This window comes from Luteimonas terrae, assembly GCF_004358165.1.
Taxonomy (GTDB): Bacteria; Pseudomonadota; Gammaproteobacteria; order Xanthomonadales; family Xanthomonadaceae; genus Luteimonas; species Luteimonas terrae.
In genome coordinates, this window is sequence record NZ_SMTG01000004.1 from 227615 (window position 1) to 455976 (window position 228362).

Below are 228362 nucleotides of genomic sequence, written 5' to 3' on the forward strand. Positions count from 1 at the left end.
TCGAAGTCGGAGCCGTGGGTCGACGAGAAGTCCACCAGCACGCGGCCGCGCGGATGGAAGGTGAAGCTGCGGTCGCTGTTGCGCAGCTCCGGCCCACCGCGGCGCCAGCTGGTGTTGCCACCACCGGTGCCGCCACTGGCGGCGAGCTGTGCCACCTGCGCCTGCAGGATGGCCAGATCGTCCTGGCGGGTGTCGGCGACCGCGGCCGCGACCTGCGCGTCGGTGTCGACGGTGGCAGGCTGCGCGGCGACGGGACGTGGCTGTCCCGACTCCAGCGCGGCCAGGCGCGCATTGAGCTGCTCGAGCTGCGCGGCCTGGGCCTTGAGCATCTGCGCCTGCTGCGCGACGAGCGCGCGCAGCGCGGCATCGTCCTGGGCGTTGGCGTCGAAAGCGGTCGCGCCGAGCGCGACGGCGATGGCGGTCGCTAGGACCGCGGAACGGATGTGCTGCATGGTCTCTCCCTCCAGAGATGGTGCGTCTTGGCGATCAGTCGCCGGCTTCTTCTTCGTCCACCGGGTCGGCGACCGGCGGTGGCGGCGCGGTGTCGCCGAGCAGCGGCTGCAGGCTCACGGGGCGGCCCTGCATGAAGCCGTGGCTGCGCGCCCAGGTCGCGAACAGGCGCGGCCACTGCGCGACCAGCGCGCCCGGACGGCCCAGCCCCCAGCTGTGGCCGCCCTTCTCGAAGATGTGCATCTCGGCCGGGACGCCCTGCGCGCGTGCCGCGTTGAACAGCGTCAGGCTGTGGCCGACATCGGCGATCTGGTCGTCGGCGGCATGCACCATGAAGACCGGCGGCATGTCGGCACGCACGTGCGATTCCACCGAGTACGCGGCCACCGCATCGGCCTGCGTCGCCAGTTCGCGACGCGAGCGCGTGGTATCGAGCGGCGCCTGCAGCGAGACCACCGGATAGAGCATCGCCAGGAAGTCCGGGCGCGCCGAGGTGCGGTCGACGGCATCGAGCGCGGGATAGAAATCGTGGTCGAAGCGCGTGGCGAGGATGCCGCCGAGATTGGCGCCGGCCGACGAGCCCATGACGCCGATCTGCGCCGGGTCGATGCCGAGGGCATCGGCCTGGCTGCGCAGCAGGCGCAGCGCACGCTGGCCGTCCTGGAACGGCGCGACCGCCGGCCAGCCGTCGGCGGGCAGGCGGTAGTACAGCACCGCGGCGGTCGTGCCGATCGACGCCAGCCACTGCGCCATCGGCGCGGCGGCGGTGCCGACCTGGATGCGGAAATAGCCGCCGCCGCCGAGGATCAGCACCGCACTGCCGTTGGGCTGTGCGGGCCGGTAGATTTCCATGCGCGGTTCGGAGATGCGGCTCACCGCCCCCATCGAACTGCCTTCGTTGCCGATCAGCTCCGGTCCGCTGACGGTCTGCGGCAGATGGCCGTCGGGCCAGAGCTTGAGCGTCTGCGGACCGGTCTGGGCGTGCGCCAGACCGGTGCAGGTGAGCAGGAGACCGGCGATCAGGCCGGCCCAGCGGTGTCGTGTCGTCATGGGTTCCCCTCCCAGGGCGTTGCGTGTTGCGTAATGCGTGTGCGACACCCGCCCTCAGTCGAGGGCGAGCACCCCGCGGTCACCGGGGCCTGCGGCCGGATCGGGCGCCGCCGCGACCGGCAGCGGCTTGCCGTCGAGCGCGGCATTGAGCTGGTCGCGGTCGAGGGCGCCTTCCCAGCGCGCGACGACCACCGTGGCCACCGCGTTGCCGATGAAGTTGGTCAGCGAGCGGCACTCGCTCATGAAGCGGTCGATGCCGAGGATCAGCGCCATGCCCGCGACGGGAATCGTCGGCACCACCGACAGCGTGGCCGCCAGCGTGATGAAGCCCGCGCCGGTCACGCCCGCCGCGCCCTTGGAGCTGAGCATCGCGACCAGCAGCAGGGTGATCTGCTGCCACAGCGTGAGTTCGGTATTGGTGGCCTGGGCGATGAACAGCGCCGCCAGGGTCATGTAGAGATTGGTGCCGTCGAGGTTGAACGAGTAGCCGGTCGGCACGACCAGACCCACGACCGATTTCTGGCAGCCGGCCTTCTCCATCTTTTCCATCAGCGACGGCAACGCCGATTCCGACGACGAGGTACCGAGCACCAGCAGCAGCTCGGCCTTCAGATAGCGGATCAGCTTGAGCACAGAGAAGCCGCAGGCGCGCGACACCGCGCCGAGGATCACCAGCACGAACAGCGCGGCGCTGACGTAGAAGGTGCCGACCAGCCACGCCAGATTCACCAGCGACGACAGGCCGTACTTGCCGATGGTGAAGGCGATGGCGCCGAACGCGCCAATCGGCGCGGCCTTCATCAGGATGTGCACCAGCTTGAACACCGGCACGGTCAGCGTTTCCAGGAACGACAGCACCGGCCGGCCCTTCTCGCCGACCAGCGCCAGCGCGATGCCGAACAGCACCGCGATGAAGAGCACCTGCAGGATGTTGCCGTCGACGAAGGCACTGACCAGCGTGCCGGGAATGATGTCGAGCATGAAACCGGTCAGCGTGAGCTCGTGCGACTTCTGCACGTAGGTCTCGACCGCGGCGGTGTCGAGCGAGGCCGGGTCGATGTTCATGCCCACGCCCGGCTGCACCACGTGCGCGACGACCATGCCGATCACCAGCGCCAGCGTGGAGAAGAACAGGAAGTAGGTCATCGCCTTGGCGAACACCCGGCCCACCGTGCGCAGGTGGGTCATGCCGGCGATGCCGGTGACGATGGTCAGGAAGATCACCGGCGCGATGATCATCTTGACCAGCTTGATGAAGGCATCGCCCAGCGGCTTGAGCTGTTCGGCGACGGCCGGTTCGAAATGGCCGAGCACCGCGCCGAGCGCGATCGCGATCAGCACCTGGACGTAGAGCTGGCGGTACCACGGCAGCCGCGGCGTGGCGGCGGTCTCGTTCGGAATGGCGTGCATGGCGGCAGGTCCGGGAAGTGGCACCCGGCGGACGCGGATGCTCGGCCTGCGTTGTACGCCCGCTTGCGGCGGCCGCCGATAGCCTATTGGTGTTAACGCGGCGCGAACTAATGCTTTGGGACTAGTTCGCGCCGGTCACACGGACGACCTCCCTAGACTGGCGCCCGCCGCGCGCATGCCCCCGCATCGCGCGTTGTCTTCTCCCCCTTGAGGTCCTGTCTATGCGTCCCCTCGCCCTCGCCGCGTTGTCGGTGTTCTGTTCTACCGCCGCCCTGCCCGTCTTCGCCGAAGAAGGCGCGCAGGCATGGCCGCCCAAGTTCACGTTCTCCGACGAAACGGAAGTCGCGCTCACCGGCAACTTCGCCTGGGACAAGGCGGAGTTCGCCGGCCATCCGCGCCTGGAGGACAACGAAGGCCTGCGCCGCCGCGAGTTCGGCGCGACGGTCAAGAAGGCCGGCGTGTGGGACGCGATGGTCTATTTCGACTTCGAGTCCAAGAGCTGGCTCGACGTGTTCGTGCGCTTCGACAGCCAGCACTTCCTCGGCCGCGACGTGGGCAAGCTGCGCGTGGGCTACATGAAGGTGCCGGTGGGTCTGGAAGGCGTGACCAGTTCGCGCGCGGGCACGTTCATGGAACTGGCCTCGCCGATCCAGGCGATCTACCAGGGCCGCCGCACCGGTGTGGAATGGACGCTCGAGCAGGACCACGCGCTGTTCCAGCTCGGCGGCTACGGCGGCAAGGACCTGCAGGGCGACAATCCCGGCCAGACCTATGCCGCGCGCGCCGCGTGGACGCCGCGCAAGGCCGCCGGCGACGTGTTGCATCTGGGCATCGCCGCTTCGCGCGAGAACCCGCAGGGCTGGACCGACGGCCGCGGCGTGCAGTTCGACCCGACCGCGCGCCTGCGTGCGCGTCCCGGCACCAACCTCACCGACACGCGTCTGGTCGACACCGGCAGCCTGGCGCCGGTGAACCACATCCAGCGCACCGGCCTGGAAGGCATCTGGATCAAGGGCCCGGTGTCGATGCAGGGCGAGCTGCTGCGCGCCGACATCGCCCGCGACGACGGCCTGGCCGACTTCACCGCAGAAGGCGGTTACCTCGCCGCGAGCTGGCTGCTGACCGGCGAGAGCCGGGTGTATTCGAGCGGCAACGTCGCCAACCCCAAGCCGGCCAACGGCTACGGCGCCGTCGAACTGGCCGCGCGCTACAGCACGCTCGATCTCGACGACGGCCCGGTCAACGGCGGCCGCCAGCACGACTGGACCTTCGGCGCGAACTGGTACCTCACGCCGTACGTGAAGCTGCAGGCCAACTACGTGCGCGCCAACGCCACCCGCAACGGCGCGACCAGCCGGCCGGAGATCGTCGAAGTGCGCGCGCAGGTGCACTTCTGATCGCACGCGGACGCCGCCCCGCGCGGCGTCCGCCGACCCTGCCGTTGTTTCCGCGCGACCGCGTGGACGACGGCAGGTCCTAGACTCGCGCCATGATGATGCGCAACGAGCCGCGCCGACGCCGCCTGCTGCTGACCGTGCTGATCGCCCTCGGCGGTCTGGCGCTGGTCGCGGGCCTGGGCTATCGCGAAGGCGCGCGACGCGCGCTCGCCGCGCAATCGGCCCAGGCCGCGCAGCAACTCGACCTGCAGGTGCAGGCACTCAACCAGCGCATCGAACGCTACCGCGCCCTGCCGCAGGTGCTGGCGCTCGATCCCGACCTGCGCGCGGCGGTGGCCGCACCGGTGGATGCCGCCACGCAGGCGCGGCTCAACGCGCGGCTCGAGGAAGCCAACCGCACCACGCGCGCGTCCACGCTGACCCTGATCGACGCGCGCGGCATCGCGATCGCGGCGAGCAACTGGCGCGACGCGGGCAGCAACGTCGGCGAGGACTACGCGTTCCGTCCCTACGTGCAGCAGGCGCTGCGCGAGGGTCGCGGGCGCTTCTACGGCATCGGCGTGACCACGGCCGTGCCCGGCTACTTCCTGTCCGAAGCGCTGCGCGACGACAGCGGCCGCGCGGTGGGCGTGATCGCGATCAAGATCGAACTGTCGGCGATCGAGCGCACCTGGCCCGATGACGGCGACCTGGTGCTGGCCAGCGATGCGCACGACGTGGTGTTCCTGGCCAGTCGCCCCGCGTGGCGCTACCGCGTGCTGTCGCCGCTGACCGCGACCGCGCGCGAGGAGCTGGTCGCGACGCGCCAGTACGAAGGCGAACGCCTGCGCACCTATACCGGCCGCATGCTGCGCCAGGCCGGCGCACACGGCGCACTGGTGCGCATCGACATGCCGGCGATGCCGGGCACGTGGCTGTGGCAGCGCGCGCCGGTCGCCGATACCGACTGGACGCTGCACCTGCTGCACGACGCGACCCCGATCGCCGCGGCCGGTCGCGAATGGGCGACGATCGCCGGCGTGTCGTGGGCGGCGCTGGTGTTCGCATTCCTGTTCCTGCAGCAGCGCGTGCGTCTGGGCGCCCTGCGCCGGCGCAGCCGCGACGAACTCGAAACCCTGGTGCGCCACCACGCCGAGGAACTGCGCAGCGCGCGCGACGGTCTGGTCGCCGCGGCGCAGGAGGCCGACACCGGACTCAGCCGCCGACTGGCGCATCTGCCGCAGGGCGTGGTGATCATCGACGCGGACCTGCGCATCGTCGCGTGGAACGCGCGCTACATCGAACTGTTCCGCTTCCCGCCGGACCTGGTGCGCGTGGGCACGCCGATCGAGGAGGTCTTCCGCTACAACGCGCGGCGCGGCCTGCTGGGCCCGGGTCCGGTGGAGGACGCGATCGAGCGGCGCCTGGGCCATCTGCGCAGCGGCAAGCCACACATGCGCGAGAGCGAGAAGTACGACGGCACGGTGCTGGAGATCCGCGGCAATCCGCTGCCCGACGGCGGTTTCGTGACCAGCTACGCCGACATCACCAGCTACAAGACCACCGCGCGCGAACTGCGCACGCTGGCCGACTCGCTGGAACGGCGCATCGCCGAGCGCACCGCCGATCTCGAACAGGCGCGCGCCGAGGCCGAGGCCGCCAACCGCTACAAGGGCCGCTTCGCCGCGGCCGCGGTGCACGACCTGCTGCAGCCGCTCAACGCCGCGCGCATGTTCGCCGCCAGCCTGCGCGCGCGCCTGCGCGACGACGAGACCCGGCACATCGCCGACAGCATCGACGGCGCGCTGTCGGCGCAGGACGGCATCCTCGCCAGCCTGCTCGACATCTCGCGGCTGGAGACCGGCACGCTGCGCACCGACGTGCGCGCGGTGCCGCTGGGCCCGCTGCTCGACGGACTCGCGCGGGAGACTGGCGTGCTGGCGCAGGCGCGCGGCCTGCGCTTCGATCACGTGCCGACGCAGGCGTGGATCCGCAGCGATCCCAACCTGCTGCGCCGGCTGGTGCAGAACTTCCTGTCGAACGCGGTGCGTTACACGGCGCGCGGTCGCATCCTGCTGGGCGTGCGCCGCGATGGCGACCGTCTGTGGATCGAGGTGCACGACACCGGTCCCGGCATTCCGCCCAACCGCCAGCGCGAGATCTTCGAGGAGTTCCGTCGGCTCGACGACGGCAACGGCGGCGACCGCGGCGCGGGCCTGGGGCTGGCGATCGTCGACCGCATCGCGCGCCTGCTCGGGCACCGCGTCGACCTGCACTCGCGTCCCGGCACCGGCAGCGTGTTCCGCGTCAGCGTGCCGCTGGCTTCGCCGCAGTCACCGGCGGATCTCGCACCGCCCACGCCGGCCACCGTGTCCGAGGACGACGCACCGCTGCGCGGCGTGCGCGTGTGGGTGGTCGACGACGATCCGCAGATCTGCGCGGCGACGCGCGCGTTGCTGCAACGCTGGGACTGCGAAGTGCTGCTGGCCGACGGCCCGCACGCCGCGCTCGCCGCGGCCGTCCACGGCGAAGCGCCGGACCTCGTGCTGCTCGACGTACACATGGGCGAACACCACGGCCCCACGCTGTTCGAAACCCTGTGCGACCGCTGGGGCGCGGTGCCGCTGGTGATCGTGGTGACCGGCGAGGCCGATCCCGCTTTGCGCGCACAGGCCCGCGAAGCGGGCCGCGGTTTCCTGTCCAAGCCGGTACGTCCGCCGGCACTGCGCGCACTGATGATGCAGATGCGGTTGCGGGGGAGTTGAGGGCTGAGCGCTGTCGGCTGCGGGCGCTTCGACAACATGACGCTGCAAGAACCTTCTACCGTCATCCCAGCGAACGCTGGGATCCATTTTGATCTTGGGTCTTCGCGCGAGAAGCAAAATGGGCCCCAGCGTCCGCTGGGGCGACGGGATTAAGAATCCCCGCGCCGAATCGAGCGCGCGTGCGCTGTCCACTCCCTCCCCCGCCTGCGGGGGAGGGCCGGGGTGGGGGCGAACCGTCGGATTGCGGAAGGCTCGGACCATGCACAGCCCACGCACGCGCGTGATTCGTCACTTCAGCGCGCTGACCGTTCGTCCCCACCCAACCCTCCCCCGCAAGCGGAGGAGGGCTCGGAAAAACTACGCCTCATCCTCCCGCTCCAGCGCCTTCACCAGCACCGCGGCCTGCGTGCGGCTGTGGCATTCGAGCTTCTTGAGGATCGCGGTCACGTGCACCTTGACGGTGTTCTCCGCCAGGCCCAGCTGGTGGGCGATCTGCTTGTTGAGCAGCCCGTCGGCGATGCCCATCAGCACGCGGAACTGCTGCGGGGTCAGCTGTGCAAGACGCGCGGCGAGTTGCGCGTCTTCCTCGGAGCGCTCGGCGGTCAGCGGCGGGAACCAGCTGCCGCCGTCGAGCACGGTGGCGACCGCCTGGCCGATCGATTCGGCCGGCGCGGACTTGGAGATGAAGCCCGCCGCGCCGAACTGCTGCACGCGGCGCACGGTGCGCGGGTGGTCGTTGGACGAGATGACCACCACGGGCAGTTCCGGACGTTCGCCGCGCAGCCACACCAGCGACGACAGGCCACGCGCGCCCGGCATGGCCAAGTCCAGCAGCACCAGTTCGATCTCCGGATGCGATTCGAGCGCGGGCTGCAGGGCCGAGGCCGTGGCCGCTTCGATCACGCGGATCTGGCCCAGGCCGTCGCGCAGTGCGTGCAGCACGGCGGCGCGCAGCAGCGGGTGGTCGTCAGCGACGAGGATCGTGGGGACGGTTTCCATGGGACAAGTCTGGCACGGGCGGAGAGTGCGACCGCGATCACGTTGGCATGGAATTCGCAGGCACAATACGCAAAGGGGGGAGACAACTTGCGTCAAAGAGCCGCCACCGCCGCGCGCCTCGATCGCCAGCAGTCCTGTGCCGATGTCCGCATCGGCAGGCGCTGGCGTGCGCGCATGGGGCGGTCGGCGATGCTGGCGTTGCTGCTGGGCGCAGCGACGATGGTGTCGGCGCAGGTGCCCGATCCGGTCGACGATCCGCCGCTGAGCCTGGAGATGTACGGCCTCGACGAAGGCCTGTCGCAGCTGACCGTGTCGGCGATGGCCGGCGACGACCAGGGCTTTCTGTGGGTGGCGACGCAGGACGGACTCAACCGCTTCGACGGCCATCGCTTCCGCGCCTATCGCAATACGCCCGACGTGCCGGTCGGCGGTCCCAATCTGGTCAGCAGCAGCATCGACAGCCTGGCCTTCGAGCGCGAGCGCACACGCCTGTGGCTGGGCACCAACGACACCGGGCTTGAAGTCGTGCATCTGCCGACCTGGACCCAGCGCCGGCTCGATGTCGCCCATGGGCTGTCGCATCCGCGCGTGGTCGAGATCCTCCTGGACCCGGCCGGCGGCGCCTGGGTCGGCACCGAGGCGGGCCTCGATCACGTCGATGCCGAACTGCGTGGCGCGCGGCGGCTGGGCGCGACGGGCGAGATCGTGGGACTGGCATGGTCGGCTGCGCGCAGTCAGCCGGTGGCGATGGATGTCGACTGCAATCTCTGGGCGGTCGGCGCCGACGCGCTGGTCGACATGCCGCCGCCCGACGGCGCACGGCGCTGCGTGGCGCTGCAGTCGGGCCGCGAGGGCTTCTGGGTGCTGGCGGCCGATGCCGGCCTGTTCCGTCTCGACACCAACGGCCGCCTGCAGCGCCACTGGTCGCTCGATGCGTTGGGCGCCGAGGGCGCCGACGCGACGGCGATGATCCGGCTCGACGACGGGCGCGTGCTGGTCGGCTTCGGCGACGGCACGGTGGTGCAGCTCGCGCCGGGCAGCGACCGTCCGCGCCGGCTGCGCTTCGACAACCCACCGCGCAGCGCGATCACCGACTTCCATCAGGGCACCTCGGGCGCGTGGTGGATCGGCACCTACACCTCGGGCCTGTACCGCGTGCGTCCGCTGGCATCGGTGATCCGCCACGACGGCGCGGGCGTGGGTGAGATGACCGACTGGCCCAGCCACAGCATCCGCGCGATCCGCCGCGACGGCAGCCGCATGCTGGTCGGCACCGACAGCGGCCTGCAGATGCGCGAGGCGCGTTCACCGTGGCGCACCCTGCCGGCGCTGGCCGGGATGTCGATCCGCGCGCTCGAACCGGCGGTCGGCGGCGGCTGGTGGGTCGGCACCCTGTCGGGCCTGTGGCGCCTGTCTCCGGATGGCCGGCTGGACGCGGTCGACGGCCTGCGCGATGTGCGCATCAACTCGCTGCTGCGCGACGCGACGGGCCTGTGGATCGGCACGCGCAGCGGCGTGCTGCATCTTGTCGACGGCCGGGTCGACATCGACGCGCGCTTCGGCCCGCTCGACGGGGAGGTCATCACCACGCTGTATCGCGACACGGCCGGCGACGGCAGCCTGTGGATCGGCACCAACACCCGCGGCCTGTGGCGCCTGCAGGGCGACGCGCTGGTGCAGGTCACGCCGGCGGGCGCGGGCATGCACCGCTCGGTCTGGGCGATCCACGGCGACGACGCGGCGATCTGGGTCGGCGCGTTCGCCGCGGGCCTGTACCGCATCGACCGGGAGAGCGGGGTGTCCTCGGTGCTGTCCGAGCGCGACGGCCTGACCAACAACGTGGTCTACCGGATCCTGCCCGACGCCGGCGGCCGCCTGTGGCTGAGCACCAACAACGGCCTGAGCGTCTACGACCCCGACAGCGGCATCGTGCAGAACCTCGGGCGCCGCGACGGCCTGCGCAACCAGGAGTACAACAGCGGCTCGGCCTTCCGCGGCCGCGACGGGCTGCTGTACTTCGGCGGCACGCTGGGTCTGGACGTGATCGCGCCGATGCAGCTGCCACGCCGCAGCGCATCGGCCAATCCGGTGCTGACCAGCCTGCAGCTGCTGAGCCGGCGGACCGACGACGACGCGCGCAGCGGCGACGAGACCGACATCGTCTACGCACCCGGCATCACGCTGCACAACGAGGACAACGTCTTCACCATCGGCATGACCGCGATCGATTTCCTCGCGCCTGCCGCCGCGCAGCTGCGCTATCGCGTCAACGGCCTGCACACCGGCTGGATCTATCCGCACCAGGCGCGCACCGAGTTCTCGATCAACCACCTGCCCGCTGGGCAGTACCGGCTGGAAGTGCAGGCCGCGGGCCGCGACGGGCAGTTCGGTGCCTCGCGCGTGCTGACGATCGACATGCCGCCGCCGCCCTGGCGGCACCCGCTGGCCTATGTCGCCTACGGCCTGCTGGCCCTGCTGCTGGTGGCGGTCTTCGTGCGACGTTCGCGCAGCGCCGTGGCGCGCGAACGCGAGCGCGTGGAACTGCTCAACCGCACCGTGGCCGAGCGCACCGCGCAGCTCGAACAGGCCAACCGGCAGCTGCAGCAGAGCAATGCGCAGCTCGATGCCGCGACGCGTCTCGACCCGCTGACCCAGGTGCCGAACCGTCGCGAACTGCAGCCGTGGCTGGACCGCGAGGCCGCGCGCACGCCGGCACGCCGCGAGTCGGACACGCTGTTCTTCTTCATGCTCGACATCGATGCCTTCAAGCGCATCAACGACGACCACGGCCACCAGGCCGGCGACGAGGCGCTGGTGCAGTTCGCCGCGCGCATGCGCAGCCTGACCCGCGACGCCGACCTGCTGCTGCGCTGGGGCGGCGAGGAATTCATGCTGGTCGCGCGGCTCGACGATGCCGATGCCGCGGCCGGTCTGGCCGAGCGGATTCGCAGCACCGTCGCCGACACGCCGATCGCACTGGCGCACGGTGCGACGCTGCGCATGACCTGCTCGATCGGGTTCGCGCCATGGCCGTTTTCGACCGCGTGGCCGACGCTCGGCGACTGGCAGCAGACCACCGCGATCGCCGACCGTTGTCTCTATGCGGCCAAGGATGCCGGGCGCAATGCCTGGGTGGGTCTGGTGCCCGGCCCCGGTGCGGACCGTTCGCGCCTGCAGGCGCTGCTGGCAGGCGCCGACCCGTCGACGCTGGGCGATGCGGTGCGCGTGCTGCATTCGACGACGACGGCGCCGGCGATCACGCGCTGACGGCGTCTACACCGGGCCGCTGGCCTGCAGCTGGTCGATGCGGATGCGGTTGGCGAACAGCGAAAACGCGAGCATGCCGGCCAGGCCACCGGCGCGTTCGATCCACGGCGGCAGCCAGCGCGGCGGCGCGAGCGTGCCGTCGTCGAACAGCGGCGCGAGCCGGCGTACGTCGTCGAGGGTCATCTTGCCGGCGAACAGCTGCCGGCACAGCGGCAGCTTCTGCGCGGCCAGCGACTGGCGGAAGAACGTGTGCACGTCGATCAGGCCGCGCAGGTACACCGCGTCCTTGGTGAAGGCGTGGCCGCCGTGCAGCGGCACGCCGCGGAACACGCGCTGCGCGGACGCGAAACTCTCGGCTGCCGACTGGCCCGCATCGAGGAAATAGTCAAACACCTGCAGGAAATCGGCGCCGTCCTGCGCACGCGCGATCGCCTCGATGCGCAGGCTCACACGCTTCATCCGCTGGATGTCGATGCTGCCGGTGATCTGCTCGGCGAACACCGCCAGGCCTTCCTGCGTGCAGGTCGTCCGCGGTGAGGACATCGCCAGGCTCGGCAGCACCGGTTGCTCGCGTCCGTTGAGCGCGGTCAGCGAATGCACGAAGGCCTCGTGCTGCAGCAGCTGCTCGCGGTCATGGATCGAATAGCGCGCATCGCTGCGCAGCCGCAGCCGGTAGGCGCCGGCCGCGGCCTTGGCGATCATCGCCGGGTCGAGTTCGACCGCAACGACGCGCGTGCCGAAGTAGAGGTCCAGATCCGTCTGCAGCTGCGCCTGCAACGTGGGCGCGTCGATCGTCGGATGCTCGGCGTCGGCGAGCAGGCCGGGGTCGAGTTCGTCGGCGATGTGGATGAAGTGCCGGGCCGCATCGCAGGTGGTGAGCGCGCCGCCGGGCAGCGCCGCGTCCGGCCTGCCGTAGAGCGCGATCGCATGCGTGCCGGCCGCCGGCGTGCCGAGTGCCTCGAGCAGCTGCGCGGTGATGCCCCACGCATGCGCAGACTCGACGATGTAGGCGCCGAGCGGATGCGTGGCGTCGGCCGCGTGGGCGATCGCGTCGAGCTCGCGACGGACGTCGGTGAAGTCGAGCGCCGCATAGTGCACCTGCGGCATCACGCGACGCCCGTTCGCGAACGCGGCGAGGAACGTCTGCTGCGTGTCGGACGGCCAGCTCGCCAGACTCAGCAGGCGCAAGCCGCGCGCGGCGGCGACCATGCGCGCGTCGAGCGCGGCGTGATGGGCGATGGCGTCGGGCATCGAGGGCTCCGGCGGGTGGTGGAAACACGCTAGCGGATCGAAGGCGCTCGCGCATTGTCTGCACCCTTTCGCTCGCCGGCGGGCTCGAGTCCGCGAGGCATTGAAGCCCTCCCCCGCGATGCGGGAGAGGGTTGGGTGGGGGCAAAGCCCCGGACTGCATCGACGCGGACTCGCGCGAGTCAACACGATTGGTCAGCAGGACGCCCGCGACCACATCACGACGTCCGACCGTTCGCCCCCACCCCGTCCTTCCCCCGCACGCGGGGGAAGGTGCAGATCAACGCTCCCGCGTCCAGTCCGATCCGCGTTTCGCCGGCTTCGCCTTCGGACGCCCGCCGGCCTTCGGCGCAGGCTTCGCGGACGGCCGGCTCTCGGCCTTCTGCGCCAGGCGCGTCGCGAGCTGTCCGGCCGCGCCGACGAGTTCGTCGCGCAGTTTCAGATAGCTGCCCACACGCCCGGGATCGAGCGTGCCCGCTTCGACCGCCTCCCACACCGCGCAGCCCGGCTCGTTGCCGTGGGCGCAGTCGCGGAAGCGGCACTGCGTGGCAAGTGCCTCGATGTCTGCGAAGCCGCCTTCCGACAGATCCTCCTCGCCGGTCGGCTTGAGCTCGCGCATGCCGGGCGTGTCGATCAGGCAGGCGCCCGACGGCAGCGGGATCAGCGCGCGGTGCGTGGTGGTGTGGCGGCCGCGGTCGTCGGTCGCACGCACTTCGGCGGTCTTCATGCGCTCGACGCCGAGCAGGCGGTTGGTCAATGTGGACTTGCCCGCGCCGGAGCTGCCGACCAGCACCGCGGTGACGCCCGGTCCCAGCCACCGGTGCAGACCGGCGACGCTGTCGACGTCGCGCGCATTGACCGGCACCACCGGCACGCCGAGACCGATCACGTCGGCCAATGCGGCGGTCGCGGCGGCGACGTCAGCTTCGGGCTTGTCGGCCTTGGTCAGCACGATGATCGGCATGCCGCCGCCCTGCACCAGCAGCAGGTAGCGCTCGATGCGGCGCGGATTGAAGTCCGCGTCCAGGCCGCAGACCACCAGCACGATGTCGATGTTGGCGGCGATCAACTGCTGCCTGTAATGCTCGCCGGCGGCGGCGCGCTTGATCGCGCTGGTCCGGGGCAGCATCGCGACGATGCGCTGGCCGTCTTCCACCAGCACCCAGTCGCCGACCGCGGCGCGGTCTTCGGGCGCGATCGTGCCCTTGCGGTAGCCGCTGCGGCGCAGCCAGTCGGGCAGCGATTCCACCGCGATTGCCTCGCCCGGCGCGCCGGCGACGAGATAGCCGGAGCGGTGCTGCTCGACGATGCGCATCGGCCGCGCCTGCGGGTGCGTGGCCATGACCCCGGCCCAGGGACCGGTGGCGGCGCCGTCGAAGGGCCAGCCGATCGCGCGCAGCGCGGGATCGGCGGCGGTCAAACGACGGTGCGGGCGGTCTGCATGGCGCGGATTCTAAAGGCAAGCCCTTGTGGGAGCGCGCTCGCGCGCGAGAAGGGGAGATTCCGGCGACAGCGTCAGCCGGCCATCGCGCGCAGGCGCGCTCCCCATCGGGCGCCACGCGCGGCCCGGCGGCGCGGCGCATGAACGCGGCTTTTCCGCTAGCATCCGGCGACATTCCCCGCGCCGAGCGCCCCGATGTCCGCCCCCCTGAAGACCCGCGAACGCCTGACCGAAGTCCGCTACGAGATCCGCGGCGAACTGGCGCGACGGGCCCGGGAACTCGAAGCGCAGGGGCGCACGCTGATCAAGCTCAACATCGGCAATCCGGGCGCCTTCGGCTTCCGCGCGCCGGACCATCTGCAGCGCGCGATCGCCGAGCGCATCCAGGACACTGATCCCTACACGCACCAGCAGGGCCTGCCGGTCGCACGCGAGACCATCGCCGCGCACCACGTCGCACGCGGCGCGCAGGGCGTGACCGCCGAGCGCGTGTTCGTCGGCAATGGCGTCAGCGAGCTGATCGACATCTCGCTGCGCGCGCTGCTAAATCCCGGCGACGAGGTGCTGGTGCCCTCGCCCGACTATCCGCTGTGGTCGGCGGCGACGATCCTCAACGACGGCCGGCCGGTGTTCTACCAGTGCAAGGCGGAGAACGGCTTCCTGCCCGATCCCGATGCGCTCGAAGCGCTGGTCTCGGCGCGCACGCGCGCGATCGTGCTGATCAACCCGAACAATCCGACCGGCGCGGTGTATCCGCGCGCGCTGCTCGAGCGCATCGTCGCGATCGCCGCACGTCACGACCTGCTGCTGCTGTGCGACGAGATCTACGACGGCATCACCTACGACGGTGCGGCGTTCGAACCCATCGCGCCGCTCGCCGGCGACGTGCCGTGCATCTCCTTCGGCGGCCTGTCCAAGGTGCACCGCGCCTGCGGTTGGCGCGTGGGCTGGGCGGTGCTGTCGGGCAGCGAGCCGCGCAGCCGCGATTTCCGCAATGCGATGGATCTGCTCGGCGCGCTGCGCCTGTGCGCCAACGTGCCGGGCCAGTTCGCGATCGAGGCCGCGTTGACCGGCATCGACACCATCAGCGCGCTGTGCGCGCCCGGCGGCCGCCTGCACGAGGCGCGCCGCGCGGTGGTCGAGGCCTGCGAGGCAAGTCCGTATCTGCAACTCGTCGCCCCGGCCGGCGCGCTGTACGCCTTCCCGGGCGTGGCCGAGGACTTCGCGACGGGCTTCGACGACCACGCCTTCGCACTGGAACTGATGGACGCCGAAGGCGTGCTGGTGGTCCCGGGCAACAGCTTCAACGTGCCCTACCGCAACCATTTCCGCGTGACCCTGCTGCCCGAGCCGGACCAGCTGCGCGAAGTGTTCGCGCGCATCCACCGCGTGCTCGAACGCCAGGTCACCGACGCGCGCAAGGTCGTGCCGCTGGCCCCGCGTCAGGCGCGCCAGGCCGGATGAGCGGCGCGCGGCGCTACCTCGCACTCGGCGACAGCTACACGATCGGCGAGGGCATCCCGGCCGAGGACCGCTGGCCGGTCCAGCTGGCCGACGCCCTGCGCGACACGGGCCTGGTCATCGACGGGCCCGAGATCGTCGCCACCACCGGCTGGACGACCGACGAACTCGACCTGGGCATCGATGCCGCCGCGCCGGCGGGTCCCTTCGATCTGGTGAGCCTGCTGATCGGCGTCAACGACCAGTACCGCGGCCGCGACGTCGCGCAGTACGGGCCTGCGTTCTCGGCATTGCTGGAGCGCGCGATCGGATTCGCCGACGGCGATGTGTCGCGCGTGTTTGCGGTCGCGATTCCGGACTGGGGCGTCACCCCGTTCGGCGCACATTCGGGCCGCGACCGCGACGCCATCGCACGCGAGCTGGATGCCTACAACGCGAGCGCGGCGGCGATCTGCGCCGCACGCGGCGTCGCGTTCGTCGACATCGCGCCGGTCAGTCGCGCGCGCGGCGGTGAGCCGGAGATGCTCGCCGATGACGGCCTGCACCCGTCCGCCGCGCTACACAGCGAATGGATGCGACTGGCATTGCCGGTCGCGCGCCGCGTATTGTCGTGGGCATGACACACACCGACACCACGCCCCTGTCCACCGCGCCGTATCCGCGCGAAAGCGCCCGCGACATCGCCCGCGCGTTCCTGCCGCGGCACGTGCTGGGCAACCGCTACGACTACTACTACACGCTGACCAAGCTGCGCACCGATCCGCTGTATCCGGGCGTGCTGCAGGCGCTGCGCCCGACGACCGCGCCGGTCCTCGACCTGGGCTGCGGTCTGGGTCTGCTCGCGCACGCGCTGCGCGCCGACGGTCAGTCGCTGCCATTCACCGGCGTCGACATCGACGCGGCCAAGATCCGCCGCGGCCGCGAGGTCGCCGCGCGCACGGGCCTCGCCGACGTGCAGCTCGACGTGCTCGATCTCGGCGTCGGCCTGCCCGCCCACCAGGGCAGCGTCGCGATCCTCGACGTGCTGCAGTACCTCTCGCCCGAGCGCCAGCGCGAGCTGCTCGACAACGTCATCGCGATGCTGGTGCCCGGCGCACGTCTGGTGATCCGCAGCGGCCTCGCCGACGACACCTCGCGCAGCCGCACGACGCGCATCACCGATCGCCTCGCCAACTTCGCCGGCTGGATGCAGGAGCGCGCGAAGAGTTACCCGACCGCCGACGGCCTGCGATCGCAGCTCGAAGGCGCGGGGCTGACGACCACGTTGCGACCGCTGTATGGCGATACGCCGTTCAACAACTGGCTGATCGTCGGCATCCGCGAGTAACCGTCAGCGCGGGCACGCCGGGTCGACCGTCAATCGACCGCAGGCAACACCGCGCGCAACCCCTTCGCCCGCATCCGCGCCAGCACGCCTTCGATCATCGCGACGTTGCGGCCATGCTTGGCGCCTTCGTGCAGCAGCACGATCGCGCCCGGCGCGAGGTCGGCATCGATCGCATCGACGACCGCGTCCACATCGGTCTTCACCGCATCGAAGCCGCGCGCGGTCCACCCCACGCGCGCCAGCCCGGCCTCGCGCAGCGGCGCATGCACGAACGGATTGGTGTGCCCGACCACCGAACGGAACCACAGCGGCGCACGGCCGGTGATACCGGTGAGCGTGCGCTGGCACGCTTCGATCTCCCGCCGCATCCGCCCCGCCCCCAGCGCCCAGAACATCGCCTGCGGATGGGTCTGGCTGTGGTTGGCGATGCCGTGACCGCGCGCGGCGATCTCGCGCACGAGCGCCGGGTGGGCGGCAGCGCGGTCACCGACGAGGAAGAACGTGGCTTTCGCGTCGTGGGCATCAAGCAGGTCGAGCAGCGGCCGCGTGTCGTCCGAGGGACCATCGTCGATGGTCAGCCACACGCCCTCGCCCGGCAGCCGCGTCAGCACCGGTCCGTAGAGGCGGGACGCCGGCGCGAGCACGCCCCACAGGCACAGCGCGTGGCTGGCCAGCAGCAGCGGCAGGCCGATCGTCCAGCCCGCCTGCCACCAGACCAGCGCGATCAGCAGCTGGGAGACCAGCAACAGCGGCAGCCAGAGATGCGGATGGCGGGGCGGTCGGTGCACGGACATGGCGCGCATGATGCCATCGGCGACGCGCCGTTCCGCCGGTGTCGGGGTTGCGTCGGGGCCCGCGCGGTACCATGTCGGTCGTTCCCGCACACCGGATCCACGCCATGTCCCTCGACCCCGCCCTCCGCACCCGCATCGAGACCCTGCTGCAGGGCAACCGGGCCGTGCTGTTCATGAAGGGCTCGCCGATGACCCCGCAGTGCGGCTTCTCGGCCAAGGCCGTGTCCGCGCTCGAATCGCTCGGTATCGACTACGCCACCGTCAACGTGCTCGAGGACGGCGAGATCCGCGAAGGCATCAAGGTCTACGGCGACTGGCCGACGATCCCGCAGCTCTACGTCGACGGCGAACTGGTCGGCGGCAGTGACATCATCGAGCAGATGGCCGGCAGCGGCGAACTGCACGGCCTGTTCGGCGTGGCCCCGCCCGACCGCACGCCGCCGTCGATCGTTATCACGCCCGCCGCGCGCGAGATGATCGCCAAGGCCGTGGGCGATGCCGGCGGCGACTACGTGCTGCACGTCGACATCGACAAGAACTTCCGCACCCGCCTGCAGCTCGCGCCGCGCAACCCGGGCGCGATCATCGCCCAGGCCGACGGCATCGACGTGCAGTTCGATCTCGGCGCCGCGCGCCGCGCCGACGGCATGACGATCGACTTCGCCGACGACATCCGCGGCCGCGGCCTGGTCATCGACAACCCGAACGCGCCCAAGCCGGTGCAGGACATCAGCCCGGCCGACGCCAACGACCGCCTCGCCGCCGGCATGCTGACCCTCGTCGACGTGCGTCCGCCGGACGAACGCGATATCGCGAAGATCGCGCGCCCCTTCGAAACGCTCGACGGCGACGCGATCACGCGCCTGCAGCAGCTGCCCAAGGACACCCCGCTGGCATTCCTGTGCCACCACGGCGGCCGCAGCCAGCAGGCGGCCGAGCACTTCCGCAACCAGGGTTTCACGAACGTCTACAACGTCGCCGGCGGCATCGACGCCTGGAGCGACAGCGTGGACGGTGGCGTGCCGAAATACTGAGCAGTCGCTTGTGTGACGCACAAAAGGCGGCCTACGGGCCGCCTTTTTTTGTCAGTTGGTTGCCGCGCCGCCTTTGCTCCCGCTCGGCTGTAGCTTTGCCTTCGTCTCTGGCTTTGGCGTTGGCTTTGCCTTCCGCTTTTGCTCTCGCTTTTGACCTTGATGTGCGAGCCGTAAAGCGAGCCGAGCATCGCAGGACGACGGGGTCGGAGAGCAGCCCATGTCTGAGCGCAGCGAGTTTGGGCTGCGTGCCCCGTCGTCCGAGAAGCGCAGGGGACCGATGCGGTTGTATCGCATCGGATCGCGTCCGGCGAAGGCGGTTTGACTCACGCCTCCGGCGTTCGCCCTTCGGGCCGGCTTCGCCGTTCGCCAGCGCCTACGCGCTGTCGTGCTTCCTTTTGACAAGACAAAAGGAAGCCGCGCGCGGCGCGTGCGGAAGCCCTGGGCTTGATCTTGATCCTACTTTTTTTAAAGCTTTCAAAGCGAAGAGCAAATACCAACGCAAGTGCAGAGCTTTCGCACGCAAGCGTGCGAGTTTCTTTTGGCGGGACCCAAAAGAAACCAAAAGGTCCCTTCGCCGGACGCGATCCGCCGCGATACAGCCGCGGCGGTCCCCTCCGCGCCTCGCCTGTCGCGGCACGCAGCCCAAACTCGCTGCGCTCAGACATGGGCTGCTCTACGGCCACGCCAGGCTCCGGTGCTCGGCTCGCTTTACGGCTCGCACGTCAAAGGCTGGAAGCCACGGCAAAAGCAGCGGCAACGGCAACGGCAACGGCAAAGCAAAAGCAAAGGATGCGCCCACTGCAGGCGTGTAGCCACTGAGCCTGCCCACGCCACGCCCCCGCCCCGTACACTCGCTCGTCGGAAATCGAAGGGGACGGGATGCTGCCGGGCTGGGTACTGCTGCTGGTCTCGCTGGGCTATGCCGCGCTGCTGTTCGGCGTGGCCTGGTATGGCGATCGGCGTCCGCTGTCGCCGGACCGGCCATGGCTGCGCACGCTGGTCTACAGCCTCGGGCTGGCGGTGTACTGCTCCTCGTGGACGTTCTACGGGGCGGTCGGCACCGCGGCCCGGCAGGGGCTGGGCTATCTGCCAATCTATCTCGGCCCGCTGCTGCTGTTGCTGTTCGGCTGGCGGATCCTCGAGCGGCTGGCGCTGATCGCGCAGTCGCAGAACACGGTCTCGATCGCCGACTTCATCGCCTCGCGCTACGGCCGCTCGCAGCGCCTCGCGGTGATGGTCGCGCTGATCGCGCTGGTGGCCGCGGTGCCGTATCTGGCGCTGCAGTACAAGGCGGTCGCGATCAGCCTGGGCGTGCTCGGCGGGCCGGACGATCCGGTGACACCGTTCGGCGATCCGGCGTTCTACGTCGCGGCCCTGATGGCGCTGTTCGCGATCCTGTTCGGCACGCGCCAGGTCGATGCGACCGAGCATCGCCCCGGCATGATGCTGGCCGTCGCGCTGGAATCGCTGGTCAAGCTGGTCGCGCTAGTCGCGGTGGGCGTGTTCGCGATCGCCTGGTTCGACAGCCACGATCTCAAGCTCGTCGAGGCGACGCGGGCGCTGGTCGACAACGCGCCGCCGAGCAGTTTCGTCGCGCAATGCCTGCTGGCGTTCGCGGCGATCATCTGCCTGCCGCGACAGTTCCACGTGGCCATCGTCGAGTGCGGCGACGTGCGCGACATCCGCCGGGCGCGGTGGCTGTTCGGCGGGTATCTCGTGATCATCTGCCTGATGGTGCTGCCGATCGCCAGCGCCGGCGTCGCGCTGTTCGGGCGCGACGGTCCGGTGGCGCCCGACAGCTTCGTGCTCGCGCTGCCGATGGCGGTCAATGCCGATTCGCTGGCGCTGTTCGCCTATATCGGCGGCTTCTCGGCGGCGACCGGCATGGTCATCGTGACCAGCGTGGCGCTGGCGACGATGGTCAGCAACGATCTGGTGATGCCGTTGCTGCTGCGCCGCGGCTACGCCGAACGGCATGGCGGCAACGTCGCGCGCACGGTGCTGTGGATCCGCCGCATCGCGATCGTCTGCCTGGCCAGCCTCGCCTACGGTTACTACCGCGCCAGCGGCACCGAGACCACGCTGGCCGCGTTCGGCCTGATGGCCTTCGCAGCCGTCGCGCAGTTCGCGCCGGCGCTGATCGGCGGCCTGTACTGGCGTGGCGCGAGCCGGCGCGGTGTCGAAGTCGGCCTGCTGATCGGCTTCGGCGTGTGGACCTACACGCTGCTGCTGCCGACCTTGACCGCATCGGGCTGGCTGGATCCGCGCTGGCTGGAGACCGGACCGTTCGGCATCCACTGGTTGAAGCCGCAGGCGCTGTTCGGCCTCGCCGGCTGGGATCCGCTGACCCACGGCACCTTCTGGTCGCTGCTGCTCAACGTCGGCGCCCTGCTGCTGGTGTCGGCGCGCTTCCGCCCCACGCTCGACGAGCGCCTGCGCGCCGCGCCGTTTCTCGATCCCTATGCCGAGCGCCGCACCTTCGCGTCCGAGGAGTGGAGCGGCAACGTCCGCATCGCCGACCTGCTCACGCTGACCGGCCGCATCGTCGGCGAGCGCACCGCGCGCGCGGCCTTCGACGAACAGGCCCAGACGCAGGGCAAACCGCTCACCGGCAATGCACCCGCCGATCGCACCTGGCTGCAGTTCACCGAGCGCCAGCTCGCCGCGGCGGTGGGCGCGTCGTCGGCACGTTTGCTGATGACCAGTGCGCTGAAGGGTTCGGGCATGGAGGTCGACGAAGTCGTCGCGATGCTCGACGAGGCCGGCCAGGAACTGCGCTTCAACCGCGAAGTGCTGTCCTCGACGCTGGAGAACATCGACCACGGCGTCAGCGTGGTCGATCGCACGATGCGCCTGGTCGCGTGGAACCGCAGTTACCAGCGCCTGTTCGGCTATCCCGACAACATGCTCTACGTCGGCCGCCCGGTCGCCGATCTGATCCGCTACAACGCCGAGCGCGGCGAACTGGGGCCGCGCGACGTCATCGACATCGACACCGAGATCGACAAGCGCATCGCCTACATGCGGGCCGGTTCGCCGCACGTGTCCGAGCGCGTGCTCGGCAACGGCCAGGTCATCGAACTGCGCGGCCAGCCGTTGCCCGGCGGCGGTTATGCGACCAGCTACAGCGACGTCACCGACTACAAGCGCGCCGAGCGCGAACTGCGCGAGATCAACGAGACGCTGGAACAGCGCGTCGCCGACCGCACGCGCGAGGCGGAAGCCGCGCAGGAATCGCGCTCGCGTTTCCTCACCGCGGTCAGCCACGACGTGCTGCAGCCGCTCAACGCGGCGCGGTTGTTCACCTCGGCGCTGCGCGAAACCCAGGACGGCGCGGAACAGAAACACCTGGCCGAGCGCGTCGACACGTCGCTGCGCGCGGCCGAGGAACTGCTCGACGGTCTGCTCGACGTGTCGCGTCTCGACGCCGGCGCGCTGAAGCCGGAGATCAGCGATTTCGACGTCGCCGAACTGCTGCGCCAGCTCGCCGGCCAGTACGCGCCGATGGCCAAGGCGCGCAAGCTCGAGATCCGCCTGCATGCGCCGTCCACGCCGGTGCGCAGCGACCGCCGCCTGCTGCGCCGCGTGCTGCAGAACTTCCTCGCCAACGCGCTGCGCTACACCCGCAGCGGGCGCATCGTGCTGTCGGCGCGCACGCGCGGCGACACCGTCGCGCTGCAGGTCTGGGACACCGGGCCGGGCATCCCCGAGCACCACATGAGCCAGATCTACGACGAGTTCCACCGCTACGAGCAGCACTTCGACTGGGACGGTCGCGGCCTGGGCCTGGGTCTGTCGATCTGCCAGCGCATCTCGCGCCTGCTCGGCCACACGCTCGATGCGCGCTCCACCGTGGGCCGCGGCAGCATGTTCTCGATCACGGTGCCGCGCAGCACGGTCGCCGTATTGCCGTCGGCAGCGACGCCCGCGCCGCTGCACGACGAATCGCTGCGCGGCCTGCGCGTGCTGTGCGTGGACAACGACGACGACATTCTCGCCGGCATGCGGGCGCTGCTGCGGCGCTGGGGCGTGGAACCGCTGTGCGCGAAGACCATCGACGAGGCCATCGCCTGCATGGACGAATCGCCCGACGTGCTGCTGGTCGACTATCACCTGCACGACCGGCTCGACGGTCTGGACACGCTCGACACGTTGCGCGGCATCGCGCCCGACGTGCCCGGCGCGCTGCTGACCGCCGACGGCAGCGACACGCTCAAGCAGACCGCGCGCATCCGCGGCTATCGCGTGCTGACCAAGCCGGTCAAGCCGGCCTCGATGCGCGCCTTCCTCGGGGCGCAGCGACGCGCGGCCGGCCGGCGCGCCGACGCCTGAGCGGCGCCGGGTCATCACCGGCATCACGCGGCGCTGTCTAGCATCGGGCGCCTCCCCGCCCCGGACCGCCGCCATGAGTTCCAACGAAAAGACCCCGAAGCCGCCGATGACAAAGCGTCGCCGCGTATTCCTGTTCGGCGCCGCGGTCGCGATCGTGGTGCTGCCGATCGTGATCTACATGGTGGCGTTCGGCGTGGGCGGCGACGCCTGAGACACTGCCCGCGGCGACGGATTTCCGTTGCCCCGCACGCGCCGCGACCGCCGCCGGCCATTCCGGCGGCCCCGGCCGATCGCGTACAGTGCACCCACGGGCGGCCACCGCCGCCCCGCCGCGATCCTCCGGCACAGGCGGACGCGGCATCGCTTCCCGGGGGAAACCGCTCATGCGCATCGGAATCGTCGTCGACTCGGCCTGCGACCTGCCACCCGACTGGCTGGCGGCGCACGGCATCCATCTGCTGCCGGTGACGGTGCGCATCGGCCAGTCGCAGTTCGTGGACCTGCGCGACGAACGCGCCACGCTCGACTTCATCGACAGCCATGTCACGGGACGTCATACCGCCGAGACGTCGGCGTTCCCGGCCGAGAAGATCAAGGCGCTGTTCCTCGAGCAGCTGGTCATTGACTACGACTACGTGTTCTGCCTGACGGTCACCCGCCACCGCAGCCAGATCCACGAGAACGCGACCCACGCGAGCTTCGCGATCCTCAACGAATACAAGCCGGTGCGCGCGCAGGCCGGGCACACCACGCCGTTCGCGCTGCGCATCGTCGACTCGCAGCAGGTGTTCGCCGGGCAGGGCATCCTGCCGGTCGAAGCGGTGCGTCTGCGCGATGCGGGCGCGACGGCGCCGGAGATCCGCAGCCGCCTCGAATTCCTCGCCGAGCGCAGCTATGCCTACATGGCGCCGCGCGATCTGGGGTATCTGCGCGCGCGCATCAAGCATCGCGGCGACCGCAGCGTGAGCCTGCTGGCGGCCCTGATCGGCGGCGCGCTCGACATCAAGCCGATCCTGCACTGCCATCGCGGCGACACCGGCCCGGTCGGCAAGATCCGCGGCTTCGAATCGGCCGCCGAAAAACTCTTCGCGTTCGCGGCCGATCGCGTGCGTGCCGGCCTGCTCACGCCGACGCTGTGCCTGAGCTACGGCGGTGAACTGGAACAGATGCGCGCCCTGCCCGGTTACGCCGCACTGGTCGCGGCCTGCGACGAGCACCATGTCGAACGCTTCGAAACGGTGATGAGCCTGACCGGCATGATCAACGTGGGTGCCGGCTCGCTGACGGTGGGATTCGCGGCGCCGCCGCATGCGTTCGCGTAGGGCATTCTCTGCCGCATATGTGCGCGGATAGCATGGACGCAACGGCCAAGCACCGTCGCCCCAGCGGCTTTCAACAGACGAATGTCTGATCAAGCTGGGGCCCATCTTGATCTTGACCTTGGCCGCGAAAATGGGTCCCAGCGTTCGCTGGGGCGACGAGGTCGTAATTCTTCCGCACTATCCGAGCAAATCCGTGGCCAACCCCCTTCCCGCATGACGGATTTATAACGCACCCCGTTGCTAGGCTGCGGGCATCGCTTCCGCCGATGGACCCCGCATGAGCACCCGCTATCTGATCCGCCTGCCCGAACCCGACCAGGCCCGTGCCTCGGGCGAACATGCCCTGCGTGCGCAGGGCGCGGCCGGCATTGCCGCCGAGGTCCAGGATGCGCTGCGCGGCGACGCGCTGTTCGCACGCTGGCGTGACCGGCAGCCGGACCCGGACGAGGTGGACCAGGCGCTCGGCGTGACCGATCCCGCGGCCCAGGTTACCGGCGAGGACCGCGATCTCGGCGTCGATCTGGTCGTGACGACGTCGATTTCCAGCACCGTGCTCAAGCATCGCCTGCGCCTGCTCGCCGGCAGCGCATGGGAGCTGCGCGACGTCCGCGCGGGCTGAGTGACGGCTTCGCGCACGCCCGTCCTGCTGTCGTGGAGTGGCGGCAAGGACGCGGCGTGGACGCTGCACGTCCTGCGGCAACGTGACGATGTCGAGGTCGTCGGCCTCGTCACCACGATCACCGAAGGGTTCGAGCGCATCTCGATGCAGGGCATCCGCGTCGAGGTGCTGCACGCACAGGCCGCGGCGGCCGGACTGCCGGTCGTCGAGGCCCGGATTCCGCAGCAGGCGGACAACGGAATCTACGAAGCGCGGTTCGCCGATGCGCTCGCCCGCGCCCGGCTGCGCTGGCCTGATCTGCGCAAGCTGGCCTTCGGCGACCTGTTCCTGGCCGACATCCGCGCCTGGCGCGAGGACTTCTGCGCGCGCCAGGTCTGGACGCCGTTGTTTCCGCTGTTCGGCGCCGACACTTCAGCACTCGCACGCGTGATGCATGCCGGTGGATTGCGCGCCGATCTGTGTTGCGTGGATACGACGCAGCTCGACGGCAGCTTCGCTGGGCATGCCTTCGATGCGACGTTGCTCGCGACGCTGCCACAGACAGTCGATCCCTGCGGCGAGCGCGGTGAATTCCATACCTGCGTCTCGGCGGGCCCGATGTTCGCCGCACCGCTCGATCTGAAGCGGGGCGAGACCGTGCTGCGCGACGGACGATTCGCCTACACCGATTTCATCCTGGCGACCTGAAGGCTTCGCGCGACAGGCGCATGACTTGGCAGTCGTCGTCGCCGAAGCGCCACGGCCCGATGTCGACGAAGCCCAGCCGCGCATAGAGCGCGCGTGCGCGCGTGTTCGAGGCGAGCGGATCGAGCAGCACCGCGCCGACGTCCGCATCCGCGAACGACAGGCGCAAGGCGTCCTGCAGCATTCGCGTGCCGTGGCCTTGTCCCAGTGCATCGGCCTCGCCGATCCAGATGTCGATCGCGCGAGACGGCGTGGCTGCATACGCGGGATGCGCGGCCAGCCAGTCGGCCCAGTAACCGTCGTCGGCGCGCGCGGGATCGGCGATCTCCATGAAGCCGATCGGCCGTCCGTCGAGCTCGGCGATCAGCTGCCGGCGCCAGGCGGGTCGGCGCAGCAGCTCGGTCGCCCAGCCCCAGTCGTCGTTGGGATCGGCGGCGACGACCTGCGGCGCCTCGTCCCAGCGCTGCAGCAGCGCGAGGTCGTCGATGGTCGCCTCGCGCAGCTGCAGCATGTCAGAACCTGTTCAAGATCCGTCGCGAGCGCCGCCAGATGATGCGCGGCGGAGCGGAGGGAGCGGAGTGTATGTGTAGATACATGAGCATTCCGAGCACCGTACGCGCTTCAGCTGGCAAGCGCAGCAGGATATTGACCAGGTTCTCAGGCCTTCAGTGCGCGCGCATGATGCGCGACATGCTCGCCGATGAAGCTGGCGATGAAGTAGTAGCTGTGGTCGTAGCCCGGCTGCAGACGCAAGGTGATCGGATGTCCCGCCGCCTCGCAGGCGGCCTGCAGCAGCTGCGGCCTGAGCTGGCCGTCGAGGAACTCGTCGGTATCGCCCTGGTCGATCAGCAGCGGCAGGCGCTCGGCCGCATCGGCGACCAGCGCCGTCGCGTCGTATGCCTTCCACGCGTTGCGGTCGTCGCCCAGATACGCGCCGAAGGCCTTCTCGCCCCACGGCACCTGGCTGGGCGCGACGATCGGCGAGAACGCCGACACGCTGCGGTAGCGGCCGGGGTTCTTCAGCGCGATCACCAGCGCGCCATGCCCACCCATCGAGTGACCGCTGATCGCGCGCGCATCGCTGACCGGGAAATTCGCTTCGATCAGCGCGGGCAGCTCGTGCACCACGTAGTCGTACATGCGGTAATGCGCGGCCCACGGCTGCTGCGTGGCATCGACGTAGAAGCCGGCGCCCTTGCCGAGGTCGTAGCCCTCGGCATCGGCCACGTCGTCGCCGCGCGGACTGGTGTCCGGCGCGACGATGATGACGCCGTGCTCGGCCGCGTAACGCTGCGCACCGGCCTTGGTGATGAAGTTCTGCTCGTTGCAGGTCAGGCCCGACAGCCAGTACAGCACCGGCAGCTTCGCGTGTTCGGCCTGCGGCGGCAGGTACACCGCGAAACGCACGGTGCTGTCCAGCGTGGCCGAGCGATGCTCGTAGACGTCCTGCCAGCCGCCGAAGCTGGCGCGATGTTCGACGCGTTCGATCGTCATCCCGGGCGCCCTCAGCCTGCCAGCCGGATCTCGAACGTCTTCAGGTCGTCGGCATTGCCGCGTCCTTCGATGCGTCCGGCTTCGATCAGCGTGTGGATGCGATGCGTGTAGACCGCTTCGGGCAGGTCTTCGTGCGCATCCGGCGCGGCGATCATGACGCCGGCGGTGATGAAGCCGGCCTTCTTCCAGTCGCGGGTCAACGCGGCGAGGATCGCGCCGTCGATCACGCCGATGTCCTGTGCGTCGAGGCGCTCGATCGCCTCGCGTGCGTCGTCCTGTGCGCCGTCGAGCAGCGCGGCCAAAGCGGCCTTGTCGAGGCCGCTCATGCGTAGTGCACCACGGAGCGGATCGACTTGCCCTCGTGCATCAGGTCGAAGGCTTCGTTGATCGCGTCCAGACCCATGGTGTGGGTGACGAACGGCGCCAGCTCGATGTCGCCCTTCATCGCGTCCTCGACCATGCCCGGCAGCTGCGAGCGGCCCTTGACGCCACCGAACGCGGTGCCCAGCCACTTGCGGCCCGTCACCAGCTGGAACGGACGCGTGCTGATCTCCTGGCCGGCGCCAGCGACGCCGATGATCACGCTCTGGCCCCAGCCGCGGTGCGCGCATTCGAGCGCGGCGCGCATGACCTGGGTGTTGCCGATGCACTCGAAGGAGTGGTCGACGCCCCAGGTCGTCATCTCGACGATGACCTGCTGGATCGGCTTGTCGAAGTCCTTCGGGTTGATGCAGTCGGTGGCGCCGAATTCCTTGGCGAGTTCGAACTTCGACGGGTTGGTGTCGACCGCGATGATGCGACCGGCCTTGGCCTGGCGCGCACCCTGGATCACCGCCAGGCCGATGCCGCCCAGACCGAACACCGCCACCGAATCACCTTCCTGCACCTTGGCCGTGTTGTGCACGGCGCCGATCCCGGTGGTCACGCCGCAGCCGAGCAGGCAGACGTGTTCCGGATTCGCGTCCGGATTGATCTTCGCGAGCGAGACTTCGGCGACGACCGTGTACTCGCTGAAGGTCGAGCAGCCCATGTAGTGATAGATCGGCTCGCCGTTGTAGGAGAAGCGCGTGCTGCCGTCCGGCATGACGCCCTTGCCCTGGGTGGCGCGCACGCTGACGCACAGGTTGGTCTTGCCGCTCTTGCAGAACAGGCACTCGCCGCACTCGGCGGTGTACAGCGGAATCACGTGATCGCCCGGCTTGACCGAGGTCACGCCCTCGCCGACGTCGACGACGATGCCGGCGCCCTCGTGGCCCAGCACGGCCGGGAAGATGCCTTCGGGGTCGTCACCCGACAGCGTGAACGCATCGGTGTGGCAGACGCCGGTGTGGGTGATGCGCACGCGCACTTCGCAGGCCCTGGGCGGCGCGACGTCGATCTCGACGACCTTGAGCGGCTCGCCGGCGGCGAACGCCACGGCGGCGCGGGACTTGAGGGTCTGGGACATGCGGGAACTCCTGGACGTGTTACTTCAGATAGGTGCGCACCAGCGCGACGGCATCGTCGACGCTGGCGCGGCGGTGTTCGGGCGAGTCGCTCGGCTGGCCGAGTTCTTCGCGCAGATGGCTTTCGAGCACACCGGACATCAGTCCGTTGACCGCGCCGCGCAGCGCGGCGAGCTGCTGCAGCACCGGGCCGCAATCGGCACCCGCTTCCAGCGCGCGCTCGAGTGCATCGAGCTGGCCGCGCATGCGCCGCACGCGGGTGAGCACACGCTTTTTCTCTTCCGGGGAATGCGGCATGGCGACCGTCTCGATACTCCCGGGGAGTATACGCGCCCGCATCCGCGCTGTCGAAGTCTCAGCCGGTGGGCGACTCGTCGGGGATCAGTTCGGCCGCCACCAGCAAGCGGTGCACGCGGTCCTGCACGTAGGCGTCGTGCTCTTCGGGCACCTGCTCGATCAGCGGCTTGGCTTCTTCGGAGAACGCGTCGAGCACGGTCTCGCGCGGCCGCTCCGCGAGCAGCGCCTCCAAGCGGCCGCGCAGGCCTTCGAGCATGGCGTCGATGTCGGACAGGGTCTTCATGGACTCAGCCTGCGACGACGACCGTTGCGCCGGTGTAAACGCCGCGTCGGGCTCAGCGCGACGGAGTCTTGGGCACGCGGACCCGCGCCCACGTCGGCGCATGGTCGCTGGCTTTCTCGCGCAGCCGGACGTCGCGGTCGACGCCGACTTCCACCAGCCCCTCGGCCAGCACCGGGTTGAGCAGCAGATGGTCGATGCGCAGGCCGCGGTCGCGCTCGGCGTGCTGGCGGAAATAATCCCAGAAGGTGTAGATCACCTCGTCCTCGAACACCGCGCGCAGCGCGTCGGTCCAGCCCTGCGCCAGCAGGTCGGCGTAGGCGGCGCGGACCTCGGGCTGGATCAGCGCATCGCGCTTCCAGGCCTTGGGGTCGTAGACGTCGATGTCGTCGGGTATGACGTTGAAGTCGCCGATCAGCGCGACCGGATGCGGCAGGTCGACCAGGCTGCGCGCGTGCCTCGCCAACCGCGCCATCCAGCGCAGCTTGTAGTCGAACTTCGGGCCGGGCTGCGGATTGCCGTTGGGCAGGTACAGCGCGCCGACGACGACGCCGTGCACGGCCGCTTCCAGGTACCGCGCCTGCGTGTCCTTCGGCTCGCCCGGCAGCTCGCGCCGGCTCTCGATGGGCGTCGCGCCACGTGCGAGCAGGGCGACGCCGTTCCACGAGGCCTGGCCGTGCCAGATGGCGCCGTAGCCGGCGTCCTCGATCGCGGCGATGGGGAAGGCGGCGTCGGTCGCCTTGAGCTCCTGCAGGGCGACGATGTCGGGCTGCGCCTCGCCCAGCCACTCGAGCAGGTGCGGCAGGCGTGCGTTGATGCCGTTGACGTTGAAGGTGGCCAGGGTGCGGACCTGCGTGCGGGCAGCCATGCGAGCACTCCTGTGCGTCAACGCGGCCAGCGGCGCGCCGGCGTGCGCGTGGCCGCGAGCACCAGCACCGCCGTGGACAGCAGGATGCCCGAGACCAGGCCACCGATCGCGAGCAGACCAGCGGTGGACACCGACACGGTGGCGTCGAGCGAGGCGCCGCCGATCCGCGCGCGGACGGCCGCGCTGTGCATGCGGCCGGCATCGGGATGCGGCACGGGCAAGCGGTCGTCTGCCATGGCGAGAAGCTCCGGAAGCGGAGCGTCGATGCTCGCAGGCCGCGTGTGAACACCTGCGCGCGGCTCAGCGCTCCAGCACGTGCACCGGCACGCCGCGTCGTTTGGCCTCGCGCTTGGCACGCGCAGCGCTGGAGGCGATGTCCTCGGCCCCGCCGCGCTCGCCCGGAGCGACTTCGACGATGCCGATCGTCAGCGTGGTCAACGGGAAGGTCGCATACCGGCCGCTGCGGTCCTCGCCCTCCAGCACGCCGCGCGCGCGGTCCTCGGGATCGAACAGCGCCAGCGCCGCGGCATTGAACTCGCCGACCACCCGCTCGCTGCGCCGCATCCAGTCGTCGCTCTGCATCAGCATCACGAAATCGTCTCCGCCGACGTGGCCGACGAAATCCCAGCGCGGGTCGGCGTGGCGCAGCAGCGTGGTCGCGACCAGCTGGATCATGCGGTCGCCGAGGAAGTAGCCGTACTGGTCGTTGTAGGGCTTGAAGTGGTTGAGGTCGCAATAGCAGGCGACGAAGCCCTGGCCCGTCTCGACGAGTCGACGCACGTGCTCGGTGATCGGAATGTTGCCCGGCAGCTGGGTCAGCGGATTGGCGTAGCGCGCCGCGTCGATGCGCAGCTCGGTCACGCGCCGCACCAGCGCCTCGCCGGTGCCCACGCCGCGATAGCGGCCGTTGTCGGTGATCACGAAGCCGTCGTAGAGGTAGCGCTGGTCTTCGCCGAGCAGGATCTGCGACATCTCGTCGAGGCTCTGGCGGATGTCGCACAGCACCGGCGAGGCGTTCATGTGCATGGTGCAGGGCTTGCGACCCAGCAGCTCGCGCGCGAACGGCGCGGCCATGTGTTCGTTGAAGGCGCGCCGGTTGATCAGGCCCACCGGCAGGTCGTGGCGGTCGACGACCGGAATCGCGGTCAGCTGCGGGTTTTGCCGGAACAGGATCTCCGCCTCGTGGTTGGTCGCGATGTCGCGGATGCTCGGCGCCTCGATCAGCATGTGCTCGGCGAGGATCCGCCGGAACGCGCTGGGACGGTCGTTGCGCGGCCACACTTGCAGCTTGTCGCCGGCGGTGGCGCGCACCGCCTCGGGCACGTCGCGCGACGGCGTCGCCGCGGGCCGGCCGAGCAGATAGCCCTGCACCAGCGGGATGCCGAGATCGCGCAGCACGCGCAGGTCCTCCACGCGCTCCACGCCTTCGGCGATCAGCTCGGTGCCGAAGCCGTCGGCCACCTGCACCAGCGCCTTGAGGATGTTGAGGCGGCCGGCGCTGTCGGCCAGACCCTGCACCAGGAAACGGTCGATCTTGACGAACTCCGGCGACAGCTCGTGCCAGAGCTCGAAGTTGGAATGGCCGTTGCCGAAATCGTCGAGCGCCACGCGCACGCCGGCCGCGCGCAGATAGCCGATCGCGTGCGCGAGCTGCGCGCAGTCCTCGACGATGTCGCGCTCGGTGATTTCGACGACGAAGTTGCGCAGGTCGTGGCCGCTGGCCTGCAGCGCTTCGAGGACCTGCTGCGGGCGCGTGGTGCCGCCGAGGATGGCGTGTGCGCTGAGATTGACCAGCAGCAGGCCGCCGCCGGCGAAGTCGTAGCCGTCGGCGGCGGCGCGCACCGCGCGGGTCTCGAGTTCGCCGAGCGCGCCTTCGGCGCGCGCACGGTCCAGCAGCTGCAACGGCGAGGTGCCGTCGACCGGCCGCATCAGTGCTTCGTGCGCGATGACGCGATGGTCCTGCAGGCGCACGATGGGCTGGTAGACCATGCCGAACGCGGCACTGGCGGCCGGCGCCGGATCATCGACGGCGGCAATGGCGATGGCGCTCATGCCGGCAGACACCGGCACGCGGAAACGGAGGACGGCATGGGACATCCCGGGTCGTGGGGCTGGCTGACTGACCGGGGGAAGACAGTGCAGGACCGGGCGATGCGGAACGGGCCCGTGCCATCCATGGCGGAGGGCATTGCAGCGGGAGAATGTGACAGCGGCATGTCGGATGCCGCATGCGCGTCAACCGCTGGGCGGCATCCCCGCGTCGTCGAGCGCACTCGCACGCTGCCACGCCGGACGCGCCTGCAGCCGTTCGACGTAGGCCGCGAACGCGGGCCGCGGCGGCAGCGACTTGAACATCTGGCCCCAGGCGATCTGCGAGCCCGCATAGACATCCGCCGCGGTGAAGCGGTCGCCGGTCAGCCACGGCGACGCCGCGGCCGCGGCTTGCTCGAGCGTATCGACGGTGCGTTCGAAACTGCCGTAACCGGCCATCCGTGCACGCTCCGGCGGCGCCAGCAAGCCGAGCGACTTGGCCGTCACCGCCGCTTCCAGCGGACCGGCCGCGAAGAACATCCAGCGGTAGTAGGCCGCCCGCGCCGCCGGCGTCGGTGCGGGCAGCAGACCGGCCTGCGGAAACGTCTCGGCGAGATACGCACAGATCGCCGCGGCCTCGGTCACCACCACGCCGCCGTGCACCAGCGTGGGCACCTTGCCCATCGGATTGATCGCGCGGAACGCGGGCGCCTCGGTGCCGCCCTCGAAATCGACGATCTCGACCCGGTACGGCTGACCCACTTCCTCGAGCATCCAGCGCGCAATGCGACCGCGCGACATGGGGTTGGTGTAGAGGATCAGGTCGTCGGCGCTCATGGCGGATCCCGGAGGCGGAGCGGTGGAGTGTGCGCTTGGGCGGTGTCGGCGACAAATTCCGGTGACCAGCGCCCTCCGCCTGCAGTCGGCGCCTCTGCTTACGCGTTGCTTTTTCCCGTTGCTGTTGCTGTTGCTGTTGCGGTTGCCGTTGCTGTTGCTGTTGTTGTTGTTGTTGTTGTGGCTGTGGCTGTGGCTTTCAGCCCTTGATGTGCGAGCCGTAAAGCGAGCCGAGCATCGCAGGACGACGGGGTCGGAGAGCAGCCCATGTCTGAGCGCAGCGAGTTTGGGCTGCGTGCCCCGTCGTCCGAGAAGCGCAGGGGACCGATGCGGCTGTATCGCATCGGATCGCGTCCGGCGAAGGCGGTTTGACTCACGCCTCCGGCGTTCGCCCTTCGGGCCGGCTTCGCCGTTCGCCAGCGCCTACGCGCTGTCGTGCTTCCTTTTGACAAGACAAAAGGAAGCCGCGCGCGGCGCGTGCGGAAGCCTTGGGTTTGATCTTGATTCTGCTTTTATGCTGGTGGGGCGAAGGCCAATGCCAAGGCAAGTGCAGAGCTTTCGCCCGCTGCGCGTGCGAGTTTCTTTTGGCGGGACCCAAAAGAAACCAAAAGGTCCCTTCGCCGGACGCGATCCGCCGCCTGGAGCCGCGGCGGTCCCCTCCGCGCCTCGCCTGTCGCGGCACGCAGCCCAAACTCGCTGCGCTCAGACATGGGCTGCTCTACGGCCACGCCAAGCTCCGGTGCTCGGCTCGCTTTACGGCTCGTGCGTCAAACGCTGAAGCACAGCAACAGCCGCAGCAACAGCAACAGCAACAGCAGCAGCTAATGCGGAGAAGCCGAGCCGAAACGGTCAACCGGTGTTCTGGATACCCGCGGCAATGCCATTGACCGTCGCCAGCAGCGCGCGCAACGTGGCGTCGTCCTCGCGGTCCGACGCGCGCCAGCGCCGCAGCAGTTCCACCTGCAGCAGGCTGATCGGATCCACGTAGGGATTGCGCAGGCGGATCGACAACTGCAGGCGGTAGTCGTCGGCCAGCAGCACGTCCTGTTCCTTGAGCAGCAGGATCGCATCGCGCGTCCGCAGGCATTCGTCGAGGATGCCGGGGAAGAACGCGTCATGCGCGTCGCCGGCCAGCTGCGAGTAGCGCTCGAAGATGCCGATGTCGCTCTTGGCCAGCAGCATCTCCACGTCGTCGAGCGCGGCGCGGAAGAACGGCCAGTCGCGCGCCATCTCGGTCATGGCCTGCTGGCCGTACACGCGGATGCCGTGCTGGAGCGCGGTGCCCAGGCCATACCAGCCGGTCAGGCCGGAGCGGTTCTGCGCCCAGGCGAAGACCCACGGGATTGCGCGCAGATTGTTGATGCCGCCGTCGCGCCTGCGCGACGGACGCGAGCCGATCTGCAGGCGTTCGATGACGTCGATCGGCGTGGCCGCGCGGAAATAGTCCGGGAAGTCGGCGCGCTCGTGCACCAGCGCGCGGTAATGCGTGCGCGAGACCTCGGCCAGTTCGGTCGCGATGCCGCGCCAGCTGTCCTCGCGCGGATCGGGCGCGCGCGGCCGCAGTGTGGCCTGCAGCACGGCGGCGGTGGACTGCTCGAGGTTGCGCAATGCGAGTGCGCGGATGCCGTATTTGCGGTGGATGACCTCGCCCTGCTCGGTCACGCGCAGGCTGCCGTCGACCGACCCACGCGGTGCGGCATTGATCGCGCGCCCGGTCTTGCCGCCACCGCGGCTCACCGAGCCGCCACGACCATGGAAGAACACGATGCGCACGCCGGCTTCGCGCGCGAGCGCGGTCAATTCCACCTGCGTGCGCTGCAGCGCCCAGCGCGACGCCAGCAGGCCACCGTCCTTGGCGCTGTCGGAATAGCCGAGCATCACCGTCTGCCGCTCGCCGCGCGACGCCAGGTGCGCGCGATAGCGCGGATCGTCGAACAGCGCGCGCATCACGCCCGGCGCGGCCTGCAGGTCGTCGACGGTCTCGAACAGCGGCGACACGTCGAGCGGCACCTGGCCGTCCTCAACGCAGCCGGCGATGCGGGCCAGCGCCAGCACCGCCAGCGCATCGGCGGCGCTGCGTGCCATCGAGATGATGTACAGCCCGGTCGCCGACGCGCCGTGGCTGCGGCGCAGGTCGGTGACCGCATCGAACACGCCGAGTGTCGAGGCGACAGTGTCGTGCGACAGCGCGCCGTTCGCCTTCGGCGGCGTATCGAGCATGGCGTGCAGACGTTCGAGGCGCGTCTCGACGTCGAGCGCACTCCAGTCGCTGCCATCGATCTGGCCGAGCACCTCGTCGTGCACCGCCGAATCCTGGCGCAGGTCGAGTGCGGCGAGGTGGAAGCCGAAGGTGCGCGCACGCCACAGCAGGCGTTCCAGCGCGAACAGACCGGCATGCTCGCCGCGATGGCCGCGCAGGCTGGCCTCCATCAGATCCAGATCGGCGCGGAACGCATCGGCATCCGCGTAGCCCGCCCGGTGGTCGGCATCGGTCAGGCGCAGCCGCAGCTGCATCAGATCGAGCAGGCGCCGGTAAGGCATGTCGGCGTGGCGCGGATTGAGCGCGGACTCGGCATCCGGCAGACGCCGACGGTAATCGTCGACGCGGGCGCTGATCGACGCGTCGATCGTCGCGCGGCCCTGCGTCTGGGTCAGCACGTTGCCGAGGCTGCGCAGGTCGCGCCGGTACTGCGCGAGCGCTTGGCTGCGCTGCGCACCGAGCGCGGCGCGCATGGTGTCGGCATTGACGTTGGGATTGCCGTCCATGTCGCCACCGACCCAGGTGCCGAAGCGCAGCACCTGCGGCAATGCGGGACGCGCACCGTAGACCGACTCGATCGCATCGCCGAGGGCCTCGTAGAACACCGGCAGCACGCGGTAGAGCACGTTCGACAGGTAGTAGCCGACATGCTCGACCTCGTCGGCGACAGTCGGCTTGCGCGCGGGCGCGTCGGAGGTCTGCCACGCCGAGGTCAGGGCCAGCACGATGCGCGCATCGTCGGCGCGGCGTTCGGTCGGCGTGCGTTCGCGATCGATGTCGGCGATCAGGCGCTCGACGATCGTGCGCTCCTTCTCCAGCAGCACGCGACGCACGGCCTCGGTGGGATGCGCGGTGAACACCGGCTCGACGTGCAGACGCGCGAGCGCGGCTTCGAGCTGCGGCAGATCGACACCGCCGTCCCTGAGTTCCTGCAGCACCGCTTCCAGCCCACCGGGCTGCGGCGCGTCGCCGTTGCGCTGGTAGTCGCGACGGCGGCGGATGCGGTGCACGCGCTCGGCGAGATTGATCGCACCGAAGTACGCGGCGAATGCACGCACCAGCGCATCGGCATCGTCCAGTGAGACCTGCGCCAGACCCTCGGCGAGCGTGTCGACCGGCGCGCCGGTTTCGCGACGCGCAATCGCCGCGCGCCGCACCTGCTCGACCTGGTCGAGCAATGCGGGCGAGACCTGTTCGGAGAGCATGTGGCCGACCATCGCGCCAAGGCGGCGGACGTCGTCGCGCAACAGGGTGTCGGAGGTCGCGAAGCCGACTTCGCGCAGCGGAGGGGGGAGATCGTCGTGGGCGGTCATCCGCTCACGTTATACGAGCGCCACGTGACCGTGGTGCAGCGATGCCCTCGAAGCCGTTCGAAGTCCTGCCGCGCTCGCCGGCGGCGCGCGCGACGGACTTCGACATGGGCGCTCAGTACGCGAACTCGCGGAACACGCGATCGATGTCGCCCTGCCAGGGGCCGTGGTACAGCGCGAGCTTGCGCTCGGCCGGCGTCTCGCCCGACTCGGCGATCTCGATCAGGGTTTCGAGGAACACGCGTTCGTCCTGGCCGCGCGCATTGGTCCGCGCGCGACGCTGCAGGCCGGCGACCGAGATCTTCAGCGCCTCGACGGCGAGATCGCGCAGGGTGCCGCTGCGGAACGGCGTCTTCAACGCGTGCCTGGGCACGTTGTCGCGCAGGGCGTTGCGCTCTTCCATGCTGAAGTCGCGGACCAGGTCCCAGGCCGCATCCAGCGCCGCGTCATCGTACAGCAGGCCCACCCAGAACGCGGGCAACGCGCACAGCCGGTTCCACGGACCGCCGTCGGCGCCGCGCATCTCCAGATATTTCTTCAGACGCACCTCCGGGAAGGCGGTGGTCATGTGGTCGTTCCAGTCGCGCAGGGTCGGCAGCTGGCCCGGCAGCACCGGCAGTTCGCCACGCAGGAAATCGCGGAAGCTCTGGCCGCTGGCGTCGTGGTAGATGCCGTCGCGGTAGGAGAAGTACATCGGCACGTCGAGCAGGTAGTCGACGTAACGCTCGTAGCCGAAACCGTCCTCGAACACGAAGTCGAGCATGCCGGTGCGGTCGGCATCGGTGTCGGTCCAGATGTGCGAGCGGTAGCTCAGGTAGCCGTTCGGCCGGCCCTCGGTGAACGGCGAATCGGCGAACAGCGCCGTGGCCACCGGCTGCAGCGCCAGCGACACGCGGAACTTCTTCACCATGTCGGCTTCGGTCGCGTAGTCGAGATTGACCTGCACGGTGCAGGTGCGGGTCATCATGTCCAGGCCCAGATCGCCGACCTTGGGCATGTAATCGCGCATGATCCGGTAGCGGCCCTTGGGCATCCACGGCATGTCGGCGCGCGACCACTTGGGCTGGAAGCCCATGCCGAGGAACCCCAGGCCCAGGCCGTCGGCGACCGCGCGGACTTCGCGCAGGTGCGTCTCGACCTCGCTGCAGGTCTGGTGGATGTGTTCGAGCGGCGCGCCCGACAGTTCCAGCTGGCCTGCCGGCTCCAGCGTCACCGACGCGCCGTCCTTGAGCAGCGCGACCGTGCGGCCGCCCTCGTCCACCGGCGCCCAGCCGTAGCGCGTGAGTCCGGTCAGCAGCGCTTCGATGCCACGCGGCCCGTCGAAGGTCGGCGGGCGCAGATCGTCGAGGCGGAAGCCGAACTTCTCGTGCTCGGTGCCGATGCGCCAGGCGTCGATCGGCTTCTCGCCGGAGGCGAGCACCTCGACCAGCTGCGCACGGTCGGTGATCGGGGTATCGGCGACGTGGCTGGGGCTGGACATGCGCAGGACGGCTCTGGAAGGGGCGCACGGAGAGCCGCGACGCGAAGCGCGCACTATAAGCGCGGACCCGCCATCCGGGCGTCTTGCCCGTGCATCGCCAGCGTTCCAGCCGTGCTCAGGACGCGCGGACCGGCGTGCGCGGCCCCATCTCCATCCAGTTCGCGATCACGCTGCGCGCCTCGTCGACGCCGACCTTGGACTCGCCGGAGAACACCTGCACGCTGACCTTGTCGCCGTGCAGCGCCTGCAGTTCCTTGCGCACCGCCTGCAGCGTGTTGCCGGCCGCGCCGCGGCCCAGCTTGTCGGCCTTGGTCAGCAGCGCATGCGCCGGCATGCCGTGCTCGACCGCGAACGCGATCATCTGGCGGTCGTAGTCCTTGAGCGGGTGGCGGATGTCCATCACCACGACCAGCCCTTTGAGCGCCTCGCGCTCGCGGAAATAGCGGGCCAGGAACGCCTGCCAGTGCGCCTGCAGGTCGCGCGGCACCTTGGCGTAGCCGTAACCGGGCAGATCGACGAGGAAACGGTTCTCGTGCGGCGGCAGCGCGAAGAAGACCAGCTGCTGGGTGCGGCCGGGGGTCTTGGACACGCGCGCGAGGGCGTTCTGCTGGCACAGCGCATTGAGCGCGCTGGACTTGCCGGCATTGGAGCGACCGGCGAAGGCGACTTCGAAGCCGCCGTCGGCAGGCAGCTGCTGCGGCGTGTGTGCGGCCAACAGGTAATTGGCGCGGGCAAAGGGATTCGACATCGCGATAGCTTGGCACGACGGGCGCCGCCCTGCCCGACTGCGGTTTGACCGACCCGGCGGTGCCCAACATAATCCGGGGACTTGCGGCCGGCCCCACCCGGACGTGGTGTCGAAGATCACGGAGCTCAGCAATGCGCCACGCCCGCGCCTTTGGTATCGCCGGTCTAGTCATCCTTGCCGTGGGCGCCGTCGCGTTCGCGCAGTCCACCGTGCAGCCGTTGCCGGATGCGCCGGCGGTCGAAACACGCGAACTCGGCGACACCGCCGTCGCCGATCTGGCGAAGGCCACGCACGGTGATCCGCAGAAGGGCGCCCAGCTCGCCGGTGCCTGCGCGGCCTGCCATGGCCTCGACGGCAACGCCGACGCCGACCCCAGCCTGTATCCGCGCATCGCCGGCCAGAGCGAGCGCTACGTCGCCCGCCAACTGGCGCTGTTCAAGAGCGGCGAGCGCGTCAACGCGATCATGCAGCCCTTCGCCCAGCCGCTCAGCGCGCAGGACATGCGCGATCTCGGCGCGCATTACGCGCAGCAGTCCAGCGGCGCGGGCATCGCCGACGACGCGGTGGTCGAGGCCGGCCCCTACAAGGGCATGAAGTTCTTCGAAGTCGGCCAGAAGCTGTTCCGCAGCGGCGACGCCGAGCGCGACATTCCCGCCTGCATGGCCTGTCACGGCCCGGCTGGCAGCGGCAATCCGGGCCCGGCCTATCCGCACGTCGGCGGCCAGCAGGCCTGGTACAGCTCCGGCCGGCTCTATGCCTACCGCGAGGGCCAGAGCAGCGAGGACGACAAGCACCTGTTCAACGTGATGGCCGCGGTCGCCAAGTCGCTGACCGACGAGGAGATCGAGGCACTGTCGAGCTACATGCAGGGCCTGCACCCACGCCCGGATCCGGCGATGCAGGCCGCGATCGAGGCCCAGGCCGCGGCGATGCCGGCGCCGGCCACGCCGCCCCAGGACCAGGCCGTGCCCGCGACCGATCCGACCGCCGAGCAGGCGCTCGAAGCCGCGGAGCCGGCGCCCGCGACGCAGTGATGCACCGCGCCGCGACGCGACATCACCCTGCCGCTTGCGGCACCATGCCGGCTTGATCGACGCGTCCCGTCCCCACACGCCGCGCCGACGGCGGTCGCCGCAGCCCTGCGGCACCGGCCGGGCGCGGCGTCCGCATTCCGGAGTGCCTGCATGAGTCCGCATCCTTCCCGCGTCTGGCGTCGCCTGCTGGCGGTGGCCGCACTCGCTGCGTCGCTGGTGCTGCCGGTTGCCGCGCAGGAGCATGCGCCGGTCGAGGGCCTCGACTACGCGCTGATCGCCGACGGCCAGCCCTGGCAGCCGCTCGACGGCAAGATCGAAGTCGTCGAAGTGTTCTCCTACGGCTGCGTGCACTGCTTTCATTTCCAGAAGCAGGTGGACACCTGGCGCGCGAAGGCGCCGCGCGACGTGCGCTTCACCTATCTGCCGGCGGCGTTCTCGGCCAACGACAACTTCGCCCGCGGCTTCTTCGTCGCACAGGCGCAGCGCCTCGATGCGCGCACCCATCACGCGCTGTTCTCTGCCGTGCACGAAACCTCCGCGCTGCCGCGCAGCGGCGCGAGCGTCGACGCGATCGCCGCGTTCTACGCCCGCAATGGCGCGCGGTCCCAGGCCCGTTTCGCCGAGGCGATGACCAGCGCGCAGACCACCGAAAAGCTGAACGCCGCCCGCGCCTTCGCGGTGCGCAGTGGCGTCGAAGGCACGCCCACGCTCATCATCAACGGCCGCTACCGGGTGATGGGCCGGCGGCTGGAAGACCTGCTCACCGTGGCCGACCAGCTGATCGCACGCGAACGCGCCGCGCGCTGAGCCTCACCGCACGATTTCCATCGAGAGAGACCCCATGAAGATCCGCCACATCCTGCTTCCGCTGCTCGCTTCCGCCCTGCTCGCGGCCTGCGGCCAGCAGCCCGACACCGCCGCGACGCCGGCCGCCGCGCCCGAAGCGCCGGCGCAGACGGCACCGGCCGCCCCGGCTGACACCACCACGCCGGCCGCCACCGAGGCCGCGGCGCCCACCGCGGATGCACCGGCCGAGGCCGCCGCGCCGAACACCAACCCGGTCGTCGCGCCGCAGGGCCCGGCGCCGGTCGCCGGCACCGACTACGTCGAGATCGAAGGCGGCCAGCCGTTCGCCGCGACCGCCGGCAAGGTGGAAGTGGCCGAGGTGTTCGCCTACTGGTGCGGCCACTGCGCCGCGTTCGAGCCGCTGGTCAACGCATGGAAGGCGCGCCTGCCGGGCGACGTGAATTTCGTCGCGCTGCCGGCGGTGTTCGATCCGAACGACAACTTCCCGCGCGCCTTCTTCGCCTCCGAGGCGATGGGCACGCTGGCCAAGACCCACGACGCGACGTTCAACGCGATCCACATCGAGCGCAAGCTGCGTCCGAACGCCGATGCCGCCAGCATCGCCGCCTACTACGCGGGCCTCGGCATCGACCAGGCGCGTTTCACCAGCACGATGCAGAGCTTCGCGGTCAACGCCAACCTGGGCCGCGCGCGCCAGTTCGCCGTGCGCAGCGGCGTCAACGCCACGCCGACCATGGTCGTCAACGGCAAGTACCGCGTGATCGGCGGCAAGTCGCTGGAAGACATCCTGCGCATCACCGACCACCTGGTCGCGATGGAACGCGCGGCGCAGTAAGCGCCCGACGTCGTGGGAAGTTCCGCCCCCCGGGCCACCGAGGCCGCGCGCACGCTCAAGGTGCTCAGCGCGAACATCCAGGCCGGTTCCAGCACGCGTCGCTACAGCGACTACGCGACGCGCAGCTGGTCCCACGTGCTGCCGGCCGGCAAGCGCACCGCGCTCGACACGATCGCCACGCTCGCCGGCAGCCACGACATCGTCGGCCTGCAGGAGGCCGACCCCGGCAGCTGGCGCTCGGGGTTCACCAACCAGACGCACTACCTCGCCGAGCGCGGCGGCTTCGAGTACTGGACCCACCAGCCGAACCGCCGCGTCGGTGCGGTCGCGTCCAGCGCCAACGGCCTGCTGAGCCGGCTCGAGCCGATCGAGGTCATCAACCACGCCCTGCCCGGCCGCATCTCAGGCCGCGGCGTGCTGCTGAGCCGTTTCGGCGAAGGCGACGAAGGCCTGGTCGTCGCGGTCGCGCACCTGTCACTGGGCGCGCAGTCGCGGCATTCGCAGCTGTCCTTCATCGCCGAAGTGCTGGCCGATCACCCGAACGCGGTGCTGATGGGCGACTTCAACTGCACCTCCGACCGGCCGGAGATGTCGGTGCTCTATCGCGGCACCGGCCTGCAGCCGCCGTCCTGCGCGGTGCACACCTTCCCGAGCTGGCGTCCGCAGAAGGCGATCGACCACATCCTGGTCACCGGCAACCTCAAGTGCGTCGACATGAAGGCGCTGCCGGCGGCGTTCTCAGACCATCTGGCACTGTCGACGCAGCTGCAGGTGCCCGAGGCTGCGCTCAGGCGCTAGCGATCGGTGGTGGTCGCTCGGAACGCGACCGCGCGAGACCCACGCTTCGCCCCCACCCGCCCCGTCCGGCCCGGCGCAGCACGCCGGGCGCTCGATCGATCCGCGCGGCAGCGCCGCGCGAGCGGATCGCGCTCACCCCCCGCGCGCGTAGGGGGAGGGCTTCGGTCTACTGCACTCGGTGCAAGCCGCTGCGCGCTTGCGCCCTCCCCCGCGTGCGGGGGAGGGTTGGGTGGGGGCGAACCGTGCGATCGCGCCATGCCCGGTGCGCGCGTTTCAGCCGACGGGCATCCACTTCAGAAGTCGATACCCAGACGCGCGTAGAGGAAGCGACCCGGCAGGTCGTAGGTCGACGCGTCGTAGCCGTTGAGGCTGCAGCTCAGGCACACCGGCGGTTCCTTGCCGGTGAGGTTGTTGACGCCCAGGCTGACGCGCACGCCGTCGAGCCAAGCGGTGTTGCGCCAGGACAGCTGCAGGTCGTGATAGGTCGTCGCGCCGAGGCCGTTGACGTCGTTGTCGCTGTCGTCGCAGATCGGGAAACCGTTGGCGCCGCCGCAGGATTCGACGAGGCTGTCGATGTAGCGCACCGTCCAGGCCAGCGACCAGGGGCCGCGGGTCCAGTCGGTCACCAGCGTGCCGCTCCACTCGGGAATCGCGCTGTTGTTGACCTCGACGCCCGGGCGCCGCGGTTCCAGCGCGCCGGTCTCGTTGGCCAGCTCGTAGCGCGTGACCCAAGTGGTCTTGGCATCGAAGCGCAGGCGGCCCCAGTCGCGCTCGGGCAGCGTCCACGCGGCGGTGAAATCCCAGCCGTCGGTCTTGATGGTGCCGAGGTTGGCCAGGATGTCGTCGAAACGGATGATCTGGCCGCGATCACTGCGGTCGTAGGAATCGCAGGAGAACGGATCGCGCGTGGCGATGCAGCGCTCGAGGATCGCCTGCGCATCGGGTGCCTGGATCGCGTCGGTGATGTGGTGGCGATAGAACGTCACGCCCAGATCGAGACGGTCCGACCACGACACCTCGTCGGCGAACGACGGGCTCCACACCGATCCGATCATCAGGCTGCGGCTGTGCTCGGGCTGCAGGTTCGCGTTGCCCGAGGTGACGACCGAGATTTGCGAGTTGGTCTGCGTGTAGCCCGGCGGCACGCCGTCGGCGGCGCAGGCCGGTGACGGCACGGCGGCACCCGAGCACGGATCGACCAGAGTCGCGTCGAAGCGGCTGAGCGTGCCGTAGAGCTCGCCGATCGACGGCGCGCGGAAGCCTTCGGCGTAGCTCATGCGGAACAGGATCTCGTCGACCGGCTGCCAGCGCAGGCCGACCTTGCCGGTCGTCTCGCCACCGAAGGTCGAGTAGTCCGAATAGCGGCCGGCGATGCTCAGGTCGAGCATCTCGCCGAACGCGCCGTCGCGCATCAGCGGCACGCTGAACTCCGCATAGGCCTCGTTGACGTCGTACTCGCCGCGGGTGATGCCCGACGGCACGCCGTTGTATTCGCCGGCCACTGTGATCGGATCGGGCGTGTAGCTGCCCTCGTACTTGCGGTATTCGTAGCCGGCGGCGAACGACAGCGGTCCGGCCCACATCTCGAACAGGTCGCCGGTGACGTTGGCCGAGGCCAGCGTCAGCGCGTTGCGGCTTTCGTCGCGCACCACCGGCTGGATGAAGGCCAGCATCTGCGGGGTGATCGTGCCCGGGCCGCCGAACAGGTCCAGCGGCACACAGCCGGCGATCGTCGCGCACACGGCCGGATCGCCCAGCGCCTCGTTGATGCGGCGGATGTTGTAGCTGCCGGTATTGGTCTGCTCGGCGCGGCTCTGGCTGCGGACGAGGTTCACGTCCCAGTTCCAGGTGCGCACGCCAACCTGGAACGTGCCTTCCAGACCGCCGGCCGCGTACCAGGTGTTGACGTCCTGGGTGTAGCGCCGCGGGCCGCCTTCGACCGGACGCCGCGCGAGCAGGAACAGGTTGGGGCTGTCGCCCTCGGTGGTCAGGTCGAAGCCGAAGGGATTGAAGGGATTGAGCGCCGAAATCGTCAGCGTGCTCTCCGCGTACGGGTTGTACACGCCGGCATCGGTGCCGAGGAAGATCGGCTCGGGCGCGGCCTGGTTGGACGAGGTGCGCTCGTTGTAGAGCACGCGCGCATAGGCCGACATCTGCGGCGTGAACTCGAAGCGCACCTGGCCGAACACCGACTTGCGCTCGGACGGCGTGAGCAGCAGGTTGTTCGGCGCAAAGTTGTAGCGGTCCGCAGTGCCGAAACAGTGGAAGTCGTCGGTGCGCGTGCAGCCGGTCTGCGTGGAATCGTAGACCGGCGAAGTCGCGCCGGCATTGGGCGTCAGGTCGACGGTCTCGCCGGTGGTCGGGTCCTCGAAGATGAAACGTCCCGACGGCGTCGCCGAGCTGCCGTTGGACAGGCCCGTGCCGGGCACGGGTACCGCCGCGTTGGCGAACTTCGAGGACGCGATCTCGCGCTGCTTGTAGTACGAGGCGCCGAGGAACCACTGCGCGCGTTCGGTGCCGCCGCCCCAGCCCAGGTCGGCGCCCCAGGTCTGGCCGCCGAGGTCGTCGTACTCGCCGTAATGCAGGTCGAGGCTGCCGCCGTCGGCCTCGCGCTTGGTGATGATGTTGACCACGCCGGCGATGGCGTCGGAGCCGTAGATCGACGACGCACCGTCTTCGAGCACCTCGATGCGGTCGATCAGCGCCAGCGGAATCGTGTTGAGGTCCACTGCCGAGCCCACGCCGGAGCCGGACGATTCGTTGACCCAGCGGATGCCGTCGACCAGCACCAGCACGCGCTTGGCGCCGAGGTGCCGCAGATCGACCGTCGCCGCGCCCGCGCCCACGCCGCCGCCGTCGGGCGGGAAGCCGAAGTTGCCGCTGGAATTGAACTTGGTATTGAGCGCCGCGCCGCTGGCGGTGAGGTTCTGCACGATGTCGGCGACCGAGGTGAATCCGCTGCGGTCGATGTCCTCGCGCGAGAGCACCTGCACCGGCACTGCGGTTTCCATCTCCGCCTTGCGGATGCGGCTGCCGGTGACCTGCACGGTGTCGAGCGTGCGGGCTTCCGGTTCGCTGGCGGCGGTCTGGGCGTTCGCTGCGGCGGGCAGCGCGAGCAGCATCGACAGCTGGACGGCGGCGGCCAGCCGGTGGCGGGGCATCGGGATCATGGGCAGTACTCCAGTGGTGCGGAAGGTCTGCCGGTGCCCCCATGCCGCCGGCAGTCAGGTTGTAACGAATCGTTAACCTCGCCGCACCTGGGGTCAACCCCAGCTTGACCGCACTACTCAGCCGGCCACGTCGCCGGCCGAGGCCATCGGCGGCAGCGCGGCCGCCTGCTCGGCGCAGGCGCGCATCGCGATGTCCGCCGCGTCCATGTCGAAGCCCTGTGCGGTGTACCAATCGGGGTTGTAGTAGCTGTGCGCGTAGCGCTCGCCGCCATCGCAGAGGATGGTGACGATGGAGCCGGTCACGCCCGCTGCGCGCATGGCCTGCGCGGCGTGCAGCACGCCGATGATGTTGGTGCCGGTGGAACCGCCGACGCGCCGGCCCAGCCGCGTGTTGGTCCAGCGCATCGCGGCGAGGCTCAGCGCGTCGGGCACTTTGAGCATCGCGTCGACGCAGCCGGGGATGAAGCTCGCCTCGGCGCGCGGGCGGCCGATGCCTTCGATGCGCGATGGCGGCGCCGCGGCGATGTCGCCGTGCGGGGTCCGGCCGTCGCGGCAGCGCGCGTAGTGATCGAAGAACGCGGAGTGCTCCGGATCGGCGCACAGCACCCGGGTGTCGTAGCCGCGATAGCTGGCGTAGCGGCCGATCGTCGCGCTGGTGCCGCCGGTACCGGCGCTGCAGACGATCCAGCGCGGCACCGGATGCGCTTCCTGCGCCATCTGCTTGAAGATCGACTCGGCGATGTTGTTGTTCGCACGCCAGTCGGTCGCCCGTTCGGCGTAGGTGAACTGGTCCATGAAATGCCCGCCGGTCTCGCGCGCGAGCTGCTGCGAGGCCTCGCCGATGCCGCAGGCACTGGGCACGAGGTGGCAGCGGCCGCCGTGGAATTCGATCGCGGCGATCTTCTCCGGCGAGGTCGAGGCTGGCATGACGGCGACGAAGGGCAGGCCCAGCAGGCGCGCGAAATAGGCTTCCGAGACGGCGGTCGACCCGCTCGACGCCTCGACCACCGTGCTGCCCGCGTGCAGCCAGCCGTTGGCCAGCGCGTAGAGGAACAGCGAGCGCGCGAGCCGGTGCTTGAGGCTGCCGGTCGGATGGCTGGATTCGTCCTTGAGGTAGACGTCGATACCCGGAAAACCCGGCAGCGCCAACGGAATCAGATGGGTGTCGGCCGAGCGATTGAAGTCGGCTTCGATCTTGCGGATGGCCTGGGCCACCCAGTCGCGCTGGGACATGGTGCACTCGCAGGAAAGTCGGCGCACCCCGGTCGGCCCACGGTGCGCGACATAGCTTATGTGGGCGCGGGCTCGCGCGCGAAGGGGTCGTGCCAGGATCGCGCGCAAGCGCGCTCCCACGGGCCGTCCGATCAGCCCAGACGCCGCCGCACGATGCGGTCGAACACCGCCACCGCGACCGGCAGCAGGCCGTCGTCGAAGCGGAAGGTCGGGTGGTGGCACATCGCACTGTCCATGCCGAGAAACAGATAGGCGCCGGGCCACTGTTCGAGCATGTAGGAGAAGTCGTCGGAGAACGGATAGGCGCGCAGGTCGGTCGCGACGTTCGCGGCGCCGAGCACGTCGCCGATCGCCTCGGCCGCAAGCGCCGCCTGTTCGGGCGCATTGACGCAGGGCGGGCACGCATGCGGAATCTGCAGATCGATACTGCAGCCCGAGATCTGCGCATGGCCCTCGCACAGCGCGCGCAGGCGCTCGAGCAGCGCCTCGTGCACGTCCTTCGACAGCGCGCGGATCGTGCCGCTGAGCGATGCGGTCGAGGGAATGATGTTGTGCGTGGTGCCGGCCTGCAGCGAGCCGACGTTGATCAGCGCCGCTTCCATCGGATCGATGTGGCGACCGACGATGGCGGAAATGTCGACCGCGAGCCGCGCGGCGACCTGCAGCGGATCGTTGGCGCGATGCGGCGCGGCCGCATGACCGCCGACGCCTTCGATCGCGATCTCGAACACCGCCAGCGACTGCAGCGTCGCACCGCTGCGTACGCTGGCGCGGTCGCTCGGCAGCGCCGGCATGTTGTGGAAGGCGTAGACCTCGTCGCAGGGCCAACGCGCGAACAGGCCGTCCTCGATCATCCGGATCGCGCCGCGCCCGCCCTCTTCGGCCGGCTGGAAGATCAGCACCACGCGGCCGGTAGCCGGCGGATGCGTGACCAGATGCGCGGCCGTGCCCAGCAGTGCCGAGGTGTGCCCGTCGTGGCCGCAGGTGTGGGCGACGCCGGGACGCTGCGAGCGGAACGGCAGGTCGCTCTGTTCGTCCATCGGCAGCGCGTCCATGTCCGCGCGCAGGCCGATCGACAGACCCGGCTTGCCGCTGTCGATCACCGCGACGACGCCGGTGCCGCCGAGACCCGTGTGCACCTCCAGGCCGAGGCCGCGCAGTTCCTCGATCACCAGCGCCGAGGTGCGCTCCTCTTCGAAGCCGAGTTCCGGCCAGGCGTGGATGCGATGGCGCCAAGCGGTCATGCGCGAGGCGAGGTCGGCGATGGGCGCGGGAATGTTCCGGGTCATGGGCAATCCGTCAGCAGATGTCAGAGCAACAGCAGGCTTGCACCCACCAGATAGAGGAACAGCGCGAACACGCGCTTGAGCGTGGCGCCGCTGATCGCATGCGCGATCCGCGTGCCGTAAGGCGCGGCGAACACAGAGGCCAGCGCGATGCCGATCGCGCCCGGCAGGTAGACATAGCCCCAGGACACGCCCGGCACCACATCGGCCGGCGCCTGCAACGCGTAACCGGCCGCCGCGGCGAAGGCCACGAACACGCCGCAGGCCGACGACGTGCCGACCGCACGCACCGGCGACACGCCCAGCCACACCAGCAGCGGCACCGTCATGCCGCCACCGCCGATGCCGACGATCGACGACAGTGCGCCGATGCCGACACCGGCGCCCGACAGGCCGGGACCGGTCGGCACCACGGCATCGCCGCTGGCCTCGGGTGTGCGCGACAGCAGCAGTTGCGTGCCGACGACACCGCAGTAGGCCACCACGCAATAGCGCAGCACGTCGCCGTCGAGCAGCACCGCCAGCCAGCTGCCGAGCCAGCCGCCCAGCAGCACGCCGGGCAGCATCCACGCCACCGAATGCCACAGCACGCTGCCGCGCAGATGATGCGCGCGTGCCGAGGACAGGCCGGTCAGGATGATGCTGGCGAGCGCGGTCGCGAGCGCGGTATGCATCGCCGCGTCCTGCGGCACGCCGTACAGCGGCAACAGCCAGACCAGCGCGGTGACCAGCACGATGCCGCCGCCGATGCCGAGCAGTCCCGCGAGGATGCCTGCGACGGCGCCGAGCAGCGGGAAGCAGAGCATGGACCAGGTCAGCATGCGTGGCCCGCTTCGACACGAGCGCGTAGGTCTGCATGCGCGCGTGGAGAAAAAGCCCTCCCCCGTGCGCGGGGGAGGGTTGGGTGGGGGCGAACCTTCAGGTCGCACTGAAAAAGAGGTTCGTGCGAACAGCGCTGCCCGAAATCCGACAACGCCGCTATCGGAACGTTTGCCCCCATCCCAACCTTCCCCCGCGCGCGGGGGAAGGGGCTGGATCGCGCTCGATTCCAGATCGGCGAAAACTTCACGTGCCCGATCAGGTCCACTCGATCGTGATCGCAGCCGCCGCCTCGCGCGCCGTCGCGCGTGCCGTCTCCACGTCCGCGCCGCGCGCCAGCGTCACACCGACGCGGCGCTGGCCCTCGACGCGCGGCTTGCCGAACAGGCGCAGCGCGCTGTCGGGCGACTGCAGCGCGGCGCCGATGTTCGAGAACACCGGCACGCCCGTGCCCTGCGCCAGCAGCGCACACGACGCCGCGGTGCCGTGCGCCACCACACCATCCGCATCGACCGGAATCGGCAGGCCGAGGATCGCGCGCGCATGCAATGCGAACTCGCTGAGATCCTGCGACGCCAGCGTGACCAGGCCGGTGTCGTGCGGACGCGGCGAGACTTCCGAGAACCACACGTCGTCGCCCTTCACGAACAGTTCGACACCGAACACGCCGCGCCCGCCGAGGTCGTCGGTCACCGCGCGCGCGACATCGCGCGCGGCCTGCAGCGCGGCCGGCGACATCGCCTGCGGCTGCCAGCTCTCGCGGTAGTCGCCGGCGATCTGCACATGTCCGATCGGCGCGCAGAACGCGGTGCCGCCGGCATGGCGCACGGTCAGCAGGGTGATCTCGTATTCGAAGTCGATGAAGCCCTCGACGATGCAGCGGCCCGCGCCGGCGCGGCCGCCGGTCTGCGCGTAGTCCCATGCGGCATCGATGTCGGCCTCGCTGCGCACCGTGCTCTGGCCCTTGCCCGAAGACGACATCACCGGCTTGACCACGCACGGCAGGCCCACGGCCTCGATCGCGGCGCGGTATTCCTCGCGCGTGTCGACGAAGCGGTAGGGCGAAGTCGGCAGGCCCAGCGTTTCGGCGGCGAGGCGGCGGATGCCTTCGCGGTCCATGGTCAGGCGTGTCGCGCGTGCGGTCGGCACCACGTTGAGGCCGCCCTGCTCCAGCGCGACCAGGGTATCGGTGTGGATCGCTTCGATCTCGGGCACCACCAGATGCGGCTGCTCCTTGGCGATCAGCGCGCGCAGCGCGGCCGGATCGAGCATGTCGAGCACGTGGCTGCGATGCGCGACCTGCATCGCCGGTGCATCGACGTAGCGGTCGGCGGCGATCACTTCCACGCCGAAGCGCTGCAGCTCGATCGCGACTTCCTTGCCCAGCTCGCCCGAACCGAGCAGCAGCACGCGGGTGGCGGACGGGGACAGCGGCGTGCCGAGAGTGATCATGTGCGCGGGACCGGACGGGAGGGGCCGTCATTCTAATCGGTGCCTGCCGCAGGGCCCGGCGCGCACGCCTGCATTGAACGCGGCACCGTGCGAAAGAGCGCTTCAGCCCGCCTCCGCTATAGTCGGCCGCCATCCTCGACATGCCCGTGCCGATGCCGCAGATGCCCGCTGTTTCCGCTCCGATCACGTCCCTGCACCGACGCGTCCGCCGGCTGTTGCTGCCCGCGCTCCTCGCGTTGTCGCCGCTCGGCGCATCCGCGCAGTCGAACGACGACGCCGCGTTCCGCGCCGCGATGCAGGCGGCCGAGCGCGGCCAGCCGGTGTCGCCGTCGCTGCAGTCGCATCCGGCCGCGGCCTGGCTGGAACTGGCGACGCTGCGCCGCAATCTCGACACGCTGCCGATCGCGCAGGGTCGCGACTTCCTCGAACGCCACAAGGGCACGCCGGTCGCCGAGGTATTCCGCGAAGGCTGGCTGCGGGCGTTGGCCAAGCGGCAGGAATGGACGGCGGTGCGCGCGGCTTGGGTTCCGGGCATCAGCAATGCCACCCTGCGCTGCATCGAACTCGATGCACGCGCGCGGACCGGCGCGACCGATGCGCAGTGGACGCGCGATGCACAGGCGCTGTGGCGCAGCAGCGGCAAGTCGCTGCCGAACGAATGCGACGCGCCGTTCGCGACGCTGGCCGCCAATGGCGGGCTCGACGACGCGCTGCGCTGGGAACGCTTCGATCTGGCCGCCGCCGAGTGGGACGTCGGCGTCATGCGCACCATCGCGCGCGGCATGTCCGCCGGCCAGCAGGCGCTCGCCAACGATTACGCCGACTACATGCAGGCGCCGCACGCGCGTGCCGCGCAATGGCCGAAGACCGCGCGCAGCCGTCTGGTCGCCTCGCAGGGTCTGGCGAAGTTCGCCAAGGACGACCCGCTGGCCGCCGAACAGCAGTTGCCGGCGCTCGCCGCGGCGCTGGACTTCGGCGAAACCGAGAACGGCCGCGTGCTCTACCAGGCCGCGCTGTGGACGGTCGCGTCCTATCTGCCCGACTCGGCGCGCCTGCTCAATAGCGTGCCCGAAAGCGCCTACGACGAGCGCCTGCACGAATGGCGCGTGCGCGAGGCGCTGGCGCGCAAGGACTGGGCTGCGGCACGCACTGCGATCGGCAAGATGGGCGCCTCGCAGCGCGGCCAGTCGCGCTGGACCTGGTTCCAGGCGCGCACGACCGAGCTGACCGGCGACCGCGCCGGCGCGACCCCGCTGTTCCGCGAGGCGGCGAAGAGCTCCGACTTCCACGGCTTCCTCGCCGCGGACCGCGTCGACCAGCCCTACGCGCTGTGCCCGCTGGACCATGCGCCGACCAACGATGCACGCGCGAAGGTCGCCGCCGATCCTGGCCTCACGCGCGCGCTCGCGCTGTACCGCATCGACCGGCCCGGCTGGGCCGCACGCGAATGGAGCGCGGCGCTCGAACGCTTCGACGATGCGCAGCGCCGCATCGCGGTGCAGGTCGCACAGGAGAGCGGCTGGTACGACCGAGGCGTGTTCGGCCTCGGTCGCAAGCCGGAAGAGTCGCGACTGTACACGCTGCGCTTCCCGCTGACCCAGCAGGCGCTGATCGAACGCGAGTCGCAGCGTCAGGGCCTCGACCCGGCCTGGGTCGCGGCCGAGATCCGCGCCGAGAGCACCTTCAATCCGAACGCGCGCTCGCCGGCCGATGCCCGCGGCCTGATGCAGGTGATGCCGGCCACCGGCGCCGCCGTCGCGCGTCGCCTCGGCATCGCCTACGGCGGGCCGGACAGCCTCTACGATCCGGCGACCAACGTGGCCATCGGCACCGCGTACCTGCGCGAGAAGAAGGACATGTACACGCTGCCCTACGTCGCTATCGCCGCGTACAACGCGGGGCCGACGCCGACGGGGCGCTGGCTGTCACAGCGTCCGGACATGGACCCGGACATCTGGATCGAGACGATCAGCTACCGCGAGACGCGCGAATACGTCGCGCGCGTGCTGGCTTTCAGCGTGATCTACGACTGGCGCATGTACGGCCAGGCCGCGCCGCTGGAGCCGCGCATGCGCGGCGCGCCGGCGCAGCGGAACAAGCGCTTCGCCTGCCCGGCCTGACCTCGCGATGGAGATCCATCTCGTCGGCGGCGCGGTGCGTGACCGCTTGCTCGGCCAGCCGGTCGGCGACCGCGACTGGGTCGTCGTCGGCGAGACGCAGGCGTCGATGGAAGCCGCCGGCTTCCGCGCGATCGGACTGGATTTTCCGGTGTTCCTGCATCCGCAGACGCAGGAAGAGCACGCGCTCGCACGCACCGAGCGCAAGTCCGGCCGCGGCCATCGCGGCTTCGTCGTCGACGCCGATCCGTCGGTGACGCTGGAGGACGATCTCGGCCGTCGCGACTTCACCATCAATGCGATCGCCGAAGGCGCCGACGGCAGGCTGACCGACCCGTTTGGCGGCGTGCGCGACATCGAGGCCCGCGTGCTGCGCCACGTCGGACCCGCCTTCGCCGAGGATCCCCTACGCGTGCTGCGCGCCGCGCGCTTCATGGCGCGCTTCGCGCCGCTGGGCTTCACCGTCGCCGACGGGACGATGGCGCTGATGCGCCGCATGGTCGAGGCCGGCGAACTCGAAGCGCTGACGCCCGAGCGCGTGTGGAAGGAACTCGCGCGCGCGCTCGCGTCGGCGCAGCCCTCTGCATTCGTGCGCACGCTGCACGACTGCGGCGCGCTCGCGGTCGTGCTGCCGGAGGTCGACGCGCTCTACGGCGTGCCGCAGCGCGCCGAGTTCCATCCGGAAGTCGACACCGGCGTGCATGTCGAGATGGTCGTCGACATGGCCGCGCGGCTGGCGCCCGGTGATGCGCTGATCGGTTTCGCCGCATTGACCCACGATCTGGGCAAGGCGCTGACGCCGGTCGACAGGCTGCCGCGCCACGTCGGCCACGAGCACGCCGGCATCGCCCCGCTCGAAGCGCTGTGCGCGCGGCTGAAGGTGCCGGCCGCGTACCGCGAACTTGCGATCGTCGCCTGCCGCGAACATCTCAACGTGCACCGCATCGCCGAACTGCGCGACGCGACCCTGCACGATCTGATCGCCCGCTGCGACGGCTTCCGCAAGCCGGCACGCATCGACCAGCTCGCCCTGGTCTGCGAATGCGACAAGCGCGGCTGCCTCGGCAGCGCCGACGACGCCTATCCGCAGGCCGGCATCCTGCGCCGCGGGCATGCCGCCGCGCTGGCGATCAACGCACGCGATCTGGCCAGCGAGGGCATCAGCGGACCGGCGATCGGCGAAGCGCTGCGCAAGGCGCGCATCGCGGCGATCGCGCAAACGCGCGCGAGCTAGCGGGCCGCTTCGAGCCGCTGCTGCAAGGCCATTGCCGCGGCGGGATTGCGCGCCTTCGCGGCCGAAATGAAGAACACGAAAGTGTCGCGCCGCTTCGCCGCTGCGGCGTCGCGCGCACCCACATACGGCAGATCGGCAGGCGCGTCGCCTGCCGACCATTGCAGCGCGCGCTTGGCCCAGGCATCGAGCTGCAGGCCCGGATAGCCCTGCGCGTGGTCTTCGCGGCTCGACATCAGGCGCGCGTAGACGAAGTCGCCGGTGATATCCGCGAACGACGGGTAGTCGGGCGAATCGGTGAACACCGTCGCGACGCCGCGTGCGCGGGCCAGGCGCAGCCAGGCCTCGCTCCGGAACGACGGGTGCCGGACTTCCACCGCATGTCGCAGCGGCAGGCCATCGACCTGGTCCGGCAGCAGTGCGAGAAAGGCCTCGATATCATCGGCATCGAAGCGGCGCTGCGGCGCGAACTGCCACAGCAGCGGGCCGAGCCGGTCGCCGAGTTCGCCGATGCCGCCGTCCACGAACCCTGCGATCTGCTTCGCCGTGCCGGCCAGCGCGCGTGCGCCGACGATGTGGCGTGGCGCCTTCAGCGAGAACACGAAGCCTTCGGGCGTCTCTTCGGCCCATTTCGCGTACGTCGCCGGCTTCTGCGCACCGTAGAAGGTGCCGTTGATCTCGATCGCGGTCAGATGCCGGCTGGCGTACTCCAGCTCGCGCTTCTGCACCAGACCCTTGGGATAGAAATTGTCGCGCCACGGCGCGAAGGTCCAGCCGCCGATGCCGGTGCGGATACCCTGGACGGGCTGCGGCGCATTCGCGAACAGGTCGATCATCCGGCGGCCCCGTCATCGTGCCGGGCGAAGCGCAGGCGGTTGTGGTCGGGATCGACCACCAGCATCTCGCGCGTGCCCCAGTCGGTGTCCCAGGGTGCGTGGAGGATCGGCACGCCCGCGTCTTCGAACGCACGCGCGCAGGCGTCGACGTCATCGACCTTGAAGTAGACCGCGCCGCCGACCGCGCAGTCGCCGGCGTGCCCGCTGAGGAAGATCGTCTGCCCCTCGCGCGTGAGTTGTGCGAACAGCGGCAGGCCGGCCTCGAAGCGGTGTTCCCAGTCGACCGTGAACCCGAGCGCGGCGTAGAAGGCGAGGCTGCGCGTCGCGTCGGTCATGCGCAGCTGCGGGATCACGGTCTGGGGCATGGCGGGCACCGGGACGATCAGCTCAGGAACAGGCGTGGACGCACGTGCCGGTCGAGCAACGCGGCCAGCGGCGCAAGCGCGGCGTGGAACGGCACCACCGCGTCGAGGTAGGCCAGAAAGCGCGGCACGTCGGTCAGGTATTTCGGCTTGGCATCGCGATGGTGCAGCCGCGCGAAGATGCCCATGACCTTCAGGTGGCGCTGCACGCCGGTCAGGGCGACATCGGTGCGGAAACGCTCGAGTGCCGGCACCGGCAGCCCCGCAGACGACGCGCGCGCATGCCACTGCGCCAGCCACGCATCGGCCTGCGCCTCGGGCCAGCTGTGGAAGGCATCGCGCAGCAGCGAGGCCGGGTCGTAGGCGATCGGACCGACCACCGCGTCCTGGAAATCGAGCACGGCCACGCCGCCTTCGACCGGCATCAGGTTGCGCAGCATGAAATCGCGATGCACGAAGACCTGCGGCTGGGCGAGCATCGCTGCGACGAGGTAGGCCTGCACGCTGTCCCAGCCGTCACGCTCGTCATCGGACAGGGTCACGCCCAGATGGCGGCCCAGGAACCAGTCGGGAAACAGGGCCAGCTCCCGCCGCAGCATGGCCTCGTCGTATGCCGGCAGCGCGGGCGGCGGCACGACGGCCTGCACCCGCACCAGCTGGTCGAACGCGGCGTCCATCAGCGCATCGGGCTCGAGTTGCGCCAGCGCCTGCAGGCAGGTCTCGCCGCCGAGATCCTCGAGCAGCAGGAAGCCGCGTTCGACGTCGCGCGCGAGCACGTGCGGCACGCGCACACCGTGCATTTCCAGCAGATCGCGGATCTGCAGCCAGGGCCGCACGTCCTCCAGATCGGGCGGCGAATCCATGACGATGCGCGAGATGCCCAGCGCGGTGCCACGCCAGTAGCTGCGGAAGCCGGCGTCCATGGACGCGCGATCGAGCACCAGCGTCGGGTCGCCGGTCGCCTCGCGGGCGAATGCCAGGCGGGCGTCGTCGCGGAAGCGAGTGTCCGGAGCGCTTGTGGACGTCGTGGAAGAGGCGTTGGACATGGTCGGCGCGTTGTGGGATCGATCGCGATTATCGGCCAATCGACGCCAGGCGGTGCCGCGGGTTCATCGCGGCCTGTCGACGCCGTCGATGCGTAGCAGCAGGTCGCGCATCCGGGTCAGCCGCGTCGCCAGCCCGGCGATCACGCCGAGCGTGTTGGCCAGCGCATCCGCGGGGTCCTGCATCCGCGTGTCGGTCAGCGCGCCCTGCGCGTACTCCAGTCCGATGCCCAGCAGCACCAGTCCGATGCCGGCGCCGAGCAGGGCCGGCCAGCGCGCGTACAACTGCACCGCCGATGCGGCGAGCGCGAAGTAGGCGAGGAGATGGCCGAGCTTGTCGCCGTCGGGCACGTCCGGCATCGGCACCGACGGCGCCAGTGACAGCACGACGACGATCGCGATCGCCGCGATCCACAGCCCGCTCCACCATCGCGGATGTCGCAGCGGCTTGAGCGACCGGCCGAAGCGCGGGCGTCGCGTCATGCAGGCAGGTTCACAGACGGTGGCTCATGTCGCCGATCAGGAAGGCGTGATCGAAGTCGACATCCTTCGCGAATCCGATCGCCTGGAAGGCCTCGCCCATCTCGCCCGGCAGGGTGAGTCGCTTGGCCTGCTGGCGCAGCGCGTAGCGCGCGGCTTCGTCGGCAGCGCGTTCCTCGTGCGCGGCGAGCCGCTGTTCGAGCCGGTTGCCCAGCAGCAGCGAGGTCTGGTTGCAGTAGCCGGCGAAGTCGAAGCCGGCATGGGTGCCGGCCTCGGCGAGCGCGGTGAAGTCCACCGACGCGGTGAGGTCCTGCAGCCCCGGCAGCGCGAACACGTCGCCGGTGACCTGGTGGCGATGGAAGGCGCGCAGCGTGCCGGCGTCGCGGTCGTCGCGGTAGAACTCGCGACGCGTGTAGCCGTAATCGATGAACAGCATCGCGCCACGGGTCAGGCCGCCGGCCACCGCCTGCACCCAGTACGGCAGCTGCGGCAGCAGTTCGGAGCGGTAGCCATCGGGCAGTGGCGCGCCGCGCTGCTGCTCGACATGACGCACGGCCGAGCCCAGCAGCGCGTCGGCCGGATGGAGGGTGCGGCCGAAGCCGTCGCCGTCGCGGGTGACGTACTCCTCGTAGACCTCGCCCTCGCCGATCACGAAGCGTGGCGTCGGCAAGGCATCGATGACCTCGTTGGCGAACAGCACGCCTTGCCAGTCGCCCGGCATCGGCCCGTCGACCCATTCGACGCGCGCGAACAGATCCGCCGGCAGGCGCTGTTGCAGATGCGTGCGCTGGCGATCGCGCAGATCGGCACTCGGCTCGAGGATCGCGTAACGCGCCGGCACGGCGCCGAGCGCTGCGAGATGCGCCAGCGCATCGCCGGCGAACGCACCGCTGCCGCCGCCGATCTCGAAGAACTGCGCATCACGCCCGATCTGCTGCAGCACCGGAGCCACCGCCTCGGCGATGCATTCGGCGAACAGCGGCCCGAGCTCGGGCGCGGTGACGAAATCACCGGCGGCGCCGAATTTCGCCGCGCCCGCGCTGTAGTAGCCCAGACCAGGCGCATACAGCGCCAGCTCCATGAACTTCCAGAACGGAATCGCGCCGCCGGCGTCCTCGATCTGCGCATGGATCAGCGCGCGCAGCTCGGCGCTGTGGGCGAGTGCGTCCTCGGACGGAGACGGGGCGGCAACGGACATCGGGTGTTCTCGGAAAGTGCGACGCCCAGAATACGCGAGGCGTCCGCAACGCCCGCGTCAGCGCCGGCCTTTGAGCTCCACGACATTGCCTTCTGGATCGGCGAAGCGCAGCGAGTCGCCGTCGCCCCGGGCGCCGTAGTTCGATTCGGCCGGGCCTTCGGGGGCGACGCCGTGCGCGGCGAGGTGCGCGATCAGCGCAGCTTCGTCGAAAGGCGCGATGCGCAGGCAGACGTGGTCGACGTCGCGGGCGCCGGGATCGGGCGCCGCGCCGCCGCGCAGGCCGAGCCGCCCAGCGGTGTGCACCAGATCGATCATCGAGCTGCCGGCGCGCAGATGGACCATGCCGAGGTCGTCGCGGCGGCGGGCGATGTGGCAACCGACGACGTCGACGTAGAACGCGACCGCGCGCTCCAGATCGCGGACGCGCAGCACGACGTGATCGATCGCATCGATGGCGTAAGGCATGGTCATGCCGGTCTCCTGCAGCGCACGTCCGGTGCGCCCACGCGACGAGCTTAGCGCCGCTGGCGTAAGGTGGCGGCCTGCCGATCCGTGACGCCCCATGCCCGATCCCAACGCCGCGCCCGTCGCCCTCGTCACCGGTGCCGCCCGCCGCATCGGCGCGGCCATCGCGCGCCGGCTGCATGCCGACGGCTACGTGCTCGCCCTGCACTGCCACCGCTCGCGCGGCGAGGCCGACGCGCTCGCCGCCGAGCTGGATGCCGCGCGTCCGGACAGCACCTGCGTGCTGCAGGCCGACCTCGCCGACGCCGCCGCGTTGCCGGCCCTGGTCGCGGCCACGGTCGCGCGCTTCGGCCGGCTCGACGCGCTGGTCAACAACGCGGCCGCGTTCGCGCCGACGCCACTGGAGACGACCGACGCCGCCGCATTCGACGCGCTGATGGCCACCAATGCCCGTGCGCCCTTCCTGCTGGCGCAGGCGGCGGCGCCGCAGCTGCGCGCCACGCACGGTGCGATCGTCAACATCGGCGATCTGTATGCCGAACGCCCGCGCGCCGACCTCGTCGCCTACGCTGCGTCGAAGGCCGCGCTGCTCGGCCTGACCCGCGGCCTCGCGATCGCGCTGGCGCCCGAGGTGCGGGTCAATGCGGTCTCGCCCGGCGCGATCCTGTGGCCCGAGGACGGCGCCGACCCCGCCGTGCAGGCGCGGATTCTCGAAGCGACGCCGTTGGCACGGCTCGGCAGCGCCGGGGAAATCGCCGATGCGGTGGCGTGGCTGCTGCGCGGCGGCTTCACCACCGGCGAGGTGCTGCGCCTCGACGGTGGCCGCTCGCTGTAGGCCTCAGCGCCTGGGTTCGAACGCGTGCGCGAGCTGCGCGCCGGTGAAGCCCGCCGGCACCTCGTGCGAGATCGCATAGCGGTACAGCGCCGCGGAGTAGATGCCGGTCAACGCGGCCTGGTAGACGCCCAGCAGCAGCACGCCGAGCGCGCAGACCACGCCGATGGCGATGCCCAGCACGACCGAGGTCTGCAGGGCGATGAAGGTCAGGCCGACGCCGATCAGCACCGCCAGCATCGTCAACAGGCCGAACGCCGCGCCGATGCCCACGTTGCCGATCGCGTTCTCGCCCCAGGTGCGCTTGAGCAGGCCCACGCTCTGCTTGAGCGCGTCGATCGGGCCGACGTCGCGGCTGACCAGCACCGGCACCACCAGGAAGGTCGCCAGCGTCCACGCCGCACCGAGGCCGCTGCCGAGCAGGCGCACGAGGAAGTTGTTCTCCTTGTGCTTGAGCGACTGCAGCAGCACGCCGACGGTCGCGGCGATCGCCGCATAGCCCAGGATCGCCGGCAGCCGGCGCTTCGCCGCGGTCAGGCCGTCGGACAGCGTGGGGTCGCCGCCGTCGAGGCGGATCATCGCCGCGCCGACCAGCGCCGAGTTGAAGAACACGATCACCGTGTACTGGCAGAAGTAGAAGACGAAGGCGAGCAGCAGGCCGGCGACGCCGATGCCGTGCTCGAAGACGCGCAGCGCGAACAGCGGCAGCACGAAGGTCGCGAGCACCGCCAGCGTGGCCAGCCCCGAGAGCATCGGGAACAGCATCAGCTCCTTGTCCGAGCGCAGCACCGCGGCGCTCGCCTTCACCAGATCCCAGCTCCGCGACAGCTTGTCGAACATGTTCGGCACTCTCCGTAAGTAGCGCGACGCCGGCACGCGGGCGTCGAGCGGATGATGGTGCGCGCCGGGCGCGCCGCCCAGTGACAGACGTCACTTCCTGCCTCGGGCACTACCTCGACGTGTCGTCGGCGACCAACGTGACCAACGGATGCGTGGCGACCGTCGCGCGCACCGCGGCCTGCAGCGCGGGCAGCCCCGCGAACAGGGCCGGCTCGGCGAAGGCGCGGCGTACCGCGGGCTCCAGCCCGGCGGGGTCGCGCAGCCACAGGGCGGCGCGCGCGTGCTGCAGGCGCGCGGCGTGGTCGAACTGGTCGTAGTCCTGCGGACAGACGATCGCCGGACGTGCCGCGGCCAAGCACTGGTAGAGGATGCCGGCACCACCGTGGTGCACCACCAGGTCGTAGCGGTGCACCCAGCGCGCGTAGTCGACGTAGGCCAGTCGCTGGTGGTTGCCAAGGTGCGCGTGGTGCGCGGCCGCGGCGTCGCCGTCGGTGAAATGGAATTCGATGTCCGGCATCGCCACGGCCAGCGCGCGCAGGCGCGCGTCGAACGCGTCTTTGGCCCATCGCAGATGGGTGCCCAGCGTCACCAGCACGTGCCGGCGGCCCGCGACGAACCGGGGCGCGGCGCGCGGCGTCAGCCAGGGCGTGTCCTCCCCCAATGCAGGCAGCCGCGGGCCGATGAAGCGCAGCGCCGGCGGCCAGGTGCGCGGAAACTCGAGCGCCTCGACGCCCAGCGCGAGAATCTGTCCCGGCGAATAGACCGCCTCGCTGCCGTCGCGCCGATACAGCCGCGGCAGGCCGAGTGCCGCCATGCGCGTGCGATGGACGCGATGCACGCAGCGTTTGAAGACACGTGTCGCGATGCGCGCCAGTGCGTGCCGCAGTCGCGTGCCGGCATGTGTGCCCGGCGACAGCCCGCCCATGTAGGCCGGCGGACCGTCGGAGGCTTCGAGCACGCACGGCGACGGCAGACTGGTCCACCAGCGGATGCCGAGCGCCCGCGCGACCGCGCCGGCTGCCGGCACGGTGAAGTCGGCGATGACCAGGTCGGGACGCGTGTCCGGCCGGGCGTACAGCGCCCGCAGGGCATCGGCGAATCGCGCCATGACATCGAGCGCGGCGCGCAGCTGCCGGTGCATGCGCAGCGGATGGTTGCGCACCGCGTGACGCGGATCGGAAATGGCGTCGAGCGTGCGTTCGGCATCCGCATCCAGCAGCGGCACACCCACCAGTCCGGCGCGCGCCACCTGCGCCATCGCCGAAGGCGTCGACAGCACGCGCACCTCATGCGCACGCGCGAGTTCGCAGGCCATCGCCAGCACCGGATGCAGGTGGCCGCTGTAGGGCGGCGCGATCAGGTCGATGCGCATGGCGTCGCCCGGATGAAGGCCTCGCACAGCCGCAGCACCTCGGGCTGGCGCAGGTAGTCCATATGGCCGGCATCGACGCGCTGCACCGGCCCGCGCCAGCCCGAGCGCGAGATCCAGTCGGTGCGGCCCTGCACGCACAGCAGGCGCGCGACCTCGGGTGCGCGCCGCGCCACCGGCCCGTAGGCGAACACGTGCAGACGCGCGCGCAGCTCGACCGGCAGCTGCAGATTGGCCAGCAGTTCGAGTCCGCAGCTGCCGGCGAGCACGACGGTCCCGCCGGGACCGTCGAGTGCTTCCACCACCGATGTACGGTGATGGCGTGCAAAGACGGCGCGACGCGAACCGAGGTAGTCGTGCGCATTGCGGAACGCCGCCAGCGGCAGCGCGACCGGTACATGGCCTGCGCGTGGCGTCACATAGGGAAAATTGCGGTCGACCATCGCGCGGCCCGGTCCCGCCAGCGCGTCGAGGAATGCCTGCTGCTGAGCACTCAGACCGCAGCGCGCGGGATCGCTGCGTCCGGTGAGGAACGCGATGCGGACGGGCGCGGGATCAGACGGCACGGAAGCCCCCATCGGCCCGCACGCGATAGCGTCGGCTGCGCCAGCGGATCGTGCGCACGTAGCACGCATGCAGCAGGTGCAGCGGCTGCAGCAGTTCCGACCATACCGACAGCACCGGGCGCTGCGGCGCTGGCGCGCCGAGTGCGTCCTGCAGCATCCAGGGCACCCCCGCCCGCAGCATGAGCACTCCGGCGACGCTGGTCAGGCCGCCCCAGTCCGGCTGCAGCACCAGCCCCACGCCCATCGCCCACAGCAGCAGCGGCGGCAGGCCGTGCAGCACGCCGATGGTCAGGCGCATCGACACCGGCTGCCGGCGCAGCAGCAAGGTCGCGAACAGCATCCAGCGATGCATCTGGCGGACGTAGTGCGCCGCATCGTCGACGCTGGTGCGCACGCGGACCGGCGCGATGGTCTGCGCGATGCGACCGCCGTGCGCGCGTACGTGGTCGGCCATCGCCAGGTCGTCGGCGAGCGCATGCAGCAACGGCGCGAACCCGCCCAGCGCGCGCAGCCGACCGGTGCGCAGCGCGTAGCACATGCCGTTGATCGACACCGGCGGCGCCAACGCCAGCGGCGCCAGATACGTCAGCGCGGCGTTGTCGTTGACGAACTGCGCGAGCAGGCGCCCGGGCAGGCGCTCACCCGCGGCGACATAGCCCGGCAACGCGGTGGCGATGTCGGCCCGGTCGAGTGCCGACACCAGCCGCGCAAGCGCGTCGGCCGACAGCGTCGCGTCGTCATCCAGCACGAGGCAGACGGGCGCGTCGACCTGTGGCAGCGCGCGATCGAGCTTGAAGGTCTTGGGATTCGTGCCATCCGGCGCCGGCGGATTCTCATGGACCCGGATCGCGACCTGCGGGTGCGCGGCGCGCAGACGCGCGACCGCCCAGCGTCCGGCCGCATCGTCGGTGTCGACGAGCCAGTGGAACTGCGCCTGCGGCAGTGCCGCCAGCGTGGCGCCGAGCACGTCGGGCAGGCGCGGATCGCCACCGAGGATCGGTTGCAGCACGGCGACATCGCGCATGCGAACCGCGTCGTGATCCACCGGCGCGGCCTGCTGGCGGCGGAGTTCGCGCCACGCACACAGCGCGCGCACCGCCAGCAGCACGGCATACGCGCCGGCGCACCACGTGGCGACGCTCAGCCCGCCCACTGCGCCCGCTGCCAGGCGACGAAATCGTCGATACCGGTGGCGATCGACACGCTTGGCGGGCCGAGGTCGGCGAGCATGCGCGCCGGGTCAAAGGTCTTGGAATAGGCGAACACGCCGACACCGAAGCGAGTCAGCGGTGGCTCGCCGCGCAGGCGCAAGCCCCGCCACAGCCATTCGGCAACGGTTGCCATGCGCAACGCCGCGCCGATGCGCACCCGGCGCGTGGGCGGCGGCAGGTCCAGGCGCGCCAGCACGTCGAGCAGCAGCGCCTGGATGTCGACCGGCTGCGCGTTGGTCAGGTTGTAGCTGTCGGCCGGCCGGTCCATCGTCGCCACGCGCAGCAGGTAGTCCGATAGCGTGTCGATCTGGATCAGATCGCCGATCACCGGCCGGTCCTGTCCGGTGAACAGCGGCAGCGCGCCGCGACGCGCGGCTTCGAGGATGCGCGGGAACAGCACCGTGTCGCCGACGCCGAACACCGCGCGCGGCCGCACGATGACGTGCTCGCCCGGATAGTCGCGCACCAGCCGCTCGCCGGCGTACTTGGTCTGCGCATAGGTGTTGACGAAATCCGGGCCGACCGGACTGTCCTCGCGCAGGCCGAGCTGGTGCGCCTCGCGGTAGAACACCGAGCTCGAGGACAGATAGACCAGGCGCGGCAGCCCGTTGCGGCGGCAGAACTCGATGACGTGACGCGTGGCGTCCACGTTCTGCGCGGTGTATTCGGCGCGCGTGCCCCATGGCGACGAACGCGCGGCTGCGTGGATCACTACGTCCGGGCGCACCGGCAGATCGAAGGGGCGGCTGAGATCGCAGCGGATGTAGCCCGGCAGCTCCGTCTCGCGTCGTCCGGTGCCGGTCATCTGCAGGTCCGCGCGGCCGGCGTGGCGACGCAGGAACGCGCCACCGACGAAGCCCGACGCGCCGGTCACGAGGATGCGCATGCACGACCTCCAGGCTCGTGCGCACTGCGATACGCGGCGATGCTCTCGCGGCAATGCGAAGGCACGATCGCGACCTCGGGCGCGGTCGTCGTCAACCGGTGCAGGCGCTCGACGGTCCGCACGTAGGCCGGCCAGTCGTGCGTGACCAGCCGCGCCGGCCAGGTCGGCAGACGATGCTCGCGGAACGTGCGGTGCGACCAGCAGGCGTCGGCACACAGCAGGACGCTGCGATCGTGGGTATCGCGCAGGCACAGGCCGAGCTGGCGCGGCGCGTGGCCCGGCAACGCGACCGCGAACAGACTGCCGTCGCCGAACAGGTCGATGCCGTCGCCCAGCGCGGTCCACGGTGCCGGCAGTGCGCGCGCCACGCCGTCGCCCGCATACCGCACGCGCGCGTCGAACGTGTCGGGCAGCAGGGCCGGCAGCCAGCCGTTGCGCAGACCGGTGAGGCGCGACATCGCGCGCATCGCGTCGAGGTCCTCGCGCATGCACACAAAGCGCGCATTCGGCAGGTCGCGCAGCCCTGCGATGTGGTCGGCGTGGAAATGCGAGACCACGCACCAGCGGATGTCGGACGGCTGCAGTCCGTGCGCGGCGAGCTGCACGTCCAGCCGCTGCGCCGGCGGCAGCTCGACCGGCGTCGCCCAGCGGTACAGGCGTTCGGGAAATCCCTGCGTCGCGTCCATGAAATGCGGCGCGTAGCCGGTGTCGTAGAGGATCGCGCCTTCGGTCGGGTGCACGATCAGCGCGACCATGGACGGGAACGCGACGTTGCGCCAGGTGCCACCGGCCAGCGTGACGCGCTCGCAGTGGCGGCACTGTCCGACCTCGAGCAGGGTCAGCGCGACGCGCATGTCAGTAGCGCAACACCGCGCCGCCCAGCGACAGGCCGGCGCCGGTGCCGAGCAGCAGGCAGGTCTGTCCGCGCTGCAGGCGGCCGCTGTCGATCGCGTGATGCAGCGCGTGCGGCAGCGAGGCCGCGACCTGGTTGCCGTGCCGCCCGAGGATGCGCACGGTGCGCGCGTCCGGCAGACGCAGCGCGCGCACGATCCGGTCGAGTCCGCCGCCCGAGGCCTGGTGCGGCACCACGCAGTCGATGTCGCCCAGCGCGAGGCCCGCCGTGTCGAGCAGTTGCGCGAGCAGCCGCGGCATATGGCGGCCTGCGGCGCGGAACGTCGCGGGGCCATCCATTTCGAAGCGGTAGGCGTCGCGGTCGTCGTTGCGCGGATCGCCGGGCGCGATGCGCGTGCCGCCGCCGCGGATGCGGCAGGCCTCGGCGTGGTCGGCGCGGGTTTCCATGCGCCAGGCCAGCAGTGCCGACGCATCGCCCGCCTCGGCCGCGCCCAGCACCGCGGCCGCGGCGCCGTCACCGAACAGCGGCGCGGTCATCGGATCGTCGGCGCGCAGGCCGCGCGAGGGCACTTCACTGGCGACGACGAGCACGCGGCGCCAGCGGCCGGTGGCGATCGCCGCGGCGACCAGATCCAGCGCGACCAGAAAGCCGAGGCAGGTCGCATTGAGGTCGAACGCCGGAATGCCCGACGCCCCCAGCCCCAACGCGCGTTGCACCAGCGCGGCCTGGCAGGGAATCGGCTGCTCCATGACCGCGCAGGTCGAGACGATGGCATCGAGATCACGTCCGTCGAGGCCCGCGGCGTGCAGCGCGGCCTCGGCCGCACGCGCCGCCATCGCCGACGCGGTCTCGTCGTCGGCCGCCACGCCGCGCTCGGTCACGCCGGTCGCGGCTTCACTGCTGCCGGGCGGCAGACCCAGCCGTGTGTCGAAGTCGGTCGATGCGACGCGGTGCGCCGGATGGTGGCAGCCGGTGCCGAGAATCCGCAGCGCAGGCGCGCCGGCGTCCCGCATCAGGCGGCCGCCACGTCGAGTCCGTCGACCCGCGCGAACGCCGCGCGGCGATCGGGATGCGCATCCCACAGTGCCGCCAGCGTCGCGCCTTCGACCGGGTGTCGCCAGTCCGGCACGATCTCCGCCGCCGGTCGCAGCACGAAGGCATGGCGCAACTCGTCGCGGGGAATCCGCAGGTTGCCCGCACCGCTCAGCACCGCGTCGTCGAACAGCACGATGTCGATGTCGAGCGTGCGGTCACCGAAGCGCGGGCCGCTGCGGTCGCGGCCGTGCGCATCTTCCAGCGCATGCAGCCAGGTATTGAGCGCTCCGGCATCGAGATCGGTGCGCACCGTGGCCGCGGCGTTGAGGAAATCCGGCCCCGAGTAGCCCACCGCGGGAAAGCGGTAGACCGCGGACACCACGACGTCCTCGAACCGCGCGCGCAGGGCGGCGATCGCGCTGCGCAGATGCGTTTCGGGCTCGACGTTGCTGCCGAGGCTCAGCAGGGCGATGGACATGGCGCGCTCCGGTGGGGGCGCCATGATCGCCGATTGCCCCGCATTCGCGCGAGGCGTCAGGTGAGGTCAGCCGGCGTCGAGCGCCGGCATCGGCGGTGCGGCCCGCTGCAGCGCTGCAGGCGTCGCATCGGCACCCGGCGCCGGGTGCAGGCGCACGTCCAGCGGGGCGTCGCTGTGCGCCTGGAACACGCGCAACCCGAACTCCGGCAGGATCGCCAGCATGTGGTCGAAGATGTCCGACTGGATGCCCTCGTAGACGCTCCAGGCCGTGCTCGACGTAAACGCCCAGATCTCCAGCGGCAGGCCCATCTCGGTGGGCTGCTGCTGGCGCACCAGCATCGTCAGATCCTGGTTGATGCCGGGGTGGTTGCGCAGGTAGTGCTCGACGTAGGCGCGGAACGTGCCCAAGTTTGTGACCCGGCGCTGGTTGACCGGCTCGGCGCCGGCTTCGGCTAAGCGCGCGTTCCAGTTCTGCAGTTCCTGCTCTTTCCTGTCGAGGTAACCGTCGAGCAGGCTGAAGCGCCGGAAGCGCTCGATCTCCTCGGGTTCCAGGAAGCGCACGCTGTGCTGGTCGAGGTGCAGCGCACGCTTGATGCGGCGGCCGCCGCCTTCGGACATGTGGCGCCAGTTCTTGAAGCTGTCGCTGACCAGCTTCTTGGTCGGCACCGTGGTGACGGTGCGGTCCCAGTTGCGCACCGTGACGGTGTGCAGCGCGATGTCGATGACGTCGCCGTCGGCGTTCTGGCCGGGCATCTCGATCCAGTCACCCACGCGCACGCGGCCGTCGTTGCTGATCTGCACGCTGGCCACCAGCGACAGGATGGTGTCCTGGAAGATCAGCATCAGCACTGCGGTCATCGCGCCCAGGCCGGTGACGATGTGCAGGAACTCCGCGCCGATCAGCGTGGCGACGGCCGAAATGCCGACCAGCACGAACATGATGATCTTGGCGACCTGGAAATAACCCTTGATCGGCTTGTTGCGCGCCTCGGGGCGTCGCTCATAGCCGCGGTTGATGGCGTCGAGCGCCTTCGACACGGCGAGCGCGATGGTCACCACGACGAACACCTGGCACAGCGCCTTGACCACGGTCACCAGCTGCGGCGGCAGATCCGGCACGATCGAAATGCCGGCCGAGATCACCAGCGCCGGCACCACATTGGCCAGGCGCGGAATGATCTGCAGACGCACTTCGTGGTCGTGCTCCGCGCCGCCGAGCGGCGTGCGCATCAGGACACGTTTGAGCCCGCGCACCAGCACGCGCTTGGTGACGAAGTTGGCCAGCCAGGCCAGTACGAGCAGTGCGCACAGCACCGTGACGGTATAGGCCCAGGGATATGGGGCGAGGATGTCCTGGAGCTGTTCGAGCTGCTGCTGCATCGTGCGGGAATCTCCTGTTCCGGCGCCGGAAATGGCGCGGCCAGGCTTCGCGTCGATCAGGCCCGGCGTGTACGTTCGATGGATACGCCGACCGCGCGTGCACCACGCACCGCGCCCGGCTTGCTGAGCTTCAATCGTACCCGTTCGACCTTGAACTCCTCGATCACGATCGCCGCGCAACGCTCCGCGAGCGTTTCGACGAGACCGAATTCCGACGCCGACACGTAGTCGATCAGACGCTTGCTGACGGCCTTGTAATCGAGAGTATGGGCAATGTCGTCGCTGGCCGCGGGCACGCGGTTGTCGAACGCCATTTCCAGATCGAACACCAGCGGCTGGCGGATGCGCCGCTCCCAGTCGTAGATGCCGATCAGCGCCTCGATCTCGAGGCCTTCGATGAAGACGTGGTCCATGGGGAGCCGTGATTGGGGATTCGTGATGGGTGATTTGAAACAGCAACGGCAACAGCTTAGCCCGTCGATCCGCGTGGAAACATCACGCTCGCGACCGTGCGCTCCTACGCATCACCAATCACCAATCACCAATTACCAATTACACGGCCGCCGCCACCGGCGGCAGCGACGCCATATCCCAGCGCGGCACCACGTGCACTGCGGCGTCGCCGTGCTGCCCGGCCTCCAGACGCAGCGCGCCGGCGAACGCGATCATCGCGCCGTTGTCGGTGCACAGCGCCGGACGCGGGAAACACACGCGGCCGCCGCGACGCTGCGCGTCGGCGCGCAGCTTCTCGCGCAGACGCGTGTTCGCACCGACGCCGCCGGCGACGACCAGCGTGTCGCAACCGGTCGCATCCAGCGCGCGCGCGCACTTGATGGCCAGCGTGTCGACCACCGCGTCCTCGAAGCCGCGGGCGATGTCGGCCTTCGTCGCATCGCTCTGGTCGCTGCCGCGCCAGGCCAGCAGCACCTGGGTCTTCAGGCCGCTGAAACTGAAATCCAGGCCCGGACGCGTGGTCATCGGCCGCGGAAAATTGAATACGCCGGGCGTGCCGGTCTGCGCCAGCGCCGCGAGCTGCGGGCCACCCGGATATGGCAGACCCATCAGCTTGGCGGTCTTGTCGAAGGCCTCGCCCGCGGCATCGTCGAGCGTCTCGCCGAGCAGCCGGTAGACGCCGATCGCATCGACCGCGACCAGCTGCGTGTGGCCACCTGAGACCAGCAGCGCAACGAAGGGCGCGTCCGGCGGATCGTCCTCCATCAGCGGCGCCAGCAGATGGCCTTCCATGTGGTGCACGCCGATCGCCGGCACGTCCAGCGCCCAGGCCAGCGAGCGTGCGACGCCGGCGCCCACCAGCAGCGCGCCCACCAGGCCGGGGCCGGCGGTATAGGCCACGCCGTCGAGATCGCGCGTCGACAGGCCGGCCTCGGCCAGGGTCTGGCGGATCAGCGGCAGGAGTTTGCGCACGTGGTCGCGGCTGGCGAGTTCGGGCACCACGCCGCCGTACTCGGCGTGCAGCGCGATCTGGCTGTAGACCGCGTGCGCACGCAGGCCCGCCGCGCCGCCGGCCGCGGTGTCGTAGACGGCCACGCCGGTCTCGTCGCAGGAGGTTTCGATGCCGAGGACTTTCATGGCGGGACCTTTCGAAGCGGGCGGACACCCGGCGACTTGCACCGGCCGTCGGGAGGCGGCTATGATACGCGGCTCACCGGGACCTCGTGCCCGGCACACCCAGAATTCGCTAAGCGTCGATCCGGCCCGATCAGGTCGGGTTTCAGATCCCCGGAGATTTCATGCCCAGCGTCAAAGTCCGCGAAAACGAGCCCTTCGAGTTTGCGCTGCGTCGTTTCAAGCGCACCTGCGAGAAGGCAGGCGTGCTCGCCGAAACCCGCAAGCGCGAGTTCTACGAGAAGCCGACCCAGGAGCGCAAGCGCAAGGCCGCTGCCGCTGTGAAGCGTCAGTCGCGTCGCGTCTCGCGCGACGTCACCAAGCGCAAGCGCCTGTACTGATCGGCGCGCGCCGGACAGCCGTCCGGTTAGATCGTTTGATGATGCGAAAGCCGGCAGCGCTCTGCGCCGCCGGCTTTTTGTCGTTCCCGTGATGCCGGGCATCGCGGCCACCCGTTCCGATGGAGATCGATCCATGTCCCTGAAGCTCCGACTCACCGACGACATGAAGGCCGCGATGAAGGGCGGCGACAAGCACACGCTGGGCGTGGTGCGCCTGATGCTGGCCTCGGTGAAGCAGCGCGAAGTCGACGAGCGCGTCGAGCTCGACGACGCCGCCGTGCTGGCAGTGCTGGAGAAGATGGTCAAGCAGCGCCGCGACTCGGTGAGCCAGTACGAAGCGGCCGCCCGCGAGGATCTGGCCCAGGTCGAGCGCGACGAGATCGTCGTCATCGAGCGCTACCTGCCCGAGAAGCTCGGCGAGGCCGAGATCCTGGCCGCGATCGAAGCCGCCAAGGCGCAGACCGGCGCCGCCGGCCCGGCCGACATCGGCAAGCTGATGGGCGTGCTCAAGCCGCAGCTGGCCGGCAAGGCCGACATGGGCGTGGTCTCGCGCCTGGTGAAGCAGTCGCTGGGCTGATGCCCGCCGACGGCCTCGTGCTGCGCCCGGCACGTCGGGACGACGTGCCGCTGGTGCTGGCGCTGATCCGCGAACTGGCGGATTACGAGAAGCTCGCCGATGCCGTCGTCGCCGACGAGGCGCTGCTCGCCGCGTCGCTGTTCGGCGATGCGCCCGCAGCCGAAGTCGTGATCGCCGAAGCCGATTGCGCGCCCGCCGGTTTTGCGTTGTTCTTCCACACCTATTCGACCTTCCTCGGGCGCCGCGGCCTGTATCTGGAAGACCTGTTCGTGCGGCCCGCGTTCCGCAGCCGTGGCATCGGCCTGGCGCTGATGCGGCATCTGGCCGCGCTCGCGGTCGCGCGCGACTGCGGGCGCTTCGAGTGGACCGTGCTCGACTGGAACGCGCCGGCGATCGGCTTTTACCGCGCACTCGGCGCGCAGCCGCAGGACGGCTGGACGGTGCAGCGCGTCGAAGGCGCGGCGCTGCATGCGCTCGCGCGCGACGCGGGCTGATTCCCCGTCCGCGTTCGTCACGTCGGGCTACGGCCCGATGCATAAGGTGACGGCAACGCCGCAAGGACGCATGCGTCCGCGAAGACGGCCTGACGACGACGCCACGCATGACCACATCGCCACAGGATCTGCCCGACCCGGATGCTCCGGTCCGCCACACGCGCTGGGGGCGGCTGCGCACCCGCGTCGACAAGGGCGTGGAGAAGTTCGAGGACAGCCTGCCCGCCGCGCTGGTCAAGCGTTTCGTCGATGCGGACCTGCTGACCCAGGCTGCTTCGCTGTCGTTCTACACGCTGGTCTCGCTGGCCCCGCTGCTGATCCTGGTGCTCTGGATCACCGCGTCGCTGTATCCCGCAGCGCAGGAGGCCCTGCTCGAGCAGATCTCCGAACTGGCCGGCGAAGGTGCGATGACCGTCGCCGATACCGTGATCCAGAACGCCAACGAGCAGCCCGACGTAGGCTCGCTGGCCGGCATCTGGAGCACGCTGCTGCTGTTCGTCGGTGCCACGGTCGTGTTCGCGCAGCTGCAGGGCACCTTGAACCTGATCTTCCGCACCGACGGCGACCGCATTCCCGGCGGGCTGATGGCGTTCCTGCGCAAGCGCGTGTTCTCGGCCGGCGTGGTGTTCGCGCTGGGCTTCCTGGTGCTGGTGTCGACGCTGATGACCACCGCGGTGGAGGTGATCTTCGCCAACGTGCCGTCGATCCTGCCGTTCCTCGGCAATACGCTGATGCTGGTGATCTACTCGCTGGCCTTCGCCCTGCTCTACCACTACCTGCCCGACCGCCGCGTGCGCTGGCGTCAGGCGCTGTTCGGCGGCGTGGTGACCTCGGTGCTGTTCGTCGTGGGCCGCTGGGGCATCGGCCTGTACATCACCCACGCCGCGCCCGGCAGCGCCTACGGCTCGTTCGGCACGCTGGTGATCCTGCTGATCTGGATGTACTACGCCGCGACGATCTTCTTCGTCGGCGCCCTGCTGACGGCGGTCATCGACGAGCGCATCCGCCGCGCGTCGGTCTCGCGCGCATTGCAGCAGCGCGCCGAACGGCAGGCGGCCGCACTCGCCAAATCGCCGCCGCCCACGGCGCCCTGACGGATCGTCGATGCGGGATCGCGGGCCGCGCATGGCATCCTAGCGCCCGCATGATCCGCGTCGTTTCCGCCCCATTCCTTCGTGTCCGCGCCGCGCGTGCGGCGGCGCGCGCGCGCCCGTGGGACGCCTGCTGATGGCCCGCATCCCCGACGCCTTCATCGACGATCTGCTGGCGCGCACCGACATCGTCGAGGTGATCAACGCGCGCGTGCCGCTCAAGCGCCAGGGCAAGGAGTACGCGTCGCGCTGCCCCTTCCATGACGAGCGCTCGGCGAGCTTCACCGTCTCGCCGACCAAGCAGTTCTATCACTGCTTCGGCTGCGGGGCGCACGGCACGGCCATCAGCTTCCTGATGAATTACGACCGCCTCGAGTTCCTCGATGCAGTCGACGAGCTGGCCAAGCGCGCGGGCATGGAAATCCCGCGCGATACCCAGCAGCGCGAGGCGCGGCCCGACAGCGCCCCGATGTACGACGCGCTCGATGCCGCATCGCGCTTCTTCGTGCGCGCACTCGCCGGCAACGACGGCGCCCGCGCCTATCTCGACGGCCGCGGGCTGGACGGCGCGATCCGCGACACCTTCGCCATCGGCTATGCGCCGGACGGCTTCTCCTCGCTCAAGGACGCGCTGGGCAAGGACGACCCGCGTCGCATCGCGGTGCTCGAGAAGGTCGGGCTGCTGTCGAAGAACGACCGCGGCCACAGCTACGACAAGTTCCGCGACCGGGTGATCTTCCCCATCCACGACCGCCGCGGCCGGGTGATCGCATTCGGCGGACGCGTGCTCAAGCCCGAGGATTCGCCCAAGTACCTCAACTCGCCCGAGACGCCGCTGTTCCACAAGGGCCGCGAACTCTACGGCCTGTGGCAGGTGCGCCAGGCCAACCAGAAGATCGAGCGGCTGGTCGTGGTCGAGGGTTACATGGACGTGGTCTCGCTGTTCCAGTTCGGTGTGCCGCAGGCGGTCGCGACCCTGGGCACGGCGACCACGCCCGACCATGCCGAGCTGCTGTTCCGCAACGCGCCCGACGTGTTCTTCTGCTTCGACGGCGACGCCGCCGGTCGCCGCGCGGCGACGCGCGCGATGGAATCGGTGCTGCCGCGCATGCGCGACGGTCGCCAGGCGTTCTTCCTGTTCCTGCCCGACGGCGAGGACCCGGACACCATCGTGCGCACCGAGGGCGCCGCCGGTTTCGAGGCGCGCCTGGCGCAGGCCACGCCGCTGTCGACGTTCTTCTTCGACACGCTGGGCGAGGGCATCAACCTGTCGACGCTCGACGGCAAGGCGCGGCTGGCCGAGCGCGCAAAGCCGATGCTGGGACAGATTCCCGACGGCGCCTTCGCCGATCTGATGCGCCAGCGCCTGTCCGAACTCACCGGAATCGGCGCCGCCAACCCGGCCGCGCAGCCTGCGGCGCCGCGCATGCAGCGTGGCGGGCGCGGTGCACCGCCGCCCAAGCGCAGCCTCGTGCGCCACGCGATCGCCCTGCTGCTGCAGAAGCCCGGCCTCGCCGCCGGGCTGCCGCCGCCCTATCCCTTCGTCGCCCTGCGCCAGCCGGGCATCGAGCTGCTGACCGAACTCATCGCGATCGGCAGCGTGCGTCCGGACATCACCACCGGCGTGCTGCTGTCACAGTTCGACGAGCGCGAGGAGGCGCCGGCGCTGCGCAAGCTGGCGATGCAGGCACTGGCCGGCGACGAGGTGTCGTGGGCGCAGGAATTGCGCGACGTGATCGGCCAGCTCGACCGCCAGGTGCTGCAGCAGCGGATCGACGACCTGCTGGGCCAGCAGCGAGAGGGCACGCTCGACGCGGCCGGCAAGCAGATGCTGCGCGACCTGCTGGCGCAAAGCGCACGGTGATGGAATGTAAGCGTTTTCAGATACATAGCGCTTACTTCGCACTGACGATTCTTTAACCTTCACGCTGTTCTGATCGGCTTCAGGGGGATCGACCGGCACGGCCGGCGCATCTGCGTCTCCGACCTGTCCTTCCAGCACCGCATGCTTCGCCGAGTCCGCGCAGACGGGTCCGGCGCGGTGCCCCGTCCTTTCCTTCCCCGACAGGTCTTCCGCCATGTTCCGTTCCCACCGCCTTCCGTCCGCGCGCCGCCTCGGCGCCGGCCTCGCACTGTCCGCCACGCTCGCACTGTCCGCCTGCGCGAAGATCGACACCCCGCCCGCGCTGGCCAAGCCGTTGCACATCGACCTCGCCGCGCCCGTTGCCGAACAGGTGGATCTGGCCTGGCCGCAAACCAACGGCGTGCTGGCCGCCGAGCACACCATCGCCCAGTCGCGCGAGGTCACCCTGCGCCTGCCCAATGGCCAACAGATCCTGGTGCCGGCCGATCGCGTGGTGTTCGAACAGACCGGCGGCATGCTCACCGGGGTCAACATCCAGCCGGTCGGCGGCGCCCTCGATCACCCCGAGGCGGTCGCGCAGACCCGCAAGCTGCTCGACGACAACCGGCTGCTCGACGCGTCGCTGTCGCGCACGCTCGACGGCTGGGCGGTTGCCGGCGACGCGCAGCAGACCACGCGCGTGACCATCCGCGACGTCGACGTCGAAGTCGCGCTGACGCCCGGCCAGAAAAACGGATGGCAGGCCACGCTCGATTTCGAACCGCGCGCCTGCGAGATGCCGGCCGGTCTCGACGGCGATCCGGATGCCTGCCTGATGGCCACGCCGACCCCGGCGGTCGTCGCCGGCGGCTGATCGCACCTGCGGCGCCGCGTCGTGCGACTCGGCGTGGTGTCCGACATCCACGGCAATCTCGCCGCGCTCGAAGCGGTGGCCGACGCGCTGGCGTCGGCCGGTGTCGATGCCATCGTCAATCTCGGCGACTGTGTCTCCGGCCCGCTGTTGCCGGCCGAGACCGCGCGGTGGCTGATGCACGTCGGCTGGCCGACGATTGCCGGCAACCACGAACGGCAACTGCTCGCGCTGCGTGACCGCGGCGTGGGCGAGAGCGCGTCGGACCGCTTCGCCGCGGCGCGGCTCGATGCCGACGCCTGGCACTGGATCGCGCGCCTGCCGCCGGTGCTGCAACTGCGCGAGGGCCCGCTGCTGTGCCACGGCACGCCCGACAGCGATCTGGCGCCACTCGCGCATGCGATCGAACAGGCGCGGATGGTGGCGGACACGCCGGCACGCATCGCGACGCGCCTGCCCGACATCGACGCGCCGGTGATCGCCTGCGGTCACACGCATCTGCCTGTCGCCATGCGGCTCGAAGATGGCCGGCTGGTCGTCAATCCGGGCAGCGTCGGCCTGCAGGCCTTTCGGGAAACACGCGGCACCCCGTATGTCGTGGAAGCGGGTTCGCCCCATGCGCGCTACGCCGTCCTGACCCGCGACGCCCACGGCTGGCGGGCCGACCTGCAGCACGTTGCCTACGACTTCGAATCGATGGCGCACCTGGCCGAGCGTCACGGTGCGCCGGACTGGGCGCACGCACTGCGCAACGGCCTCGCGCCCGCATGAGTCCGCACGATGGACGGACGGCGGGATCCGGTGGACGCTGCTGCGCAGCGTCACGTCCGGCGTAGGATGCGTGCAGATCCGCCCGGAAGGCGCGGATCGAACCCGGCGCGGAACCGTGTTCCGTCGCCGCCCCGACGCGTTACCAGCGGAGCACGACGATGGCCAAAGGCCTCGACAAGAAGAAAGAGACCAAGAAGAAGCCGGTCAAGACCCTGAAGGAAAAGCGCGCCGAAAAGGCCACAAAGAAGGCCTGAGGGCACATCTCCGGTGCGCTGGCCGGCGCACCGGAGTCTTCGCGGATGCGCCCGACACTCAATGAACATTCCCGATGACCAGATGACGCCCGAGGCGCTTGGGCGCTCGGCCTGCAGGCAAGCCGCATGCTGTGCGCGGGCGAGTTCTCCGCCTTGGCCGACCAGTTCGGATATGCCCTCGCGTTCGGACGCGAACCGGCCGTCGCGATACACGAAGATCTTCTCGCCAGCCTGGCGGACCTGGGCGCATCTTCGCTGGATGACACAGCCGGGCCTGTCCCGTCGGTGCGCTTTCGCCGAGAACGATGCCGGGCTGATCGCGGTCATCGAGCAGACCTTGCCGGCGGACAATGCGCGTGAGGTCCTGCTCTAGCTCGTGGTGATCGGAGACGGCGCGGAGCACTTCCTTTCGCTGGAGCAGATCAGTGCCGTTCGGTGACGATGCGTCCGCACGCGGTATCTCACACAACGTGCAAGCCGCGAATCGTGCGCGCATCGGGAAGCGCCAAGGCTGCCACGCGACGCTCGCTGGATGCAGAGGCGTCTCAACGCGCTTCCCCCCGCTGATTTCACGGTGGCCAACCTCGGGGAACTCCGGTGCAGCGCAAGGACGCACGGCCCCGGCAGCGCGATGCGTCAGCCGACGCGCTGCCAGTCCAGCCCGCCGGCGGCACCGGCGCCCGGCAGCCACGGCATCAGCCAGTGGTCGATCAGCAGGAACGCGAACAGCGCCATCAGGTAGACGACGGAGTAGTTGAACATCCGCATCGGAAAGAAGTCGTCCGGCGGGTCGAACATGCGCCACGCGTACCAGAGGAACACCAGACCCAGCACGACCGCGCCGCCCAGATAGAACACCCCGCTCATGCCGATCGCGACCGGCAGCAGGGTGATCACCACCAGCAGCACCGTGTAGACCAGGATCGACCAGCGCGTGTAGGCCACGCCGTGCGTGACCGGCAGCATCGGCACCAGCGCGCGGGCGTAATCGTCGCGGCGGAAGATCGCGAGCGCCCAGAAGTGCGGCGGCGTCCACACGAAGATGATCAGCACCAGCAGCAGCGCGTGCGCCCAGTCCCAAGCGCCCTGCATGTTGGTCACCGCGGCCCATCCCAGCAGCGGCGGCGCGGCGCCGGCGACGCCGCCGATGACGATGTTCTGCGGCGTCGCGCGCTTGAGCCAGCCGGTGTAGATCACCGCGTAGCCGATCAGCGAGGCGAAGGTCAGCACTGCGGTCAGCGTGTTCACCAGCAGCACCAGGATCGCCATCGACAGCGCACCCAGCGCGAGCGCGAACACCAGCACCTGCACCGGCCGCAGCGCGCCGGTCGCCAGCGGCCGGTGCGCGGTGCGCGCCATGACCTTGTCGATGCGCTGGTCGATCAGATGGTTGATCGCCGCCGCCGATGCCGCCGCCAGCCAGATGCCCAGCAGGCCGAACACGCTTTCCCGCCACGGTGGCAGTCCCGGCACTGCCAGGAACATGCCCACCAGCGCGGTGAACACGATCAGCGAGACGACGCGCGGCTTGGTCAGCGTCCAGTATTCGCGGGCCTTGAACGCCATGTCAGTCCGGCGTCTTCAGGCGCGCGAGCAGCGACACCAGCACGAACAGCAGCAGCGCCGCGCCCCCGTTGTGCATCACCGCGACCGGCAACGGCAGCGCGAGCTTGACGTTGAGGATGCCCAGCGCGACCTGCGCGCAGCTCAGCAGTCCCAGCGCGACCGCCCAGCCGCGCAGGCCCGGCGTGCGCATCAGGCGCACGACGAACGCGAGCAGGTACGCGAACACGGCGATCGCCATGACCCGATGCGCCAGCTGGATGGCCACGCGCGCCGCGCCGTCGAGCACGCCGCCCTCGTAGTCCACGCCGACGCCGCGCCACAGCACGAAGCCTTCGCGGAAGTCCGCGTGCGGCCACCACTCGCCGACGCACTTGGGGAAATCGACGTAATGGTGCACGTCGGTCACCCAGCCGCCGGCGCCGCACGACAGCGCGGCGTAGTTCGCGCTGACCCAGCCGCCGAGTGCGATCTGCACACCGACGAACCCAAGCGCACCGAGCGTCCAGCGCCGCAGCGCGGGTGCGTCGACCAGCACGATCGGCTGCACCGTCGCCCGCCACGCCATCCACAGCAGCAGCGAGAACGTCAGCATGCCGCCGAGCAGGTGACCCATGACGATCACCGGCTTGAGCAGCATGGTGACCGTCCATTTGCCGAGCAGCGCCTGGAAGATCACCACCGCCAGCGTCAACGCCGCCGCGCGCGCCAGGTCGATGTTCGACCAGCGCAAAGCCGCCAGCAGCAGGATCGCCTCGCCCAGCGCCGCGACGCCGAGCGCGGCCATGACGTGGCCCTGCATGTACAGCGGAATCGCGACCGCGACCAGCGTCGAGGCGCCGACGATCTGGAGCACGCCGAAGCGGCGCTTGCGTGCGGCCAGCAGCGCCAGCATCAGCACCAGCACGCCCAGCGACGCCGCCAGATGGCGGTGCACCTGTTCGCGCCAGGCCTTGTGCGACTCGAACTCGCGGATCGCGGTCGCGGCGTGGTCGACGACCTCGCTCGCGGCCTGCGGCCAGGCGGCGCGGCCGTAACACGTGGGCCAGTCCGGGCAGCTGAGGCCGGCGTCGGACAGACGCACGAAGGCGCCGAACACGATCACGCACAGCGTCAGCGCCGTCGCCAGCCACGCGATGCGGTGAAAGTGCTTGTAGGTCGCCGGGCGGAACGAGGTCGCGCGCGCGGGAGGCGTGTGGGTCATCACTTGAGTTTCAGCAGCTTGGCCATGTCGCTGCGCAGATCGCCCGGATCGAAGCCCGGGGCGTAGCGCAGGATCACGAACCCGTTCGGGTCCACGACATAGGCGGGGACGCCATTGTCCGCCTCGCCGGACCCGCCGTCGACGCGCGGCAGTGCTGTGCGCAGGGTCGGGTCAGCTTCGACCACCCGCCAGGCACTGTTGCGAACGGCGCCGTCCGGCACGGAACCGGCCCACAAGATGTCGACATGATCGGCATTGCGGCCGAACAGCTGCCAGACCAGATCGAGCTGCTGCGACAATCGGACGCAGTCCTGCGCGCAGCCCGCCGGCGGTGCGACGAGGATGCGCCAGCGCCGCTCGACCGGGCGCCAGTCGTAGGTGCCGCCGTCGCTCAGATGCAGCGGATGCATGCGCAGGTCGGCGGGCGGGTCGAGCAGCTCGCCCTTGTTCTGCATGCCCGCCGGGCGCCAGCCGGAAAACCGCAGGGCGCCCGCGACGACCGCGCTGCCGAGGAACAGCACCACGATCAGCGCCAGCAGCGCGCGGTTGCGGTTGCGCTGCCCGGGCGGCAACAGGGGTTCGGCGGGAATCAGGGTCATCGACGACGCTTCCGGAACGTGAGCACGAGGGCGATGACGAGCACCGCGAGCGCCAGCCCGAACCATTGCACGGCGTAGCCGAGGTGCTTGTCGGGCGGCAGGGTGTTGGGCAGGACATCGAGATCGCGCGCATAGCCGACGTCGAGCGCCGGATCGACGCGCAGCACCCGCGGCGGCAAGGCGGGCAGTCCGGCATCGGCGGCGATCTCATCCAGCTCGATGCGGGTCATCAGCACCGCATCGCCCGGCGCCAGGGCCGGACCGAGGGCGAGCCCGGCCGATGGCGGCGGCGCCAGCAGACCGCGCAACGCCATGTCGCGACCGAGCAGGCCGTCACCGCGCACGACGGCCGCCTCGGGCAGCCGCGTCGCGCGGTCGGCGAGCGGCGTCCAGCCCAGGTCGACCAGCAGCGGCGCCGCATCGACCGGCGCGAACAGGCGGTACACGCGCAGGCCCGGCACGCCGGCGTGGATCTGGTTGTCGAGCACGAAGGCCGGCCGGTCGACGAAGCGGCCCTGCCCCGCGCTCCAGTCGTAGTCGCGGGCCCGCGCGGCGTCGCCGGCGACCGACAGCGGCAGCGCCGTGCGCGCTGCCAGCGTCGCCTCGACGGCGTCGAGCATGGCCTGCTTCTGGTGCATCCGCGACAGCTGCCACTGGCCCAGCGACACGAACGCGACGATCGCGAGCACGGCCGCGGTCCAGCCGACGATGAAGGTCGTGCGGGAACTCATGCGGCGCGCCCGCCGGGCTGCGATACTCGCCACACACGCCACGTGCCCGGGAGATTGCGATGGTGATGAACGATTCGCTCAAGACGCTGCTGATCATCGCCTTCGTGCTGCTGATCCTGTGGAACCTCGGCAGCGCGCTGTACTACATGATGACCGACAAGGGCACGACCGACCGCACGGTCAAGGCGCTCACGCGTCGCATCGGCCTGTCGGTCGGCCTGATCCTGCTGGTGCTGCTGGCGATCTGGATGGGCTGGATCAAGCCGCATGGCGTCTACGGCTGAGGCCGGAAAATGAGAGGGGCGGCGACGATGCGCCGCCCGGCGTCGACGCGTCGTCAGACGACGTAGACGAACAGGAACAGGATCAGCCACACCACGTCGACGAAGTGCCAGTACCAGGCCACCGCTTCGAACGCGAAGTGGTTCTCCTTGGTGAAATGGCCGCGGTAGCAGCGCAGCCAGATCACGATCAGCATGATCGTGCCCAGCGTCACGTGCGCGCCGTGGAAGCCGGTGAGCATGAAGAACGTCGAGCCGTAGATGCCCGAGCCCAGCGTGAGATTCAGGTCGCGGTAGGCGTGGACGTATTCCTCGACCTGGAAGAACAGGAACACGCAGCCCAGCAGGATCGTCGCGCCCAGGAACACCAGCAGTTGGGTGCGATGCGCGGCGCGCAGCGCGTGGTGCGCGATGGTGATGGTGATGCCCGACGCCAGCAGGATCAGCGTATTGAGCAGCGGCAGGCCCCAGGCCGGAATCGTCTGGAACGCGCCACCGACATCGCCCGGGCCGGCCGACGGCCAGGCCGCGCTGTAGCCGTCCCACAGCACCGAATTGGTCATCGCGCCGCTGCCCTCGCCGCCCAGCCACGGCAACGACAGCGTGCGCGCGTAGAACAGCGCGCCGAAGAACGCGGCGAAGAACATGATCTCCGAGAAGATGAACCACACCATCCCCATGCGGAACGACACGTCGACCTGCTTGTTGTAGTAGCCCGACACCGACTCGAGGATCACGTCGGCGAACCACTTGAACAGGATCAGCGCCAGCACCGCGATGCCGACGAAGAACATCGGACGTCCCCAGCTGGCCTCGTTGAACCAGCTGGCCAGGCCCAGCATCGTGACAAACAGGGCGACCGAGGCGAACACCGGCCACTTGCTGTCATGCGGGACGAAATAGATGTCGGGGTCCTGCTCGGGCTTGGCGTGGGCCATGGCGGTGTCCGGATCGTCTGGTGCGTGGTTCGGAAGGCGTGCGCTGCGCTCAGGGCGCGGCGGCGACACCGGGAAGAGTGCGTGCCGGCGCCGCCTGGGCGTTCAGACGCGAGGTGAGGACATCGTTCTTGAAGAAGGTGTAGCTCAGCGTGACCGTGTTGACCTCGGCCGGCAACGACGGGTCGATGATGAAGCGCACCGGCATGTCGCGGGTCTCGCCGGCCTGCAGCGTCTGCGCGGTGAAGCAGAAGCATTCGGTCTTCTGGAAGAAGCCCGATGCGCGCGCCGGTGCCACCGATGGCGTGGCGCTGCCGACGACCGGCGAGGTGCTGTCGTTGTGGGCGTAGTACGTGGTCTCGTACTGCTCGCCCACGCGCACGCGCATGCGCGTTTCGTTGGGCCGGAACGACCACGGCAGGCGCGAGTTCACGGTCGCGTCGAACTCCACCGTCACCCAACGCTCGGCCGGCGTGGCGGCCGTCGCCGGTGCGGCGACCGCGCTGTTCTCCAGACGGATGCCGAACACCTTCTCGCAGGCGATGCGGTACAGCGGCACCAGCGAGAAGGTGAAGGCGAACGCGACGACCGAGATGCCGACCAGCTTGCCGATGCCGAAGGTCTTCGGCTTCGGCGCGGCGTTCGCCTGCGGGTCGGGCGTGGGCATCGCGTCGCTCATGCCAGCAGCACCCCGCGCGCGATGAAGCCGACGTAGACCAGCGCCGCGACCGCCGCGATGACGAGCGCCGTGCGCCGGGCGCGACGGCGGCGTTCCGCGAGATCGAAGTCGGGGTCGGTCATCGCACAGGTCATCAGTGGCTGATGTCGTCGTGGGCCAGATCGCCCGGCTTGAGCACCGGCGGCTTGGCGAAGGTGTGGTGCGGCGCCGGCGACGGCACCGTCCACTCCAGGCCCTTGGCGCCTTCCCACGAACGCGCCGCGGCCGGCGCGCCGCGCAGCTTGGAGTGCAGCAGGATGGCGAACATCATGAAGGGCGTGGCGAACATGCCGAAGGCGCCGATCGAACTGATCAGATTCCAGTCCGCGAACACGACGTTGTAGTCGGGAATGCGGCGCGGCATGCCGGCCAGGCCGAGGAAGTGCTGCGGGAAGAACAGCAGGTTGACGAAGACGATCGTCCACCAGAAGTGCACCTTCGCCCAGAACTCGCTGTACATCCGACCGGTCCACTTCGGCCACCAGTAGTAGGTGGCCGCGATGATCGAGAACAGCGCGCCGGTCACCAGCACGTAGTGGAAGTGCGCGACCACGAAGTAGGTGTCGTGGTACTGGAAGTCGGCCGGCACGATCGCGAGCATCAGGCCCGAGAAACCGCCGATGGTGAACAGGATCACGAACGCGATCGCCCACAGCATCGGCGCCTCGAACGTCATCGCGCCGCGCCACATCGTCGAGACCCAGTTGAACACCTTCACGCCGGTCGGAATCGCGATCAGCATCGTCGCGAACATGAAGTAGATCTCGCCGCCGAGCGGCATGCCCACCGTGAACATGTGGTGGGCCCAGACGATGAAGCTCAGGAACGCGATCGATGCGGTCGCGTAGACCATCGCCTGGTAACCGAACAGCGGCTTGCGGCTGAAGGTCGGAATGATCTCGCTGACGACGCCGAAGGCCGGCAGGATCATGATGTAGACCTCGGGATGCCCGAAGAACCAGAAGATGTGCTGGTACATCACCGGGTCGCCGCCGCCGGCGGCGTTGAAGAACGAGGTCATGAAGAACTTGTCGGTCAGCAGCATCGTGACCGCGCCGGCCAGCACCGGCATCACCGCGATCAGCAGGAACGCGGTGATCAGCCAGGTCCAGCAGAAGATCGGCATCTTCAACAGGTCCACGCCCGGGGCGCGCATGTTGAGGATGGTCGCGATGACGTTGATCGCGCCCATGATCGAGCTGATGCCCATCATGTGGATGGCGAAGATCGTCATCGACACGTTGCTGCCGCCCTGCAGCGACAGCGGCGGGTAGAGCGTCCAGCCGCCGGCCGGGCCGCCGCCGGGCATGAACAGCGTCATCAGCAGCAGGGTGAAGGCGAACGGCAGGATCCAGAACGACCAGTTGTTCATGCGCGGCAGCGCCATGTCCGGCGCGCCGATCTGCAGCGGGATCATCCAGTTGGCGAGGCCCACGAAGGCCGGCATCACGCCGCCGAAGATCATCACCAGCGCATGCATGGTGGTCATCTGGTTGAAGAACGTCGGGCTGACGTGCTGCAGGCCCGGCACCGCGAGTTCGGTGCGGATGATCACGCTCATCGCCGCGCCGATGATGAACATCACGAACGAGAACAGCAGGTACAGCGTGCCGATGTCTTTGTGGTTCGTGGAGAAGAACCAGCGCTGGACGAAGCCCTGCTTGTGGGCGTGGTGATCGTCGTGGTGATGCGCGTCTGCGGTCACGGGGTGCGTCGTCGACATGTGCGTGTGTGCCTCGATCGATCAGCCGGCCGCGGGCGCGGCGGGGGCGGACGGGGACTGCGCGGCGGTGGCGGCTTCGCCCGGCGCCTGCGCTTCGGGTGCGGCAGGCGCGGCAGGTGCGGGATCGGCCGGGCCGGGCTCGCCCGGGACCGGGATCGCCGGCGCGTTCTTCGCCTTCTCGGCGGCCAGCCAGGTCTGGAACTCGGCCGGCGGCACCGCGCGCACGACGATCGGCATGAAGCCGTGGTCCTTGCCGCACAGTTCGGCGCACTGGCCGCGATAGACGCCCGGCTCGAGGATCTCGGTCCAGGCCTCGTTGACCAGGCCGGGAATCGCATCCTGCTTCCATCCGAAGGCCGGCACCCACCAGGAGTGGATCACGTCGTCGGCGGTGACGACGAAGCGGATCTTGGTGTTGGTCGGCAGCACCAGCGGGTTGTCGACGTCGAGCAGGTAGTGGCCGTGGGCGTCGAGCTCGGCGCGGGTCGTGCCGCGGTTCTGGCGCAGGCGGTCGCTCTCGCGGTCGAGACGGCTGGTCAGCGTGACGTCCTCGCCCATGTACTCGTACTTCCACATCCACTGCACGCCGGTGACCTTGACGGTCATCTCCGAGTCGCGGGTGTCGTACATCGCGATCAGCTTGTGCGTGGCCGGCACGGCCATGATCACCAGGATCACGATCGGCACGACCGTCCAGATGACCTCGGCCGTGGTGTTGTGGGTGAACGTCGCCGCGGTGACGCCGCGCGACTTGCGGAAGCGGAACATCGCCACCGCCATCGCACCGAACACCAGCACGCCGATCGCCACGCAGATCCACAGCGCGAGCATGTGCGCGTCGTACGCATGCTGGGCGGAGGTGGTGACACCGCGCCCCATGTTGAGCTGCCAGCGATGGGGATCGGCGGATTGCGCCAGAACGTTGGTGGATGCCAGAAGTGCCATCGCACCTCCCATCCACATTTTAAGACAAGCGCCTTGCTTCACATCGAACCCCATGCCTGGACTGGCCTTGGTGCTGGCGGGAACGCGTCCGTCCTCGCCCGGCGTGGGGTGCCGGGAGATATCTGCGCAGGAGCGGCGGCGTACTGCGGATAACGTCTGAATGGTAGCTGTCGATCTTCGGCAGGGGCAAGCCGCAGTGCGGCGACGCCACGCGGCCCCTCGGGAACACCCCAGTGGCGACGACCGCCAACGGACGTTATAGCCGATGCATCCCCCGCACGAGGCCACGCCGATGCCGCCGCGCCTGTATCTGGTTCCAACGCCCGCCCCCACCGGCGCGCGCCGTTCGCAGACCCTGCGGGCGCTGCCCGCCACCGACACCGCCAGCCGTCGCGGCTTCGGCGCGCTGCTGCCGACCCGCCAGCGTCTGAAGCTGGAACTGCGCGACGGCGACGGCCGGGGCGGCGTGTTCTCCGCCGACGACATCCTCGGCGCTGGCGCGCGCCGTCATGGCGAGCACGGCCCGCGCATGCGCCTGCCGGAATCGCTGGAGGGCAGCTTCGCCGATGCCGCCGCGCACTGCCTGGCCGCGGCCGAGTCGGTACTCGACCTGCACCGCACCCGGCTCTACCTCGACCCGCTCGACCGCAGCGGCACCGCGCGCGGCAACGGGCTGCTGATCGAGTGGCGCCAGCCGCACGGCGATGCGCCGATGATCGAGAGCGTGCCCTTGGACGCGTTCTGCAGCGGGCTCTGGCATCCGCGTGCCGGCGCCCTGCCACCGCATCACGGCGCGGCGCTGGTCGAACTGGCCGCCTGCATGCCGCGCCTGCTGCAGCCGCTGACCGCGCTGGCGGCCTCGCACTCGCGGGTCCGCTTCGCGCTGCGCACGTTCGACGCCCCGCGCATCGCCTGAACACGTCGCGCGGGGCGATTCCGCCTCCTGGCGCACGGCGGCGGACAGGGGCGGCAGGCTAGAATTCCGCTTCTGTCCTGAGCCGGTCGTCCCGCCTTGAACGCCAGTCCGTCGCCCGCCGTCCCCGCGACCTCCCTCCAGCCGCTGCGGACCGCGATCACCGCGGCCTGGACGGCCGATGAAACCGAACGCGTGCAGGCCCTGCTGGCCGACGCGCGCCAGCCCGACGCCGACCGCGCCGCCATCCAGGCCACCGCCGCCGATCTGGTGCGCCGCGTGCGCCTGCGCGCGCAGGACCGTGGCGCGATCGAAGCCTTCATGCAGCAGTACGACCTCGGCAGCGAGGAAGGCGTGCTGCTGATGTGCGTGGCCGAGGCGCTGCTGCGCATTCCCGACGAGGACACTGCCGACCGCCTGATCCGCGACAAGCTCGGCGAGGCGGACTGGAAGAAGCACATGGGACAGTCCGACTCGGTGCTGGTCAACGCTTCCACCTGGGGCCTGATGCTGACCGGCCGCCTGGTCGATCTGGCCGACGAGACCAAGCGCAACGTCCACAACGCCTTCAAGCGTCTGGTCGGCCGCGTCGGCGAGCCGGTGATCCGTCTGGCCGTGCGCCAGGCGATGCGCATCATGGGCCACCAGTTCGTCATGGGACGCACCATCGGCGAGGCGCTGACCCGTTCGCGCAAGGGCGACAACGCCGCCTATCGCTACTCGTTCGACATGCTCGGCGAGGCCGCGCTGACCCAGCGCGATGCCGACCGCTATCTGAAGGCCTACCAGGATGCGATCGATGCGATCGGGCGTTCGGGCAGCTTCAGCGACGAGATCGCCGCGCCGTCGATCTCGGTCAAGCTCTCGGCCCTGCATCCGCGCTACGAACACGCCAAGCGCGAGCGCGTGCTGGCCGAACTCGCGCCGCGCCTGCGTGATCTGGCGCAGCGCGCGAAGGGCTACCGCATCGGCCTGACCGTCGACGCCGAGGAAAGCGACCGCCTCGAACTCTCGCTCGACGTCATCGAGACCGCGCTCGTCGATGCCTCGCTGGCCGGTTGGCACGGCTTCGGCATCGTCGTGCAGGCCTACCAGAAGCGTGCGCCGTTCGTAATCGACTGGATCGCAGCGCTCGCCCGCGCGCACGGCCGCCGCATCCCGGTGCGCCTGGTCAAGGGCGCGTACTGGGACAGCGAGGTCAAGCGCGCCCAGATCGAAGGCCATCCGGGCTATCCGGTCTTCACCCGCAAGCCCAATACCGACGTCAGCTATCTGGCCAACGCACGCCGCCTGCTGTCGGCGACGGACGCGATCTATCCGATGTTCGCCACGCACAACGCGCACACCATCGCCGCGGTGCATCGTCTCGCGCAGGGCGTGCTGCCGAACGGTGCGGTCGCGCGCACGTCCTACGAGTTCCAGAAGCTGCACGGCATGGGCGACGACCTGTATGCCGAAGTGATTCCGGCCGATCGCCTCGACGTGGCCTGCCGCGTCTACGCGCCGGTGGGGTCGCACGAGGACCTGCTGCCGTACCTGGTGCGCCGCCTGCTCGAGAACGGCGCGAACTCCAGCTTCGTCAACCGCATCAGCGACGAGGACGTCGCGATCGACGACCTGATCCGCGATCCGGTCGAAGTGGTCGCCGCGTTCGAATCCATTCCCCACCCCCGCATCCCGCTGCCGGTCGATCTGTTCCGCAGCCAATCGCACGACAGGAGCAACTCCATGGGCGTCAACCTCGCCAACGACGCAGCGCTCGAATCGCTCGCCGGGCAGATCCGCAGCGCGACGACGACCTGGTCGGCGACGCCGCTGGTGCCCGGTGCGCAGCCTGCAGGCACGAAGATCGAGGTGACCAACCCGGCCGACCGCCGCATGCACGTCGGCGACTGGCTGCCGGCCGACAGCGCCACCGTCGAACGCGCGCTGGTCAACGCGGTGGCCGCGCAGCCGGCCTGGGACGCGACGCCGGCCGCCTCGCGCGCCGCGATTCTCGAACACGCCGCCGACCTGCTCGAGCAGCGCATGCCGCAGTTCATCGCGCTGTGCACGCGCGAAGCCGGCAAGACCATTCCCGACGGCGTCGCCGAAGTGCGCGAGGCCGTGGATTTCCTGCGCTACTACGCCGGTCAGGCGCGCAGCGCCTTCGTGCCCGAGGCGCTGCCCGGCCCGACCGGCGAGTCGAATGCGCTGCAGCTCGCCGGCCGCGGCGTGTTCGTGTGCATCAGCCCGTGGAACTTCCCGCTGGCGATCTTCGCCGGCCAGATCGCGGCCGCGCTCGCCGCCGGCAACAGCGTGCTGGCCAAGCCCGCCGAGCAGACCACGCTGGTCGGCTTCGAAGCGGTGAAGCTGCTGCACGAAGCGGGCATTCCGAAGGACGTGCTGCAGTACCTGCCGGGCGACGGCGCGACCGTCGGCGCGGCGCTGACGTCCGACCCGCGCGTGGCAGGCGTCGCCTTCACTGGCTCGACCGAAACCGCGCGTGCGATCAACCGCGCGCTGGCCGCACGTGACGCCGCGATCGGCGTGCTGATCGCCGAGACCGGCGGACAGAACGCACTGATCGCCGATTCCTCGGCGCTGCCCGAACAGCTGGTCAAGGACGCGCTGGCCTCGGCCTTCACCTCCGCCGGCCAGCGCTGTTCGGCGGCACGTGTGCTGTTCGTGCAGGCCGACATCGCCGACAAGGTGATCGGCATGATCGCCGGCGCGATGGCCGAACTGGTCGTCGGCGACCCGGCACTGCTGTCGACCGACGTCGGCCCGGTGATCGACACCGACGCCAAGGCGCTGCTCGACGAGCACGCGACGCGCATGCAGGGCGCAGCGAAGTTCATCGCCGAGGCGAAGCTGGGCGCCGGCACCGAACACGGCACTTTCTTCGCGCCGCGCGCCTGGGAACTGCAGTCGCTGTCGCAGCTGACCCGCGAGAACTTCGGCCCGGCGCTGCACGTGATCCGCTGGAACGCCGACCAGCTCGACGCCGTGGTCGATGCGATCAACGCGACCGGCTTCGGCCTGACGCTGGGCATCCACTCGCGCATCGACGAGACCGTGGAGCGCGTGATCCAGCGCGCGAAGGTCGGCAACGTCTACGTCAACCGCAACCAGATCGGCGCGGTCGTCGGCGTGCAGCCCTTCGGCGGCCAGAACCTGTCGGGCACCGGCCCCAAGGCCGGCGGTCCGCACTACCTGCCGCGCTTCGCGACCGAGAAGACCGTGACCATCAACACCACGGCGGCCGGCGGCAACGCGTCGCTGCTGACGCTCGGGGAGTAAGCGCGGTCTACGTTCGCCGCGGAAGACGGCGAACGTCCGGTCCAGCGCTCCACCGTCATCCCGGCATTCGCCGGGATGACGAGGCTCGGACAGCCGCCGACGCAGCGTCCCGCCTGTGGAACCACCGGTACGGGCGCGCGCCCTAGAATCACCGGCTCCCCACGTCACTCACCAGGCCCCCATGGCCTTCGACGCTTTTGCCCTGATCCTGGCGATGCTCGCGCTGGGCATGCTGTTCGCCCGCCTGCGGGCGATGCCGGCCAATGCCGCCGAGGTGCTCAACCTCGTCGTGCTTTACGTCTGCCTGCCGGCCGCGGTGCTGGTGAACGTGCCGAAACTGAAGTTCGACCCCGCGCTGGTCGGCGTGGCGGCGACGCCGTGGCTGCTGATGCTCGCCACGCTCGCGCTGGTGCTGCCGCTGTCGCGCTGGTTGCGCTTCGGCCGCGACGAAACCGCGGTCGTACTGCTGTGCGTGGCGCTGTGCAACAGCAGCTTCATCGGCTATCCGATGGTGTCGGCGCTGCTCGGCGCGGATGCGTTGCCGTACGCCGTGGTCTACGACCAGTTCGGCACCTTCGTGCTGCTGTCGACGTTCGGCCTGACCGTCCTCGCGCGCTACAGCGGCGACACGCCGCCGGGCTGGCGCGACATTGCGCGTCGCATCGTGCGCTTTCCGCCGGTGTGGGCGCTGGCGTTCGGCCTGACGCTGATGCCGGCGGCGCCGCCGGCGTGGATCGCCGGCGCGCTGCAGAACCTGGCCGAGGCGATGCTGCCGTTGGCGATGCTGGCCGTGGGCCTGTCGATCCAGTTGCGCATGCCGCGCGACGAATTGCGGCCGCTGGCGACGGGCCTGCTGCTCAAGCTGCTGGTGATGCCGGCGATCGCACTGCCGCTGTCGCTGCTGTTTCGCATGTCCGGGACGATGCTGCAGGCGAACGTGCTGGAGTCGGCGATGCCGAGCATGATCACCGCCGCCGCGCTGGCGATCGCGCAGGGCCTGGCGCCGCGGCTGGCGGCGGCGCTGGTCGGCTACGGCATCCTGCTGTCGCTGGTGACCCTGCCGGCATGGGCGTGGGTGCTGGGGCGGTTCGCGTAACGGCGAGGCAGACGTCGCCTGGCGACGGGTTTCGCTGTGCGTTACCCATCCAGCGAAAGCTGCGCGCTCCCACAAACAGCAAAAAAAAAGCCCCGCCGAAGCGGGGCTTTTCCGTATCACGATGTCACCGGATCAGAAGCGGTACTGCGCCGACACGCCGAACAGGTTGGCATTGCCGTCGAAGTCGCCGGCCACACGGCTGCCGCCACTGGTGGTGTCGATCTTCGGGTCACGCGGCTCGATGCGGGTGTAGGCGAAGTTGACGTCGAACGCGTCGCTCATCGCCCAGGTCGCACCGACCGAGTAGAAGATGCGGTTCGCGTCGGGCAGGCGCGGGGTGCGGTGCGCCAGGCTGGTCGGGGTTTCGTCGTACGCGACGCCGCCACGCAGCTTCCAGCTGTCGTTGAGCTTGAACTCGGCGCCCACGGCGGCGAAATACGTGTCCTTCCACTCGAACGGCTCGACCGAATCCGGATCCGGGTTGTCGAACTGGATGCGCACTTCGCGCAGCGACGACCAGCCGGTCTCGGCGTAGGTGGCCGACAGCATCAGCGCGTCGTTGACCTGCCAGGTGGCGCCGATGTTGAGGATCGACGGCGTGGTGAGATCGGCGGTGACCGGGCCGTCCAGGAACAGCGGACGGGTGGCCGGGCTGCTGTTGAACACGGCGCGGGCGTTGTCCGGCACGGTCCAGTCGGCGGTGCCGCTCAGCTCGTAGTCGATCTCGGAGCGGTAGCTGACGCCGATCGACACGTTGTCGGTCGGACGGAAGTGCGCACCGACCAGCCAGCCGAAGCCGTTGTCGTCGCCCTGCACTTCGGCCAGGCCGTCGGCGGCCTGCGGACGCGCGAACGGCAGCGGACGGGTCGCCGGGTTGGCGAACAGCAGCGAACCGAAGTCCACGGCCTTCGACAGGGTGACGTCGGCGCGCGAGGCGATGACGCCGATGCCGACCGAGAAGCGGTCGCCCAGATCGACGGCGCCCGACAGGGTCAGGTCGACGATCTTCACGTCCGAGGTCTGCGCGGCGTAGCGGCCGACCCAGCCGGCGTCGTATTCGGTCTTCAGACCGAACGGCGCGCTGACCATGGCGCCCAGTGCGACGCCGTTGTCGAGCTTGTGCACGACCGACAGGGCCGGGATCGGGGTCACGTCGCCGGCGTTGCCGCCGTTGCTGCCGGTCAGCGGACGGCCGAGCGCATCCTGGCCGCTGCCCTTGAATTCGTAGTTGAGGTCGATGACGGTCAGGTCGGCCTGCACCGTGGTGCCTTCGAACTGGGTCATCACCGCCGGGTTGTTGGTCACGACCGAGCTGTCGCCGGTCTTGGCCGCGGTGCCGGCGAACGCCGAACCCATCGACTTGACGCTGTTTTCCTTGAGCTGGAAGCCGGCTGCCTGAGCCTGGCCTGCGAACGCCAGGGCAGCGGCGATGCCGACGGCCAGGACGCTGGACTGCATGAAGCGGGGGTTGGTCGCCATCTGATCTCTCTCCCAAACAGGTTTTTTTGTCGTGTTGCTTCGCCCGGCGTCGACGGCGCCCCCTCCGTCCCCGCCACCTGTCGGAATTCCCCTCCCGAACGCGCGCAGCGGGCGCACTATACCGTACGAGTGCGTGTGGAAAACTTGCTGCAATGCCGCATCCCGGCGGCCTTGCGATGTCGCGCTTTACCGGCCTGCCGACGCCGCTCGACAATGGCGGTCCGATGTTCGTCTCGATCCCCAACCGCCACGCCCGCACGCCGCTCCGCTGGGCGGTGCCGATGCTGTGCGCGCTGCTGTGGGCGGCGTTCCTGTGGGCCAGCACGCGCTCGGCCAGCGAGCACTACGCCCTGCTGCTTGACTGGGGCGCGTTGTACGGCGGCCCGGTCGGCGCGGATGGCACATCGTCGCACTGGGTCGATGCCGGCGCCTGGCTGCGGCTGGTGACCGCGCTGTTCCTGCATGCGGACTGGGCGCACCTGCTCGGCAATCTGGTGTTCCTGATGATCTTCGGCCTGCCCGCCGAACGCCTGATGGGCGCGTGGCGCCTGCTGCTGCTGTTCCTCGTCGGCGGCGCGCTGGCGAACCTGTCGGCGGTGCTCGCGATCGGCGCGCCCGACCGGCTGATCATCGGCGCCAGCGGCTCGGTGTCGGCGCTGATCGGCGCGTACCTGGCGCTGTTCCCCCGCGCGCGCCTGGGCGTGGTGGTGCCGCTGGGCCTGTTCCTGGAATTCGTGCGCGCGCCGGCCTCGCTGCTGATCGGGCTGTGGGCGGTGCTGCAGGTGATCTTCGCCTACATCGGTCCGGCCTTCGGCGCAGTGGCGTGGACGGCGCATCTGGCCGGCTTCCTGTTCGGCGTGGTGTTCGCGCTGCTGTCGCGCCATGCGATCGGCCAGCGCCTGCGCCGGCTCAAGGGCTATTGAGCGGCGCTCTATAATCGACGCATGACAGGCAGGACGCTCTACAAGGTCACCTTCCTCACCCACGGCAAGGTCTACGAACTCTACGCACGCCAGGTCGAGAGCGGCCGGCTGTGGGGCTTCGTCGAAGTGTCGGAGCTGGTGTTCGACGTGCACGAGGGGCTGGTGGTGGACCCGACCGAAGAACGCCTTCAGGGCGAGTTCGGCAACACGCGCACGCTGCATCTGCCGATGCAGAGCGTGCTGCGCGTCGAGGAAGTCGAGAAGAAGGGCCAGTCGGCGATCCGCGACGCGGCCTCGGGCGAAGTGGTCACGCCCTTTCCGCTGCCCGCGCGGCCGCGCTGACCCGTCCACCCACGCGACCATCGCGTGGCGGCTGCAATGCTGGCCGCACCGCGCACCCAGGCTCAACGCCCAAGGCAACGATGACGACTCTCCAGGAACTGCTCGACACCCACGGCCCACGCGAATCGATGGAGTACGACGTCGTCGTCGTGGGCGCAGGCCCCGGCGGCCTGGCGACCGCCATCCGCCTCAAGCAGCTGGCCGCCGAGTCCGGCCGGGAAGTGTCGGTGTGCGTGCTGGAGAAAGGCTCCGAGCCGGGCGCGCACATCCTCTCGGGCGCGATCATCGACCCGCGCGCGCTGACCGAGCTGATTCCCGACTGGAAGGAGAAAGGCGCGCCGCTCAAGCAGGCGGTCACGCGCGACGAGTTCCTGTTCCTCGACGCCACTGGCGCGAAGTCCACGCCGGACTTCTTCCTGCCCGACTGCTTCAAGAACCACGGCAACTACATCGTCAGCCTCGGCGCGGTGACGCGCTGGCTGGCCACGCAGGCCGAAGCGCTGGGTGTCGAAATCTTCCCCGGCTTCGCTGCGGCCGAAGTGCTGTACGCCGACGACGGCAGCGTGCGCGGTGTCGCCACCGGCAACCTGGGCATCGGCAAGGACGGCGCACCGACCGCCGAGTTCCAGCTCGGCATGGAACTGCATGCGAAGTACACGATCTTCGCCGAAGGCTCGCGCGGCCAGCTCGGCCGCCAGCTGATCGCGAAGTTCGAGCTCGACGCAGGCCGCGACCCGCAGAGTTATGGCCTCGGCATCAAGGAGCTGTGGCAGGTCGACCCGACCAAGCACGAGCCGGGCTTGGTGGTGCACACCGCCGGCTGGCCGCTGACCGACGACACCTACGGCGGCTCGTTCCTGTATCACGCCGAGGACGGCAAGGTCGCGATCGGTCTGGTGGTGGGCCTGGACTACAGGAATCCGTGGCTGAGCCCGTTCGAAGAGTTCCAGCGCTTCAAGACGCACCCGGCGATCGCCAAGTATCTCGAAGGCGGCAAGCGCATCGGCTACGGCGCGCGTTCGATCACCGCCGGCGGCCTGCTGTCGATCCCCAAGCTCGTATTCCCCGGCGGCGCCTTCGTCGGCTGCGAGGCCGGCACGCTCAACGCCAGCCGCATCAAGGGCAGCCATGCGGCGATCAAGACCGGCATGCTCGCCGCCGAGGCCGCGTTCGCCGCGCTCGGCGAGAATCGCAGCGGCGACGAACTGGCCGCGTATCCGGTCGCGTTCGAAAGCAGCTGGCTGCACGCCGAACTGGCGCAGTCGAAGAACTTCAAGCAGTGGTTCAAGAAGGGCCGCACCACCGCGACGCTGATGACCGGCATCGAGCAGTGGCTGCTGCCGAAGCTCGGCATGCGCGTGCCGCCGTGGACGATCCACCGCGACAAGCCCGACCACGCGTGTCTGGAGCCGGCCGCAAAGCACACGAAAATCGACTATCCCAAGCCCGACGGCGTGCTGACCTTCGACCGTCTGAGCTCGGTGTACCTGTCGAGCACCAACCACGACGAGGACCAGCCGGCGCATCTGACGCTCAAGGACGCCTCGGTGCCGGTCGACGTGAACCTCGCGACCTATGCCGGTCCCGAGGCGCGCTACTGCCCGGCGGCGGTCTACGAATTCCTCGACGGTCCCGAGGGCCCGTTCCTGCGGATCAACGCGCAGAACTGCGTGCACTGCAAGACCTGCGACATCAAGGATCCGACGCAGAACATCGTGTGGGTCGCGCCGCAGGGCGGCGGCGGTCCGAACTACGCGGGGATGTAAGCGCGTCGCGCCCCGGGCGCGATGCCGCATCGCAGCAGGCGTGCAGGGCTCGGCATTCGGCGAACCCTGCCCGTATACTCGGCCGCAGCTGTGGCCGCAGGCCATGTCGCCAAGGGTGTTTCGTGCGTAATTACGATCTCGAATTCCTCAAGCGCTTCTCGATGGTCATCCTGTTCCTGACCGTCGTCACGCTGGGCCTGATGGTCGGGGCCTGGTTTCTGCACAAGTCGTTGCCGGTCGACGTGCCCGAAGGTGTCGCCAAGCGCACCGAGGCGCGCATCGCGCCGGTGGGCGCGGTCTACGCCGGTGCCACGGGCGCCGCATCGCAGGCCGCCGCGACGGCTGCAGCGGCGGCGTCTGCCGCGGCGCAGGTTGCCTACGGCGGCACCACCGACGGCTCGGTGATCTACCAGAACCTCTGCGCGGGCTGCCACACCTCGGGCGCCGGCGGCGCACCGACGCTGGACCACCAGCACTGGGACGCCCGCATCGCCCAGGGCACCGAAACGCTGTACCGCCATTCGATCGAAGGCTTCACCGGCGCGGCCGGCGTGATGCCGCCGCGCGGTGGCAATCCGGCGCTCAACGACGAGCAGATGCACGCCGCCGTCGACTGGATGATCGACAACCTCAAGTAATCCGCGGCGGGTATCGTGCCCGTCCCTGACGCCGCCCGCCCGGGCGGCGTCGTCGTCTGTGGAGTTTTCGATGTTCCGTCCCGTCGCCACCCTGCTCGCCTGCGCGCTGCTCGCCGCCTGCCAGTCCACCGCGCCCGCCCCGGCCGACGCCACCATCGCCATCGGCGAGCTGCATCGCGTGCCGATGGCCGGACCTGCGCAGATCGAAGGTCGCGTGACCGCGCGCTTCGAAGGCCTGGGCGGCTTCTTCGTGCAGGACGCGGGCGACGGCGATGCGGCGACGCCCGATGCCGTGTTCGTACAGGTGCCGGCCGGCCTGCCCTTGCCCGCGCTGGGCGCGCACGTGCGTGCGCTGGGCATGCGCGACGACGGCGACGTCGTGCGCCTGAAAGGCCAGCGCGTCGAGGTGCTGCCGACGCCGGCACCGGCGATCGCGCCGGTCGTGCTCGACGCGCCGCCCGCCGACTGGTCCGCGCTGGCCGGCACGTGGGTGCGCATCGCCGCGCCGCTGACCCTGACCGGCCAGCACGAGCGCACCCGGCGCGGCACGCTGGCCGCGAGCTTCGACGGTCGACTGTTCACGCCGACCGAAGTCGCGCGCCCCGGCGCCGGGGCCGCACGGGTCGCCGGCGACAACGCGCGCCGTCGCGTGCTGCTCGACGATGGTCGCGAAGAGGCGCCCGTCGACGGTCAGCTCTGGTATCTGCCCGACACCGCACAGGCGTTGCGCAGCGGCAGCGTGCTGACCGGTGTCGAAGGCGTGGTCGACCACCGTCATGGCGCGTGGCGCCTGCAGCTCACCGCGCCGCTGATACCGCAGCCGGCGTCGCGTCCGGAGGCGCCGGTGGTCGGCGGCGATGTGCGCGTGGCCGCATTCAATCTGCAGAACCTGTTCAACGGCGACGGCCGGGGAGGTGGCTTCCCGACGCCGCGCGGTGCGCGCACGCAGGCCGAACTGACGCGCCAGCTCGAAGGCCTGGTCGCGACGATCGTCGCGCTCGATGCCGACGTGGCTGCGCTGATGGAACTCGAGAACGACGGCTACGACGCGCAATCGAGCATCGCGATGCTGGTCGACGCGCTCAACGCCGAAGGACCGGCGCACGACTGGCGTTTCGTCGATGCCGGCACGGGGCCGGGCACCAACGCGATCCGCGTCGGCCTGATCTATCGCGCCACGCGCGTGCGCCCGAAGGGCCAACCGGCGATCCTCGACGGCGGTCCGTTCGCCGAACTCAGCCGCGTGCCGCTGGCGCAGGCCTTCGTGCCGCTGCGCAACGGGCGCGCGGACGGGCTGGATTTCAGCGTCGTCGCCGTGCACCTGAAATCGAAGGGCTGCAGCGAGGCCACCGGCGCGGACACCGACCAGCGCGACGGCCAGGCCTGCTGGAACGCGACCCGTGTCGACTCCGCGCAGCGCCTGCGCGACTGGCTCGCCACCGCGCCGACCGGCACCGCCGATCGCGTCGCCGTCGTCGGCGATTTCAACGCCTACGCGATGGAAGACCCGGTGCGCGTATTCACCGACGCCGGCTGGCGCGACCCGTTCGCCGGCGGCGATGGCGATACGCACTACAGCTTCGTGTTCGACGGCCAGGCCGGGCGTCTGGACCACCTGTTGCTCGGCCCGGCGCTCGCCGCGCGCGTGGCCGGCGCTGCGAAGTGGCACAGCAACGCCGACGAACCGGCCGACACGCGCGAGCGCGAATCGGCCGGACCGTGGCGCAGCTCGGACCACGATCCGCTGGTGGTGGGGCTGCGGCTGCGCGGTCGCTGAATCAGCAAGGTCCCGCATCGCATGATCAAAGCCTTCCCCCGCCTGCGGGGGAAGGTTGGATGGGGGCGAACCTCCAGTCCTCGCGAACTTCGGGTTCGAGCGACGTTTTCGATCTTTTTGCGCGTGGCGGGCTCCAGACAGCCGGAACGATCGCCCCCTCCCAGCCTCCCCCGCGAGCGGGGGAGGAGCGCCTTCCTAGCACGGGCCTTATATCCACCCACAGCCCCGTCGCAGCCGCGCCGGTATCATGCGCGCATGACGTCCCCCACGTTCCCCACCGCATCCGGGCCGCTGGTGCTGCCCGGTCCCGTCGGCGACCTCGAAGCCGCGATCGACCTGCCCGACGACGACGTCGCGGCGCTGCCGCTCGTCATCGTGGTCTGCCATCCGCTGCCCACCGAGGGCGGCACCATGCACAACAAGGTCGTCACGATGGTCGCGCGCTCGGCGCGCGAACTCGGCGCGACCTCGGTGCGCTTCAACTTCCGCGGCACCGGCGCGTCCGCGGGCACGTTCGACAACGGCGTCGGCGAGCTCGACGACCTGGCCGCCGTCGTCGACTGGGTCCGCCGCGAGCGGCCGGGCCACACGCTGTGGCTGGCCGGTTTCAGCTTCGGCGCCTACGTTTCGCTGCGTGCGGCCGACGCAGTGCAGCCCGACCTGCTGATCTCGGTCGCACCGCCGGCCGGTCGCTGGGATTTCGAGTCGATCGTGCTGCCGAGCTGTCCGTGGCTGGTGATCCAGGGCGAGAGCGACGAGATCGTCGATCCGCAGGCCGTGTACGACTGGCTCGAGACCAGTGGCGCGCAGGCCGAACTGGTGCGCATGCCCGAGACCAGCCACTTCTTCCATCGCCGCATGATCGATCTGCGCGGCGTGGTGAAGCACTGGCTCGAACCGCAACTGCCACGGGCCTCGGCGTGAGGGCATCGATGCGGGTCGCGGCGCGGTGCGCCGGTCGAACGGCACTGCGCGCGTGAGCGCGCTGCCGACGCCCTCCGAGCGCTACGCCGCCGGTGTCGCCCGCGGCGACTGGCAGGCGGATCCGGCGCAGCAGCCGGCGCTGGTCGAACTCGACCGCCTGCATGCCGCGCTGGTGCAACCGCCCGCGCGCCGCGGCGTGCTCGGCCGCCTGCTCGGCGGCAGGGACACGTCCGACGTGCCGGCCGGCCTCTACCTGTGGGGCGGCGTGGGGCGTGGCAAGACCTTCATGATCGATCTGTTCCACGACGGGCTTCCGCTGCAGTCGATGCGGCCGACGGCCGCGGACGATGCGAACATCGCGCCCCCGCAGAAGGACCCGGCGCGTCACGCCGCCCCCGACCCGAAGCTCGGCCGCAAGCGGCGCACGCACTTCCATCGCTTCATGCGCGAGGTCCACGAATCGCTGCGCACGCATGCCGGCGAGCGCGATCCGCTGGCGGCGATCGTGCGCGGCTGGCGCGATGCGGGTCTGCGCGTGCTGGTGCTCGACGAGTTCTTCGTCAGCGACATCGGCGATGCCATGCTGCTCGCACGCCTGCTCGACCGTATGTTCGCCGACGGCATCGTGCTGGTGACCAGCTCCAACGTCGACCCGAAGGACCTCTACAAGGACGGCCTGCAGCGCGCGCGCTTCCTGCCGGCGATCGAACTCCTGCAACGCCACACGCACGTCGTGTACCTGGAGAGCGACACCGACTACCGCATGCGCGCGCTGACGCGATCGCCGGTCTACCGCACGCCGCTCGATGCGCAGTCCGACGCCTGGCTCGACACGCGCTGGCACGAACTCGGCGGCGACGACGAACACCGCGACGCCGGCATCGAGATCGACGGGCGCCGCATCTGCGTGCGCGCCCGCACGCCTGGCATGGCGTGGTTCGATTTCGACGCGCTGTGCGAAGGCCCGCGCGGTGCCAGCGACTACATCCAGGTCGCGACCGAATTCCACACCGTGCTGCTGGGCGGCATCCCGCACATGGATGCCACCCGCGACGACGCCGCCCGACGATTCGTCACGCTGATCGACGAGCTCTACGACCGCAACGTCAACCTGGTCTGCACCGCCGCGGCCGAGCCGCCGGCGCTGTACTCGGGCGAACGCCTCACCGGCGCCTTCGAGCGCACCGCCTCGCGCCTGATCGAGATGCGCAGCGCGGAGTTCCTGGCGCGCGAACACCGCGGCTGAGGCGGGGGCGTCGGGAAACGGCGCGTCACCCTGCACGTCGTGGCCGCCGTCTCGGCCCCGCGAGAGACTAAAGGTCATGGACGCCTGACCGTTCGCCCCATCCCCGTGCCCCGCAGGCGGTGGACGGCGACAGGCTGCAGCCCCGCGCCCGCCCAACCACCACCGGCCGGCCGGTCGTCTCAAGCGGGTTTCGGCGTGTGTTTCCGGCCGGGCCTGTCCATCGACGCCGGCGGTCCCATCCGACGAAAAAACGGACCGAAATGTCCCCTCACCCCCTTGCCCGGCGCACCCCGATCTGCATGTCCGGGCGCCCTCCAGGGGCTTGACGAACGCGGATTCCCTACACCATGCGGCTCACCGCATCTTCACAAGATTTTGCGTTGACGGTGCCGTGACACCCCACTATCTTGGGGCTGTCGGTTCCGCAGACCCCCAAGGGGCTGTGGATTAAAACGGGAAGCCGGTGACGCCTCGCGCCACTCCGGCACTGCCCCGCAGCGGTAATTGGGAACGACCCCGCCATGGCACTGGAGCGATCCGGGAAGCGGCGGGCAAGGGGAAGGCACCGCCTTCGCGCCCATGAGTCCGAAGACCTGCCGACAGCCGCGCGAAAGCACGACGCGCGGTGCCGGCTGCGGACGCTCCGTGGGGGGCGGGCTTGCGGAGCGGGACAGCGGTGGCGCACGGCGCCGATCGCGATTCCTGCGACGCCGTCCGACCACATTGAGCGCCCGACAGCCGCCGGACCCCACGCGGGCGGGCCGGAAGGCGTGCGCGAATGCACTGGACTACGAGAGGACGCATGACCAGCCACGACACCGTCGCGACCGATGCACCGGCCGCCGCAGACGCCACGCCCAGCACCACCCCGGACACCGCGACACCCCCCACTTCCGTGGCGCCCCCCGCTGTCGATGTCGACGACGAGGTGCCGCCGCCCCCGAGCGCCGCCATGAACACCGCAATCGCAGACACCACCGCCGTCGACGCCGACGTCTCCAACTGGATCACCAAGGAAGCCGGCAACCGCCGGATTCCCTACGACCGTGCGCGCCTGGAGCGCAGCATCGATCGCACCCACGCCGAATTCCCGCAGCTCGACATCGCCGACTATAAGCGCAGCGTGTTCGGCTTCGTCGAGCGCAAGGACGCCGTCAACGCCGACGACCTCACCGACCATCTGATCCGCGAGGCCGAAGCCCGCGTCGATGTGACCGCGCCGGAGTGGGAATTCTTCGCCGCCCGCCTGTACCTGCACCGCCTGTACAAGCGCGCCAGCCGCAACCGCTTCTACGACGCCGAGCAGAAGTACGGCTCCTACGTCGGCCTGCAGGAGTCGCTGGCCGACCGCAACATCTATTCGAACGACATCCTGCGCGCCTATTCCAAGGAAGAGCTTCAGGAAGCCGGCCGCATGATCGAGGCCGAGCGCGACAAGCTGTTCGCCTACAACGGCCTGTACCTGCTGGCCACGCGCTACCTGGCCACCGACACCTCGCGCGCCGTGTTCGAGCTGCCGCAGGAGCGCTGGCTGACCATCGCCCTGTACCTGATGCAGAACGAGACCCGCGGCGGCCGCGAGCGCCGCATGCAGCTCGTCGGCGAGGCCTACTGGGCGCTGTCGAACCTGTACATGACCGTGGCCACGCCGACGCTGCAGAACGCCGGCAAGGTCGGCGGCCAGCTGTCGTCGTGCTTCATCGACACCGTCGACGATTCGCTGCAGGGCATCTACGACTCCAACACCGATATCGCCCGCGTCTCGAAGGGCGGCGGCGGCGTGGGCGCGTACATGGGTTACGTGCGTTCCAGCGGCTCGGCGATCCGTGGCGTACCCAATTCCTCGGGCGGCGTGGTGCCGTGGATCAAGCAGCTCAACAACACCGCCGTGTCGGTGGACCAGCTGGGCCAGCGCAAGGGCGCGGTCGCGGTCTATCTGGACGTGTGGCACCGCGACATCGAGAACTTCCTCGACCTGCGTCTGAACAACGGCGACCAGCGCCTGCGCGCGCATGACGTGTTCACCTCGATCTGCATCCCCGACCTCTTCATGGAAGCGGTCGAGCGTCGCGGCGACTGGTACCTGTTCGACCCGCACGAGGTCCATCGCGTGAAGGGCTTCTACCTGCAGGACTTCTTCGACGAGAAGAAGGGCGATCCGAACGGCAGCTTCCGTCGCAAGTACGAGGAAGTCGTCGCCGACGAGCGCATCTCGCGCAAGACTGTCAAGGCGATCGACATCTTCAAGCGGATCATGGTCTCGCAGCTGGAGACCGGGAATCCCTTCATGTTCTACCGCGACGAAGTGAACCGGAAGAACCCGAACAAGCACGTCGGCCGCGTCTACTCGTCGAACCTCTGCACCGAGATCCTGCAGAACATGAGCCCGACGAAGATGATGCAGGAGATCATCTCCGGCAATCAGATCGTCACCACCAAGCAGGCCGGCGACTTCGTCGTGTGCAACCTGTCGTCGGTGAACCTGGGCCGCGCGATCGTGCCGCAGCAGGGCCAGGGCGACCTGATCACCGACGTGCTCGAGCGCCTGATCCCGATCCAGGTGCGCATGCTCGACAACGTGATCGATCTCAACATGCTGCCCGTGCCGCAGGCGACGATCACCAACCAGAAGTACCGCGCGATCGGTCTGGGCACGTTCGGCTGGCACCACCTGCTGGCGCAGAAGGGCATCCACTGGAACGAGCAGGCGGCCGAGGACTTCAGCGATTCGCTCTACGAGCGCATCAACTTCCTCACCGTGCAGGCCTCGATGGAACTGGCCAAGGAAAAGGGTGCCTACCAGGTGTTCGCCGGCAGCGACTGGCACACCGGCGCCTACTTCCGCGACCGCAATTACAACTCGCCCGAGTGGCTGGACCTGGCCGCACAGGTCGGCGTCAACGGCATGCGCAACGGCTGGCTGATGGCGGTTGCCCCGAACATGTCGACCGCGCAGATCGCAGGCTCCACCGCGTCGATCGATCCGATCTACTCCGCGTTCTACTACGAGGAGAAGAAGGACTACCGTCGCCCGGTCGCCGCCCCCGGCCTGTCGCTCGACACCTGGGCCTTCTACGAGAAGGGCGCCTACAAGGTCGACCAGTTCGCCTCGGTGCGACAGAACGCCCGTCGCCAGCGCCACGTCGACCAGGCGATCAGCTTCAACCTCTACGTGCCCAGCACCATCCGCGCGAGCACGCTGCTGGAGCTGCACATGACCGCATGGCGCGAGGGCATCAAGACCACGTACTACGTGCGTTCGAACGACATCGATATCGCGGAATGCGAGTGGTGTAGCAGCTAAAGCGGGACACGGCAGCGCATTCGCGCTGACGCTTCCACGGTTCGCGATGCGAACCGTGGACCCTGGCTCATCAGCACCCAGACCCCCGCGCCTTCGGCGCGCCCCCCTGACTCAGGGAGGCTTTCCTCCAGATTGAATCGTCGCGTCGAATCGTGATTCGGGGCGCGGCACCGGAATACGAGAAACAACCATGGCCGTTACGTCCACTCCGCTCGACCGCATCAAGATCCTCGAGCCGCGTCACCCGAACCGTTCGACCGGCATCATCAACGGCACGACCTCGGGCATCCTCAACTGGAACGACATTCCGTATCCGTCGTTCTATCGCGCCTACAAGGAACTCTCGACCAACTTCTGGATTCCGGACGAGGTCGACATGAAGGGCGACGCCAAGCAGTACGGCGAGCTCTCGGCGCGCGAGAAGAACGCCTACGACTCGATCATCGGCTTGCTCGCCACGCTGGATTCGCCGCAGACGCGCTTCATCTACAACGTCGCCGAATACATCACCGACCCGGCCGCGCATGCGAACGCCGCGATCATCGGCCAGCAGGAAGTGATCCACAACGAGAGCTACAGCTACGTGCTGGCCTCGATCACCGGCCTGGCCGACCAGAACCGCGTGTTCGAACTCGCGCGCACGCATCCCACGATCATCGCGCGCAACCAGCCGATCATGGATTCGTACAACGACTTCATGCGCGAGCGCTCGGCCGAAACGCTGATCCGCTCGCTGGTGCAGTCGTCGATCCTGGAAGGCATCAACTTCTATTCCGGCTTCGCCTACTTCTACAACCTGGTCCGCCAGAACCGGATGACCGGCACCGGCAAGATCATCAGCTTCATCAACCGCGATGAACTGGCGCACAGCAAGTTCATCAGCGAACTGATCCGCGCCATCGTCGGCGAGAACCAGAGCCTGCAGGGCGACCAGCTCACCCAGTACGTGCACGACGCCTTCGAACACGCCATCCAGCTCGAAACCCGCTGGACCGCCGAAGTGCTCGACGGCATCGACGGCATCGACGTCGACGAGATGGTCCGCTACGTGAAGTACCGCGCCAACAAGATGGCCGGCATGCTCGGCATCGAGAAGCTCTACAGCGAATCGAACGAGAACGTCATGCCGTGGATCAAGGCCTACGCCGACAACTTCACCGAGACGAAGACCGACTTCTTCGAGATGCGCAATGCGTCGTACAAGAAGACGAATTCGGATAACGGGTTCGACGATCTTTAAATCTCTACCTCCAGAGGTAGCTGGATCTTCTTCATAGTTGGAACGAACAGCGGAGCATGGTCAGTGGACAGATCAATCAATCCTCAACTGTTTTTTACCGACTATTTTCACGTCAGCTCGCAGTCTTTACAAAATTTCGGCGCTTTAGACATTTGCCTTGAGGCAGATCTGCCACTTTTCATCGATCCTTTCTTATTGTTTGCTTCAGAGCGGCCCGAGTACAAACAACTTCATGACAGAATTGTGGGCCACTTGCTTGAACTCAAGAACCTAGCCCTCTCTCAAGACCCGCCTAACGAAAGTCTGTTTAAGTTTCCAGAAGTCAAACAGAATTGGCTCGGCGTATGCAAATGGGGAAATAATGGGCGCGGATTGGGGTCAAAGTTTGCTCGTGATCTGATAAAAGCGTTTCGCGGCTTCTATAGAAACTTCGGCGAGGAAGATATCCTCGAATCAGCTCACATCGAAAAGCTGACACTGGTAGGCTCAGGAATTGGGCGAGACTTCATCAGCGACTTTACCGCAAACTTAGCTCTTGAGTACTTGCTTGAGTACACGCAGCGATTCGCTGAAGAAAACCTCAGACCAGAACAGATTGGCCGGTTCAGCGTTAGATGTTCGTACGACAAGAGCCTGAGAATCTGGCGACCGCGCAGTTTCAACCTTCCTTATTTTTACAAGGACGGAGACAGCGGAGATTTTATCGTTCTGACACCCTTGGATATTTTGAGTAAAGATGAGTCATTCATCTCTCACTCAAGCTTTGTTGCGCAGTTCAGGTCAATTGCGAGCTCGCTGGATAATTTATCTTTACGCTCGTCAATCAATGAATTCTTTTCTTCGAAGTTGCCCGCAGATCCGAGACGGGCGGATATTGAGTACGCGATCGATAAAACCGTTGAAAGATTCCCAGAGATCATCGATCACTACATTCGGCACCAAGAAAACAATCGAGGCGTCGCGACTGCAATTTCTGCCGAGAAGGTACAGAAGCTTAGGATCGAGATTATAGATACGATCGGGAAGCTCACTAGCGCGCTTTTTGACGGAAGTGACTTCTACACGACTCCGACGACCAGCTACTCTGAGGCCTTAGCGCGAGCAAAGTTCCTCAAAGAGGTCATAGAGAAGAATGACGGCTATAGAATTTTCTACAAGAATGGAAATCCGATAGCCCAAGAAGAATCGATCCAGAGAATATTTCGACTAACTTGGTTTTCCTCTCCGTACGATGTCAATTCTGAAGTTAACAACGGGCGCGGCCCAGCAGACTACAAGATCTCTTTCGGTCAACGCGATTCAACAATTGTTGAGTTCAAACTTGGAAGCTCGACTTCGCTTGAAAGAAATCTGATAAACCAAGCCTCGATATACAAAGAGGCATCAAAATCAATCAATGATATTTCCGTTATTTTATGCTACACGCCGGCCGAGATCGCAAAAGTCAAAAAGATTATGAAGCGACTTAAAATTGAGGATGCGGAAAACGTCCTCGTGATTGATGCAACACCTAAGATATCGGCATCAAAGGCGTAGCTGAAAAAATGGGCAGGTCAAATTTCTCGCGAGCCGGGGTCGTAGCCGTTGTTTGCGGAACGCCCGTCGCCACTTGAGCTTGTATTATCGAAAGCCGGATCTGACCCTTGCGCATCCTCCTCGCCCACACATCGCTCAGCGGCAACACCCGCGATGTCGCGCGTGCGATCCATGCGCGGTGCGAAGAACAGGGCCATGCCGTCACCTGGATCGATGCCGACATCCAGACGCTCGCGAAAGCCTGCCCCGAAGGCGCCGCGCATGATCTCTACGTGCTCGGCAGCTGGAGCATCAACGCCGGGCGCACGCCGCCGGAGATGAAGCGCTTCATCGAGGACCTCGTCGCCGCGGTCGGAAAGCCGGAGCGCGTCGCGGTGTTCGGCACCGGCGAGACGCAGTGGGGCGAAGAGAACTACTGCGGTGCGGCCCGGCGCATGGCCGCGTTCTTCGGTACGCGGTATCCGCGGCTGGAGATCGAGCAGATGCCGCACGGCGAACACGACGCCACCAAGATCCAACGCTGGACCGACCACATACTTGCCGTAGCTTCACAACAGATCGAGATTGCCCCCCATGCAGACACTCCACGCCTCCACGCCTGACGACTACGCCGCGGCCCTCGCCGCGCATCCGCGCCTGCTCGTCGACTACTACAAGGACGATTGTCCGGGCTGCAAGATGCTCGACATGTCGCTGGCCAAGTTCGCCGCCGATCCCGCCTCCGAAGGCGTGGCGCTGCTGAAGGTGAAGATGGAGATCGTCGGCGAGGACTTCTTCCGCGGCCTCGGTCTGCGTCAGACGCCGACGCTGGCGCTGTTCAAGGACGGCAGCGAAGCCGCCCGCCTGCCGGGTTTCCAAACCCCGCCGCAGATCGCCGGCGCAGTCGCGCAACACCTCTAGGAACGTGTGGCGCGGGCGCCCGCGACGCCCACCGCCTGCGGAACGGGCTGCGCCACGGCGTCAGTCCGCGGCGCGGGTTCCGATCAACCGCCGCCGACGAGATCCTCACGCGGGATGCGCAGGTCATCCAGCGAATAGATCTGGATCTCCTCGAGCGGCTCGGTCTTGTCGCGGTACTTGTCCGCACCACTCTCGTGCGTGACCCAGAGTTCGCCGTTGATCAGGTTGAGCTCTTCCCCGTAGTACGGAAGCTCGGCGGCCACCACCGCGTTGCCGTCGGTCTCGAACCGGGTCGCAGTGTCGATCGTCGGCTGGAACACGAGCTGCGCCGTCGCCAGCACCGGCACTGACCCGTAGGACGTGGAGAACAACACCCCGGTGTCGGTCACCGCCGCGCCCTGCGCATTGTGGGGCGCGGCGATCGATTCAAAATCCCCGGGATTGAACAGCCCGGTATCGTCGTCGATCGTGTAACGCCGCAGTTCGGCGTCATGCGTGGGGAAATCGCTGTTGAACGATGCGGGGTCGAGCGGATCCTGGGTGAACTGGCCGATGTAGAGCTCCCCGTTGTGGACGGTGACGTAGCTCGCACCGAAGGGTGTGCTGCCTTCCGCAATGTCGATCTTCGCAATCGCCTGCACCGGCGTGTCGGGCGTGACGTAGGGCTCGAACACGGGTTCGCCGTCGAGGCCGATGACCGGCTCGCCGGCATCGAGGTTAGGCGTGGGCACCGTGGCCGGCACTTCGTTAGCCGTGACCGCTGCGTCGATGTCGGCGCGGTCGTAGACATACACTTCGCCGCCGTCGGCGACATAGACGTAATCGCCATGGACGGCCACGCCGCCCGCCTTGGTGGGGCCGCCCGCAGACGGGTTTCCCGTATCGGTACCGCCCAGGTACACCGAACGCTCGTTCTGCGCAGCGCCGCCGATCTCGGCGTCCTGCACCGAGAGCAGTACGCGCTCGCCGCCGTCGTTGTAGCTGGTCAGCACTTCGTTGCGGGTCGCGTCGTACCCCTGGCCCTGCGGGATCCAGGGCTGCCCGTCGCCCGCATGCACCAGGCTCGGCCCGCTGCGTCCATCGATGGGGTTGCGCAGGAAATCGTTGGTGGCATTCACGCCGTCCAGTGCGACGTCGCGGATCTGGCCCGCTGCACTCTTGATCTGGTCCCACGATGGGAGATCGAACGGAAGACCGATAGACATTGGCTTACCTCGCCTGACGTGCTGGAAGGGTGTCCGGCGCCAGCGACCGGCGCTCCCGCCAATGTTGCGCGTCCGTCGCGCGACGCAGTACTGGGGAAATCCCTTGGCGCGAAATGCCGTTCAGCAGACGTCGCTTTTTACCGTCTCGATCCTGTGCTGAAGACGCCCGATCTGAATGCGCCATGATTGACCCTCGCCCGGTGCGCCTCAGCGCGCGACGGGCCGCAACTCGACACGCGCGTTAGAACCAGCGCGTCGCAAAGCGGGGGCGGCGCCGGTCAGATCGCGACAGGGCTGCACGGACTTCGGCGCGGGTTCGAGATACCAGCCGCCTTCGCGCTCGCCGGCCTGATCGACCTGCGCGCGTCGCTTAAACTGGCACGCCACACGGGCGCGGTCCACGGAACGCGCCATCACGCAGGTTGCCATGACACCGCCCATCGACCACGCCCCCACGACCGAAGCACGCATGCTCGAGATCGTGTTCCCCGACCACACCAACCACCTGGGCACGCTGTTCGGCGGTACCGCGCTGGCGTGGATGGACAAGGCCGCGTTCATCGCCGCGTCGCGCTATTCGCGCCGCACGGTGGTGACCGCGCGCTCGGAGCAGGTCGACTTCAAGTTGCCGATCAAGCAGGGCCAACTGGTCGAAACGATCGCGCGCGTGGTCGAGGTGGGTCGCACCTCGATGCAGGTGGAAGTGGAACTGATCGCCGAGGACCTGCTCAGCGGCGACCGCGAGCTGTGCACGCGCGGCCGCTTCGTGATGATCGCGCTGGATTCGCGCGGCCGTCCGGCGCAGGTGCAGGCCCTGCCGGGCAGCGCGTCGTGAACGAGCTCTCGATCCTGCAGTGGCTCGCGCTGGGGCTGTTCATCGGCATCGTCTGCGGCGCGGTGCTGACCTTCCTCAACCGCAAGCGTTGAGGCGCGCGACGGGTCGATGCCCGTCGATCGCGACCGGGTCTGGGCGCGCCGTGATCTGCTCCTTCCCCCGTTTGCGGGGGAAGGCTGGGATGGGGGCGCACCATCCGCATCAAGTCCAATCCATCGAGCGCGATCTCACGGTCATGTCCGTATGAGAGCGGTGATGCCGCCAGCGGACCGTTCGCCCCCACCCAACCCTCCCCCGCGTGCGGGGGAGGGCATCGCGCCGGCGCGCGATGAAACCGCCCGCATTCCATCGGCACGAACGTCTCACTGGAGCGGGCAGAGCCGCGCGCGCATGCGCGACAATGCGCACGTCGCCGCATCCACGCCGCCATGTCCCGATCCAAGCCCCCTGCCGAGACCGCCCTGCCCGCCGCCAGCGTGCACGTCGAGAGCTTCCGCCAAGTGCGCGAGGCGCGACGCTCGGAACTGGTCGAGGACTACGTCGAGCTGATCTCCGACCTCATCGCCGATGGCGGCGAGGCGCGCCAGGTCGACATCGCGGAGCGCCTGGGCGTGGCCCAGCCCACGGTCGCGCGCATGTTGCAGCGGCTGGTCCGCGACGGTCTGGTGCTGCAGAAGCCCTACCGCGGCGCGTTCCTGACCGATGCCGGCGAGGCCCTTGCGCGGGCAAGCCGTGCACGCCATCAGACGGTGGAAGCCTTCCTCGTCGCGCTGGGCGTGCCGTCCGACATCGCACGTCGCGATGCGGAAGGCATCGAACACCATGTAAGCCCGGAAACGCTGGCGGTCTTCGAAGCCTTCGTGACGCAGGCGCAGGCCGGTCGCGCTGCGCCGGACGACGCGTCGCCCTGAGACGGCGCTGACCCGGTCAGAAGCGGTAACTCACGCCGCCGAAGATCGACGGCATGCCATTGGCGCCACGCTCGAGCAGGGGACTGTCGGTGAGTGCATCGGGCAGCACGCGCCAGGTCGCGCCTCCGATGAAGTTCCAGCGCTCGCCCAGCGGCCGCGCCGCGGTGATGCCCAGCGAGGGGACGACGGCGGCGCCGGGCGTGTAACGCGGCACCCCGCGTGCGACCTCGGCGTCCAGTGTGCCGAAGTAGTAATTCGTCAGGTCGTCCGACATCCAGCGCACGCCGACGCTGGGCATCCACAGCCACGCACCGCTGCGCAGCATGTAGGTGTACTCGGCGCCGAACTCGTGACCGCCGCTCGCATCGCTGACGTCCGTCAGTGCCTGCAGGCGCACGCGACCCCACGTACCCGACCAGGCGACGCCCGCGCCGACGTCCAAACCATGATCGCGGTCATCCAGCCGCGCCGCATCGAGTCCGTTCGCGGCCAATCCGGACGCACCGAGGTCGTCGATGTCGAAGCCGTCGAGACGCGCGGACACCAAAGCATCGATCTGGAACGCGCCTGTGTCGAGCAGATGCACGCCACCGGAAATCCCGCGGAAGAACACGCGATCGCCTTCGTAGGCGAGGATCGGGAACGGCAGCACACGCGCACCTTCACCTACGTATGGACTGTCGGAGGCCGCGACGGCGACGCCGACGGACCAACCGCGATGCGGCGCGTTGTCCGCGCTCGCGTTCGATTGCGCGAATGCGGCCGTGGGTGCGAGCGCAAGCAGAACGAGTGCGGCTTTCATCGGACGGTCTGTGTGGTGACGAGAAAGCCCGCACCATAGCAAGGACCGGTGCGCGCGCGAGCGCGCAATGCAACAAGGCGTGACGCCTTGTCCGATTCACAGGAACGCAGTCGTCACCCGGCGCGACGCAGGTGACCAGACTGCTCGAACGAGACGCTGTGCTGACGCGTGTCGCCGCCGCGGGCCTTGCGGTCCAGACGACGTGCGAAATCCGTCTGCGCATCGGACGGCGTGGACTGCGTCCGATCGGCGGATTTCGGGCGGCGCACCATGTAATAGGTGCCGAAAGTCGGGAGTGACATGGGGTGGTCCTCCAAGCGTTGTCTTGACGGGTCCACGCTATGCACGGCAGCGGCATACAGCGGTGTATTTCGCTGCAATTCCGCGGCGTCGTTTAGGTGTTCGAAGGACTTGTCACGACGCGGTGGCTTCGAAACAACCGGTTTCTAACGTTCGCGTATCCAGCTTTCACGCGTACGTGCCGGAGGTTTCACGTGGCGCTGATTCCACGAACCGCGCCGTTGCTCCCGTGCTCCCGGTTTGCACCGGATCACCCATCGCCCATGAAAAAGGCCGGCGCATCTGCGCCGGCCTTGATGTCACCCGCGACGGCGTCGGTCAGGCCACGGACGCGCGATAGATCGACTCGATCGCCTTGTCGAGCGACGCATTGAATTCCGCATCGCTCTGCTGCGCGCTCAGGCCCTCGGTCAGGGCGCGGCTGAAGCTCGCGACCACGCCCGGGTTCTTCGCCAGACGTGCATTCGCATCGTCGCGGACGTAGCCACCCGACAGCGCGACGACCTTCAGCACGCTCGGATGCTCGACCAACTCCTGGAAGAAGCCGTCGACTTCCGGCAGCGTGAGCTTGAGGATCACCGGCGTCGACGGCGCCACCTTGTCCAGACGCTCCAGCAGGCCCTGCTTGAGCGTGGTCTCGATGTCGGCCTTGTCGGCGGCGTTGATGTCGACTTCCGGTTCGATGATCGGCACCAGGCCCGCGTCGAGTACCTGCTGGCCGAGTTCGAACTGCTGGTCGAGCACCGCGGCGATGCCGTCGGCGTTGTTCTGCTTGATGACCGAGCGTTCCTTGGTCCCGAACACGCCCTTCGCCTTCGCGCGCGCCAGCAGCTCCGACAGGCCCGGAATCGGCTTGAGCAGCTGCACGCCGTTGGCCTCGTCCTCCAGACCCTTGTCGATCTTCAGGAACGGCACGACGCCCTTGGTCTGCCACAGGTATTCGGCGGCGCCCTGGCCTTCGAACGTGTCGTCGAGCGTGCGCTCGAACAGGATCGCGCCGAACACGCGCTCGCCGCTGAAGGCGGGGCTGGTGACGATGCGGGTGCGCATCTTGTGCACCAGGCCGAACATTTCCGCGTCATTCGCGTACTCGTTCTCTTCGATGCCGTAGAGCTTGAGCGCCTTGGGCGTGCTGCCGCCGCTCTGGTCGAGGGCGGCGATGAAGCCCTGGCCCGACTTGATCCTGTCCAGCTGTTCCTGATTCACGGCCACGTGCATAAGTCCTGTGCGATCGGTGGGAGACCCGGGGCCGCGATGATACCGTCCCGCGCCCGACGGCGCGGTCCGCCGTGCCGGAACACCGGCGCCGGGACGCTGAAACCGCACCCGCGCAACGGTGCCGCCACCGCGTCCTGCTAGGCTGCGCGGCCCATGTTGCGGCCCGTACCCGTGATCCGTTTCGAAGGCGTCCACAAGTCCTATTCCGCTGCCGGCCGCGAGGCCGTGGCACTGCATCCGCTCGATCTGGAGATCCGGGCCGGCGAGGTGTTCGGCATCGTCGGTCATTCGGGCGCGGGCAAATCGACCCTGCTGCGGCTGATCAACGGACTGGAGACGCCGAGTGGTGGCGTGCTGACCGTCGACGGCCAGCGCCTGGATACGCTCGACGGCGACGGCCTGCGGGCGCTGCGGCGGCGCGTGGGCATGATCTTCCAGCATTTCAATCTGCTGTCCGCCAAGACGGTCATCGACAACATCGCGTTTCCGCTGCGGCTGGCGGGTGTGTCGAAGGCGAAAGCCCATGCACGTGCACAGGAACTGCTGGTGCGCGTGGGTCTGGAAGCGCATCGCGACAAGTATCCCGCGCAGCTGTCCGGCGGGCAGAAGCAGCGCGTCGGCGTGGCCCGTGCGCTGGCGACCGAACCGAAGATCCTGCTGTGCGACGAAGCGACGAGCGCGCTCGACCCGCAGACGACGGCCTCGGTGCTGCAGCTGCTCGACGGCATCAATCGCGAGCTGGGCCTGACCATCGTGCTGATCACCCACGAAATGGACGTGGTGCGCCGCGTCTGCGACCGCGTCGCGGTGCTCGACGCCGGGCATCTGGTGGAAAGCGGCCCGGTGAGCGAGGTGTTCCTGCATCCGCAGCACGCGACGACGCGCCGCTTCGTCGCCGAGTCCGACGACGTCGACGAAGCCGCTCAGCACGACGACATCGCCCACGTCGAAGGCCGCCTGCTGCGGCTGACCTTCACCGGCGAGGCGACGTGGCAGCCGCTGCTCGGGCGCGTGTCGCGCGAGACCGGCATCGACTACACCATCCTCTCGGGCCGCATCGACCGCATCAAACGCCTGCCCTACGGCCAGCTGACGCTGGCGGTGACCGGTGACCACTTCGACACCGCGGCGCAGCGCTTCGCCGACGCCGGCGTGCACGTCGAGGAGATCGCCCGATGAGCACACCACTGCTGCCCAACGTGGACGCCGGCAAGTGGGTCGAGATCGGTCAGGCGACCGTCGACACGCTGCTGATGCTCGCCGGCTCGCTGCCGCTGACGCTCTTGATCGGCCTGCCGCTCGGTGTGCTGCTCTATCTCACCGGGCCGCGCCAGCTGCACGCGCGTCCGGCGTTGTACGGGGGCCTGTCGCTGGTGGTGAACCTGCTGCGCTCGGTGCCCTTCATCATCCTGATGATCGTGCTGATCCCGGTGACGCTGAAGGCGATGGGCACCTCGCTCGGCGTGCGCGGCGCGATCCTGCCGCTGGTCGTCGGCGCGGCGCCGTTCTATGCGCGCCTGGTCGAGACCGCCTTGCGCGAGATCGACCGCGGCGTGGTCGAAGCCAGCCTCGCGATGGGCGCAACCACGCGCCAGCTGGTGATGCGCGTGCTGCTGCCCGAAGCGCTGCCGGGCCTGATCGCCGGCGCCACGGTGACGACGATCGCACTGGTCGGCTTCACCGCGATGGGCGGCGCGATCGGTTCGGGCGGCCTCGGCGATCTGGCGTATCGCGACGGCTACCTGCGCTCGCGCACCGATGTCGCGGTGGTGACCGTCGTGGCACTGCTGGTGATGGTGCAGGTGCTGCAGATGGTCGGGGACCGGCTGGTGGCGCGGTTTACGCGGCGATAGCGCTTCGAAGCCCTCCCCCGCGAGGCGGGGGAGGGTTGGGTGGGGGGCGAACGGCCAGACCTTCCTGTCGCTGAGCGAGGCGGACGGCATCGCTCGAAATCGCGCATCCACCGATCGGAAGGTTGCCCCCATCCCGGCCTTCCCCCGCGCGCGGGGGAAGGAGCGGGTTTCCGCCCCACCACACACTGATTTCCACCCCCGCACTCGATCCGCACGCGTGAGCGCCGATACTGGCCGGCCCCCTCGCTTCACCGGAACGTCCATGGCCCTGCTGCCCCGCTTCGCCGCTGCCGCCCTGCTGCTGTCCACCCTCGCCGCCTGCGGTGGTTCCGGCGGCAACGCGAACGGCGAGCGCCTCACCATCGCCGCGACCGCGGTGCCGCACGCCGAAATCCTCGAAGTGGTGAAGCCGCTGCTGGCCAAGGACGGTGTCGACCTGCAGGTACGCATCTTCAACGACTACGTGCAGCCCAACGACCAGGTCGCGCAGGGCCAGATCGACGTCAACTATTTCCAGACCGAGCCCTACCTCGACGCCTACAACCGCGACCGCGGCACCGACCTGACCACGCTGGCCGGCGTGCACATCGAACCCTTCGGCGCGTACTCGCGTCGCTACACCTCGCTCGACGCCGTGCCCGACGGCGCGGACGTGGTGATTCCCAACGACCCGAGCAACAACAGCCGGGCGCTGATCCTGCTGCACCACAGCGGCGTGATCACGCTGAAGGATCCGACCGACGCACTCGCCACGCTGCGTGACATCACCGCGAACCCCAGGAACCTCAAGTTCCGCGAACTCGACGCCGCGATGCTGCCGCGCGTACTCGACCAGGTCGACCTGGCCCTGATCAACACCAACTACGCGCTCGACGCCGGCCTCGACCCGGGCAAGGATGCGCTGGCGATCGAAGGCAAGGACTCGCCCTACGTGAACTTCCTGGTCGGCCGCCCCGACAAGCAGAACGACCCGCGCGTGCAGAAGCTCATCGCCGCACTGACCAGCGAAGACGTGCGCAGCTTCATCCAGGGCAAGTACAAGGATGCGGTGATCCCGGCGTTCTGACATCGGCCCGGAGCCCGCATCGGCCATGGAAACGCGCACCTTCACGGTCTACCGCGAGGCCGTCTGTTCGGCGGACGACCAGCTCGGCCCGTTGGAGCTGACCTGCGTGCTGCCGGTCGACGCAACGCTAGAACAGCTCGTCGACGCCGTGCGGGGCGCCGGCTTCCTCCAGTTCTCCTCCACGCACCGGGCGATCACAGGTCGCGTGGGAGATGCCGCGGTGGTCTGCGTCCACGCGACCTGCTTCTCCACGCGCGCCACGTATCGCATCGAGCCACGGACACCGCTTGCGGTCTGCATGCCTTCAGGCACGCTCACCTTCGCGTGGTCGCAGGCCGACTGATGGCGCGCGAAGTCGCGTAGCGCACTGCGCCTGCGACAAAGGGTCGCGCCCGTGACGCGTCGGGCTATGCGCGGGCGCCGCTAGACTGCGGTGATGCTCGGGGGCAGACGATCGGGAAACTTGTTTGCATGGCTGTCGCTGACAGCCGTGCTGCTGCTCGCGTTGTTGCCGTCGATCGGACGCCTGGCGAGTTCGCATGAAACGGGTCCGCGCACGATCCTGATGGAGATGTGCACGACCGGCAGCGAGAAGTCGATCGCCATGGTCGATCCCTTCGACCTGGCGGATACGCCGCGGCCTGCGCCGATAGATCACGGCGACATGCCCGACTGCGCTTACTGCCCGTTGCTCGCGACGGCGCTGATCGCAGTGCTGTGGCTGGCCTGGTCGTTGATGCAGCCTGCAACGCAGCATCGCGCTTTGCGTGTTGCGGTGCGCGCGCGGGGATGGCATCCCTGCGGACTCGGCTCGCGCGGTCCACCGCTCGCGGCTTGATGTGCGCGCCCGGATCGCCGGGCTGTCCTGCCATTCCGATCCGCGGATCGGATCTCCCGTTCGCGTGATCGCCGCGCTTGCGCGACGCACGCCGGCGCGTGCGGCCTTGCCGTCGCGCTTCGCACATGGACATATCGAATGTCGATCCGTCTTTTCCCGCGCGCCAGGCGCGCATCCGCGTGCGCGTGCGCGCTCCCACCGCATGCGGCCGCACCTCGCGCGGCCCGAACTCCATCGCTCCGCCCGCACGCCCTGACGCTGGCGGTCGCGAGCATCCTTCTGCACGCGCCGATCGCTGCGGTGCATGCACAGACATCAGACCCCGATGCCGCAACGACGCTCGACCGCATCGAGGTTCGCGCCACGCGGTCCACCCTGGATCGCACCGCGACGGGTGCATCCCGCCTCGATGTCAGTGCGCTCGAGACGCCCGCATCGGTGTTCCGGGTGGACCGCGACACGCTCGATGCGCGCAGCGTACGCACCACACAGGAGGCGCTGTCGGCGATTCCCGGCCTGGTCGTCGCCTCGCCACCGGGCCACGGCAACACCGTCACCTGGCGCGGCTTTTCCGGCGCGCAGATCACCCAGCTGTTCAACGGGATCGACGTGAAGTACGCCTCGATCGCCGCGCGCCCGGTCGATACCTGGATCTACGAGCGTGTCGAGGCGATCGGCGGTCCTTCGAGTTTCCTGTACGGCGCGGGTGCGGTCGGCGGTTCGATCAATTACGTCACGCGCGTCGCGGACTTCGACGCCGACACGTCCGCAGCAATGGCGAGCGCCGGCTCGCACGGCAGCCGCGTGTTCGCGGGCGGCTTCAATCGTCGAACCGGTGGCGCCGTGCCGGCACAGGCCTTGCGACTCGACATCGCCCACAGCGCACGCCGCGGTTGGGTCGACGCCGAACGTCGCGAGGCGCTGACGGTCGCCGCCTCGCTGGTCTCGCGGCTCGCACCCACGCTGACGCACACGCTCGCGATCGAGTACCAGCACGAGGACAACGCACGCGTGTACTGGGGCTCGCCTGCCGTCGAGACCGGCGCCGGGCGTCTGGTCGCGCTGCCGGGCAGCATCGGCCGCAACTACAACGTCGGCGATGGCTTTTACGGGCAGGACGTGACGTGGGCACGCTCGCTGCTCGAATGGGACGGCGGCGCGCGCGGGCAGGTGCGCAACACGCTCTACCACTACGACGCACTGCGCGATTACCGCAACGTGGAGGTCTACCGCTGGGACGCTGCGCGCGGCGGGATCGCACGGTCCGGCGCGCTGCAGCAGCGGCACGATCAACAGGTGACCGGCAATCGGACCGACTGGCTGCGCGCGGGCACGCTTGCAGGCCTGCCGACGCAGTGGGCCGCGGGGCTGGAACTGAGCCACAACCGGCAGACGCGGTTCCCGCAATCGATCGGCGGCGAGGTCGATCTGGTGCCGGTCGACGCGCACGCGCCCGGGTCGTTCTTCGACATTCCCGGCACGTCGCCGGCACACGTGCCGGGCGCGACCAACCGGCTGCGCACGGTCGCGTTGTCGGCGGAAAACCTCACCCGCTTCGGCGCGCACTTCGCGCTGATGACCGGCGTGCGCCACGAACGCCTCGCACTCGACGTCACCAACCACCGCGCGGCCACGGCCGCCAGTCCCGCGCGCTGGGCGCGCGACTACACCTCGACCACCGGCCGCATCGGCCTGACGGCCGCGATCCGTCCCGACGCGAACGTCTACGTACAGGCCAGTACTGCGGCCGATCCGCCCGCAGGCATCCTGTCGACCGCCGGCTTCTCGACGCTGCGCGACTTCGACCTCAGTCGCGGCCGACAGGTGGAAGCGGGCAGCAAGTTCGATTTCGCGGGCGGCCGTGGCAGCGCGACGCTCGCGGCGTACCGCATCGTGCGCGACAACCTCGCCATCGCCGATCCGGCCAACCCGGGACAGACACTGCCGGTCGGTCGACAGTCGGCGCGCGGCGTGGAGGCGTCGCTCGACGTCAGGCCCCTCGATGCGCTGCGTCTGCAGGCCAACGTCGGCTGGGTGGACGCCAGGCTCGACGAGTTCGTGGAGACCGTCGGCGGCGTGCCGGTCTCGCGCGCGGGCAACCGCCCGGCGAACACGCCGGCGCGCGTCGGCAACCTGTGGGTCGACTACACCCTGTCACCACGCTGGTCGATCGGCACCGACCTGCGCGCGGTGGCGGCACGTGCCGCCGACACTGCCAACACGCGCGAGACCGCCGGCTACGCGCTGTGGGGCGCGCACCTGCGCTGGCGGCCGACGGACGCGCTGACGATGACCTTGCGCGGCCGCAACCTTGCCGACCGCGTGTACGTGCAGCATGCACTCGGCACGCAGATGGTCTATCTCGGCGAGCCGCGGAGCGTCGAACTGGAGCTGCGGGGCGCGTTCTGAGATCTGTTGCCGCGCCGTTCGTGAGATCACGTCGTCGCAAGGCTGCACGACGGGTGAGGCGCATCGCCGCCTCGTGTCGACGATGAATGCGGCGAGCCGTGCTGCATGCATGCGGCAAAGACCGCGTGGAGCGCGCTTTCAGCCGCGTGTCGGGGCCGCACCTAGGGTCTCTCCCATCTTGAGCGCGCGTTCCGTTCGATCGAAAGTGAGATATCGCCGCTGTGCGAGCGCGGCACCCGACTCACATTCGGAGACACTGCAATGACCGCTGTCGGAGGCGCTACACACAACATCGCCTGGGGCGACACGCTCTCGGGCCTGGCTGCGCGCTACGGGACATCTGTCGACGCGCTGATGTCGGCGAACAGCAAGATCAGCGACCCGGACATGATCTATGCCGGCGACACGCTCAACATTCCGGGCCGGTCCGGCTCCACCGGATCGGCAGGTGGCGCTGGTGGCGTCGAAGGCACGGGTCCGGTCTCGGGTCCTCGCGAACCCGGCAGCAACAACGCCGCGGCGATCGCCGAGCAGTTCATCGGCCGCAATGCGGGCGAGCTCAAGTACAGCGACGAACTGCCGATGCAGTCGTGGGTCCCCAACAACGTCAACTGCGCGAACTTCGTCTCGGCCGTGCTGCAGAAGGCCGGCATGATCGAGCCCGGCCAGGCGAGCGCCTCGGTCGACCAGCTCGCGAACAATCTGAAGGGCGACGGCTGGCAGACGGTGTCGCTGCAGAACGCGCAGCCAGGCGATGTGGTGCTCATGCAGCGCAACGGCCAGTCGCACGTGGTGCTGTTTGCGGGCTTCGAGAACGGCCAGCCCAAGTTCATCGGGTCCAACAACGTCAATGCGGATGGCTCCCAGCGCATCAGCTGGGGCGGCGCATCGGGCAACTACGAGATCATTACGCCGCCGCGCTGAGCAGGCGTCTCGCATTGAAGGCCGGCATGATGCCGGCCTTCGGCGTTTCCGGTATCAGAATCCGAACAACTGCCTCGGCGCAGCATGCTGCGCAGGCCAGCCGAGCCAGCTCACATCGGACGGGCCGATCGAGTAGTCGATGATCTTCCAGTCGGGCACGCCATCGGCGGCGCTCTGCGACGTGTGCGCTTTGCCCGCCTCGCCCGACGTATCGATGGCCTCGGCGCCTGCCTCGCCCGGCGCTTGCAGCAATGCCACGTAGACGTCCGACATGCCGCCCTGCGCCGCGCGTTCGGCGAACGATGTCTCAGCATAGTCGGGTCGCCCGCCGCCCGGACTGCGGAGCGTGCCCTGCAGGAACGCCCATCGGCCGAGCCGGTCCAGACGCTCCACTTCGACCACGACCGTCGTACCCAGCGCATCGCGCACCGGTGCGGTCGCGGCGGCGAGAAGTGCGTCGTAGCCGGCATCACCGGGATGCTGCGGGCTCGGCGCGGATTGTGCGAAGACAGGTTGCATCAGGCCTCCTACGACGAGCACAGCGGTCGCTGCGGATTGAATGAGGTGCATCAGCATGCTCCTGTTCGAATCCGCAGTATCGCGCGCCGCAGGCACGCAAATGTAAAAGCGATCGATGCGCCGCCGACGCTCACGCGCCCCTTCGCGCGCGAAGGGCGCGGGCTGCAGTGTCTGCCCCCGGGACGCCGCTCGCGCATGCGGCGTCCCGTCGCCAGGATCAGAAGCTGTACTTCACGTGCGTGTGCACGCGCTGCAGATCGCCCTCCAGACCGTTTTCCAGCCGGCGGTCCGCCCAGCTGATCTCGCCGCCGATGTCGAGCTTGGGCGCGGGCGAATAGATCATGTTGACGCGGAAGGACTGCGCGCGCTCGGTGACGAAGCCGCCGGTGAGCAGGGCGTCGTTGTCCAGCGATGCCACCGAATAGACGACGTTGCCGCGGAGCTTGGCGTTGAAGGCGTGGCGCCACGCGGCGAAACCGCCGTAGCCGCGCAGGCTGTGCAGATCGCCGTCGGCGTCGAGCACGGTATCGCTGCCGAGGGCGAAGCCCAGATAGCGACCGATGCCGTCGCCACCGCTGACCATGTAGCGGATGTCGTCATTGGCGCCGAGGTTGACGCGGCCCGAGACGCTGAGCGCCGCGCCCGATGCGGTCGCATCACCGTTGCGGAAGCTGCGCGCGAGGCCCGCGACGGTGAAGTGGCCCCAGTCGCCGCGGGTGATCCAGCGCGCGGTGACGTCGGGCGCGCGGTTGTCGCCGCTGTTGAAGCGCGCGGCCTGCGACAGGTACGGCGTGACCGTGGTCTGCGGGTTCTCCACCGACACCGACCAGGGCCCGCGCGTGTAGCGGATCTGCGCCTGCCTGTTGAATACGGTGCCTTCCGACGGACCGGTGAAATCGACGGTGTCGGGCAACGCAGCGACATCCTGGAAGTTGGACCAGGTCTGGCCGGCCAGCCAGCCGTTGTAGCTGACGTAGGCCTGCCGCAGGGTCAGCGCGTAGGTATTGGTGATGGTCTCGTTGCCGGCGAAGGCGTTGCTGCCGCCGCCGTACATGTCGGCTTCGATATAGGCTTTGATGACCTTGCCGCTGTCGGTGCGCGTATCGGCACCGAACGAGAAGCGCGAGAACTGCGCGTGCAGGTCGCTGTAGGTGCTGCGCTCGCCCTGGCCGTCGGCGGCCACCGGCGTGGCGCCGGGGAAATAGAACAGGCGTCCCGGCGTGCCGTCGGCGATCTTGCCGTCGCTGGTCGACGTGGTCATTGCATCGAGCTTGATGAAGCCGCCGAACGAGAACGTCGTGCCGGGCGCGGCGCCGGGCATCGAGACGCCGCCCGCCGCGGGTGTGGATGCCGCGGCGACCGGCGCGGCCGCGACCGGTGCTCTGGCGACGGCGGTCGTCGGCGCAGCGGGCACGGCGGCACGTCCGCCGTGGGCCTCGAGCAGCGCACGCAACTCGCGCATCTCCTGCTCCATCTGGCCCAGCCGCGCCTCGACGGCGGCGACGTCCACGTCCTGCGCGGCGGCAGGCGCGGCGCAGGCGGCCGCCAGGGCCAGGACGAGCGCCAGGCGCCCGCCCTTCGGGTTCGAACTCGACATACAACTCCCCTCCCAGGGCAACGTCCGCGCCCCGATGGCGCGGACAGAACGTGTGCGGATCAGACGAAGCGCAGGCCGGTGGACCCGAGTCCGTCGATGCGGACCTGCACGTCATCGCCGGCTTCCACCGCGACGGCGGCAGTGATTGCGCCCGACAGCACCACGCTGCCGGCGGCCAGCGACTGCCCGCGCGCATGCAGCATGTCGACGAGCATCGCGACCGCGCGCGCGGGATTGCCGAGCACGGCGGCGCCTGCGCCGACCTCGACGACCTGGCCGTTCTTCTCGAGCACGACCCCGATCGATTCCAGGTCACGTCCGTCGGCCGACGCTGCCTTCGAGCCGATGACGTAGCGCGCCGCCGAGGTGTTGTCGGCGATCACGCTCGGCAGGTCGAAGCGGAAGTTCTCGTAGCGCGAATCGATGACTTCGATCGCGGGCAACAGACATTCGGTGGCGGCCAGCACCTGCTCGACACTGCAGTCGGGCCCCTGCAGGGCATCGCGCATCACGAAGGCGATCTCGGCCTCGACCTTGGGATGGATCAGCGCCGACGTCTCGACCGCAGCGCCGTCGTCGACCGCATTGTCGCTGCCGAGGAAGCCGTAGATCGGCGTGTCCACGCCCATCTGCGCCATCTTCGCGTACGAGGTCAGGCCCATCTTCATCCCGACCAGCCGCACACCGCGCGCGAGCTTGCGCGCACGCAGCGCGTCCTGCACGTCGTAGGCACGCTCGGTCGTGAGATCGGGTTGTGCATCGGTGACCTTGACCACGTCGCGCACGTCGCGCTCGGCGTCGTGCAGCAGGGCGGCGATCGATTCGATGGTGTCGTTGGACAGACTCATGCGTGCGCCTCCGGCTGGGCGTCCGCCGTGCGACGCGCGCGTGCCACGTCCAGCGCGACGTCGACGATCATGTCCTCCTGTCCGCCGACCATGCGCCGTTTGCCCAGCTCGACGAGGATGTCGACCGCGCTGATGCCGAAACGCGCGGCCGCGGCCTCGGCGTGGCGCAGGAAGCTCGAATAGACGCCGGCGTAGCCGAGCGCGAGCGTCTCGCGATCCACGCGCACCGGACGTTCCTGCAGCGGACGCACGATGTCGTCGGCCGCATCCATCAATGCGTAGAGATCGCAGTTGTGCGACCAGCCCAGCCTGGACGCTGCGGCGATGAAGACTTCCAGCGGCGCATTGCCGGCGCCGGCGCCCATGCCGGCCAGACTCGCATCGATGCGGTCGCAGCCTTCCTCGACCGCGACGATCGAATTGGCGACGCCCAGCGAGAGATTGTGATGCGCGTGCATACCGGTCTGGGTCGCGCTGTCGAGCACGTCCTTGAACGCGCGGAAGCGGTCGCGTACCTGGCCCATGCCCATCGCACCGCCGGAATCGACCACGTAGACGCACGAGGCGCCGTAGGACTCCATCTTCTTCGCCTGTGCGGCAAGTGCGGCCGGCTCGGCCATGTGGCTCATCATCAGGAAGCCGACCGCGTCCATGCCGAGCGCGTTCGCCGCTTCGATATGCTGGCGCGCGACATCCGCTTCGGTGCAGTGCGTGGCCACACGCACCACGCGTGCGCCGGCAACGTAGGCATCCTTCAGGTCGTGCACCGTGCCGATGCCCGGCAGCAGCAGGGTCGCCACCTGCGCGTGCTGCACGGTCTCGGCGACGGCCTCGATCCATTCGAGGTCCGAGTGCGCACCGAAGCCATAGTTGAACGATGCGCCCTGCAAGCCGTCGCCATGCGCGACTTCGATCGAGTCCACGCCCGCCGCATCGAGCGCCGCGGCGATCTGCCGCATCTGCGCGACCGTGTACTGGTGACGCACCGCGTGCGAGCCGTCGCGCAGCGTGACGTCGGAGATGTAGAGCCTGCGCGCGCTCATGCCGGCACCGCCTGCGCAGCCGCCTGCAGCGTCGCGGCGATGCGCTCGCCGGTCGCCAGCGCGGCCGAGGTCATGATGTCGAGATTGCCCGCGTAAGCCGGCAGGTAATGCGCGGCGCCCTCGACTTCGAGGAACACCGAGGTCTTCAGCCCGGTGACCGCTCCGATACCCGGCACGTTGACCGGCTGGCTGATGCGCTCGAACTGCACGGTCTGCTTGAGGCGATAGCCCGGTACGTCACGTGCCACACGCGCGACCATCGCCTCGATCGCGGCCTCGACCTGCGCGGTGTCGGCATCCTCGGACAGCACGTAGACCGTGTCGCGCATCAGCAGCGGCGGCTCGGCCGGATTGAGCACGATGATCGCCTTGCCCTTGCGCGCGCCGCCCACCGCTTCGATCGCATGCGAGGTGGTCTCGGTGAATTCGTCGATGTTGGCGCGCGTGCCCGGCCCGGCCGAACGGCTGGAGATCGACGCGACGATCTCCGCGTAGTGCACCGGCGCGACGCTGGCGACGGCGGCGACGACCGGAATCGTGGCCTGTCCGCCGCAGGTCACCATGTTGACGTTGGGCGCATCGAGATGCGCATCGAGATTGACCGACGGAATGCAGTACGGACCGATCGCGGCCGGCGTCAGGTCGATCACGCGGATGCCCGGACGCGCCGCGCGCAGTACGGCGTCATTGTTGACGTGCGCCGAGGCCGACGTCGCGTCGAACACGATCTGCACGTCGTCGAACGCCGGCGAGACGACGAGGCCGTAGACGCCGGCGTCGCAGGTCTCCACGCCCATCGAACGCGCGCGGGCCAGGCCGTCGGATTCGGGATCGATGCCGACCAGCGGCCCCATCGTCAGCGCCTGCCCGTGGCGCAGGATCTTGATCATCAGATCGGTGCCGATGTTGCCGGACCCGATCACGGCTGCCTTGACTGGCATGTGTGACTCCTTGAAGCGAATGAAGGAAGCGGTCGCGTGCGCGTCGGCACGCAGACGCGGCTCAGACGAAGTGCACGCCCAGTGCGCCGATGCCGCCCACGCGCAGGCGCAGGTGATCGCCGCGCGCCACCGGCGTCAGCGGCACCAGCGCGCCGGAAAGAATGGTGTCGCCCGCACGCAGGCCGTCTCCGAGGCGACCGAGCTGGTTGGCCAGCCAGACCACGCAGTTGAGCGGCGAACCGAGTGCGGCCGCGCCCGCGCCGGTGGAGACCAGCGCGCCGTTCTTCTCCAGCACCATGCCGCAGGTGCCGAGGTCGCGGCCGACCGGCGAGACGCGCTCGGCACTGGTGACGAAAGCTGCGGCAGATGCGTTGTCGGCGACCGTGTCGAGAATCCCGATCTTCCAGTCGCGGATGCGCGAGTCGACGATCTCGAAGCAGGCCGACACCGACTCGGTCGCCAGCAGCACGTCGTGCAGGGTGATGCCCGGCCCTGCGAGATCGCGCTTGAGATGGAAGGCGATCTCGCCCTCGGCGCGCGGCGCGATCATGCCCGCGACCGGCACCTGCGTGTCGGCCGAGTAGTCCATGCGATCGGTCAGCACGCCGAAGTCGGGCTGGTCGACACCGAGCATGCGCTGCACCGACGCGCTGGTCAGGCCGATCTTGCGGCCGACCACGCGCTCGCCTTCGCCCACGCGCCGCGCGATACCCGCCTGGGCGATCGCGTAGGCGCCGGCAAGATCGAGTCCGTCGACGCGTCCGGTCAGCGGGTCGATCGGCGTGCCCGAGCGCAGCGCCGCGTGCAGCGCGTCGGCGTGCGATTCGAATGCCGCGCTCATGGCACGGCCTCCGCCGGGTCGCTCTTCAGACGCGTGCCGACCGCGAAGCGGTTGGCCGGCACTTCGTGGACCATGACGCGAATGGAGGCCAGCGGTGCGTCGAGGGTTTCGCTGGCCACCCGCGCGACTTCGCGGATGCAGGCTTCGACGCGTTCGGAATCGCGGCCTTCGACCACGGTGATCTGGATGATGGGCATGTCGGTCTCGTGCGGAGGTCAGGCCAGTTCGCGGCCCTTGGTTTCGGGCAGGAACACCCAGACGATCAGGCCGGCGAGCGCGAAGAACGCGGCGGTGGTGACCAGGCCGCTGGTCACGCCGTAGCGCGTGGACACGAAGCCGATCAGGAACGGCGCGATCGCGGCGATCGCGCGGCCGCCGTTGTAGACGAAGCCCTGCGCGGTGGCGCGGATGGTCGTGGGGAACAGTTCGGCGAACGTCGGCGCGAAACCGCTGTAGAAGCCGGTACCGAAGTAGGCGACGACGATGCCGAACACCATCAGCATGTCGGGCGAGCGGATCGTCGCGAACACCGGCACGACCACCGCCGATGCCAGGAAGAACAGCAGGAACGCCTTCTTGCGGCCGATACGATCGGCGAAGTAACCGAAGGTGATGAAACCCGCGGCCGCGCCGACCTGCATGATCACGATCCAGATCGTCGACTTGACCAGATCCAGCCCCGGGCCGCCTTCGGCGACGGGCGTGGCGAGGTAGGTCGGAATCCAGGTGAACAGACCCCAGTAGCCGCACATCGCCGCGGTGGTGAACGCCAGTCCGATCCACGTGTTGCGCGCGTACTGGCCGCCGAACAGTTCACGCACCGTCTCGCCGAAGCCGAGGCGTTTTTCCTGCTTGAGCCAGATCTCCGGCTCCTTGACGTGGCGACGCACGTAGAACGCGAGCAGTGCCGGCAGCAGACCGACCGCGAACACCCAGCGCCAGCCGGCGATCGGAATCACCACCGCCGCGACGACGGCCGCGGCCGCGTAGCCCGCCGCGAACGCACTCTGTACCCAGGCCATGACCTTGCCGCGGTGCTTCGCCGGCCAGGTTTCGCTGACCAGCGCCGAGCCGGCCGACCATTCGCCGCCGACGCCCAGGCCGACGATGATGCGGAACAGCATCAGCTGGCCGAGCGTGTCGGCCAGACCGCACAGCGCGGTGCCGACCGAGTAACAGATGATGCTGAGCATCATCGAGCGCGCGCGCCCCAGACGGTCGGCGAGGAAGCCGAACACCAGACCGCCGGCGGCCGTCGCCATCAGCGTGGCCGACATGACGAGACCGGCCGAGGACTTGTCCATGCCGAGATCGACGATCACGTACTTGATGACCATCGCGAACAGCATCAGATCCATGATGTCGAGCATCCAGCCCAGATAGGCCGAGTTGAACGCGCGCCACTGCTGCTTGCTGGCGCCCTTCCACCAGCGCCCCGACTGCGCGTGCCCGCGCAATTCCGTACTGCTCTCTTGAGACATCGCACGCCCTCCCGAGCGATCTGGCGGCAGGCCCACACCTGCCTTGCGTCTATGCCACGAATGTATCGTTGATCGATACCGTCGTCTCACTATACAATAAGTTTCGATCAATGATCCAACACGTCTTTTCTGTATCGTCCATCGATACGAAACAAGGAGATTGCGATGCGCGCCCTGACCCTGCGCCTGTACGAGGACCGCCTGCCCGCGGGCTGCCTGCCGGTGTTCCTGCCCGCGCTGCCACGTGCGCTCTATGTCGCCGAGGGCTCTCTGACGGTGGAAGGCCCGGACGACGGCCAGTGGCTCGCGACCGGCACCGCGCGCGTCTCTCAGCAGCCGGCCACATTGCTGGCGGAGGATACGGACGTGCGGATCTGGCGATGGGAACTCGATGCCGCGACCGGGACGGCCGGCACCGCGCTGCCTTCGGCGCCCTCGACGTCGACCACACTCAAGCTGGAAGCGGACATCACGCTCGACCCGCGCTTCGACTGGCTGATGCGCTGCGACGAGGTCGGCTTTCCGCCGGGTGGTGTCGCGCTGACGCACGTCCACCAGGGTCCCGGCATCCGCATCTGTGCAAGCGGCGAGATCGCGATCGAAACGCAGGGGCAGCGGCATGTGCACGCGCCGGGCGAGGCATGGTTCGAGCTCGGACCCGCACCGGTGCTGGCGCCGACCACCGAAGCCGCATCGACGCGCTTCGTGCGCTGCTTCCTGCTGCCGCGCGCGGTGAAGGGCCGCAGCTCGATCCGCTACGTGCGTCCCGAAGATGCCGACGCACCCAAGGTGCAGACCTATCGCGTGTTCGCCGAGCGCGACATCGACCTTCCGGCCTGATCGACCCGCGGGTTACCCTCCCGCGGCGCCCGTCGCGAACGTCCTCAACGGAAGAGCACTGCCTGCCCCATGTCGACTGCTGATTCCAACGCCGAACTCGGCGACGCCGCACTGCCCACCGCCGTGGTGTCGCTGAAGGTGATCGAAGCGCTGGCCAATGCGCCGCAGGGCCTGGGCGTGACGCAGTTGTCCAACCTGCTGGGCATGCCGAAGGCACGCGCGCACCGGCATCTGAGCGCACTGCGCGAACACGGCTACGTCACCCAGGACGCGAGCAGCAACCACTACCGCGTCGGCTGGCAGCTCTATCTGCTGGGACGCGCCTGTGTGAGCCGCTTCGATCTGATGACGCTGGCCAAGCCGGCGCTGCAGCGCCTGCGTGACGAGGTCGGCCAGACGATCGTCATCTCCTCGTACGCGGACGACTCGGTGATCGTCATCGACTTCCTGCGCGGCACCTCGCCGATCGAGATCACGCTGCGCCCCGGCAGCCGCTTCCCGCACAACACCAGCGCGCAGGGCAAGGTGGTGCTGGCGTTCGGCCCCGCCGACGTGCGCGAGGGGTTCCTGTCGACGCCGTTGCCGCAGAGCACCGCGCGCTCGATCGTCGACGCACCGGCGCTGCGTGCCGAACTCGATCGCGTGCGCGCACGCGGCTGGTCGGATGCCCCCGAAGAACTCTTCACCGGCATCAATGCACTCGCCGCGCCACTGCTGCAGGCCGACGGCTCGCTGTTCGGCACGCTGGCCATCGTCGGCTCGATCCACTACCTGCCCGAGACACCGGACCCGCAGCACGTCGACTCGCTGCTGCGGACCTCGCAGGAGATCTCGCAGCTGCTGGGGTTCCAGCGCGCGACGTGAAGGCAGCAGCTCACGGGCCCGCGCGGTGCGTTCGCGTCATCCGCCCGGCCTCCGGCATCGCGCAGGCGCGTGCTTCGCCGGTGCTTCACACCACGGCGCCGGACACCTTCGCCAGTCGCCTCGATGACAGGTCGCCCTTGCGCTCGCTGTAGCGGTCGGTGAGCCCTTCGCTGCGATCGCGCACCAGCCAAGTGAACTTCACCAGCTCCTCCATCACGTCGACAAGGCGGTCGTAGTACGCCGACGGTTTCATGCGCCCGCCTTCGTCGAACTCCTGCCAGGCCTTGGGCACCGAGGACTGGTTGGGGATCGTGACCATGCGCATCCAACGGCCGAGCAGGCGCAGCGCGTTGACGACATTGAAGGACTGGGAGCCGCCGCAGACCTGCATCACCGCCAGCGTGCGCCCTTGGGTCGGACGCACGCCGCCATCTTCAAGCGGCAACCAGTCGATCTGGTTTTTGAACACTGCGGTCGGCGCGCCATGGCGTTCGGGGCTCACCCAGACCTGGCCTTCCGACCACTGCGACAGCGCACGCAGCTCCTGGACCTTCGGGTGCGTGGCGGGCACCGAGTCGAGCATCGGCATGTCGTGCGGGTCGAACAGCCGGGTTTCGGCGCCGAAGCGTTCGAGCAACCGCTGCGCTTCCAACGCCAGCTTGCGGCTGTAGGACTCCGGGCGCAGCGAACCATAGAGGATCAGGATGCGCGGCGGATGGTCGCCGGCCGACACGCCGAGCGCGATCGGGTCGACGGGCTGGAAAGCGGTGAGATTGGGCAGATCAAAGGCCATCGAACGACTTGTGATTGTCACAAATGTTCGACTATTCTAGAAACATGGAACATAAAGCCGCAACCTCTGCACTCGCCGCCCTCGGCCAGGACACGCGCCTGTCGGTGTTCCGGCTGCTGGTGCGGGCCGGTCGCGCCGGCAAGCTGGCCGGTGACATTGCCGAAGCGCTGTCCCTGCCCGGCGCCACGCTGTCCTTCCATCTGAAGGCGTTGACCGCCGCCGGACTGGTGAGCAGCGAGTCGAGCGGCCGGACCATTCGCTACCGCGCCGACTTCGATGCGATGAACGCACTGGTCGGCTACCTCACCGAGAACTGCTGCGCCGACGATGCGGGCGACTGCGCGCCGTCCGCTGCCTGCGGGCCCTGATCCATTCCGTTACGCCATCCATTCGAGAGCCCGTTCCATGACTCGACGCGTCCTGTTCCTGTGCACCGGCAATTCCGCCCGCAGCGTGCTGGCCGAAGCCACCCTACGCGCCTGGGGTGTGGGGCGTTACGAGGCCTACAGCGCCGGCAGCCAGCCGGCCGGCCAGGTGAATCCGTTCGCGATCGCGCAGCTCGAGCGCGAGGGTTTTCCCACCGACAACCTGCGCAGCAAGTCCTGGGACGAATTCTCGGCCGAGACCACCGCAGCGATGGATCTGATCGTCACCGTCTGCGACAGCGCGGCCAACGAGAGCTGTCCGATCGTCCACGGCGATTACGTCCGCGTGCACTGGGGCTTGTTCGATCCCGCCGCGGTGACCGGCAACGACGCCGACAAGCGCGCGGCGTTTGCCGAGGCGCACGCGATCATCCAGAAGCGCATGCGCGCGTTTCTCGATATCCGCGACGACGTCTGGGCTGACAAGGCCGCGGTCAAGGCGCTGCTCGAACCGATCGCCGAAGTCGGATGAACACGCCCGCGCCCGCTCCTGCGCCTGCGCCCGGTCGCCTGTCGTTCCTCGATCGCTGGCTCACGCTGTGGATCTTCGCGGCGATGGCGCTGGGCATCGCGCTCGGCACGCTGTTCGACGGCCTGCCGGCCGCGCTCGATGCGCTCAGTTGGGGCAGCACGAACGTGCCCATCGCGATCGGCCTGATCCTGATGATGTACCCGCCACTGGCCAAGGTGCGTTATGCGGAACTGCCCAATGTCTTTCGCGACAAGCGCGTCCTCGCGCTGTCGCTGGTGCAGAACTGGCTGATCGGGCCGTTCCTGATGTTCGGGCTGGCGGTGCTTTTCCTGCGCGACCATCCGGACTACATGACCGGCCTGATCCTGATCGGTCTGGCACGTTGCATCGCGATGGTGCTGGTGTGGAACCAGCTGGCCCGCGGCGACAGCCAGTACGTCGCCGGGCTGGTCGCGTTCAATTCCGTGTTCCAGATCCTGTTTTTCAGTGTCTATGCCTGGTTCTTCCTCAGCTGGCTGCCGCCGGTGTTCGGGCTGGGAGGCAGCGTCGTCGACGTCAGCACCTGGACCATTGCGCAGGCAGTGCTGGTGTACCTGGGCATTCCGTTTCTTGCCGGCTATCTGACACGCCGCTGGCTGGTCCGGGCGAAGGGTGAGCGCTGGTACGAGACGCGCTTCCTGCCGAAGATCAGCCCGATCACGCTGGCCGCCCTGCTCTTCACCATCGTTGCGATGTTCAGCCTCAAGGGCGCCGACGTGGTGCGGATTCCGATCGACGTGGTGCGCATCGCGGTGCCGCTGACGCTCTATTTCCTGATCCAGTTCGGCATCAGTTTCTGGATGGGCAAGCTGATCGCCAAGGACTATCCGCACACGACCGCCATCGCGTTCACCGCGGCCGGCAACAACTTCGAGCTGGCGATCGCGATCGCCATCGCCGCCTTCGGTCTCGCGTCACCGGTCGCGTTCGCGGCGGCCATCGGGCCGCTGGTCGAAGTGCCCGTGCTCATCGTTCTCGTCCAGCTCGCGCTTCGCCTGCAAAGGCACTTTCCCTCGGCTCAGGCCGGCACCCGGTGACCAACCGCCGGGTGGCGTTCGCCCGCCGCCGTGAGCGGGTGTCAGGGACGACGGCTCACGACTTACTTGCATCGCTGCTTGCGGGACCGCCGTCCAATTCCCGGGATTGCCGCGCCGTCCACGCCGCCAGCTGCTCGCGGTAGTACTGCAGCTCTTCGGCGTAGGTATCGTGCACGCACACCGCGCAGCCGCTGTCGCAGCAGTCGCTGGGCAGCGGCGGTTCGGGCGGCAGCGGCTTCGGGTCTTGCGCGGACATGATTCAGTCGCGCGCGTCGGCGGCCGGAACCGGCGACTGGCGCAGGCCGACGGTTTCGGTATCGCAATGCCGGGGCGTCGCGCCGGCGGCGCGCTGCGCGGCGATCTCGACACGCGCGGCGTCGAGGTCGGCGCGGAAGTCCGGCGACGCCTGCAGGCGCGCGAAGGTCGCGGCGCCGACACGCTCGCCTTCGACGATGTCGCTGTGCCAGTGCACGTTGCAGACCAGCCGGCTCTCGCCGAAGGCGCGGCCACGCTGCAGCAACGCGTCACTGCGCTCGGGTGCGAGTTCGACCAGCGTCAGCGCCCAGGTCCAGCCGATCGCGGTGTGGCCGGACGGGTACGAGGCGCTGTGGGCCATGCGCGGCAGGTCTTCGGGCGTGCACACCGGCGCGCCGTTGCGCACGAACGGGCGCTGCCGCTGCCACTGATCCTTGGCTGCGCGGCCCGCGTTGGAGGCATCGGCGAGACTGCGACGCAGCAGCCGCACCAGGTGCGGGGTCGCCTCGCGATTGATCTCGACGCCGAGCGCACACGCGAACAGCGGCTCGGCCGCCGGGAACGACAGGTCGGCATCGACCGTCGCCTGACGCCAGCGCGCGGTGTCGTGCAGGGCGAGGCTGCGCCTGGCGATGTCGTCGTCGTACGCCTGCGCGGCGGAACCGGGCGCAGGCGGCGCAGGCAGCAGCGCGCGGCTGTCGAATGCGGGCGCGTCGAGGTAGCCGATGCTCACGCCGGGCTGGCTTTCCGGCACGACGACTTCGTGTCCAGGCGAGACGGGCGCATTGCCGTCGCGCGCGGGCAGCGCGCATGCCGCCAGCACCGGCAACAGCGCGCCGCACGCCGCGATGCGCAGTCCATCCCGCACCCGCGGGCGCATGTCAGCGTGCCTGCAGGCGCTGGGCGATCGTCGCCCGCAGTGCGTCCAGATCCTTGGCGAACGCGGCGATGCCGTCGCGCAGCTTCTCGGTGGCCATCGGATCGTCGGCGAGATCGCGTGCGTAGCGCTCGGCATCGACCGGCGGCGCGAACGCACCGTCGTCGTTCTTGCCAGGCGCGAGCTTGCGCGGCAGTTCGCCGTGTTCGGCGGCCAGCTTCTCCAGCAGATCCGGCGAGATCGTCAGACGGTCGCACCCGGCCAGCGCCTCGATCTGCGCGGTCGAACGGAACGAGGCGCCCATGACGACCGTCGGCGAACCGCGGCGCTTGAACTCGGTGTAGACGTCGCGCACGAAGCGCACGCCCGGGTCTTCGTCGATCGTCGCCGGCGTCTCGCCGCGGGCGACGTGCCAGTCGAGAATGCGGCCGACGAAAGGCGAGATCAGGAACACACCGGCTTCGGCGCAGGCGATCGCCTGGGTGCGGTTGAAGATCAGCGTCAGGTTGCAGTCGATGTCCTCGCGCTGCAGTTCCTTCGCCGCACGGATGCCTTCCCAGGTCGCGGCGATCTTGATCAGCACGCGCTCGCGCGACACGCCGGCGTCCTGGTACATCTCGATGAACTGGCGCGCCTTGGCGATCGTCGCCTCGGTATCGAACGACAGATCGGCATCGACCTCGGTCGACACGCGGCCGGGCACCAGACCAGCGAGCTTGCGGCCGACGCCGACCGTCAGCCGGTCGACGACCTGGCGCGCGATGCTGTCGACATCGCCGTCGAGGTCCTTGGCGCGCTCGAGCTCGCGCTCGACGAGATCGGCATAGATCGGCAGGTCCAGCGCCTTGCGCACCAGCGTCGGGTTGGTGGTGCAGTCGACGGGCTTGAGCCGCGCGATGGCCTCGGCATCGCCGGTATCGGCGACGACCACGGAGAGGTCACGCAGTTGCTCGAGCTTGGAAGGCGAAGCCGTCATGGAATCCTCAATCACCGGTGCGGGCCCGCCATTGTCCGCGTCCCGGGGCGCGAGGGCCACCCGGGCCCGCGGTTGCGGGCCCTACCCGTTTTGGCTACAACCTGTCGTGCGTGTTGCAGGCCGGATTGCCCGACGCGCAGATCACCTCGCCATCGGATCCGGCCGCTGCCTTGAGCAACGCTCTGCCTTCGTCGACCACCCGCCCGCTCAGCGTCGCCCTGCTCGAGGACGACGACATGCTGCGCGACCGTGTGCTGGTACCCGGGCTGCGCCGGCATGGGCTGGAGATCCATCCGCTGCGCACCGCGGCGGCCTTGCGGGCGCTGCTGCCGCAGACGCCGGTCGACATCGTGGTGCTCGACATCGGGCTGCCCGACAGCGACGGCTTCACCGTCACCCAGTCGCTGCAGGCCGCGCACCCGGGACTGGGCATCGTGATCCTGACCGGCCGCGGCGAATCGCCCGACCGCCTGCGCGGGTTGAGCGGCGGCGCGGATGCATATCTGGTCAAGCCGGTGGAGATCGACATCCTCGCCGCCACGATCTTCAGCCTCGCGCGGCGACTGACGCGTGCGCCACAGGCGGTCGAGGACGGCTGGCAGCTGCAGCCCGACGGCTGGTGCGTGTTCGCGCCCAACGGCAAGTCGACGGCGTTGACCGGTTCGGAGCGGCACGTGCTGCAGGCGCTGTGGTCGCAGCGCGACCGGCTGGTCACGCGCGAGGCGCTGCTGGACTCGGTGCCGGGTCGCGCACGCGATGAAAGCGGGATCGATCCGCACCGGCTCGACGTGCTGCTGCACCGCCTGCGGCGCAAGGTGCTCGACCGCACCGGGCTGGCCTTGCCGATCGATGCCGTGCGCGGCGAAGGCTACGTGCTGCGGCCGGGCAGCTGAGACTCAGGCCACCCGCGGCAGGCGCAGGGTGAACCGCGTGCCGCTGCCGGGCGTGCTGTCGACCGTCAGCGAACCGCCGGCTTCCTGCGCCATCTCGCGCGCGACCGCCAGGCCCAGGCCCGTGCCTTCGCCCGCCGGCTTGGTGGTGAAGAACGGCTCGAAGGCCTGGCGCATCACCTCCGCCGACATGCCCTTGCCGGTATCGGCGACGACGATGCGCGCCCAGCCATCCCCGCTGTCGCGCAGGGTGATGCCGAAGCGACCGCCACCCGGCATGGCGTCACGCGCGTTGGCGGCGAAGTTGAGCATCACCAGATCCAGCTGGCTGCGGTCGAGGCACACCGGCACGGGCGTGTCGGGCACGTCGAGGACCACGTCGGCATGGCCGTCGAACATCTGCCGCAGCATCGGCAGCAGGTCCTTGAGCGACTGCGCGGCATCGAAGCGCGCCGGCACCGCAAGTTCGCGCCGGCTGAAGCTCAGCAGCTTGCGGCTGAGCGCGATGCCACGCTGCGCGGCCAGTTCGATGCCTTCGAGCGCCTCGCCCATGCGGCGGGCATCGGGCTCGGGATCGAAATCGAACTCGTCGAGGCGGTGGCGCTCGGCGGTGTAGCCGACGATCGCACCGAGCACGTTGTTGAAGTCGTGCGAGACGCCACTGGCGAGATGACCGACCGATTCGATCTTCTGCATGTGCAGCATGCGTTCGCGCATGCGTTCGCGTTCGACCATCTGCTCGCGCAGCTGCTGCGCGCTGCGTTGCGCCTTCCACAAGGTCTCGCGCAATGCGGCCACGGTGCGGTCGAGCACGATGGCGATCATCAGATAGCTGAAGGCCAGCGAGGGCAGGTTCTGGAACGCGCGACCGCTGCGCTCCGGGTCGAAACCCCAGGGGCTGGCCATGCCCAGCGCGAACACCATCGGGATGCACGCGTAGACCAGCCACAGCGCGCGCCGCCCGATCACCAGCGCCGCCACGGTCAGCATCACCATCGGATAGGGATCGAAGGCCTGCAACTGGTAGCCGAAGGCGAGGTTCGCCGCGACCGCGCAACTCATCAGCACCGCCAGGAACGTGGCGATGCCCTGGCGCAGGCGGCCGCGCCGGATCATCCAGACCGCGAAGAACGAAGCACCCGCGATCGCGACGTCCGTACCCAGGTCCACTGCCAGCCGCCAGCCGGTCATCGACACGTGCCCGGCCAGCAGGTGATAGCCCTTGTTGAGCGGCACCTCGATGCCGAGGAACAGCAGCAGCACCTGCAGCGCCGGCGCATTGCGACGGTCGACCGGATCGGTGATCGGCACCCGGCGCAGCCAGGCGCCGACGCGACGGGTCCAGGTGATGAGCGGCGACGCCAGGAACATCGGGAAGCGTGGTCCCCGCGAGCGGCGGCTCGCCTTGCGGAGTGAGAGGGAAGTGTAAGTCGCCGGTGAGATTCCGTGCATTGAGCGACGGGCGCCGCAGGGGCTTAGATCGGATTCCAGCGCCGTTCACGGCGCCGTCATCCCGCCGCTTCCGGAAGCCAGACGATGTCCACGAGCACCCGCCTCCCCTCTCCTCATCCGGCCGCGCTGCGACCCGGCCTGCTGACGGCTGCCCTGCTGCTCGCACTTGCCGGACCCGCGGTCGCGACCCAGCCCGCTGCGCAGGCCGCGTCCGACGACGCCGTCGCCGAGGCATCGACCGCGCCTGACACGCAGGCAGACGACGCGGCCACCGACGACGCCGACGCCAACGCCGACGACGTGGTGACCCCCGCCTACTCGCTCGACGCCGCCGCGTACTACTTCGCCGTCAACGGCGCGCAGGACGGCAGCGACGACGCCAGCGCCACCGGCGCGCGTTCGATCGCGGCCGGCACGCGCGCGAACGCCGCGGCCAGCGATGCCGTCGCCATCGGCAATCGCGCCACGTCGAGCGCGTCGGCCGCGATCTCGATGGGCGACGGCGCTGCCGCCTCCGGCATCGGCTCGGTCGCGATCGGTGGCACCTTCTTCGGCAGTGATTTTAGCGAATCGGATGGTGCGCGCAGCAGCGGCTTCGGCGCGGTGGCAGTGGGCGCGGTCAGCGAAGCCACCGGCGGCACCTCGACGGCGCTCGGTTGGTCGTCGCGCGCGACGGCGAACGACACGGTCGCGGTCGGCGCGACTGCATTCGCCGATGCGGAAGGCGCGATCGCGATGGGACGTGCGGCGAACGCGAGCGACGTCGTCGCCGTGGCGATCGGCTACGGGTCGCAGGCTGCGCAGTTCGGTGCGACCAGCCTCGGTGCATTCGCCAGCGCCACCGGCTACGCCGGTACCGCGCTCGGCAGCGACGCGCGCGCCAGTGGCGACGGCGGTGTCGCGGTCGGCGAAGGCGCATTGGCTGCCGGTCAGCAGAGCGTGGCGATCGGCGCCAGCAACGCCGGCATCCCGACCCAGGCCAATGGGCTGGGCAGCGTGACCGTCGGCGCCGCGTCGTGGGCGCTGTCGGATTACGCGACCGCGATCGGCTTCGACAGCCACGCCGATGCCACGCGCAGCCTCGCCGCCGGCGCGAATGCACTCGCCGTCGCGGCGGATTCCAGCGCGCTGGGCGCAGGCAGCAATGCGAGCGGCGAGTACGCCACCGCCGTCGGCGCGAGTGCCGCGGCGTGGGGCGTCGGGGCGACGGCGCTGGGCAGCGGTGCGTTCGCATTCGCCGACGACAGTCTCGCACTCGGCTACAACGCCAGCGCGACGGCCATCAACAGCATCGCGCTCGGCGCGAACTCGGTGGCCGATCGCGACAACGCGGTGTCGATCGGCAGCGTCGACGGCGAACGACAGCTGACGAACCTCGCGGACGGCACCGAGGACACCGACGCGGTCAACAAGCGCCAGCTCGACGCGGTGATCGCCGCCGGCAGCGAGGCGCAGCAGTACTTCTCGGTCAACGGTCTGGGCGACGGCAGCGATGTCGCCAGCGCCACTGGATCCCGCGCAGTCGCCGCGGGCACCCGGGCAAACGCCTCGGGCGGCGACACCGTCGCGATCGGCAATCGCGCCACGTCCAGCGCAGCAGCCGCCGTCTCGATGGGTGACGGTGCTGCTGCGTCCGGCATAGGCTCGGTCGCGATCGGCGGCACCTTCTTCGGCAGCGAGTTCGGCGAGTCCGACGGTGCCCGCAGCACCGGTTTCGGCGCGGTGGCCGTCGGCGCGGTGAGCGAGGCGACCGGCGGTACTTCGACAGCGCTCGGCTGGTCGTCGCGTGCGACGGCCAACGACACGGTCGCGGTCGGCGCGACCGCCTTTGCGGATGCGGAAGGCGCCATCGCGATGGGACGTGCGGCGAGCGCCAGCGACACCATCGCCGTGGCGATCGGCTACGGTTCGCAGGCCGCCCAGTTCGGCGCGACCAGCCTCGGTGCATTCGCCAGCGCCACCGGCTACGCGGGGACCGCCCTCGGCAGCGACGCGCGCGCCAGCGGCGACGGCGGTATCGCCGTTGGCGAAGGCGCACTGGCCGCCGGCCAGCAGAGCGTGGCGATCGGCGCCAGCAATGCGGGCGTGCCGACGCAGGCCAATGGCTTGGGCAGTACGACCATCGGCGCCGCGTCGTGGGCGCTGTCGGATTACGCGACCGCAATCGGCTTCGACAGCCACGCCGACGCGACCCGCAGCCTCGCCGCCGGTGCGAATGCACTCGCCGTCGCAGTGGATTCCAGCGCGCTGGGCGCAGGCAGCAACGCGAGCGGTGATTACGCCACCGCGGTGGGTGCGAGTTCGGCGGCCTGGGGCATCGGCGCGACCGCGCTCGGCAGCGGCGCGTTCGCGTTCGCCGACGACAGCCTCGCGCTGGGCTACAACGCCAGCGCCACAGCCATCAACAGCATCGCGCTCGGCGCGAACTCGGTGGCCGATCGCGAAAACGCGGTGTCGATCGGCAGTGTCGGCAGCGAGCGCCAGCTGACCAACGTGGCCGCCGGCACGCTTGCCACGGACGCGGTCAACAAGGGCCAGCTCGACAGCGCGATCGCGGGCGTCGGCGGCGATGTCGGCGCGCTCGATGCGGCGGCGGTGAAGTACGACGACGTCGCGACGAAGGATTCGGTGAGCTTCTCCGGCGCCGCTGGCACCACGCTGCGCAACGTCGCCGATGGCGCGCTCGCGGCCGGCAGTCTCGAAGCGGTCAACGGCGGCCAGGTCTTCGCGATGGGCACTGCGGTCGCGCAGTCACTCGGCGGCGGCGCGTCCATGACGGGCGCCGGCTTCAGCGGTCCGTCGTACACGATCCAGGGCAGCAGCTTCGGCTCGGTCGGCGCTGCGTTCGGTGCGGTCGACAGCCAGTTCGACGCGATCCGTGCGCGCTTCGATGCGATCGACGGGACGCCCAGCGTGCCGGTGGGCACGGGCGACGGTCTGGCGATCGGCACCGGCAGCGTGGCCACGACGCCGACCAGCACCGCGGTCGGCAGCGCCGCGCAGGCAGGCACTGGCGGCACCGCGGTCGGCGCGGGCGCCGTCGCCACCGGCGACAACTCGGTCGCGATCGGCCAGGGCTCGGTCGCCACCGCAGCCAACACCGTCTCGGTCGGCAGCGCGAGCAACCAGCGCCGCGTGACCAATGTCGCCGACGGCATCGCCGCCAGCGATGCGGCGACGGTCGGCCAGGTCCAGGCCAGCGCGACCGCCAGCCGCACCTACGCCGATGCAGGCGATGCCCGCACGCTCGCCGATGCCAAGGCGCATGCCACCGCCGGCGATACCGCCACGCTCGCCAACGCGCGCAGCTACACCGACGACGTGTTCTCGCGCGCCATCGGCCGCAGCGATTTCGACGCGTTCCGCACTAGCGTCGATGACCGCTTCTACCAGGTCGATCGTCGCGTCGACCGCATCGGCGCGATGGGCACGGCGATGTCGCAGATGGCGGTCAACACCGCCGGCCTCTCGGGCGCGAACCGCGTCGGCGTGGGCATCGGCCAGCAGGGCGGCGAGGAAGCCTTGGCGATCGGCTACCAGCGCGCGTTCCGCGACAACCGCGCCAGCGTCTCGATCGGCGGCTCGATGTCCGGCTCGGAAAGTTCGGTCGGCGTCGGCGGCGGCTTCAGCTGGTAACGGCAGGCGTCATTTCACCTCTCATCCCTCTTCCAGGAATCGCATCCATGTCCCTGTCGTCCCGCTCCTTCCGCCGCGGTCTGCTGGCCGCCGCCCTCGGTACCGCCATTGCACCGGCGTTCGCCGCGTCGCCGTCCGCGCCCCTGTCGGTCATGTCGACGCCCGATCCCGATGCACCGCGCGTTGCCTACGACGGTCTTCTGGTGACCTACAAGACCGGCACCACCGAAAAGCGCAGCGCCACTGCCGGCGCGGCGACGATGCAGCGCATCCTGCGCGCGCCGGCCACGGCGTCCCGCTTCGCTGCCACGCACCGCGCCGCGGCCCCCGCGCTGGCCTCGACGCGCCGCCTGGCGATCGGCGCCGATCTCGTGCGTCCCAGCCGCAAGCTGTCCGAAGGCGAGCTCGACACGCTGATGCGCACGCTGGCGGCCGATCCCGCCGTCGCGCACGTCGAGCCCAACCGCTACTGGCAGCGCCTGCGCACGACCTCGGCCGCCAAGGCAGCCGCGCCGAACGATCCGGGCTTCGAGGTGCAGTGGCACTTCCGCGCACCCGACGGCGCGATCGAAACGCTGGCGCCCGATCCGGGCGTCGCCAACCGCGGCGGCATCGACGTGCTCAACGCCTGGCAGTACGGCCGCGGCGCGGGCGTGGTGGTCGCGGTGCTCGACACCGGCATCACCGCGCACCCCGATCTCGACACCTCGCTTGCGGCCGCCGGCTACGATTTCACCAGCGACGCGCTGAACTCCGGTCGCGCCACCGACGGTCGCGCGCCGGGCGGCTGGGACACCGGCGACTGGACCACCGAAGACCGCTTCCTCGCCGAGAACGGCGGCTGCGTGTTCCCGGGCGGGCAGAGCAACAGCAGCTGGCACGGCAGCCACGTGGCCGGCACGATCGCGCAGATCACCGGCAACGGCGTGGGCATGGCCGGCGTGGCGCCGGATGCGAAGGTGCTGCCGGTCCGCGTGCTGGGTCACTGCGGCGGCACCACGGCCGACATCGCCGACGCGATCGTCTGGGCGTCAGGCGGCAGCGTGGCCGGCGTGCCGGACAACCAGAATCCGGCCGAGATCATCAACATGAGCCTCGGCGGCTTTGGCGTCTGCGATGCGAACAGCGCCTACGCGCAGGCCATCGCCTCGGCGCGCCAGCGCGGCACGACGGTGATCGTCGCCGCCGGCAACAACAACAGCGATGCGGGCTCGTTCACGCCGGCAAGCTGCCCGGGCGTGATCAACATCGCCGCGACCGGCATCACCGGCAAGCGCGCCTACTACTCGAACTTCGGCGCGAACGTCGCGCTGTCCGCGCCGGGCGGCGGCGTGTACCCGGACGACGGCGTCAGCGGCCAGTCGGTCCGCACCGGCTTCGTCTGGTCGGCCGGCAACCGGGGCTTGACCGTGCCGGGCGAGCCGGCCTACGTCGGGCTTTCCGGCACCTCGATGGCCGCGCCGCACGTGGCCGGCGTGGCGGCGCTGGTGATCAGCGCGGCGATGCAGGCCGGGCGCCCCGTGCCGACCCCGCAGGACATGCGCGAGATCCTGACCCAGACCTCGCGCGACTTCCCGGTGCGTCCGCTGCGCCAGATCGGCGTGGGCATTCTCGATGCGGCCAAGGCGGCCGCGCGCGGTGCGGGTGCCGCGGCCGGCGGCGACGAGCCGACCGCGGTGCGCATGGTGCGCGCGGTGCCGGTGACCGGCGCCTCGGCGGCAGCCGGCGCCGGCAACCTCTACCGCATTGACGTACCGGCCGGCGCGCGCAACCTGCAGATCCGGACCTATGGCGGCAAGGGCCAGGCCAACCTGATGGCGCGCGTCGGACGCGCCCCCGGTCCCGATGGCAGCAATGCGGCCCTGAGCTCGACGCGACCGGGCACGACCCAGAGCGTGCAGGTGACCATCCCGCTCAACGACAGCTACTTCGTGCGCCTGATCGGCGGCGCCGGCGGCTACCAGGGCGTGGGCATCGTGGCCACGTATACGGCCGCGCAGTAAGACGTTCGCGCTGCACGCGGCGAGACTGCCGCGTGCAGCGTGGGATGGACATGGGCGGCGGATGGCCGCCGCCTCATGCGGCGCAGGTGATGCGCCCCCGTGCGCGACACGTCCCGGCAGTGCGGGCAGCACGCGACGTCCGCGCCGCAGGCGGTCCCGCTGGCACACGCACACTGCGGCGTGTCGCCGACGCACTGTCGGCTCGCCACACGCACCGTCGCGATCGCCCTGATGCGGGCGACAGCACAGCGCAGGCCGCACCACTGCACACCCGCGCAGCGCGCTCCGGCCGCATGTAGACGCGGTTTTGCGTGAGGCCCGCATCATGCGCCCCCCCGCCGAAGCGGGTAATCTATGCGGCTCCTTTGCCAGATCCGGCGCCCAGCCCATGCTCTTCAAGAACGTCGCCATCGCCGGCCTCGCCCATGTCGATGCGCCGCACCGTGTTTCCAGCGACGACATCAACGCACGGCTGAAGCCGACCATCGACCGCCTCGGCATCAAGACCGACGTGCTGCAGGACATCGCCGGCATCCATGCCCGCCGCCTGTGGGACGACGAGGTCCAGGCCTCCGACGCCGCCACGATGGCCGGCCGCAAGGCGCTCGACGATGCGGGCATCGACGTCGCCAAGCTGGGCCTGCTGGTCAACACCTCGGTCAGCCGTGATTACCTGGAGCCGTCCACCGCCAGCATCGTCGGCGGCAACCTCGGCATTCCGGACACCTGCCAGAACTACGACCTGGCGAATGCGTGCCTCGCGTTCGTCAACGGCATGGACGTCGCCAGTCGCATGATCGAACTGGGCGAGATCGACTACGCGCTGGTCGTCGACGGCGAGACCGCGAATCTCGCCTATGAGAAGACCATCGAACGCCTGCTGCGCCCGGAGACGACCGAAGACGACTTCCGCAACGAACTGGCGACGCTGACGCTGGGCTGCGGCTCGGCGGCGATGGTGCTGGCGCGCGCCGACCTGATTCCGGACGCGCCGCGCTACAAGGGCGGCGTGAGCCGCTCGGCGACCGAGTGGAACACCCTGTGCCGCGGCAACCTCGATCGCATGGTCACCGACACGCGCATGCTGCTGATGGAAGGCATGAAGCTGGCGCAGAAGACCTTCGTCGCGGCGCGCGAGGCGATGGGCTGGGTGGTCGACGAGCTGGACCAGTTCGTGATCCACCAGGTCAGCAAGGTGCACACCGGCGCGTTCGTGCAGAACTTCGGCATCGACCCCAAGAAGGTCCACACGATCTTCGGCGAGCACGGCAACATCGGGCCGGCCTCGGTGCCGATCGTGCTGAGCAAGCTCAAGGAGCTGGGCCGCCTGAAGAAGGGCGACCGCATCGCGCTACTGGGCATCGGCTCGGGCCTGAACTGCACGATGGCCGAGGTGGAGTGGTAAGCCAACCACGCAAAGCATGATCTGGGAAAGGCCGGCATGTCCGGCCTTTTTCATATCCTCACCGTACAGCAGCTATCGTTCATGTCGAATAATTATTTATTTATCGACACGTAGGGGCCATCATGTCGACGCCATCGACATGAGCGGTCCGCATGGATCCCCAGCGCCCTTACAACGATCTTCCCCTGCTTCCGCCCGCCGTCGAGCTGGAGACCCGTGACCTGTTGAAGGCCTGTATCGAAGCGCACAAGGCGCTGGCATCGCTCCGACAGGCCACAGGCCATCTGCCCAATCCCGCGGTTCTGATCAATACGATTCCGATCCTCGAGGCGCAGGCGAGCTCCGAGATCGAAAACATCGTCACCACGACGGACGAGTTGTTCCGCTACGCGGACCACATCGAGACAGCCAGCCCCGCCACGCGTGAAGCGCTGCGCTACCGCAGCGCATTGAACGAAGGCTTCCAAGCCCTGTCGACGCGACCGCTGTCCACAACCACAGCCGAGATCGTCTGCTCCCGGATCAAGAATGCCCGGATGCAGGTCCGTCGCATCCCCGGCACGGCACTGGGCAATCAGCAGACAGGCGAAATCATCTACACACCGCCTGTTGGCGAAGCCTTGCTGCGCGACAAGCTGGCCAACTGGGAGCGCTTCATCCATGACGCGCGCGACATCGACCCGCTGATCCGCATGGCGGTCGCGCATTACCAGTTCGAAGCGATCCATCCCTTCACCGACGGCAACGGCCGCACAGGTCGTGTGCTCAACCTGTTGATGCTGGTGGAACAGGATCTGCTCGACCAGCCTGTGCTGTACCTGTCGCGCTACATCATCGAACGCAAGGCGGATTACTACCGCCTGCTGCTCGAAGTCACGCGGGACGGCGCCTGGACCGAATGGGTGGCCTACATGCTCGACGCGGTCGCCGACACCGCACGCTGGACCAGCGCCAAGATCGACGCGATCCGACGCCTGCATGAAGACGCCTGCGAGTGGGTGCGCGCCCAGCGACCCAAGGTCTACACCCGCGAACTGGTCGATGTGCTGTTCAGCCAGCCCTACTGCCGCATCCACAATGTGGTGGAAGCCGGCATCGCCAAGCGCGAGACGGCGGCGCGCTACCTGCGCGAACTGGTGGACATCGGGGTGCTGCAGGAGCAACGCATGGGCAAGGAGAAGCTGTTCCTGCATCCGGCCTACCTGCGCCTGCTGTCCGACAACGCCCACGCGCCGCAGCGCTACGCACTGCCGCAACAGGATGTCCAGTAATGCCTGATTACAACACGCTCGATCGCGAGACTCTGGTCCGCCTGTTGCAGCGCCGCGATGCCGAGCGTCAACTCGGACTGGTGTGGGAGCGTGACGAGATCGAAGGCGACAGCGCCATCAACAGCGACTTTGTCGCGTTGACGCTGGACCCGGCGCTCAGCCACGGCAATGCGCCTTGGGACAACCTCATCATAGAAGGCGACAACTTCGATGCATTGCGCGCCCTGCGTGCCAGCCACAAGGGCGTGATCCGCTGCATCTATATCGACCCGCCGTACAACACCGGCAATCGCGACTTCGTCTACAACGACCGATTCGTCGACCGGGCGCATCGCTTCCGCCATTCGCTGTGGCTGGAGTTCATGTACCAGCGGCTGCTGCTCGCGAAGGAACTGCTGGCGGATGATGGCGTGATCTTCGTCAGCATCGATGACAACGAGCTGTTTCGGCTCGGGATGCTGATGGACCGGGTATTTGGCGAGGATGGGCATGTCGCTACTTGCGTCTGGCAAAAGCGCTACTCGCGTGAGAATCGCGGGGCGATCGGCGATGCTCACGAGTACTTGCTGGTCTATTCCCGGGACCAAAATGCGTTCAAAGCCTGGCGGAACCTGATACCCCTTGACGAGAAACAAGCCTCGTCCTACAGAAACCCCAACGAAGATCCCAAGGGTCCTTGGCAGTCAATCTCATTCACTGCACAAGGCTTTCGACCCAACCAGATGTACGAAATCACCGCACCCAACGGTAAAAGCCACTTTCCTCCGGAAGGTCGTTGTTGGGCAATGGTGGAGCAGGAATATCTAAAACTTGCTGCGGCTGGTCGAATCTACTTCGGACAGGATGGCAACGGCGTGCCGCGCAGCATCCGGTACTTGTCCGAAGTGAATGGCGTAGTACCTTGGACTTGGTGGCCCCATGAGGAAGTGGGTCATACGGATGAGGCACGAAAGGAGGTGCAGTCGATCTTTGGGTCACAAACGGTCTTTGATACACCAAAGCCAGTGCGCCTGATGGAACGTGTGGCACGCATTGCCACGAAGGCAGATGACATAGTTCTCGATTTTTTTGCGGGCTCTGGCACGCTGGCTCACGCCATCTCTAAGCTCAACGCCGAAGACGGCGGCAACCGGAAGTTCATCCTCGTCAGCAGCACGGAAGCAACCGAGGACCAGCCCGGCAAGAACCTGTGCCGGGACGTGTGCGCCGAGCGCGTGCGTCGGGTACAGGCCGGCTACACCAATGCGAAAGGCATCGAAGTCGACGGCCTGGGCGGTGGCTTCGCGTACCTGCGCGCGCGCCGCGTACCGACCCACCGCATGACCCAGAAGCTGGATCACGCCGAGATCTGGACCGCATTGCAGCTGCTGCACGGACACACGCTGACACCTTGGACGGGCGGCGGATTCGCGGCGAGCACGGGAGGCGACGGTGACACCTTCGCGTACCTGGCCGATGCCTATCCGTCCAGCCGTGCCCGCATGACCGCATGGCTCGACGCGCGCGGTACGCATGCCGCCACGCTCTACAGCTGGTCGCCGGAGCGCGACCGCACCGCCGATTCGCCGCACGACTGGCGTCTCATTCCGCACCACCTGCGCGAACGCTTCGGACGCTGACATGGCCGCCTCACTGAAACCCTTCCAAGAGACCGTCTGCAGCGGCATCGTCGCGCGATTCGACAATGTGCGTGCGCTTTACGCGCAGTTGGCCAACGCCGCGCCCGAGCGGTTGACCGAGGCACGCCGCAACGATGCGGCGCTCGTACTGCAGGCGCCGACGGGTGCCGGCAAGACGCTGATCGCCGTCGAGGCCATGCGTCGCACGTCGGCGCAGGAACGTGTGCTGTGGTTCTGGTTCGCGCCGTTCACGGGGCTGGTTGACCAGTCGCAGCGGGTGATCGCTTCACAGGCACCGGAACTGACCGTGTTCGATCTGGACAGCGACCGCCAGCTCGATGCCGTGCGCAGTGGAGGCGTGTTCGTGGTGACCTGGGCTTCGCTGGCGGCACGCAACGCCGACTCGCGACGTGCGCGTCAGGCCGGAGATGCCGGCCTCTCGATCGATGCGGTCATTGTCCTCGCCCGCGAACAGGGCGTGCGGATCGGATGCATCGTGGACGAGGCGCACCATGGCTTCCAGCGCGCGACGCAGGCGCGCAGCTTCTTCAGCGATGTACTGCAGCCTGACTACGCGCTGCTGATGACCGCGACGCCGCGCGATGACGACATGGGAACCTTCGAGCGCGCCACTGGATACACGCTGGGCGAGCCCGCGGACTGGGCATCGGTCAGCCGGTTCGATGCCGTCGAGGCCAGACTGCTCAAGCGCGGCCTTCGCATGGTGCGCTTCATCGCGCGCGACGGCGACACGGCGCAGCTGGTGGATTTCGAGCATCTCGCGCTGCGCGAATGCACCGCGATGCACCGGCGCATCAAGCGCGATCTGGAAGCGCAGGGTGTGTCGCTCACCCCGCTCATGCTGGTGCAGGTGCCTGACGGCAAGGACGCGCAGGAGGCAGCGCGCCGCTATCTGGTCGACACCCTGCAGTTCGATCCCACTGCGGTACGCGTACATACCGCTGCCGAGCCCGATCCGGATCTACTGGCGCTTGCACACGATCCAACGGTCGAGGTGCTGATCTTCAAGATGGCAGTGGCCCTCGGATTCGACGCGCCGCGCGCGTTCACACTCGCCGCATTGCGGGGCGCGCGCGACGTGTCGTTCGGCGTACAGGTGATCGGTCGGATCGTGAGGCGTCATGCCCTGCTACAGCCGCGGATTGACCTGCCGCCCGTGCTCGATCATGGCTACGTGTTTCTGGCCAATGCCGAATCACAGGAAGGCCTGCTGGAGGCCGGCACCCAGATCAACACGCTGACCACACAAGCGCCGGAACTGGGTACCCAGACGGTGGTCACCGTGGTGGGAGATGCCACGCGTTTGCAGGTCGTGCGTAGCGGCGAACCGCTGAGTCTGTTGGTCGCGGATGGTGCGGCCAGTCTCGTGGATACGACACAAGGCGGTGACGACAGGCCGCTAGGCGATATGAAGAACGCCGACGGCGCGTTACGCGATACGCCGTTCTCCGGCTTTGCAGAGGTGACCCAGGCCTTGCTCGAGATCGCAGGTAGCACTGGCGACGCTTCGGCGACAGCGATCGCCGGCGTGACCAATGCGCTTTCGCTGGCACAGGACGCGTTTTATCGGTACCCGCGTCGCGAGGATGCGCCGGCCACGTTGCGGGGTGAGGCATTGCCGCCTCCCCCTACTGACTTCGAGGCGGGCCTTGCAGCGCATGTGGATTTTTCCGCAGAGGTGCTCAACGACCGAACGCGCGGCCGCGTCCAGGTGCAGCGCGTTGACAGCGGTTTGTTTGAACGCAACGGAATCGCCGAGGACGGCGCGGACGTATGGGCCAGCCTGTCGACAGAGGCGGTCGCAGATCGAGCCGAGCAGATTCGTCTGCGTCTACGCGAAGCCAATGACCGCGAACTCTATGCCCGTCTGCTGGAACGCTTCGTCCAAGCCATTGAGGCATCGGGCGCCGAGGTTCCAGCGGACGAGGAAACGCGCATGCAGCAGCTCGATCTGGTGTTGGTGCGACGACCCCACCTGCTGCGTGATGCGTTCCGCCGTCTACGCCAGCACCAGATCAGGGACATCGATGTCGCGCTTGCGGCAGAACTTCAAAGCGATCATCGGCTGCGTGCGGCGAACAAAGGGCTGTATGGTGTATTCCCGCCAGGCATGAACAACGACGAGCATGCAATCGCCGAACAGCTGGATCGACACCCGCTCGTCAGATGGTGGCATCGCAATGTGCCGCATCACGGGGTAGGCCTCTATCGCTGGGACGATGGCGCCGGCTTCTATCCCGATTTTGTTGTCAGCCTTCCGGACCGACCGGGCGACGGCATCGCCCTGCTCGAGCCGAAGGGCGCCCACCTCTGGGGTCTTGAAAGCGAAGTAGAGAAAAGCGCAGCCGTGCATCAAGACTATGGACGCGTCTTCATGGTTGGGCGCAAACGCGGAGAACGCGATTTCACGTTCCTGCGCCCACTTGGCAACCGGTTGCAAAGCGACGGCACTTTCAGCATCGACAGACTGCGATTTCCTTAGCTCCGAGCGTCGAGGACCTTCGAAGCCTGACCCGCAGTCCGGAGCGTGAGCCAGCATCGAGCCCAAAGAAAAAGGCGCCCGACGGGCGCCTTTTTTTGTTCCGCGCAACGGGACGATCAGTCCGCGTTGGCGACGCTCGGCGTGCCGATCAGCGACTGCAGATCGCTCTCGAGCTTGTTGATGCGCTCCGACAGCTGGGCCGATTCCTGCGGACTGACGTGCACCAGACCTTCGAGCAGTTCGGACAGCTGCAGCAGGCGCGCCCGCTGGTCGCGCACGTCCAGACGCACGCGGTGCGCCTGCATGTCGCCAACCTCGGCATGCACCGCACGGCGGCGATAGCGCTCGCGCAGCATCATGTGCAGACGGCCGACGATGCGACGGTCGCCGTCGCTCCACGGCGCGCTGGTGCCGCGCACGGTTTCGTGCCACGCCGAGAAGCTCGCGCGCGGACCGATCTTCTCGCCGTCCTCGTTGACCAGGAACGGTTCGTCCGGCCGGCCGGCCCAGCGCACTTCCTCGACCTCTTCGCAGCGGAAGAAGAACACCCACTCGTTCTTCGCCAGATCCAGCGGCAGTGCGAGGACGCCCGCCAGGCCGTCGGCCGCCTCGACGTTGCCGGCCCAGTCGACGGCGCGCTCGGTGCTGACCGCGCCGGTGCCGGTGTTGCTGCGCTGCAGCCAGTCGAGCAGACCGGGCAGCTGGGTCTCGTCCGGTGCACGACCGGCGCTGTACCAGTGACCGCCCTGCACCAGACCGACGCCGTCGCAGTCGATCGCGCGGTTGAGCAGGTCGAGTTCACCCTGCATCGCCAGACGCGGATCGGCGGCGTTGTCGAGACGCAGCGCCAGCGTGTCGCGCACGCTGCGTGCGTTCTCTTCGAGCGCGATCGCGTGCTGCTGTTCGCGCGAGGCCACGCGCATCGACACGAACAGACCGAACAGGTCGGCCGCGGCGCGCACGCCCGGCGGCACGCGGCGCGCGGTGCGGTGGTGACAGGCGATCAGGCCCCACAGGCGACCACCGGAAATGATCGAGATCGACATCGACGCGACCACGCGCATGTTCGCCAGATATTCCAGATGCACCGGCGACACGCTGCGCAGCGCCATCTGTCCCAGATCGAGCGGCGCGCCGCGGCTGTCGCGGTCGGGCAGGATCGGCACCGGCACGTAGGTCGCATCGGGGATCACGCGGATGCGGTTGCGCAGGTACAGCGAACGCGCCTGCACCGGAATGTCCGACGCCGGATAACGCAGGCCCATGTAGGCCGGCAATGCGGAGTCGCGCGACTCGGCCACCACCTCGCCCGAATCATCGTGGCGGAAGCGGTAGACCATGACGCGGTCGTAGCCGGTCAGCAGGCGCACCTGCTCGGCGACGCGCTGGTTGAAATCGTCGATGTCCTCGCTCGCGGCGACGCGCGCGATCATCGTCTGCGCGACCACCGTCGGCGAACGCTCGCCGGCACTGCGCGGCTGGGGTTCGATCTCGATGTGCACCAGACCGTCGGCCACGTGCACGCTGATGTCGCACAGGTTCGCCATCGGGCCGATGTTGCCGACCGCCGCACGCTGCGGCGGCGCACCGGGCTCGCCGAACCCGATGGTTTCGGCGATCGCCTGGATGAGATCGTCGGTCAGGAACTCGCGCAGCGAATGCCGCAGCATTTCCTCGGGCGTCGCGCCGGTCAGCGCTTCGACGTTCGCAGAGACGTGACGGATGGTCCAGTCGGGCAGCTGGCAGGTGATCAGATATCCGTGCGGCTGGATCGCGCCGGACAGATGGATGGGTTCGTTGGCGCATTCCTGCAACGCGCGCTGGAGTGCTGGGTTCATGCGGCGGGTCCCTGTAGCGAATCGGGAATCATGTGGGCACTTCGTTCGAAGCAACTCTGCACCAGCGCGAATGCGTCACGCGCGCCCTGCAACAGCGGGTCGGCGGGTCGATCACTTCCGGCGCGCGCGGCGAGGCGCTCGAGCACCGTCTTCCACTCGGTGCCGGCGGCATGTCGCGCGAGGAAGCACGCACCCGCCGCTTCGCTGTAGCCCAGCGACTGCACGCCACGCAGCAGATGGCGCGCGCCGAGGCTGCTGCCGGCCATGACGTATTCCCAGCCCAGACGTTCGTCGGCATCGCGGGTGAATCCCCGCACGCCCGAAGGCGGCATGGGCGCCAGCCCCAGATGACGCAGATCGTTGGCAAGCCAGAACGACAGACGCGGCACCGCGTCGATGACGATTTCGAAATCCGCCGCAAAGCGGTGCATGCCGATCAGATAACGCGCATACGCACGCGGCGTGCCGAGCCCGTCCGCGAAACACGCGTCGACGCGTGCATGCAGGTCCGAAGTCCCGGCACGCAGCAAAGCGCGCAGATCATGCCGATCCGCGCCAAGTTCGCGTGCAGTCGTATTCATTTTTACAGCATACGCCGATGCCACGCGGGGCGCTGCCGGTCAACGCGCATAGCGGCGAAGAAACCGGTGCAGGTACAGGCAGCTGAACGGGTTTCGCAGCCCGGATCAGCCGCCCCCTCTACAATGAACGCATTCATTGTGAACGAAGCGGTCTTCCAGCCCATGCAGCGCCCCGACTATCCCTTCACCGGTCACCGTTTCGAAGCGCGTCCGGGCGTACAGCTGCACTATCTCGACGAGGGTCCGCGCGACGGCGAGATCGTCCTGATGCTGCATGGCAACCCGTCGTGGAGCTACTACTGGCGCCACCTGGTGCTGGGCCTGCGCGACCGCTACCGCTGCATCGTGCCCGACCACATCGGCATGGGCCTGTCGGACAAGCCCGATGACGCGCCAGGCGCGCTGCCGCGCTACGACTACACGCTGTCCAATCGCGTCGAGGATATCGGCGCGTTGCTTGCGCATCTGGGCATCGACGGACCGCTGACGCTGGCGGTGCACGACTGGGGCGGCATGATCGGCTTCGGCTGGGCGCTCGAGCACATGCCGCAGGTCAAGCGGCTGGTGATCACCAACACGGCCGCATTTCCGCTGCCGGGCGACAAGCCGATGCCGTGGCAGATCGCGCTCGGTCGCGACTACACCGTCGGCGAATGGATCATCCGAGGCTTCAACGCGTTTTCCGGTGGCGCCTCGTATTTCGGCGTCGAACAGCGCATGCCGGCGGACGTGCGTCGGGCCTACGTCGCGCCCTACGACTCCTGGGCCAACCGCATCAGCACCGTGCGCTTCATGCAGGACATTCCGCTCGGTCCGAAGGATCGCGCCTGGCCCCTGCTCGAGGCGGCCGGCAAGCGGCTGCCCGACTACGCCGACCGCCCGGCGTTCATCGGCTGGGGCCTGAAGGATTTCGTGTTCGACCACCACTTCCTCGCCGGCTTCCGCGCGGCGCTGCCGCAGGCCGAGGTCATGGCCTTCGAGGATGCGGGCCATTACGTGCTCGAAGACAAGCACGCGGTGCTGGTGCCGGCGATCCGGTCGTTCCTGGACGCGCATCCGCTCTGAGGTGTTCGCGGGCATTTGCCCGCAGCGGTTCCCGGTCAGGCCTGCAGGCTGGCGACCGCCATCGGGGCGGCCGCCGGCGGCGGCTCCGGCACGTCGATCGCCTCCACCAGCACGACGCTGATCGACCGCGCCCAATCGGCGGTGGTCAGCACCGGCAGTCCGTGCGCGCTGCGCGCCTTGTCGCACTGCGGACTGGCCGCGCCGTGTTCCCACGAGGCCTGCACGTCGCGGCACGGCTGCGGACGCACGGGATGGATCGAACAGCGCGAGTGGCGGCCGATGTCCGCGTCGAGTGCGATGCATCGTGGCTGCGCTTCCCAAGTGCCGCGCATCACGGCCTGGTGCGGCCCGAAAGCTTCGGTCAGGGCATGGGGCACCACACCGCCGGCGGCATCGGTCTCCATCCAGTGCATCGACACCCGGTAGTGGGCGCAGCAGGCGCCACAGGTCATACACGGATGGCGCATGGGACGACCGGCAATGGCGGCGGAAGGAGCGCGAATTCTTCGCAGCCGCCGGTCCCTGCGCAAGTGCCGCGGCAATGGGCCGCGGCGGGGATTCAGGCGTTGGCGGCCGGGCGACGGATCGCCACGTAACGCGCCTGCATTTCGGTCGCCGTGCCGCCGTCGGGCAGGCCGATGCGCGCGGTCAGCGCGACCCGCGCGCGGCCGCGTTCGCGCAGGGTGCGGGCGAAGGTGTTCCAGTCAGCGTCGGCATCGAGCGTGGCCTCCGCTTCGAGGTCGTCGAGCAGCGGCGCGCGGTACTTCACCGACGAATCGGCGACGTAGACCTCGGCGTCGAGTCCGGCCTGCTCCACGCGCAGCGTCACCAGCCCCCAGGCCGCCAGCGTCATCACCGACACCAGGCTGCCGCCGAAGGCCGAACCCTTGTCGTTGACGTGCGAAGCGAGCGGCGCATGCAGGCGCAACCGCTCGCCGTCGTAGCCGGCCACGGAGACATCCATGGCGGCGACCGGCGGCATCGAGGCGTAGTACGCCTCGAGGGCGCGGAGCGAATCGTCGAGCGTCATGCAGGGAGTTCCTGTGGGGGAAGGCACGCGGTCGTCCGGCTTGCGCCGCATCACCGCAGCCACCAAGCTTGGCGCATGCATCCCGCGCCGGCTTTCCCGCATCAGGCGGGATGTTACGTCATCTCCCTGCGACCTTCCGGAGCGCATGACGCACTTCGACACGCGGCCAATCGCATGCGCATGCGTATGTTCGCGCTGTCGCCGTGGCGCATCGTGCAGCGCGATGACGACGCTACGCGCGCCGCACTGCATGCGGCGCTGAACGCAGACCTCGTCGTGTTCACCAGTCCGCCCGCGGTCGCGGCCACACACGTGCTGCAACCGCTCGTCGCACGCGACGACCAGGCCTGGCTTGCCGTCGGCGCAGGCACTGCGCGTGCGCTTGCGCGCGCCGGTGTCGCCAACGTCCAAGCCCCGCTGCGCATGGACAGCGAAGGCCTGCTGGCATTGCCGGCCTTGCGCGAGGTCGCCGGTCGCAGTGTCGGTCTGGTCACGGCGCCCGGCGGACGCGGCGTGATCGCCGATGCGTTACGCGGCGCGGGCGCGCGTGTCCATCGCGCGGACGTGTACATGCGCGTGCCGACGCCGCCATCGCCGACGCGCATCGCGCAGCTGATGGCATTGCCGGGCCCGTGGGTACTGCCGCTCAGCAGCGGCGAAGCCCTGCAGCGCACGCTCGACGCGTTGCCGGCCGAGGCCATTGCGCGCCTGCGCGAGGCGCGGGTGCTCGCGGCCAGCGACCGGCTTGCGGATTTCGCACGCGACGCGGGATTTCCGGACGTCGTCCGCGCTGCCGATGCGCGTCCGGCGTCCCTGCTCGCGGCGGCTGCGCCGTCGCAGGGTGCGTGACGACGCATCCCGGCTGCATTACCAGCGCAGTGCGAAATGCGCGAACCAGTCCAGCTCACGCGTCCACGTCGCCTGCAGGCCACGGCGTGCCAGCTGTGCGACGACGCTATCGAGATCGACATCGGACATGCCACTGACGTCGACCGTCCATCCGAACTGCCGCGTGTCCGCGTGCGGACGCAGCCGCCATTGTTCAATCAACGCATTGCAGGTCCGACGCGGGGTGCGGCGTCGCGAGGTGCCATGCGTGGGCTGGCGCGGCGGATCATCGAGCGTGTCTTGCATGGAACGCGGTATCGTCGAAGCGGCGGGCACGATGCGGTGCGGTGCACACGCGCACAAGTGCGCGGCAATGACTGCGGTTCATGCGCGTGCAACAGTTGCAAGGCCCGACGCCGAGAGCCTGCAACGACGCGGCAGACCGGGTTGTCAGCGCGCGGCGGGTTGTCCGTCCGCGACGAGGGTCAGACCTTCGCTCAGCAGCCAGCGCGTCGCCAGCACCCGCTCGCGCTGCGGGCGGTCCTTGAGGACGTCGACCATCTGCCGGAACGAACTGCAGCGCGCCTGACGGCTTGCATCATCGGTGCCGGTTGCGGTGAGCCCGAGCATGAAACCGTCGTGCAGTAGCGTCGCGGTGACCGCGGCCGCGCGCAGCACCTGCTGCGCCATCGCAGGGTCGTAGGCCTGCGGCTGACCTTGCAGTCCGCTCATCGCCAGATCGGTGAACGCATTGGCGAAGCGGTTGCGGCTGGCCGGTCCGAGCGTGTCGACCGTGCGCTGGAACGCGGCGAGATCACGACGCGCGTCGGGTTCGAACAATGCGCACAGCGCGCGCGATTCGCGCGGATCGCGCGAGGACTGCAGCACGGCCTGGAACAGCGCGTCGATCGACGGCGTCGATGCACGCCGCAGCACATCGCCACCGGTCGACAGCACGGCGGCAGGATCGATCCGCGACAGATCGATCTCGTACTGCTGGGCGGCGGACAGGCCCGGCGCGGCGCAGGCGGCGAGCAGCAGTGAGGTAGCGAACAGTCGGCGCATCGCGTTGGACTTCCGTGGACCGCGGTCGATAACCGCGAGTCTAGGCGGCAATGCCTGAATGCCCGGCGCCGTTTCCAGATGCGGACCTGTCGCGCGCCGCACAACCGGGTCAGACGCCCATGTAGCGCCCGGGCCGGTGGTTGAACAGCAGCACCAGATTGAGCACCAGCACACCGAGCGCCGAGTACAGCACCTGCGCCGGCGGCACGATGGCCAGGGCGACCAGCATCAGCACACTGTCGAAGCCGAGCTGGAGCTTGCCGGCGCTCCAGCCGCGGCTGCGCTGCAGCCACACCACGACGATGCCGACGCCGCCCAGGCTCGCCCGGTGCCGGATGAAGGACAGGATGCCCATGCCGACCAGCGCCCCGCCGAAGATCGCCGAGAACGCCGGATGCATGGATTCGAACGGCGCCCAGCGTGGAATCGCGTCGGCCACGAAGCCGGTCACGCCCACCGCGAGAAAGGTCTTCAGGGTGAACTCCCAGCCCATGCGCCTGACCGCGATCCAGTAGAACGGCAGGTTGATCAGCACGAACAGCAGACCGAAATGCCAGCCGGTGGCGTAGTGCACCAGCAGCGACACGCCGGCGATGCCGCCCACCAGCAGGCCGCCGGTGGCGAGGATGGACATGCCCAGCGCGCCGACCAGGCTCGCCAGCACCAGCCCCTGCACGTCCTCGACCAGCGTGTGCCGTTGCGGCGACGGTGCCGGCGCGGCCACGGCGATGGCGGCCGCGGTTTCGGCAGCGTCGTGGGGATCTGGATTGACGTGGGCTGCGGACACACGGATCACCGGAGGATGTTGCATCGCAGCATACCCGAAGGCCGCGGAACGGCCGGCAACGCGTGGACGGTCGAACGCGGCTTGGCCGTCGGCCGAGCCAGGCCCGACGCGCAGGCATTGCCGCTGAATTGTAATGTTATTACATGATAGAGTCCGCGCCCTCCAGAAGTGCCCGAGGCCGCCATGACCACGCCCACGCCCGTCGTCGACATCCGCAATCTGTCCGTTTCCTTTGCCGGCAAGACGGTGCTCTCCAGCCTCGATCTGCAGGTGGAGCCGGGCCGCATCTACGCGCTGCTCGGCGGCAACGGCACCGGCAAGTCGACCACGCTGTCGGTGCTGCTGGGCTTCCTGAAGCCCGACGCGGGCGAAGTGCAGGTGGCCGGCGTCACGCCTTGGGAGGCTCCGGACCGGGCGCGGGCGCAACTGGCCTATCTGCCCGAGAACGTCGCGCTCTACGAACATCTGACCGCAATCGAGAACGCCGACTACCTGCTGTCGCTGGCCGGTCGTCGTCACGACGCCGCCGCGATCGGCGATGCCCTGCGCGCTGCGGGCCTGCAGGAATCGGCCTGGCGCCAGCGACTGGGCGGGTTCTCCAAGGGCATGCGCCAGAAGGTGGCGATCGCGATCGCGCTGATGCGCGAGGTGCCGCTGCTGCTGCTCGACGAACCCACCTCGGGACTGGATCCGGGTGCCAGCGCCGACTTCCACGGCCTGCTCGAATCGGTACGCGCGCGCGGCACCGCGGTGCTGATGGTCACCCACGACCTGATGGGCGCGGTCGACGTGGCCGATCGCATCGGCGTGCTCGAACACGGCCGCATCGCGCACGCGTCCGATCGCGACGGTTTCGATCTCGCCGCGCTGCATGCGCACTTCTCGGGCCGGGCGCGCGCGGCATGAGTGCGTTCGTTCCGGTGATGCGCAACGAACTGCGCGCCATGCGCCGCAACCGCACTGCCCTGGCCGGCATCGCCCTGCTGGCGATGCTGTCGGTCGTGGCCACGGTGGTCTCGCTGCACCACATGGGCAGCGCCGCCGACTACCGCGAGCGCCAGCAGGTCGCCGCCCAGGATGCATTCGACGCGCAACCCGACAGGCACCCGCATCGCGTGGTGCACTACGGCCACTTCGTCTACCGCCTGCCCTCGGCACTGGCCGCATTCGATGCCGGCGTCGATCCGTTCACCGGCAGCAGCATGTTTCTGGAAGGCCACCGCCAGAACACCGCCAACTTCGGCGATGTCATGCAGGGTTCGATCCTGACCCGCTTCGGCCAGCTCACCCCGGCCTTCGTGCTGCAGGTGCTGGCGCCGCTGGTGCTGCTGGTGCTGGGCCATGGCGTGCTGGCGCAGGAACGCGAGCGCGGCACGCTGCGGCAGTTGCTGCTGCAGGGTGCGTCCACGCGCGCCGTGATCGGCGGCAAGCTGGCGGCGCTGGGCGTGGTGGCCGCGGTCTTCATGCTGCCGGCCTTCATCGGCCTGGCCTCGATGGCGCTCGCACCGGGCGCATCGCTGGGCGTGGCCGCCGCGCTGATGCTGGCCTACGTGCTGTATCTGGGCCTGTGGTGCGTGCTGATCGCCGGCATGTCGGCGCTGTTCGCGCGCCGCCGCGACGCGCTGCTGGCGCTGGTCGCGATCTGGGCGCTGACCGCGCTGCTGGTGCCGCGCATCGCACCGGACGTTGCGCATGCCGCCTATCCGCTTCCCGACCGGCTGCAGACCGAAGTGGGCATCGGCGAGGACCTGCGCGCGATGGGCGACAGCCACGACGCCGACGACCCCTACTTCGCGAAGTTCCGCCAGGACGTGCTCGATCGCTACGACGTGGATCGCATCGAAGACCTGCCGGTCAACTACAAGGGCCTGCTGGCCGTCGAAGGCGAGCGCATGACCTCGCAGCTGTTCGACGACTACGCTGCGCGCAGCGCGGCCATCCAGCACGATCAGAACACGCTGGTGGGCAAGTTCGCGCTGCTGAGCCCGGCGATCGCGCTGCGCCAGCTGTCGATGGCCGCCGCCGCCACCGACCTCACCGCGCACCTGCGCTTCCTCGAGCAGGCCGAAGCGCACCGCTTCGCGATGGTGCAGCAACTCAACCAGCTGCAGGCCGACGCGGTCACCTATGCCGACGACACCGCCAGCGACGCCGGCGCCGATCAGCGCAAGCGCATCGACCAGCGGCACTGGCAGGCGATTCCGCACTTCGACTTCCAGCCGCAGCCCGCAACCGCGTTGCTGTCGGCCATGCTGCCCGGCCTGCTGGTGCTGCTGGGCTGGGGCGTGGCGGCACTGCTCGTGCTCGGCTGGGCGTCGCGTCGCCTGGGGATGAGCCGATGAGCGCCTGGGGCTTCGAATGGAAACTGCTGCTGCGCGCGCGCATTCCGGTCGCGGGGCTGGCCCTGCTGGCAGTGCTGGCGATCGCGAGTCTGGTTTCGGGCGTGCAGCGCATCGATGGCCAGCGCGCGGCGATCGCGCGCATTGCCGGCCTGCAGGCGACCGACATCGCCGCGCTGAAGGCCCAGCACGGCGACTCCACCGATGCCGGCAGCGCGGCCTACTACACCTTCCACCCCACGTGGCATCCGCCGTCGGCGCTGGCATTCGCCGCAGTGGGCATGCGCGACGTGGCGCCGTACATGCTGCGCGTGCGTGCACTCGGGCTGGAGGCGCAGATCCACGACGGCGACATCTACAACCCGGAACTGGCACTGGCCGGACGCTTCGATTTCGCGTTCCTGCTGACCTTCCTGCTGCCGGTGTTCGTGCTGGTGCTGTGCCACGACCTGCGTTCGGCGGAGACAGAATCGGGACGCGAACGCATGCTGCGCAGCCTGCCGCTGCGGATGCCGGGGCTGTACCTGCGCCGGGCGACCGTCCGCGGCCTGGCCTTGCTGGCCTGCGTCGGCGTGCCTTTTCTCGTCTTGGCGCTCTCGCAAGGCGTGCCCGTGCTGCAGATCGCGGGCGTGCTGGCCCTGGGCGCGGCCTACATCGCATTCTGGATCGCGCTGGCACTGCTTGTGGCCACGCGCGGTTGGCGCTCGGCGACCAATGCCGCGACGCTGGCCACGCTGTGGGTGGCGATCGCACTGGTGCTGCCGGCATTGGCACACGTGGCGATCGAACGCGCGATTCCGGTCGAACAGGGTGCGGAGATCGCACGTGCCCAGCGCGAAGCGGTGAACCACGCCTGGGACATCCCGCGTGAGGACACCATGCAGCGCTTCTACGCGCGCTATCCGGAATGGCGGGACTCGGCGCCGCTGGGGACCGCGTTCCACTACAAGTGGTATCTCGCGTTCCACCAGAACGGCGACGACGCGGTCGCACCGATGGCGGCGGCCTACCGCGACGGCATCGAGCGCCGCACGCAGGCGGCGGCGACGCTGGGTTGGCTGCTGCCGCCCGTCGGCCTGCAGGCCGCACTGACCCGCATGGCCGGGACCGACATGCAGGCGCACCTTGCGTACCAGGACCGCATCCGCGCGTTCCACGCCGATCTGCGCCGGCACTACTACGGCTACCTGTTCCGCGACCGCCCGTTCCGTCAGGCGGACTACGCCGACACGCCCGCTTTCGAACCCCGCTGATCCGCTTTCCGTCTCCCCACACCACCGGCATTCCGTGCCGGCACACGCCAGGTCGTTGTCCATGAAGATCCGTTTGCTGAGTCTCGCCCTGTGCGCGGCCCTGTCCACAGGCGCCGCCCACGCGCAGTCGACCAACGCCACCACGATGGGCACCGTCCACGTGCACCAGACCCGTGGCCAACTGACGGCGCACGAGGTGCTGACCTCGGTCGACGTCCTCGGCGCGGAGCAGATCGAAGACCAGAACGTCGGTCAGAGCTGGGAACTGCTGGGCCAGATGCCCGGTATCCAGCTGACCGAGACGCGTCAGGGCGCCGAATCGGGCAAGGTCAGCTTCCGCGCCTTCAACGGCGAGGGCTATCTCAACGCGATCAAGACGCTGATCGACGGCATCCCCAGCAACGTCAACAGCGGCAACCAGCGCTTCATCGACATGCTGTTTCCGCTGGAGATCGACTACATCGAAGTCGTGCGCGGCACCAACGATCCGCGCTACGGCCTGCACAACATCGGCGGCAACATCAACTTCGGCACGCGCCAGGGCGGCGACTACACCGACATGCGCCTGGGCTACGGCAGCTTCGACACGCGCCAGGTGCAGATGGCGATCGGCCGGGAGATCGGCGATTTCGCGCAGAACGGGTTCCTCGGCTACCAGGCCTCGGAGGGCTACCGCGATCACGACAGCTCGGAGAAATACACGCTGGGCGGCAAGTGGTTCTACGGCGATCTCGACGACGGCATGCGCATCGGCCTGACCGCGCGCGTCTATCGCCAGCAAGCCGACGAGCCGGGCTTCATGACCGCCGAGGAGCTTGCCGCCGATCGCCGCGGCTCCGCGCTGCGCAACCGCAACGACAGCGACGTGCGCGACATGTCGCAGTTCGGAGTGCACGTGGATCTCGCGCTCGCCGACGCGCTGGTGTTCGGCACCAGGCTCTACCACAACCGCTACAAGGACGACCGCAAAGTCACCTTCAGCGACCTGCCCACCGGCAATGCACCGCGGCAGCGTCGCTTCTGGGACGAGCAGCAGACCGGCATGCTCGCCACGCTGACCTGGACGGCCCACGACCGGCTCACCCTGGAGGGCGGCGCGAACCACGAGCAGCAACGCAACGCCTATGTGCGCGAGCGCTTCGCCTACAGCGAACCGACCGACTTCAACGCGCCGCCGGCGCGCGTGCAGAACGACGACTTCCACACCTTCGACAACACCGGCGCCTATGTGCAGGCCATCGTGCAGGCGACCGACGCGCTGAAGATCGTGCCGGCGTACCGCGTGGACCGCTTCAGCGGCGCGACGCAACTGCCCGGCGGTGTGCGTGCGCGGCTGCAGGACTACGGCACCATCGGCCAGCCCAAGCTCAGCGTGGTCTATGCGCTGGGAACAGACACCAACCTCTACGCGAACTGGGGCCGCACCTTCCAGGTCCTGACCGGCTCGACCCCGCCGGCGTATCTGACGCCCGGCCAGATGGCGATGCGGCCCTCGACCAATACCGGCGTCGAGGCCGGCATCCGCTTCGCACCGTTCGACGGCGCCCAGGCGCGACTGGCGTTGTGGCAGCAGGACGCCGAGAACGAGATCTCCAACATGCCGGCCACCGGCACGACCGTGGTGCTGGGCGAGACCCGTCGCCGCGGCGTGGACGCGCAGTTCGACTGGCAGCTGGGCGACGACTGGACGCTGTGGGCCTCCCACGCCTGGCAGGAGGCGAAGATCACCCGCGACGATCGCGCCGCCGCGCTGTCGATCCAGGGCAACGAGGTCGCCGCCACGCCGCGGCACATCAGCAACCTCGGTGTGGACTACCGCTGGAGCGACGCGCTGCAGTTCGGTCTGCAGGGCCGCGCGCAGGGCGACTACTACCTCGAAGAACGCAACATCACCGGCAAGTACGGCAACTTCGCGGTGGTCGACCTCAGCGCGAAGTACACGATCAACCCGAAGATGCACGTCGACGTGCAGCTGAAGAACGCGACCGGCCGCGAGTACGTCTATGCCTGGCACGACAGCTTCTTCCAGGACACGCCGCAGCCGATGTTCTCGCCGTCGACCGGACGCGCACTGTTCGTCGGTTTCACGATGAAGCTCTGAACGCTCAGCGCCGCTGCGCGCACCAGCCGTGGATCATGCCGGCCTGGTGAAAGCGCAGCGGCGGCGTGAACCCCGCATCCTCCACCAGCGCTGCCACGCGCGCGGGCGGCAACACGGCCACATCGTTCGCGTGCGCGGCGCGCATGCGGGTGATTGCCGCCTCGTCGAGGCCCGCGCCCGACAGCGTGCGCATCCACAGGCGCAACATGGCCTCGTAGTCGGGCGCCTGCGTGTCCCAGGCCAGGTCGGCCCACGCGAGCGTGCCCCCCGGCCGCAGACGCGATGCGATCGCCGCGAAGAAGGCCGTGCGCGCGGTCGGGTCGAGCAGGAACTGCGAGACCAGGAAGCATGTGGCCGCATCGAAGGACGCGTCGGGCGCCAGGGTGTCGAGCACACCGGCGTGGAACGCGCAGCGATCGATGAAGCCGTCGCGCTCTGCGCGTGCGCGGCAGGCCTCGATCATCCGCGCAGACGGATCGAGTGCCAGAAAGCGCCAGCGCGGGAAACGCCTGGCGAGATGGGCCATCTCCGCGCCCGTGCCTGCGCCGACGCACAGGATGCGGGCGTCGTCGGGAAGATCGGCGAACACCGTCTCGAGCAGGAAATGCAGGCTCTCGCGGATGGGTGCCATCCGCGTCCACTGTGCGTCGTAGCCCGCAGCCTGCTGGTCGAAGAGCGCGTCGAGTTCGTGCTGCTGCATGGTCGGACTCCCGTAGGGTGTCCATCCACGATACAGAGCGCGTCAAGCCCGACGACCCGGGCGCTTGCGCACCCGACCGTCAGCCGGCGAGTCGTTCCACGCGATAGTCGATCGGCTTGTAGCTGAAGTTGTTCGACTGGCCCGCCGAGCAGGCCGTCATCGCCACGATCAACGGCATCTCCGCGCGCAGGCGGATGTGGTCGCCGGCCCGGCTCAGCGGCGGCAAGACGGCGACCTTGCCCTCGGCATCGAAGGCGACATGCATGAAGATGTTGAAGGCGATCGGCACCCGGTCGACGCTGATACCGTACGGCGCCAACGCTGCCGCGAGATTGCCTTCGCAGCCCGGACGTCCTTCGGTCTCGCCGTAGATGATCTCGAACATCTTTTTCGAGCACGGCGTCAGCGTGAAATCGTGCCGGCCGCAGGTGTCCTCGAGGATCGTGAACATCGGCGTGCTGCGATTGGAGTACAGCGTGTCGCCCGTACTCAGCCAGAGTTTGGACGCGTAATCGATCGAACGGCCCGACGATAGATACTCCGCGGTGTCGTCTCGCGAGAACGCCGTCAGGTCGCTGACCTGTTGTCCCATGGGGTCGATCACGACCAGTTCGTCACCGGCCTCCAGTTCGACCGCGCGCCCGGAACACGGTGGAATGCGCGCGCTGCAGACCTCGACGCGGCTCATCGGGCGCTCCGCATGCGCAAGGGGCAGGCCCAGTGCGGGTCGACCTTGCGGCCGCTGTACTGGCGCGTCTCCGCCGCGGCGCCGAAATCGGCCAGATTGGGATTGATCGAACCCTGCAGCGCGGTGTCGCGCTCGCGCGTTGCCGCCTGCATCTTCTGGTAGCGCCCGTCGGCGCGCAGCTGTTCGAACTGGCGATGCGAGTTGAAGACCAGCGCCGGCCGCTCGAAACGTCGCGCGATGCGCGAGGCACCGGGATGCAGTCCGATCACGAAGAAGGGGTGCGACCCCAGGCTCAGGCTGAAGTCCGGCGCGTCCGGATCACGGCCCACGTCGGCGGCCCAGGGATTGCCACGCGCCGCGTCGAGATCGTGCAGGCGCTGCAGCAGCGACCACAGCAGGGCTTCGAACCGTTGCTCGTCCGTGTCGAGCGGGCCTTCGAAGATCGCCACGCAGGAGTGCACGGTGCGGTCTTCCGGGTCCTGCGCATCCAGGCGCTCGGCGAACAGGGTCAGCACGTCGAGCAGACGTGCATCGTTGGCGCGGTCGCCCAATCGTCCGAAGGCATGCGTGCGGATCGCGTCGCGCGCCAGTGCCGCCTTCGAGCCCACGCAGGGAAACGCGCCGTCAGCCACGAAGGCACGGAATGCCTCACCCGGCGCGCCGCCGCTTTCTTCGAGTGCGGCGGGCGCCGCATGGGGGCAGCGTTTGGGAATGGGGCTCGGATACATGTAGATCGCCTGACGTTTCTAGGAGGCGCCGACGCTAGAAGCCGAGGTGGCACATCAACGTGTAGTAACGCATGGGCAACATTTCGAGGTTCAGCGCGCAGTGGCGCAGTTGCCGCAAACGTGAAGCGCTGACTCACAACCTGCTCACGGCCGAGATCGGCATCCAGACGCCGGAGTTCGCGTGCAATTTGTTCGTCACCGGAACGGCCTGCGCGCGAGTCCCCGTCGATCCGCCAATCGTTGGGCTTTGTACCGCCACAGCGCGCCGACGATTCACGTCAGCCACGCGGCGGCAGCACCAGCATCCGCACCCCATACCTTGATGCGGATGCCCGTCATGAAACGCGCGAACCTCCTGTTGGTCGGTGCCGTTGTGCTCGCACTCGCCGCCTGCAATGACAACAACTCGACCACCACCGACAGCGGCAGTGGCAAGGCCGAAGCACGCAATTCCACCGGCGCCACCGAAGACCATGCGCGCGGCATGGCGACCACGCTCGGTGATCCGGATTCGCCGCCGGGTGCGGGCCTGCCGGAAACCGAGGGCACGTCGACGTTCGTCGAGGCCGATCGCAAGGCGCTGCTCGCGGTGATGGAAGTCGACCAGCACGAGATCGCCGCTGCCGACGCAGCGCTTGCGAAGAACGTGCAGGGCGAAGTGCGCGCCTATGCGGAGACGCTGCGCGAGGACCATACGCGCAATCTCGAGGCGACGCGTGCCCTGCTCGGCCCGTCGGCCGACGCCACGGGCGAGGCGATGACGACCGTCGGCGGCGGCACCGCCGCCACCACCGAATCGGCAACCGGCACGCCCGGGTCCGGCGCGCAGCACCTGACCGAAATGAAGCGCAAGCACGATGCCGAGCGCGAGCATCTGCAGACGCTGAGCGGTGCGGCGTTCCAGAAAGCCTGGATCGAATCGATGGAGAAGGGGCATGCCGAGGCGCTGGCCAAGCTCGACGACGAACTGATTCCCAACGCGCAGGACGATCGCGTGCGCAGCCATCTGCAGACCACGCGGACGGCCATCGCCGCACATCTGGAGACTGCGCGCGGTCTGCAGTGACGGAAACGCGGGATCGCCCTTTGCGCGGTGCTCTCCCCACGCGCACGGGCGATGCTGGGGCCACGGGCGGCCTGAAGCACCTTCGAAATGCCACATCGAGACCGGCTTTGCGCCGGTGCACGCCGGGTGCGCGCCCGCGCAGCAGTTGCAGCCTTGGACGGTGCGGGTGCGCTCAACCGGGCGCGCGGGACCCCAACGGCACATCGATCGTGCAGTGCACGCCGTCGCCGGTCAGCGCGAAGGTCGTGCGCGCGGAGAGCTGGTAGGGCAGCGCCTGCTCGATGAGCACGCGGCCCTGACCGGTCCCCTGCACCTGCAGGGCGGTCATGTCGACGCCGGTCTCGCGCCATTCGAGATGGAGTCGCCGTGCGTCGGATGCGGCTTCGACGTGCCAACGGATCGACAGACGCGCACCGGCATGGCGCAAGGCGCCATGTTTGACCGCGTTGGTCGTGAGTTCGTGGAGAGCCATCGCCAGGATCTGCACCGAATCCGGTGACAGCACGACACCCGCGGGGCCGACGAGCCGCACGCGTGCGTCTTCAAGGGCGCCGAAGGCATCCAGCTCGCCGCGTACGAGTTCGTCCAGTGTACCGACGCCCGCACGTGACAGCAGCCGCTGCGCACGGGCCAGCGCGGCGAGCCGGCTGTTGAACTTGGTGAGGAAGTCCTCGAGCCCCCGACTGCTGCGACGCGTCGTCTCGGCCATCGACTGCACCAGACCGAGCAGATTGAAGGTGCGGTGCTGCAGTTCGGCGACCAGCACCGTCTGCTGGTTCTGCAGCCGGCGCATGTCGTCGACATCGGTCGAGGTGCCCAGCCATTCGACGATCGTGCCCGCCTCGTCGCGCACCGGCACCGCGCGCGACTGGAACCAGCGCCAGCTGTCGTCCTCACCGCTGCGCAGCCGGTACTCCGCCGACAGGCCGCCCAGTTTCGACGCCTCGTGCCACGCGTCCCGGGCAGTCGCGCGATCATCGGGATGCACCGCCGACAGCCAGCCCCAGCCATGGCTGTCGCGCGGACTCCGGCCGGTGAAGGTCGTCCACTGCGGGCTGACCCAGGTCCAGGCGCCATCGGCGCCCGCGCGCCAGACCAGTTGCGGGATGCCTTCGACGAGCGCGGTCAGACGCTGCCCGGTCTCGCGCAACTCGGTCATGTCGTGACCGATGCCGCCGATCAGCGTGATCGACCCTTCCGCGTCGAAGATGGGGAAGTCGGTACTGCGTACCCAGCGCACGCTGCCGTCGGACGGCCGGCGGATGCGGTACTCGAACGCGACCTGCTCGCCTGCACGCACACGGTCCATCATCGCCATCGCACGCGGCTGGTCCTCGGGCACGATCAGCGCCAGCCAGCTGCGGTAGTCGTTGTCCGCCAGCGCCGCCTCGCGCGTCACGCCGTAGAGCGTCTCGAATGCGGGCGTGAGGTATTGCCACTGCAGGCTGGCCGCATCCCGGATCCACAACACGTCCTGCGACGCGTCGCCGAACTGGCGCAGCCGCTCCTCGCTTCGGCGCAGGGCATCGAGCATGCGCCGGCGCCCACTGATGTCGCTGATCACCGTGACCGCACCGGTGACGGTGCCGGCGGTGTCCCAGATGGGCGCGGTCGTCACCTCGGTCCAGATCTCGCGACCGGTATCGTCGACATGCAGCATTTCCTGGCCGGGCATCATGCGTTCGCCGCGCAACGCGCGTGCGGCCGGAAAATCGTGCGGCGCAAGTGGCCGGCCGACGGGGTCCCAACCGCGCCAGTGGTTGAGGCTGGCGGGATCACGCGAGGGGATGAGTCCACCGGGCACATAGCGCTGGTACTCGGCGTTGGCGACGATCGTGCGGCCCGCCGTGTCGATGGCGGCGATGCCTGCCGGCACGCTCTCGAACGCGGCGGCCAGGCGCGCTTCGCTGTCGCGCAATACGGTGGCGGCGCGCGCATGCTCGACCGCGGCCCAGGTGCGTTCGGCCGTCAGCCGGGTGAGTGCGATCTCGTCCGCGGTGAAGTCGTGCGCGATATTGAAATTGACGCCGATGAAGGCGAGCAGCCGTCCGTCCTTGACCAGAGGTACGTTCATCGACGCGCCGATGCCCAGTTGGGCGAACGCACGGCGCTGGTCGGCATCGAGCGTCGGGTCGTGCGCGAGGTCCGGCTGCACGAGGTCGCGCCCGGCCAGCAGCTGCGCGCGCAATGCGTCTCCGTAGTCGGCATAGCGGAACCGTCCGGACAGATCGGCTGCGCCGTCGACGTAGTTCGGGTACACGAGAAAGTGCGCACCGTCACCGCAGTCTTCCGCATAGGCCACGCGAGGGGCGCCCAGGTGCCGGCCCAGCACTGCGGCAGCGGTCTGACGCACCGTCTCCGGGTCGCCCAGCGGCCGCAGGGCATCACTGAGTGCGAGCTCGTACGCCTGGCGCGACTGTCGCGCGCGTTCGGCCTGTATCAGCTGCTTGTCGCGGGTGATGTCGTCGAAGATCACCGCCACGCGATGCTGGTGCGGCTCGCCGACGCGGAACGCGTGCACGTTGAACCAGCGCCCGATGGGGCGTGCGCTGTGCTCGAAACGTTCCGAACGACCCGTACGTGCGATGCGGCCGTAGGTCTCGAACCAGAACGGCTCGAGCATGGGCACGACCTCGCTCGCGCGGCGGCCCTCCACGTTTGCCAGGCCCGTATGGCGGACATAGGCCGGATTGGTTTCCAGCAGGATGTAGTCGACCGGTCTGCCCTGCGCATCGAACAGCATTTCGATGACGCAGAAGCCTTCTTCGATCGACTCGAACAGCGCGCGGTAGGTCTGGCGGGTTTCCCGTTCGGCCAGCACCCGCTCGGTGGTCTCCAGCGCCGCGCAGTAGAACCCGCGCACGACCCCGGCATCGTCGCGCAGCGGCGTGATGGTGAAGCTGAGCCAGCTGGTGGATCGGCCGGATCTGCCCGCCAATGCGAGCGGTTGATCGACGAACGCGCGCGAACGTCCGGCGAAGATCGCGTCGAAGACCGGACGGAATTCCGCCCACAGCTGCGGCCATACCGCGCGATACGGTTTGCCGAACGACGCGGGATGGCGGCCGCCCACGAACGGAATGACGCCATCGTTGTAGAGCGAGACCAGCTCGGCGCCCCAGCCGATGTACACGGGCTGCGCGCTGTCGAGCATCAGCTCGACCGCCGCGCGCAAGGCGGTCGGCCACGCCTGCCTGGGACCGAGCGGCGTCGTCGCCCAGTCGTGCGCGGCCAGCAGCGCACGCGCCTCGGGATTGGCGGTCTCACCGGTGTCTGTGGGCGGCGTCAAGGCGGTTGTGTCCCGATCGCGGGGGCGTCGATGCCGCCCACGCTATCCGCTTCGCGCATCGTGCGCGATGCGATAGCGCACACGACACCGATCGCATGCGCACATCATGCGCACCGCCGCACCGGCTGCCGCTGCAGCACGCGTGCAGCGCCGCCGCATGCGTACCGGTTTCAGTCGGTGCTGCGTCGTCTCACCGGAATCGCGCTGGCGTCGAAACGCGCGAGTTCTTCGTCGCCTTCGCGGATCGGCGCACCGTGCTTGGGCGACCACGCCATCGCGGTGATCCACTCCCAGCTCGCCGGCAGGCCGCGTTCGGTGCGGAACTGCTCGTAGTGCCCGGCCGCGGCCTTGAAGCGCGCGCGACCGGTCAGCGCGCGGCGGCGTGCGCTCAGCGCATTGGTCGCGCCGATCGCGCGTTGTTCGCGCATCAGCGCGGCCATGTCGGGATGCCAGTGCACGGCGACATCACGATCGACCACGGGATTGCGGAAGCCTGCACGCATCAGCGCATCGCCGAACTCGGCGATCGACGCGAACGGGCTCACGTGCGGCTGCGCGTCGGCGACGCCGAAGGACTCGCGCAGTTCGATCAAGGTCTGCGGGCCGAAGGTCGACACCAGCAGCAGGCCGTCGGGCTTGAGCACCCGGCGGAAGCCGGCGAACGCCGCCGGCAGATCTTCCACCCACTGCAGGCACAGGTTGGAGAACAGCACATCGACGCTGTTGTCGGCGAACGGCAGCGCGCGCAGGTCGGCGCAGACGCGCTCGATCGGCTTCTGCAGGCCCAGCCGGTCGCGCCAGCCGCTGCGCACCTTCGCCTGCTGCAGCATCGGCAGCGCGAGATCGACGGCGACGATGCGCGACTTGGGCCAGCGCTGGCGCATCGCCAACGCCGCGTGTGCAGGCCCGCTGCCGACATCGAGCACGACCCCGGGAACGCGGTCGTCGAGGTACTCGAGCGATTCCATCAGCTGCTCGCCGATCTCGCGTTGCAGGGCCGCGGTCGCGGCGTAGGTGGCGGACGCGCGCGAGAACGCGCGGCGGATCTGGGTGGGATCGAAGATGCGGCTCATCGGGACACGTGGGACTCGGTGAATTCGAGCAGTCGCGCGGCGACGGCATCGGCGTGGGTCAGGAACGGCGCGTGGCCGGCGTGGGCGACGGTGTCGGCGCTCGCGTCGGGCGCGAGCGCAGCCGCGGCCTGCATCGCCCGCGGATCGACCAGACGGTCGCGCCGGCCTGCCAGCCACAGGCTGGGCACGCGGAGCGTCGGCAGCTGCGCGCGCAGGTCGGTCTTCTCGAGCAGCGCCAGCCCGTCGGCCAGCACACCGGCGGCCGGTTCACCGCGGGCGAAAACCTCGGCGCGGAGCGCGCGCAGCTCGCCCTTGGGATCGTCGGAGCCGAAGGCTTCGAGCGCGATGAAGCGGTCCAGCGTGCCGCGATAGTCGGTGCGCAGGCCGGTCTCGAAGTCGCGGAAGATCTCCGCCGACATGCCATGCGTCCAGCCCGCGCCGCGCACGAAACACGGACTCGCGCACAGCATCGTCAACGCCGGCACGCGCGACGGATGCGTGGCCGCGGCCTGCAGGGCGAACAGCCCACCCAGCGACCAGCCCAGCCACGGCGCGGGCGGCAACACCTCGACCAGCGCATCGACGACCGGCGCGAGCGCCAGCGGCAGTGTGCTGTCGCGGCTTGCGCCGTGCCCGGGCAGATCGACCCGATAGACCGTGCGCTGCGCCTGCAGGCGCTCGACCAGCGGTGCGAACACGCCGCCGTGCATGGCCCAGCCGTGCAGCAGCACCAGCGGCGGCCCGCTGCCGTCGACTTCGATGTGCAGACCGTGCGGATTGTCCAACGTGCTCATGCGCCCTTGTCTCCCCGCAGGATCTTCGTGCGCCGCGTGCTGCCCGCGGCCGGGCGCGCGACGACGATCGCGAACGCGACGATGCCCGCCGTCACCACCACCGCGCCCAGCAGCGCCCGGCCCTGCGGCCAGGCTTCGTGCAGGAACAGCGCGCCCAGCGTCGCGGCGAACAGCAGTTCGGCCGCCTGCATCGCTTCGGCCGCGCCCAGTGCAACGGGGTTGTTGCGGACCATGCCGGTGGCCTGGAAGAACAGGATGGTCGCGATCACGCCAGCGCTCAGCGCGACGCCGGCGGCCAGCCACACCTGCGACATCGACGGCGTGCCCGCCTCGTGCCACGCGAACATCGCAACCAGCAGCCACAGCGGCTGGCTGGCCAGCGTCAGCCCGAACACACGCTGGGTCGCGTTGAGGTCTTCGCCGGTGCGCTCGAGATGCAGCAGCAGCAGGCGATTGCCCAGCGGGTATGCGACCGCCGCCGTCAGCACGCACAGCAGCGCGATCCAGCCGGCACGATCCAGGCCCGGACCGCCCTGCCCGAACTGCATCAACAGCACGCCGGCGAGGATCGCCGCGGCGATGCCCAGCGCGGCCGGCGGCACTTTGCGGCGCGCATCGCGGTACAGCAGCGGCGCGCACAACATGCCGGCGATCACGGTGAACTGGAAACTGCCGGCGATCAGCCACGCCGGTCCGCTCGACGCGGCGAACGACAGCGCGCAGTAGAACAGCATGAAGCCGATCGCACTGCAGCGCAGCCAGGCCCAGGGGTGTGCGGCGATCGCGCGCAACACCGGGGCCGCGCCGCCCTGCAGCGGCATCAGCGGCAGCAGCAGCGGCAGGGTGATGAAGTAGCGCAGGCAGGCCGTCCACGCCCAGTGGCCGCCGCCGCTCGCGCTGGCGCGGTTGAGCACGTAGGTCAGGGTGAAGAACAGCGCGGAGGCGAGTGCGATCCCGACCGCGAGCAGGGCGCGGCGGGACTCGTGTTGCGGGTCGGTCATGGTGCGGGGACTGCGGGGGAATCCTGGGCCGGTGCGTGCACGTCGCGCGCGGCGGCGATCGCATCGACGAGTGCGTCCACATCGGCATCCGCATGCGCGGCGCTCAGGGTCACGCGCAGACGCGCCTGGCCCTCGGGCACGGTGGGCGGACGGATGGCCGCGACCCAGAAGCCGGCGGCATCGACCGCACGCGACATCGCCAGCGCGCGTGCGTTGTCGCCGCAGCGCAGCGGCTGGATCGGCGTGTCGGACGACATCAGATCGAGGCCGCGCTTCGCTGCACGCGCGCGGAAGCGCTGCACCAAAGCGGCGACGCGTTCCCGGCGCCAGTGTTCCTGGCGCGCAATGCGCACCGCGGCCAGCGCGGCACCGGCAACGGCCGGCGGCAACGCGGTCGTGTAGACATAGGGCCGTGCGGTTTCGGCGAGATGCCCGATCAGATCGGCATCGCCTGCCAGCACCGCGCCGCAGCCGCCCAGCGCCTTGCCCAGCGTGACCAGCTGCAGCGGCACCGCGGCGACATCGAGGCGTGCCTCGGCGACGCTGCCGCGGCCATCGGGGCCGAGCACACCGACGCCGTGGGCGTCATCGACGTACAGCAGCGCCTGCTGCACGCGGCAGATGATCGACAGTTCGCGCAGCGGCGCGACATCGCCGTCCATGCTGAAGACGCCGTCGGTCGCGACCAGCGCCGCGCCGTCGGGCAGCGTGCGCAGCTGGCGCAGGGCGCCCTGCGCATCGCCATGCGGATAGCGCCGCAGGCGACAGCCGGACAGGCGCGCGGCATCGATCAGACTGGCGTGATTCAAGCGGTCCTGCACGCAGGCGTCGCTTTCGCCGAGCAGACCCTGCACGACCGCGAGGTTCGCGGTGAAGCCATTGCCGAACAGCAGCGCGGCCGGCACCTGCAGCCAGTCGGCAATCTCGCGCTCGAGCGCTTCATGCAGGGCGTGGTGCCCGCTGACGAGATGCGAGCCGCCGCTGCCGGCGCCATGCAGCGCCGCGGCGTCCTGCAATGCGCCGGATACCTTGAAGTGCGAGGCGAGGCCGAGATAGTCGTTGCCGCAGAAATTCAGCAGCCAGCGGCTGCGACCGTCGGCGTCCTGCACTTCGCTGCGCATGCCGTCGCGTCGCAGCACCGTGCGGCGCACACGGCGCGCCTGTGCCTGCGTTCGTGCATCGCGCGCCTCGCGGGCGCGGACGCGCAGGTCGGGCCGCTCAGGCGCCACGCCCGGCCCAGATCGCCAGTGCGCCCATCGCGATGGCCGGCAGCATCAGCAACCCGTTGATCGCCACGCCGACGCGGCCCGCGCGATCGAGTTGCAGGTCCTGCGCCTGACGCGCGTCGGCCACACTCTTCTGCACCAGCAGCAGCACCGACACGAACAACGCACCCGCGAACAGCACCGAGGCGCCGGCATCGCGGAAGTACAGCACCACGCCCCACGCGAGCACGGCAACCGCGGCGAGGCGCGCGATCGCGAACGGCTTCGATTGTCCGGCGCGCAGGCTCAACGCGAGCCCGCTCAGGCCCACCAGTGCCAGCAGCACGAGGTAGACCCAGCCGAACCACGGGATCATGCCGCGCAGCTCCGCGGGTGCTGCGGCAGTTCAATGATGTCGGCGTGGACGGTGCCCGGGTGATCGTGATGCTCGGCATCCACGTGGATCTGCATCGGCTTGATGCCCAGACGCTGGAACAGCGCCATGTCGCGCTCGGTATCCGGATTGCCGGTCGTCAGCAGCTGCTCGCCGTAGAAGATCGAATTGGCGCCGGCGAGGAAGCACATCGCCTGCAGCTCGTCGCTCATGTCTTGGCGGCCGGCCGACAGACGCACCATCGAGCGCGGCATCAGGATGCGCGCGACCGCGATCGTGCGCACGAAGTCGAACGGGTCGATCTCCGCGGTGCCGTGTAGCGGCGTGCCTTCCACCTGCACCAGACGGTTGATCGGCACCGAGTCCGGATGCACCGGCAGATTGGCCAGCGTGCGCAGCAGGCCGGCGCGCTGGCGGCCGCTCTCGCCCATGCCGACGATGCCGCCGCAGCAGGTTTTCAGGCCCGCGTCGCGCACGTGTTCGAGCGTGGTCAGGCGGTCCTGGATCTCGCGCGTCTGGATGATCGAGTCGTAGAACTCGGGATCGGTGTCCAGATTGTGGTTGTAGTAGTCGAGGCCGGCGTCCTTGAGCGCGCGCGCCTGTTCGCCGGTCAGCATGCCGAGCGTGGCGCAGGTCTCCATGCCCAGTGCCTTGACCTCGCGGATCATCGCCGCGACCTTCGGCACGTCCCGGTCCTTGGGCGAACGCCAGGCCGCGCCCATGCAGAAGCGCGTCGCGCCGGCCGCCTTGGCCTGGCGGGCCTTTTCCAGCACCGCCTCGGTCTCCATCAGCTTCGTCGCCTGCACGCCGGTGTGATAGCGCTGGGCCTGCGGGCAGTAGCTGCAGTCCTCCGGGCAGCCGCCGGTCTTGACCGACAGCAGCGTGCTGACCTGGACCTCGGTGGGATCGAAATGCTGGCGGTGCACACCCGCAGCGCGGAACAGCAGCTCGGTGAGCGGCAAGGCGAACAGCGACTCGATCTCCGCGCGCGACCAGTCGTGGCGCACCGCGGCGTGGACGTGGGCGGGCTGGCCGGCGGACTCGCGGGCGTGGCTGACGACGGACATGGCGGTTCACCGGTGACTGCGACGGGACAAGCCCGGCAGTCTGGAAACCATGCCCGACGCTGTCAACCAGAATCCGCCCACGCCGGTTGACGGACCCGTCCGACGCCTGTTGCGACGCATGTTCGCCGGATGTTGCCTCGTCTGCCGCGAGGCCGGCGCCGACGGGATGGATCTGTGCCCGGCCTGCCGCGACGCGCTGCCCTGGATGCCGCACGCCTGCACGCGGTGCGCCCAGCCATTGCCGGGTGGCGATCCGGTCTGCGGCACCTGTCTGCGCAAGCCACCACCGCTCGACCACGTCATCGCCGCGTTCGACTACCGCTTCCCGGTCGACCGGCTGCTGCCGCGGCTGAAGTTCCATCGCGATCTCGCAGCAGGCGCCCTGCTCGGCGACTGCCTCGCCTCGGCCACGCGCGATGCCGATCGACCCGATGCCCTCGTGCCGATTCCGCTGCACGTCGCCCGGCTGCGCGAGCGCGGCTACGACCAGGCCCTGGAACTCGCACACATGCTGGCGCGGCGCCACGTGTTGCCACTGCACGGCAATCTGCTGCGCCGCGTTCGCGCGACCTCGCCGCAGTCGCGACTCGATGCGAAGGCGCGCGCACGCAATCTGCGCGGCGCTTTCGTGGTGCGTGACGCGCCATCACTGCCACGCCATGTCGTGCTGGTGGACGACGTCATGACCACCGGCGCCACCCTCCACGCCGCGGCGCGGGCCTTGCGCCGTGCAGGCGTGGCGCGCGTCGATGCGTGGGTGTGCGCGCGGGTGCGCTGAACGACGGCGAGCGCGTCAGCGCGCGGCACCCGTGCCGAACAATGCGTCGAGCGCCTCGCCACTCGATGGCTCGACGATCTGCACGCCGTTCTGTCCGGCGCGGAAGGCCGACATCGCCCGATAGACCTCGCGACGCGCGCGCATGATCGAGCCGAGGGGCTGGTGCAGTCGCAGCGCATGCCAGGGATTGAACGACAGCCGCTGGTCGATCGCTTCGCTGGCGCCTTCGATCCAGGACGGTTGCATCGGCACGACGAGACTTGCGACTGGCCGGAACGGACTCGCGTCCTGGTCCCATTCCTGCGACGCATCCTCCACCGGCATGGTGCCGGCATCGGTGCACAGCTGCACGCACAGTTCCCATTCGGCCTCATGGGCCGCAAAGAACGCCTGCAGCGCTTCGCGCAGCGCGTTCTCGTGGCCGCGCTCGTCCATCGGCGCGTCGGTCAGTGCCGCCAGCTCGGGTGATGTCGGGCGCAGCGCGTACTTGGCGATGTAGTCGCCGTGCCGCGAGGCGGCCTGGCTGAAATAGGTTTCGCCCAGCGGATGGGTCTGCGGGTGGCCGCCCATCGCCTTGAGGCTGGCGCTTTCGCCGCCCACCGCTTCGATGGCCTTCTCGGTGCCGCGCAAGGTCGCGGACAGCGCTTTCTTCGCGCCTTCAGCGCGGTCGGTCGTGGCCGCCAACACCTTGAGATTGCGCAGGAAGGCCTTGGGATCGCGCTTGGGAAACGTCGGACCGTTGGCCATCACGAAGTCCTGCGTGCGGCCGGGCGTGCCGATCTGGAACCTGTCGCCATCCACACCGATCACCTTCAGCGCCAGGCCGCGCGGCAACGACACGTTGTCGTGGATGGGATCGCCAGGCGATGTCGAGGCGCGCAGCAGCGCCGGATACGTCGCCGGCGTCGCGAACAGGCCTTGCGCGAGTTCCGGCGCGAGACCTGCGTAGACGCGCAGCGTGCCGCGCAGCAGTCCGTGGCATTTCGCATGCACGGTCCGCATGCCGCGCCGGTAGTCCTCGTGGGTCTTGCGGCCGATGCTCTGCAGCGTCTCGATGAGCTCGGCAATGGTGTCGGTCTCGTCGGGATCGACGGTCTCGACCGATGGCGAGTAGCGGACGAAAGCGTTGGGATCTGGCACGGCGATCTCCGGCGGCCTCAGGCCGCGGCGGCAGCAGGTTCGATGCGGATGGGAATGCCCTTGGCGGCCGGCGTGGCCGAGGCCTTGTCGTGATACCAGAGCGGCATGAGCGGATTGAGTTCGGGGTAGTAACCGGCCACGCAGCCGTCGGGCAGGTTGAAGGGCTGCACGGTCAGGCCATCCACGCGGCGGTCGATGCCGTCGTCGGCGTCGCAGACCAGCGAGACCGCATCGCCTTCGGCCAGGTCGAGCCGGGCCATGTCCGCGCGGTTGATCATCACGATCCTGCGCGAACCCGACAGGCCGCGCAGGCGATCACTGAAGCCGTAGATGGTGGTGTTGAACTGGTCGTTGGATCGGATGGTGGTGAGGTGGAAACGCCCCGGCGCATCGCCGATGCCCAGCGAGGTCAGCGTGTCGGGCGTCATGAAGCGCGCCTTGCCGCCCTCGGTTTCCCATTCGCGCTCGCGCGCGGGATTGCCCCGGTAGAAGCCGCCGGCGTTGAACATCCGTGCATTGAAGTCGGCGAACTGGTCCGGGTACGTCTGCGCGATGAGATCGCGGACCTTCGCATAATCCGCCGTCCAGGCGTCCCACGGCTGTTTCGCATTCGGCGCCAGCGTGGCTTTCGCGAGGCCCGCGACGATGGCCACTTCCGACAGCAGCGCCTCGCTGGCCGGCTTGCGGCGACCGATGGAGCCATGGATGTGGCTGAAGGTGTCCTCCATCGAGACCGACTGCGGTCCCGATGCCTGCAGGTCTTCCTCGGCGCGCACCAGGCACGGCAGCAGGTAGGCGGTGCGGCCCGGATACAGATGCGTGCGGTTGAGCCGCGTTGCCACCGAGACCGTCAGCTCGATGTCCGGCCACGCGGCTTCCATGCGGTCGTGGTCGGGAATGGCGCGCAGCAGATTGCCGCCCAGACCGATGAAGGCCTTGATGCGGCGTTCGAGAATCGCTTCGCAGGCCGCGACGGTGTTGAGCCCCTCCTTGCGCGGCGGGGCGAAGTCGAAGAGTTCGGCGAGGCGATCGAGCGGCACCAGTTCCGGCTTCTCGGCGATGCCGACCGTGCGCTGGCCCTGCACGTTGGAATGCCCGCGCATCGGCGAGATACCCGCGCCCTCGCGTCCGATGTTGCCGCGGAGCAGCAGCAGGTTCACCAGCATCTGCACCGACTGCGAACCGTGCACATGCTGGGTGAGGCCCATGCCGTAGACGCCGATGACGCGCTCGGACTGCAGGTAGACCTCGGCCGCCTCGATGATCGCCGCGCGGGTCAGGCCGCTGTGCGACTCGATCTCCGCCCAGTCCGTCGATTCGACCTTGGCCACGAAGGTATCGAAGCCCTGCGTATGCCGGTCGATGAAGTCGCGGTCCAGCGCCTGCGGCTGGGCGAGGATGTGCTTGCACATGCCGAGCATCGCGGCGATGTCGCCGCCCGGCCGCAGCTGGTGGTACTGGCAGGCGAGTTCGGTCGATTGCCCGGTCAGCATCTGCACCGGGCTCTGCGGATTGGTGAAGCGCACCAGGCCCTGCTCGCGGATCGGGTTGAAGACCACGATGCGGCAGCCACGCTGCGCCGCCTGCTGCAGCTGGTGCAGGAAACGCGGACTGTTGGTGCCGGCGTTCTGGCCGAAGCAGAAGATTGCGTCGCAGTGCTCGAAATCCTCCATGACGCAGGTACCGACCGGCGAACCGATCGCTTCCTTCAGCCCGACGGAGGTGGTTTCGTGGCACATGTTGGAGCTGTCGGGCAGGTTGTTGTGCCCGTAGATGCGCGCGAACAGCGCATACAGGTACGACGGTTCGAGCGCGGCCTTGCCCGAGGCGTAGAACACCGTCGATTCCGGATCCATCGCACGCAGTCGCGTTCCGATGTCGGCGAATGCCTCCGTCCATGACACGGGCTGGTAGGTGTCGCTCTGGGCGTCATAGCGCAGCGGCTCAGTCAAGCGTCCTTCCATCTCCAGGTCGTAGTCGGACAGCGCCCGCAACGCACGCACCGGATGATCGGCGAAGAAGGCCGGCGTGCAGCGCGCGTCGGTCAGATCCCACAGCGTCGCCTTGGCGCCGTTCTCGCAGAACTCCGCGGGGTGCGGCTTGGCCGGCTTGCCGTAGGCGCAGGAACTGCACATCGTGCCGCGCGGTTTGTTCTGTGTGCGCAAGGTGGCGAGCGCATCGACACCGATCCCCGCATGGCCGGCCACGGACGCGATGCCCTGCATCGATCCCCAGCCGCCGGCGGCGCCCTCGTACTGGTCCGGATTGCCTGACTGTGTCATCGCGCTGGCTCCTGCTCGCTGATCGACGATCGCCGCGCAGGCGATCGACTGTTCGATCGGGGACGGCCCATCTTCCAGCGCGGGGGTGATCCGGGCGCGAAGTACCGGAGCGGGCAAGCCCTGCAGGCAGGCCGGTCCCATCGTCTTGTCGCCGCAACCGGTGCACCATGCGCACCACGGACAGCGCGGAGCGCGAGGCGGATGCGAGCGGAATCGGGACTTGCCTGGATGCACAGCTGGCTGCTCTGCATCGTCCTGCTGTGGCCCGGGGCGGCGTGGGCGCAGCAGGACGACAACGCCGCGGCCGTGCGCGCGCTCGAGAAGGAAGTCGCGTCGCTGTCGCGCGATGCCGAGGCCGCGCGCACGTCCGAGCAGCGCGCGGCCGTGCTGGGCCGGGCCCGCGACGCGCACGGCAAGGCTTCGGCGCTGCAGAGCACGCTGGGCGCGCCGGTCGCGGAGATCGAGCAGCGGATCGCGCAGCTGGGCGAAGACGCGGCCGAGAGCCCCGACAACGCCGTGCGACGCCAGTACGTGGCGCTGAACCGGGAACTCGCCGCGCGCGTGGCACTGAGCCGGCGCACGGCGCTGGCCGAGGTCGAGGCCCTGCAGACGCTGAACCGGCTGACCGGCGACCAGGCCCGCGCGATCGGCGCCGAACTGTTCGAGCGCACCGAATCGCCGCTGACGGCGGATCTGTGGCAACGCGGTGGCCGTGCCCTGGCGAAGGACCTGTCCGGGTTCCTGACGCCCGGCGGCCGGCCCGACCGCGCCGGCGTGCTGTGGCTGTTCGCCGGCGCGCTGCTGGTCTGGAGCCTGCTCACCTGGTGGCTGTCGGCGCCGATCGGCCGGCAGATGCGTCGGACCATGATCTGGTGGACGGCGAAATCACCACCGCGCGAGGTGCGCTTCCACAAGGCGCTGCTGGCGCTGGGCACGATTCTGGTCGCGGTACTGGCGCCGGCGATCACGGCGACGCTGCTGTTCGCCGCGCTGCAGCTCGCACGCCCCTCCGAACTGCTGAGCCAGTCGGCCGCCATCGTCACGCTGTCGGTGATGGCGGCGCTGTTCGCGCGCGCGGTCGCGTGGGCACTGTTCCAGCCGGGGCATGGCGACTGGCGCCTGGTCGACGTGGACGACGCCGGCGCCCGCCAGGGCGTCGCCGCCGGCAGCGCGATCGGCTGGACGATGGCGGTGGTCCTGGCCGTGGAGGCCACGATTGCGCGGCTGGAACTCGGCGACACCAGTCAACTCGCGCTGCACTCGGCGCTGGCGTTGCTCAGCGCGGTGCTGCTGGCCTTCGCCCTGCGCGCGGCGGGTCGCATCCGCCGTCGCGAGGGACACGTGGAAACCCCCGATGCCGGCAGCGGCATCGGCCTGCTGACGCTGTGCGTGGGCCTGGGCTGGCTGGCGCTGGCGGTGCTGGCGCTGGCCGGCATGCTGGGCTTCGTCAACTTCGCCAACCGCATGTCGCAGTGGGCGGTCTGGGGCGCGGGCGTGATCGCGACGACCTGGGTGCTGATGGCCTTCGTGGACGGCGCCTGCCGCCTGCTCGCCACCGCAGGCCCGGGCCATCGCCGCAGCGTGGCGACCCGACGCGCGCTCGAACAGGCGGCCGTGCTGCTGTCGGCGGTCGCGCGGCTGTTGCTGATCTTCCTCGCCTGCGGCGCGCTGCTGGTGCCGTTCGGCGCGGGCTTCGTGTCGGTGTTCGAATCGCTGGGCGCGCTGGCCGACGGCTTCGAGATCGGCGGCGTCACGGTCTCGGCGGCCGCGGTGTTCCGCGCGGCGCTCGCGTTTCTGGTGGTCGTGGCACTGGTGCGCTTCATCCGTACCTGGATCGTCCGCAGCTATCTGCCCACGACCACGCTGCAGCCCGATGCCCGCGATTCGGTCGACAAGATCCTGCGGTACGTCGGCCTGCTGCTGGCGGTGCTGTGGGCGCTCACCGCGTTCGGCGTGGGCATGGAGAAGGTGGCGATCCTCGCCAGCGCGCTGTCGGTGGGCATCGGCTTCGGCCTGCAGGCGATCACCCAGAACTTCGTGTCGGGCCTGATCCTGCTGGTCGAGCGGCCGGTGAAGATCGGCGACTGGGTCAAGCTCAACGATGTCGAGGGCGACATCCGCCGCATCAACGTGCGTTCGACCGAAATCCAGATCGCCGACCACTCGACAGTCATCGTGCCGAACTCCGAACTGATCACCAAGGTCGTGCAGAACAAGACCAAGGGCAACTCGCTGGGACGTGCGCAGATCCTGTTGTCGATCCCGCTGGAAAGCGATCTGGACGCGGCCATCGACGTGGTCACCGCCACGCTCGCCGCCGATGCCGAAGTGCTCAAGACGCCCGCGCCCGGTGTCTTCATCGACCGCATCGAAAACGGCATGGCCGTGCTCAACTGTTTCGTCCACGTGGTCTCGCCGCGCCAGGCCTACGGCGTGCGCAGCCGCCTGATCCGCGCCACGCTGCGTGCGCTCAAGACGCACGACATTCCGGTGACGCTGCCGCCGCAGCAGTTCGTGCTGACGCCGGCGCCGCCGGGTTGAGCGTCAGGGCGCGCCGGCCGCTACGGCCTGCACGCCCAGCAGGAAGGCCTGCAGCTCTTCGGCGCTGCACGGCCGGCTGATCAGATAGCCCTGCGCTTCATGGCAGTGCCAGCGGCGCAGCAGTTCGAGCTGCGCATCGGTTTCCACGCCCTCGCCCACCACGCGCAGGCCCAGTTCGGACACCAGCTTCACCAGCGTGCGCACCAGGCGTGCACGGCGGCCGTCGGCTTCCATGCCGTCGATCAGCGAGCGGTCGATCTTGATCGTCGTCGCAGGCAGCGCGTTGAGATAGGCGAAGTTGCTGTAGCCGGAGCCGAAGTCGTCGAGCGCCAGCGAGAACCCCAGCGTGCGCAGCGTGCGCAGCTGCGAGATCGCCGACTCGCCCTGCAGCCACTGCCCTTCGGTGATCTCGAATTCGATGCGCCCCGGCTCGACGTTGTACTGCTCGCTCAGCGCATAGGCGCGCTCGGCGATGCGGCCCTCCTCGAGATCGGCGCCCGAGAGATTGATTGACAGGTCGATCTGCCGCCCGGCGGCGTCCCACTGCGCAATCTGCCGCAGCGCATGCTGGATCACCCACTGGGTCACGCGCGGCATCAACGTGGTGCGCTCGATGACCGGCAGGAATTCGCCGGGCGCGATGGGGCCGAGTTCGGGATGATTCCAGCGCAGCAGCGCCTCGACCGACAGCACCTGGCCGCTGGCGATGTCCAGCCTCGGCTGGTAGACCAGATGGAAGGCGTTGTCGCGCAGGGCGGCGTCGACCTGCAACGCGAGCATGTGCTGGCGACGCAGTTCGAGATCGCGCGCGTGGTCGTAATGCCGCCAGGCCATGCCGTGCTCGACCGCGCCGTGCAACGCGGTCACCGCGCGGCGCATCGCGTCCTCGAAATCCTCGCCGCCGAACGGCGCGATGCCGGCGTGGAAGCTCGCCGAGACATCGAGGCCGTAGGTATTCACCGGTGCGATCACGCGCTTGCGGATCGCCGACAGCAGGGTCGGCAGACCGTCGCCCGCGTACTCGTCGAGATGGAAGGCGAAGCGCAGCTCGCCGACCTGGTAGAGCGTGGTGCCCGCGGGCAGCAGGTCGACGATGCGATAGCCGAGCTGGCGTGCCATCGATTCGGCCGGCCCCGGGCCCAGCGCCTGGTCGAGGCGGCCCGATGCCTCGGCGCCGAGCACGTCCACCAGCACCAGCTGCCGCTCAGAGAGGCGATCCTCGAGCCGCAGCGTCGCCAGATCCGCGCTCAACTGCTGCCGGTTTGGCAGACCCGTCACCGGATCGCGCCGCCCGACCAGACGCAGCAGCTGGATCTGGTTCATGGCCAGGTCGCCGAACATGCGCAGCGTCGCGCGTTCGGTCGCGTTGAGCCGCCGTGGCTCGAAACCCACGACGCACAAGGTGCCCACCTTGACGCCGGTCGACAGCGACAGCGGCGCGCCGGCGTAGAAGCGCATGCCGTCTTCGGTGACGGTGCGGAAGCCGGAGAAGCGCGCGTCGGCGGACAGGTCCTCCACTTCGAACACGCCGTCGTGTTCGATCGCGACCGCGCAGACCGAAATCTCGCGCTCGGTCGCCTTGAGGTCGGTGCCGGCAGTGGAAATGAAGCGCTGCTCGAACTCCTCGATCACGGTGATCAGCGCCATCGGCGCGCGCAGCGTCTGCGCCGCCAGCTGCGTGATGCGGTCGAGGTCCGGCGTGCCCTGCAGGGCCAGCAGATCGAGGCTGCGGATCAATGCCAGCCGATCGGCCTCGTGCTTCCCGTGTTCCATTCCGCCTCCCTGTTCCGTGCATCCAATCTGCAAAGCCACGCGTCGCGGCGAGATGACGGGCCAACGCGCGGTCGTGCGCCGCACCATGGAGTCACAACGGTATCGGGCACGACACTCGGACACGTGGCGCGCCAGACCACACCAGGCTTTGCGCATCCATTACAGACAGCCGGCAATACCGACCCCATCAGAATCTTCTGAAAAAACGCCGAGCGCGCTCCAGAAAAAAGAAGGGGCGCCCGAGAAGGCGCCCCCTGTGTTCCGTGCCGGTATCGCGCGCGACCTACTTGCTGAACATGTAGGTCTTGGTATTTGTGAATTCGCACAGGCCCTCGTGCCCGTTCTCCACGCCCATGCCCGAAAGCTTGTGGCCGCCGAAGGGAATGTCGATGCCGTGGATGTGGATCTCGTTGACCCACACCGTGCCGGTCTCCATGCGCTTGGCGACCTCGATGCCGCGCGCACGGTCGCCGCTCCACACCGAACCGGCGAGGCCGAACGGACTGGCATTGACGCGCTCGATGACCTCCTCGACGTCGTCGAAGGCGATGATCGGCAGGATCGGGCCGAAAGGCTCCTCCTGCACGATGCGGCTCGACTCGGGCGGGTTGTCGACGATGGTGACCGGCACGAAGTTGCCCGGGATGCTTTCGTCGATCGTCCCGCCGAGCGGCACCTTGTAGCCGTTCTTCTTCACGTCGGCGAACAGGTCGAGCAGCTTGCCGTACTGCATCGTGTTCTGGATCGGGCCCAGGTTGGTCGCCGGATCCATGCCGTCGCCGACGACCTGCTGGCGTGCGTACTCGACGAAGGCCTCGACGAACTGCGCATGGATGCTCGAATGCACGTACAGACGCTTGACCGCGATGCACCACTGGCCCGAGTTGCCGAACGCGGCCCAGAACAGTGTCGGCACGATCGACTTCCAGTCCGCGTCGTCCAGCACGACCGCCGCGTCGTTGCCACCCAGCTCCAGGGTGATGCGCTTGAGCGTGCCCGAACCGCTGGCCATGACGCGCTTGCCGGTCGCGGTGGAGCCGGTGAAGCTGATCTTGGCGATGTCGGCGTGTTCGGTCATCTGCTGGCCGAGATCGTTGCCGCCCGAGACGATGTTGAGCACGCCCGGCGGCAGTACCGACTGCGCGATTTCGCCGAAGAACAGCGAGGTCAGCGGCGTGTACGGCGAGGGCTTGAGCACCATCGTGTTGCCGGTCAGCAGGCACGGCGCGACCTTCCACAGTCCCAGCAGCACCGGGAAGTTCCATGGCGTGATCGCGCCGACCACGCCCAGCGGCACGTGCGCGACTTCGACCACGTGCTCGGCGGTGTCCTCGATGGTCTCCACCGGCAGCGTGCGCTTGGCGACTTCGCGCACCCAGTAGATCGCCGCCTCGACTTCGCCGGTCGCCATCGTGTGGCGCGGCTTGCCCTGCTCGAGCGTCAGCAGGGTGATCAGATCGTCCTTGCGCGCTTCGAGCGCGTCGGCGTACCGGGTGACGTAGTCCGCGCGCGTCTCCCACGGCAGGCGCGACCAGTCCTTGAACGCGCGCGCCGCGGCGGCAACCGCGGCATCGAGCTGCGCGGCGCTGCCTTCGGGCGCGTGGGCGATGACGGCGTTGCTGGCCGGGTTGTAGACCTCGAACGTGGCGTCGGCGTCCAGCAGCTGGCCGCCGATCGACAGCTTGAACGGGTGGTCGAGGATGTCGTGCGTGGCGGTCTTCGGAATCGCGTTCATTGCAGTCTCCCAGGATGCAGTGGAAGCGCGCGTCCTCCGCACGGACGCGCGCGCAGAGTCGGTCAGGGTCAGATCGTCCGGCCGCCGTCGACCGGCAGGGACACGCCGGTGATGTAATCGGCGCCGGCGAGATACAGCGCGGCCTCGGCCACGTCGCCGGGCTCGCAGAACCGGCCGAGCGGGATCGAGCCGAGATACTTCTGCCGGTTTTCCGGCGTGTCGGGCATGCCCATGAAGTCCTCGAGCATCCCGGTGACGCCCATCACCGGGCAGATCGCGTTGACGCGGATCTTCCACGGCGCCAGTTCCACGGCCAGCGACTTGGACAGCGTGTTGGCCGCGCCCTTGGACGCGTTGTACCAGGTGAGTCCGGGGCGCGGCCGGATGCCGGCCACCGAGCCCACGTTGAGCATCACGCCGCCGCCGTTGTCGCGCATCTTCGGCACCACCGACTGGACCATGTTGTAGATGGCCTTGACGTTGACGGCGAAGACGCGGTCGAAGGTCGCCTCGTCGACGTCCAGCAGCGGCCCGTTGCGATGCGTGTAGCCGGCGTTGTTGACGACGATGTCCGGCACGCCGAATGCCTCGATGGTCGCGTCGATGGCCGCGTCGATGTCGGTGCGTACCGAGACGTCGGCGCGCACGCCGAGGGCGCGTCCCGCCCCGATCGAGTCCGCGACCGCGCGGGCCTTGTCGGCGTCGAGGTCGACGATGACCACGCGGGCGCCCTCGGCCGCGAAACGACGCGCGGTCGCTTCGCCGAATCCGCTGGCCGCGCCGGTGACCAGGACGGTCTTGTGTTCGAACTTCACAGGTCGTGCTCCCTTGCTGGTCGTGCGCTTAGCCGTGGTGGATGACGAGCGTCTTGGTGATGCTGAAATCGTGCATGGCCGCGAAGCCTTTCTCGCGTCCGTGGCCGCTCTTGCCGGTCCCGCCGAACGGCAGTTCGATGCCGGCGCCGGCGCCGTAGCAGTTCACGAACAGCTGGCCGGCGCGGACCTTGCGGCCCAGGCGCAGCTGGCGCGCGCCGTCGCGGGTCCAGATCGCCGCGACGAGGCCGTAGTCGGTGCCGTTGGCGAGCGCGAGTGCATCGGCTTCATCGTCGAACGGCAGCACCGCGAGCACCGGGCCGAACACTTCGTCGCGCGCGAGGTCGTTGTCGCGGGGGACCGGCCCGAACAGGGTCGGGGCGACATAGAAGCCGGCCGGATCCGCGTCTTCGTCGATGCGACCCTGCGCCAGCACCGGAATGCCGTCGGCGCGGGCCTGATCGATGAACTGCTGCACGCGCGCCTGCTGCTTCGCGGTGATGATCGGGCCACAGGCGCGGTCTGCGGCAGGCGCGCCCACGCGCACCTGCGCGAATGCCTCGGCGAGCCTGCCCACGACCGCGTCGTAAGCACTGCGCTCGACCAGCAGGCGGCTGCCGGCCGAACAGGTCTGTCCGCTGTTCTGGATGATCGCCTTGACGATCACCGGAATCGCCGCGTCGAGATCGGCGTCGGCGAACACGATCTGCGGCGACTTGCCGCCCAGCTCCAGCGTGCAGGTGATGAAGTGGTCGGCGCAGAGCTTCTGGATGATCTGGCCCACCTGCGGCGAGCCGGTGAACGACATGAAGTCCACGCCCGGGTGCGAGGCGAGCGCAGCGCCGGCACCCGCGCCGCGGCCGGTGACGACGTTGATCGCGCCGGGCGGGAAGCCCGCTTCGGTCGCCAGCTCGGCCAGCTGCAGCGCGCTGGCGGATGCGTCTTCGGCCGGCTTGAGCACCACCGCGTTGCCGACCGCGAGCGACGGCGCCAGCGTGCGGCCGAACATCTGCGCCGGATAGTTCCACGGCAGGATGTGGCCGGTGACGCCGTAGGGCTCGTGCACCACCGCGACCATGTAGCCGTCGAGATACGGAATCGTCTCGCCGTGCAGCTTGTCGGCCGCGCCGCCGTAGAACTCGAAGTAGCGCGCGAGTGCGGTGATGTCGGCGCGGGCCACGCTGTCGGGCTTGCCGGTGTCGCGGGCTTCCACGGCGGCGAGCGACGCCGCATCGCGTTCGATCAGCGCGGCGAAGCGCGACATCACGCGGCCGCGTTCGGTCGCGGTCATGCGGCCCCATGCACCGGTATCGAAGGCAGTGCGCGCCGCGGCGACCGCCACGTCCACGTCGCGTGCATCGCTGTCGGCGATGCGGTCGTAGGTCCGGCCCGTTGCCGGCTCGATCATCGGCAGTGTGTCCGCCGACTGCGGGGCACGCCACTGCCCGTCGATGTAGTTGAAGCCCGGTTCCATCAATGCGTCCTTCTGTCGCGTCAGTAGCGCTCGAACACGAGGTCGAGCAGTGGCGCGTGCTGCTGCGCGCCGTAGATGTCGGTATCGCCGACCGCACCCGACGGCGTGGGCCGACGCAGCGTCGCCTTGATCGCCCAGGCCGGCTCGAACGCGATGACCGACAGCACGTCGTCCTCGCGCTGGCCGTAGAGCTTGGCGATCAGCGCCTTGTCGATCAGCCGCTGCGCGACCACGCGCTCGAAGGCTTCGCGGGTCTTGAAGATGATGTCGAGCGTCAGCTCGCCGGGGCCGGCGTTTTTGCTGCGGATCACGCTGGCCAGATCGATCAGGCGCGCACTCATGCGCACAGGTCCCGGCGCACCATCGGCTGCACCTGTTCGTAATGCACGGGAAATCGCGCAACCGGATCGTCGACCGGCAACAGGTGGTAGACGCTGAAGCGGTACACCTCGCCTGCCTTCAGATCGGACGGCGAATACGGGAACGCCAGGTTGCCGGCCGTCGACACGCGCCCCGGATAGCCGTAGTGCAGCATCGTCGAGCGTGCGAAGCCGCAGATGGTGTCCGCCAGCTGCTGGGTCGGTGCGACGGCCTCGATGACGATGCCCAGCTCGTGCACGCCGGCATCGGGGCGCGGTTCGAGCGCACCCATCACGCCGTCGCGGCCGTAGAGCCGGAACAGCAGCGAGTAGCTGTCGGGATGGATGTCGCTGAAGTTGTCGGCGATGCGCGCGCGCACCGCTTCGACGATCGATTCGACCTGGCGGATGAAGACCGGATCGCGCACGCCGGCGATCGAGATCGTGCGGTAGCCCACGCGCGCCGCGCCTTCGAGCTTGACCGCATATGCGCCGGGCACGTGACGACTGCCGCTGACGCGCACGGTGCGCGCATCGACCTGTTCGAAGCGGCTGCCGGTGAGATCGAGCACGCCGCCCGGACCCGGCAGGTGGAACGGGTCGCTCTTCTCGTACAGCGTATGGGCCGCAACCGAGGCGACCGTGCAGGCGCGAGCGGGATCGAGCGGATGCAGCAGGAAATGGTCGTGCCGCAGCACGCCCATCATGCAGTCGCTGCCGCTGCCTGGCGTGCAGGCGATCGCGGCGCATTCGAGGATCTTGCCCATGTGCAGGGCGAGGCCGTGGTCGAAGCCGCGCAGCACCGGCAGCGCGGCGAACACCACCGGGTCGTAGGCACGTCCGGCAAGGATCACGTCGGCGCCCTGCGACAGCGCCTCGACGAAGGGTTCGACGCCGAGCTGCGCGACGATGCGCGTGCTGCCGTGCACGTCCTCTTCGCTGAGTGCCGGCCACTCGCCGCACGGTGCGATCTGCTCCGCGCGCAGCGCCTGCATGACCGCGGCGCTGTCGACTTCGGCGTCGATCACCGCGAGCTTGAAGGCGAGCGCCTGTTCGCGGGCGAGCTCGAGCAGAATCTGCAGCGTCCAGTCCAGATGCGGCTGGCCGCCGGCGCCGCCGCACGAACCGACGATCAGCGGAATGTCGTGCCGGCGAGCAGCGCGCAGCATGATGCCGAGGTCGCGCTTGACTGCATCGCGATCGGTGAACGAGTAGCCCGCGCCGAGGTAATGCGGGCCGGGATCGGACGAGCCGGCGTCGACGGCGATGACGTCGGGTTGGAGCGCCAGACCGGCTTCGAACGACGCCATCGGAAAACCGTAGCCGAGGATCGCGGTCGGCGAGAGCACGCGGATTTCCTGCTGGCGCGGCGGGACGCTGGACATGACGACTCCTGGGGACCATGGACCCGGATCCAGCCGGGCGAGCACAGGCTAGGCCCGGCCTCAGGATTCGTCCAATATATGGATCAGCATCCGATCATCTCGACTGAATATGGAACTGCGGCACCTGCGCTACATGATCGCGATCGCCGAGGAACTGCACTTCACCCGGGCGGCGGAACGGCTCGGCATCGCCCAGCCACCGCTGAGCCAGCAGATCAAGCAGCTCGAAACGGAAGTGGGCACACCGCTGTTCCATCGCAGCGCGCGGGCGGTGACGCTGACCGAGGCCGGCCACGCCTTCCTGCCGCACGCGCGCGACGCGGTGGACGAGGCGGACCGCGCGATTGCCGCCGCCCAGCGCGCGGCGCGTGGCGACATGGGCCATCTGCGCGTGGGCTTCACCAGCTCGGCCTCGTTCAATCCTCTGGTGCCGGGCATCGTGCGTCGCTTCGGCGAGCTGTACCCGGACGTGACGATGGATCTGGCCGAGCAGGCGACCAGCCAGCTGCTCGACGCCCTGCGCGATGAGCGCCTGGATGTCGCGTTCCTGCGCGCGACGGCCGGCGAGCGCGACGGTCTGGACACGGTGGAGTTGCCGGCTGAGGAACTGTGGGTCGCGCTGCCGTCGCGCCATCCGCTGGCGACGCACAAGCGCATCGACCTGCTGCAGCTCGCCGGCGAAGCCTTCGTGCTTTACCCACGCGCGAACGGCCGGCTGCTCTACGACACGATGATCAGCGCGTGCGCCAACGCAGGTTTCAGCCCGCGCATCGCACAGGAAGCGCCGCAGATGGCCTCGACGGTGCATCTGGTGGCGGCGGGCGTAGGCGTGGCGCTGGTGCCGGCCTCGATGTGCCAGCTGCATGCGTCGGGCGTGACCTATGTGCGCATCGCCGGCGACGTGCCGCGTGCGCAGTTGTGGCTGGCCTGGCCGGCGCACGTGCGGCTGTCGGCGGCCGCGCACAACCTGGTGGCGCTGGTGCGCCAGGATCTGGGGCCGTTGCGACGGCGGCTCCCGGCGCGCGACGGGACCTGACGACGCAGGACGCCGACGCGCAGCGCGCGCCGGCGTCGCAGGCTCAGGCCGAGAGCATCTCCGCGGCCTTCCAGCCGATCAGGATCGACGGCGCATTGGTGTTGCCGGTGGTGATCGACGGCATGATCGACGCGTCGGCCACGCGCAGGCCTTCGACGCCGTGCACGCGCAGTTCCGGATCGACCACCGCGTCGCTGCCCGTGCCCATGCGGCAGGTGCCGACCGGATGGAAGAACGTCGAGCAGGCCTTGCGCAGGAAAGCTTCCATGTCGGCCTTGCTCTTCACCGACGGGCCCGGCAGTACCTCGCGCTTGCGGATGCCCGCGAACGCCTCGCCATTGCCGATCTCGCGCCCGAGTTCGGTCGCCGCGAGAAACGCGCGACGGTCCTGCTCGGTGGTCAGGTACGCCGGATCGATCAGCGGATCGACACGCGGATCCCTCGAGGCCAGCGTGATCTGGCCGCGCGAGGACGGGCGCATGACGCCGGTGAGGATCGAGTAGCCGTTCTCGAACGTCGCCGGCAGTTCCGGCGTGTGGAACGGCAGGCTGACGTAGAGCGTGTTGATGTCCGGCGCCCGCAGGCCCGGGTTGGACTTGGTCCAGAAATAGGTCTCGGACATGTTGTATTCCGAGGCCGGCACCGGCGCCTTGGCTTCCCAGTTGAGACCGCCGCCGAGCACATGGTCGTGCAGGTTCTGGCCCACGCCCGGCAGCGCGTGCTGTACGGCGATGCCGTGCTTGCGCAGTTCGGCTTCCGGGCCGATGCCCGAGAGCATCAGCAGCCAGGGCGAGGTGATCGCGCCGGCCGAGAGCACGACCTCGCGCGAGGCCCGCACCATCGCCGGCTTGCCGTCGTGCAGGTACTTCACGCCGACGCAGCGCCCGCGCTCCATGACCAGCTCCAGCGCCGGCGCCTCGCACAGCACCGTCAGGTTGCTGCGCTGTTCCATCGCCGGATGCAGGAACGCGACCGCCGAGGATTGGCGCTTGCCGCCGGAGATCGTGAAGTTGACCCAGGTCGGACCTTCCATCGACGGGCCGTTGAAGTCCGGATTCTCGGCGTAGCCCATCGCGATCGACTGGGCCATGAAGGCTTCGGCGCCGGGATGGCGATGGCCGGGCGCGGGCTGGGTGACGAACAGCGGACCGCGATCGCCGCGGTATTCGCTGGCGCCACCCTGCCAGTGTTCGAGCGCCTTGTAGGCCGGCAGCACCGAGGCGTAGTCCCAGCCGTAGCAGCCTTCATGCGCCCAGCTGTCAAAATCGCTGACGTGGCCGCGCTGGTAGATCATGCAGTTGACCGCGCTGCAGCCGCCGAGCGTCTGCGTGCGCGGCCAGGCGACCGAGCGGTTGTCGGCATGCGCCTGCGGCGTGGTGTTGAACATGCGCGTGAGCGGCATGCCGAGCACCTTGGGCCAGTCGCGCGGGTCGTGGATCTCCGGCGCGCTGTCCGGCACGCCGGCCTCGAGCAGCAGCACCTTCGCATCGCTGCGCATGGCCAACTGGCCGGCGAGCGTGGCGCCGGCCGAACCACCGCCGATGACGATGTAGTCGAACGCGCCGCGCGGCACCGGGCTGGTCCGGGTGGACTGCGCGCGCGCCTGCGGCGACCAGATGCTGGCCAGCGTGCCGGCCAGGCCGATACCCACGCCCGCGGCAGTCGCCATCTTGAGGAAGCCGCGACGGCTCACCTGGCCCTCGCGGTAGGCACCGAGCGCGCGCCCGATGGTGTCGTCGTCGTTTCCGAATTTCATGATCCCTCCCAGGGCATGCGAATGATGGACCTCAGAACGCCTTGAGGAAGCGCAGCTGCACGCGGCTTTCTTCGCGGAAGCCGTTCTCGATGGAGATGTCGCGACCGGCCTGCAGCAGCAGCTGGGTATTGCCGGGCAGCGCGCGGCTGTAGGTCGCCAGCGCGGACCAGTTGCCCAGTTCGTCGTCGCGGTCGATGCCGTTGACCCGGGTCTCGCCGCCGGCCTGGTAGCGCACGCGCAGCGAGACTTCGTTGGCGGGATTGAAGGTGTAGCGCAGGAAGCCTTGGGTGTCGTAGAGCGGCTTCTGCTTGAGCGTGTTGTTGCCGGCGAACTCGTCGTTCTCGCCGTGCACCTGCACGTCGAACGACAGCTCGGTGGTCCAGTGCTCGCCGAGGCCCTGCGAGACGACGGCCTGCAGCGCACCCTTCCAGCGGTTCTCGCCGGGGTTCAGGGCACGGTTGCGGTCGTAGCTGCCGGTCGGCAGCCAGACGTAGGGCGTGACACCGAAGTAGCGGCGCTGGTCCTTGTCCTCGACCAGCCACAGCGTGCTGACCAGGATCACGTCCGCCATGCCGCTGGTGCTGCCCAGACCCGCGGTGCTGCCGCCGCCCTGCAGACGGACCCACGGCGCGAGCACCTGCAGGTCGAGCGTGCGCCCGCCGACCTCGACGAACTTCACGTAGCGACCCATGACCAGGTCCACGCCCAGGCGTGCGTCGTCGTCGATGCGGTTGCCGTTGGCGTACAGCCCCTTGGCGTCGGAATGCTGGGCGTAGATCAGGAACAGATCGGTGCCCGGGGGCGCGGCGACGTAATCGCCGGCATCGATGCCGACGGCGCTGGCGGCGCCGCTGGCGAGCAGCGCGGTGGCGAGCAGCGCCGGACGCAGCGCGCCTCGCAGACGATTCGACGGACGGCGCCCGGCGGACGTGTGAAGCTGGACTTGCATGATCCCCTCCCGTGGACATGGCCGCGGACAGGTGGCGGCGCTCGCAGTGTCTTCACATCCGCGTCCACTTGGAATTCGAAATCAGGCCATGCCGATTTCGCAGACTGCGAAGGCAGGCGTAGAGTGCGTGCATCCCATCGACGGCCCCGTTCCGATGCTGCCCGACCCCAGCTCGCTCGCCCTGTTCCTCAACGCCGCCGAGATGGGCAGCATCTCGCGCGCGGCAGAGGTGTCCAACATCGCGCTGGCGGCCGCGAGCCGGCGTATCGCCCTGCTCGAGCACCATTACAAGGTCAAGCTGCTCAAGCGCACCTCGCGTGGCGTGGAACCCACCGACGCCGGCAAGGCGGCGATTCCGCAGATCCGACAACTGCTCAACATGGTCCAGAAGATCGATCTGGACCTGAGCGATTACGCGGCCGGCATCACCGGGCACGTGCGCATCCAGGCGGCCACGTCGGCGCTGGCGCAGTTCCTGCCGGACGATCTGGTCTCGTTCTCCAACCTCCATCCGCAGGTGCGCGTGGACATCGAGGAGCGCTGGAGCCACGAGATCGTGCAGTCGGTGCGCGCCGGCGCGACCGACATCGGCGTGATCGTCGACAAGGACAACTGCGACGACCTGTCGGTGTTCGACTACCGGCAGGACGATCTGGTGGCGATCGTGCCTGCGAGCTACGACATCCGCCGCAGCCGCATCCGGTTTTCCGAACTGCTGGCCTACGACTTCGTTGCGCTCGAAGGCAGCACCGCATTGACCCGGCGCCTGCTGGTCGAGGCGATGACCGCGCGTGGCGCGCTGCGGTTGCGCGTGCAGGTGCGCAGTTTCGATGCGGTGTACCGCATGGTCGAAGCAGGCCTGGGCGTGGCGGTCCTGCCGCGCAACATCGTGCGCGCGTTCGCACTCGACCAGCGTGTGCGGCTGATTCCGCTGCAGGACGCGTGGGCGACGCGCCGCATGCACCTGTGCGTGGCCTCGTTTGAACGCCTGCCGGCGGTCGCGCGCAAGCTGGTCGAACACATGACCCGCGCGGCCTGAGCCGCGGCGCGCGTCAGGCCAGCAGCGCCGTTGCTGGCGGCAGCGCGTAGTGCGCCGCGATGCCGGCGAAGACCGCCATGCCGACCCACTGGTTGTGCAGGAACGCGCGGAAACAGGCCTCACGCTCGCGATGGCGCGCGATGACGAATTCCCGGATCACCAGGAGCGCGGCAACGCCGAAGCCCAGCCAATAGTTCACGCCGAGCCCGGCTTCGCGACCGACCAGCGCCAGGGCCGCGAAGGCCAGCGTGTACAGCACGCCCTGGGCGACGAGATCGAGATCGTCGAACAGGATCGCCGTGGATTTCGAGCCGGCGCGGATGTCGTCCTCACGGTCGACCATCGCGTACCAGGTGTCGTAACCGGTAGTCCAGAAGATGTTGGCGACGAACAGCAGCCAGCCGATCGGAGGCACCGTCCCCTGCACGGCCGCGAACGCCATCGGAATCGCCCACCCGAACGAGATGCCCAGATACACCTGCGGCAGATAGGTGTGGCGCTTGAGGTACGGATAGGTCGCGGCGAGAAAGATGCCGACCACGCTCATCGCGATGGTCAGGGTGTTCATCGTCAGCACCAGCGCGAACGCGACCAGCATCAGACCCGCGAACAGCGCCAGCGCTTCGCGCCCGCGCACCGCGCCGCTCGCGAGCGGACGGTCCTTCGTGCGTTCCACATGCGGGTCGAGCCAGCGGTCGGCGTAGTCGTTGATCACGCAGCCGGCCGACCGTGTCAGCCACACACCGGCGGTGAACACGAACAACGTCCACAGCGGCGGCACACCCTCGGCCGCGATCCACAACGCCCACCACGTCGGCCACAGCAGCAGCAGCCAGCCGATCGGCCGATCGGCGCGCATCAGCACCCAGTACTGGCGCAGCCGCTCGCGCGCGCTCAGGGTCCTGGGCGCGGAATAGCGTTCGTAGTCGTGCATGGCGCGGGAGGATAGCAGCGGGGCGATCGACGAAGGCGGCGAGAAGCGCCCTCACCCCAACCCCTCTCCCGGGGGGAGAGGGGCTTGAATCTGCGAGCTTCAGCTTTCAGACCGCTCGCCCGGAGCGAGAGAGGCCTGAATCTGCGAGCTTCTGCTTTCGAGCCCCTCTCCCTCCGGGAGAGGCGTTGGGGTGAGGGCGCTTTACCCGTGGGAGGCCTTAGGCCTTCGCGTCCGCCTTGTACTCGTAATAGCCGTAGCTGTAATAACCCGTGGCGCGCTTCTCGACCGCGTTGAAGATCGCGCCCTTGATCGTCACGCCGTTCTGCTCGAAGCGCTTCTTGGTGAGCAGGATTTCCTTCGGCTGGTTCACGCCGAACCGGGTGACCAGCAGGCTCGAACCTGCGTGGTGCGCGACGATCGCCGCGTCGGTCACGGCGAGGATCGGCGGGGTGTCGATGATGATCAGGTCATAACGCGGCGAGAGGCTCGCGAGCAGTTCGCCGAAGCGCGGATGCATCAGCAGTTCGGACGGATTCGGCGGCACGTCGCCACGCACGAGGTAATCCATGCCCTCGACGCCGGGCGCCGGCTTGATGGCATCTTCGACCTTCACCTTGCCGGCCAGCACGTCCGACAGGCCATCGGTCTGCGTGGTGCCCAGCACCTTGTGCAGCGTGCCCTTGCGCATGTCGGCGTCGATCACCAGCACCTTCTGGCCGGCCTGCGCGATCACCGCCGCAAGATTCGCCGACACGAAGGTCTTGCCGACCGCCGGACACGGGCCGGAGATGGTCAGGATGTTGTTCTTCGCTTCGAGCATCGCGAAATGCAGGCTGGTGCGCAGGCTGCGGATCGCCTCGACCGCGAGATCGGCCGGCGCGTTGATCGCGAGCAGATGCTGGCGCTTGTCGAAGTTCGCATCGCGTCGCACGCGCCCACCGCGATTGCGGCGTTTGTCGGTGATCAGCAGATCCTTGGCGGTGCTCAGCGGAATGGCCGCATACACCGGCAGGCCGAGTTCCTCGATCTGCGCGGGATCCTCGATACCGGGGTTCATGATCCGCTGCAGGAACACCAGACCGACGGCGAGGAAACCGCCGAGCAGCGTACCCACCAGCACGATCAGCGGCTTGCGCGGCTTGACCGGCTTGGAGGTGTCGACGACGGCCGGATCGACGATGCGCACGTTGCCCACCGTGCCCGCGCGCGCGACATCGAGCTGCTGAGCCTGGTTGAGCAGGCCGGTGTAGAGCTCGTTGCTCACCTGCAGGTCGCGGGTCAGGCGCAGCAGTTCCTGCTGGGTGTCGGGCAGGTCACCGACCTGGCGCCGGAAGCCGGCCTTGCGCGCCTCGAGTTCGCCGATCTGGCTCATCAGCGCGCGGTAGGCCGGATGCTCGCGGGTAAAGCTGCGATCCATCTCGGCCTGCTTGAGGCGCAACTGCTGGATGCTCGTTTCGACCGCGACTTCCTGCTGCAGCAGACCTTGGGTCTGCATGGTGATGTCGACCGAGTTCGCACGCGTCTGATAGCTGCGCATCGCTTCCTGCGCCGCCTCCACCTGCTGGCGGATCGTCGGCAGCTGTTCGCGCACGAAGGCGAGCTGCGAGGACGCCTCGGCGGAGTTGCGCTCGACGTTCTGGCGCACGTAGGCGCCGGCGACCTGCTGCAGGAACGCTTCGGCGAAGACCGGGTCGGTGTTCTCGAACGACAGACGCAAGATGCCGGACTCCTTGCCCTGCTCGGAGGCCTTGACGTCTTCCTGATAGCCGGCCACGACGTCGAGACGGCGCAGGCGCGTCACTTCGAAGCGCGTGCCCGGGTTGGCGCGCAATTCGGCGACCTGGATCTTCACCCCACCGCCTGCGGCGTCACTACCGACCATGCCCTGCAGCAGCGTGTCGCCGTCAGGACCTTCGAGGGTGAAGCCGTCCGCATCACCGGCCACCAGCACCAGCGGCTCGCCGACCAGATGCGACGGCACTTCGAGGCCCTGCACCTGAAGCGCTTCGCCACCCCAGCCATAACTCGACGCGCCGAACTTCGGCGGTGCAACGGCATCGGGCGCATCACCGACGAACCGTCGGGCGAAGAAGTCACCGATCAGCGGAAAACGCTTCGGCTCGACCACGATGTCCGCTTTGAGCGCATCGACCGCATCGCCGATGACCGCACGCGAGGTGATCAGCGCGACCTCGGTCGTTGCCGCGGAACTCGAGCCCCCGAGCCCCAGCGACGACAGATCGGACAGACCGGGAATCGACGGCATCTTCGATTCCACCTGCACCATCGACTGCGCCTGGTAGATCGGCGTGGCCAGCAGCGCATAGGCCACGCTGACGACGAAGAACAGACCGGTGACGCCGACGATCCACCACTTGCGATCGATCAGCATGCCGGCCAACTCACGCAGGTCGATCTCGTCCTCGTCCCTGGACGTGCTCTGGGTTTCCTTGGTCATCTCGATTCCGGTCGTAGCAGATGGCGCGAAGACGCCGTTCAAAAAATCAGCGCAGGTAGGGCTTCCAGCCCGCCACGCTGTCGTCGATCAGGCGCAGCACGTGCTCGAAGGCCGGTCGCTGCTGGCGGTAGGGATCGGGAATCTCCAGATCACCGCGCCACTTGCCCAGCAGCAAGGTCTTGCCACTGGCTTGAGGCGCATCGCGGACGATGCGCGCCTGATGCGCGCGCTCCATCACCAGCACGAGGTCCGCCGCGCCGAGCAGGTCCGGCGTGAGCTGGCGCGCCCGGTGCAGATCGCTGTCGAGTCCCCGCTCGCGCAGCAGTTCTGCCGCCGTCGGATCGACCGGACGGTCGACCAGCGCCTGCAGACCCGCAGAGGACACGTCGAAGGACGGTCCGAGCGTGTCTTTCAGAACGATTTCGGCCGTGGGACTGCGGCAGATGTTGCCGATGCAGACCAGCAGAATCTTGCGGAACACCCCGACCTCACCCCTATCCCGAACAGCGCGCGTCCGTGGCGCGGCGCACAGGATACCCGCCCGGCGGCCTCAAAAACGGACCTGCGCCGTGGTTTTTTTCGCACCGCAGCATTTTTTCTTGACACCGGGTGCCTACGACACCTAGCGTGCGCGGTCGAGTACACCCGCGCGCCACGGCGCAATCCAGGAACGGAGACTTCACATGCGCCAGACCGCCCGCCTCATCGGCACCCTCGCCCTCGCCGGCATGACCAGCGTCGCGTTTGCGCAGGCGCAGAACACCACTGCGGTCGGCGCGCAGTCCGCCGAGACCGCTTCGCAGGCCGCCGTCGACGCGACCGAGGTGACCACGGTCGAAGTGGGCACGACCGCAGAAGCCGCAACCGCCGCTGAGGCTGCCGCAGCCGCCGAGGCCAGCGCCGCTGCAGGGACGGGCGCCGCCGCCGGCACCGCTGCCGCGACGGGCGCGGGCATCAGCGCCGCCGCGACGGTGGGCATCGTGGCCGCAGGCGCCGCACTGGCCGCGACGGCACTCGGCTCGGGCAGCGACAGCGCCGGCAACGATGCCGGTGGTGGTGGCGATGGCGGCGGTGGTACGGGCGGCACGGGTGGTACCGGCGGTACCGGTGGCACCGGCGGTACCGGCAACTAAGCCGCTCGATCAAGCACAACTCTCCCGCCGGGCCTGCCCGGCGGGTTTTTCATGGGCGACAGGAAAGTTGCCCTGTTCAGACTGGGGAAGTGAGGCATGAAGTCGTTGCGTCCGTTCGCTGCCGCCGTGGTGGCAGCCGGCCTGTTGTGTGCCTGCGTGCTGTCGCCGGGCCAGCATATGGGGACCAGTTCCAAGGGGCCTGACGGCATTCGCACCCTGGGCAACGACCAGCTGGACCTGGTGCCGATCACGCCGAAACTGATCGCGATGGATCGCGCCGCGCGTGCCGAGTCCGGCGCCATTCCTGCCGCGCTCGCCGACTATCGGCCACCCGCGTACACCATCGGCCCCGGCGACGTTCTGTACATCACGGTATGGGACCACCCCGAGCTGACCGTGCCCGCCGGCCCACAGCAACAGCTCAATGCGGCCGGTCGCCTGGTCCAGTCGGACGGCACGCTGTTCTACCCCTACATCGGCACGCTGGAAGCGGCAGGCCTGACGCCCGGCGAACTGCGCACGCTGATCAGCTCGAAGCTGGCGCGCTACATCGAATCGCCCCAGGTGGACGTGTCGATCCTGACCTACGCCAGCCAGCGCGTCTGGGTGACGGGCGCGGCGGCCAATTCCACGGCCGTGCCGCTGACGGTGGTGCCCGTCACGCTCAACGACGCGATCAGCCAGGCGGGCCTCAACCCGACCGTCGCTGATCTCTCGGGCATCCGCCTCACCCGCGATGGTGTGACATGGACGCTCGACCTGGACCAGCAGGCGCGCGGCACCGTCTATCTCAAGCCCGACGACCATCTTTACATCCCGTACCTGGATTCGAAGGAAGTCTTCGTCGTCGGCGAGGTCATGCAACCCGGCGCGCTCGATTTCCGCACCGGCAGCATCAGCCTGAGCCAGGCGCTCGGACGTGCGCGCGGCCTCGCGCAGACCACGTCGAACGGCAATGCCGTGTACGTGATCCGCGGCAACAAGGGTCTCGACGCGGCGCCGTCGGTCGTCTACCAGCTCGAGGCGCGTTCGCCTGCGGCGTTCGCCGTCGCCAGCCAGTTCGAACTGCTGCCGGGCGACGTGGTGTTCGTCGGCGCGGCCGGCATCACGCGCTGGAGCCGCTTCGTCGGACAGCTGCTGCCGTTCTCGGGAATCATCAGCAACGCCGCCAGCGCCGGCAACGATCTGCGCTGAGCGGGTCGTGTCGGCGTTTCCGTCCATCGCCGTGCGACGCGCGGGCGCGTGTCTGTTGCTCGCCATAGCCGTCGCACTTACTGGCTGCACCGGCCTTCCGCGCGGGAGCTATGACGCGTTGCGACTGGCAGTGAGCGGACGTGGTCTCGACATCACACCCGAGCAGGTGGCGGCCAATCCGTACGCGCAGATCCTCGTCGAAGGGCCGCAGGGCGAGTCGCTGATGGTGCTCGGCAACGACGATGCGGGGCTTACCTCGTGGTTCACGCCCGATCGGCGCATCGTGTTCCTGCGCGACGGCATTCTCGCCGGCACGTCGGGACAGTCGACCGACGCGATCGAGATCCGCATGCTCGGTGACAACCCTTTCAAGCGTCTGGCCAGCGTCGAATCCGCACAGACGCATCGTCGCTACGACTGGATGCCGGGCTACCGTTACGGCGTGGAACTGCGTGGCCAGCTGCAGCGTGGTGCGCTTGAAAGCATCGACGTGCTGGGATCGCGCCGCGAACTCCAGCGCTTCGACGAGCACCTCGAAGGCCACGGCCTGACGGCACACAACCGTTATTGGGCCGATCCGCATACCGGCGCGATCGTCCGCAGTCGCGAGCTCGTCGGGCCGGGCGTCGAATTGCAGATCACCGTGCTCAAGCCTTACACGCCGGGTGCGCCGCGATGACGCGTGCCTTGCTGTTGTTTTGCCTGCTGGCAACTGCGACGTGCGCGCATGCCCAGGCCTTGCGCGTGCAGATCGAGGGCGCCGTCCGCACGCCCGGCATCCAGACACATGCCGTGGGCGCCCGCTTGGCCGATGCGGTGATTGCGGCCATGCCGACCGACGACGCGTATGCGTCAGGTGCCGTGCTGACCCGACGGTCCGCACAGCAGGCGCAGATCCGGCTCAAGGCCGGCCTGCTGCACGATCTCGGTGTACTCGCAGCATCGGCGGACCCTGCGTTGTCCGCGCAAGCCGACGCACTCGCCAGTCAGGTGTACGCACTTCCCGTGACAGGTCGCGTCGTCACCGAACTGTCGCCGCGTCGGCTTGAGATGTCGCCTGCTGCGAACCTGCCGCTGGTCGATGGCGATCACGTGTACTTCCCGCGGCGTCCGACACAGGTCCGCATCGTCGGCGCGGTAGTCGCGCCTTGCGTGGTGCCGCACGCGCCACTCGACGATGCACTCGCCTATCTGTCGCACTGCCCTGTGCAGGGCGCCGACCGGGACTGGCTGTTCGTCGTGCAGCCTGACGGCGCCGTGCAGAAGATCGGCATCGCCCTGTGGAACCGCAGCGAGCCACAGGCACTGGCACCAGGCGCTACGCTCTACGTGCCGCTGCCTGCGCGGCAGTTGCGTGGACTGAGCGGCCAATTCAACGCCGAGTTCGCGGCATTTCTCGCGACGCAGCGCCCGCACGCTTTCGGAGATTCGCCGTGACGCGGACGCGCCTGTTCGCTGCTGGTGCGCTCGCTTGGGCGGTGTCCGGCGCGCTGCATGCGCAGGATCGCGTCACCCAGAGCGATTGGGGCGGCGCGGGGCTGATGCAGACGCCGATCGCGCGCATGGAGGACGAGGGACAGATCAGCCTCACGGCGAGCTACACCTCGCCCTATGCGCGCTACAACCTGTCGATGCAGCCGTTTCCGTGGCTGGAAGGTACGTTTCGGTACATGTCGATCAACAACCGGGCCTATGGTCCGGCCGACGTCGACGGTGACCAGCATTACAAAGACAAGTCGATCGATATCAAGGCGCGACTCTGGCGGGAGAGCCGGTGGCTTCCCGAGGTGGCCGTGGGATTCCGGGATATCGGCGGTACCGGGCTTTTCTCGAGCGAGTACCTGGTCGCCAACAAGCGGTTCGGCAGTTTCGACGCGAGCCTTGGACTCGCCACGGGATACATCGGGAACCGTGGAGACTTCGAAAATCCGCTGCGTCTGATCGATGAGCGATTCGCGACACGGCCGATCATCAGTGGTGCAGGCCAGCTCAACGCGACGAGCACGTTCCGCGGCCCCATCGGAATCTTCGGCGGTGTCTCATGGCAATCCCCGCTTGAGCAACTCCTCGTCAAGATCGAACTGGACGGCAACGACTACAAGAACGAGCCCCAACGTAACAACCAGTTACAGCGCACTCCGATCAATCTCGGCGTGGTGTACACGCCGCGGCCGGGCATCCAGATCACGGCGGGATTCGAGCGCGGCGCCGAAGCCATGGTAGGTGTCGCTTTTACCGGGAATCTGAGGAACGCGCGAAGTGTCGCGCCTCTCCTGGATCGACCGGTCGTTCCACTGGCTGACCATGCGTCGCGCGGAGTCTCCAACCCGGGATCCTGGCCGGCACTCGCGACCGCGTTGCAGCGTGAGGCAGGCCTCAAGGTCTCCGAGATCAGTCGACGAGGGCGCGAGCTGATCGTCACAGGTGAACAGCAGCGATACTTCTACGGCGCACAGGGCGTCGGAAGAAGCATCCGGGTGCTCGACACCGGGACCAACGCCGATTTCGACTGGTTCACGATTGCGCATCAGCGCGTCGACATGCCGATTGCCGAAACGAGCGTTTCGCGCGAAGCGTTTGCCGACTACGTCGATCGGCGCATTGATCTGGACACATTCGCGCGCAGCGTCGAGATCGCGCCCCCTGCATCCCAGCGGCGCGAGGTGCTCTACCAGGCCCCGTTCGACCGCTTCCAGGCAGGCATCGGCCCCGGCTACAAGCACGTGATGGGCGGTCCGGACGGCTTCATCCTGTATCAGGTGTCCGCCGATGCCAGTGCGACGTACTGGTTCGGGCGCCATACGTGGGTCAGCGGCATCGTCAGTGCGGACGTCCTCAACAACTTCGACAAGTTCCGCTACAACCCACCCAGTCGCATGCCGCGGGTGCGAACCTACCAGCGCGAGTTTCTGACGACGTCGTCGGTGACGGTGCCCAACCTGCAGCTGACGACCGCCCACTACCTGGGCGGCGACCTGTACGGCATGGGCTATGCCGGTTATCTCGAATCCATGTACGGCGGCGTTGGTGGAGAAGTGCTCTATCGCCCGTTCGGCGAGCGGTGGGCGCTCGGCGTCGATGTGAACCACGTGCGGCAGCGCAACTTCGACCAGCGCGCCGGTTTCCGCGACTACGACCAGACCACGGGCCACGCCACCGCATACGTGACGCTGGGCGATGCCCAGCGCGTGCAGGCCAATGTCAGTGTGGGTCGCTACCTGGCCGGCGACATTGGCGCCACTGTCAATGTCGCGCGTCGCTTCGACAATGGCGTAACTATGGGCGCTTGGGCCACCAAGACGAACGTCTCCTCTGCGACGTTCGGCGAAGGCAGCTTCGACAAGGGCATCTATTTCTCGGTACCCATGGACTTCCTGCTGCCGCGACCGACGCGCGCGCGCGCCAGCATCATCTGGCAGCCCTTGGTGCGCGACGGCGGGGCCCGCCTCGCCCGTCGCTATGCGCTCTACAGCCTGACGGCGGAACGAGACCGCAATTTCCTGCTCGAAAACCTCGACTGGATCGACCGTTGATCGACGTGCGAGTGGCCGTCCCAGCCGTTTGCAAAGCAGACGGTCTTAACTGGAAGTGGCTGTAGCCGGCCTCCGAAGGAATGATTTATCGAACCTCCGCGCGCGGCAAAGGTCTTCAGCTGGACTCGTCTGTTTACGCGTGACGGGCCGCTAAGAACGCGCAACTCACGTTGCGCTGCAACAGTGCATCTGTCACAGTTCCACTCGGCGTCAGGGGACCGGCAGCAGCGTATGGCACCGGGGGACAGCCGAATGGAATCAATTACTTAGAACGTGCCGATCGCAACTGCGCCTGCTTGGCCGCATTGCGAGGAGGGGCGTGAGGATCGGGACATGCTGTTCTCACCGATTCGGCCGCATGCCGAATCCGACTGGCGTCTGGCCAGCAAATTCACCGCGCTATTCGCGTGGAGCCTTCGCGTATCCGATCTGGGCGTACTGGTAGGAGCGGGTCTTCTCGCTCACTACCTCCGTTTCGACACGTTCACCATGCCGATCGAGTATGTGCGCGGGCTTGCCCGCGGAGTTCTGTTCGCGCTGATCGTGCTGAATGGCTCGTCGCTCTATCGCAGCTGGCGAGGCGGCAGCCTGACCAGAGAAGGCTTCAAGCTGGTCACGCTCTGGTCGCTGGTGTTCGCCGCCGGCGTTGTCTACATGGTCGGCCTGCAACTGGCAGAGGAGTTCTCCCGCCTCTGGTGGCTGACCTGGTTCGGCTTGACCCTGGCCGGCACGCTGATGACCCGGGTATTCATCCGTACGCTCGCGGACCAGTTGCGCGCGCGCGGCATGGACCACCGGAAGGCGGTCATCGTCGGCGGTGGCCATGACGCGCGCCGCATCGCGCAGGGCTTTGCCGCACAGCCTTGGACCGGGATCGAGATCCTCGGCTGGTTCAGCACGCCGTCGTCCCACAAGTATCTGGACGAGGTGCCGCTGCTCGGCGAGATTGGCGACCTCGCGGCCTACATCGAGACGCACGGCATCGACCAGGTCTGGATCTCGCTGCCCATGAGCGCCGAGGCGGATATCCAGGCGGTGCTCGGGCGTCTCGCTCATTCCGCCGTGGACATCAAGCTCGTGCCGGATCTCTTTGGCCTGCACCTGCTCAACCACGGCATCGATCAGATCGCCGATCTTCCGGTCGTGACACTCCAGCAGTCGCCGCTCCAAGGCAGTGCGCGACTGCTCAAGGGCATCGAGGACCGGGTGCTGTCGGCCTTGATCCTGCTGATGATCGCCCCGCTGATGGCGTGCATCGCCATCGCGGTGAAGCTGTCGTCGCCCGGCCCGGTGTTCTATCGGCAGGAACGCGTCAGCTGGAACAACCGCCGTTTCGAAATGCTCAAGTTCCGCTCCATGCCCGTCGACGCGGAGAGCGGCTCGGGGGCGGTCTGGGCGAAGTCGGGCGAGTCGCGCGCGACGCGGGTCGGCGCTTTCCTACGCAGGACCAGCCTGGATGAGCTGCCGCAGTTCCTGAACGTGCTCAAGGGCGACATGTCCATCGTTGGACCGAGGCCCGAGCGACCGGTCTTCGTGGACAAGTTCAAGGAAGAGATTCCCGCCTACATGAAGAAGCACCTGGTCAAGGCCGGCATCACAGGCTGGGCGCAGGTGAACGGCTGGCGCGGATCGACAGACCTCCAGCGCCGGATCGAGTGCGACATCTACTACATCGAGAACTGGTCGCTTCTTTTCGACCTCAGGATCATCTTGCTGACGCTCTTCAAGGGTTTCATTCACAAGAACGCCTACTGAGGAGCTCCAACATGATGAATATTTCCAAGCGCAACGAAGGTCGGCGCCGGATCGCCATTGCCGGCACCGGCTACGTCGGTCTGTCGAACGCCCTTCTGCTGGCCCAGAACCACAGCGTCGTCGCACTCGATATCGATGCCGCGAAGGTCGAGATGCTGAACCGCCGCGAGTCGCCGCTCGACGATCTCGAGATCCGCGAATACCTCGCCCGGCCGGAGCTCGACTTCACCGCTACCCTCGTGCCCTCGGAAGCGTTCACAGATGCCGACTACATCGTCATCGCGACACCGACCAACTACGACAGCACCACCAATACCTTCAACACGCGCTCCGTCGAAGCCGTGATCGCCAACGTACTGGCGATCAATCCGGACGCCGTCATGGTTATCAAGTCGACAGTACCGGTGGGATACACGGCATCGGTGCGCGAGAAATTCGCGACCGACAACATCCTGTTCTCGCCCGAGTTCCTGCGCGAAGGCAAGGCGCTGCACGACAACCTCTATCCCAGCCGCATCGTGGTGGGAGAGCGCTCCGCGCGCGCGGAAATCTTCGCCGATCTGCTCCGCGAGGGCGCGCTGAAGACTGACATCCCGGTCCTGTTCACAGACTCCACGGAAGCCGAAGCGATCAAGCTGTTCGCCAACACCTACCTGGCGATGCGGGTTGCCTACTTCAACGAGCTGGACACATACGCCGCGACACACGGTCTGGATACACGTCAGATCATCGAAGGCGTCAGTCTCGATCCTCGCATCGGGGGGCACTACAACAATCCGTCTTTCGGGTATGGCGGTTACTGCCTGCCGAAGGACACCAAACAGCTGCTGGCGAACTACGACGCGGTACCGCAGAACCTGATCCAGGCGATTGTCTCAGCCAACACCACGCGAAAGGATTTCATTGCGGAAGACGTTCTCCGCAAGCAACCCAAGGTCGTGGGTATCTATCGCCTTGTCATGAAGGCGGGAAGCGACAACTTCCGTGCGTCTGCGATCCAAGGTGTGATGAAGCGCATCAAGGCAAAGGGCATTGAAGTCATCGTTTACGAACCTGTCCTTGATGAGCCCGAGTTCTTCAGGTCACGCGTGATCACCGACCTGGCCGAGTTCAAAGCAGAGGCAGACCTGATTCTCACCAATCGACTCACCAGCGACCTGCACGATGTGGTCGAAAAGGTCTACAGCCGCGATCTGTTCGGCAAAGACTGAAATCCTTCCCTCGAGAGCGAAATGCTGATCCTTTTATCTGCCCTTACCGCACTCTGCATTCTCGCGGTGATCTATCCGTACGCTCTGTACCCGGCAGTCCTTGCCCTGATTCCGAAACGCCCAATTGCTCGGGGCATAGTAGATGCGGGCGACGGAAGTCGCTTCAGTCTGCTCTTCTGCGCGTACAACGAAGCGGCATCTCTGCCGGACAAGATCGCCAATTTGAGGGAGCTGAAGCTGCGGTACCCGGAGCTCGAGATCCTGTCGTTCGACGATGGCTCAAGTGATGGCAGCGCAGACATGATCGAGCGCGACGCTCCGTTCGTGCGCCTGATCCGGGGCGGCGGGCGAAATGGCAAAGCGCATGGCATGAAACTGCTCGCAGCCGAGGCACGAGGCGATCTTCTCGTTTTCACCGATGCCAATGTCCTACTGCACATCGAGTCGCTCGACAAACTGGCCGCGTGTTACGCGGATACCGAAGTTGGCGGCGTTTGTGGGGCTCTGCACTATATGGGTGCCGACGGATCTTCGACCGCTGCGGTCGGTGGCCTGTACTGGCGCTTAGAAGAGCTGATCAAGGACTTGGAATCGGGGACCGGCAGCGTGATGGGGGCGGATGGCTCCATCTTTTCTGTCCGGCGCGCCCTGTATCCCCAATTCCCCGACACCGTCCTGGACGACTTCACCGTTTCCATGCAAGTCGTATTCAGCGGGCAGCGGCTGATCAAGTCGAATGACGTGATCGCCTATGAACGACTCGTAGCGGCAAGATCAGACGAGTTTTCCCGAAAGATTCGTATCGCTGCGAGAGCCTTTCATACCCATACAAGCTTCTCGGAAAAGCGCGCACGGATGTCTTCGTTCAACCAGTTCAAGTACTTCTCACACAAGACGCTTCGCTGGTTCGGCGGTTGCTTTCTGATCTTCGGCGTAATCTTCTCGCTAACAGCTACCGCGCTGCTCTATCCCATGCTCAGCGTTCTTCTTGCATTGGCGGTAGTGATCTGCGTGCTGATTGGTCTACGCTCGTCTTCCGGTGCCATTTCATCACTGACCGAAATCATGTTGGCAATGATAGCCACCTTGATTGGTGTTCTTCGATCTGTCCGTGGACATACATTTGTTACTTGGAGTCCGGCTAAGTCCAGGGATTGAGGTATATGTCAATTGAAGAAAAAGATAATCTAAGAACCGACGATTCTGTACTTTTGCTTTGCATAGTCTATAAGAACCATCAAGATGTGTCTTGCTTCCTACAGAATGTTCTGGAGCAAGACACAGACCGAAGACTACGTATCGTAGTAACTGACAATACTCCGGGCCACAGCGACCTCGACTGTTCTTGGTTGCAAGACAGCGGAAAGACAGCCCTAGAAGATGGGCGATTGAAGGTCATAGGTGATGGCAGTAATCAGGGCTACTTTGGTGGATTTCGAAAGGGCCTTGAACTCGCCAGAACGGAGTGGGACGCACCTGCACGGTGGACAATCCTTAGCAATACAGATCTTAGAATAAAGTCACGTCAATGGATAAGCACGCTTATAGATGATAGTGACAGCACCGCAATACTGGCGCCTAAGATCATCTCTGGCCTTTCGGGAAAGAATCAGAATCCAATCTATCGATCAAGACCTCCTGCGCTCAAGTTCATTTTATTGAGGCATGTATTCGCCTACGGATGGAGCACCGCGCTGTATCGATACGGAGCGCTCATTAAGGCCAAGCTGACCTCTCAGAACCGTACCCAGCAAAGCCTTCCCGATGGGCAGGAAATATACGGCGCACATGGTAGTTTCATTTGCATTCCTGCCGCTTACTTTCAATGTGGCGGTCAGCTGGCCTGCGAAAGTTTCTTATACCTAGAGGAAATTTTTCTCGCCGAAGAAGCGGCTAGCCTTGGAATCAAGATTCGTTATACCGATCGCATCGTGGTATATCACGACGAACACGCTTCAACCTCACTCATCCCCCCACCTCAAATTCGAAAACATTTAGCAAAAGCACACGAATTAGCTTACGAGATTCTATCAAGATGACATGGCTATGCCTGCTACTGCAGGTCTTAACTCTACTAATATGCAAAAGAGTGCTTCGTTATTGGATGCACCCGGTAACAGTTTTAGCCATATTCTGGTCGGCCCTATCTGTCGCAACCGTTGTACTCGCGCCTGAGTATCATTTCTCTGCAGCGTCATACTTAGCTATCGTTTTACTTCAGATTTCCGCGCTCATTGGCGGAGTTTTGGGATTAAGTATTCTTGCGCCACGAGCGAAGACGCAGAAGGAAGTAGTCCTGTGGCACCCTAGGGCTATCTCTTGGGTGTCAATTGCTTTTGGCTTCTCGGCAGCCGCTCTCATTCTATGGTCGAAAGGAAACTCTATATCCTCGCTGATCAGCTTTTCCCAGCTGGCCGATGTAAGCCGGGACCTCTCAGTAGCCAGATACGAAGATGACTACCGTATGCCGCTCCTCGCAAGGATACTCCAGATGTTCGTATTCTTCTCTGCGATGGTATGCGGCTCCCAGTTCGCACTTAACCCATCTTCAATGCGAAAGTATGAATTCTTCCTACCGATTGCCGCGCTGGCATTTATATCCGTCTTACTAACCACTCGAGCCACCATCATATTCGGGCTCCTATTCTGGATAGGCGCATGGCTTGCATCCGCGTTCTTCAAGGCCAGTTCGGCAGACTGGCACCCGCTCTCGACAAGAGTAGTCATTAATTCGCTATTAGCCGCTTGCGTCGCCGCGATCAGCTTTATCTGGCTGCAATTTCTTCGCGGCGGAATTACCGATGACTTTAGCCGACTGCCCGAAGTAATGGCGCATCTCAAGAAATGGCCGCTTGGCAGTCTTGCTGGTTTCAGTGCTTGGTTTGACTCAGGTGAAACACCAAGTCCAGCCTTAGGCTATTATTCTTTCACTGGAATATTCGACACACTGGGAATTCGAGAGCGCGAAACGGGGCTATATACTAATTTTGTGGACCTAGGCGACGGCAGCCAAGGAAATATATTCACAGTATTCAGAGCGCTTATCGATGACTTCTCTCTTGGCGGCGCATTCTTAGCTATTTTCCTGTTCGGGATCGCTTCCTCGTTAGCAATATCTCTTTGCAGACGGAAATCTTTAGGCGGCCTTGCGATGCTCGCCATAATCTATCCATATGTCATGTTTAGCTCTTTTACCTCATTTTATTCATTCCTCGGGCACATAGTAGCGGCTGCCGCCTTTACTTTCTACCTTTCTGTCTTCTGCAAAAAGAAAGGCTAGCCCGTGTTTAATTTTAAGCGAATTAATATTGAAGAGATGCGTGGCACAGGACTTTTCTACGCCGCGCGCCTTGTTCCAGGCCTCCTCAACCTAGCGCTGGTCGTCTTTCTCATAGATGCGCTGCCTGCCGCGGATTATGGAAAGTTCTCAACTTGGTTTGCGCTTTGCTTGGGAAGCGCCTTCTTCTTCTTCGGCTGGATAACACAGTCTGTCGCACGCCACGCCAACGCAAAAGACGACTTGATTGGTAAAGCTCCGGAGGTTTTTGCGGTTTCAGCGGCAATTTCTTTCTGCTGCATGATTATTTTCTACGGAGCGGCAACGACTCTATTCTTGCCGCCTGCCGTTAGCACAAGTTTCGTCGTTCTGTCGTTTTCGATTGCGTTGCACGGAGTGCACTCGATTGTATCTGCCACTCAGCAAGCTAGATTTAATTACTCGCGATATATTCTTGCAGAGATTTCAAGGCCTCTATTTGCGCTTCTAATGTGCATGCTGTCGGTCTTTCTCTTTGAGGCTGACTCTGAGTTCGCAAAGTCAGGCTATCTTTCGGGACAAGTCATTGGTGTTGTCGCACTGTTAGTACTTTTTCGCCGCGAGGCCGCTTGGCTCACAAGTCGCATACGTCAAGTCCCACATCTTCTACCTGAAGTGAAAGAGAAGGCTCTTCGCATATTTAGCTACGGAGCCCCAGTTTCTATATGGCTAGCGATTAACTCGGCTTGGCCTGCATTTGAGCGGTATCTAATAGAGTTACATTCAGATTCAAATGAAGTGGGCATCTACGCAGCTGAGTACGACATTGTATTTCGGGCATTCGTGTTTGCTCTCCTTCCAATAACACTTTATTCTCAGCCCCATATATTTCGCGCCTACGCTAACGCGGACTTTGACCTTGTGAGCAGGCTGATCCGCCGAGCCATCACCGTGCAATTTGTAGTTGGGATCGTGTTCTCCACGGTTTACCTAGTTACTATCTTTGCAGTTTTTCGGGATTACGAAGTCTTTTCCAGCATGCGTTTTGAGAATGTTCTATTGCTCTGTGCTGCGGCCATGTCCTGGCAAATAGCTTTGTCTTCTCATAAGTGGCTAGAGTGCAAGAAAAGAGTAAGCGCCATGCTTGTCATTCAGATTGCCTCGTTAGTTTTCGGCGCCCTCATCGCAACTACTCTCTTCAACAGGTTCGGCACAGCTGCTTTTGCTGTCGGGCTCACCATCGCCGGGACTATTTACTCTTTTACTTGTAGCTCCGTTGGTCGAAGAATGCGAGAGACGCAGTGATGAAGAAGAATTTTAGATGGGGGATCTTTGGTACTGGCGCTGTGTCGGCGAAATTTGTTGCCGGACTTTCAGCAGCCCAAGGGATGAGTGCTGTATTCGTTGCATCTCGATCCCAAGACAGGGCGGACGATTTTGCAAGTAGCATGGGGATACCCTATGCAATTGAAGGTTACGCAAAGGCGGCCAAGTTCGGCAATGTGGATGCAATCTATATTGCCACTCCACCATCGGAGCACTGCGAACACGCTCTTCTTTGCATCGAATCAGGCATCCCTGTCCTCATCGAGAAACCTCTTGCAACGTCTCGCGAGGATGTAATTCGGATTATTGAAGCCGCTGCGCGATTCTCTACATTTGCGATGGAGGCGATGTGGACTCGATTTATTCCCGCTGCTCAACTACTAAAGGCGGAGATCGCAGGAGGCACAGTTGGTGAGGTGAGGATGATTTCTGGAAGTTTCGGGACTTCTAAAACGCCTGACTTAGGAAGTGGTAGTTTTGACCCAAAGCGCGGCGGAGGATCGCTATCCCACCTTGGCGTTTACCCACTGTCACTAGCTCAATGGATGTTCGGTGCACCTTCTCAGCTTCACGCTTTAGGAAGAATTGGAGATACAGGCGTAGATGAGGACGTGGCATTCCAGTTGCAGTATCAAGATAGAATTACGGCATCTTTCTACTGCAGCATTAGGAGTTGGTCTTCAAATGACTTTCAAGTCATGGGTACGGAGGGACTAGCTTCTTTTCATGGATCTATAGTTCGGCCACATGGACTGAGAATTTCAAGACAGAAGCCGCTGCTCAATGTTTCGACCAGCGCTAGTTGGCGCACGCGCCTGCGAGAACATTCATTGACACATAAATTGGCTCAGCTGACAGGCCTTTCCAGCAGGAAGGGCAGAAGGACCGTAAATTGCAGCTATAGCGGTAATGGGTACCACTACCAAGCTGAGGAGGTGCGCGCGTGCGTCTATCGAGGCGACCTAGAAAGTAAGACAATGCCCCTCTCTGATAGCCTAAGCGTCATTTCTACTGTTGACACAATTAGAAGAAAAATATCTGAGAAAGAACGGGGGGTAAGTCAATGAGAGTTGCAATTGTAGGCTGTGGGTTTGTATTTGATATCTACATGCGCACTCTTCACGCGCATCCAGAGATTTTCGTTACGGGGGTTTTCGATTTGATTCCAAGTCGATCAACCGCTGTTTCGATCCACTACGGATTTCATGTCTATAACTCTTATGCTGAACTTTTATCAGATGATAATGTAGAGACAGTTATCAACCTTACTACAATTAGCTCGCACTTTGAGGTAACAAAGCGCGCCTTGCTCGCTGGAAAGCACGTTTACTCCGAAAAGCCACTTACTAAGAGCCTTGAGGAAACGAAGTATCTATTTGCCCTTGCCTCATCAATGGGCGTTGTGTTTCAAGGTGCACCTTGTAATGTTTACAGCGACACAGTTCGAACGATCTTTAAGGCAGTTGAAGAAGGATCTATCGGGAAGCCTCTCCTCATCCATGCAGAGCTTGACGACAACCCTATTCATCTTATGGGTTTTGAGAAAGTGCTCAGTCCGACTGGAGCTCCATGGCCACTTGAAGAGGAGATTCTTGAAGGCTGCACCTACGAACATGTCGGCTATCACTTGGTTTGGATATGCGCTTTACTCGGCCCTGCGGTTTCTGTTACCGCGTTTTCCAGTGAGCTCATAGATAACAAAATGAATGGGTTGCCGGTGAAAGTGGGCACCCCTGATTACTCAGTTGCTTGCTTGAGTTTTGCTTGTGGCGCGGCCGCAAGGATTACATGCAGTGTCGTCGCCCCCCGCGACCATCGAATGCGAGTCATAGGGGATTCGGGCGAGATATCAACGGATGGCTATCGCCATTATCAATCGCCCGTGTATCTTGAACGATTCAGCAGTAGAAGTCTTAATGCTAGAAAGTTTTCTACTCTGCGCTCCTGGCCTGGCTTGGCACGACTTTTCGGCGTCGGCGGCAGACGGCTGCCGTTAGTACGGCACTGGAAGTCAAAGGCAGTAGAAAGTAGCCGGCCAGCTGGGATGCCGCTAAAATCCAAGATGATTGAGTGGTTACGTCGGCGTGAAGTTTATGCTCAAGATAAATTTCTTGGTGTTGCGGAGATGTCTAGATCCGTAAATGGCGATGGAAGTAGTTTTCTTACAGAAGATTTTCTCATTCATATCAATGAACTCACACTGATGATTCAGGGTGCTGGAAAGCAGGGTTTAGCGTCGAAGCCGACCACTACTTTCTCGCCCCTAGGATCAATTTCAAGATTTTCATGAATCCGGCAGCTGCGTTATTTCGTTCTTAGCCTTCCGTTCTTTATTTAGTGCGCTCTGGGTCTGCAAGGATTGGGTATGCGGATTTTAGTTTGTGGCGGCGGGGGTTATATCGGCAGCCATATGGCAAAGTGGCTTGATCGCCACGATGCCGATGTCGTTGTGTTGGACAACCTGTCGACGGGGCATCGCGAGGCGGTGCAGTTCGGGCAGTTGATCGAGGCGGATCTGCTGGATCCGGCGTCGCTGGATTCGGCGTTCGCACTGGGACCGTTCGATGCGGTGATGCACTTCTGCGCACGTTCGCTGGTGGGCGAGTCGGTACAGCAGGCCTACGACTACTACGACAACAATGTGGTCGGCACGCTCAACCTGCTGCGCGCGATGCAGCGACATGGCGTGGGGAAGATCGTGTTCTCGTCGACGGCGGCTGTATTCGGTGAGCCTGTGTCAGAACGCATCGACGAAACGCACCCCAAGGCGCCGATCAATCCGTATGGCGCCAGCAAGCTGATGGTGGAACGCGTGCTGGCTGACGCTGGGGCTGCCTATGGTCTGCGCTCGGTGTGCCTGCGGTACTTCAATGCGGCGGGCGCCAGCCCGGATGGCGATATCGGCGAAGCGCACACGCCGGAAACGCATCTGATTCCGAATGTCCTGCGTGCAGCGCTGGGCAGTGGCGACCGGTTGAAGGTGTTCGGCAACGACTGGCCGACACCGGACGGCACCTGCGTGCGCGACTACATCCACGTCGATGACCTGGCACAGGCGCATTGGCAGGCGCTGGCCTACATGGATGCCCATGCAGGCGCGCATGTGTTCAACCTCGGCAACGGACAGGGCTTCTCGGTACGCGAGGTGATCGCGGCGGCCGAAGCCGTGAGTGGCCGCGAGGTGCCTTGGGACATGGCGCCGCGGCGTGCTGGCGACCCGGCGGTGCTGGTGGCATCGAGTGAGCTCGCTCGCCGGGAGCTGGGTTGGACGCCGCGGTATACATCGTTGCCGGAGATCATCGAGACCGCGTGGAGGTGGCATTGCGATCCGAAGTTCTGAGGGATTGCTGCTTCGGCGACTTGGCGGGTGATCGGTTTCGCTGCGCTCTACCCATCTTGCTTGGGCGTGGCGGTTCGGCCTGAGCTCGCGTCTACTCTGCACGCCATCTGGCGCGGTCATGCGGACTCTGCGCGCCTGACAGCGTGGTGGCGATGGCCTGGAACCAGCGTTCGGTATGGGGCCGATCAAGGCCCGCCTGCGACACGATTGCGAGCGTGAGCATTACCGCGCCGATCAGTGCACGCGCACGCATGTCGAGCGCTTGCTTCCACAGCACACGGATACAGAGACCTGCCGCACACGCGCCGAGCAGGGCGCCGGCTATCACTTCGCTCAACGGATGCGCGCCGAGCGGTACGCGTGACCAGCCAACCAGCAGCGCAATGACGATGCCTGCGACGAATAGCGCAATGCGCAGCGATCGCATACGCGCGGGCGCCACCAGCATCGGCAGCACCGGCCACGTGAGCCACGCGGAGACGGTGTGGCCGCTGAGACAGGTCAGGTTCCAGTGACGGATGCCGGTGCCCCAGCCGTAGAAGGCGATCTTGCTGGCGGCGACGAGTACCAGGCTGGTCGCGACGATCGCCGCCCATCGCAGCGCTGCGCGGCGTTGCGGCTTGCCCTGCAGGGCGAGACCGGTCATCGCGGTGACAAGCAGCGGGAGCACCAGGGCGGCATCGCCGAGGTGGGTGATGAGGGACCAGTTCACGGGCGTGGGGTTTGTTCCGGGGGAGGCGCGATGGGTTTCGCTTCGCTCTACCCATCCTACAAGGGCAATGCCTGGGTGGCTGGAGATGCGGAGCGGCGTATCGAACGTCCAGCTGGCTGGGGTGTCGGTGGCGCGGGGTTCCGATACAATGCGCGACCGCCCTGCCCGTTGTCCGGCATGGTGTGGACGACGCGCCTGTAGCTCAGCCGGATAGAGTAGTGGCTTCCGAAGCCATTGGTCGGGGGTTCGAATCCCTCCAGGCGCGCCAATTCTGCGATGTTCCTGAGCGGCCTTCGATGCCGCCTGCGAGGACCGATGCCGCGGGCCTTCTCTCCTATCGTCTTTCCGGTCTTCGCTGATCGGGCGACGCGCCGTGCCTGCTCGTTTGCTGCGGAGGCGCGGCCTTGAACCGCCTGCTGTTGATCGCGCTGGGCGGCGCGTTCGGTTCGGTGTGCCGCTATCAGCTGTCGGTGTGGATGCTGGCGTTTGCCGGCGCGAGTGCGGAGGCGCCGCCGCGGTTTCCGGTGGGGACATTCGCGGTGAATCTGCTGGGGTGCCTGGTGGCCGGATTGCTGGCCGGCGGCATCGCGCGGCATGGGTGGTTCACGCCGGACGTGCGGGCGATGCTGATCGTCGGGGTGATGGGCGGGTTCACCACGTTTTCGGCGTTCGGGCTGGAGACGCTGGCGTTGCTGCGGCGTGGGGATGTGGAGATGGCCGCGGTGTATGTGATCGCGAGTGTGGTGGTGGGCGTCGCGCTGGCGGGGTTGGGGTGGTGGGTGGTGGCGCGGGGGTGAAGGTCTGGCCGTTGCGTTCGGATCGGACCGTCGGAGAGCGCGTCGGTACTTTTGAGTGGTTCAGCGAAGCATTGACACGCGCTCACGCGCGTCAAGCTCCGCAGCGCTTCAAGCGCATTCGAGCAGATCAAAATGGGCCCCAGCGTGCGCTGGGGCGACGGGTTCTCGTTTGCTGAAAGTTCGCGCGCGGTACGAGACTGCGCGGAAGTCGCTGGATCCCGGCCTGACCAGGCAAGCGTCGGTTGAAGGCCGCGGGATGACCGATCCGTAGATCAGCTGCCGGGCGTCGGTGTCGGCGTTGCCGGTGCGGCTGGCGTGTCGTTCGACTCCGGGACATCGGTGGCATCCGGCTCGGCGGGCGCTTCGGCCGGTGCTGTTTCCGATGCGGGCGCGTCTGCGGGCACGGATTCCGGAGTCGCCGCCGCAGGTGCTTGTGCGGGTGCGGTGGCGGGCTTCGTGCGCTCAGCCGGGACCTGCGCGGTGGGGACCCACGGCTTCTTCAGTTCGGCGAGCGCGGCGGCGATCGGTGCCTCGCCCGGCAGGGCTTCGCCGCCGGTGGAGCCGTCTTCCTCGTCGCCCTGCAGGTGGCCCGGCAGGTTGGCTTCCGTATAGGCGCTGGCGGCGCGCGGGGCGTCGGCGGCGGGGGAATTCTCGGGGCGCAGCACGGTGTCGGGGTCGATGCCGCGGGCCTGGATGGAGCGGCCGCTGGGGGTGTAATAGCGGGCGGTGGTGAGCTTCACCGAGTCGCCGTTGTCGAGCGGCAGGACGGTCTGCACCGAGCCCTTGCCGAAGGTGCGGCTGCCGATGACGCGCGCGCGGTTGTTGTCGCGCAACGCGCCGGCCAGCACTTCGGAGGCACTGGCCGAGCCGACGTCGACGAGGACGATCACCGGTGCGCCATCGAGCAGGTCGCCCGGCGTGGCGCTGAACTCGGCATCGCTGATCGGAATGCGGCCGCGGGTGCTGACGATCTTGCCGCTGTCGAGGAGGTCGTCGGCGATCTGCACCGCGGACGTCAGCAGGCCGCCGGGATTGCTGCGCAGGTCGATGACCAGGCCTCGCAGCTTGCCGCCGGCCTGCTGCTTCAGCGCGTCGACGTTGCGCGAGAAGTCGGCCGCGGTTTCGACCTGGAACTGGCTCACGCGCACATAGCCGTAGCCCGGTTCGAGCATGCGGCTGCGCACGCTGACCACGCGGATGGTCTCGCGGTCGACGCGGATTTCCAGCGGCGCGGTCTCGCCGTCGCGCAACACGCCCAGAGTCAGCGACGTGCCCGGTGCACCACGCAGCGGGCCGGGGCCGTCGTTGTCGGCCGGCGTGAGCGTGCGGCCGTCGACGCTGACGATGACGTCGCCCGCGCGGATACCGGCCTTCGCCGCCGGCGTGCCGTCGATCGGTGCGATGACGCGCAGGCTGCCGTCGCCCAGATACATCACTTCCACGCCGATGCCGTCGTAGGCGCCTTCGGTGCCTTCGTCGAACGCGGCGGCGTCTTCTTTCTGCATGTAGACGCTATGCGGGTCGAGATCGAGCAGCAGGCCGCGGATCGCCGAGGACATCAGCTTGCGGTCTTCGACGGGCTCGACGTAGGCCTCGCGCACCGCGTTGAACACGCCGACGTAGCGGCGGATCTCCTGCAGTGGCACGCGGTTGGAGGCGTGTTCGATCGCGGCCGGGTCGTCGCTGGCCAAGACCTCCTGCGTCTCGTCCGCAGCGGGTTCGGACGGGTTCGCGGCATCCGGCGCGGGTGCATCGGCCGGTGGCGGCGTCGCCTCGGGCGCGGTGTCCGGCGGGGTCTGCGCGAACGCGGCTGGCGACAACAGCAGGGACAGGGCCAGCGTCAGGGAACTCACGCGCATGCACAGACTCCGGAGAAGCGATCGATCCGCGCGGGCGCGCGTCGATCGATTATGCGGTCAGCCTGCGTGAATGCGTTAAGGACGGCCGGGGATGTTCAGTTCCATCGATGCACGCGCGCCGCGGGCCTCAGCGCCGCTGCAGCCACGTCGTCGGATTCACCGGCGTGCCGTTCTGGCGCAGCTCGAAGTACAGGCCGCTGCGGCCCTGGCCGCCGGAGCTGCCGACGCTGGCCACCGTGTCGCCGCGCCGCACGGCGTCGCCCACGTTCTTCTGCAGACCGTCGTTGTGGGCGTAGAGGCTCATGTAGCCATTGCCGTGATCGACGATCAGCAGCATGCCGTAGCCGGTCATCCATTCGGCGAAGACCACGGTGCCGTCGGCCACCGCCTTGACCGAGGTGCCGGCCGGCGCGCCGATCAGGATGCCCGTGCTGCTGCGGCCGTCGGGCAGCTTGCCGCCGTAGGGCGTGAGCAGGCTGCCGCTGATCGGCCAGCCGAGGCCACCGACCTGCGGGGCCGCGTTGCGCGCGACCTGGGTGGGCGGACGCGGCGTCGGACGCGGGCGGCCTGAGGCCTGCGCTTCGCGGGCCTCGCGTGCTTCGCGTTCGCGCGCGGCCGCCGCGGCAGCGCGGCGTTCGGCTTCGGCGCGGCGTGCGGCTTCGCGCAACTGCGCGAGCACGCGTTCGAGCGAGCGTGCGTCGCGGCCCAATGCCTTCTCGCGTTCGCTGCGATCGTTGAAGCGCGACTCGATGCCCTTCACCGCTTCGGCGCGCTGGCCCCGGTCGGCCTCGACCTTCGCCAGCTGCGTGCGCTGTTCGACCTGGGTCGCTTCGAGCGCGGCGCGCCGGTCCTGGATGGCGGCTTCCAGTCCGTCGAGTTCTGCCATCTCCGCGCGCAGCTCGGCGATGCGCGTGCTGCGCTGCTGCTGCAGGTAACGGTGATAGGTCAGCAGGCGGCCGGCGTCGGCGACGCGGTCCTGGGCCAGCATCAGCTTCAACGCCGCTTCGTCGCCGATGGTGTAGGCCGAGCGCAGCAATGCGGCGAGTTCTGTGCGGCGCGTCTCGACGGTCGACTCGAGTTCGACCCGGCGCGCCTGCAGCTTCTCCAGCGCGATCTGTTCTTCGGCGAGCTTGACGCGCGTGTTGCGCAGCGCGCGCGTCGAGGCGGCGACCTGTTCGTCTGCGGCGCGCAGCTCGCGGGCGGCGGTGCCACGCTCGCCCTCGAGACGACGGCGCTCGCTGGCGACGTCGCGCAGTTCCTTGCGCACGCGTTCGAGCCGGCGCTCGGTCTCGCGGCTGTTCTGCGCCGATGCCTCGAGCACCGGCAGCGCCGCGACGAGCAGCGCGGCCAGCAGGAGGATGCGGCTGCGGATCATGCCCGGCCGGCGGCCTGCAGCAGGCTGCGGCCGGTCATCTCGGCCGGGGGCGCGATGCCGACGAGGTCGAGAATAGTCGGGGCGAGATCGCGCAGCGCGCCACCGCCGCGCAGCGGCACGTCGCGGCTGCCGACGTAGACCAGATCGACGGGGCCGACGGTGTGCGAGGTGTGCGGCTCGCCGGTTTCCGGGTCGCGCATCATCTCGACGTTGCCATGGTCGGCGGTGACCAGCAGTTCGCCGCCCTTTTCGCGCACGACCTCGACGATCTCGCCCACCGCGCGGTCGACGGTTTCGACCGCCTTGATCGCCGCCTCCAGCACGCCGGTGTGGCCGACCATGTCGGGATTGGCGAAGTTGCAGATCACCACGTCGAAGCGCTCGTCGCGCACCGCCTGCATCAGCTGCGCGCAGACTTCCGGCGCGCTCATCTCGGGCTGCAGATCGTAGGTAGCGACCTTGGGGCTGGGCACCAGGATGCGGTCCTCGCCCGGATACGGGTCTTCGCGACCGCCGCTGAGGAAAAACGTCACGTGCGCGTACTTCTCGGTCTCGGCGATGCGCAGCTGACTCAGGCCATGCGCGCCCAGCACCTCGCCCAGCGTGTTGGGCAGATTGTCGGGCGCGAACGCGAGCGGCGCCGGCAGGCGCGCGTCGTACTCGGTGAGGCAGACGAAGCGCGCGAGCTGCGGGCGCCGTGCGTCGAAGCCGTCGAACGCCGGATCGACGAACGCGGCCGTGAGCTGGCGGGCGCGGTCGGCGCGGAAATTCATGAAGACGACGGCATCGCCATCGGCCATCGGCGCGGCGCCCTCGATGACGGTGGGCAGCACGAACTCGTCGTTCTCGTCGCGCGCGTAGGCCGCCTGCAATGCGCTCACCGCGTCCGGCGCGTGGTACGGGGACTTGGCCTCGACGATCGCATCCCACGCGGCGCGCACGCGCTCCCAGCGCTTGTCGCGGTCCATCGCGTAGTAACGGCCGGACACACTGGCGACGTGGGCATTGCCGAGAGCGGCGCAGTGGTCCTGCAGCGCACGCAGGCTGGGCTCGGCCGAACGCGGCGGCATGTCGCGGCCGTCGGTGAAGGCATGCACGGCGACGCGGGCGACGCCGCGTTTCGCGGCCAGGTCGAGCATCGCGGCCAGGTGCGCCTCGTGGCTGTGCACGCCGCCGGGCGACAGCAGCCCCATGACGTGCAGCGTGCCGCCGTTGCCGCGCACCGCGTCACAGGCGGCCAGCAGTTCGGCGTTGTCGAAGAAGCTGCCGTCCTCGATCGCCGCGTCGATGCGGGTCAGGTCCTGGTAGACGATGCGGCCGGCACCGATGTTCATGTGCCCGACTTCGGAATTGCCCATCTGCCCGTCCGGCAGGCCGACGTGACGGCCCTCGGTGTGGATCAGTGTGGTCGGATGTTCGGCCAGCAGACGGCGCCAGTTGGGCAGGTCGGCGAGCGCCAGGGCATTGTCGCGCGGGTCGTCGCGATGACCCCAGCCGTCGAGGATCAGCAGGACGACGGGGCGCGGACGGGGAGAGCTGGCAGCGTGCGGCACGACGATCGACCCAGTGACCAAAGACAGATGCGATTGTAGCGAAGCGGGGGCAACCTACCGTCGACGGGCCCCGCGCCCGGTCCGCCACAACTCCAGAGGTCACGGCCATGTCCACCGCCCGCTTCCGCCCCGCCCCCCTGCTGCTCGCTGCCGCACTCGCCCTGGCCACCGGCGCCGCATTCGCGCAGGAGGACATCTCCAAGGTCAACGGCAGCGTCGACGCCGAGTCGGGCCAGACCTACCGTGACCTCAGCACGGTCAACGGCAGCGTGCGCATCGGCGACAACGTCAAGGCGCGCGACGTGGAAACCGTCAACGGCGCGATCCGTGGCGGCGATGGCATCCAGGTCGACGACGTGGAGACGGTCAACGGCGGCATCACGCTCGGCGCGCGCGCGCAGGTCAAGTCGTTGAGCACGGTCAACGGCGGCATCCGCACCGGCACCGGCGCGGTGATCGGCGGCAATGTCGAAAGCGTCAGCGGCGGCATCTTCGTCGACCGCGACGGCCGCATCGACGGTACCGTGTCGACCGTCAACGGCGCGATCGGTGTCGTCGGCACACAGATCAGCGGCGACGTCAAAACCGTCAATGGCGACATCACCATCGGCAGCGGCTCGCAGGTGCGCGGCAAGATCGTCGTCGACAAGCCGTCGTCGGGCTGGTTCCCGGTGTCGATCAACCGCCGCAATCCGCGCGTGATCATCGGACCCGATGCGGTCGTCGACGGCCCGCTGGAGTTCAAGCGCGAGGTCACGCTGTACGTGCATGCCAGCGCGAGAACCGGCGCGATCAGCGGCGCGACCGCGATCCCCTACGACAGCGCGCGCGCGCCGCAGGAGTAAGGGGACCCTCACCCCGACGCGCTAGACGGTCGACACCTCTCCCTGCGGGACCTGATTGATGTGGTGTCTCAGCTGGGCTGCGAGGTGTCGCAATCTGCGCCTTCCCCCGCGCGCGCGGCGTTGGGCCCTTTATGGGTCGAAGGCTGGGATGGGGGCAAGTCGGACGGACGGATGCAATGGCACCGGGCGCGATCGCTTTACCGCATTCGCACGCGGCGGGCAGTGCCGCGGCCTGACGGTTCGCCCCCACCAACCCTCCCCCGCAATGCGAGGAAGGGCTTGAGTCGGTCGCAAGCTGGGACACGACACTGATCAGGTCCCGAAGGGAAAGGGGCGCAACGGCGTCACCCGACGTATCCCCGCCTGAACGCACGTATAGTGCGGCCTCCACGATTGTCCGGAGGTTCCAGGATGCGCAAACCCCTTCTTCTGCTGGCATTGCCGGCTGCTCTGGTGCTCGCCGCGTGCGGCGACAAGAGCGCCGCGCCGGCTGCGGCCACGCCTGATGCGCAGGCCGCGCACACCTTCTCGCCCGACATCAGCGCCGGCGACTTCGGCGAGATGGTGCGTGTGCTGGCCTCCGACGAGTTCGAAGGTCGCGCGCCCGGCACCGCCGGTGAAGACAAGACGGTCGAGTACATCAAGGCGCAGTTCGAGCGTATCGGCCTGCAGCCGGGCGGCGACAACAACAGCTGGTACCAGACGGTGCCGATGATCGAGACCACCGCCGATCCGTCGACGGTGCTGCGCCTGCAGACCAGCACCGGCGCGCGCGAACTGAAGTTCGGCGACGAGATGGTGATCGGCACGCGGACCGGACAGGCGAACATCAACGTCGCCGACAGCGAGCTGGTGTTCGTGGGTTACGGCGTCGATGCGCCCGAGCAGAACTGGAACGATTACGCCGGCCTCGACCTCAAGGGCAAGACCGTCGTCATGCTGGTCAACGACCCGGGCTTCCACGCCGGCGACGCGACGCTGTTCGACGGCGAGAAGATGACCTACTACGGTCGCTGGACCTACAAGTTCGAGGAAGCCGCGCGCAAGGGCGCGATCGCCGCGCTGATCATCCACGACACGCCGGGCGCCTCGTACGGCTGGGACGTGGTCAAGAATTCCTGGTCGGGTGCACAATTCGATCTGCGCGCCGAGGACGATCCGGAACCGCGTCTGCCGGCGCAGGGCTGGATCACCGGCGATGTCGCCAAGCAACTGTTCGCCGATGCCGGTCTCGATCTCGACGAACAGATCAAGGCGGCCAACACCCGCGGCTTCAAGCCGGTGTCGCTCAATGCCAAGGTCGGCTTCGATCTCAAGAGCACGATCGCCGAGAAGAGCTCGCGCAACGTGGTCGGCATCCTGCCGGGTACCGAGACGCCCGAACAGGGCATCCTCTATCTCGCGCACTGGGACCACCTGGGCAAGCACGAGGGCGAGGGCGAGGACACGATCTACAACGGCGCGATCGACAACGCCACCGGCGTGGCCGGCATCATCGAGATCGCCGAGAAGTTCGCCACCACCGAGCCCAAGCCGAAGCGCTCGCTGGTGTTCCTGGCGGTCACGCTCGAAGAGTCGGGTCTGCTGGGCAGCAAGTACTACGTGGCGCAGCCAAGCATCGACCTGGCGCAGACGGTCGGCGTGATCAACCTCGATGCGATGAGCGTCGCCGGTCCGTCGCGTGACTTCGTCGTGACCGGCAAGGGCAACTCGGAACTCGAGGACATCCTCAAGACCTACGCCGACCAGCAGAACCGCACGCTGGTGGAAGAAGGCAACACGGCCGGCGGTTTCTACTTCCGCTCCGATCACTTCAATTTCGCCAAGGCCGGCGTGCCGGCGCTGTATGCGAAGGGCGGCAACGATCTCGTCGACGGCGGCACCGCCGGCGGAAAGGCCGCCACCGACGACTACGCCAAGCGTTATCACCAGCCGAGCGACGAATACAACCCGGACTGGAATCTCGAAGGCGTGGTGCAGGATCTCGAAGCGCTCTATGGCGTGGGCCGCACGCTCGCCGACGGCGACCAGTGGCCGAACTGGTACGACGGCAACCCGTTCAAGGCCGCGCGCGACCAGATGCGCAGCGAGGCGGGCGGCGCGCCGTAAGCGCAGCCTGCGAGACGTAATGCAGAAGGCGGCGACAGCGATGTCGCCGCCTTTTTTTAATGATGGCTTGCACCGATCGCAGTGGATTCGCAGCATCCCGTCATTCCAGCGAAAGCTGGAATCCATTTGCTCCGGCGCATTCCCGACGCCGCCAATCCTCTCGCGAAGATCAAAATGGATTCCGGCTTTCGCCGGAATGACGGGAACGGAGCGGCTCTACACCGTCCACCCGAACCTCCCATCATGCGATAAGCCCCAAAACCCACCGGAAACACACCATGTCCCTTTCCACCGCCTACTGGTGCGTCCTGATCGCCGCGCTGCTGCCCTATCTCTGGTTGGCGGTCGCCAAGGCCTCGGCGCCGCGTTACGACAATCGGGACCCGCGGGGCTGGGTGGCGCGACAGGAACAGCCCCGGCTGAAGCGTGCGTACAACGCGCACCTCAACGCGCTCGAAGCCTTCGCGCCGTTTGCCGCGGGCGTGGTGCTCGCGCAGCTCGCGGGCGTGCCGGTCGAACGCATCGCGGGCCTGTCGATTGCGTTCGTCGTGCTGCGTGTGCTGCACGGCGTCGCCTATGTCGGCGATCTCGCGCTGTTGCGCAGCCTCGCCTGGTTCGGCGCCTTCGGCTGCGTGGTCGCGCTGCTGGCACAGGCGGCGCTGTCGGTCGCATGACCGTCGGTCCGTCGCCCGACTCGCGCCCGGTGCTGGCCCTGTTCGACTTCGACGGCACCCTCACCACACGCGAGACCTTGCCGGACTTCCTGCGCCTCGCCGCTCCGCGAGGACGACTGGCGCTGGGCAAGCTGCTGTTTTTCGCGCCGGTGCTGGCCTACAAGGCGAAGCTGTTGCCGGTGCACGTCCTGCGGCGCTGGCTGGTGCGCTACGTGTTCTCCGGTCTGGGTGTCGCGGATGTCGAGCGCGCGGGCCGTCGCTTCGCGGTCGAAATCCTGCCGGCGTTGATACGCCCGGCCATGCAGGCGCGCATCGACGCGCACCGCGCACAGGGCGACACCGTCGTCGTGGTATCCGGTGGCTTCGACATCTATCTCGCGCCCTGGTGCGCGGCGCAGGGGATCGAACTCGTCTGCGCGTCGCTGGAATCGGTGAACGGACGTCTCACGGGTCGCTACGCCGGGGCGCAGTGCGTGGCGGACGAAAAGGCGCGGCGGGTGCGTGCCCGTTATGACCTCGCCGCCTATCGCGAGGTGCATGCGCACGGGGATACGCACGAAGACCATGCGCTGCTCGCGCTGGCGCAGGTGGCGACGTATCGCGGCGTCGCATGGACGGGCGACACCGGCGCTTTCACACGTTGACGTTTCCCTGGCGCGGGTGCGCGTGCAGGCAGACACTGGTCGTGCCTGTCGACGCTCCGACGTGCAACGATCCACGCCGCCTGGCGACCTTCATGCCCGACAAAGAAAAGCCGCCCGCCCGGGGGAAGGGCGGACGGCAATAGGACCGGACGGAAAGAGAGTGCGCTGAAGGCGCTGACGTCGGAAACGTCGGACCGGTCGCGTGAGCTCAGTATTCTTCGATCAACGCCTGATCAGGTGGTCCCGGTCGTGCCCTCACCCTCGATCGGCGGCGTGGCGGGCGGCGTCGTGGTGGGATCGGTCGGCGGCTGTGTCGTGGGGTCCGTCGGCGGCGGCATCGTCGGATCAGTCGGGGGCATGCTCGGATCCGTCGGCGTGGGGCTGGCCGGATCGGTCGGCGGCGGCGTCATCGGATCGAGCGACGGGTCGGCCGGCGGGGTCGCGGGGTCGTTCATCGGCGCCGGATCGGTCGGCGGCACATCCGGCGGCGGCGGTTCGTTGCTGCAAGCGGTGAAGGCGAAGGCCATCGCGGCCACCAGCGGGAAAGCAATGCGTCGCATCGGAAGCTCCTTCTTGGATGTTGGACGCCAGTGTCCCGGTGCTGCCGTAGTGCCCGTGTGGTGCATGCCATTTGATTTCCGTTAGCGGGAGCCATTTTCTGCAGATGGTTCAAGGACATGGCGCAGACGTGAATGGCGCGTGCGACCTTCGTCCATGTTCCTATGACGGGGCCGTCACGGTGGATACCTAAGCTTCTCCTATGGGAATGCGCGAAATGGTTCCGTCTTGCGCTACGTCCGAAGGCGGGGATGCTCGTTGCCGTCTGCTCGCGGCGCGATTCGAGGCGGTGCGCGCGCGTACGGCGCAACTGGCGGCGCCGATCAGCGCCGAGGACGCGATGGTCCAGAGCATGGACGACGCGAGTCCCACCAAATGGCATCTCGCGCACACCACCTGGTTTTTCGAACGCTTCGTGCTCGCGGACGCGTCGGACTACCGCGCGTTCGATCCCGCCTGGGACTATCTGTTCAACAGCTACTACCAGGGCGTCGGCCCGATGCATGCGCGGCCGCATCGCGGCCTGCTGTCGCGCCCGACGCTGGCGCAGGTCATGGACTATCGTGATGCGGTCGACACGCGCATGCGCGCGCGCCTGCAGCGCGGCGATCTCGAAGCGCGCCTGCTCGACATCGTCGAGCTGGGCCTGCACCACGAGCAGCAGCACCAGGAACTGCTGCTGACCGACATCCAGCACGCGTTCTGGTCCAACCCGCTGCAGCCCGCGTATCGCGACGACCTTTCGCATGCACGCGGCGAAGCGACGGCCCTGCGCTGGATCGCGCGCCCCGAAACGATCGCCGAGGTCGGCCATGCCGCCTGGCCGGGCCGCGACGGGTTCGCCTACGACAACGAGTCGCCGCGTCATCGCGTGCTGGTGCCCGCGCATGCGCTCGCGAGCCGCCCGGTCACCAATGCCGAGTTCGCGGCCTTCATCGCCGATGGTGGCTATCGCACCGCCGGTCTGTGGCTGAGCGCCGGCTGGGACGTGGTGCGGTCACGCGGCTGGAACCGTCCGTTGTACTGGGACGAGGCCTGCGTCCGCGCGTTCTCGCTGGGCGGCTGGGCCGCGCTCGACCCCGATGCGCCGGTCTGCCATCTGAGCTATTACGAGGCCGATGCCTTCGCACGCTGGGCCGGTGCGCGCCTGCCGACCGAGTTCGAGTGGGAGCAGGCCGCCGCGTCGCTGCCGGTCGACGGCAACTTCGTCGACAGCGGTCGCCTGCGTCCCGGTGCGCCCGCAACCACGTCCGCCGGCCTCCAGCAGATGTTCGGCGACGTCTGGGAATGGACCTCGAGCGCCTACACCGCCTATCCGGGGTATCGCCCGTGGCCGGGCACGCTGGGCGAATACAACGGCAAGTTCATGGATGCCCAGTGGGTGTTGCGCGGTGGCAGCTGCGCGACGTCGGCCGACCATGCGCGCGCCAGCTACCGCAACTTCTTTCCCTCCGATGCGCGCTGGCAGTTCGCCGGCCTGCGACTGGCCAAGGATTCCGCATGAATGCCGCCCTCGCCCGTGCCCGCGCACAGGCCGCGCTGACCGATCTGCGCCCGCAACCCGACGACATCACCGCCGACGCGGTGGCCGGCCTGTCACGCGCGCCGAAGACGTTGCCGTCCAAGTACTTCTACGACGCCGAAGGCTCGCGGCTGTTCGAGGCGATCACGCGACAGCCCGAGTACTACCTCACCCGCGTCGAGCTGGCGCTGCTCGAAGCACGCATGCCGTCGATCGCGCAGGCGGTCGGCAACGACGTGCACGTCGTCGAGTTCGGCAGCGGCAGCGGCCGCAAGACCGAGCTGCTGCTCGAAGGCCTCGCGAACCCGGTCGCCTACACGCCGATCGAGATTTCGCGGACCGCGCTGATGGACAGCGTGACGCGCCTCGGCCAGCACTTCCCCGACGTGCAGATGCTGCCGGTCTGCGCCGACTTCACCCGGCCGGTGCCGCTGCCCGCGGCGGCGCTGCGTGCGCGTCGCACGCTGGTGTTCTTTCCCGGCTCCACCCTGGGCAACTTCTCCGGCGAGGACGCCATCCGCCTGCTGGCTTCGATGCGGGACACGATGGGCACCAACGGCTGCGCGCTGATCGGCATCGACCTGGACAAGGACCCGTCGGTCATTGAAGCGGCCTACAACGATCTGGCGGGCGTCACCGCGGCTTTCACCCTGAACCTGCTCGCGCGCCTCAACCACGAGATCGGCAGCGACTTCGATCTCGAAGCCTTCCATCACAAGGCGGTGTATGCGCGCGAACGCATGCGTATCGAGACCACGCTGGTCAGCGATCGTGCGCAGTCGGTACGGATCGGCGCGCGCAGCTTCGCGTTCGAAGCCGGCGAGGCGATGCACGTCGAGGTCAGCCAGAAGTACACCGATGCCTCGTTCGCGGCGCTCGCCGCGCAGGCCGGCCTGCGGGTGACGCACGGCTGGAACGATGCGCGCGACTGCTTCGGCCTGCGTCTGCTGCAGCCCGCCTGAGCATGACCGACGACGCGGCGATCGCCGCGGACATCCGCCTGCTGCTGTCCGATCGCGCACCGGATGCGTCGATCTGCCCGTCGGAAGTCGCCCGCCGCCTGTGGCCCGACGATGCGTGGCGCGATGTGATGCCCGACGTGCGGCGGGTCGCGGTGCGGCTCGCGGAGATCGGCGTCATCCGCATCACCCAATCGGACGCCGAACTCGATCCGGGCGCGCCGATGACCGGGCCGATCCGTCTGCGTCGCGGGCCGCGCTGGCTCGACTGACGCCGGCGCACGTATCGTGTCGCGCATGACGCCACCGACCTCCCGTCCCGAACGTCCGTTCGCACCGTCGTGCGAGCGCAACCGCGATCCCATCCTCGGCGTGCTGCACGACGTGTTCGGCGATCGCAGCGCGGTGCTCGAGATCGGCAGCGGTACCGGCCAGCACGCGGTGCACTTCGCCGCGGCGATGCCATGGCTGCGCTGGCAGTGCTCCGAGCGCGCACCGCATCTGCCCGGCATCACGCAGTGGCTGGATGAGGCGGCCCTGCCGAACACGCCCCCGCCGATCGCGCTCGACGTCGCCACCGGTCCCTGGCCGCCCGCGCGCTTCGATGCGGCGTTCACCGCCAATACGCTGCACATCATGGGCTGGCCCGAGGTCGAAGCCTGCTTCGCCGGGCTCGACGCGACGCTGGCCGCGGACGCGACGCTGGTGGTCTACGGCCCCTTCAACTGCGACGGCCGCTACACCAGCGACAGCAACCGCGAGTTCGATGCCTGGCTCGAGGCGCGCGACCCCCGCTCGGGCATCCGCGATCTCGAGGCGGTGGATGCGCTGGCACAGGCGATCGGCTTCCAGCGCGAGGCGACGATCGAGATGCCGGCGCACAACCTGTCGGTCGTCTGGCATCGCGGGTCCCGCGCCGGCTCCTGAGGCCTCACGTCCCGCCGCCCATCCGTGAAACCGGTCGCGGCGCGGAGCGGCGGCCCGTGGCTACAATCGATGCGGGGAGACGGCGTCACCCGGACGACGTCTACGAGACACACAGGGGACATGGACATGGGATACCTGCGTTCCGGCCTGTGCGCGCTGGGGCTGCTGCTCGCGTCGACCGCAGGCGCGCAGACGCTGCCGGCGCCGGCCGAGTTCTACTTCGACGACGACGCCCGTACAGCCGTGCCGATCGTCGCGATCGCCGGCGACGACGACCAGACGCACGCGCGTCTGATGCAGCTGATCGATCGCAACGCGCGCACCGCCGACCAGGCGCGTGCGCAACTCGCCCGCGCGCTGATGCAAACCGGACGCGAGGACACCGGCCGCGCGCTTTACACGCAGACCATCGCCGCGCTGTCGCCGCGCGCGCCGTTGCGCAGTGCAGTGCACTGGAACTACGCATGGGATCTGTATCGGCTGGGGCACTACGACGAAGCGCTCGAGCAGTGGCGGCAATCGCTCGACGGCCGCCTGCTCAAGCCTTCGTGGGCGCCGCCGACGCTGGCGCTCGCCCTGTGGTCGGCCGGGCGCCGCGACGAGGCGGTGCGGTGGTATGCGGCGGCGGTGCGCACCGAGCCGACGCAGTGGAGCGATCCGGCGCGTTATCCGGCGCTGCTGCCCGGCTGGGCCGAGCGCGAGCGCGCCACCCTGACCGAGGTGTTCAACGCCTGGCGCGCTGCGCCGCCGGCATGGCCCTGAGCGGCGCTCGCATCCCGCAACCGCGCACGCGCATACGCGGCTGACGCACCGCGGCGTCAGTGCTTGTCTTCGACCGGAATCCGGCGCGCGACCAGCCATTCGCGCACGGTCTCGCGGTCGCGCCGCGAGTCCGCCGACAGCACCGCATCACGCGCGCGGAAGAACGATGGTTGGAAGGTATTGCCGGTGCGGTCCTTGGCCGTGGGATCGGCGCCGGCCTCGAGAAAGCGCACGACCCACGCGGTCGCATTGATGCGCGCGGCCTTGTGCAGCAGGGTCGCGCCGAAGGCGTCGGTGGCATCGACCGCTGCGCCCGCGTCCAGCAGCAGGCGGATGTTCGCGTCGTTGCGCGCTTCGAGCGCATTGAACAGTGGCGTCTCGCGATTGCGGGTGTTGGGCGTATCGACCGGTACGCCCTTGGCGAGCAGTGCCTTGAGATAGCTGTCGTCGCTCTGCATCGCCGCGAGGTGCAGCGCAGTGTTGCCGTTGGCGGCGCCGGCAGTCGGGTCCGCACCGGCATCGAGCAGCGTCTGGAAGGCGCGGCGATCGCCCCGCAGGATGGCGCCCTGCAGCAGCGGCGAGCCGTTGGCATCGGTCGCGTTCGGATTGGCGCCATCGGCAATCAGTCGCCTGGCGTCGGCGCCGTCGCCGGCACTGGCCGCGCGTGCCAGCGCTGCGGCGGACGGATCGGTGGACTGGTCCTGGGTCATGCTTGTTCCTTGTCGGGCGCAGGCGCTCCCCGCCACCAGCACCAGCAGGGTGCAGGCGACGGTGCGCCACCGCGCGGGCGGGGCGATCGAAGCAGCAGCCATCATGGCGAGGGCCCGGAAGCGGTACAAGGCATCAGCCTGCCATGCGCGGACGCAGGCACGTGTGACAACGCGGCGCACGGACTCACGCCTGTTGCACGCCCCGCATCGCTCAACGGAACCAGTTCATCGGATTGAGGTTCTCGCCGGCCCAGCGCGCACCATCGGCGATCTTGCCGCCGGTCCAGCTGGCCGCATCGCCCACCGCATTGGCGCCGTCGACCACGCGGTCACCCACCCAGGCGGCACCGTCGGCGATCTTGCCGCCGGTCCAGGTCACGCCGTCGACCACGCGATCGGTGGTCCACTGCGCGCCGTCTCCGACCTTGTCGAGCACGAACTCGGCACCGTCGCCGACCTTGTCCATGCCCCACTGCACGCCGTTGCCGACGCCGTCGGCCACGTTGTCGACCGCGCGGCCGGTCCACTCGACACCGCTCGCGACCGCATCGAAGGGCGTGTCGAGACCGGTGCGGTCGCCGAGATCGCGCAGCACGCTGCCGCCCAGGTTGGCGACGTTCTCGACCACGTCGCCTGCGGTGCCCAGCGTATTGGACACGACGTCGCCGGCCAGACCGGTCACACCGTCGACCACGTCACCGGCGATGCGGAAGGTGCCGTCGACGTAGCGGCCGTTGCCGTAGTCGCTGCTCACCGCGTCGCTGATGCCGTTGTAGGCGTCGGTGACCGTCGAGGCGCCATCGCTGTACAGACCGCCGATGCCGTTGGCCAGCGAACCCAGCTGGTTGAGGTTGTGCTCGCCGATGTTCTCGATCGTGCCCAGTGCCAGGCCCAGGTTGGTGCCCGACCGGTCGGTGGGCGCCGTGGCCTCGTGCTGGCGCAGCGACTCGACGTAGGACGGGTTGTCGCCGCCACCGCCATGCAGGCCGAGCATGTCGAAACGGCCCATGCCTTCGGGCGGCGCGACGCGCAGCTCGGTGCCGACCGCGTTCGGCGGCGACAGCGGCAGGCCGATGATCGGAATGTCCTGCTGCGCGAGCGTGAGCGGATCGCCATCGACGACGTAGCGGCGGATCTGGCCGCTGTCGGCGATCTCGCTGCGCGCAGCGTTGGGGTTGAAGCCCAGGCTGGCGAGCGTGTTGTTGCTCAGGCCCGACGAATTGAAGGTGACGCCCGGAATGTCCGTGGCGAGCATCGAGGCCGATGCCAGACCGCCACCGAGCGAGTGGCCGGTGATCGCCACGTTGCCATCGCCGAAGGTATCGGCAGCGAGGTTGGCCAGCTCCATGGCCTGCGAGTACTGCGCGGTCTCCATGCCGAGGCCCTGGCCCCCGTTGGCACGCGAATCGCCACCTGCGCCGAGGCCCCAGTTGTCGGTGCCGCGGTAGGCCACCACGTACTGGCCGTCGGCATTCTGGTAGATCGCCGCGTCGAAACCGGTCTGCGGGTCGTGCAGCGCATCGGGGGAAATCGGAATCTGGTTGCCCTGCGCATCGACCAGATGCGTGCCGTCGGCGCTGGGCTGCAGACGGTTCCAGCCGGCGGCTTGGAGATCCGCCTCGGCCGCGGTGCCGGTAGTGCCGTCGGGACCGGTCAGCGTGTAGCTGTCGTTCGCCATCAGCGCGAATTCGAGATCGCGACCGGGCTGCGGATCGGTCCCGCGGACCGAATCGGCGAACGTGCCATCGCCCTTGGGATAGCCGGCGCTGCTGTCGACGTTCGCGGGTGTGCGCGGCTGCAGCGCGGACGACGCCTGCAGCGCCGGGTCGAGCGCGAAGTCGCGGTACGGATCGACCGGATTGCTGTTGCCGGAGACTGGGGACAGGCTCATGGCGCACACCTTCGGGAAACGATGACCCGACGATAGGCGGCGCCCGGTGCCGCCGACAGCTGGTGCGGACCCTAGGGTTGCGCCTCAGGACTGTTCAGCGGACGGCCTCAGTACGTGGCCTGGACGTTGGCTTCCAGCGGCACGCCGTTGGCCTTGAGCCAAGCGACGATCTCGCGCCGTTCGGCGCGGGCGCGGTCGTTGAGCAGGTTGG

At 68.3% G+C, this 228362-nt stretch carries 206 protein-coding genes, 1 tRNA gene and 1 riboswitch (2 of these 208 running past the window's edge); of the genes, 100 read left to right on the plus strand and 107 right to left on the minus strand.

Annotated features, from left to right (window positions below):
- The 3 genes in view from E2F49_RS10250 to E2F49_RS10260 are tightly spaced (at most 54 nt apart) and all read right to left on the minus strand, a layout consistent with a single transcriptional unit that may run on beyond the window.
- Positions 1–452, minus strand: the start of a protein-coding gene (locus tag E2F49_RS10250) for an OprO/OprP family phosphate-selective porin (protein WP_133393796.1). 1021 nt of this gene lie to the left of the window's left edge; only the first 452 of its 1473 coding nucleotides appear in the window; the start codon lies at positions 450–452; the stop codon falls past the left edge of the window.
- A gap of 34 nt (positions 453–486) precedes the next feature.
- Positions 487–1500, minus strand: a complete 1014-nt coding sequence (locus E2F49_RS10255) for an alpha/beta hydrolase (RefSeq protein ID WP_133393797.1) — start codon at positions 1498–1500, stop codon at positions 487–489.
- Positions 1501–1554: 54 nt separating this feature from the next.
- On the minus strand, positions 1555–2910 hold the full coding sequence (locus E2F49_RS10260) for a dicarboxylate/amino acid:cation symporter (protein WP_133393798.1): 1356 nt from the start codon (positions 2908–2910) through the stop codon (positions 1555–1557).
- Positions 2911–3131: 221 nt separating this feature from the next.
- Here E2F49_RS10260 and E2F49_RS10265 point away from each other — a divergent pair, with 221 nt between their 5' ends.
- Together E2F49_RS10265 and E2F49_RS10270 are read left to right on the plus strand one after the other, a co-directional pair.
- Positions 3132–4307, plus strand: coding sequence for an OprO/OprP family phosphate-selective porin (locus tag E2F49_RS10265; protein ID WP_133393799.1), 1176 nt, complete (start codon positions 3132–3134; stop codon positions 4305–4307).
- Positions 4308–4405: 98 nt separating this feature from the next.
- A complete protein-coding gene (locus tag E2F49_RS10270) occupies positions 4406–7051 on the plus strand; it encodes a hybrid sensor histidine kinase/response regulator (RefSeq protein WP_133394109.1) in 2646 nt (881 codons plus the stop codon).
- Between the two features lie 357 nt (positions 7052–7408).
- Here E2F49_RS10270 and E2F49_RS10275 read toward each other — a convergent pair whose 3' ends face one another.
- Entirely contained in the window at positions 7409–8050 is a 642-nt protein-coding gene (locus tag E2F49_RS10275; protein ID WP_055251260.1) for a LuxR C-terminal-related transcriptional regulator, read from the minus strand.
- Between the two features lie 87 nt (positions 8051–8137).
- Between E2F49_RS10275 and E2F49_RS10280 the strand changes: the two genes are divergently transcribed.
- A complete protein-coding gene (locus E2F49_RS10280) occupies positions 8138–11317 on the plus strand; it encodes a ligand-binding sensor domain-containing diguanylate cyclase (protein ID WP_133393800.1) in 3180 nt (1059 codons plus the stop codon).
- Between the two features lie 6 nt (positions 11318–11323).
- On the opposite strand, the gene E2F49_RS10285 is transcribed toward E2F49_RS10280, so the two are convergent.
- Complete coding sequence (locus tag E2F49_RS10285; RefSeq protein WP_133393801.1) at positions 11324–12568, minus strand: peptidase MATCAP family protein; 1245 nt, start codon at positions 12566–12568, stop codon at positions 11324–11326.
- Between the two features lie 277 nt (positions 12569–12845).
- Positions 12846–13985, minus strand: coding sequence for a ribosome small subunit-dependent GTPase A (rsgA, locus tag E2F49_RS10290; RefSeq protein ID WP_243713567.1), 1140 nt, complete (start codon positions 13983–13985; stop codon positions 12846–12848).
- A gap of 216 nt (positions 13986–14201) precedes the next feature.
- On the opposite strand from rsgA, the gene E2F49_RS10295 reads away from it, so the two are divergent.
- From E2F49_RS10295 to E2F49_RS10305, 3 genes are read left to right on the plus strand one after another with little or no spacing between them, the layout of a single operon-like run.
- Complete coding sequence (locus tag E2F49_RS10295; RefSeq protein WP_133393802.1) at positions 14202–15470, plus strand: aminotransferase class I/II-fold pyridoxal phosphate-dependent enzyme; 1269 nt, start codon at positions 14202–14204, stop codon at positions 15468–15470.
- On the plus strand, positions 15467–16087 hold the full coding sequence (locus tag E2F49_RS10300) for an SGNH/GDSL hydrolase family protein (RefSeq protein ID WP_133393803.1): 621 nt from the start codon (positions 15467–15469) through the stop codon (positions 16085–16087). Before E2F49_RS10295 ends, E2F49_RS10300 begins: the two co-directional genes overlap by 4 nt.
- A complete protein-coding gene (locus E2F49_RS10305; RefSeq protein ID WP_133393804.1) occupies positions 16084–16794 on the plus strand; it encodes a class I SAM-dependent methyltransferase in 711 nt (236 codons plus the stop codon). Before E2F49_RS10300 ends, E2F49_RS10305 begins: the two co-directional genes overlap by 4 nt.
- Positions 16795–16823: 29 nt before the next feature.
- On the opposite strand, the gene E2F49_RS10310 is transcribed toward E2F49_RS10305, so the two are convergent.
- Positions 16824–17588: a polysaccharide deacetylase family protein gene (locus tag E2F49_RS10310; RefSeq protein WP_243713584.1), complete on the minus strand. Its 765-nt coding sequence runs from the start codon at positions 17586–17588 to the stop codon at positions 16824–16826.
- 104 nt (positions 17589–17692) lie between these two features.
- Between E2F49_RS10310 and grxD the strand changes: the two genes are divergently transcribed.
- The 6 genes from grxD to E2F49_RS10340 all read left to right on the plus strand — a co-directional run bounded on the left by grxD (position 17693) and on the right by E2F49_RS10340 (position 25582).
- Entirely contained in the window at positions 17693–18622 is a 930-nt protein-coding gene (gene grxD / locus E2F49_RS10315; RefSeq protein ID WP_133393806.1) for a Grx4 family monothiol glutaredoxin, read from the plus strand.
- Between the two features lie 879 nt (positions 18623–19501).
- On the plus strand, positions 19502–22954 hold the full coding sequence (locus tag E2F49_RS10325; RefSeq protein WP_133393807.1) for a hybrid sensor histidine kinase/response regulator: 3453 nt from the start codon (positions 19502–19504) through the stop codon (positions 22952–22954).
- 73 nt (positions 22955–23027) lie between these two features.
- Positions 23028–23165, plus strand: coding sequence for a hypothetical protein (locus tag E2F49_RS16400; RefSeq protein WP_165971198.1), 138 nt, complete (start codon positions 23028–23030; stop codon positions 23163–23165).
- 172 nt (positions 23166–23337) lie between these two features.
- On the plus strand, positions 23338–24276 hold the full coding sequence (locus tag E2F49_RS10330; RefSeq protein WP_133393808.1) for a DegV family protein: 939 nt from the start codon (positions 23338–23340) through the stop codon (positions 24274–24276).
- 277 nt (positions 24277–24553) lie between these two features.
- Complete coding sequence (locus E2F49_RS10335) at positions 24554–24895, plus strand: hypothetical protein (protein ID WP_133393809.1); 342 nt, start codon at positions 24554–24556, stop codon at positions 24893–24895.
- Positions 24896–25582 (plus strand): Dph6-related ATP pyrophosphatase, encoded by a 687-nt coding sequence (locus tag E2F49_RS10340; protein WP_133393810.1) that lies wholly within the window; start codon positions 24896–24898, stop codon positions 25580–25582. It begins immediately after the preceding gene.
- Here the strand turns inward: E2F49_RS10340 and E2F49_RS10345 are convergent.
- From E2F49_RS10345 to yihA, 13 genes are all read right to left on the minus strand, one after another.
- The gene (locus tag E2F49_RS10345; RefSeq protein ID WP_133393811.1) at positions 25566–26090 is read right to left on the minus strand and encodes a GNAT family N-acetyltransferase; all 525 of its coding nucleotides are present in this window, start codon (positions 26088–26090) and stop codon (positions 25566–25568) included. The genes E2F49_RS10340 and E2F49_RS10345 overlap by 17 nt on opposite strands.
- Before the next feature lie 146 nt (positions 26091–26236).
- The gene (fghA, locus tag E2F49_RS10350) at positions 26237–27067 is read right to left on the minus strand and encodes an S-formylglutathione hydrolase (protein ID WP_133394111.1); all 831 of its coding nucleotides are present in this window, start codon (positions 27065–27067) and stop codon (positions 26237–26239) included.
- A gap of 17 nt (positions 27068–27084) precedes the next feature.
- The gene (locus E2F49_RS10355; RefSeq protein ID WP_133393812.1) at positions 27085–27399 is read right to left on the minus strand and encodes a DUF3658 domain-containing protein; all 315 of its coding nucleotides are present in this window, start codon (positions 27397–27399) and stop codon (positions 27085–27087) included.
- Complete coding sequence (locus E2F49_RS10360) at positions 27396–28520, minus strand: S-(hydroxymethyl)glutathione dehydrogenase/class III alcohol dehydrogenase (RefSeq protein ID WP_133393813.1); 1125 nt, start codon at positions 28518–28520, stop codon at positions 27396–27398. The genes E2F49_RS10355 and E2F49_RS10360 overlap by 4 nt, the downstream gene beginning before the upstream one ends.
- 19 nt (positions 28521–28539) lie before the next feature.
- Positions 28540–28815 carry a formaldehyde-responsive transcriptional repressor FrmR gene (gene frmR, locus E2F49_RS10365; RefSeq protein ID WP_133393814.1) on the minus strand — a complete coding sequence of 92 codons (276 nt, stop codon included), beginning with the start codon at positions 28813–28815 and terminating at the stop codon, positions 28540–28542.
- Positions 28816–28873: 58 nt separating this feature from the next.
- Entirely contained in the window at positions 28874–29098 is a 225-nt protein-coding gene (locus E2F49_RS10370; protein ID WP_133393815.1) for a hypothetical protein, read from the minus strand.
- Positions 29099–29150: 52 nt separating this feature from the next.
- Positions 29151–29963, minus strand: a complete 813-nt coding sequence (xth, locus tag E2F49_RS10375) for an exodeoxyribonuclease III (protein WP_133393816.1) — start codon at positions 29961–29963, stop codon at positions 29151–29153.
- Positions 29964–29980: 17 nt separating this feature from the next.
- Complete coding sequence (locus E2F49_RS10380; protein WP_055251226.1) at positions 29981–30199, minus strand: hypothetical protein; 219 nt, start codon at positions 30197–30199, stop codon at positions 29981–29983.
- Between the two features lie 64 nt (positions 30200–30263).
- Entirely contained in the window at positions 30264–32060 is a 1797-nt protein-coding gene (locus E2F49_RS10385; protein ID WP_243713568.1) for a GGDEF domain-containing protein, read from the minus strand.
- Positions 32061–32198: 138 nt separating this feature from the next.
- On the minus strand, positions 32199–32831 hold the full coding sequence (locus E2F49_RS10390; RefSeq protein ID WP_133393817.1) for a glutathione S-transferase family protein: 633 nt from the start codon (positions 32829–32831) through the stop codon (positions 32199–32201).
- 846 nt (positions 32832–33677) lie between these two features.
- A complete protein-coding gene (ppc, locus tag E2F49_RS10400; protein WP_133393819.1) occupies positions 33678–36401 on the minus strand; it encodes a phosphoenolpyruvate carboxylase in 2724 nt (907 codons plus the stop codon).
- 112 nt (positions 36402–36513) lie between these two features.
- Positions 36514–37878, minus strand: coding sequence for a glutamate--cysteine ligase (locus E2F49_RS10405; RefSeq protein WP_133393820.1), 1365 nt, complete (start codon positions 37876–37878; stop codon positions 36514–36516).
- A gap of 115 nt (positions 37879–37993) precedes the next feature.
- The gene (yihA, locus tag E2F49_RS10410) at positions 37994–38626 is read right to left on the minus strand and encodes a ribosome biogenesis GTP-binding protein YihA/YsxC (RefSeq protein ID WP_055251215.1); all 633 of its coding nucleotides are present in this window, start codon (positions 38624–38626) and stop codon (positions 37994–37996) included.
- A gap of 131 nt (positions 38627–38757) precedes the next feature.
- On the opposite strand from yihA, the gene E2F49_RS10415 reads away from it, so the two are divergent.
- From E2F49_RS10415 to E2F49_RS10430, 4 genes are all read left to right on the plus strand, one after another.
- Positions 38758–39660 carry a c-type cytochrome gene (locus tag E2F49_RS10415; RefSeq protein WP_133393821.1) on the plus strand — a complete coding sequence of 301 codons (903 nt, stop codon included), beginning with the start codon at positions 38758–38760 and terminating at the stop codon, positions 39658–39660.
- 150 nt (positions 39661–39810) lie between these two features.
- Positions 39811–40467, plus strand: a complete 657-nt coding sequence (locus E2F49_RS10420) for a thiol:disulfide interchange protein DsbA/DsbL (protein ID WP_133393822.1) — start codon at positions 39811–39813, stop codon at positions 40465–40467.
- Positions 40468–40501: 34 nt separating this feature from the next.
- Positions 40502–41302: a thiol:disulfide interchange protein DsbA/DsbL gene (locus tag E2F49_RS10425; RefSeq protein WP_133393823.1), complete on the plus strand. Its 801-nt coding sequence runs from the start codon at positions 40502–40504 to the stop codon at positions 41300–41302.
- A gap of 12 nt (positions 41303–41314) precedes the next feature.
- Positions 41315–42100: an endonuclease/exonuclease/phosphatase family protein gene (locus E2F49_RS10430; RefSeq protein WP_055251209.1), complete on the plus strand. Its 786-nt coding sequence runs from the start codon at positions 41315–41317 to the stop codon at positions 42098–42100.
- A 293-nt stretch (positions 42101–42393) separates the two neighbouring features.
- Here E2F49_RS10430 and E2F49_RS10435 read toward each other — a convergent pair whose 3' ends face one another.
- From E2F49_RS10435 to purT, 5 genes are all read right to left on the minus strand, one after another.
- A complete protein-coding gene (locus E2F49_RS10435) occupies positions 42394–45270 on the minus strand; it encodes a TonB-dependent receptor plug domain-containing protein (protein ID WP_133393824.1) in 2877 nt (958 codons plus the stop codon).
- Positions 45271–45387: 117 nt separating this feature from the next.
- Positions 45388–46503, minus strand: a complete 1116-nt coding sequence (locus tag E2F49_RS10440) for a PLP-dependent cysteine synthase family protein (protein WP_133393825.1) — start codon at positions 46501–46503, stop codon at positions 45388–45390.
- 131 nt (positions 46504–46634) lie between these two features.
- Entirely contained in the window at positions 46635–47792 is a 1158-nt protein-coding gene (locus E2F49_RS10445) for an amidohydrolase (RefSeq protein ID WP_133393826.1), read from the minus strand.
- Between the two features lie 20 nt (positions 47793–47812).
- The gene (locus E2F49_RS10450; RefSeq protein ID WP_133393827.1) at positions 47813–48610 is read right to left on the minus strand and encodes a sulfite exporter TauE/SafE family protein; all 798 of its coding nucleotides are present in this window, start codon (positions 48608–48610) and stop codon (positions 47813–47815) included.
- 256 nt (positions 48611–48866) lie between these two features.
- A complete protein-coding gene (purT, locus tag E2F49_RS10455; protein ID WP_133393828.1) occupies positions 48867–50060 on the minus strand; it encodes a formate-dependent phosphoribosylglycinamide formyltransferase in 1194 nt (397 codons plus the stop codon).
- A gap of 161 nt (positions 50061–50221) precedes the next feature.
- Here purT and E2F49_RS10460 point away from each other — a divergent pair, with 161 nt between their 5' ends.
- Complete coding sequence (locus E2F49_RS10460) at positions 50222–52180, plus strand: lytic transglycosylase domain-containing protein (RefSeq protein ID WP_133393829.1); 1959 nt, start codon at positions 50222–50224, stop codon at positions 52178–52180.
- Between the two features lie 7 nt (positions 52181–52187).
- Positions 52188–53411 carry a multifunctional CCA addition/repair protein gene (locus E2F49_RS10465; RefSeq protein ID WP_133393830.1) on the plus strand — a complete coding sequence of 408 codons (1224 nt, stop codon included), beginning with the start codon at positions 52188–52190 and terminating at the stop codon, positions 53409–53411.
- Here the strand turns inward: E2F49_RS10465 and E2F49_RS10470 are convergent.
- The 6 genes from E2F49_RS10470 to E2F49_RS10495 all read right to left on the minus strand — a co-directional run bounded on the left by E2F49_RS10470 (position 53408) and on the right by E2F49_RS10495 (position 57798).
- Complete coding sequence (locus E2F49_RS10470) at positions 53408–54244, minus strand: DUF72 domain-containing protein (protein WP_133393831.1); 837 nt, start codon at positions 54242–54244, stop codon at positions 53408–53410. The genes E2F49_RS10465 and E2F49_RS10470 overlap by 4 nt on opposite strands.
- On the minus strand, positions 54241–54609 hold the full coding sequence (locus tag E2F49_RS10475; RefSeq protein ID WP_133393832.1) for a bleomycin resistance protein: 369 nt from the start codon (positions 54607–54609) through the stop codon (positions 54241–54243). The genes E2F49_RS10470 and E2F49_RS10475 overlap by 4 nt, the downstream gene beginning before the upstream one ends.
- Before the next feature lie 17 nt (positions 54610–54626).
- Positions 54627–55652: an aminoglycoside phosphotransferase family protein gene (locus E2F49_RS10480; RefSeq protein ID WP_133393833.1), complete on the minus strand. Its 1026-nt coding sequence runs from the start codon at positions 55650–55652 to the stop codon at positions 54627–54629.
- Positions 55653–55715: 63 nt separating this feature from the next.
- A complete protein-coding gene (locus E2F49_RS10485) occupies positions 55716–56132 on the minus strand; it encodes a VanZ family protein (RefSeq protein WP_133393834.1) in 417 nt (138 codons plus the stop codon).
- 10 nt (positions 56133–56142) lie between these two features.
- Positions 56143–57327 (minus strand): class I SAM-dependent methyltransferase, encoded by a 1185-nt coding sequence (locus E2F49_RS10490; RefSeq protein WP_133393835.1) that lies wholly within the window; start codon positions 57325–57327, stop codon positions 56143–56145.
- Between the two features lie 57 nt (positions 57328–57384).
- Entirely contained in the window at positions 57385–57798 is a 414-nt protein-coding gene (locus tag E2F49_RS10495) for a VOC family protein (RefSeq protein ID WP_133393836.1), read from the minus strand.
- A 91-nt stretch (positions 57799–57889) separates the two neighbouring features.
- Here E2F49_RS10495 and E2F49_RS10500 point away from each other — a divergent pair, with 91 nt between their 5' ends.
- The gene (locus E2F49_RS10500; RefSeq protein WP_133393837.1) at positions 57890–58627 is read left to right on the plus strand and encodes a pteridine reductase; all 738 of its coding nucleotides are present in this window, start codon (positions 57890–57892) and stop codon (positions 58625–58627) included.
- Positions 58628–58630: 3 nt separating this feature from the next.
- Here the strand turns inward: E2F49_RS10500 and E2F49_RS10505 are convergent, their stop codons facing one another.
- The 11 genes from E2F49_RS10505 to tsaD all read right to left on the minus strand — a co-directional run bounded on the left by E2F49_RS10505 (position 58631) and on the right by tsaD (position 68832).
- The gene (locus tag E2F49_RS10505; RefSeq protein WP_133393838.1) at positions 58631–59464 is read right to left on the minus strand and encodes a DUF6159 family protein; all 834 of its coding nucleotides are present in this window, start codon (positions 59462–59464) and stop codon (positions 58631–58633) included.
- Positions 59465–59573: 109 nt separating this feature from the next.
- Positions 59574–60836: a glycosyltransferase gene (locus E2F49_RS10510; protein WP_133393839.1), complete on the minus strand. Its 1263-nt coding sequence runs from the start codon at positions 60834–60836 to the stop codon at positions 59574–59576.
- Positions 60821–61411 (minus strand): hypothetical protein, encoded by a 591-nt coding sequence (locus tag E2F49_RS10515; protein ID WP_133393840.1) that lies wholly within the window; start codon positions 61409–61411, stop codon positions 60821–60823. The genes E2F49_RS10510 and E2F49_RS10515 overlap by 16 nt, the downstream gene beginning before the upstream one ends.
- On the minus strand, positions 61389–62552 hold the full coding sequence (locus tag E2F49_RS10520) for a glycosyltransferase family 2 protein (protein WP_243713571.1): 1164 nt from the start codon (positions 62550–62552) through the stop codon (positions 61389–61391). The genes E2F49_RS10515 and E2F49_RS10520 overlap by 23 nt, the downstream gene beginning before the upstream one ends.
- Positions 62540–63496: an NAD-dependent epimerase/dehydratase family protein gene (locus tag E2F49_RS10525; protein WP_133393842.1), complete on the minus strand. Its 957-nt coding sequence runs from the start codon at positions 63494–63496 to the stop codon at positions 62540–62542. The genes E2F49_RS10520 and E2F49_RS10525 overlap by 13 nt, the downstream gene beginning before the upstream one ends.
- A complete protein-coding gene (locus tag E2F49_RS10530; RefSeq protein ID WP_133393843.1) occupies positions 63481–64350 on the minus strand; it encodes an MBL fold metallo-hydrolase in 870 nt (289 codons plus the stop codon). The genes E2F49_RS10525 and E2F49_RS10530 overlap by 16 nt, the downstream gene beginning before the upstream one ends.
- A gap of 1 nt (position 64351) precedes the next feature.
- Complete coding sequence (locus tag E2F49_RS10535; RefSeq protein ID WP_133393844.1) at positions 64352–65362, minus strand: 3-oxoacyl-[acyl-carrier-protein] synthase III C-terminal domain-containing protein; 1011 nt, start codon at positions 65360–65362, stop codon at positions 64352–64354.
- A complete protein-coding gene (folK, locus tag E2F49_RS10540) occupies positions 65362–65862 on the minus strand; it encodes a 2-amino-4-hydroxy-6-hydroxymethyldihydropteridine diphosphokinase (RefSeq protein WP_133393845.1) in 501 nt (166 codons plus the stop codon). Before folK ends, E2F49_RS10535 begins: the two co-directional genes overlap by 1 nt.
- Before the next feature lie 66 nt (positions 65863–65928).
- Positions 65929–67242 (minus strand): mechanosensitive ion channel family protein, encoded by a 1314-nt coding sequence (locus E2F49_RS10545; protein ID WP_133393846.1) that lies wholly within the window; start codon positions 67240–67242, stop codon positions 65929–65931.
- A gap of 56 nt (positions 67243–67298) precedes the next feature.
- Positions 67299–67655 carry a dihydroneopterin aldolase gene (folB, locus tag E2F49_RS10550; protein ID WP_133393847.1) on the minus strand — a complete coding sequence of 119 codons (357 nt, stop codon included), beginning with the start codon at positions 67653–67655 and terminating at the stop codon, positions 67299–67301.
- A 139-nt stretch (positions 67656–67794) separates the two neighbouring features.
- Positions 67795–68832 carry a tRNA (adenosine(37)-N6)-threonylcarbamoyltransferase complex transferase subunit TsaD gene (gene tsaD, locus E2F49_RS10555; protein WP_133393848.1) on the minus strand — a complete coding sequence of 346 codons (1038 nt, stop codon included), beginning with the start codon at positions 68830–68832 and terminating at the stop codon, positions 67795–67797.
- 161 nt (positions 68833–68993) lie between these two features.
- Between tsaD and rpsU the strand changes: the two genes are divergently transcribed.
- The 8 genes from rpsU to E2F49_RS10595 all read left to right on the plus strand — a co-directional run bounded on the left by rpsU (position 68994) and on the right by E2F49_RS10595 (position 75483).
- Complete coding sequence (gene rpsU, locus E2F49_RS10560) at positions 68994–69209, plus strand: 30S ribosomal protein S21 (RefSeq protein WP_055251159.1); 216 nt, start codon at positions 68994–68996, stop codon at positions 69207–69209.
- 133 nt (positions 69210–69342) lie between these two features.
- On the plus strand, positions 69343–69786 hold the full coding sequence (locus E2F49_RS10565) for a GatB/YqeY domain-containing protein (protein WP_133393849.1): 444 nt from the start codon (positions 69343–69345) through the stop codon (positions 69784–69786).
- On the plus strand, positions 69786–70280 hold the full coding sequence (locus E2F49_RS10570) for a GNAT family N-acetyltransferase (protein WP_133393850.1): 495 nt from the start codon (positions 69786–69788) through the stop codon (positions 70278–70280). The genes E2F49_RS10565 and E2F49_RS10570 overlap by 1 nt, the downstream gene beginning before the upstream one ends.
- A 107-nt stretch (positions 70281–70387) precedes the next feature.
- Positions 70388–71374: a YihY/virulence factor BrkB family protein gene (locus E2F49_RS10575; protein WP_133393851.1), complete on the plus strand. Its 987-nt coding sequence runs from the start codon at positions 70388–70390 to the stop codon at positions 71372–71374.
- A 133-nt stretch (positions 71375–71507) separates the two neighbouring features.
- Positions 71508–73235 carry a DNA primase gene (gene dnaG / locus E2F49_RS10580; protein ID WP_133393852.1) on the plus strand — a complete coding sequence of 576 codons (1728 nt, stop codon included), beginning with the start codon at positions 71508–71510 and terminating at the stop codon, positions 73233–73235.
- 214 nt (positions 73236–73449) lie between these two features.
- A complete protein-coding gene (locus E2F49_RS10585; RefSeq protein ID WP_133393853.1) occupies positions 73450–74088 on the plus strand; it encodes a hypothetical protein in 639 nt (212 codons plus the stop codon).
- A gap of 21 nt (positions 74089–74109) precedes the next feature.
- Positions 74110–74856, plus strand: a complete 747-nt coding sequence (locus E2F49_RS10590; protein WP_133393854.1) for a metallophosphoesterase family protein — start codon at positions 74110–74112, stop codon at positions 74854–74856.
- Positions 74857–75171: 315 nt separating this feature from the next.
- Complete coding sequence (locus E2F49_RS10595) at positions 75172–75483, plus strand: hypothetical protein (protein WP_133393855.1); 312 nt, start codon at positions 75172–75174, stop codon at positions 75481–75483.
- A 263-nt stretch (positions 75484–75746) separates the two neighbouring features.
- Here E2F49_RS10595 and cyoE read toward each other — a convergent pair whose 3' ends face one another.
- From cyoE to E2F49_RS10615, 4 genes are read right to left on the minus strand one after another with little or no spacing between them, the layout of a single operon-like run.
- A complete protein-coding gene (gene cyoE / locus E2F49_RS10600) occupies positions 75747–76676 on the minus strand; it encodes a heme o synthase (protein ID WP_055251148.1) in 930 nt (309 codons plus the stop codon).
- Between the two features lies 1 nt (position 76677).
- On the minus strand, positions 76678–77877 hold the full coding sequence (locus E2F49_RS10605; protein WP_133393856.1) for a COX15/CtaA family protein: 1200 nt from the start codon (positions 77875–77877) through the stop codon (positions 76678–76680).
- Entirely contained in the window at positions 77877–78476 is a 600-nt protein-coding gene (locus E2F49_RS10610; protein WP_133393857.1) for a hypothetical protein, read from the minus strand. Before E2F49_RS10610 ends, E2F49_RS10605 begins: the two co-directional genes overlap by 1 nt.
- Positions 78473–79207, minus strand: a complete 735-nt coding sequence (locus E2F49_RS10615; protein WP_133393858.1) for an SURF1 family protein — start codon at positions 79205–79207, stop codon at positions 78473–78475. The genes E2F49_RS10610 and E2F49_RS10615 overlap by 4 nt, the downstream gene beginning before the upstream one ends.
- 65 nt (positions 79208–79272) lie before the next feature.
- Here E2F49_RS10615 and E2F49_RS10620 point away from each other — a divergent pair, with 65 nt between their 5' ends.
- Positions 79273–79491, plus strand: a complete 219-nt coding sequence (locus E2F49_RS10620) for a twin transmembrane helix small protein (protein WP_055252032.1) — start codon at positions 79273–79275, stop codon at positions 79489–79491.
- Positions 79492–79544: 53 nt separating this feature from the next.
- Here the strand turns inward: E2F49_RS10620 and E2F49_RS10625 are convergent, their stop codons facing one another.
- The 5 genes from E2F49_RS10625 to coxB are packed head-to-tail and all read right to left on the minus strand — an operon-like array spanning position 79545 to position 83863.
- Positions 79545–80426, minus strand: a complete 882-nt coding sequence (locus E2F49_RS10625; RefSeq protein WP_055252030.1) for a cytochrome c oxidase subunit 3 — start codon at positions 80424–80426, stop codon at positions 79545–79547.
- 49 nt (positions 80427–80475) lie between these two features.
- Positions 80476–81102, minus strand: coding sequence for a cytochrome c oxidase assembly protein (locus E2F49_RS10630; RefSeq protein WP_425481370.1), 627 nt, complete (start codon positions 81100–81102; stop codon positions 80476–80478).
- Positions 81099–81224, minus strand: a complete 126-nt coding sequence (locus E2F49_RS16730; RefSeq protein WP_279487348.1) for a hypothetical protein — start codon at positions 81222–81224, stop codon at positions 81099–81101. Before E2F49_RS16730 ends, E2F49_RS10630 begins: the two co-directional genes overlap by 4 nt.
- Before the next feature lie 11 nt (positions 81225–81235).
- Positions 81236–82864 carry a cytochrome c oxidase subunit I gene (gene ctaD, locus E2F49_RS10635; RefSeq protein WP_055251137.1) on the minus strand — a complete coding sequence of 543 codons (1629 nt, stop codon included), beginning with the start codon at positions 82862–82864 and terminating at the stop codon, positions 81236–81238.
- A gap of 21 nt (positions 82865–82885) precedes the next feature.
- The gene (gene coxB / locus E2F49_RS10640) at positions 82886–83863 is read right to left on the minus strand and encodes a cytochrome c oxidase subunit II (RefSeq protein ID WP_055251135.1); all 978 of its coding nucleotides are present in this window, start codon (positions 83861–83863) and stop codon (positions 82886–82888) included.
- A gap of 211 nt (positions 83864–84074) precedes the next feature.
- Here coxB and E2F49_RS10645 point away from each other — a divergent pair, with 211 nt between their 5' ends.
- The 3 genes from E2F49_RS10645 (at position 84075) to E2F49_RS10655 (ending at position 89100) form a co-directional block, all read left to right on the plus strand.
- A complete protein-coding gene (locus tag E2F49_RS10645; protein WP_133393859.1) occupies positions 84075–84725 on the plus strand; it encodes a hypothetical protein in 651 nt (216 codons plus the stop codon).
- Positions 84726–84821: 96 nt separating this feature from the next.
- Complete coding sequence (gene putA, locus E2F49_RS10650) at positions 84822–88004, plus strand: bifunctional proline dehydrogenase/L-glutamate gamma-semialdehyde dehydrogenase PutA (protein WP_133393860.1); 3183 nt, start codon at positions 84822–84824, stop codon at positions 88002–88004.
- Positions 88005–88185: 181 nt separating this feature from the next.
- Positions 88186–89100, plus strand: coding sequence for an AEC family transporter (locus tag E2F49_RS10655; RefSeq protein ID WP_133393861.1), 915 nt, complete (start codon positions 88186–88188; stop codon positions 89098–89100).
- Positions 89101–89232: 132 nt separating this feature from the next.
- On the opposite strand, the gene E2F49_RS10660 is transcribed toward E2F49_RS10655, so the two are convergent.
- On the minus strand, positions 89233–90579 hold the full coding sequence (locus E2F49_RS10660; RefSeq protein ID WP_133393862.1) for an OmpP1/FadL family transporter: 1347 nt from the start codon (positions 90577–90579) through the stop codon (positions 89233–89235).
- Between the two features lie 224 nt (positions 90580–90803).
- On the opposite strand from E2F49_RS10660, the gene E2F49_RS10665 reads away from it, so the two are divergent.
- The 12 genes from E2F49_RS10665 to E2F49_RS10720 all read left to right on the plus strand — a co-directional run bounded on the left by E2F49_RS10665 (position 90804) and on the right by E2F49_RS10720 (position 105175).
- Positions 90804–91502 carry a rhomboid family intramembrane serine protease gene (locus E2F49_RS10665; protein WP_133394114.1) on the plus strand — a complete coding sequence of 233 codons (699 nt, stop codon included), beginning with the start codon at positions 90804–90806 and terminating at the stop codon, positions 91500–91502.
- A gap of 21 nt (positions 91503–91523) precedes the next feature.
- Positions 91524–91844, plus strand: a complete 321-nt coding sequence (locus E2F49_RS10670) for a DUF1820 family protein (RefSeq protein WP_133393863.1) — start codon at positions 91524–91526, stop codon at positions 91842–91844.
- Between the two features lie 80 nt (positions 91845–91924).
- Positions 91925–93610, plus strand: a complete 1686-nt coding sequence (locus E2F49_RS10675) for an electron transfer flavoprotein-ubiquinone oxidoreductase (protein ID WP_133393864.1) — start codon at positions 91925–91927, stop codon at positions 93608–93610.
- A 122-nt stretch (positions 93611–93732) separates the two neighbouring features.
- Positions 93733–94248 carry a c-type cytochrome gene (locus E2F49_RS10680; RefSeq protein WP_133393865.1) on the plus strand — a complete coding sequence of 172 codons (516 nt, stop codon included), beginning with the start codon at positions 93733–93735 and terminating at the stop codon, positions 94246–94248.
- Between the two features lie 70 nt (positions 94249–94318).
- A complete protein-coding gene (locus tag E2F49_RS10685) occupies positions 94319–96025 on the plus strand; it encodes an ExeM/NucH family extracellular endonuclease (protein WP_133393866.1) in 1707 nt (568 codons plus the stop codon).
- Positions 96026–96280: 255 nt separating this feature from the next.
- Complete coding sequence (locus tag E2F49_RS10690) at positions 96281–96949, plus strand: alpha/beta hydrolase (RefSeq protein WP_133393867.1); 669 nt, start codon at positions 96281–96283, stop codon at positions 96947–96949.
- Between the two features lie 25 nt (positions 96950–96974).
- On the plus strand, positions 96975–98195 hold the full coding sequence (gene zapE, locus E2F49_RS10695; protein WP_425481371.1) for a cell division protein ZapE: 1221 nt from the start codon (positions 96975–96977) through the stop codon (positions 98193–98195).
- Positions 98196–98595: 400 nt separating this feature from the next.
- Positions 98596–98810, plus strand: a riboswitch (cobalamin riboswitch).
- Between the two features lie 187 nt (positions 98811–98997).
- Positions 98998–101499 carry a ribonucleoside-diphosphate reductase subunit alpha gene (locus E2F49_RS10700; protein WP_133393869.1) on the plus strand — a complete coding sequence of 834 codons (2502 nt, stop codon included), beginning with the start codon at positions 98998–99000 and terminating at the stop codon, positions 101497–101499.
- A gap of 190 nt (positions 101500–101689) precedes the next feature.
- Positions 101690–102739, plus strand: a complete 1050-nt coding sequence (locus E2F49_RS10705) for a ribonucleotide-diphosphate reductase subunit beta (RefSeq protein ID WP_133393870.1) — start codon at positions 101690–101692, stop codon at positions 102737–102739.
- 63 nt (positions 102740–102802) lie between these two features.
- The gene (locus E2F49_RS10710) at positions 102803–104275 is read left to right on the plus strand and encodes a hypothetical protein (RefSeq protein WP_208004855.1); all 1473 of its coding nucleotides are present in this window, start codon (positions 102803–102805) and stop codon (positions 104273–104275) included.
- Between the two features lie 107 nt (positions 104276–104382).
- Entirely contained in the window at positions 104383–104877 is a 495-nt protein-coding gene (locus E2F49_RS10715) for a flavodoxin (protein WP_133393871.1), read from the plus strand.
- Positions 104849–105175 (plus strand): thioredoxin family protein, encoded by a 327-nt coding sequence (locus tag E2F49_RS10720; protein ID WP_133393872.1) that lies wholly within the window; start codon positions 104849–104851, stop codon positions 105173–105175. The genes E2F49_RS10715 and E2F49_RS10720 overlap by 29 nt, the downstream gene beginning before the upstream one ends.
- Positions 105176–105258: 83 nt before the next feature.
- Here the strand turns inward: E2F49_RS10720 and E2F49_RS10725 are convergent, their stop codons facing one another.
- Positions 105259–106380: a hypothetical protein gene (locus E2F49_RS10725; protein ID WP_133393873.1), complete on the minus strand. Its 1122-nt coding sequence runs from the start codon at positions 106378–106380 to the stop codon at positions 105259–105261.
- A 427-nt stretch (positions 106381–106807) separates the two neighbouring features.
- Between E2F49_RS10725 and E2F49_RS10730 the strand changes: the two genes are divergently transcribed.
- Positions 106808–107215: an acyl-CoA thioesterase gene (locus tag E2F49_RS10730; RefSeq protein WP_133393874.1), complete on the plus strand. Its 408-nt coding sequence runs from the start codon at positions 106808–106810 to the stop codon at positions 107213–107215.
- A 428-nt stretch (positions 107216–107643) separates the two neighbouring features.
- Positions 107644–108126, plus strand: coding sequence for a manganese-binding transcriptional regulator MntR (mntR, locus tag E2F49_RS10735; protein WP_133393875.1), 483 nt, complete (start codon positions 107644–107646; stop codon positions 108124–108126).
- A gap of 16 nt (positions 108127–108142) precedes the next feature.
- Here mntR and E2F49_RS10740 read toward each other — a convergent pair whose 3' ends face one another.
- The 3 genes from E2F49_RS10740 to E2F49_RS10750 form a co-directional block, all read right to left on the minus strand.
- Complete coding sequence (locus E2F49_RS10740; RefSeq protein ID WP_133393876.1) at positions 108143–108928, minus strand: MipA/OmpV family protein; 786 nt, start codon at positions 108926–108928, stop codon at positions 108143–108145.
- 113 nt (positions 108929–109041) lie between these two features.
- Entirely contained in the window at positions 109042–109230 is a 189-nt protein-coding gene (locus E2F49_RS10745; protein ID WP_133393877.1) for a hypothetical protein, read from the minus strand.
- Between the two features lie 316 nt (positions 109231–109546).
- On the minus strand, positions 109547–110440 hold the full coding sequence (locus tag E2F49_RS10750) for a fructose bisphosphate aldolase (RefSeq protein WP_133393878.1): 894 nt from the start codon (positions 110438–110440) through the stop codon (positions 109547–109549).
- A 177-nt stretch (positions 110441–110617) separates the two neighbouring features.
- Between E2F49_RS10750 and E2F49_RS10755 the strand changes: the two genes are divergently transcribed.
- The 7 genes from E2F49_RS10755 to E2F49_RS10785 all read left to right on the plus strand — a co-directional run bounded on the left by E2F49_RS10755 (position 110618) and on the right by E2F49_RS10785 (position 117536).
- Positions 110618–111625 (plus strand): methionine ABC transporter ATP-binding protein, encoded by a 1008-nt coding sequence (locus E2F49_RS10755; protein WP_133394116.1) that lies wholly within the window; start codon positions 110618–110620, stop codon positions 111623–111625.
- Positions 111622–112299, plus strand: coding sequence for a methionine ABC transporter permease (locus E2F49_RS10760; protein WP_133393879.1), 678 nt, complete (start codon positions 111622–111624; stop codon positions 112297–112299). The genes E2F49_RS10755 and E2F49_RS10760 overlap by 4 nt, the downstream gene beginning before the upstream one ends.
- Positions 112300–112561: 262 nt before the next feature.
- On the plus strand, positions 112562–113365 hold the full coding sequence (locus E2F49_RS10765) for a MetQ/NlpA family ABC transporter substrate-binding protein (RefSeq protein ID WP_133393880.1): 804 nt from the start codon (positions 112562–112564) through the stop codon (positions 113363–113365).
- Positions 113366–113390: 25 nt separating this feature from the next.
- Positions 113391–113708, plus strand: coding sequence for a hypothetical protein (locus tag E2F49_RS10770; protein ID WP_055251077.1), 318 nt, complete (start codon positions 113391–113393; stop codon positions 113706–113708).
- 93 nt (positions 113709–113801) lie between these two features.
- Positions 113802–114203 (plus strand): DUF2946 family protein, encoded by a 402-nt coding sequence (locus tag E2F49_RS10775; RefSeq protein WP_133393881.1) that lies wholly within the window; start codon positions 113802–113804, stop codon positions 114201–114203.
- Positions 114204–114503: 300 nt separating this feature from the next.
- Positions 114504–116612, plus strand: coding sequence for a TonB-dependent receptor (locus E2F49_RS10780; protein ID WP_243713572.1), 2109 nt, complete (start codon positions 114504–114506; stop codon positions 116610–116612).
- A gap of 261 nt (positions 116613–116873) precedes the next feature.
- Entirely contained in the window at positions 116874–117536 is a 663-nt protein-coding gene (locus E2F49_RS10785) for a LysM peptidoglycan-binding domain-containing protein (RefSeq protein ID WP_133393883.1), read from the plus strand.
- Positions 117537–117590: 54 nt separating this feature from the next.
- Here E2F49_RS10785 and E2F49_RS10790 read toward each other — a convergent pair whose 3' ends face one another.
- The 8 genes from E2F49_RS10790 to E2F49_RS10825 all read right to left on the minus strand — a co-directional run bounded on the left by E2F49_RS10790 (position 117591) and on the right by E2F49_RS10825 (position 124806).
- Positions 117591–118112: a hypothetical protein gene (locus E2F49_RS10790; RefSeq protein WP_208004856.1), complete on the minus strand. Its 522-nt coding sequence runs from the start codon at positions 118110–118112 to the stop codon at positions 117591–117593.
- A 160-nt stretch (positions 118113–118272) separates the two neighbouring features.
- Complete coding sequence (locus E2F49_RS10795; RefSeq protein ID WP_133393884.1) at positions 118273–119652, minus strand: DcaP family trimeric outer membrane transporter; 1380 nt, start codon at positions 119650–119652, stop codon at positions 118273–118275.
- 59 nt (positions 119653–119711) lie between these two features.
- On the minus strand, positions 119712–120500 hold the full coding sequence (gene dmpH, locus E2F49_RS10800; RefSeq protein ID WP_133393885.1) for a 2-oxo-3-hexenedioate decarboxylase: 789 nt from the start codon (positions 120498–120500) through the stop codon (positions 119712–119714).
- Positions 120497–121543, minus strand: coding sequence for a 4-hydroxy-2-oxovalerate aldolase (dmpG, locus tag E2F49_RS10805; RefSeq protein ID WP_133393886.1), 1047 nt, complete (start codon positions 121541–121543; stop codon positions 120497–120499). Before dmpG ends, dmpH begins: the two co-directional genes overlap by 4 nt.
- The gene (locus tag E2F49_RS10810; RefSeq protein WP_055251061.1) at positions 121540–122484 is read right to left on the minus strand and encodes an acetaldehyde dehydrogenase (acetylating); all 945 of its coding nucleotides are present in this window, start codon (positions 122482–122484) and stop codon (positions 121540–121542) included. The genes dmpG and E2F49_RS10810 overlap by 4 nt, the downstream gene beginning before the upstream one ends.
- Before the next feature lie 61 nt (positions 122485–122545).
- Positions 122546–123325 carry a fumarylacetoacetate hydrolase family protein gene (locus tag E2F49_RS10815; protein ID WP_133393887.1) on the minus strand — a complete coding sequence of 260 codons (780 nt, stop codon included), beginning with the start codon at positions 123323–123325 and terminating at the stop codon, positions 122546–122548.
- Positions 123322–123522, minus strand: a complete 201-nt coding sequence (locus tag E2F49_RS10820) for a tautomerase family protein (protein WP_055251057.1) — start codon at positions 123520–123522, stop codon at positions 123322–123324. The genes E2F49_RS10815 and E2F49_RS10820 overlap by 4 nt, the downstream gene beginning before the upstream one ends.
- An 18-nt stretch (positions 123523–123540) precedes the next feature.
- The gene (locus E2F49_RS10825; protein ID WP_133393888.1) at positions 123541–124806 is read right to left on the minus strand and encodes an MFS transporter; all 1266 of its coding nucleotides are present in this window, start codon (positions 124804–124806) and stop codon (positions 123541–123543) included.
- Between the two features lie 165 nt (positions 124807–124971).
- On the opposite strand from E2F49_RS10825, the gene E2F49_RS10830 reads away from it, so the two are divergent.
- Positions 124972–125646: a cupin domain-containing protein gene (locus E2F49_RS10830; protein WP_133393889.1), complete on the plus strand. Its 675-nt coding sequence runs from the start codon at positions 124972–124974 to the stop codon at positions 125644–125646.
- 69 nt (positions 125647–125715) lie between these two features.
- Positions 125716–126510, plus strand: a complete 795-nt coding sequence (locus E2F49_RS10835) for an IclR family transcriptional regulator (RefSeq protein ID WP_133393890.1) — start codon at positions 125716–125718, stop codon at positions 126508–126510.
- Positions 126511–126595: 85 nt separating this feature from the next.
- Here the strand turns inward: E2F49_RS10835 and arsH are convergent, their stop codons facing one another.
- Entirely contained in the window at positions 126596–127303 is a 708-nt protein-coding gene (gene arsH, locus E2F49_RS10840; protein WP_133393891.1) for an arsenical resistance protein ArsH, read from the minus strand.
- A 44-nt stretch (positions 127304–127347) separates the two neighbouring features.
- On the opposite strand from arsH, the gene E2F49_RS10845 reads away from it, so the two are divergent.
- From E2F49_RS10845 to arsB, 3 genes are read left to right on the plus strand one after another with little or no spacing between them, the layout of a single operon-like run.
- Positions 127348–127671 carry an ArsR/SmtB family transcription factor gene (locus tag E2F49_RS10845; protein ID WP_133393892.1) on the plus strand — a complete coding sequence of 108 codons (324 nt, stop codon included), beginning with the start codon at positions 127348–127350 and terminating at the stop codon, positions 127669–127671.
- Positions 127672–127708: 37 nt separating this feature from the next.
- Entirely contained in the window at positions 127709–128200 is a 492-nt protein-coding gene (locus E2F49_RS10850; RefSeq protein ID WP_133393893.1) for an arsenate reductase ArsC, read from the plus strand.
- Positions 128197–129276, plus strand: a complete 1080-nt coding sequence (gene arsB, locus E2F49_RS10855; protein ID WP_133393894.1) for an ACR3 family arsenite efflux transporter — start codon at positions 128197–128199, stop codon at positions 129274–129276. Before E2F49_RS10850 ends, arsB begins: the two co-directional genes overlap by 4 nt.
- A gap of 55 nt (positions 129277–129331) precedes the next feature.
- Here the strand turns inward: arsB and E2F49_RS10860 are convergent, their stop codons facing one another.
- From E2F49_RS10860 to E2F49_RS10870, 3 genes are read right to left on the minus strand one after another with little or no spacing between them, the layout of a single operon-like run.
- Positions 129332–129532 (minus strand): oxidoreductase-like domain-containing protein, encoded by a 201-nt coding sequence (locus E2F49_RS10860; protein WP_133393895.1) that lies wholly within the window; start codon positions 129530–129532, stop codon positions 129332–129334.
- 3 nt (positions 129533–129535) lie between these two features.
- Complete coding sequence (locus E2F49_RS10865) at positions 129536–130411, minus strand: acid phosphatase (RefSeq protein ID WP_133393896.1); 876 nt, start codon at positions 130409–130411, stop codon at positions 129536–129538.
- 1 nt (position 130412) lies between these two features.
- The gene (locus E2F49_RS10870) at positions 130413–131384 is read right to left on the minus strand and encodes a transaldolase (protein WP_133393897.1); all 972 of its coding nucleotides are present in this window, start codon (positions 131382–131384) and stop codon (positions 130413–130415) included.
- 170 nt (positions 131385–131554) lie between these two features.
- Here E2F49_RS10870 and E2F49_RS10875 point away from each other — a divergent pair, with 170 nt between their 5' ends.
- Positions 131555–132277: a response regulator transcription factor gene (locus E2F49_RS10875; protein ID WP_341777517.1), complete on the plus strand. Its 723-nt coding sequence runs from the start codon at positions 131555–131557 to the stop codon at positions 132275–132277.
- Between the two features lie 3 nt (positions 132278–132280).
- On the opposite strand, the gene E2F49_RS10880 is transcribed toward E2F49_RS10875, so the two are convergent.
- Positions 132281–133645, minus strand: a complete 1365-nt coding sequence (locus tag E2F49_RS10880; protein WP_133393898.1) for a sensor histidine kinase — start codon at positions 133643–133645, stop codon at positions 132281–132283.
- 165 nt (positions 133646–133810) lie between these two features.
- Here E2F49_RS10880 and E2F49_RS10885 point away from each other — a divergent pair, with 165 nt between their 5' ends.
- The 6 genes from E2F49_RS10885 (at position 133811) to E2F49_RS10910 (ending at position 146163) form a co-directional block, all read left to right on the plus strand.
- Complete coding sequence (locus E2F49_RS10885) at positions 133811–137362, plus strand: YadA-like family protein (protein WP_133393899.1); 3552 nt, start codon at positions 133811–133813, stop codon at positions 137360–137362.
- A gap of 47 nt (positions 137363–137409) precedes the next feature.
- Entirely contained in the window at positions 137410–139365 is a 1956-nt protein-coding gene (locus E2F49_RS10890) for a S8 family peptidase (protein WP_165971200.1), read from the plus strand.
- Between the two features lie 388 nt (positions 139366–139753).
- On the plus strand, positions 139754–140770 hold the full coding sequence (locus E2F49_RS10895; protein ID WP_055251017.1) for a 3-oxoacyl-ACP synthase III: 1017 nt from the start codon (positions 139754–139756) through the stop codon (positions 140768–140770).
- A 152-nt stretch (positions 140771–140922) separates the two neighbouring features.
- Positions 140923–142041: a protein adenylyltransferase Fic gene (gene fic, locus E2F49_RS10900; RefSeq protein WP_133393900.1), complete on the plus strand. Its 1119-nt coding sequence runs from the start codon at positions 140923–140925 to the stop codon at positions 142039–142041.
- A complete protein-coding gene (locus E2F49_RS10905; protein WP_133393901.1) occupies positions 142041–143660 on the plus strand; it encodes a site-specific DNA-methyltransferase in 1620 nt (539 codons plus the stop codon). The genes fic and E2F49_RS10905 overlap by 1 nt, the downstream gene beginning before the upstream one ends.
- A 1-nt stretch (position 143661) precedes the next feature.
- Positions 143662–146163, plus strand: a complete 2502-nt coding sequence (locus tag E2F49_RS10910) for a DEAD/DEAH box helicase (RefSeq protein WP_133393902.1) — start codon at positions 143662–143664, stop codon at positions 146161–146163.
- Between the two features lie 116 nt (positions 146164–146279).
- Here the strand turns inward: E2F49_RS10910 and E2F49_RS10915 are convergent, their stop codons facing one another.
- Both E2F49_RS10915 and E2F49_RS10920 read right to left on the minus strand, forming a co-directional pair.
- Positions 146280–148001: a GAF domain-containing protein gene (locus E2F49_RS10915; RefSeq protein ID WP_055251012.1), complete on the minus strand. Its 1722-nt coding sequence runs from the start codon at positions 147999–148001 to the stop codon at positions 146280–146282.
- A complete protein-coding gene (locus tag E2F49_RS10920) occupies positions 147998–148582 on the minus strand; it encodes a biliverdin-producing heme oxygenase (RefSeq protein ID WP_133393903.1) in 585 nt (194 codons plus the stop codon). Before E2F49_RS10920 ends, E2F49_RS10915 begins: the two co-directional genes overlap by 4 nt.
- A 162-nt stretch (positions 148583–148744) precedes the next feature.
- Here E2F49_RS10920 and E2F49_RS10925 point away from each other — a divergent pair, with 162 nt between their 5' ends.
- A complete protein-coding gene (locus E2F49_RS10925; protein WP_133394120.1) occupies positions 148745–149647 on the plus strand; it encodes an alpha/beta fold hydrolase in 903 nt (300 codons plus the stop codon).
- Positions 149648–149682: 35 nt separating this feature from the next.
- On the opposite strand, the gene E2F49_RS10930 is transcribed toward E2F49_RS10925, so the two are convergent.
- Both E2F49_RS10930 and E2F49_RS10935 read right to left on the minus strand, forming a co-directional pair.
- On the minus strand, positions 149683–150114 hold the full coding sequence (locus E2F49_RS10930) for a YkgJ family cysteine cluster protein (RefSeq protein WP_133393904.1): 432 nt from the start codon (positions 150112–150114) through the stop codon (positions 149683–149685).
- A gap of 92 nt (positions 150115–150206) precedes the next feature.
- Complete coding sequence (locus E2F49_RS10935) at positions 150207–150677, minus strand: YiiD C-terminal domain-containing protein (RefSeq protein ID WP_055251008.1); 471 nt, start codon at positions 150675–150677, stop codon at positions 150207–150209.
- Between the two features lie 174 nt (positions 150678–150851).
- Between E2F49_RS10935 and E2F49_RS10940 the strand changes: the two genes are divergently transcribed.
- Complete coding sequence (locus tag E2F49_RS10940; protein ID WP_243713573.1) at positions 150852–151526, plus strand: uroporphyrinogen-III synthase; 675 nt, start codon at positions 150852–150854, stop codon at positions 151524–151526.
- Positions 151527–151544: 18 nt separating this feature from the next.
- Here the strand turns inward: E2F49_RS10940 and E2F49_RS10945 are convergent, their stop codons facing one another.
- The 3 genes from E2F49_RS10945 to E2F49_RS10955 form a co-directional block, all read right to left on the minus strand.
- A complete protein-coding gene (locus E2F49_RS10945) occupies positions 151545–151811 on the minus strand; it encodes a hypothetical protein (protein ID WP_133393906.1) in 267 nt (88 codons plus the stop codon).
- A gap of 144 nt (positions 151812–151955) precedes the next feature.
- Positions 151956–152570 carry a hypothetical protein gene (locus tag E2F49_RS10950; RefSeq protein ID WP_133393907.1) on the minus strand — a complete coding sequence of 205 codons (615 nt, stop codon included), beginning with the start codon at positions 152568–152570 and terminating at the stop codon, positions 151956–151958.
- Between the two features lie 109 nt (positions 152571–152679).
- Complete coding sequence (locus E2F49_RS10955) at positions 152680–153381, minus strand: YitT family protein (protein WP_133393908.1); 702 nt, start codon at positions 153379–153381, stop codon at positions 152680–152682.
- A 159-nt stretch (positions 153382–153540) separates the two neighbouring features.
- Here E2F49_RS10955 and E2F49_RS10960 point away from each other — a divergent pair, with 159 nt between their 5' ends.
- From E2F49_RS10960 to E2F49_RS10975, 4 genes are all read left to right on the plus strand, one after another.
- On the plus strand, positions 153541–154263 hold the full coding sequence (locus tag E2F49_RS10960) for an ABC transporter ATP-binding protein (protein ID WP_133393909.1): 723 nt from the start codon (positions 153541–153543) through the stop codon (positions 154261–154263).
- Positions 154260–155699 carry an ABC transporter permease gene (locus tag E2F49_RS10965; protein ID WP_133393910.1) on the plus strand — a complete coding sequence of 480 codons (1440 nt, stop codon included), beginning with the start codon at positions 154260–154262 and terminating at the stop codon, positions 155697–155699. The genes E2F49_RS10960 and E2F49_RS10965 overlap by 4 nt, the downstream gene beginning before the upstream one ends.
- On the plus strand, positions 155696–156949 hold the full coding sequence (locus E2F49_RS10970) for an ABC transporter permease (protein ID WP_133393911.1): 1254 nt from the start codon (positions 155696–155698) through the stop codon (positions 156947–156949). The genes E2F49_RS10965 and E2F49_RS10970 overlap by 4 nt, the downstream gene beginning before the upstream one ends.
- A 61-nt stretch (positions 156950–157010) precedes the next feature.
- Positions 157011–159050, plus strand: a complete 2040-nt coding sequence (locus E2F49_RS10975; RefSeq protein WP_133393912.1) for a TonB-dependent receptor — start codon at positions 157011–157013, stop codon at positions 159048–159050.
- 4 nt (positions 159051–159054) lie between these two features.
- Here E2F49_RS10975 and E2F49_RS10980 read toward each other — a convergent pair whose 3' ends face one another.
- The 3 genes from E2F49_RS10980 to gntA form a co-directional block, all read right to left on the minus strand.
- The gene (locus E2F49_RS10980; protein ID WP_133393913.1) at positions 159055–159750 is read right to left on the minus strand and encodes a class I SAM-dependent methyltransferase; all 696 of its coding nucleotides are present in this window, start codon (positions 159748–159750) and stop codon (positions 159055–159057) included.
- Positions 159751–159829: 79 nt separating this feature from the next.
- Positions 159830–160438 (minus strand): DUF1989 domain-containing protein, encoded by a 609-nt coding sequence (locus E2F49_RS10985; RefSeq protein WP_133393914.1) that lies wholly within the window; start codon positions 160436–160438, stop codon positions 159830–159832.
- Positions 160435–161166 carry a guanitoxin biosynthesis heme-dependent pre-guanitoxin N-hydroxylase GntA gene (gene gntA / locus E2F49_RS10990; protein ID WP_133393915.1) on the minus strand — a complete coding sequence of 244 codons (732 nt, stop codon included), beginning with the start codon at positions 161164–161166 and terminating at the stop codon, positions 160435–160437. Before gntA ends, E2F49_RS10985 begins: the two co-directional genes overlap by 4 nt.
- A 337-nt stretch (positions 161167–161503) precedes the next feature.
- Here gntA and E2F49_RS10995 point away from each other — a divergent pair, with 337 nt between their 5' ends.
- Positions 161504–162232 carry a DUF4142 domain-containing protein gene (locus E2F49_RS10995; protein WP_165971201.1) on the plus strand — a complete coding sequence of 243 codons (729 nt, stop codon included), beginning with the start codon at positions 161504–161506 and terminating at the stop codon, positions 162230–162232.
- A 172-nt stretch (positions 162233–162404) separates the two neighbouring features.
- Here E2F49_RS10995 and E2F49_RS11000 read toward each other — a convergent pair whose 3' ends face one another.
- The 7 genes from E2F49_RS11000 to bioB form a co-directional block, all read right to left on the minus strand.
- Positions 162405–165521 (minus strand): PAS domain S-box protein, encoded by a 3117-nt coding sequence (locus E2F49_RS11000; protein ID WP_133393917.1) that lies wholly within the window; start codon positions 165519–165521, stop codon positions 162405–162407.
- 170 nt (positions 165522–165691) lie between these two features.
- Complete coding sequence (gene bioC, locus E2F49_RS11005; RefSeq protein ID WP_133393918.1) at positions 165692–166594, minus strand: malonyl-ACP O-methyltransferase BioC; 903 nt, start codon at positions 166592–166594, stop codon at positions 165692–165694.
- Positions 166591–167361, minus strand: coding sequence for a pimeloyl-ACP methyl ester esterase BioH (gene bioH / locus E2F49_RS11010; RefSeq protein WP_133394121.1), 771 nt, complete (start codon positions 167359–167361; stop codon positions 166591–166593). The genes bioC and bioH overlap by 4 nt, the downstream gene beginning before the upstream one ends.
- Positions 167362–167384: 23 nt before the next feature.
- The gene (locus tag E2F49_RS11015; protein ID WP_133393919.1) at positions 167385–168389 is read right to left on the minus strand and encodes a multidrug resistance efflux transporter family protein; all 1005 of its coding nucleotides are present in this window, start codon (positions 168387–168389) and stop codon (positions 167385–167387) included.
- Positions 168386–169618: an 8-amino-7-oxononanoate synthase gene (gene bioF, locus E2F49_RS11020; protein WP_133393920.1), complete on the minus strand. Its 1233-nt coding sequence runs from the start codon at positions 169616–169618 to the stop codon at positions 168386–168388. The genes E2F49_RS11015 and bioF overlap by 4 nt, the downstream gene beginning before the upstream one ends.
- A complete protein-coding gene (locus tag E2F49_RS11025) occupies positions 169608–169970 on the minus strand; it encodes a hypothetical protein (RefSeq protein ID WP_133393921.1) in 363 nt (120 codons plus the stop codon). The genes bioF and E2F49_RS11025 overlap by 11 nt, the downstream gene beginning before the upstream one ends.
- Positions 169967–171055 carry a biotin synthase BioB gene (gene bioB, locus E2F49_RS11030; protein ID WP_133393922.1) on the minus strand — a complete coding sequence of 363 codons (1089 nt, stop codon included), beginning with the start codon at positions 171053–171055 and terminating at the stop codon, positions 169967–169969. Before bioB ends, E2F49_RS11025 begins: the two co-directional genes overlap by 4 nt.
- 49 nt (positions 171056–171104) lie before the next feature.
- Here bioB and E2F49_RS11035 point away from each other — a divergent pair, with 49 nt between their 5' ends.
- Complete coding sequence (locus E2F49_RS11035; RefSeq protein WP_133393923.1) at positions 171105–171833, plus strand: ComF family protein; 729 nt, start codon at positions 171105–171107, stop codon at positions 171831–171833.
- 15 nt (positions 171834–171848) lie between these two features.
- Here E2F49_RS11035 and E2F49_RS11040 read toward each other — a convergent pair whose 3' ends face one another.
- Both E2F49_RS11040 and E2F49_RS11045 read right to left on the minus strand, forming a co-directional pair.
- Positions 171849–172973, minus strand: a complete 1125-nt coding sequence (locus tag E2F49_RS11040) for a catalase family protein (RefSeq protein ID WP_133393924.1) — start codon at positions 172971–172973, stop codon at positions 171849–171851.
- A 17-nt stretch (positions 172974–172990) separates the two neighbouring features.
- Complete coding sequence (locus E2F49_RS11045) at positions 172991–175255, minus strand: FdhF/YdeP family oxidoreductase (protein WP_133393925.1); 2265 nt, start codon at positions 175253–175255, stop codon at positions 172991–172993.
- Between the two features lie 228 nt (positions 175256–175483).
- On the opposite strand from E2F49_RS11045, the gene E2F49_RS11050 reads away from it, so the two are divergent.
- Positions 175484–177796, plus strand: coding sequence for a mechanosensitive ion channel domain-containing protein (locus E2F49_RS11050; protein ID WP_133393926.1), 2313 nt, complete (start codon positions 175484–175486; stop codon positions 177794–177796).
- Between the two features lie 3 nt (positions 177797–177799).
- Here the strand turns inward: E2F49_RS11050 and E2F49_RS11055 are convergent, their stop codons facing one another.
- The 6 genes from E2F49_RS11055 to E2F49_RS11080 all read right to left on the minus strand — a co-directional run bounded on the left by E2F49_RS11055 (position 177800) and on the right by E2F49_RS11080 (position 185334).
- Entirely contained in the window at positions 177800–179569 is a 1770-nt protein-coding gene (locus E2F49_RS11055) for a putative bifunctional diguanylate cyclase/phosphodiesterase (RefSeq protein WP_165971202.1), read from the minus strand.
- A gap of 283 nt (positions 179570–179852) precedes the next feature.
- Positions 179853–181304 (minus strand): aldehyde dehydrogenase family protein, encoded by a 1452-nt coding sequence (locus E2F49_RS11060; RefSeq protein ID WP_133393928.1) that lies wholly within the window; start codon positions 181302–181304, stop codon positions 179853–179855.
- Between the two features lie 68 nt (positions 181305–181372).
- Positions 181373–182119, minus strand: coding sequence for an SDR family oxidoreductase (locus E2F49_RS11065; protein ID WP_133393929.1), 747 nt, complete (start codon positions 182117–182119; stop codon positions 181373–181375).
- A gap of 28 nt (positions 182120–182147) precedes the next feature.
- Entirely contained in the window at positions 182148–183590 is a 1443-nt protein-coding gene (locus tag E2F49_RS11070) for an aldehyde dehydrogenase family protein (RefSeq protein WP_133393930.1), read from the minus strand.
- A 20-nt stretch (positions 183591–183610) separates the two neighbouring features.
- On the minus strand, positions 183611–183931 hold the full coding sequence (locus E2F49_RS11075) for a DUF4387 domain-containing protein (protein ID WP_055250962.1): 321 nt from the start codon (positions 183929–183931) through the stop codon (positions 183611–183613).
- The gene (locus E2F49_RS11080; RefSeq protein WP_133393931.1) at positions 183928–185334 is read right to left on the minus strand and encodes an acyclic terpene utilization AtuA family protein; all 1407 of its coding nucleotides are present in this window, start codon (positions 185332–185334) and stop codon (positions 183928–183930) included. The genes E2F49_RS11075 and E2F49_RS11080 overlap by 4 nt, the downstream gene beginning before the upstream one ends.
- Positions 185335–185443: 109 nt before the next feature.
- Between E2F49_RS11080 and E2F49_RS11085 the strand changes: the two genes are divergently transcribed.
- Entirely contained in the window at positions 185444–186370 is a 927-nt protein-coding gene (locus E2F49_RS11085; protein ID WP_133393932.1) for a LysR family transcriptional regulator, read from the plus strand.
- A gap of 43 nt (positions 186371–186413) precedes the next feature.
- Here the strand turns inward: E2F49_RS11085 and E2F49_RS11090 are convergent, their stop codons facing one another.
- Positions 186414–188126 (minus strand): GMC family oxidoreductase, encoded by a 1713-nt coding sequence (locus E2F49_RS11090; RefSeq protein WP_133393933.1) that lies wholly within the window; start codon positions 188124–188126, stop codon positions 186414–186416.
- A 31-nt stretch (positions 188127–188157) separates the two neighbouring features.
- Entirely contained in the window at positions 188158–189075 is a 918-nt protein-coding gene (locus E2F49_RS11095) for a transporter (protein ID WP_133393934.1), read from the minus strand.
- 154 nt (positions 189076–189229) lie between these two features.
- Between E2F49_RS11095 and E2F49_RS11100 the strand changes: the two genes are divergently transcribed.
- Entirely contained in the window at positions 189230–190114 is an 885-nt protein-coding gene (locus tag E2F49_RS11100) for a LysR family transcriptional regulator (protein ID WP_165971203.1), read from the plus strand.
- 13 nt (positions 190115–190127) lie between these two features.
- On the opposite strand, the gene ubiA is transcribed toward E2F49_RS11100, so the two are convergent.
- The 3 genes from ubiA to E2F49_RS11115 all read right to left on the minus strand — a co-directional run bounded on the left by ubiA (position 190128) and on the right by E2F49_RS11115 (position 193987).
- Entirely contained in the window at positions 190128–191048 is a 921-nt protein-coding gene (ubiA, locus tag E2F49_RS11105; RefSeq protein ID WP_133393936.1) for a 4-hydroxybenzoate octaprenyltransferase, read from the minus strand.
- Between the two features lie 217 nt (positions 191049–191265).
- Positions 191266–193506 carry a polysaccharide biosynthesis tyrosine autokinase gene (locus E2F49_RS11110; protein WP_133393937.1) on the minus strand — a complete coding sequence of 747 codons (2241 nt, stop codon included), beginning with the start codon at positions 193504–193506 and terminating at the stop codon, positions 191266–191268.
- Between the two features lie 46 nt (positions 193507–193552).
- Positions 193553–193987, minus strand: coding sequence for a low molecular weight protein-tyrosine-phosphatase (locus E2F49_RS11115; protein WP_133393938.1), 435 nt, complete (start codon positions 193985–193987; stop codon positions 193553–193555).
- A gap of 202 nt (positions 193988–194189) precedes the next feature.
- Here E2F49_RS11115 and E2F49_RS16570 point away from each other — a divergent pair, with 202 nt between their 5' ends.
- The 14 genes from E2F49_RS16570 (at position 194190) to galE (ending at position 210254) form a co-directional block, all read left to right on the plus strand.
- Positions 194190–194639 carry a hypothetical protein gene (locus tag E2F49_RS16570; RefSeq protein ID WP_133393939.1) on the plus strand — a complete coding sequence of 150 codons (450 nt, stop codon included), beginning with the start codon at positions 194190–194192 and terminating at the stop codon, positions 194637–194639.
- A 96-nt stretch (positions 194640–194735) separates the two neighbouring features.
- Positions 194736–195833 carry a polysaccharide biosynthesis/export family protein gene (locus E2F49_RS11125; RefSeq protein WP_133393940.1) on the plus strand — a complete coding sequence of 366 codons (1098 nt, stop codon included), beginning with the start codon at positions 194736–194738 and terminating at the stop codon, positions 195831–195833.
- 130 nt (positions 195834–195963) lie between these two features.
- Positions 195964–196512, plus strand: coding sequence for a YjbF family lipoprotein (locus E2F49_RS11130; protein ID WP_165971204.1), 549 nt, complete (start codon positions 195964–195966; stop codon positions 196510–196512).
- On the plus strand, positions 196509–197270 hold the full coding sequence (locus E2F49_RS11135; RefSeq protein ID WP_133393942.1) for a capsule biosynthesis GfcC family protein: 762 nt from the start codon (positions 196509–196511) through the stop codon (positions 197268–197270). The genes E2F49_RS11130 and E2F49_RS11135 overlap by 4 nt, the downstream gene beginning before the upstream one ends.
- Complete coding sequence (locus E2F49_RS11140) at positions 197267–199366, plus strand: YjbH domain-containing protein (RefSeq protein ID WP_133393943.1); 2100 nt, start codon at positions 197267–197269, stop codon at positions 199364–199366. Before E2F49_RS11135 ends, E2F49_RS11140 begins: the two co-directional genes overlap by 4 nt.
- 333 nt (positions 199367–199699) lie before the next feature.
- Positions 199700–201121, plus strand: coding sequence for an undecaprenyl-phosphate glucose phosphotransferase (locus E2F49_RS11145; RefSeq protein WP_133393944.1), 1422 nt, complete (start codon positions 199700–199702; stop codon positions 201119–201121).
- A 14-nt stretch (positions 201122–201135) separates the two neighbouring features.
- On the plus strand, positions 201136–202332 hold the full coding sequence (locus E2F49_RS11150; RefSeq protein ID WP_133394122.1) for a nucleotide sugar dehydrogenase: 1197 nt from the start codon (positions 201136–201138) through the stop codon (positions 202330–202332).
- A gap of 21 nt (positions 202333–202353) precedes the next feature.
- Positions 202354–203490: a glycosyltransferase gene (locus E2F49_RS11155; protein WP_133393945.1), complete on the plus strand. Its 1137-nt coding sequence runs from the start codon at positions 202354–202356 to the stop codon at positions 203488–203490.
- Positions 203491–203495: 5 nt separating this feature from the next.
- Positions 203496–204371 (plus strand): glycosyltransferase family 2 protein, encoded by an 876-nt coding sequence (locus tag E2F49_RS11160; protein ID WP_133393946.1) that lies wholly within the window; start codon positions 203496–203498, stop codon positions 204369–204371.
- A 65-nt stretch (positions 204372–204436) separates the two neighbouring features.
- On the plus strand, positions 204437–205612 hold the full coding sequence (locus tag E2F49_RS11165; RefSeq protein WP_165971206.1) for an O-antigen polymerase: 1176 nt from the start codon (positions 204437–204439) through the stop codon (positions 205610–205612).
- Positions 205613–205615: 3 nt separating this feature from the next.
- The gene (locus tag E2F49_RS11170; RefSeq protein ID WP_133393948.1) at positions 205616–206893 is read left to right on the plus strand and encodes a lipopolysaccharide biosynthesis protein; all 1278 of its coding nucleotides are present in this window, start codon (positions 205616–205618) and stop codon (positions 206891–206893) included.
- Entirely contained in the window at positions 206893–207981 is a 1089-nt protein-coding gene (locus tag E2F49_RS11175) for a Gfo/Idh/MocA family protein (RefSeq protein ID WP_133393949.1), read from the plus strand. Before E2F49_RS11170 ends, E2F49_RS11175 begins: the two co-directional genes overlap by 1 nt.
- Before the next feature lie 41 nt (positions 207982–208022).
- Positions 208023–209204, plus strand: coding sequence for a Gfo/Idh/MocA family protein (locus E2F49_RS11180; protein ID WP_243713574.1), 1182 nt, complete (start codon positions 208023–208025; stop codon positions 209202–209204).
- A gap of 75 nt (positions 209205–209279) precedes the next feature.
- Positions 209280–210254, plus strand: a complete 975-nt coding sequence (gene galE, locus E2F49_RS11185) for a UDP-glucose 4-epimerase GalE (protein WP_133393951.1) — start codon at positions 209280–209282, stop codon at positions 210252–210254.
- A gap of 91 nt (positions 210255–210345) precedes the next feature.
- Here galE and E2F49_RS11190 read toward each other — a convergent pair whose 3' ends face one another.
- On the minus strand, positions 210346–210966 hold the full coding sequence (locus tag E2F49_RS11190) for a phosphatase PAP2 family protein (protein ID WP_133393952.1): 621 nt from the start codon (positions 210964–210966) through the stop codon (positions 210346–210348).
- Between the two features lie 191 nt (positions 210967–211157).
- Between E2F49_RS11190 and E2F49_RS11195 the strand changes: the two genes are divergently transcribed.
- Both E2F49_RS11195 and crcB read left to right on the plus strand, forming a co-directional pair.
- A tRNA-Arg gene (locus E2F49_RS11195) sits at positions 211158–211234 on the plus strand.
- A 136-nt stretch (positions 211235–211370) separates the two neighbouring features.
- On the plus strand, positions 211371–211763 hold the full coding sequence (gene crcB / locus E2F49_RS11200) for a fluoride efflux transporter CrcB (protein ID WP_133393953.1): 393 nt from the start codon (positions 211371–211373) through the stop codon (positions 211761–211763).
- 272 nt (positions 211764–212035) lie between these two features.
- On the opposite strand, the gene E2F49_RS11205 is transcribed toward crcB, so the two are convergent.
- The 3 genes from E2F49_RS11205 to gpmI all read right to left on the minus strand — a co-directional run bounded on the left by E2F49_RS11205 (position 212036) and on the right by gpmI (position 216550).
- Complete coding sequence (locus E2F49_RS11205) at positions 212036–213622, minus strand: S41 family peptidase (RefSeq protein WP_133393954.1); 1587 nt, start codon at positions 213620–213622, stop codon at positions 212036–212038.
- Between the two features lie 127 nt (positions 213623–213749).
- Entirely contained in the window at positions 213750–214997 is a 1248-nt protein-coding gene (locus tag E2F49_RS11210; protein WP_133393955.1) for a murein hydrolase activator EnvC family protein, read from the minus strand.
- Positions 214994–216550 (minus strand): 2,3-bisphosphoglycerate-independent phosphoglycerate mutase, encoded by a 1557-nt coding sequence (gpmI, locus tag E2F49_RS11215; RefSeq protein WP_133393956.1) that lies wholly within the window; start codon positions 216548–216550, stop codon positions 214994–214996. The genes E2F49_RS11210 and gpmI overlap by 4 nt, the downstream gene beginning before the upstream one ends.
- A gap of 107 nt (positions 216551–216657) precedes the next feature.
- Here gpmI and E2F49_RS11220 point away from each other — a divergent pair, with 107 nt between their 5' ends.
- The 4 genes from E2F49_RS11220 to E2F49_RS11235 all read left to right on the plus strand — a co-directional run bounded on the left by E2F49_RS11220 (position 216658) and on the right by E2F49_RS11235 (position 220822).
- Complete coding sequence (locus tag E2F49_RS11220) at positions 216658–217395, plus strand: DUF4097 family beta strand repeat-containing protein (protein ID WP_133393957.1); 738 nt, start codon at positions 216658–216660, stop codon at positions 217393–217395.
- 411 nt (positions 217396–217806) lie between these two features.
- The gene (locus E2F49_RS11225) at positions 217807–219504 is read left to right on the plus strand and encodes a M28 family metallopeptidase (protein WP_133393958.1); all 1698 of its coding nucleotides are present in this window, start codon (positions 217807–217809) and stop codon (positions 219502–219504) included.
- Positions 219505–219782: 278 nt separating this feature from the next.
- Entirely contained in the window at positions 219783–220178 is a 396-nt protein-coding gene (locus tag E2F49_RS11230) for an MAPEG family protein (RefSeq protein WP_133393959.1), read from the plus strand.
- Complete coding sequence (locus E2F49_RS11235) at positions 220175–220822, plus strand: HAD-IB family hydrolase (RefSeq protein ID WP_133393960.1); 648 nt, start codon at positions 220175–220177, stop codon at positions 220820–220822. Before E2F49_RS11230 ends, E2F49_RS11235 begins: the two co-directional genes overlap by 4 nt.
- Before the next feature lie 233 nt (positions 220823–221055).
- Here the strand turns inward: E2F49_RS11235 and E2F49_RS11240 are convergent, their stop codons facing one another.
- Entirely contained in the window at positions 221056–221382 is a 327-nt protein-coding gene (locus E2F49_RS11240) for a hypothetical protein (RefSeq protein ID WP_133393961.1), read from the minus strand.
- Positions 221383–221597: 215 nt separating this feature from the next.
- Here E2F49_RS11240 and egtB point away from each other — a divergent pair, with 215 nt between their 5' ends.
- The 5 genes from egtB (at position 221598) to E2F49_RS11265 (ending at position 225550) form a co-directional block, all read left to right on the plus strand.
- Entirely contained in the window at positions 221598–222884 is a 1287-nt protein-coding gene (gene egtB, locus E2F49_RS11245; RefSeq protein ID WP_133393962.1) for an ergothioneine biosynthesis protein EgtB, read from the plus strand.
- On the plus strand, positions 222881–223864 hold the full coding sequence (gene egtD / locus E2F49_RS11250) for an L-histidine N(alpha)-methyltransferase (protein WP_133393963.1): 984 nt from the start codon (positions 222881–222883) through the stop codon (positions 223862–223864). The genes egtB and egtD overlap by 4 nt, the downstream gene beginning before the upstream one ends.
- 2 nt (positions 223865–223866) lie before the next feature.
- Complete coding sequence (locus E2F49_RS11255; protein WP_425481372.1) at positions 223867–224133, plus strand: DUF3253 domain-containing protein; 267 nt, start codon at positions 223867–223869, stop codon at positions 224131–224133.
- 25 nt (positions 224134–224158) lie between these two features.
- The gene (locus tag E2F49_RS11260; RefSeq protein WP_133393965.1) at positions 224159–224788 is read left to right on the plus strand and encodes a DUF938 domain-containing protein; all 630 of its coding nucleotides are present in this window, start codon (positions 224159–224161) and stop codon (positions 224786–224788) included.
- Positions 224789–224914: 126 nt separating this feature from the next.
- Positions 224915–225550, plus strand: a complete 636-nt coding sequence (locus E2F49_RS11265) for a tetratricopeptide repeat protein (protein ID WP_243713575.1) — start codon at positions 224915–224917, stop codon at positions 225548–225550.
- A gap of 56 nt (positions 225551–225606) precedes the next feature.
- Here the strand turns inward: E2F49_RS11265 and E2F49_RS11270 are convergent, their stop codons facing one another.
- The 3 genes from E2F49_RS11270 to E2F49_RS11280 all read right to left on the minus strand — a co-directional run.
- Positions 225607–226260, minus strand: a complete 654-nt coding sequence (locus E2F49_RS11270; RefSeq protein ID WP_165971207.1) for an ankyrin repeat domain-containing protein — start codon at positions 226258–226260, stop codon at positions 225607–225609.
- A 211-nt stretch (positions 226261–226471) separates the two neighbouring features.
- Positions 226472–228151, minus strand: coding sequence for a Tle-like phospholipase domain-containing protein (locus E2F49_RS11275; protein ID WP_133393968.1), 1680 nt, complete (start codon positions 228149–228151; stop codon positions 226472–226474).
- Between the two features lie 107 nt (positions 228152–228258).
- Positions 228259–228362 carry the 3' end of an ankyrin repeat domain-containing protein gene (locus E2F49_RS11280; protein ID WP_165971208.1) on the minus strand. It continues 559 nt past the right edge of the window, so 104 of the gene's 663 nt are visible here — the last part of the coding sequence; its start codon lies off the right edge, out of view — the gene reads right to left on this strand; it ends in the stop codon at positions 228259–228261.

Excerpts from the sequence above, each read along its gene's own strand:
- E2F49_RS11100 (WP_165971203.1), top strand. The coding sequence starts at position 189,230 with ATGCTGCCCGACCCCAGCTCGCTCGCCCTGTTCCTCAACGCCGCCGAG.
- E2F49_RS10505 (WP_133393838.1), bottom strand. The coding sequence starts at position 59,464 with ATGTTCGACAAGCTGTCGCGGAGCTGGGATCTGGTGAAGGCGAGCGCC.
- ppc (WP_133393819.1), bottom strand. The coding sequence starts at position 36,401 with ATGACCGCCCACGACGATCTCCCCCCTCCGCTGCGCGAAGTCGGCTTC.
- E2F49_RS10470 (WP_133393831.1), bottom strand. The coding sequence starts at position 54,244 with ATGATCGACCTGTTCGCGAATGCGCCGCAGCCCGTCCAGGGTATCCGC.
- yihA (WP_055251215.1), bottom strand. The coding sequence starts at position 38,626 with ATGTCGAATCCCTTTGCCCGCGCCAATTACCTGTTGGCCGCACACACG.
- galE (WP_133393951.1), top strand. The coding sequence starts at position 209,280 with ATGCGGATTTTAGTTTGTGGCGGCGGGGGTTATATCGGCAGCCATATG.
- E2F49_RS10425 (WP_133393823.1), top strand. The coding sequence starts at position 40,502 with ATGAAGATCCGCCACATCCTGCTTCCGCTGCTCGCTTCCGCCCTGCTC.
- E2F49_RS10675 (WP_133393864.1), top strand. The coding sequence starts at position 91,925 with ATGACGACTCTCCAGGAACTGCTCGACACCCACGGCCCACGCGAATCG.
- E2F49_RS10785 (WP_133393883.1), top strand. The coding sequence starts at position 116,874 with ATGACCGCTGTCGGAGGCGCTACACACAACATCGCCTGGGGCGACACG.
- E2F49_RS11275 (WP_133393968.1), bottom strand. The coding sequence starts at position 228,151 with ATGAGCCTGTCCCCAGTCTCCGGCAACAGCAATCCGGTCGATCCGTAC.
- E2F49_RS10670 (WP_133393863.1), top strand. The coding sequence starts at position 91,524 with ATGACAGGCAGGACGCTCTACAAGGTCACCTTCCTCACCCACGGCAAG.
- E2F49_RS11160 (WP_133393946.1), top strand. The coding sequence starts at position 203,496 with ATGTCAATTGAAGAAAAAGATAATCTAAGAACCGACGATTCTGTACTT.
- E2F49_RS10465 (WP_133393830.1), top strand. The coding sequence starts at position 52,188 with ATGGAGATCCATCTCGTCGGCGGCGCGGTGCGTGACCGCTTGCTCGGC.
- E2F49_RS10880 (WP_133393898.1), bottom strand. The coding sequence starts at position 133,645 with ATGTTCCTGGCGTCGCCGCTCATCACCTGGACCCGTCGCGTCGGCGCC.
- E2F49_RS10435 (WP_133393824.1), bottom strand. The coding sequence starts at position 45,270 with ATGATCCCGATGCCCCGCCACCGGCTGGCCGCCGCCGTCCAGCTGTCG.
- E2F49_RS10790 (WP_208004856.1), bottom strand. The coding sequence starts at position 118,112 with ATGCTGATGCACCTCATTCAATCCGCAGCGACCGCTGTGCTCGTCGTA.
- E2F49_RS10360 (WP_133393813.1), bottom strand. The coding sequence starts at position 28,520 with ATGTCCCAGACCCTCAAGTCCCGCGCCGCCGTGGCGTTCGCCGCCGGC.
- E2F49_RS11110 (WP_133393937.1), bottom strand. The coding sequence starts at position 193,506 with ATGACCAAGGAAACCCAGAGCACGTCCAGGGACGAGGACGAGATCGAC.
- E2F49_RS10330 (WP_133393808.1), top strand. The coding sequence starts at position 23,338 with ATGCGCATCGGAATCGTCGTCGACTCGGCCTGCGACCTGCCACCCGAC.
- E2F49_RS10760 (WP_133393879.1), top strand. The coding sequence starts at position 111,622 with ATGAGCACACCACTGCTGCCCAACGTGGACGCCGGCAAGTGGGTCGAG.
- E2F49_RS11230 (WP_133393959.1), top strand. The coding sequence starts at position 219,783 with ATGTCCCTTTCCACCGCCTACTGGTGCGTCCTGATCGCCGCGCTGCTG.
- E2F49_RS11175 (WP_133393949.1), top strand. The coding sequence starts at position 206,893 with ATGAAGAAGAATTTTAGATGGGGGATCTTTGGTACTGGCGCTGTGTCG.
- coxB (WP_055251135.1), bottom strand. The coding sequence starts at position 83,863 with ATGGGGTTCGATGTGAAGCAAGGCGCTTGTCTTAAAATGTGGATGGGA.
- E2F49_RS11255 (WP_425481372.1), top strand. The coding sequence starts at position 223,867 with ATGACCGACGACGCGGCGATCGCCGCGGACATCCGCCTGCTGCTGTCC.
- E2F49_RS11050 (WP_133393926.1), top strand. The coding sequence starts at position 175,484 with ATGCACAGCTGGCTGCTCTGCATCGTCCTGCTGTGGCCCGGGGCGGCG.
- E2F49_RS11220 (WP_133393957.1), top strand. The coding sequence starts at position 216,658 with ATGTCCACCGCCCGCTTCCGCCCCGCCCCCCTGCTGCTCGCTGCCGCA.
- E2F49_RS11015 (WP_133393919.1), bottom strand. The coding sequence starts at position 168,389 with ATGACCGACCCGCAACACGAGTCCCGCCGCGCCCTGCTCGCGGTCGGG.
- E2F49_RS10615 (WP_133393858.1), bottom strand. The coding sequence starts at position 79,207 with ATGAGTTCCCGCACGACCTTCATCGTCGGCTGGACCGCGGCCGTGCTC.
- E2F49_RS10980 (WP_133393913.1), bottom strand. The coding sequence starts at position 159,750 with ATGCAGCAGCACGAACTCGACGCGCTCTTCGACCAGCAGGCTGCGGGC.
- E2F49_RS10945 (WP_133393906.1), bottom strand. The coding sequence starts at position 151,811 with ATGCAAGACACGCTCGATGATCCGCCGCGCCAGCCCACGCATGGCACC.
- E2F49_RS10620 (WP_055252032.1), top strand. The coding sequence starts at position 79,273 with ATGAACGATTCGCTCAAGACGCTGCTGATCATCGCCTTCGTGCTGCTG.
- E2F49_RS11080 (WP_133393931.1), bottom strand. The coding sequence starts at position 185,334 with ATGTCCAGCGTCCCGCCGCGCCAGCAGGAAATCCGCGTGCTCTCGCCG.
- E2F49_RS10660 (WP_133393862.1), bottom strand. The coding sequence starts at position 90,579 with ATGGCGACCAACCCCCGCTTCATGCAGTCCAGCGTCCTGGCCGTCGGC.
- E2F49_RS10890 (WP_165971200.1), top strand. The coding sequence starts at position 137,410 with ATGTCCCTGTCGTCCCGCTCCTTCCGCCGCGGTCTGCTGGCCGCCGCC.
- E2F49_RS11075 (WP_055250962.1), bottom strand. The coding sequence starts at position 183,931 with ATGAGTGCGCGCCTGATCGATCTGGCCAGCGTGATCCGCAGCAAAAAC.
- E2F49_RS10335 (WP_133393809.1), top strand. The coding sequence starts at position 24,554 with ATGAGCACCCGCTATCTGATCCGCCTGCCCGAACCCGACCAGGCCCGT.
- tsaD (WP_133393848.1), bottom strand. The coding sequence starts at position 68,832 with ATGAAAGTCCTCGGCATCGAAACCTCCTGCGACGAGACCGGCGTGGCC.
- E2F49_RS10610 (WP_133393857.1), bottom strand. The coding sequence starts at position 78,476 with ATGACCCTGATTCCCGCCGAACCCCTGTTGCCGCCCGGGCAGCGCAAC.
- E2F49_RS10440 (WP_133393825.1), bottom strand. The coding sequence starts at position 46,503 with ATGTCCCAGCGCGACTGGGTGGCCCAGGCCATCCGCAAGATCGAAGCC.
- E2F49_RS11165 (WP_165971206.1), top strand. The coding sequence starts at position 204,437 with ATGCACCCGGTAACAGTTTTAGCCATATTCTGGTCGGCCCTATCTGTC.
- E2F49_RS10830 (WP_133393889.1), top strand. The coding sequence starts at position 124,972 with ATGCGCGCCCTGACCCTGCGCCTGTACGAGGACCGCCTGCCCGCGGGC.
- E2F49_RS11060 (WP_133393928.1), bottom strand. The coding sequence starts at position 181,304 with ATGAACGCGATTCCGAAGACCGCCACGCACGACATCCTCGACCACCCG.
- E2F49_RS10740 (WP_133393876.1), bottom strand. The coding sequence starts at position 108,928 with ATGAAAGCCGCACTCGTTCTGCTTGCGCTCGCACCCACGGCCGCATTC.
- E2F49_RS10690 (WP_133393867.1), top strand. The coding sequence starts at position 96,281 with ATGACGTCCCCCACGTTCCCCACCGCATCCGGGCCGCTGGTGCTGCCC.
- E2F49_RS10310 (WP_243713584.1), bottom strand. The coding sequence starts at position 17,588 with ATGTCCGTGCACCGACCGCCCCGCCATCCGCATCTCTGGCTGCCGCTG.
- E2F49_RS10585 (WP_133393853.1), top strand. The coding sequence starts at position 73,450 with ATGTTCCGTTCCCACCGCCTTCCGTCCGCGCGCCGCCTCGGCGCCGGC.
- E2F49_RS11145 (WP_133393944.1), top strand. The coding sequence starts at position 199,700 with ATGCTGTTCTCACCGATTCGGCCGCATGCCGAATCCGACTGGCGTCTG.
- E2F49_RS10345 (WP_133393811.1), bottom strand. The coding sequence starts at position 26,090 with ATGCTGCAGCTGCGCGAGGCGACCATCGACGACCTCGCGCTGCTGCAG.
- E2F49_RS10935 (WP_055251008.1), bottom strand. The coding sequence starts at position 150,677 with ATGACGCTCGACGATTCGCTCCGCGCCCTCGAGGCGTACTACGCCTCG.
- E2F49_RS10940 (WP_243713573.1), top strand. The coding sequence starts at position 150,852 with ATGCGCATGCGTATGTTCGCGCTGTCGCCGTGGCGCATCGTGCAGCGC.
- E2F49_RS10725 (WP_133393873.1), bottom strand. The coding sequence starts at position 106,380 with ATGTCTATCGGTCTTCCGTTCGATCTCCCATCGTGGGACCAGATCAAG.
- E2F49_RS10955 (WP_133393908.1), bottom strand. The coding sequence starts at position 153,381 with ATGCAACATCCTCCGGTGATCCGTGTGTCCGCAGCCCACGTCAATCCA.
- frmR (WP_133393814.1), bottom strand. The coding sequence starts at position 28,815 with ATGCCGCATTCCCCGGAAGAGAAAAAGCGTGTGCTCACCCGCGTGCGG.
- E2F49_RS10495 (WP_133393836.1), bottom strand. The coding sequence starts at position 57,798 with ATGACCATGCCTTACGCCATCGATGCGATCGATCACGTCGTGCTGCGC.
- E2F49_RS10995 (WP_165971201.1), top strand. The coding sequence starts at position 161,504 with ATGAAACGCGCGAACCTCCTGTTGGTCGGTGCCGTTGTGCTCGCACTC.
- E2F49_RS10730 (WP_133393874.1), top strand. The coding sequence starts at position 106,808 with ATGACACCGCCCATCGACCACGCCCCCACGACCGAAGCACGCATGCTC.
- E2F49_RS10765 (WP_133393880.1), top strand. The coding sequence starts at position 112,562 with ATGGCCCTGCTGCCCCGCTTCGCCGCTGCCGCCCTGCTGCTGTCCACC.
- E2F49_RS16400 (WP_165971198.1), top strand. The coding sequence starts at position 23,028 with ATGAGTTCCAACGAAAAGACCCCGAAGCCGCCGATGACAAAGCGTCGC.
- E2F49_RS10630 (WP_425481370.1), bottom strand. The coding sequence starts at position 81,102 with ATGAGCGACGCGATGCCCACGCCCGACCCGCAGGCGAACGCCGCGCCG.
- E2F49_RS10655 (WP_133393861.1), top strand. The coding sequence starts at position 88,186 with ATGGCCTTCGACGCTTTTGCCCTGATCCTGGCGATGCTCGCGCTGGGC.
- E2F49_RS10645 (WP_133393859.1), top strand. The coding sequence starts at position 84,075 with ATGCATCCCCCGCACGAGGCCACGCCGATGCCGCCGCGCCTGTATCTG.
- folK (WP_133393845.1), bottom strand. The coding sequence starts at position 65,862 with ATGTCCATCGCCCTGCTGAGCCTCGGCAGCAACGTCGAGCCCGAAACG.
- E2F49_RS10915 (WP_055251012.1), bottom strand. The coding sequence starts at position 148,001 with ATGAACCCAGCACTCCAGCGCGCGTTGCAGGAATGCGCCAACGAACCC.
- E2F49_RS10665 (WP_133394114.1), top strand. The coding sequence starts at position 90,804 with ATGTTCGTCTCGATCCCCAACCGCCACGCCCGCACGCCGCTCCGCTGG.
- E2F49_RS11035 (WP_133393923.1), top strand. The coding sequence starts at position 171,105 with ATGCCCGACGCTGTCAACCAGAATCCGCCCACGCCGGTTGACGGACCC.
- E2F49_RS11045 (WP_133393925.1), bottom strand. The coding sequence starts at position 175,255 with ATGACACAGTCAGGCAATCCGGACCAGTACGAGGGCGCCGCCGGCGGC.
- dnaG (WP_133393852.1), top strand. The coding sequence starts at position 71,508 with ATGGCCCGCATCCCCGACGCCTTCATCGACGATCTGCTGGCGCGCACC.
- E2F49_RS10300 (WP_133393803.1), top strand. The coding sequence starts at position 15,467 with ATGAGCGGCGCGCGGCGCTACCTCGCACTCGGCGACAGCTACACGATC.
- E2F49_RS10905 (WP_133393901.1), top strand. The coding sequence starts at position 142,041 with ATGCCTGATTACAACACGCTCGATCGCGAGACTCTGGTCCGCCTGTTG.
- E2F49_RS11085 (WP_133393932.1), top strand. The coding sequence starts at position 185,444 with ATGGAACTGCGGCACCTGCGCTACATGATCGCGATCGCCGAGGAACTG.
- E2F49_RS11135 (WP_133393942.1), top strand. The coding sequence starts at position 196,509 with ATGACGCGTGCCTTGCTGTTGTTTTGCCTGCTGGCAACTGCGACGTGC.
- E2F49_RS11055 (WP_165971202.1), bottom strand. The coding sequence starts at position 179,569 with ATGGAACACGGGAAGCACGAGGCCGATCGGCTGGCATTGATCCGCAGC.
- dmpH (WP_133393885.1), bottom strand. The coding sequence starts at position 120,500 with ATGAGTCTGTCCAACGACACCATCGAATCGATCGCCGCCCTGCTGCAC.
- E2F49_RS10625 (WP_055252030.1), bottom strand. The coding sequence starts at position 80,426 with ATGGCCCACGCCAAGCCCGAGCAGGACCCCGACATCTATTTCGTCCCG.
- E2F49_RS10500 (WP_133393837.1), top strand. The coding sequence starts at position 57,890 with ATGCCCGATCCCAACGCCGCGCCCGTCGCCCTCGTCACCGGTGCCGCC.
- E2F49_RS16730 (WP_279487348.1), bottom strand. The coding sequence starts at position 81,224 with ATGACCGACCCCGACTTCGATCTCGCGGAACGCCGCCGTCGCGCCCGG.
- E2F49_RS10820 (WP_055251057.1), bottom strand. The coding sequence starts at position 123,522 with ATGCCCATCATCCAGATCACCGTGGTCGAAGGCCGCGATTCCGAACGC.
- E2F49_RS11090 (WP_133393933.1), bottom strand. The coding sequence starts at position 188,126 with ATGAAATTCGGAAACGACGACGACACCATCGGGCGCGCGCTCGGTGCC.
- E2F49_RS10595 (WP_133393855.1), top strand. The coding sequence starts at position 75,172 with ATGAACATTCCCGATGACCAGATGACGCCCGAGGCGCTTGGGCGCTCG.
- E2F49_RS10985 (WP_133393914.1), bottom strand. The coding sequence starts at position 160,438 with ATGAGCCGCGTCGAGGTCTGCAGCGCGCGCATTCCACCGTGTTCCGGG.
- E2F49_RS10720 (WP_133393872.1), top strand. The coding sequence starts at position 104,849 with ATGCAGACACTCCACGCCTCCACGCCTGACGACTACGCCGCGGCCCTC.
- E2F49_RS10275 (WP_055251260.1), bottom strand. The coding sequence starts at position 8,050 with ATGGAAACCGTCCCCACGATCCTCGTCGCTGACGACCACCCGCTGCTG.
- E2F49_RS10485 (WP_133393834.1), bottom strand. The coding sequence starts at position 56,132 with ATGACGCGACGCCCGCGCTTCGGCCGGTCGCTCAAGCCGCTGCGACAT.
- E2F49_RS10685 (WP_133393866.1), top strand. The coding sequence starts at position 94,319 with ATGTTCCGTCCCGTCGCCACCCTGCTCGCCTGCGCGCTGCTCGCCGCC.
- E2F49_RS10445 (WP_133393826.1), bottom strand. The coding sequence starts at position 47,792 with ATGACCCGGAACATTCCCGCGCCCATCGCCGACCTCGCCTCGCGCATG.
- E2F49_RS11025 (WP_133393921.1), bottom strand. The coding sequence starts at position 169,970 with ATGATCCCGTGGTTCGGCTGGGTCTACCTCGTGCTGCTGGCACTGGTG.
- E2F49_RS10270 (WP_133394109.1), top strand. The coding sequence starts at position 4,406 with ATGCGCAACGAGCCGCGCCGACGCCGCCTGCTGCTGACCGTGCTGATC.
- E2F49_RS10460 (WP_133393829.1), top strand. The coding sequence starts at position 50,222 with ATGCCCGCTGTTTCCGCTCCGATCACGTCCCTGCACCGACGCGTCCGC.
- E2F49_RS10815 (WP_133393887.1), bottom strand. The coding sequence starts at position 123,325 with ATGAGCGCGGCATTCGAATCGCACGCCGACGCGCTGCACGCGGCGCTG.
- E2F49_RS11070 (WP_133393930.1), bottom strand. The coding sequence starts at position 183,590 with ATGGAACCGGGCTTCAACTACATCGACGGGCAGTGGCGTGCCCCGCAG.
- E2F49_RS10420 (WP_133393822.1), top strand. The coding sequence starts at position 39,811 with ATGAGTCCGCATCCTTCCCGCGTCTGGCGTCGCCTGCTGGCGGTGGCC.
- E2F49_RS10895 (WP_055251017.1), top strand. The coding sequence starts at position 139,754 with ATGCTCTTCAAGAACGTCGCCATCGCCGGCCTCGCCCATGTCGATGCG.
- E2F49_RS11210 (WP_133393955.1), bottom strand. The coding sequence starts at position 214,997 with ATGATCCGCAGCCGCATCCTCCTGCTGGCCGCGCTGCTCGTCGCGGCG.
- gntA (WP_133393915.1), bottom strand. The coding sequence starts at position 161,166 with ATGTATCCGAGCCCCATTCCCAAACGCTGCCCCCATGCGGCGCCCGCC.
- E2F49_RS10745 (WP_133393877.1), bottom strand. The coding sequence starts at position 109,230 with ATGTCACTCCCGACTTTCGGCACCTATTACATGGTGCGCCGCCCGAAA.
- E2F49_RS10405 (WP_133393820.1), bottom strand. The coding sequence starts at position 37,878 with ATGTCCAGCCCCAGCCACGTCGCCGATACCCCGATCACCGACCGTGCG.
- E2F49_RS10860 (WP_133393895.1), bottom strand. The coding sequence starts at position 129,532 with ATGTCCGCGCAAGACCCGAAGCCGCTGCCGCCCGAACCGCCGCTGCCC.
- ctaD (WP_055251137.1), bottom strand. The coding sequence starts at position 82,864 with ATGTCGACGACGCACCCCGTGACCGCAGACGCGCATCACCACGACGAT.
- E2F49_RS10930 (WP_133393904.1), bottom strand. The coding sequence starts at position 150,114 with ATGCGCCATCCGTGTATGACCTGTGGCGCCTGCTGCGCCCACTACCGG.
- E2F49_RS10950 (WP_133393907.1), bottom strand. The coding sequence starts at position 152,570 with ATGCGCCGACTGTTCGCTACCTCACTGCTGCTCGCCGCCTGCGCCGCG.
- E2F49_RS11235 (WP_133393960.1), top strand. The coding sequence starts at position 220,175 with ATGACCGTCGGTCCGTCGCCCGACTCGCGCCCGGTGCTGGCCCTGTTC.
- E2F49_RS11095 (WP_133393934.1), bottom strand. The coding sequence starts at position 189,075 with ATGCAAGTCCAGCTTCACACGTCCGCCGGGCGCCGTCCGTCGAATCGT.
- E2F49_RS10525 (WP_133393842.1), bottom strand. The coding sequence starts at position 63,496 with ATGCGCATCCTCGTGACCGGCGCGTCGGGCTTCGTCGGTGGCGCGTTC.
- E2F49_RS10545 (WP_133393846.1), bottom strand. The coding sequence starts at position 67,242 with ATGCAGCAGCAGCTCGAACAGCTCCAGGACATCCTCGCCCCATATCCC.
- E2F49_RS10920 (WP_133393903.1), bottom strand. The coding sequence starts at position 148,582 with ATGAATACGACTGCACGCGAACTTGGCGCGGATCGGCATGATCTGCGC.
- E2F49_RS10355 (WP_133393812.1), bottom strand. The coding sequence starts at position 27,399 with ATGAGCGGCCTCGACAAGGCCGCTTTGGCCGCGCTGCTCGACGGCGCA.
- E2F49_RS10385 (WP_243713568.1), bottom strand. The coding sequence starts at position 32,060 with ATGTCCCATGCCGTCCTCCGTTTCCGCGTGCCGGTGTCTGCCGGCATG.
- purT (WP_133393828.1), bottom strand. The coding sequence starts at position 50,060 with ATGATCACTCTCGGCACGCCGCTGTCCCCGTCCGCCACCCGCGTGCTG.
- egtB (WP_133393962.1), top strand. The coding sequence starts at position 221,598 with ATGGTTCCGTCTTGCGCTACGTCCGAAGGCGGGGATGCTCGTTGCCGT.
- E2F49_RS10970 (WP_133393911.1), top strand. The coding sequence starts at position 155,696 with ATGAGCGCCTGGGGCTTCGAATGGAAACTGCTGCTGCGCGCGCGCATT.
- E2F49_RS11155 (WP_133393945.1), top strand. The coding sequence starts at position 202,354 with ATGCTGATCCTTTTATCTGCCCTTACCGCACTCTGCATTCTCGCGGTG.
- E2F49_RS10825 (WP_133393888.1), bottom strand. The coding sequence starts at position 124,806 with ATGTCTCAAGAGAGCAGTACGGAATTGCGCGGGCACGCGCAGTCGGGG.
- egtD (WP_133393963.1), top strand. The coding sequence starts at position 222,881 with ATGAATGCCGCCCTCGCCCGTGCCCGCGCACAGGCCGCGCTGACCGAT.
- E2F49_RS10770 (WP_055251077.1), top strand. The coding sequence starts at position 113,391 with ATGGAAACGCGCACCTTCACGGTCTACCGCGAGGCCGTCTGTTCGGCG.
- E2F49_RS10295 (WP_133393802.1), top strand. The coding sequence starts at position 14,202 with ATGTCCGCCCCCCTGAAGACCCGCGAACGCCTGACCGAAGTCCGCTAC.
- E2F49_RS10265 (WP_133393799.1), top strand. The coding sequence starts at position 3,132 with ATGCGTCCCCTCGCCCTCGCCGCGTTGTCGGTGTTCTGTTCTACCGCC.
- folB (WP_133393847.1), bottom strand. The coding sequence starts at position 67,655 with ATGGACCACGTCTTCATCGAAGGCCTCGAGATCGAGGCGCTGATCGGC.
- E2F49_RS10260 (WP_133393798.1), bottom strand. The coding sequence starts at position 2,910 with ATGCACGCCATTCCGAACGAGACCGCCGCCACGCCGCGGCTGCCGTGG.
- E2F49_RS10255 (WP_133393797.1), bottom strand. The coding sequence starts at position 1,500 with ATGACGACACGACACCGCTGGGCCGGCCTGATCGCCGGTCTCCTGCTC.
- E2F49_RS10975 (WP_133393912.1), top strand. The coding sequence starts at position 157,011 with ATGAAGATCCGTTTGCTGAGTCTCGCCCTGTGCGCGGCCCTGTCCACA.
- xth (WP_133393816.1), bottom strand. The coding sequence starts at position 29,963 with ATGGCTGCCCGCACGCAGGTCCGCACCCTGGCCACCTTCAACGTCAAC.
- cyoE (WP_055251148.1), bottom strand. The coding sequence starts at position 76,676 with ATGGCGTTCAAGGCCCGCGAATACTGGACGCTGACCAAGCCGCGCGTC.
- E2F49_RS11150 (WP_133394122.1), top strand. The coding sequence starts at position 201,136 with ATGAATATTTCCAAGCGCAACGAAGGTCGGCGCCGGATCGCCATTGCC.
- E2F49_RS11265 (WP_243713575.1), top strand. The coding sequence starts at position 224,915 with ATGGGATACCTGCGTTCCGGCCTGTGCGCGCTGGGGCTGCTGCTCGCG.
- E2F49_RS10835 (WP_133393890.1), top strand. The coding sequence starts at position 125,716 with ATGTCGACTGCTGATTCCAACGCCGAACTCGGCGACGCCGCACTGCCC.
- E2F49_RS10575 (WP_133393851.1), top strand. The coding sequence starts at position 70,388 with ATGACCACATCGCCACAGGATCTGCCCGACCCGGATGCTCCGGTCCGC.
- dmpG (WP_133393886.1), bottom strand. The coding sequence starts at position 121,543 with ATGAGCGCGCGCAGGCTCTACATCTCCGACGTCACGCTGCGCGACGGC.
- E2F49_RS10480 (WP_133393833.1), bottom strand. The coding sequence starts at position 55,652 with ATGTCCAACGCCTCTTCCACGACGTCCACAAGCGCTCCGGACACTCGC.
- E2F49_RS10535 (WP_133393844.1), bottom strand. The coding sequence starts at position 65,362 with ATGCGGGACGCCGGCGCGCCTGCGCTGCGGATTCTCGGCACCGGCTGC.
- E2F49_RS10925 (WP_133394120.1), top strand. The coding sequence starts at position 148,745 with ATGCAGCGCCCCGACTATCCCTTCACCGGTCACCGTTTCGAAGCGCGT.
- arsH (WP_133393891.1), bottom strand. The coding sequence starts at position 127,303 with ATGGCCTTTGATCTGCCCAATCTCACCGCTTTCCAGCCCGTCGACCCG.
- E2F49_RS10845 (WP_133393892.1), top strand. The coding sequence starts at position 127,348 with ATGGAACATAAAGCCGCAACCTCTGCACTCGCCGCCCTCGGCCAGGAC.
- E2F49_RS10515 (WP_133393840.1), bottom strand. The coding sequence starts at position 61,411 with ATGGGGGCTTCCGTGCCGTCTGATCCCGCGCCCGTCCGCATCGCGTTC.
- E2F49_RS11225 (WP_133393958.1), top strand. The coding sequence starts at position 217,807 with ATGCGCAAACCCCTTCTTCTGCTGGCATTGCCGGCTGCTCTGGTGCTC.
- bioB (WP_133393922.1), bottom strand. The coding sequence starts at position 171,055 with ATGTCCGTCGTCAGCCACGCCCGCGAGTCCGCCGGCCAGCCCGCCCAC.
- E2F49_RS10865 (WP_133393896.1), bottom strand. The coding sequence starts at position 130,411 with ATGCGCCCGCGGGTGCGGGATGGACTGCGCATCGCGGCGTGCGGCGCG.
- E2F49_RS10380 (WP_055251226.1), bottom strand. The coding sequence starts at position 30,199 with ATGGCAGACGACCGCTTGCCCGTGCCGCATCCCGATGCCGGCCGCATG.
- E2F49_RS10475 (WP_133393832.1), bottom strand. The coding sequence starts at position 54,609 with ATGCCCCAGACCGTGATCCCGCAGCTGCGCATGACCGACGCGACGCGC.
- arsB (WP_133393894.1), top strand. The coding sequence starts at position 128,197 with ATGAACACGCCCGCGCCCGCTCCTGCGCCTGCGCCCGGTCGCCTGTCG.
- E2F49_RS10370 (WP_133393815.1), bottom strand. The coding sequence starts at position 29,098 with ATGAAGACCCTGTCCGACATCGACGCCATGCTCGAAGGCCTGCGCGGC.
- bioC (WP_133393918.1), bottom strand. The coding sequence starts at position 166,594 with ATGAGCCGCATCTTCGATCCCACCCAGATCCGCCGCGCGTTCTCGCGC.
- E2F49_RS10910 (WP_133393902.1), top strand. The coding sequence starts at position 143,662 with ATGGCCGCCTCACTGAAACCCTTCCAAGAGACCGTCTGCAGCGGCATC.
- E2F49_RS10965 (WP_133393910.1), top strand. The coding sequence starts at position 154,260 with ATGAGTGCGTTCGTTCCGGTGATGCGCAACGAACTGCGCGCCATGCGC.
- E2F49_RS10605 (WP_133393856.1), bottom strand. The coding sequence starts at position 77,877 with ATGACCCACACGCCTCCCGCGCGCGCGACCTCGTTCCGCCCGGCGACC.
- E2F49_RS11205 (WP_133393954.1), bottom strand. The coding sequence starts at position 213,622 with ATGCGCGTGAGTTCCCTGACGCTGGCCCTGTCCCTGCTGTTGTCGCCA.
- E2F49_RS10490 (WP_133393835.1), bottom strand. The coding sequence starts at position 57,327 with ATGTCCGTTGCCGCCCCGTCTCCGTCCGAGGACGCACTCGCCCACAGC.
- grxD (WP_133393806.1), top strand. The coding sequence starts at position 17,693 with ATGTCCCTCGACCCCGCCCTCCGCACCCGCATCGAGACCCTGCTGCAG.
- E2F49_RS10885 (WP_133393899.1), top strand. The coding sequence starts at position 133,811 with ATGTCCACGAGCACCCGCCTCCCCTCTCCTCATCCGGCCGCGCTGCGA.
- E2F49_RS10850 (WP_133393893.1), top strand. The coding sequence starts at position 127,709 with ATGACTCGACGCGTCCTGTTCCTGTGCACCGGCAATTCCGCCCGCAGC.
- fic (WP_133393900.1), top strand. The coding sequence starts at position 140,923 with ATGGATCCCCAGCGCCCTTACAACGATCTTCCCCTGCTTCCGCCCGCC.
- E2F49_RS10870 (WP_133393897.1), bottom strand. The coding sequence starts at position 131,384 with ATGACGGCTTCGCCTTCCAAGCTCGAGCAACTGCGTGACCTCTCCGTG.
- E2F49_RS11180 (WP_243713574.1), top strand. The coding sequence starts at position 208,023 with ATGCGCACTCTTCACGCGCATCCAGAGATTTTCGTTACGGGGGTTTTC.
- E2F49_RS10960 (WP_133393909.1), top strand. The coding sequence starts at position 153,541 with ATGACCACGCCCACGCCCGTCGTCGACATCCGCAATCTGTCCGTTTCC.
- mntR (WP_133393875.1), top strand. The coding sequence starts at position 107,644 with ATGTCCCGATCCAAGCCCCCTGCCGAGACCGCCCTGCCCGCCGCCAGC.
- E2F49_RS11260 (WP_133393965.1), top strand. The coding sequence starts at position 224,159 with ATGACGCCACCGACCTCCCGTCCCGAACGTCCGTTCGCACCGTCGTGC.
- rpsU (WP_055251159.1), top strand. The coding sequence starts at position 68,994 with ATGCCCAGCGTCAAAGTCCGCGAAAACGAGCCCTTCGAGTTTGCGCTG.
- E2F49_RS10530 (WP_133393843.1), bottom strand. The coding sequence starts at position 64,350 with ATGCGCGTCGCGCTGACCCTGCTCGAGGTCGGACAGTGCCGCCACTGC.
- E2F49_RS10775 (WP_133393881.1), top strand. The coding sequence starts at position 113,802 with ATGCTCGGGGGCAGACGATCGGGAAACTTGTTTGCATGGCTGTCGCTG.
- E2F49_RS10565 (WP_133393849.1), top strand. The coding sequence starts at position 69,343 with ATGTCCCTGAAGCTCCGACTCACCGACGACATGAAGGCCGCGATGAAG.
- E2F49_RS10285 (WP_133393801.1), bottom strand. The coding sequence starts at position 12,568 with ATGCCCGACGCCATCGCCCATCACGCCGCGCTCGACGCGCGCATGGTC.
- E2F49_RS16570 (WP_133393939.1), top strand. The coding sequence starts at position 194,190 with ATGCGCCAGACCGCCCGCCTCATCGGCACCCTCGCCCTCGCCGGCATG.
- E2F49_RS10700 (WP_133393869.1), top strand. The coding sequence starts at position 98,998 with ATGACCAGCCACGACACCGTCGCGACCGATGCACCGGCCGCCGCAGAC.
- E2F49_RS10810 (WP_055251061.1), bottom strand. The coding sequence starts at position 122,484 with ATGCCAGTCAAGGCAGCCGTGATCGGGTCCGGCAACATCGGCACCGAT.
- E2F49_RS11270 (WP_165971207.1), bottom strand. The coding sequence starts at position 226,260 with ATGACCCAGGACCAGTCCACCGATCCGTCCGCCGCAGCGCTGGCACGC.
- E2F49_RS10570 (WP_133393850.1), top strand. The coding sequence starts at position 69,786 with ATGCCCGCCGACGGCCTCGTGCTGCGCCCGGCACGTCGGGACGACGTG.
- E2F49_RS10415 (WP_133393821.1), top strand. The coding sequence starts at position 38,758 with ATGCGCCACGCCCGCGCCTTTGGTATCGCCGGTCTAGTCATCCTTGCC.
- E2F49_RS10510 (WP_133393839.1), bottom strand. The coding sequence starts at position 60,836 with ATGCGCATCGACCTGATCGCGCCGCCCTACAGCGGCCACCTGCATCCG.
- E2F49_RS11125 (WP_133393940.1), top strand. The coding sequence starts at position 194,736 with ATGAAGTCGTTGCGTCCGTTCGCTGCCGCCGTGGTGGCAGCCGGCCTG.
- E2F49_RS10390 (WP_133393817.1), bottom strand. The coding sequence starts at position 32,831 with ATGAGCGCCGACGACCTGATCCTCTACACCAACCCCATGTCGCGCGGT.
- E2F49_RS10705 (WP_133393870.1), top strand. The coding sequence starts at position 101,690 with ATGGCCGTTACGTCCACTCCGCTCGACCGCATCAAGATCCTCGAGCCG.
- E2F49_RS10795 (WP_133393884.1), bottom strand. The coding sequence starts at position 119,652 with ATGTCGAGTTCGAACCCGAAGGGCGGGCGCCTGGCGCTCGTCCTGGCC.
- ubiA (WP_133393936.1), bottom strand. The coding sequence starts at position 191,048 with ATGCACGACTACGAACGCTATTCCGCGCCCAGGACCCTGAGCGCGCGC.
- E2F49_RS10325 (WP_133393807.1), top strand. The coding sequence starts at position 19,502 with ATGCTGCCGGGCTGGGTACTGCTGCTGGTCTCGCTGGGCTATGCCGCG.
- E2F49_RS11240 (WP_133393961.1), bottom strand. The coding sequence starts at position 221,382 with ATGCGACGCATTGCTTTCCCGCTGGTGGCCGCGATGGCCTTCGCCTTC.
- E2F49_RS10305 (WP_133393804.1), top strand. The coding sequence starts at position 16,084 with ATGACACACACCGACACCACGCCCCTGTCCACCGCGCCGTATCCGCGC.
- E2F49_RS10450 (WP_133393827.1), bottom strand. The coding sequence starts at position 48,610 with ATGCTGACCTGGTCCATGCTCTGCTTCCCGCTGCTCGGCGCCGTCGCA.